Origin of the sequence: Bradyrhizobium sp. JR4.3 (assembly GCF_040547695.1) — a bacterium.
GTDB classification, from domain to species: Bacteria; Pseudomonadota; Alphaproteobacteria; order Rhizobiales; family Xanthobacteraceae; genus Bradyrhizobium; species Bradyrhizobium canariense.
On sequence record NZ_JBEPQF010000014.1, the window covers coordinates 1 to 207,970 of the forward strand.

The window sequence follows — 207,970 nt, forward strand, 5'->3', positions numbered from 1 at the left end:
ACCCCCAGGCCCCGCCCCGCCCCGCCCCCCCCCCCCCCCCCACCACCCCCCCCCCCCCCCCCCCCCCCCCCGCCCCCCGCGCCCCCCCCCCCCCCCCCCCCCCCCCCCCCCCCCCCCACGCCGGGGAGGCATCGAGCCGGCGGGCAATGACGGAGCGGGACGAAACAGCCGAGCTAAATCTTCAGCTCACTCCCCGTCACCCGGCGGTATGCTTCCAGATATCGCTTGCTGGTCGCGTCCACCACGCTTGCGGGCAAAGGCGGCGGCGGGGCGTCGCCATTCCAGCGGCCGGCGCGGCGTTCGACGTCGAGATAGTCGCGCAGCGGCTGCTTGTCGAAGCTCGCCTGCGGCTGGCCGGGCTTGTAGGCGTCGACGGCCCAGAATCGCGAGGAGTCCGGCGTCATGACTTCGTCGATCAGGATGATGCGGCCGTCCTTGTCGCGGCCGAATTCGAACTTGGTGTCGGCGATGATGATGCCCTGCTCGCGGGCGAGCTCCTCGCCGAGCGTGTAGATCGCGCGGGTCATGCTCTCGAGCGTGTAGGCCGTCTCGTCGCCGACGACCTCGCGCATCTTCGCGATGGTGATGTTCTCGTCATGGCCGGTCTCGGCCTTGGTCGCCGGGCTGAAGATCGAAGGCTCCAGCTTCTCGCTTTCGACAAGGCCTGCTTTCAGCTTCTCGCCGGCCAGCGTCCCGCTTGCTGCATATTCCTTCCAGGCCGAGCCCGAGAGATAACCGCGGATCACGCATTCGATCGGAAATACCGTAGTGCGGCGGCACAGCATGGCGCGGCCGAGAATTTCGGCGCGATGCGGCTTCAAGGCCGGCACGGCGGCGATGATCTCGTCGGTGTCGGCGCTGATCATGTGATGCGGCACCACGCCTTCGAGCTCGCCAAACCAGAAGGCACTGATTTGCGTCAGCACCGCGCCCTTCATCGGAATGGTCTCGCCCATCACGACGTCGAAGGCGCTGATGCGGTCGGTGGTGACGAGCAGCAGGCGGTCGTCGTCGACGGCGTAGATATCGCGCACCTTGCCGCGCCCGATCTTAGGCAGGGGCAGGTCGCTGGAGAGCATGGCGGTCATCGGCAGAACTTTCGGAGCAAGGCCTTGCGACAGGACATCCGGCCGCGCCTGATCGCGCGACCGGAAACCGGGATAGCCTATTCCGGCAGCGGAATGAACTCATGTTCCTGCGGAACCGCGGCGAAGCGGCCGGTTTTCCAGTCCTGCTTGGCCTGCTCGATCCGCTCCTTGCTGGAGGAGACGAAATTCCACCAGATGTGGCGCGGGCCCTCCAGGGCGTCGCCGCCCAGAAACATCATCCGCGTGGCCTTGAGCGCCCTCACCGTGATGCGGTCGCCCGGACGGAAGATTAGCAGTCGCGGCCCCTCATAGCGCTCGTTCGCGATCTCGACCTCGCCATCGACGACGTAGATGGCGCGCTCCTCGTGATCGGGATCGAGCGGCACGATCGCGCCCGCGACCGCCGTGACCTCGGTATAGAACCAGGGCGACACCATCGAAACAGGCGAGGTGACGCCGAAGGCCGAGCCCGCGATCACCTTCGCGGTGAAGTCGCGCTCGGAGACCATCGGCAGGTCACCCGCGCCGTAGTGCTGGAACGACGGTGCGATCTCTTCCGATCCGGCCGGCAGCGCGATCCAGCTTTGCAGGCCCAGCATCTTCTGCCCCGAGGCGCGCTGCACATCCGGCGTGCGCTCGGAATGCGCGATGCCGCGGCCGGCTGTCATCAAATTCATCGCGCCGGGCTGGATCTCCTGGATGTTGCCCTCGCTGTCGCGATGCATGATCGCGCCGTCGAACAGATAGGTGACGGTAGCAAGCCCGATATGCGGGTGCGGCCGTACGTCCATGCCCTTGCCGGAGACGAATTGCACCGGCCCGAAATGATCGAAGAAGATGAAGGGTCCGACCATCTGCCGCTTGCCGTGCGGCAGCGCGCGCCGCACCGCGAAGCCGTCGCCGAGATCGCGCGTGCGCGGCACGATGACGAGATCGAGCGCATCGCAGGACATGGGATCGCCGAGCACGGGATCGTTCGAGGGTTGCCAGCTCATGGTAGGGCTCCTTTTGGCTTTTTCGAGCTAAATCGTAGCAGGATTTCGTGCGGCCGTCGCGGCTAAGCCTGGGCCACACACTCCGCCGTCATCGCCCGCGAAAGCGGGCGATCCAGTACGCCGCGGCCTATCGGTTCGATCACTGCCGTCTCGGCGTACTGGATCATCCGGTCAAGCCGGACGATGACAGCTGTGGTGCGGATGGTGCTTGAAAACATACGCCTGACGAAGGATGTTTGGCTGATGTCAACCGCGACCCATCGCATCACCCGATGACCCTTGCCGCAACCGAGCTCGCCTTTCGCGCCGCCGCCGTGGCGCTGCTGCTGGTGCTGGCAGCGTCATTGCTCTCGGATTTCCGCAATGTGCTGGCAGCCCGGCTCGGTGCAGCCTTTGCGCTCGGCTCGGCCGCGCATGCTGTGAGCTATTCCGTCGGAACTTCATCGCTGGTCCCGGCATGGCATGCGCCGCTGATCGCGGTGTCGACCGGCAATATCGTGGTGTTCTGGCTGTTCACGCGCGCATTGTTCGACGATGAGTTTCGCCTGCGCCGGTGGCACGGATTGACCTGGGGGTTGGTGACAGCGTTCAGCTTCGTCAGTTGTCTCTGGATCGCACCCGGCGGACATGTCCGGTTCGTCGTCACCGCGGTGAACCTGATTGTGCTCGGCTTCATTGCGCTCGCGATCATGCAGACGATCGGCTCATGGTCGGCCGATCTGGTCGAGCGCCGCCGCCGTGTTCGCATCTTCATCGTCTGTGCTGCCGCGCTCTATGGCGGATTGAACGCGCTGCTCCAGATCCTCGTCGTCGGCAGCGACGTCGGCGATGTCGCCAACACCGTCAATACAGGCGTGCTCGCCAGCATCGTCGCGGCCATCGTCTATGCGATGATGCGGGTGGACGGCGCCGACCTGTTTCCAGCCGCCGCGGAGGCTGCGCCGGCGATCGCGGCGAGCCAGCCTGTGGGCGAGGACGCCGCCGCCGACCAAAAGCTGATCGACGCCCTGATGCGGCTGATGGCGCACGAGCGGATCTATCGCCAGGAGAACATCAGCATCGGCGTGCTCGCGGGCCGGCTGAAAATTCCCGAATACCGGCTCCGTCGGCTGATCAACCAGGGGCTCGGCTACCGAAATTTCAATGTGTTCCTGAACAACCACCGGATCGAGGAGGCCAAGGCCGCGCTGGCCGATCCCGCTCAGGCCGAGGTCCCCGTCATCACCATCGCGATGGACTCTGGCTTCCAGTCGCTCGGCCCTTTCAACCGCGCCTTCAAGGCCGTGACCGGCGTGACGCCGACGGAATACCGGCGGCTCAAGGTGAATGCTGTCTAGGCCTTAGTGCACTGAAATATCTAGAGTATCTCAGAATCGGCGAGCGTCTCGCGGTTTCCAGGTACGCCGTTTTCCAAATTCGGCGAGCGGGCATCGCGTGAATGCCGCTTCGTCTCCGGCACACGCCTCAAGCCGGAGCAAGCCCGTGACCCGCCGCAAGATTGTCCTTCTCACCGCCACCATCGTCTTTGCCGGCCTCGCGCTCGGGGCGGTTCGCGCCCACGACGTGCCCAAGGTCGCCACCGGCTTCATCGCCGACGTGCTCTGCGCGGAGACATTTGTCTCGGGCCTCGATATCAGGCGTAATTTGTCCGAGACCATTGACGCGATGCCGGGCGCCGGTCTGCTCACCTGGGCAATGGACTATCAGGTCGATCGCGCGCGCAAGGACGTTACGGTGACGCTGTTCGGCATTGGCCGCAGCCATGCCGTGTATCGCGAGGGCCTCGGCTGCACGCTCGAGCACGGTGCGGAGATTGCCGACGTCCGGCTGCCGCCTGATGACAGGCAGCCGGCGTTGTTGCCCGAGATCGCCGGCCCCGCAATCGTGTCGCCGCAAAGCCCGGAGCTGTCAGCCGCGCTCGATCGCGCCTTCGCTGAGCCGACATCGCCGCCATTCCGCCGCACCCGCGCAATCGTCGTCATGAAATCGGGTCGCGTCATCGCCGAGCGCTATGCGGACGGCATCGGACCGGAGACGCCGCTGCTCGGCTTCTCCATGACCAAGTCCGTGATCTCGGCTCTCACCGGGATTCTCGTGCGCCAGGGCAGACTGAAGCTGGACGGGCCCGCACCGGTCGCCGCCTGGACAAATCCGGACGATCCGCGTCACGCCATCACCCCCGATCAATTGCTGCGCCACACCGCGGGCCTGGCGCTCGGCAGCTCGCTGCAGGCCTCGCTCGGCTCGGCGTTCGAGCCGGTCAATCGCATGAAATTCGTGGAGGCCGACATGGCCGCCTATGCCGCGAGCATGCCGCTTGCGACCGCGCCGGGCACCGTGTGGAATTATCACGATGGCAACACCATCATGCTCGCGCATCTGATCCGCAAGGCCGCCGGCGGCAATTCCGAAGGAGCGCTTGCCTTCGCGCACCGCGAATTGTTCGTGCCGCTCGGCATGCGCCACGTCACGCTCCAGCTCGACGGCGCCGGCACGATCAAGGGGTCGAGCGAGATGCTCGCATCCGCGCGCGACTGGGCGCGGTTCGGCCAGCTCTATCTCAACGACGGCGTCGCCGGCGGCAAGCGCATCCTGCCCGAGGGCTGGGTGAATTATTCGGTGTCGGCGACGCCCAATGCCTGGGTCGGTATCGGCGCCGGCTTCTGGACCAACCAGGGCGACAGCTTTGGCGCGACCTTGCGCGTCGAGCACGGCTGGCCGCGTGATGCCTTCTTCGCCAAGGGCACGATCGGGCAGTACACGATCATGATTCCCTCGGAACGTCTGGTGATCGTGCGGCTCGGCCGTTCGCCAAACTGGCCGCCGGAAGCGGACGGTGTGTTTGATCTGGTGCGCGACGTGGTTAAGGCAGCGCGCGACAAAGGGAAGGTGGCGGGGGCGAACTGAGGTGCTCTCTTCCCTTCTCCCCTTGCGGGAGAAGGTGGCGCGAAGCGCCGGATGAGGGGTATGCTTCTGCGAATGCAATTGTGAGAGGTGTGCTCGCGGAGAGAACCCCTCACCCGTCTCGCCGCTATGCGGCGAGCCACCCTCTCCCGCAAGGGGCGAGGGTGCACCGCTCGTGTAGCGCAATTCTACTAGCGCCCCAGCTCCGTCGCCCTCGCCACGCGATCGAACCGCTCCAGCGTCATGATCGCGTCCGCGAATTTCTCCGCGCGCGCGTTCAGCACCGGGCGGGCCAGCGTCAAAAACTTCTGCTGCATCGCCCGCGCATCGGGGAAGGAGGTCGGCTCTCCCGAGGGATCGGCATAGAGCCGCTCGTGCACGCCGTCGTCCGTCGTGATACTCACGCGCGCGCCAAAGGGGTGAGTGCGGCCGACTTCGAGACGATCGTCCTGTACCACGTCGAACTTGTCGGCGAGCGCGTCGATGGCTGCGTCCCCAAGGCGGGTGTAGTCGTCCCAGCCAAATGACCCCTGATCGAGCGCGAGCGCGCCGGTGAAGAACATCGAGAACTGGCCGCCGACGATCGAGGTCGGGTGCCGCTTGGTCGCGGCGTCGCCGGTGAGCGTGATGCCGTTGCGATGCAGGCCGATCTCCACCCGCTTGACCTGATCGGGTGTCAGATTGTGCTCGCGCCGCATCGCGATCAGCGCGTCGATCGCGGCGTGGGTATAGCGGCAGCTCGGATACGGTTTGACGCCGATCTTCATGGTCTCGTAGGTCTTGCCGAGCTCGGCGACCGCCTTGTCGGGATGCGCATCGTCGGTGTAGCCGGCGAGCAGGCCATGCTTGCCCTCGACGGATTCCGTCGCGCCGACGAAATCGTTGCGCGCCAGCGTCGCGGCGATCACGCCATTCATCGCGGCGGCGCCGACCTGGTAGCGTTTGTTCCAGGCGCCATTGACCAGGAATTGCAGCGAGCCCGCGGCTTGGCTGCCGGCGACTCCGAAGGCGGCGATGAGCTGTTGCTCGGAGAGGCCGAACAGTTTGCCGGCGGCCGCGGCTGCGCCATAGGTGCCGGCGGTGGCGGTCGGATGGAAGCCGCGGGCATAATGCGAGGTCGGGTCGAGCGCGTTGCCGAGCCGGCAGCAGACCTCATAGCCCGCCACGATCGCGGTCAGCACGTCGCGGCCCGACGCGCCGACCATCTCGCCGACGGCGAAGGCGGCCGGAACCACCGGCGCGCTCGGATGCAGCGAGGAATCCGCATGCGTGTCGTCGAAGTCGAGCGAATGGCCGAGGGCGCCGTTGAGCAGCGCCGCGACCGCCGGCGTCCAGGTCTTGGTGTCGCCGAACACGGTGGATTCGCCCTTGGTATCGAGCGCAAGCGCCTCCAGCATCTTCAGGATCGAGGGGGTGGATTCCGCTTCGCTGCGGGCCCGGATGGCGCTGCCGAGGAAGTCCAGCGTCAGGACTTTTGTCCGATCCAGCACTTCCGCCGGAATATCCTGGAATTTCAGGTTGGCGACATAGGCGGCGAGCGTTGCGGTTTCGTGAGCCATCGTGTTTCCTCGTTTTGGCGCGCAAGTTAGGCGGGCTGATTTGGCCTTTCAAGCGGCCTCGGGGCCGCGGGCATCAGCTATGCTTTTGGCTGGCTTACGAGGGTTGGACGGGGATACGCGACCATGGCATTCGCAGGAGAGCTGTTCGACCGGGTCTGGTCGCGAAAGACCCAATTGGGGCTGGCGGTCCGGGTCACGGTGGCGGCCACCGGCGCCTACGCGCTCGCCACCGCGCTGCATCTGTTGTTGCCGCTCTGGGCCGTCCTCACCTCCATCATCGTGACCCAGATGAGCGTCGGGCGCTCGCTGAAGGCGACACGCGACTACATGCTCGGCACCATCGGTGGCGCGATCTATGGCGGCGCCATCGCGATCCTGATCCCCTATTCCGGTGAACTGGGGCTGCTGGGTCTGCTGGTGCTGGCCGTGGCGCCGCTTGCCTTTGTCGCATCAATCTATCCGAATCTGAGCTCTGCAACGGTGACGGCCGTGATCGTGCTCGTGCTTCCGTCGATGCATCATGCCGATCCCATGGCCTCTGCGATTGATCGCGTCAGCGAGGTCGCGGTCGGCGCGGTGACGGGGCTGCTCGTCTCCTTCCTGGTGCTGCCCTCGCGCGCGGTGCGGCAAATCCGCGCCAGCGCGGCAAAACTGCTCGAATTGATCGCGGAGGCCTTCACCGAATTGCTCGCGGGCCTGACGCGCGGCCGCGACAATGACGCGCTGCATCGGATTCAGGACGGTATCGGCACCGCAATGGTGGGCATGAATACCATTGGCGCCGAAGCCGAGCGCGAGCGCTCGGCGCGATTGTCGAGCGGGCCGGACACCGGCCCGTTGTTGCGCACGATCTTGCGGCTGCGCCATGACGTTGTGATGATCGGCCGCTCGACCGTGGTGCCGTTGCCGGCCGAGGTGCAGACACGGCTTGCCGCGCCGCTGACGGAAGTCTCGACCGTGATCGCGCGCTTCCTGCGTTCGGCGGCCGCAGCCTTGCGCGAAGGCGCCGGCGCGCCGCCGATCCACCCCGTGCATGTCGCGCTTCAGCACTATGCCGAGGCAGTCGCCGCCGTGCGTCAGGATGGCCTGATCCGCGGCCAGCCTAGCGACACCGCGGAGCGCTTCTTCGCGCTCGGCTTTTCGCTGGAGCAGATGCACCAGAATCTCTGCGATCTCGATCGCGTCGTCGGCGAATGGTCGGAGGCCGCGACCGACAAGCCCGCGCGCGTGGCGGAGTGAGCTAGCGCTGCGTCAGGCCCTTGTCCTGCATGCGCCAGACCAGCAAATCGATGCGGTCCTGGCCGAAGAACGGCTCGTTCTCGAACACGAAGGTCGGCACGCCCCAATGGCCGGAGGCGGCGTGGTCCTTCTCGTTCTCCGTGATCACCTGCTCGTAGCGATCCGGGTCGGCGGTGATCGCGGCATCCATCGCGGCGAGATCGAAGCCGGCCTTGTCGGCGGCGCGCGCAAGATGATCGCCTTCGTTCCAGCCCGCCACCGAGCCGTCCCACAGCACGCGGGCGATCGCGTCGGTGAATGCGAGCGAGCGTCCCTCGAGCTGCGCCATGGCACCAAGCCGGGTCAGGCGGTGGATGTAGGGTTGCTCGGCCGCGACGTCGAATGTTGTCTTGTCCTGGACGATCGGATCCGGCCTCGGAAAGCGGAACGGAATGCCCTCGTGCTGCGCCACGCGCGTGCTGTCGAGCACCACATAGCGAATGAAGTTCGGGCTGGCCTTCTTGAAAAACCCGGGCACTCGGACTGCGAGCGGATAGACCGGCCGCAAATTCACCGCCAGATCGTAGTCTTCGACGAGCTTCAGCGTCTTGGGCAGCGCCAGATAGCTGAACGGGCTGCGAAAGGAGTAGAAGAGGTCGACGGAGAGCGTCACCGGGCCGGCTCCGCAATCCGCCCCATCATGCTGCGGGCCACAAGCTTGTGGAAGGGCGTGATGAGCGCGAGGTAGGCGCGGCCCAGCCGATTGTTGGTCCGCACCAGCGTGGTCAAGGTGACGTGGCGCGGCACCGCTTCGCCGGCCACATCGACCACGATGCGGAAGTCGAGATGATAATCATTGAACCCGGCGACCAGCTGCTCCGGCGTTTCGCTCAGCACCGGAAACAAGCCGATCAAACCGCCCGGCGCTGGCGTGCCCTCGCCCGATGTCTTCAATCCAAAGGGCGTCACCAGAATGTTGCGCAGGCGTGTCAGTGCACCGATCCAGCGCGGTCCCTGCAACACCATCCTGGTGCAGGCCTCGCGGGCATTCACCGGTGCTGTGCCGATCTCTACGCGAAAGGCGTCGATGAACTGCGCACCGGCCAGCAGCGTGCCGGCGTCAACATCGGGGGTAACTTCGCGGACAGTCCCGTTCATCCCGCCAGTCTGCGCGTCAGCATCCGGAAGCGCAAGATCAGAAGTCCGGCATAGACGAACGATCCGATCGACAGTCCGATCCAGACACCGACCGCGCCGAGATCGGCGTGAAAGGCAAGCCACCAGGCGATGGGAAAGCCCACGCACCAATAGCCGATCGCGGCGAATACCAACGTCATCCTAGTGTCATTGATGCCGCGCAGCGCGCCGCCCATGATGGTCTGGATGGCATCGGCAATGAAGAAGGTCGCGCCGACCAGCAGCAGCGTTGCGGTCAGTTCGACGCTCGCCATGTTCGTCTCGCCGCTGCCGAAGAACAGCTGTCCGAGCTGATAACGGCCGAAGATGATCGCAACGGTCAGCGCCGAGACGAACGCGATCCCGATCACGGCGGCGACGAGACCTGCGCGCTTCACTGCGGCCGGGTCGCCGCGGCCGAAGGCGTGGCCGACCCGCACGGTGGCCGCCATGCCGATGCCGAGTGGGACCATGAACAGCACGGCGGTGACCTGGAGCGCGATCTGATGCGCCGCGAGCGCAGTGATCGAGATCAACCCCATCAGCAGCGCCGCCGAAGAGAACAGGCCATATTCCAGCAGCAGCGAGAACGAGATCGGGGCGCCGATCGCGATGAGTTTGCGCATCAGGGGCCAGTCGATTCGCCAGAGATGGGCAAGCGGACGATAGTCCGCGAACGGCTTGCGCAGCCCCGCAATGGCGAGCGTGGCGACGAACGTGCCGAGATTGACGATGGTGGTCGCAAGCCCCGCGCCGAACAGGCCGAGCTCCGGCAGGCCGAACAGGCCGTGGATCAGGGCGTAGACCAATGCGGCATTGACGGGGATCGCCGCGAGCGTGATCCACAGCGGGGCCTGCGGCCGGTTCACCGCGCTCATCATGCTGCGCAGCGCGATGAAGCCGAGCGCCGGCGCGATGCCCCAGGCGAGGCCATTCAGATAACGCTGGGCGAGCGCGGCCGAGTGCGGCGCCTGACCGAGTGCGACCAGGATGTGCTCGCCATAGAGCGGCGAGGCCATCATCGGCAGCGAGATCAGCCACGCGACCCACAAGCCGACGCGCAAGGAGCGGCGGATGCGCCTGACATCGCCGGCGCCAAAGGCCTGCGCGACCAGCGGCGACACCGCCGCCATCAATCCGAGCCCGAAGGTGAAGCTGACGAAATAGACCGTATGCGCCAGCGCTGCTGCTGCGACCGCGCTCTCGCCGAGCCGCCCGATCAGCGCGAGATCGGTCGTGATCATCGCGATCTGCCCGAGCTGCGTCAGCATCATCGGTACGGCCAGCCGCAGCGTCTCGACGAATTCGTCGGCGAGAGGATTTGGCGGCACGCCGGCTTGCGGCTGCGAACGAGGCTGGATGGTGTCGAGCATGGCCGGGTCAATAGCACAGCCGGGCGACGAAAACATGGCCTCGCGCGTGTCCCGGACGCGCTGCAGCGCGAAGCGATGCTGCGCAGAGCCGGGACCCAGAAAATCGCGAGCGCAGTTCTCAGCCGCATGGGCCCCGGCTCAGCAGCGCATCACTGGCGTGCTGCGCTGCGTGCGGGGCACGAGACCATTCTTCGATCTCGAGCCGGAAAGCGCCTCACCCCTTCCGCTCGGGCACGCGCCTGATCTTCGCGCCGAGCGCATTCAGCCGTTCGTCGATGCGCTCGTAGCCGCGCTCGATCTGGTCGGCGTTGTTGATGGTCGAGGTGCCCTCGGCACAGACGGCCGCGAGCAGCATGGCCATGCCGGCGCGAATGTCGGGTGAGGTCATCGTCGCGCCGTGCAGCCGGCTTGGACCGGCAATGATGGCGCGATGCGGATCGCACAGCACGATGCGCGCGCCCATCGCGATCAGCTTGTCGACGAAGAACATCCGCGATTCGAACATCTTCTCGAACATCAGGATCACGCCCTCGCATTGCGTGGCGGTGACGATCGCGATCGACATCAGATCGGCGGGGAAGGCCGGCCAGGGCTGGTCCTCCAGCTTCGGCACGTGGCCGCCAAAATCGTCCTGGATCTTCAGCGTTTGGTTCGAGGGCACGATGAGATCGTCGCCCTCGATGCGGCAGACGATGCCGAGCCGCTCGAATCCCATGCGGATCGAGCGCAGGTGCTCGACGCCCGCGCGCACGATGCGAAGCGGCGAACGCGTCACGGCTGCGAGCCCGATCAGCGAGCCGACCTCGATATGGTCGGGCTGGATCCGGTAGGTCGCGCCGCCCAGCGTCGCCGGACCGTGCACAATCATGGTGTTGGTGCCGATGCCCTCGATCTCAGCGCCGAGCGCAACGAGGAAGTTGGCGAGGTCCTGCACATGCGGCTCGGACGCGGCGTTGCGCAAATAGGTGGTGCCTTCGGCGGCGACGGCTGCGACCAGCGCGTTCTCGGTCGCGGTCACGCTGGGCTCGTCCAGGAACACGTCGGCGCCGGTCAGCTTCGAAGCGCGGAATTCGAGCCGGTCGGTCGCGGTGACCTTGGCTCCCAATTGCTCGAGCGCGAGCACATGCGTGTCGAGCCTTCGGCGGCCGATGACGTCGCCGCCGGGCGGCGGCAGCATCACTTCGCCGCAGCGGGCGAGCAGGGGGCCCGCGAGCAGGATCGAGGCACGGATGCGGACGCACAAGTCCGGATCGAGATCGGCGGAGCGGATGCTCTTGGCATGGATATGAAGCGTATTGCGGGCGGTCCATTCCGCGGCAGCGCCGACCGAGCGGATCAGTTCGACCAGCGTCTCGGTGTCACGGATCCGCGGCACGTTTTCCAGCGTCACCGGATGCTCGGTGAGCAGGGCTGCCGCGATGATCGGCAGCGCGGAATTCTTGTTGCCGGACGGCTCGATCGAGCCCGAGAGCCGGTGACCGCCCTCGACAATGTACTGGATGGGCGCCACGGGGTCTCTCGCTGTCTTGTTTGGGTGGGGCGGCTAGTTTGGAGGCGGAAACTACCGAGAATTGAGCGCGGGAGCAATTCTGCACTTGTCGCGGCTCGATCTCGCTTCGCAGCCCCGACACAGGTGCGCTCCCTCTCCCGCTTGCGGGGGAGGGCTGGGGAGGGGGTGCTTCCGCGATGGGATGGTCGAAGTTTACGGAGCATATCCCGGCGAGGAGAAAGTCCCCACCCGGCGCTTCGCGCCGACCTCCCCCGCAAGCGGGAGAGGTTGCAGCGAGCGCTTGGCCAGCAGTTCGAAATCCAAAAGCCGGCGGCCTCAGATATCGATCGTCGCGCTCAGCGAATGTTCCTGGATGAAGTCGCGGCGCGGCTCGACCACGTCGCCCATCAGCTTGGTGAAGATGTCGTCGGCCTCGTCGACCTCCTTGACCTTCACCTGGAGCAGTGATCGCGCATTGACGTCCAGCGTCGTCTGCCAGAGCTGCTCCGGATTCATCTCGCCCAGCCCTTTGTAACGCTGCAGCGAGACGCCCTTGCGGCCGGCGTCGGTGACCGCTTCGAACAGATCGACCGGGCCGTAGACCATGTGCTCGGCGTCCTTGCGCCGCAGCTTGCCGGGGCGGGCATAAACGTCCTGGAGCTTGAGCGTATACTCGTCGAGCTTGCGGGCTTCGACCGAGCCCAGGAACGCGTCGTCGATGAGGGCGACGTCCTTGACGCCGCGCACCGTGCGCTCGAACTGGAAGCCATGGCCTTCCAAATATTGACCGATCCAGCCGCGCTCGACCTCGTCGGCGAGCGTGTCGAGGCGGGCGGCGATGTATTGCGCGGCCGCGGCGGCTTTCTCCGGATCGCCGTAGATCGCCTTGTTGAGCACGCCGGTGATGGCGGCCTGCTCGATCACCTTGCGATTGTAGCGGGTGTGCAGGCTGCGCAGAACGCCGCGGACGGCGCGGGCGTCGTCGACCAAAGAGCGCAGGTCGCGGCCGGTACGATCGCCGCCAGTGCCGGGAATATAGACGCAATCGTCCAGCCCGGTATCGATCAGATAGTCTTCCAGCGCCCGCTCGTCCTTCAAATATTGCTCGGACTTGCCGCGGTTGACCTTATAGAGCGGCGGCTGGGCAATGTAGAGATAGCCGCCGTCGATGATCTCGCGCATCTGACGGTAGAAGAAAGTGAGCAGCAGCGTGCGGATGTGGGCGCCGTCGACGTCGGCGTCCGTCATCACGATGATCTTGTGATAGCGCAGCTTCTCGATCGAGAATTCGTCGCTGATGCCGGTGCCGAGCGCGGTGATCAGCGTGCCGATCTGCTCGCTGTGCAGCATTTTGTCGGGACGCACGCGTTCGACATTGAGGATCTTGCCGCGCAGCGGCAGCACGGCCTGGAATTCGCGGTTGCGGCCCTGCTTGGCGCTGCCGCCTGCCGAGTCACCCTCGACGATGAAGAGCTCGGATTTCGCCGGGTCCTTCTCCTGGCAGTCGGCGAGCTTGCCGGGCAGCGAAGAGACCGACAGCGGGCTCTTGCGCGTCAGCTCGCGCGCTTTTCGCGCGGCTTCGCGGGCGGCCGCCGCCTGGATCACCTTGCCGACGATCATCTTGGCTTCGGAGGGGTGCTCCTCGAACCAGGCCTGCAGCGCCTCGTTGAGCACGTTCTCGACCACGGGACGCACTTCCGAGGACACCAGCTTGTCCTTGGTCTGCGACGAAAACTTTGGATCCGGCACCTTCACCGACAACACGGCGGTGAGGCCTTCGCGGCAATCGTCGCCGGTCAGCGCGATCTTTTCCTTTTTCGCATTGGCCTCGGCATAGCCGTTGACCTGGCGCGTCAGCGCGCCGCGGAAACCGGCGAGATGGGTGCCGCCGTCGCGCTGCGGGATGTTGTTGGTGAAGCACAGCACGTTCTCGTGGTAGCTGTCGTTCCACCACAACGCGGCCTCGACGCCGATGCCGTTGGCTTCCGCGCGCACCATGATCGGCGCCGGCACGATCGCCTTCTTGTTGCGGTCGAGATATTTGACGAATTCCTCGACGCCGCCGGAATAGTGCATCTCCTCGCGTTTCTCGACGGCGTGACGCATGTCGGAGAGGGCGATGTTGACGCCCGAATTGAGGAAGGCGAGCTCGCGCAGCCGGTGCTCCAGCGTGGCGAAATCATACTCGATGTTCTTGAAGGTCTCTGTCGAGGCCTGGAACGTCACCTCGGTGCCGCGCCTGCCGGGCGCATCGCCGACCACCTTGAGCGGCGCGACCGCATCGCCATGGGCGAATTCGATGTAGTGTTCCTTGTTGTCGCGCCAGATGCGCAAGCCGAGCTTGCTCGACAGCGCGTTGACGACGGAGACGCCGACGCCGTGCAGGCCGCCGGAAACCTTGTAGGAATTCTGGTCGAACTTACCGCCGGCATGAAGCTGGGTCATGATGACCTCGGCTGCCGAGATGCCTTCGCCCTTGTGGATGTCGACGGGAATTCCGCGGCCGTCGTCGCGCACGGTGACGGAATTGTCGGCGTTGAGGATCACGTCCACGCGCGTGGCGTGGCCCGCGAGCGCCTCGTCGATCGCGTTGTCGACGACCTCGTAGACCATGTGATGCAGGCCCGAGCCGTCATCGGTGTCGCCGATATACATGCCCGGGCGCTTGCGGACGGCGTCGAGACCCTTGAGCACGCGGATCGATTCCGCCCCGTAATCGCCCGGATTTGAGGGTTCGTTTTCGGCAGGCGTCTGCCGAGCAGGTTCTGTCATGAGAGGCCTTCGAGATGTCGCCCGAATCAGCGGCGCAAAAGGCGCTGATATGCAGGCTATTTGTGCCACGAAAGACGGATTGCGCCTAGCGCAAAGTATCTCCCGGCAAGTCTTTGATTAGATGGAATTTTTTGGCCGATTTTCAAGGCCTTCGAAGGCCGATTCGGCGGGTTGGAAAAAGCGCGATTCGAGAGGCCGTTTCGGGCGCTGGAAGGCGTGGATTTCGCGGGGACGAAGGGTGTTCCGAGGCGCCTGGAACGCCCCGGAATGGCTTTGCAGCTCAATACATCTGAAGCGGCAGCACGTCTCCGTTTGGCCCCACCAGGAGGCCCCAGGCATCGCCGGCGGCCACGGTGAGGGTTTCGGTGCGGGCAGGGCGCCCCGGCAGACGCAGCGCGTACTGGTACTTGCCGGGCGGCAGATCGAGCATCGGGCCTTTCGGCGACTGCGGACCGCCCGCGCCGGCCGCGATCTTCACGGTTTGATTGTTGATCGTCAGCGATGCTTCCTTCGGCCCCATATTGCCGAGCATCAGCCTGGCCTGTCCCGCCTTCGGCATGATGTCGGCCTTGGCCGCGGCCTGCGGATTCCGCTGCACCAGACTGACCGTCGTCTCGTCCTTGGCGCGGCCGAGCTTCAGCACGGCCGGTCCCTCCGGCGAGGTGAACGCGAGCTCCGCCCGCTCGGCCGTTACGATTGCGCCGTCGGCCTTCTCCTGCCAGCCGCGGTTGGTCAGCTCCGTGCGATAGAAGGCGAGGACCTCGCCAAGCTCGGCGGGGATGCTGGCTTCGAGCTCGGTCCGGAACGACTGGTCACTGCCGGGGAATTTCGTGGAGCTGATGCCGGTCGAGCTGTGCTGTGTCGGCACCGGCAGGGCCGAATCGGGATCGGGCGTGAGCGGCTCCTTCGATTTGGTCTGGACCACCTTGGCTTGCCTCGATTTGGCCTCGACGGGCTTCGCCGCGGCGATAACAAGACCGGAGCCGTTGGCGCTGACGTTCACCTTCGGTCCCATCTGCATCACGGTCATCGAGATCGACTTGCCGCTCCTGGAGAATTCCATCATTGCCATGTTGGGCTGGTTGATGACGGAGGGCTGCTCCTTCCAGCCCGCCGGCTTGAGCGATGCGCGATAGAACGCCGTGAGCGCCTTCACGCTCGAGGACGAGGAGAATTCGAGCCTGCCCTCGCCGCCTTCGAAGTTCACGCCTTCGGCGTTTTCAGGCAGCGGCACCGGCGTCTTGCTGTCGGCGAGCGCATTCAGCGGCGCGTCCGACAATGCGGCCGCCTGCACCTTGCGTCTTGCTTCGTCGGCGGTGATGAGCTGCTTGGCCGCACCTAACGCATCCCCAAGGAACTTGTCGTCGGCCTCTTTCTTCGCCTTGGCGCGGGCGGCAAGCGCGGAGTCCTTCACCTGCGCCGTCAGGCTGACCATGGTGAAATCGTATTTGCGGCCAAGCCGCAGCACGCCGGTTTCCTCCGCGGAAGAGATCTTGATCGCGACCTCGTCGCCGGGCGCGAGCGGTGCGCTGCCGTCCTCATGCCAGCCGCGCGCGGCGAGCTCGCGGTGATAGAAGGCGAGTACCGCGGGCAGCTCGGCCATCGCGGCGGCCGACATTTCGCGCTTGTTGTCGCTCGCGCTGCCGAGGCCCATGGCCGTCTTGGTCGGGCTCGGCCGCGGCAGGCCGGCCAGATCGCTATCGGCTTTGAGCTCGCCGGGCAGCGCGAAGGGCGCGACCCGGATATCGACATGGGTGCGGCCATCGTCGCGGCGCGTCAGCGTCAGCATCACGGGCTTCTGCTGATAGAAGCCGGTCTCCTTGCTATCGGCATGTGCGTAGAACGCGCGCAGCCCATTGGGAGCGGTTTCATCCAGGCTGGTCGTCCAGCGCGCAGCGCTTTCCGGCGTGAGCTTCTGCCAGCCGATCGCAGCCATCTGGCTCGCATAGAAACCCGACGTTGCATCGAGCGCCGTCGGCGCGATGCAGCCGAGATAGGGCCGCGTCCCGTCAAACACGATGTCGCTTGCGCCTTCCGGAAACGGCACGTTCCCGTAGATCCGGTCGGTTGTGTAGTACACCACGGACTGGTCGGGCCGGCCGGGGGCCTGCGTGAAATGAACGGAAAGGCCGTGTCGCCCCTTCCTGAACTTCAGCAGGCTGCTTTTCTCCTCGAGTGGCATCACATAAGCGACCCAGCCGTTGTCGCTCAGGAGCTTTTGGACCGCGGGCAGTGTCACGGCCTGCCGCGTCGGTACGCGATATTCGACGCTATAGGGGTCGGGGCGCGAGATGTCTTCCACCGCACCTTCGAGCTGGGGCAGCGCGTGGACGTCGACGATTCCCTCGTCGGCGCCGGCCGCGATCGAGCAGCTCGCCATCAGGAAGAGACCGCATGCAAGCAGCCGCCATCGTGCCGGGACTTGCATCCCGCGCGGGATCATCGCCATCGTTACGTCTCCAGGATGCCGCGCGGCGCTTGGGCGCGCGCGATTGCAACGGCTGCAACACCGTCGGCGGGGCCTCAGACCAGAAGTCGCGGCAGGAACCGGGCAGGTTCAAAGCTCCCGGTCTAGTCAATACAGTTGGAGTGGCGACCATGCCTCGCCGTCGCGCCCGACGGTGAGCTCCCAGGCGTCGCCGGCCGCGACGGTGAGGATGTTGCTGTGGGCCGGACGGCCGGGGACGTTCAGTTCGTAGGAATATTTGCCGGGCGCCAGATCCAGCGATACGGCGTTAGCGCCGGCGGCGCGCTTGATGGTCTGCGCGTCGATCCCGAGCACGGCTTCCGTCTCGCCGATGTTGCTGAACACCAGCTTCGCCTGGCCCGGTTCGGGCATGACGTTCACCCGGATTGCTGTATCCGAGTTCTTCTGCACGAGATGGACGGAGGTGTTGCCGTCCTTGCGGCCGAGCTCCAGCATGGCCGGTCCGAGCGGAGAGACGAACGCGAGCTGGACGTGATCGGCGGAGACGACGGCGCCATCGTGCTGCTCCTGCCAGCCGAGCTTTCCGAGCTCCCTGCGGTAGAAAGCGAGGACGTCGCCGAGTTCGGCGGGCACGGTGGCTTCGAGCTTGACGCGAAGCGGCGCGTCGACGCCCCGCATCAGGGTGGTGTGGATACCTCTAAAGCTGTAGCGGGTCGGTGCGGGCAGCCTGGCATCGGGATCCGGCGCGAGATCGGCCGAAAACAGCGGCTGCGGCATCCAGGCGCCGGCGCTTGCCGCCAGCATGCACGTCGCGAGCAAGACGAGGCCGCACGCAAACGCCCGCCATCGTGCCGAAGCTTGCGCCCCGGACCTTGCCGTCCGCATTTCACTCTCCAGGGTATCGCGCGTCCAGGGTCTCGCGCGTGATGTCATTGCGCGATTGCAACCGGCTGCGTCACCGTCGGCGCCGCCTCCGGCAACTAGTCGCGGCGGAAATGGGGCTGGTTCAACGGCGGCGACTACCGCCGGGCCGATACCTGTCCGCTTTCGACGTCAAAGATCTCGCCCCCGGCGCCGATCTCGGCGAAGGCAGCGGGATCTGCGCCGGTCAGCCACACCTGCGCGCCGAGCTTGCGCAGCTCGTCGAACAGCGCCGCGCGCCTGCTCGGATCGAGATGCGCGACGACCTCGTCGAGCAGCAGCAGCGGCACGATGCCGGTCATCTCGGCGACCAGGCTCGCATGCGCCAGCACCAGCCCGATCAGCAACGCCTTCTGCTCGCCGGTCGAGGCATCGCGCGCCGGCATGCTTTTCGGCGCGTAGATCACCTGCAGATCGGTGAGATGCGGACCATCCGTGGTGCGGCCGGCGATGGCGTCACGCGGACGGTTGTCGCGCAGGATCTGGCGGTAGCGGTCCTCGACCGACGTCGCGGTCTCCGTCAGCAGCGCGTTCTCCATCCAGCCGTCGAGCGCGATCTGTGCCGAGGGGAAGGCGGAGGCCTGCGCGCGTGCATTCAACATGCCGGTCAGCCGCGCCGCGGTCTGGCCGCGGGTTGCGGCGACGGCGACCGCAAGCTCCGCGGTCTCGCGTTCGATCGCGTCACACCAATGGTCGTCGTAATTGCGCGTCTCGAGCAGGCGGTTGCGCGAGCGCAGGGAGCGTTCGAGCGCGGAGATGCGGCTGGAATGGTCGCTGTCGATGGCAAGCACCAGGCGGTCGAAGAAGCGCCGCCGCTCGGACGCCGCGCCCATGAACAGCCCGTCCATCGCCGGCGTCAGCCACACCATGCGGATGTGGTCGCCGAACGACGCCGCCGAATTGACCGGTTCGCGGTCGATGCGGCAGCGCCGGCTGACCGGGCTATCTGCGCGCGGCGGATCGATGCCGGTGCCGAGCGTGGCAAGGCCCAGCGCGCCCTCGACCTGTGCCGACACCGCCCAGGAGCCGTCGCCCTGGTTGTCGGCGACGTCGTCCAGCGTCGCGCGCCGCAGGCCGCGTCCCGGCGACAGGAACGAGATCGCCTCGATGCAATTGGTCTTGCCTGCTCCGTTCGGCCCGACCAGCGCCACCATGTCAGCCTTAGCCTCGAGCCCCGCCGCCCGGTAATTACGAAAATGCGTCAGCGTCAGGCGATGAATGCGGGAGGGGGTCATTGTCTTTGTCGTTGCCGGGCATCCACGTTTGGGTCCTCCAAAGACGTGGATGGCCGGGACAAGCCCGGCCATGACGGATGTAGTCGATGCGAAGGGGCGCCGGTAGCCCTCACACCCGCATCGGCATCAGCACGTAGAGCGCGCTCTTGTCGTCGCGGTCTTGCACCAGGGTCGGCGAGCCCGGGTCGGCGAGCCGGAGGGTTGCGACGTCGCCTTCGATCTGGGCGGCGATGTCGAGCAGGTAGCGGGAGTTGAAGCCGATATCGAGGGCGTCGGAGGCGTATTCGACCTCGAGCTCTTCGGTCGCACTGCCGGAATCCGGATTGGTCACTGACAGCACCAGTTTGCCCGGCGACAGCGAGAGTTTCACGGCTCGCCCGCGCTCGCTGGAAATCGTCGAGACGCGGTCGACCGCGTTCTCGAAATCCTTCTTGTCGACGACGAGCTCCTTGTCGTTGCCCTGCGGGATGACGCGGCCGTAATCGGGGAAGGTGCCGTCGATCAGCTTCGAGGTCAGCACCACATTGCCGATGGTGAAGCGGATCTTGGCCTGCGACAGCTCGATCGTGACCTCGGCCTCGTTGTCCTCGATCAGGCGCTGCACCTCGCCGACGGTCTTGCGCGGCACGATCACGCCGGGCATGCCCTCGGCGCCTTTGGGCTGGACTAGGTCGAGCTGGGCGAGGCGATGGCCGTCGGTGGCGACGCCGCGCAGGGTGGCGGCTTTGGCGGAGCCCGCGGCATGCAGATAGATGCCGTTGAGATAGTAGCGGGTCTCCTCCGTGGAGATCGCGAACTGGGTGCGGTCGATCAGCCGCTTGACGTCCTTGGCGGCGAGGCTGAACGAATGCGACATGTCGCCGGCGGCGAGATCCGGAAAATCATTCTCCGGCAGGGTCTGCAGGGTGAAGCGGGAGCGGCCGGCGCGGATCGCCAGCACGGCGCGGTCGCCGTCGGCTTCGAGCACAATCTGCGAACCGTCCGGTAGCTTGCGCACGATGTCGTAGAACATGTGCGCCGGCACGGTGGTGGAGCCCGCGGTCGCGGTTTCCGCCGCGAGCGTTTCGGTGACCTCGAGGTCGAGGTCGGTCGCCTTCAGCGACAATTTCGCGTTCTCGGCCCTAACAAGCACGTTGCCGAGGATCGGAATCGTGTTGCGGCGCTCGACCACGCGGTGGACGTGGCCCAGCGACTTCAGGAGTTGCGCGCGTTCGACCGTAACCTTCATTGCACTACTCGCCCGATCCCCAAGGAAACACAAATCTGGAAAAGCCGGGCGGCGGGACGCGCGCCACGGCACCGAAGACCCCGGAAAGCCGGATCATCCAGCCGATATGACCAAAGCCGTCAGGGTCGCGCAAGGTGGCGCGTAAAGTCATCCGTTTCAAGGGATTGCGCGATGGTTCCCCACGATTTACCCGCAAAGACGGGGCCCGCCGCCCAGGCAGAGGAAGGCCGCCGCCCAGGCAGGGCCGGGGCGGCGGGAAGGAAGGAGAAGGCCTAGGCGTTTATTCCTGAAGCTGGCGCTTGAGCGATTCGACCTCGTCCGACAGCGCCGTGTCCTTGGAAACCAGGGCCTCGATTTTGCGCACCGCGTGCAGCACCGTGGTGTGGTCGCGCCCGCCGAAGCGGCGGCCGATTTCCGGCAGCGATCGCAGGGTCAGCGTCTTGGCGAGATACATCGCCACCTGGCGCGGACGAACCACGTTGGCGGTCCGGCGCGAGGACAAGAGGTCGGAGCGGCTGACATTATACTGCCGTGCCACCACGCGCTGGATGTCCTCGATCTTGATCCGCTTCGGCTCCTGCGGCCGGATCAGGTCGCGCACCTCGTGCTCCGCCATCTCCAGCGTCACCGGCCGGTTGTTGAGCTTCGAGTGTGCGAGCAGGCGGTTGATCGCGCCTTCGAGATCCCGGCCGTTATGGGTGATGGCGCGGGCCAGATAGGTCAGCACCTCCTCCGGCACCTCGAAGGTCGCATGATGGGCGCGGGCGGCGGCGACGCGCGACTTGAGAATACCATGCCGCAGCTCCTCGCCGAGCGAGGCCATCTCGACCACGAGGCCGCCGGCCAGCCGCGAGCGCACGCGGTCATCCAAGCTTTCGAGATCGGACGGCGGACGGTCGGCCGCGATCACGACCTGACGGCCGGCATCGATCAACGCATTCAGCGTGTGACAGAACTCGGCCTGGGTCGACTTGCCCTGCAGGAACTGGAGATCGTCGATCACGAGCACGTCGATGCCGCGCAACGCTTCCTTGAAGGCGAGCGCCGTCTGCGTCTTCAGCGCGGCGACGAAGCCGTACATGAATTTCTCTGCAGTGAGATAAAGCACTTTGCGCTCGTTGCCGGAATTGCCGGCCCAGGTCACCGCCTGCAAGAGATGCGTCTTGCCGAGGCCGACGCCCGCATGAATGTAGAGCGGATTGAACATGACGGGATCGCCGCGACGACCCTCGGCAACCTGACGCGCCGCCGCATGCGCCAGCGTGTTGGAGCGGCCGACGACGAAGCTTGCGAAGGTCAGGCGCGGATCGAGCGGCGAGCCGCCGAGCGCATCATGATTGGCGGAGACCGGCGCGGTGGCGGTCGAGCGCAGCTCCGGCGCAGGCGAGCGGCGCGTTTCGACCGGTGCGGGCGCTTCCTTCTGCTGCATCACGGGGCGCACGGCCGTGCGAACGGTGAGATCGATGCGATGCACTTCGGGCATCTCGGCCTGCCAGCACGACAGCACGCGCTCGGCATAATGGGCCTGGATCCAGCTCTTCAGGAAGCGGGTCGGCACCGACAGACGCACGCTCTCGTCCTGGACGCCTTCCAGATCCATGCGCGCAAACCAGCTCGTATAGACGTCCTCGCCAACGTTCGAGCGCAACCGACTCTTCACGCGTGACCAGCGATCCTGTTCCGGGGTTGTCATCATTTGAGAACTTTTCTTGAGAGATAAGGTTGCGTGGTGAGCGCCATGCAGAGTTCCTGCCAGGGATACCTGCCGGGATATTTGCAATGGCGGGACCTCAAGCGATTTCACCTGCAGGCATGGCTCGACCGTTCGGCGGAAACGCCGCGTCCGATCAGCAATGTCTAGAGATGGAGGGGTCGCGAGGTCAGCGCGTACTCGGCGCTCCGTGACACGCGGGAGGCTTGGTGTCCGACGAATCTAAAACGGCATCGCTGGAAGTCGAAATGCTGGAAGTCGAAATGTGTTTCAATACCGCGTTGAGTTCGTAAGACATGATACCTCCCCATCCTGCCGTGATTGCTCGCGACAAGGTCCTGCGTGTCCAAACGACACCCGCGTCTTCATCGGATGCCCGCCCGTGTACTCGTCGTCCGCTCGGCCTCGCCATCATGCCTGTCGGGGCAGCTTTCAAGATGTCTCTTAAGCGCGAGAGAAAGATCCCGCTTGGAGACATTCAGACAAAGAGCTACCGTTCCCACATTGCTGTGGGTTTTGATCCGACAATCGCTTGTTGAAGCGCCGCCTACGTGCACATCGCCGCCGATTTGCACGCTCGCCCCGTTTCCGATACCGCGCTGGTCTCAAGATCGTGGGCGCCGCTGACGCCTTAAGGAATACACTATGCGGAAAGACTCGCAACGGAATTGATTCAGACTTGAGGCATCAAAAATCTTGATCTGCGTTAACGCCACGCGGACTTGTGCACAGGCTTCAGAGCAAGTTTTTGGATTCGTGCACAGAATCGAAGATGCCGCGTTTGATGTGACAATTCTCCGTCACCGCCAAAAATTTTTTACAAAAGCGTCACGCGCGCGACGCGCGGGCGAGTTTTCCAAATGCTTGGCGTCACTATGCCGATAAGTTGTTAGCGAGACATCGTTTTTTGAGTCTCGTTTCACAGGGTAACTCCATTGCGTCTCGCGATCCGGGGAAACTACGGTGTGCAGAACTCGCAGGCGCGCGAATTCAACTTGTGCCCACCTCGCAAGGACTTTTTGCACCGCGGTGGAAGTTTCCGCTGTTGCAAAACCATTCGCAGGTAAAACTACGGGCGCATCATGGTGCAAACGTCGCAATCCTCCGATCGAAGGTCGCTCGCAGCGTGACTACTTGCGTGAATATGACAGGCAACAAAAAAGCCCGGCGCGATGCCGGGCTGTTTGACGTGTGCGATGTGCGGCCGGATCGTCCGATCGAACGACGCGATCGGACGGCGTGCCAGAACGCTCGCGAGCTTACTTGGCGAGCTTGGCGATCTGCGCGGTGAGCCGCGAGACTTTGCGGCTGGCATTGTTCTTATGAATGATGTTTCGCTGCGCGGCGCGCATCAAGGCGGGCTCGGCATTCGCCAGCGCCGTCACGGCAGCGGCGCGGTCGCCGGTCTTGATTGCTTCTTCGACGTTACGCACGGCACCGCGCATCTGGGTGCGGCGCGACTTGTTGACGGCGGTGCGGCGGGCGATCTTGCGCGTCGCTTTCTTGGCGGAAGTGGTATTGGCCATGGTCTCAATGTCCTTTGCGGGTACCGGTCGCGTCTTGGTCGGGTAGCGCCGGCTTGCTTGACCGCGTAATCGACGCTCGGAATTAGGGTGTTCGGTTGCTAGGCTGTTCCCGGAACGTGAGCGACAGCCTTGCGGGCCGTCTCTGAGGCCCAGGGAGCCTCTCAGCCCAAGGAGCCTGCATCTGCTCAAAGAACAGCGGCGGCAGGATTGCGCCCGCCGCCAGTTGGCGCCCTTATAGAGAGGGTCTTTGGCACCGTCAACGCTTTCCCGGGCTGGACAAGCAGCCCCTTGAGGCAGGGATGAGTGCCGTAACGCCCTGAAGAGGTTGAATTTCTGCCGTCTCCCTTGTATTGGCTGGCGGCGTTCCGAGGGTCGTCCGATCGGACGACTATATAGGGTGAGGCATGATCCGCGGCTTTTTCCGACTGATTGGGCTGTTGCTGCTCGCCGGCGGGTTCATCTTCATGGTCTACGACGGCGCCCGCTGGGTGGCCGACCAGACCCTGCGGTTCACCCGCTTCGGCCAGTTCTGGAACGACATCAATCAGGCCAGCCAGACGGCATTCCGGACCTGGGTCGAGGCCAAGGCGCCCTGGCTCTGGACCTCGGTGATCCGGCTGGTGCTGGATCAGCCGGTTTTCGCCGTCCTCGGCATTCTCGGCATTCTCCTGATGATCCTGTTCCGCCCGCGTAAGCCGTTGATCGGCTATTCCCGGGATTGAGCTTTCAATTCCCGGGATTGAGCTTTCAATTCGCGCGACTGAAGCGGCCGCGCGCGGCGTAACAGGGCTGCCCCTTTGCGCGTAAAGACCTATATTCCCACCTGATCGCGAGCACGTCGCCTGAGCGCTTGGTTCATCGCCTTGGCTCAATAGCTTGTCCTCGGCGACGGACAGCTCGTTCCCGGAGATCCGTCCATGCTGTTCATGCGCAAGACCACCGCATTGCCGAGCGCCAATGAAGCGCTGCCGGGCCGTGCGCAAGCAATTCCGACCGCGACCACCCATTTCGTCAACGGCACGAAGTTGCAGCCGCCTTATCCCGCCGGCCTCGAGCAGGCGGTGTTCGGGCTCGGCTGCTTCTGGGGCGCCGAGCGCAAGTTCTGGGAGCTTGGCGACGGCGTTTACACCACCGCCGTCGGCTATGCCGGCGGCCACACGCCGAACCCGACCTATGAAGAGACCTGCTCGGGCCGCACCGGTCACACCGAAGTGGTGCTGGTCGTGTTCGATCCGACCAAGGTGTCCTACGAGAAGCTGTTGAAGACGTTCTGGGAGAGCCACAACCCGACGCAGGGCATGCGTCAGGGCAACGACGTCGGCACGCAGTACCGAAGCGCGATCTACACCTATTCAGACGCGCAGAAAAAAGCGGCCGATCAATCGAAGGCGCTCTATCAGAAAGCGCTTGCTGCAAAAGGTCTCGGCACCATCACCACCGAGATCGCACCCGCCGGCCAATTCTACTTTGCCGAGGACTATCATCAGCAATATCTGGCCAAGAATCCCGCCGGCTATTGCGGCCTTGGCGGCACCGGCGTGTCCTGCCCGATCGGCGTCGGTGTGAGCGCGTAAGCTAACGACCAAGGTGGTGCACCTCTCCCGCTTGCGAGAGAGGTCGGCGCATAGCGCCGGGTGAGGGTTCTATCCTCTGGGGGACTGTCCCTGCGCGGAGACACCCTCTCCCCAACCCTCTCCCGCAAGCGGGAGAGGGAGCGCACCTTGCCCCTTTGCTCACGCTGTTGTGGCGCCGCCCGCCCCCTCAACGCTTTATTAACCATAACCGGTGCATCACTGGATCTGTCTCGTTTCGAGGGATAAGTCCGGTGCCGGTTGCACGCGCGTTTCGATGGTCGATCTTGGCAGCGTCCCTGGCAGCGTCCGCCGCGCTTAGCCTTGGCGGCTGCATGCAGACCGCCGGCCCCGTCGCGGTGATGCAGCCGCGCGCCGATCTCGACTCCATGGCCTATGGCCAGCCCTATTACGCGCCTCAGCCGGTCGTCGTCGGCGACGGTGGCGGCGCCATCGGGGCGTTGCGCAATTCCTTTGCCTCTTCGCCCGCGCCCATGCCGGTCGGTTATGCCGCGCCGATGGCGGCGCCGGTCCGCTACGATTCCTCCTACCATCTCGACGCCGGCGACAGGCTGCGCGTCGTGGTCTACGGCCAGGAAGGTCTCACCAACAGCTACGCGATCGACGCCGGCGGTTCCATCACGATGCCGCTGATCGGCGGCGTGCCGGCACGCGGCCGCACGCCGGCGGGTCTGGCCGGCGAGATCGCCGCACGGCTGCGCAACGGCTACATCCGCGAGCCCTCGGTCGCCGTCGAGATCGAGGCCTATCGCCCGTTCTTCATTCTCGGCGAAGTCTCCGCGCCCGGCCAGTATCCGTACGTGCCGAACATGACGGTCGAAAGCGCCGTGGCAATCGCGGGCGGCTTCTCGCCACGCGCCAAGCGCGATGTGGTCACCGTCACGCATACCGAAGCCGGCGGCGCCATGCGCGCCGTGGTGCCGCTCGGCACCCCCTTGAGCCCCGGCGACACCGTGTTCGTCGGCGAGCGCTGGTTCTAGAGCGTTTTCGAGCGAAGTGGATACCGGTTCGCGTGAAGAAAACGCGTCAAAAAAGAATCTAGAGCCTCGGTTCTGATGCAATCAGAACCGAAGCTCTAGCTCACCTTCTGAAATCCAGCCGCCCGTTCGGAAAACATCCGTCGATGCGCGCGGCATCGACCACGCGCCCGATCCATGGCCGCGTGATCGCGGGATTGGTTAGGTTGATGTATTTCCCGACCAGGCGCGCGCCCTCGCGCGCAGCATCGATCAGCCCGTGCCGTCGGCCGTGATCCCAATCGAAGCGCAGATAGATGCGTCCGCCTGCGACCCGCACCTCCGCGCGCCCGTCTTTCCACGTCTCCGGCGTATCGCCGGCGATGGTCGGATCGGCGCCGCCATTCCAGCGGCTGGCCCACGGGCCTTCCAGAGGATCGGACGGCGCCTGAATGTCTGCCCAATGCGCCGCGTTGACGTCGGCCGCATCGCCCGAAAGTAAGGCGGTTGCGGCATAGTCCATGACCTCGCGATCGTCAGGACCGGGAACGTCCATGGTGCCGAACGGATTGCGGATGACGATGTTCGTATTGGCCTGCTGCATCACGATCTCCCGGCGTGAGTTGGCTTGATCAGCCAGCTCTATCGCCGCCCGGCAGGATGCAGCCACCCGATTCCTGCTCTCCGCCCTCGTCATTCCGGAGCGCGAGCCCGGAATGACGGTGGAGAGATCAGCCGCGCTATCGCAAATGCTTCGCGAAAAATTCCATGCTGCGCGGCCAGGCGATGTCGGCGCTGGCCTTGTCGTAGCTCGCCCGCTCGTCGCAATGGAAGCCGTGCTGCGCGCCCGGATAGACGAAGATTTCCACGTCCGGCCGCTTCGTCTTGATGGTCTCGACGTCGGTCAGGGGAATGCCGGCATCCTTTTCGCCAAAATGCAGCTGTGTCGGAACTTTTGGTGTTTCGTCTGCAAAGCGCACGACGGCGCCGCCGTAATAGCCGATCGCGGCCTTCAGGCCCGACAGCCGCGTCGCCGCGACGAAGGCGACGCTGCCGCCCAGGCAAAAGCCGATGATGCCGACCGGGCCGACGCTCTTCACCGCATCGATCGCGGCTTGCGTGTCGCGCAGCATCGCGTCCCAGTCGGGATTGGCGACGAATTTGCGCGCTTCGGCAATCTCGTCAGGCGTGTAGCCCGACTGGAAGCCCGGCGAGGTCCGGTCGAAGATCGACGGCGCGATCGCGACATAGCCTTCCCCGGCGAGGCGATCGCAGACCGAGCGGATGTGATGATTGACCCCGAAAATCTCCTGGATCACCACCACCGCGCCCTTCGGGGGGCCTGCGGGATCAGCGCGATAGGCGCCGAGCTGGAAATGATCGGAGGCGGTCAGTCTGATGTCTTGTCCCACGCGGGTTGTCCTTCTTGTTATTACGAACTCTAATCTCACCCCTCATCCTGAGGAGCGCGCCCTTCGCGCGCGTCTCGAAGGATAGAGGCCGAGATGCAGCAGCGGGGGCCTGCATGGTTCGAGACGGCGCTTCGCGCCTCCTCACCATGAGGATCACTCCCACATCCAGTTCTCGCCGTAATCCTCCTTCCATCCCGCCAGCCGGCCATGACGGAACTGCAGGAACAGGCGGTGACGGTTGGAGATCAGTCCGCTGCCGCCGATGTTGCGAAGCGCGAGATAGATCTCGTTGCCGGGGCGTCCGCGCACATATTGCAGAGGCTGGCCGAGGGCGCGCGCGGTTTGCCCTGCATCCATGCCGAAGGCGAGCGGCGTGTTGTTCGACAACGTCGCGACGAAGGGCAGGCGGGGCGGTGTCCCGCCGAATTGCTCGGCCTGCGCGGATACCGACAGCAACACCGCGCCCGCAGCCAATATCGCTCGCTTCATTGCCTGTGTTCCCGTCCGATCGACCTATTCCGGCAAGTTCTTCAGGAAAGGCAGCACCGCGTCAACAAAAGCCTGTGGCTGGTCGATGTTGACGGCGTGTCCGGCGGCGGGGATCACGACCTTTTGTGCGCCGGGAATTTTCGCGGCCATGTAGTCCGACGCGGCGAGGAACGGTGTGTCGTCGGCGCCGACCACGATCAGGCTGGGCACCTTGATCTCCGGCAGCAGCTCGATCACCTTCGCATCGCGCTGGGTCAGCATGCCGCGTGCGGCGAGCGCCAATCCCCTGGCATTGCGATGGCTCGCGGTGGCGCGCTCGCGCGTTGCGGCCTTCAGCACGTCGAGCCCTTCGCGATCGAGCTTGTCGGCGGTGGCGAGCGCACGCGCGTTCCAGGCCTCGCGTGCGTCGTCCTTCTTGAAGCCCGGTCCGGTGTCGATGATCAGCAGCGCGCGGACGCGCTTCGGATGCGCGCGAACAAAGGCGAGCGACATGTAGCCGCCGAGCGAGAGCCCGCCGATGATGGCGCGCTCAGTGCCGACCGCATCGAGGATCGCGGCGATGTCGCCGACCGTGAGCGCTTCGCTGTAGGCGTTGGGATCGTCGGGATAATCGGACTGGCCGTGACCGCGCATGTCCCACAAGATCAGCTTGTGATCCCTGGCAAGCGCCTCGACCTGCCCATGCCACATCGCCGAGGTCGATGAGTAACCGTGAGTCAGCAGCAGCGGCGGGCCTTCGCCATGGATCTCGTAATAGATTCCGACGCCGTCTCGATCGATCCTCGGCATTGTTTCCACCCTTTTTGTTTTCTTATTCTCTCTCACGACGCCGAAGCCGTGAAGGGCGTGATGAAGACGTAAGGCTAGCGTGCTGAACAAGATGATCCGCCGGAGGTCAACCTCCGGCGGATTAGTTTGCATTTTCAGGCGGCCATGACGGAGAAATTCCCCTTTGTCATCAATGCCCCGCCTACTGTGCATGGGGTTGTTTTCGCCCTTTTTGCGCCATTCCTGCCATGGAACCCGAGGTCCCTAAAATTGTCCCCAATTCCGGAAGGCTCCATTGAGCACGCCTCTTAAGGGCCGGAGAACCTGATCCGGCTTAGGCTTTCGCCCGAAACACGCCCGTGCTCTTGGGGAAGCCATGAACGCCTCAGCCAAACCCGCCGCCAAACGCCGGCTCCTGCTCGCCTCCGACCGGAGCGACGAGAGCAGCGAACTCGCCAGCATCCTCAAGGCCGTCGGCGACGTTGCGACAGTGACGACGCAGGAACTCCCCGAGCAGCCCTCGCGCGATCTCTCCGGCCTCGTGGTCGACATCAATCTGCGCTCGCCCGAGAGCGTGCAACGGGTGCGCAACAAGCTGCGAGGCGATGCCTATCGTTCGATGCCTCGTCTGTTCGTGCTTGCGGACGCTCTGCATCACGGCACCATGCAGGCCTGGGCGCTGGGCGCCACCGACACCATCTCGCGGCCGCTTCAGCCCGAGGACATCCTGCAGCGCATCCGCGCAGCCTTCCCCGACACCGCCGTCTATGACGCGACCGATCGCGGCAAGACGCTCAACCGCGGCGTCGAGGCTGCGCATGCGGTGCTGAAGAAGATGTTCGAGAAGCTGCCGCTCGGCGTGCCTCTCACCTTCGACGACGTCATCGCCGCCGAGAGCAAGATCCTGAAGGCGATCAAGCACTCCTCGCTGCGCGAGTGGCTCACCACGGTGGGCTGCCACCATGTCGGCAGCTATCGGCACTGCCTGTTCGTGACCGGATTTGCGGTCTCCTTTGCCCAGCATCTCGGCATGCGCGAGGACGACCAGCGCCGGCTGACTCGTGCCGCGCTGCTGCACGACGTCGGCAAGGCCTTCGTTCCCTCCGCGCTGCTCGACAAGCCCGGCAAGCTCACCGACGAGGAGATGGCCGAAGTCCGCCAGCATCCGCGCCGCGGCTATGACGCGCTCGCAGCTCAAGGCGGCTTCCCGCCGGAGATGCTGGACGTTGTGCTGCATCACCACGAATTCCTCGACGGCTCCGGCTATCCCAACAATCTCTCGTCGAACCAGATCAGCGATATCGTGCGGGTCACGACCATCGTCGACATCTACGCGGCACTCGTGGAGAAGCGCGCCTATCGCATGCCCTTCACCCACTCGCGCGCGTTCACGATGATGGAAGGCATGAGCGGCAAGCTGGACCAGCAGCTATTGCAGGCGTTCCGCCCGGTGGCGCTGGGGTCGTTCTGAGCTCCCGTGTCGTAGCCGTAGGGTGGGTTAGCGTAGCGTAACCCACCATGCTTCCACATTTGCCGGACGAAGCTGGTGGGTTACGCCTTCGGCTAACCCACCCTACTTTACGCCTCACCCCACCATCTTCCTCAGCTCCGCCTTCGCCACCTTCTCCAGCGTCGAGCGCGGCATGTCGTCGACAAAGCGGATCTCGCGCGGCACCTTGAAATCGGCGAGGCTCTTGCGGCAGGCAGCCATCACGTTGTCATGCAGATCGGGCCGCGCAGCGGTGACGCCGCCCTGCGGGATGATGAAGACGACCGGCACCTCGTCCAGCATCGGATGCGTCTTCGCCACCACGGCGGCCTCGCGCACGCCGGGGACCATTGCGATCACCTGCTCGATCTCGGACGCCGCGACGTTCTCGCCGCCGACCTTGAGCATGTCCTTGCTGCGATCCCCGAAGCGAATATAGCCGTTCTCCAGCCGCACCACGCGATCACCGGTGAGGAAGAAGCCGTGCTCGTCAAAGCTCTCGCGCGTCGCCTTCTCGTTGTGCAGATATTCGGCGAACAACGACAGGCCGATAATGCCCTTGATCGAGAGGTTGCCGGTGTCGCCGACCTCGGTCGCCCGTCCGTCATCGTCGGTGATGCGGATCTGGTATTCGCTCGCGGCGCGGCCGATCGACATCGGGATGTTGGGCTGGTCGATCTCGCCGACGATGCCGTGGGTGATGGTCTCTGTCATGCCCCACCAGCCGATGATCTTGACGCCGAAGGCGGCGAAGGCCGGCGGTTCGTTGATCGCGGTGCCCCACAGACGGAATTTGTGATCGGGCGGGACCTCCTGCTCGAGCAGTGCCTTCATGCAGAACGGGATCGTCGAGGTCCAGGTCGACCCGTGCTCGCGCGCGGCGCGCCAGAACCGGCTGGCGGAAAAGCGCGGCTGGATCACGCAGGTGGCACCGACCCATAGCGTCGCCAGCATCGAATAGGCCAGCGCGTTGGTGTGGAACAGCGGCAGATAGGCCTGATGCACGTCGCTTGCGTGCAGGTCCTCGTGCGCGGCGTTGATCTTGGCGCCCCACAGTGCGTTGGCGTGGGTCCACAGCACCGCCTTGGGGCGCGATGTCGTGCCCGAGGTGTATTGCACGCTGCACGGCGCGAGCGGATCGGTCGCACGCCTGGGACGGTCGGCGCTGTCGGCGAACAGCGATTCGAAACTATCGCCGCGCGAGCTCGCTTGCGCGGGCGCCGCGCCCGCATCGTGCGAGGTCACCGCTATCCAGCGGATGTTGCGGCAGTTCTGCGCGACGATCTCGGCATAGGCCGGCTGCGTGATCGCGGCGACTGCGCCGCAATGATCGGCAAAATAGTCGAGCTCGGCCGGCGCCGAGCGCGTGTTGGTGGTCACCGCGATGGCGCCGAGTTCGACACAGGCGAACCAGGCCAGCAGCGCCTCCATGCAATTGTCGAGGTGAATGAGCACATACTCGCCCGGCTTGACGCCGCGCTTCGCCAGTCCCGCCGCGAGCGCGCCGACCCGCTCGTGAAACTCGCCATAGCTCCAGCGCCGCGCGGGCGCGTCGAACGGCGCCCAGATCAGGAACGGATGCGAGTTGCGCACTTCGGCCCGCATCTTCAGCAGCCAGGGCACGTCGAGCCCGTCGAATGGGCCGACGATTCCGGCGGCGGCTTGCGAATTCGGCATATGTCCTCCCGTGCAGCCTGCATCTTGCTCGCGGCTGCGTTTTGATGATTGCGTCTTCCTGCTCTTTCGGCCGTCTTGCGAGCGTAGCGAAGCAATCCAGAATCCCTCCCCGGAGAGAGTCTGGATTGCTTCGTCGCAAGGGCTCCTTGCAATGACGGTGCGTGGGGCAGGCGGCTTGGCCTTACCGGCCGCCGTCCTCGTATGACGAAATTTCGATCAGGCTGCCATCCGGAACCCTGCAATAGACCGAGCGCAGCGTGCCGCGGGCGCCCTGCTTGAGAACCGGGCCTTGTTCGATCGCGACGCCATGTGCCTTCAAATGCGTCACCACCTCGTCGGGGCTTGCTGAGGTGAGGAAGCACAGATCCTCGCTGCCGGCGGTCTGGTGGTCCGCGGTGAACCACACCACCTTGTCGGCATCGCGCGGCCGGACGTTGATCTTCTGGTTACCGAATTGAAGAGAAGTCCGCGGCGCTTTGCCGCCGCCGGGGTCGAACACCTTGACTTCCATGCCGAGAATCTTGCCGTACCACTCGGCGGTCACTGCGACGTCCGCGACATTGATCACGAGATGATCGAGGGCTTCGACCTTGATCGCCATGCCTTATCCTTTCGTCGTGATGCGCCCCGTGCACTTTCCGCCTGCGGCAAGCTTTGTTACAACCGCGCCGACGCCATTTTCAAGCTATCTGGCTTCAAGAACAACACGTTGGGAGAACCCTTGAAATGATCACTCGCCGTACCGCGCTGAGCCTGCTCGCCGCCAGTCCGCTTGCAGCCAGCCCGCTGTCGAAGGCCCTTGCCGCCGATTACCCGACCCACCCGGTGAAATGGGTGGTCGGCTATCCGCCGGGCGGGGCCACCGACATCCTGGCGCGGCTGATCGGTCAGCGGCTGTCGGAGAAGTTCGGCCAGCAATTCGTGATCGAGAACAAGCCGGGTGCCGGCAACAATATCGCGACCGAATCGGTCGTCAACGCCGAGCCCGACGGCTACACGTTGCAACTGGTCAATCCGGCCAATTACATCAACGCCTCGCTCTACACCAACCTGAAGTTCAACTTCGTGCGCGACATCGCGCCGGTCGCCTCGTTCCAGCGCGTGCCGAACGTGATGACCGTCAACAAGGACGTGCCGGCCAAGACCGTCGCCGAGTTCATCGACTACGTGAAGGCCAATCCCGGCAAGGTCAACATGGCCTCCTCGGGCAACGGCACCTCGGTGCATCTGTCCGGCGAGATGTTCATGGCGCTGACGGGCTGCAAGATGCAGCACGTGCCCTATCGCGGCGCCGCGCCCGCGATCACCGACATGCTCGGCGGCCAGGTGCAGGTGATCTTCGACAACATGCCCTCGATCATCCAGCACATCCGGTCCGGCTCGCTCCGTGCCATCGGCGTCACCACGGCGGAGCGCTCGCCGCAGCTGCCCGACGTGCCGGCGATCGGCGAGACCGTGAAGGATTACGAGGCGAGCGCGCTGTTCGGCATGGGGGCACCGAAGAACACGCCCAAGGAGATCGTTGCCAAGCTCAACAGCGAGATCAACACGCTGATAAAGGAGCCGGATATGGCCAAACGCCTGGTCGAGCTCGGCGGCGAGCCGCGGGCACAGACGCCCGAGGCGTTCGGCGAGGAGATCAAGGCCGAGACCGAGAAATGGAAGAAGGTCGTCGAGTTCGCCGGCCTGAAGGTCGAGTAGCGATCTTGTGATGTCCGTGATTGGAGCCCTGCCCGTTCGGCAGGGCTTTTTTCTTGCGTATCAAGGTTTCTTGCGTGTCAGCGCCAGTCGATCTGGAATAAAACGGCGTGGCGAAACCTGATGTTATATGGCGCGTATCTCGCGCTATGAGGAGAGGAGTTGGGATCATGCGCAAGACGCAATTGGCACTGCTGGGCCTCGGCGCGACACTCCTTGCCGGCTTCTCCGCCGTCACGCCGGCAGCGGCGCACGACTATCCCTGGTGTGCCCAGGGCGGCGGGTACGAGTATCCCGGCGATTGCACCTACAGCACCTATGGACAATGTCAGGCCAGTGTGTCGGGCCGGCTCATGGCCTGCGGGCCCAACCCGCTCGTCGCCTACGGTCAATCGTCCCTGCCGCAACCGCGGCAGTCGCGGCGCACGCGGCCCGTGGCGCCGTATTAAGGAACTCTCGGTTTGACTGGTAGCCCGGATCGCGTTCGCGCCATCCGCGGCCGCGCAGACGCCGCCTGCCTTGCCGCTACCGCTTCGCCTCAGCCTGCTCCGTGCCGTTGCACGAGATCAGCATCGTATACGGCCGCGCGTTGCCAGCGATGTCGGTGGTCTTGATCTCGCCCTTCGGCTCGGCAGTCTGGTAGGGCACCACGGAGTTGTCGAGGAAGTCGCGCAGCGCGCCGGTCTTGATCGCGAAGTTGATGTTCTCGGGGATGTTGCCGGTCGCAGCGGCGATGCGCAATGCGGGGATCTTTGCGGTAACCACGCCCACGATCTGCCCGGTGGTGTCGAACAGCGGGCCGCCGCTATTGCCGGGCTGCACCGGCGCGCTGATTTGCAGGAAACGCGAATCGTTGCGCAAGCCGCTGAGCGAGCTCACGATCCCGGTCGTCACGGTGAAGTCCGAGGTCAGCAATCCATGGAACGGAAAGCCGATCGCGACGACGGAATCGCCGGAGCGGATCGAGCGGTCGCGGATCCGGGCGAACTCCTTGAAAGTGGTCGTCGACGGCGCCTGCAGCAACGCGAGATCGTTGTTGGCGTCGCTCGACACCAGGCGCAAAACCATCCCGGCTTCGCCCGTGAGATTGCCTTTGATGTCGCCGACGCAGCCATTGATCACATGGTTATTGGTGACGACGTGTCCGCTGGCACTCACGACAAAGCCGGTGCCGCTCTTGGCTTTGGCGGACTTGCTGGCCGGCGGTGATGCTTGCTTGTCGGGCGCCTGCGGCTTTGCCGCGATCTTCGTAAAGTCTCCGGCCTTGTCCAGCCCGTCGGCTTTCACCTTGGTGACGCAATTGGCCAGTGCAGCAATCACGGGCCCGGCCGAGGTCAGGTCGAAATTCAGGACGGTGCGGCCGCTCGTCGCGACCATGAGGCTCGCCTTCTGAAACGTTCCTACCACGTTCGCAGGCATGACGGAGCTGAGCATGTTCGTCTGGTTGGCCGTGGCGAACAGTCTGGCCTGCTCCTGTCCGTCAAAGATGACGTCGATCGCGGTGTTCTCGCCCTTGGTGAAGCGGTAGCTGGGACTAGCAAAGCTCAATATCCACGAGCCCCCCGTATTCTGGCCGACCACGAGAATGACGCCGTTGGCATAAGGCGCCGTCGCGGCACAATGCGAGAAGGCTCCTGTTTCGTCATTGCTGAACGCGCCGCCGACCCAGTTGCCGATTTTGACGCTGCCGAACGGCCCGGCCGCATGCGCTGCGATGACGACGCTCAGCTGCAATAAAGACGCAACGATGAATGATTTAAGCCACATACTTTTCCCCCAGAACGCATTCGCGTGCATCTTATCTGTGGGAGGAGGTGTCGCGCAACCGACAGTTGTCTGGCGAGGGGCCAGTATTAAGAGACGACGTTCGGGCTTGCCTTTACTTTGCGATCCGATATACTTTGCGGTACAAAGCACCGGCATTGATAGTCTCGGCAAGTATGGGCGGTACGAGGTTTTGGCGTTGCCAATGCGCGATCTCGACAAGGCACTGGCCGACATTGTGGCGATCCGCAGCCAGATTGCGGCCGGCACGGCATTCCGCGGCTACGGCCCGGCGACGATGGCTGCGACCGGCGCGGTCGCGCTTCTCACCGCGATCCTGCAATTCTGGCTGCTCAGCGATCCCACCGGCGAGCCGCTCGGCTTCTTCTTCGGCTGGTTCATTGCCGCCGCACTCTCCGGCCTGATCATCGGCATCGAGATGCGCGCGCGTTCGCGCCGCCATCATTCGGGACTCGCCGATGCCATGATCCACCAGGCCGTCGAGCAGTTCCTGCCCGCAGGCGTTGCCGGTGTGCTGCTTGCGGTGGTGATGTGGAAGTTCGCGGGCGAAACGCTGTGGCTGCTGCCAGGCTTGTGGCAGATCCTGGTGTCGCTCGGCATTTTCGCCTCGGTCCGCTCGCTGCCGCGCACCGTGGCGCTCGCCGGCGCATGGTATTTCATGTCCGGTTTTGCGGTGGTGGTGCTCGCGAGCCAAACCCATACGCTGTCGCCATGGACCATGGGCCTGCCCTTCGTAATCGGGCAGTCGGTGATGGCGGGCATTCTGCATTTCGCATCCGGAGACCATGATGTCGAAGACTGATAGCGCACCCTTCTCGTATGAAGGACTGGACCGCGTGATCCACGAGAAGGCGAGGCTCGGACTTCTGACCTCGCTGATGGCGCATCCGAAGGGTCTGGCGTTCGCCGATCTCAAGCAGCTCTGCGGCCTCACCGACGGCAATCTCAGCCGACATCTCGCCGTGCTCCAGGAAGCCGGCCTCGTCGAGGTGACCAAGGGCTATGAGGGCAATCGCCCGCACACGACCTGCCGCCTGACCAAGGCCGGCCGCCGCCGCTTCCTCGACTATCTCGCCGTGCTCGAACGCCTGGTGCGCGACGCCGCCAAGGCTGCCGGCCGCGAAGCGGCACCGCTCGGCCGCCTCGGTATCGTCTCGACCTGATCCTCCCCCTTTTTTGACCGGAGACTTTGCAATGCAAAGTGACCTTGTGTTCCGCAACGAGAAGCTTCACGTCGGCATCATCATGGACGGCAACGGCAGATGGGCGACGCGGCGCGGCCTGTCGCGCCTGCGCGGCCATGAGGCCGGCGTCGAGACGATCCGCCGCATCGTCGAAGCCGCGCCCAAGCAGGGCATCGGCACGCTGACGCTCTACGCCTTCTCCACCGACAATTGGCGGAGGCCGAAGGCCGAGGTCGCCGCGCTGATGACGCTTCTGCGCTTCTATCTCGCCAACGAGGTGCAGAGCCTGGTCAAGAACGGCGTTCGCCTCACCGTGATCGGCCGTCGCGACCGCTTGCCCGACGGCATTGCCAATGCGATTTCGCGTGCGGAAGATGCCACCGCGCACGGAAGCTCGCTTCATTTGCGCATCGCCGTCGACTATTCCGCGCGCGATGCCATCCTCAACGCGGCGGCAAAGGCGGCGGCGCTGACGAGTCTCACCCGCGAGGCGTTTTCGCAGCTCGTCACCGGCGAGGCGGGTTTGCGCGACGTCGACCTCATCATCCGCACCTCGGGTGAGAAACGGCTGTCGGACTTCCTGCTCTGGGAAGGTGCCTATGCCGAGCTGCACTTCACCGAGCGGATGTGGCCCGAATTCGACGCGGGCGATCTCGCCGCGGCCCTGGCCTCCTTCCACGGCCGCGAGCGTCGCTTCGGCGGCCTGCAGGCGATCGTGCCGGAGGAGGTGCCTTCACTCTCTCGCGTGTGACGCTCGGCACCGAGGAACGAACTGTTCGTTTTCGGCCGCAAGATTGGCAGCAATGTCCAAGCGGTCAGCGCGTGGTCTCGGCTAGGTGTGCATTCGATGCAACCTGCCGAGAGCCTCGCGCATGTTACGCTTATTGCTGGATGCCATTGTCGAGTCCGCCGAAGCGAACGCCACGGTCCGTATCAGGCCGGCCAGCGCGTTCGATGTCGAGGGCCTCTCGATCTATTTCACGAGCCTCTCCACGACATCGCGCAACAAGCGCTTCATGGGCGCGCGCGCGGACTTTGCAATGGTCGCGGCCGAATGCGTCGCCAGGATTAGCCATCCCGGTCATTTCACCCTGCTCGCCGAGATCAGGCAGGAAGGGCAAGGCACGATCATCGGCGAAACCAGATACGCCTACGATGTGGCTGCACGGCATGGTGATTTCGCCATCTCCGTTGCCGATGTCTTTCAGCGCAAGGGCGTCGGCCTCCGCATGATGACAGCCATGGAGAGGCACGCGAGCGATCTCGGTCACGAGATGATTGCGGCCGAGACCGCGCGTGTGAACGCGGAGATGCGCGGCCTTGCGACGAAGGCAGGGTTCGAGGACACTGGTCTCGGAGACTGGCAGTCGGTCCATCTCGCGAAGCGTCTGTCGCGGGTGCGGGGCTTGCCACAAATTTGAGCAAGCGCACGACGCCGATCGTGCCCTAGTATCTCCCTGCGAGGGGAGCTTTGGTCGGATGCGCGCAGTTCTGGATTATTGCACCGGTGGGACGGAGCGGCAGGTTGCAGCCGGCACGCTTATCGTCGCCGAAGGCGGCACCACCGGTCATCTCTATGTGCTGATGCAGGGCAAGCTCGAAGTGCTCAAGGGCGAGATGGTGGTCGCCACGGTGGCCGAGCCCGGCGCGGTGCTGGGCGAAATGTCGGTGCTGCTGGGGCAGCCGCACACTGCGACCGTACGGGCCTGCTCCGACTCCGTCGTCTACGAATTCGAGGATGCCGCCTCGTTCCTCAAGCAGGAGGCGGGCGTGGCGCTTCTGATCGCCAAGATGCTGGCGCAGCGGCTCAATGTCGCCAACACCTATCTCGCCGATCTCAAGCAGCAATATGCCGGCCATGGCACCCATCTGGCCATGGTCGGCGAGGTGCTCCAGAGCATGATCAACCTGCCACCGCTCGAGGTCTCGCCAGGCTCGGATCGGCAATCCGATCCAAGAATGTGAGCCAGTCGGGCGGCGCCTCGATCGGAGCGGCGGGCCGCTTTAGCGGCGCGCCAAGATCGATCCATTGCGCCTCGCCGGCCGCAAGCCAGAACGCCCTGTCCGCATCGAGGTCCAGCACGATATACGTTGGCGGTCGGCCCGGCTGCAGGCCCGCGTTGAACACCCAGGTCTGGCCGAGCCGGTCGAACCACGAACCATCGGTAATGAACGGCGATTGATGCACATGCCCCGAGATCACCATCGAGGGCTGATACTGCATGATCCATTGCACCAGCTCGACGTCGCCGAAGAAGCGTTTGCCGCCCCAGCTCGTCGGTGAATCCGCCGGCGGCGCATGATGGATCCAGATCCAGCGCCGTGGCCGGCCGGCCGCGGCCGCGCCGAGCTGCGCGACGAGGCGTTGCTTGACTAGAGGCCCATCCCACCATGGGCACACCGTGAACAGCGTGTCGCCGACGGTGAGGCCGCCGCCGTCGCAGGCAATGCCCAACTCGCGCACCTCCGAGATCCAGCGCGAGATCTTTTCGCCTTCCGCATTGCGCTCGTCGAGATCGTGATTGCCGGAGCAGAGGATCACGCGGGTCTTCGCTGCGAGCAGCGCGAGGTACTTCTTCACCACCACGATCTGCGCGCGAAAATCCACCATCGAGCCGATGTCGAGCGCATCGCCGGCGAAGATCACGAGGTCGAATTGCGGAGCGGCGCTGACGAGCCAGTCGAGCTGAGGCAGCGAATAGTGCAGGTCGGCCACGACCAGACAGCGCATTGGAAATCCAGGGGTGAGACGTCGAAAATGCTCGGGATTGCAAAATATCTGAACGCAAGAAGCAGACCAGCCGCATCTCTCGCCAATTCAATGCGAGCAGTATGCTGCGGCGCATCCGCGGGTGCAAGCATCGAAGCGTCGCCGGACTGGACCGGATCATCGAATTCTGATGTCGTGGCGCATCCTCAACGGCTCGTGTCCCCAACAGCTCGTCTCCCCAAAGCTCGTCTCCCCATGACCTCCTTCAAGACCATTCGTGCCCGCGCCGAAAAACGCAAGGGCGGGCTCAAGGCGCTGGAAAAGCTGATGCCCGAAAAGCCCGACCTGAAGGGCCTCGCCAAACGCGGCGACGACCGCATACTCGCAGAGATGACGAAGCGTGTGTTTTGCGCGGGCTTTGCCTGGAGCGTGATCGAGACGAAATGGGACGGGTTTGAAGACGCCTTCCTGCGCTTCCAGCCGGCCAAGCTCACCTTCCAGCCGGAGGATTATTGGGAGGGCCTGCTGCGCGACGTGCGCATCGTGCGCAACGGTGCCAAGATCATGTCGGTGCGCGACAACGCAGCCTTCGTCCAGGAGATCGCAAGGGAGCACGGCAGCTTCGGCAGGTTTCTGGCGAAGTGGCCGCCATCCGACCAGATCGGCCTGCTCGATCTCCTGAGCAAGCGCGGCAGCCGGTTGGGTGGCAATACCGGCCAGATGCTGCTGCGGTTCGTCGGCTGGGACGGCTTTGTGACGTCCAGGGACGTCGTGGCCTGCCTGCGCGATGCCGGTCTCGACATCGCCGAAGAGGTCAAGTCGAAAGGCGATCTGGCAAAAGTGCAGGCGCAGTTCAATGCCTGGGCCGAGGAGACCGGGCTCCCCTACACATATCTGTCACGCATCTGCGCGCTGTCCGTCGGCGAGAACAGAAGCGAGTAGCGAATTCGGCTCTTGGAATTTGGCTCTTGGATTCGGCTCTGGGGATGCCGAATCATGTGCGTCCTGTGGCGATCTCGTGCCGCAAGCGCGGCAGGGCGCAACCCGTGATCACGAAATGCATTTTTCGGGAACATTTGTGCGGAGCACCTGTTCGGGAGATAGGCCAGGCGAACATCGGCGCAGGGAACGCCCGGTCTGGCTCAGCTCAATGAAACCGACGTGACAGAAACGGAGCAGCTCATGAAGCTCACATCCGAACAGGTGAAGCAGACCGTCAACCAGCTCGGCGCTCAGGTGCTGCCCGACGAGCATCCCGCCATGCCGCAGCTCAACAGCATGTTCGGCGAACACACTTTCTTCGTCGATGAGACAGGGCTGAAGGTCGTCGAGCCCACGGCGCCCCCCGGCACCGAGCGCCAGAGCGGCGAAGTCGTCAGCCTCGCCGATTGGGGCGATTCCGAGCTGACACGCCTGATGGCGCACGAGCCCGAGCCGACCGGCGTGATCGTCGTGTTCGAGCACGTGAGGCATTGATCGGGCCCAGGGGATCGACCTTCGGTGGCGAGTCTGAAAACCCGCCACCGTAGATTCGCGTGGCGAGCGCGCTCTACGTGGCTGTCTGCGTCCGCGGAAAGCCCGTCAGTTTGGTTCAGATGCCGAGAGTCAGTTGCGGCGGCTCCGCATCGTTCCCGGCCTGGAGGGAAGACAGCGAGACTCCTAGGAGCCTGACGCTCTTCGGCAGCGGCATCTCGCCTTCGAGCAGACCGCAAGCCAGCCGCTCAAGATCGTCCCGGCCTGCAACCGGCGAAAGAGCGGACCTGCTGCGCGTGATGATCTCGAAATCGGCAAACTTGATCTTCAAGGTGACGGTGCGGCCGCGGCTGCCCGTCGCCTCGCAATGGCGCCACACCTTGTCGACGAGCGGCTTGAGCTCGGCGACCAGCGTGTCGAATTCGGTGAGATCGCTTGAGAACGTGGTCTCCGCGCCGATGGACTTGCGGACCCGGTTGGCCCGGACCGGCCGTTCGTCGACACCGCGCGAGATCCAGTAGTAATAGGCGCCCGACTTGCCGAAATTCGCATTCATGAACTCCAGCGTCTGACGACGAATATCGAGACCGGTGAACATGCCGAGCGCGTTCATCTTCGCGCCCGTGGCCGGGCCTATCCCATGGAATTTGCCGACGGGCAGCGTCTCGACGAAGGCGGGTCCCATCTCCGGTGAGATCACGAACTGACCGTTGGGCTTGCGATGATCGGAGGCGAGCTTGGCCAGGAACTTGTTGTAGGAGATGCCGGCCGACGCGTTGAGACCCGTCTCGGCCTTGATCCTCTCGCGGATCTTGAGTGCAATGTCGCGTGCCAGCGGAATGCCTTGCAGGTTTTCGGTCACGTCGAGATAGGCCTCGTCGAGCGACAACGGCTCGATGATCGGAGTATGCTCCGCGAAGATGTCGCGGATCTGCCTGGAGATCGCCTTGTAGACCTCGAAGCGCGGCTTGACGAAGATCAGATCGGGACATTGTCGCTTCGCCGTCACGGACGGCATGGCGGAGCGAACGCCGAACTCGCGGGCCTCATAGCTGGCGGCGGCGACGACGCCACGTTCCGCGGAGCCTCCGACCGCGACCGGCTTTCCGCGCAGCTCCGGATGATCGCGTTGTTCCACGGACGCGTAGAAGGCATCCATGTCGATATGGATGATCTTGCGGATGGGCGAGGCCTCGCCGGCCACCGTGTCGGATTCGCTCATGGCAAGATGATACAATTGAGCGGCGCGAAGCGCGAGGTGATGTGTGATTCACCGAGCAATCTCAGGCTTGTGAGTAGCAAGCATGGGCATGCGATCTAATATGGGGTCGCGGAGGACAGCCCATGCAATACAGCTCCGAACTCATTCGAACGATGCGTCAGGCGCTGGAGGCCGTGATGGCCAGCGTGCCGCCCGATCAGTCGGTGTTCGGCCTGAAGGCGGCCGTCGCCGAATGCATCCTGAAGGCCGCTGCACACGGTCAGACGTCGTACGACGGACTGGTCACGTCAGCTTCCGACCAGGTCCAGGCGATCATCTCGATGCTGAATTGAGCGTGGGCTTGCGCTGAGCAGGCGATGATTCCGGCTTGCATTGGAAGAGACTGGCGCACCCGACACGATTCGAACGTGTGACCTTTGCCTTCGGAGGGCAACGCTCTATCCAGCTGAGCTACGGGTGCAACGAGGGTTCATTTAGCCGATTGGCGAGGGGCGGGCAACCGCTTCCGCCGTCTCCTGCCAGGCTGATTTGGGCTAGGCTGTTTTACGGCCCACGCGACCAGGAACCGGCACGCCGTCCCGCCCGAGCTTGGCGAACTCGGCGAGCAGCCGTTCGGAGCTCATGACGCGGTTGCGGCCGAGCCGTTTGGCGGCATAGAGCGCCTCGTCGGCCGCGGCCAGCAGGCGGTCGGGGCTGCCGTCGGTTTCGTCCGGAATGTGGCTGGCGACGCCGACACTCAGGGTGACGTGGTCGCCGGCCCCGATGGCGCCATGGGTGACCCGCAAGGCCATCACGGCGCAGCGGATCTCGTCGGCGACGACGCACGCGGCATCGCAATCCATGTCCGGCAGGATCAACGCGAATTCCTCGCCGCCATAGCGGCTGGCGAGATCGAGCGGGCGCACGGCATGCCGGCTGACGACGGACGCGACCGCGCGCAGGCACTCGTCGCCGCTCTGGTGGCCGTGGCGATCGTTGAACAGCTTGAAATGATCGACATCGACGAACAGCAGCGCCACCGGCTTCTGCGTCCGCTGGGCGCGGGCCTATTCTCTCATCAGCATCTGGTCGAACGCGCGGCGGTTCGACAGGCCGGTCAGCCCGTCCTTGCTGGCAAGCTCCTTCAGGGCCATCTCGGCGCGCTTCTGGTCGGTAAGGTCGCGCAAAGTCTCCACCACCGCGATCAGGTGGCCGGCCTCGTCGTGGATGGGGCCGGCGTCGATCGCGAGATAGAGCTGGCTGCCGAGCTTCGGCATCACGCACCAGTTCTCGGCGCTGAAGCCGAGCCCGTTATGGCCGCGCGCGGCATATTCCGAATAGAACTCCGGCAGCTGCTCCGGGCGGTCGAGCGCGACGAGGTCGGCAAGGCAAGGGCGCCTGGTCTCGTAGAAGGCCTGCCAGTGCCTATTGGTGCCGATCACCTCGGAGGCGGCGACGCCGGTCAGCCGCTCGCAGGCTCTGTTCCAGATCACGACGCGGCGTTTCGGGTCGACCACGAACGTCGGCACCACCAGATGCTGCATCAGCCGCACGGCATAGGAATCTGCAACGTCGACCGTCTTGGCTGACGTTTTCCCCGGCTTCGCCATGTCAGGCCACCGCCGCCACCGGCAAGGCATGGTTTGGGCCGAACAGCTTTCGCACTTCGCTGGCCGGCTTCGGTCTGCTGAAGAGATAACCCTGCATCTCCGTGCAGCCGAGCGCACGCAGCATCTCGCGCTGCGCCTCGGTCTCGACGCCCTCTGCGACCGTGGTCATGTTGCTGGCGGCGGCGATGTTCACCACCGCCTGCACGATCACGGGCGCGCCGCTCGTCTCGGCGATATCAGCGACGAAGCAGCGGTCGATCTTGATCTTGTCGAAAGGGAAGCGCTTGAGATAGCTGAGCGAGGAGTAGCCGGTGCCGAAATCGTCGAGCGCGATGCGCACGCCGATGGCGCGGAGCTGGTGCAGGATCGAGAGCGCCGCCTCGTCGTCGCGGATCAGCACGGCCTCGGTGATCTCTAGCTCGAGCCGGCACGGGGCAAGTCCGGAATCGGCGAGGGCGCCGGCGATCCGCAGTGCCAGCGTCTCGCATTTGAGCTGTACCGGCGAGACGTTGACCGCGACACGCACATGCGCCGGCCAGGTCGCGGCCTCGTTGCAGGCCATGCGCAACACCCAGTCGCCGAGCTCGTTGATCAGGCCGGTGTCCTCGGCAATCGGGATGAACTCCGCCGGCGACACCATGCCGCGCTGGGGATGCCGCCAGCGCAGCAGCGCCTCGCACCCCGAGACCTCGTTGGTGCGCAGGTCGACCAGCGGCTGATAGTGGATCTCGAAACCGCCGTTCACCAGGGCTTGGCGCAGATCCTGCTCCAGGCTCAGGCGCGCCTTGGCGCTCGCATCCATTTCCGGCTCGAAGAAACGGTGAGTGCGGCGTCCTTCGGCCTTGGCGCCGTACATCGCGAGATCAGCATTCTTGATGAGCTGGTCGAGATCGGTGCCGTCCTGCGGCGCCATCGCGATGCCAATGCTGGCGTCGGTGGAGAGCTGATGGCCGAAGCAATGATAGGGCCGGCGGATCGCCTCGAAGATCCGCGTCACGAATGACACCACGTCGGCGGATGATTTGATCCCGGTCTGGATCACCGCGAATTCGTCGCCGCCGAGCCGCGCGATCAGGTCGCCCGGTCCGAGGCAGCTGCGGATGCGGGCCGCGATTCCCTTCAACAGCTCGTCGCCGACGTGATGACCGAGCGAATCGTTGATGCCCTTGAACTCGTCGACGTCGATATAGAGCAGCGCAAACTGGCTGCCGCCGCCGACCTTCTCCAGTTCGCGCTCGATCTGCTCGCGGAACAGCGCCCGGTTGGGCAGGTCGGTCAGCGCATCGTAATGCGCCATATGCGCGATCTTCTCGTCGGCGCGCCGCCGTTCGGTGACATCTTCGACGACGTTGATGAGGTAACGCGGCTCGCCGGATTCGTCGCGGATTCCGATCCGGGTCGAGGTGATGTAGCGCATCCCCTTGGCCTGGCTCTGCCAGGCATGCTCGTCCTTGAATAATCTCTCGCCCGACTTCAGCGCCTTGCTGTCATCGTCGGTGACTACTCGGGCGGAGGCATCCGGGTATATGTCGAAGGGAGTCTTGCCAACGATGTTTTCACTCGATTGGCCGAATTGCTCTTCGGCGGTCCGGTTGACCAGCAGATATTGCCGCGTTTGAGCATCCTTCACGGTGATCTGCGACGGGATGTGGTCGATGATCTCGCGCAGGAACATGTAGTTGCGGTCGCGTTCCTGCTCCAGCTTGCGCCGCTCGGTGATGTCTTCGATCGTGGCCACCCATCCGCCCTGCGCGAGCGGAGTGTTGATGACCTGGAAAGCTCGGCCACTCGGCAAGTGATGGCTTCTCGTGGAGACCGTGCCCTCCGCGACGATCCTCATGACGTCGGCGCAAAATGCCTCGACATCGCCTTCGAACGCGCCGCGCTCCTTGCGGTGATACATCGCCTCGCGGATGTGACAGCCGGGCTTGATGACATCGTGAGAGAGGCCGAACATGTCGGCGTAGCGGCGGTTGCAGGTGACGATGTATCCGGCGGCATCGTACAGGATCAACCCTTGCGACATGTTGTTCAAGGCGGTGTCGAGCCGCCCGCGCTCCGCTTCCAGCCGTTGCTGCGCCTCACGGTTCTGCCGGTTGATCTGGCGAACGATCAGGAACAGGATCAGCGCAATCACGGTGGCCGAAAGCGCAGCGGTGGTGACCATGAAACCGGTCTGCTGCCGCCAGTCGGCCAGCGCGGCTCTCGTGGTGTTGGTCGCGACGATGACCAGCGGGAAGTGCGACAGCGAGGCCCCGGAGCCGAGGCGCTCGTCGCCGTCGATCGGGCCCCTGACGCGCAGGGTGTGCCGGCCACCTTCGGCCAGCATCTTGCGCATCAGCGGTGCGTCCTTGAAGTCCCTGCCGATCAGCTCTTCGACATGCGGGTAACGCGACAGCATCTTGCCATTGCGGTCGAACAGCGAGATCGCCGTGCCCTCCGCAAGCGCAACGGACGCGAAATAGTTCTGGTAGCTGTCCGGATCGATCCGGCGGACCATCGTGCCGAAGAAGCTGCCGTCCGCGCCGCTCAGCCGACGCGCGACAATCGTGGTCCATTTTCCGATGATGAAGCTGCGGACCGACTCCAGCGCCACCGGTTCGGCCATCGGATTCGATTTGAAGGTCTGAAAATAGGCGCGCGAGGAGATGTTGATCTTGGGGAGCGGCTGGGGCCGCGACCAGTTGATCAGTTCGCCGTCGGCATCGTAGATCGCGATGTCGCCGAGGTAAGACACCGGGCCGATCTTGCTCCGCAGCATCTGGTTCGTCGCGGGTCCGGACATGCGCTCGCGGAACATCGCGGCCGAACTGATCTCCGGCAGATTCATCTGCCCGATCACATCGGCGGCGACGATGTCGGAATCTTCAAATTGCTGATCGAAGTGCCGCGCGATCAGCTGCACCGTATTTTCCAGCTCGCGCTCGCGGTTGGTCAGGGTACGTTCGCGAAATTCGCCGACGGCCATGGCGGTCACCGCGAAGATCCCCGCGACCAGCAACACGCCGCACAGGGTGAGCCACAGCACCGGTCCGCGCCGAATGGCTGCCTCCCAGCCGTGCTTCGCGGCTAGGAACATTCCGGCTGCAATTCCTGCAAAGACCTGGCGCATTCCCCCTCCCTGGAGGGACAGGAATACAGCACACAAATGGCGTAAAGCTTAGGAAAGCCAGTTACCTGAGCGTTAATCTCGTTGCGTGATCGCAGTCGTGTCCAGCGAGCCGCCGCGCTGCATCATGAATCGCGCGTTAATGCGAGCTGCCCGCGCTCTTGTCGCTGCCAAGATTACGCAGCCGCCCGACCACGCCCGTCGGAAAGAAGTAGACGCTGGCGATGAAGAGCAGCCCGAGCCACAGCAGCCATCGGTCGGGATGCAACAGTCCGGGCAGCAGCGGCAGGCCGGCTTCCGACGCCGCCTTGGAGGCGACGCCCATCAGCGACTGCAGATAGTTCTGGGCGAGGATGAAGATGGTGGCGCCGATGATCGCGCCGTAGATCGTGCCCATGCCGCCGATCACGACCATCAGCAGGATGTCCAGCATGATCGAGAAGCTGAGCGAGGTATCGGGACCGGCATAGCGCAGCCACAGTGCATTGAGAATGCCGGCGCCGGCGGCGACCAGTGCGGCGATGCAGTTGGCGTAGCTCAGGTGGAAGACGGTGCGGAAGCCGAGCGCCTCGGCGCGGAAGCGATTTTCGCGGATCGCCTGCAGCACGCGCCCGAACGGCGAGTTCACCACCCGCAGCAAAGCGAGGATCATCAGGGCCGAGACGGCGAACACCAGATAGTAGGTCAGGATGCGGCCGTTGACCTCAAACCCCAGCACGTTCTTGGAGATCAGCACCGTGCCGGGCCTGAGCAGCTCGGGCAGCTGAAAGCTGCGTCCGTCCTCGCCGCCGGTCAGCCAGGACAGCTGCGAGGCCAGCACCTGGAAGGCGGATGCGACCGCGAGCGTGATCATGGCAAAGAAGATCGCAGCCACCCGCAGCGAGAACAGCCCGATCGCAAGCGCAAGCAGCGCGGCAAGCGGCAGGCCGACCGCGATGCCGGTTGCAACCGCACCCCAATTCGGGCCCATCCCGTACAGCGCGATCGCGATCGCGTAGCTGCCGATCCCGTAGAACATGGTGTGTGCGAACGACACCGAGCCGGTATAGCCGAGCAGCAGATCGTAGGAGGCGACCAGTGCGGCGAAGACGCAGATCTTGGCCGCGACGTTCAGCGCCTTCGCCCCGGGAAACAGGAACGGCGTCGCCAGCAGCGCCAGGATGATGAGGACGAGAACGAGCGTGAGCACGCGGCTGCGCGGCGGATCGCCTGACAGGATCATCATCGGCTGGTCACCGCATAGAGGCCACGCGGCCGCCACATCAGAATGGCGACCATCAGCAGGATGTTGGAGACGAGGGCGAGCTTCGGCACCAGGAAGCCGCCGTAATTGGCAATCATCGCCACCAGGATCGCGCCGATGAAGCAGCCGCCGATCGAGCCGAGGCCGCCGATGATGACGACGATGAAGATCAAGACGGTGAGGTCGTCGCTCATGGAGGCGTGGACCTGCTCGCGATACAGCGCCCACATCACGCCGCCGAGGCCCGCCAGCGCCGATCCCGTCATGAACACGCCGAGAAACAGACGGCGAATGCGATAGCCGAGCGCCTCGACCATCTCGCGGTTCTCGACGCCGGCGCGGATCAGAAGCCCGAGCTTGGTTCGGTTGAGCACGAGCTGAATCGCGATGAAGACGGCAAGGCCGATCAGCGTCGCCAGCACGCGGTATTTCGCGATCGCGACGTCGCCGAGGATGAAGGAGCCGCGCAGCGACGTCGGCAGCGGCGTCGGGATGATCTGCGGCCCCCACACCGCATAGAGCGTCTGCTCGGCGACGATCAGGCCGCCCGTCGTCATCAGGATCTGCTTCAGATGCTGGCCGTAGACGGGCAGGATCAGCACCCGCTCGACGATCAGGCCGAGCGCGCCGGACACCGCCATCGACAGCAATGCCGCCGGCGCCAGCACCGCGAGGTTCATCCACAGCGAATCCGCCTGGAGTGAGGCCGCGAACGGCGCCAGCACCAGGGTCGCGACATAGGCCCCGACCGCGATGAAGGCGCCATGGCCGAAATTGAGCACGTCCATCAGGCCGAACACGAGCGTGAGTCCGGAGGCCATGATGAAGATCATCATGCCCATCGCGAGGCTCGCGGCCGTCAGCGTCAGCCAGGTGCTGGGCGAGCCGATCAGCGGAATCATCACCAGGGCGACCGCGATCGGCAGCAGGATCGGCGCGATGTCGCGCTTGGGCTTCGGCAGCGGATCGGTTGCGGCGAGCTCGGTCATTGATGCGTCTCCAGGCTCAGGCCGAGCAGTCGCTCCTGCAGCGGCACGTCGGCCGCCAAGGCCGCCATCTCGCCGCGATGGACGATGGTGCCGTTGTCCATCACCAGCACGTCGTCGCCGAGCTCGCGGGCCGCAAAGAAATTCTGCTCGACCATCAGGATGGTAGCGCCCTTGCGCTTGATCTCCTTCAGACACTCGATCAGCGCCATCACGATCGCGGGCGCCAGCCCCTTGGTCGGCTCGTCGATCAGCAGGAGCTTGCGCGGTTCGATGATGGCGCGGGCAATCGACAACATCTGCTTCTGTCCGCCCGAGAGACTTCCCGCGCGCGACAGCCAGAACCGGCGCAGCGCGGGGAAGAAGCCGAAGATCCAGTCGAGCTGGGTGTCGTCGAGCGGCCCGTCGCGCGCCGCCAGCACCAGATTTTCCTTCACCGTGAGATCCGAAAACACCGCCATGCTCTCCGGCACGTAGCCGACGCCGAGCCGCGCGATGTCGGGCGTCGCGCGGCTCTCGATGCGCTCGCCGGCGAGTCTGATCTCGCCGGAGGAGGCCTGCCAGAGGCCCATGATGGTGCGCAACGTCGTGGTCTTGCCGGCGCCGTTGCGGCCGAGCAGCATCGTTGTCTGCCCCTGCGCGACAGCGAGATCGATGCCCTGGAGGATGTGATAGCGGCCGATATGAGTGTGCACACCGGAGAGCCTCAACAGATCGGTCATGCTGCGCTCCCTCCAACTTTATTGGGCGCGACGCCGAGATAGGCTTCCTGCACGATCGGTGATGCGATCACCTCGGCCGGAGGGCCGTCCGCAACAAGCTGCCCGTTATGCAGCACGATGATGCGGTCGGCGAGCGATCGCACCACGTCCATCTTGTGCTCGACGAGGAGGATGATCCTGCTCTTGTCCTGCTTGAGCTGCGCGATCAGGTTCAGCACGACCGGCACCTCGTCGATGCTCATGCCTGCGGTCGGCTCGTCGAACATGAACACCTTTGGTTCGAGCGCCATCATCAGCGCGACCTCGAGCTTGCGTTGGTCGCCATGCGACAGTGCGGTGGCGGCGACGCCGCGGCGGCCGCCGAGCGCGACCTGATCCAGGATCGTATCGGCGCGCGCAATCAGATCACGGCGGACCATCCAGGGCCGCAGCATGTCGTAGTGAGTGCCGTCAGCGGCCTGCACGGCGAGGCGGACGTTTTCCTCCACCGATAGATTCGGAAAGAGGTTTGTGAGCTGGAAGGCGCGCCCCAGGCCCGCGCGCGTCCGCATCGGCGCGGAATGCTGGGTGATGTCGGTGCCGTCGAACAGAATGCTGCCGCTCGATGCGCGGAGCTGGCCAGAGATCAGGTTGAAATAAGTGGTCTTGCCGGCGCCGTTCGGGCCGACGATGGCGGTGAGCTCGCCCGGCCGGAAGCTGCAGGTGACGTTGTTGACCGCGACATGGCCGCCGAAACGGATGGTGAGGTCGCGGGTTTCGAGGGAGAGCGTCATCGAAACTTTCGATCAGGTTTGGTTGGAAGTGTATCCGCGATCACGCTGCGCCCCCTCCCTCGCTTGCGGGGGAGGGCTGGGGAGAGGGTGCCTCCTCAGTCGAGAACCCCCAAGAGGACAGCGCCCTCTCCCGGCCTCCCCCGCAAGCGGGGGAGGTGAAGGAAGAAAGATCAGCGCTTGTTCTTGATCGGAACGTCCATGTCCTCGATCTTCAGCTCGCGCACCGGCTCGAGCACGGCCCAGGCGACATTCGGATCGACCCTGACCTTGAAGTGATACATGCTCTGGAGCGCCTGATGGTCTTCCTTGCGGAACATCATCTTGCCCTTCGGCGTGTCGAACTCCAGGCCTTCCATGGCCGTGATCAGCTTCTCGGTGTCGGTCGACTTCGCCTTGGTGACGGCGGCCACGACAGACATCGCGGCGGCGAAACCGCCCGCGGTGAAGAAGTCCGGCGGCGCGTTGAAGCGCTTCTGGTGTTCGGCGACCAGCCAGTCGTTCACCGGGTTCTTCGGGATCGAATAGAAGTAATAGGTGGCACCTTCCATGCCGGGCAGACCCTTATAGGCGGCGAGCGCCGGCAGGATGTTGCCGCCGGTGGACAGCTCGATGCCGTAGCGCTTCGGATCCATGTCCTGGAGTTTCGCCAGCGGATTGCCGGCGCCGGCCCAGATCACCCAGATCACCTTGCGGCCCGGCTTGTCCTTCAGCGCGTCGAACAGGCGCTGGCCGACCGCGGTGAAGTCGGTGGTCGAGGTCGGGGCATATTCTTCGGCGGCGAGCGTCGCGCCGGTCTTGCCGAGCGCCTCCTTGAAGGCGGCGACGCCGTCGCGGCCGAAGGCGTAGTCCTGCGCCAGCGTTGCGACGGTGACGCCCTGCTTGCCGATCGCGACCGCGTTCGAGATCGCGTCTTGCGACGAGTTGCGCGCCGTGCGGAAGATGTAGCGATTCCACTTCTCGCCGGTAATCTGATCCGCGACCGCGGGCTCCACGATCAGGATCTTCTTGTTCTCCTCGGCGACCGGCAGGATCGCGAGTGCCGCGGCCGACGAGGTCGTGCCGATCGCGATGTCGGCCTTGTCGTCCTGATAGGCTTCCGCGAGCGCGGCCTTGGAGAGATCGGGCTTGCCCTGGTCGTCCTTGGTGATGATGACGATCTTGCGCCCGTCGAGCGTCATGGTGCCCTTGGTGGCGTATTCAAAACCCATCTGCAGGCCGGTCTCGGTCTGCTTGGCATAGGCTTCGAGCGGGCCGGTCTTGCCATAGATCAGCGCGACCTTGAGATCGTCGGCCTGTGCGGAGGTGCCCGCGGCGAGGGCGAGGATGGTGGTTGCCATGACGAGTGATCGACGCACGGTGGTCCCTCCTGATGAAATGCTTTGGTCATAGCGATTTGCACAACCGTGCGGACATTGCAATTCCACCTTCCGGCGGACCACGCGACGGGCATGTGTGACATTGTCCCGGCCCGGCCGCGCCGGATCGCTTCCGCCGAGGAAATCGGCAGATGCAATTGTTGACCTCACCCCCGGAACGGGCTGCTCAGGCTTTGCAAAGTAACCAAAGGCGCGGGGTTACCGCCGGTATCCGTTCGCCCGGGAATAGCCCTGCCGGTTCTGTTGCGTCGAGCGGTTTGTGACACTGGCGCGTGCTTCGCTGGAGATCGGCGTTGCGAGCTTCAGCTCCTCCAGGAAGATCGGCCGGGAGAAATAATAGCCCTGCGCGTAGCGGATCTTGGTCGCAGCCTGCAGGTAGGCGAGCTCCTCGTAGGATTCGATGCCTTCGGCGATCACGGTCATGCCGAGCGCTTCGCTCAGGGATTCGATCGCGCGCAGGATTCCCTGGTTGCGTGGGCGCTTATGGATATCGGTAATGAAGGAGCGGTCGATCTTGATCTCGTCCGCGGTGATGTCGGCCAGCGCCGACAGTGAGGAATAGCCGGTGCCGAAATCGTCGATCGAGATGGCGACGCCGAGCTTGCGGAACATCGGCAGGATCTCGGCCTGGAAATGATTCTTGGCGACGAAGGCGTCTTCCGTAACCTCGATCATGAAGCGCTGCGGAAAGCTGGTGTCGTCGAGCGCCTGGGCAAAGCTGCGCATGAATTCGGGGTTGCCGGCCTGCTTGGCCGCGACGTTGATGCTGATGGTCGCTTCCGCACCGAACGTCTCGTTGATCAGGTCGATCGACTTGACGATCTCGGCGAGCACGAGATGGGTCAGCTCGTCGATCAGCCCGAGTTCGGTGGCAAGATTGATGAACGAGCCCGGCGCCTGGATCACGCCCTCGTCGTCGCGCAGCCGAACCAGGGCCTCGATGCCCTTCACCTCCTGCGTGCGGATGTCGACCTTGGACTGGAAGGCGCAGCAGAAGCGCTTCTCCAGGATGGCCTGCCGCAGCGACTGCTCGATCTTCATCCGCGCCAGGGCCTCGCGCTCCATGCTGGAGTCGAAGAAGGCCGCCGATCCCTTGCCGTCGTTCTTGATGCGGTACATCGCGATGTCGGCGTTCTGGCGCAGTGTCTCGAAGCTGCTTCCGTGATCGGGGTAGAGGCTGATGCCGACCGAGGTTGAGGCGAACACTTCCGAATTGTCGATGAAGAACGGCGCGGTCAGCCGCTCCAGCGTCGACTGCATGAATTCGGCGACTTCCTCCTGGTTCTGGATCGGCGACAGCAGCAGCAGGAATTCGTCGCCGGAGATGCGCGACAGCATGTCCGAATCGCGCAGGCCGCGTCCAAGCCGCTTCGACAGCTCGACCAGCAGGGCATCGCCCACCGTGTGACCGTAATAGTCGTTGATGTGCTTGAAATTGTCGACGTCGAGAAAGGCGAGCGCAAAGCGCTCGCCGGCGCGACCCTGCGCGAGCAGGCTGGTGGCGCGATGTTCGATCACCCGCCGCGAGGGCAGGCCGGTCAGCTCGTCGAAATAGGCCGAGCGGAACAGCTGGTCCTCGAAATTCTTCTGGTCGGTGATGTCGGAGGAGGCCGAGATCAGCAGCTCACGTCCGTCAAGGCGGATCGGACGATGGGTGGTCAGCAGCACCTGGCGTGCGGCTCCGTCGTGGAGCGCTTCCTCGGCGACCACCGCCTGACCGGAGCTCAGGGCCTGCCGGCAGGCTTCGAGGCGCGACGCGAGATCGCGCGAGGGGCGGCTGCCGTCCATGCCGAGCTGGGCGGCCGCGACATCGTTGACCAGGAGAAGTTCGCCTTGCGCGTCCTGCACGGTCAGGCCGGCAGGCAGCATTCTAACGATTTCCTTGAGGAATCCGAGTTCGGCTTCGCTCGCGCCGGAATATTTGTTGTCGTTCATAGAAGTCATGAATCTTGTTGTTTCAGCGCGCCTTTGCAATGGGCGCGATCTTGCGCGGTTCCCTCTTAAGTTTGGTTAAGGGGCCCGGAGAATTACGGTGGTGTTTTGCGGCGATGCGACGCGCGCAGCCCATCGTCATTAACAGGGCGTCAACGCGTCCGGCGAAAAGTCGAACGACGCGCGCGAGCGGCTTTGGTTTGCGCCGTGTCTAACCGTCCTTGGGAATACGGCATTGCATGGTGCAATGAAGTCCGGTCCTGAGATAGGAGACCTCCGTCTTGCCGTCGAAGGCCGACAGCGCCGACTTCAACAGCTTGGTGCCGAAACCCGGCTCGGAGATCATGTCGACACTCGGGCCCTCGGTTTCATCCCAGGTCACGGTCAGACGGTCGTCGCTGACGGTCCATGACACCTGCAACAATCCGCGCGGCGCGGAGAACGCGCCATATTTGCCTGCGTTGGTGGCGAGCTCGTGAAACATCAGGGACAGCGTGACCGCAAGCTTCGGCGGCAGGAACAGCCGGTCGCCGTTGAGCGTGAAGCGGACATGGCCGTAAGGGCCGAGCTCGGAGATCAGCAGGTCGCGGATGTCGCAGCCGGCCTTGTCGATCCGCGAAATCAAATCGTCGGTCGCTGCAAGCGACCGCAGCCGCGGATCGATCCGGGCCCAGATTTGCGGCTGATCGTGCAGCACCTGATGCAGCACGGCATGCACTGTCGACAGCTTGTTCTTCAGCCGGTGCTGGAGTTCGTCGACCAGCAGCTTGCGGTAGTCTTCTTCCTCGATCAGGCGCCTGGAAATCCGGCGCTGCTCGACGAGTAGCGAGCGATAGTGCTCGACGCCCCAGATGGTGAGCGCGCAGACCGCCCAATAGAGTGCCAGCAGGGCGAATCGCGCGTTATCGGCAAGCGCATCGCCGAAGTTCACGACGACGCCGAGCACACCGCCGACCAGCGCCGTGATGATGCCGATGCGGAAGCCGCCGAACGCGGCCGCAAAGAACACGGCCGGGAAATACGGCGTGAAATAGACGTCGGGCCGCACATGGGCGAGAGCCCAGCGCGCCAGCGTCGCAACCAGCAGGCAGGCGACCGCAAACGCAAGGCTGAGGCCGAGCGATGGCGGTGCCACGCCCTGCCAGCCCTTGCGGAATTCGTCGATCAGCTTCGCCATGCGCAGTCCGGTCGCGATATGCGTTCGACAATCGAGCGGTCGCCAGGAATGTTACGCATGTCGCCGGCCCCAAGCAAAGCTTGCCTTGTCGGAAGCCGGCAGGAATAGTGCCTGCTGCGGCGCCGACCGTCGCGGCGCCGTCGTCGATCGGTGTCCGCCATTTGGCGTCAAGGGGTTCGAAAACAGGGACATTCCATGGGCAGGCTGGATGGCAAGGTCGCGGTGATCACGGGCGCGACGAGCGGGATCGGGTTGCGGACTGCAGAAGTCTTCGTTGCCGAAGGTGCCAAAATTGTGATCGCGGGGCGGCGTGTACCGGAAGGCGAGGCGCTGGCGAAGCAGCTCGGGTCGAATTGCGTCTTCCGCCAGACGGATGTGACGGCGGAAGCGCAGATGCAGGCGTTGATCGCGCTCGCGATCGAAAAATTCGGCCGCATCGACTGCCTGTTCAACAATGCCGGCGGCCCGGCGCAGACTGGCGGCATCGAAGGCCTCGAGGTCGAGCGCTTCGATGCGGCGATGGCGACCCTGCTGCGCAGCGTCATGCTCGGCATGAAACACGCCGCACCCCACATGAAGAAGCAGGGATTTGGCAGCATCATCAACAATGGCAGCATCGCCGGCCGTCTCGCCGGCTTCTCGTCCTCGATGGTCTATGGTGCGGCCAAGGCGGCGGTGATCCATCTCACCAAATGCGTGGCGATGGAGCTCGGCGAATCCAATGTCCGCGTCAACTCGATCTCGCCCGGCGCCATCGCGACCGGCATTTTCGGCAAGGCGCTCGGGCTTTCGACCGATGCGGCGGAGAAGACGCCGGCGGTGATGCGCGAGATCTACAAGACCGCGCAGCCAATCCCGCGCGCCGGGCTTCCCGATGACATCGCCCATGCAGCGGTGTTCCTGGCCAGCGACGAATCCAGCTTCATCAACGGCCATGACCTCGTCATCGACGGCGCGATGACCGGCGGCCGCAACTGGAGCCAGCAGCAGCAGGGCTACGTGGCCCTGCGCAAGGCGTTCGATCAGGGGGCCGGATAGTTTCGTCATTGCGAGGAGCGAAGCGACGAAGCAATCCAGGCTGCTTCCGCGGACGCAGTCTGGATTGCTTCGCTTCGCTCGCAATGACGACTGCAATGCTCACACCGCCTTCACCCGCACCCGCAATCCGTCGCGCGGCTTCGGGATCGGCCACATCTGCCAGTCCGGCTTGTAGCCGGGCTCCAGCGATACCTCGATGTTCTGCAAGAAGTGCCGCGCGAAGCATTTGGCCTGCATGTAGGCGAAGTGCAGGCCGAGGCACATATGCGCGCCGCCGCCGAACGGCACCCAGGCGAAGCGGTGGCGGTTGCGCTGGGCCTCCTCGGTGAAACGCAGCGGATCGAAGCGGTCCGGCTCCGGCCAGATGTCCTTCATGTGGTGCGTGTAGAGCGGATTGACGCCGATTGCGGTGCCGGCGGGAATCGAAAAACCCTTGAACGTGAAATCGCGCATGGCGCGGCGCGGCATCGAGGGCACCGGCGGCTTGATCCGCAGCGCTTCCTTGAACGCCATCTCTGACAGCGGCATCTTTTCGAGATCGTCGAAACTGCTCGGCGCGTCAGGGGCGAGCCCCAGTGCCATGACTTCCGCGCGAAGCTTGTCCTGCCAGCCGGGATTTGCCGCGAGCTCGCCGATGAACGACGTCAGCGACGAGGTCAGCGTGTCGTGCGCCGCCATCATCAGAAAGCTCATGTGGTCGATGATGTCCTGTTCCGAGAGCAGGGCGCCGTCCTCGTGGGTTGCGCGGCAGAGCTGCGAGAACAGGTCATCGCCGCCGTGATTGCCGCGTCGCAGCGGAATCTGCTCGCGGAAATAAGCGACGATGCGCTTGCGCCCCCTGACGCCGGCCGCCATCTGCGTGCCGGGCAGCGGTCGGCGGATCGGGGCGACGGCCGCGGCGACCATATCGACGAAGGCGCGGTTGATCTCGTCGACCTCCGGCCCGATATCGGCGCCGAGAAAGGATGCGGCGGCGAGATCGAGCGTGAGCTGCTTCATCGCCGGATAAAGCTGCATCTCGCCGGGTTTCGCCTTCCACTGCGTGACGCGGGCGGCGATGCCGCGGTCGAGATCGCTCAGATACGACTTCATCGGGCCGGACTTGAACGCGACCGACAGCGCCTTCCGATGCAGCCGGTGCTCCTCGAAATCCAGCAGCATCAATCCGCGCGGGAACAACAGGCCGAGCACCTTGTTCCAGCCATGGGTCGAGGAGAACAGCTTTTGCTGGTCGAACAGCACGAGCTCGTTGGCCTCGGGGCCGAGCAGCACGACATTGGTCTCGCCGAAGAAATGCGTGCGATAGACCAGGCCGTATTTGGCGCCGTTCGCCTCGATGTGCCCCTTGGGGTCGGCGAGGACCTGAAAGGTCTTGCCGATGATCGGCCAGCCTTCGTCGCCGGGGATATGTGTCAGCTCGTTGCGCCTGGGCGGAGTGAAGCCGAGCGCAGGGGCGGCCACATTCTGCATCGACATGACGATTGCTCCGGTTGGCTGGACCCAACATAACACAATCCGGGTCCGCTGATGCGCCGGTGCTTCGCTGCGGCCATCCTTCGAGACGCCCGCCTTTGGCGGGCCCTCAGGATGAGGACAGAGTGTGCGGCAGCAGTTTCAACGGACTCCGGTGCCGCTTAGCCTCATCCTGAGGAGACCGCGGAGCGGTCGTCTCGAAGGACGAGGCGTTCGCCGAGGCCCGGGCGGACCCTGAACCTATCGTTTCACCGCTTCTTTCTGCAAATCCGGCGCGTTGACGGCCGGAATTGCAACGCGGCCCGCGCCGGTCACCTTCAAAGCCTCGGCGGCCTTCTCGTTTTCCATGATCTTGGCCATCACGGCCTGGCCCGCACGCTCGAAGATCGCGCGGTTCTCGATCACGAATTTTTGCGACTTGCGCAAGCCGTCGATGTAGCCGTTGATCTCGGGCACGACATAGCGCGCGACAAGGTCCCAGCTCCGACGCGTGTTCTCCGGGTTAGCCCAGTCGTGCACGAAGCCGATGACGGCGCCGACGCCGCCGGAGACCTGCATCACGTTCTTGATCATCTTGACGAGATCGTCGGGCGTGCCGATGACGGAGGCCGCGCCATCGACGAACGCGGTCTTGTCCACGGCCTCGTCGGGTGAGGCGAACGCCGTCAGACCCGGCCGCTGCAGCGTGCCGACATTATATTCGTTGTGCCAGCGCATCAGCCCGGCGCCGGCCTCGCGACGCGCCTGCTCGCGGGTCTCGGCGATGTGCCAGGTCAGCAGCACGCGCCAGTTCGCGCGATCGACTTTGGTGCCGTGCTTTTTCGCCGCGTCCTCGGCGAATTGCCATTGCTGCTGCAGCGACATCAGCCCCTGCGTCGTCATCGAACCCAGCGAGATGATGCCGATGCCATATTTGCCGGCGAGCGTCATGCCGGAGGGCGAGATCTGCGAGGCCACCACAAACGGCATCTCTTCCTGCAGCGGCAGGAGCTGCAGCGCGGCGTCGTTCATGGTGAACCAGTCGCTCTTCGCCGTGACGCGCTCGCCATTGAAGAGGCGGCGGATCACGCCGATCGCCTCGTCCTGGCGGTCGCGCTGCGTCATCGGATCGATGCCGAGCGTATGCGCATCGGAGGCGAGCGCGCCGGGACCGGAGCCGAAGATGGCGCGGCCGCCGGTCATGTGGTCGAGCTGCACCATGCGCTGCGCGACGTTGTAGGGATGGTGATAGGGCAGCGACACCACGCCGGTGCCGAGCTTGATCCGCTTAGTGCGCTCGCCGGCCGCAGCCAGGAACATCTCCGGCGAGGCGATCATTTCCCAGCCGGAGGAATGATGCTCGCCGCACCAGAACTCGTCATAGCCGAGTGCATCGAGCTGCTCGACCAGATCGAGATCGCGCCGGAACTGGAGCATCGGATGCTCCCCGATCGGATGATGCGGGGCAAGGAAGGCTCCGAACTTCAGGCGCGCCATGGCGTTCTCTCCAGCTTACATTTTTTGTTTGTTTGTGGCGCGAAGCTACGTGCTGGAGGCAGCGAACGCAATCGCGCGATGTCCCGCACGGCGGAATGCAGCCATGCATGTGTCGTCTCCCTCTCGCGGGCACGCGGAGAGAGGCGGAGCGCGCGAGGATCCTACCTTCGAGGTAATCGCGGCGCCGCATTGGGCCTGCGATGATCGGCGAGGACATCCGAAGGGTCGCGCGCCGATGCACCAAACCGTCACAAAGCAGGTCGATACGTCCCGTCGCTGGTGGGTGCTGGCGATCGTCGTGGCCGCCCAGTTCATGTTCGGCGTCGATGCCTTCGTGGTCAACGTCGCCATTCCGACCATCGCGGTCGAGTTGAAGGCGTCGCCGGCGCAGATCGAATCCGTCATCGCGATCTACCTGATCGCCTATGCCACGCTGGTCGTCACCGGCGGCCGGCTTGGCGACATTCACGGCACCAGGAACGTGTTCCTGGCTGGCCTGCTCGGCTTCACCCTGACGTCGCTGTGGTGCGGACTAGCGCGATCCGGTGCGGAGTTGATCGTGGCGCGGTTGACGCAGGGTGCCTCCGCCGCGCTGATGGTGCCGCAGGTGCTGGCGACGCTGCATCTCCTGTTCACCGACGAACAGCGCAACCGCGCCTTCGCCATCTACGGCATCGTGCTGGGGCTCGCGGGTGCCGCGGGCTTTCTGCTCGGCGGTCTCCTGGTCACGATTGATCTCGCCGGCACCGGCTGGCGCTCGGTGTTCTTCGTCAATGTGCCGTGCGGTCTCGTCATCGCGGTGGCGGCTTGGCGCATCATGCCCTCAGTGCCGCACCGCGCCGGCACGCGGCTGGATATCACGGGCAGCATCGTCCTGTTTGCCGGATTGCTGTGCATGATCGGTCCGCTGCTGCTCGGTCACGATGTCGGCTGGGCACCGTGGTTGTGGCTGGTGATGGCGATCGGCGCCGTGATCCTCCTGGCGTTCCCGAAACTGGAGCATGCGGTGGCACGCGCCGGCGGCATGCCGCTGATTGATCTCTCCCTGCTGGCGGACGCCGCTTTCCTGCGCGGTCTCGGCGCCGCGTTCTTTTTCTTCTTCGCCAATCTCTCGTTCTATCTGGTCATGACGCTGTTCATGCAGCGAGGGCTGAAAATCCCGCCGCTCGCGGCCGGCATGGCCTTCATTCCGCTCGCGCTCGCTTTCGTCGTGGCCTCGCGCCATAGCGGCGCACGGGCGCGCCATCGCGGCACCAGGGTCTTGATCGAAGGTTGCGCGCTTCAGATCGCGGGCCTCGCGGCGCTTGCGCTGGTCGCGTTCTCTGTCGATGCGCCGTCCGCGCTCTTGCTCGCGCTCACCATGATCGTGTTCGGCTACGGTCAGGGGCTGGTGATGGCGCCGCTCTCCGGCGCGGTGCTCTCGACGGTGAAGCCTGTGGCCGCAGGTTCTGCCTCCGGCATTTACGGCACCACGGCGCAGATCGGAAATGCGGCCGGAGTGGCCGCAATCGGCGCCGTGTTCTTCGCCGTCGAAGCCGTGCAATCAGCGCGCGCAGGATTTCTCGTCTCGCTCGCGCTGTTTGTGACATTAATCATGATCTGCGCCGCATTCCTGGCGTGGATGCGCCGTGCATCTGCACGAAGTTGAGGCATTGCGGTTAATACGTGCGGATTTCTGCAGGTTTTCCTGCGATTTACTCGTCATTGACAGCACACGGTCTTTTTATTTTGCGCTGCAGCAACTATTTGGTTTGGGTGGACGTTGGGACGTCGCCTGCCAGGAGCTGCCGTGTCGTTAACCAGAAATGTCGACCTCTTGAGACGTCTGCCAAAGCTGGACGGATTGCGCTTCGCCGACTTTGGCCGGAGCGCCGATGCCTCCAGTCCGTTGCAAGAGGTTACGGGCTTCGGTGACAATCCCGGCAATCTGCGCCTGTTCGCGTTCGTGCCGCCGCAACTGCAAAAGCCGCGCGCGCTCGTCGTCGTGCTGCACGGCTGCGGCCAGACCGCAGCAAGCTACGACCTCGGTGCCGGATGGTCGACGCTCGCCGAGCACTACGGCTTCGCGCTGTTGATGCCCGAGCAGCAGCGCGTCAACAACAGCAACACCTGCTTCAACTGGTTCAATCCGGAAGACACGGCACGGGACAGCGGCGAGGCGTGCTCGATTCGCGAGATGATCGCGCACATGATCGAAACGCATCGCGTCGATCCCAAGCGCATCTTCATCACGGGCCTGTCGGCCGGCGGCGGCATGACATCGGTGATGCTCGCGACCTACCCTGAAGTCTTCGCGGCCGGGGCGGTCATCGCGGGACTTCCCTACGGCATTGCGACGAATCTGCGCGAGGCGCTCGACGGCATGTTTCATTCCCCGGAGCGGCCGGCGCGCGAACTTGGCGATCTGGTGCGGCGGGCCTCGAATCATCGCGGGCCCTGGCCCAGGATCTCGGTGTGGCACGGCAGCGCCGATCGCACCGTCAATCCCGGCAATGCCAACGAGATCGTCAAGCAATGGCTCGACCTGCACGATTTGCCTGACGCGCCGATGGCAGAAACCAACATCGACGGCTATCCGCGCCAGGCCTGGTGGAACAAGGACGGCGAGACCCTCGTCGAATCCTACGCCATCACCGACATGGCCCACGGCACGCCGCTCGGCCTTGCCGACAACGACCAGCGCTATGGCGTGGAAGGCGCGTTCCTGATCGAGGCCGGCATCTCCTCGTCCTATCACATCGCCAAATTCTTCGGCCTCACCGGCTGGATTCCCGACGCGGCGAAGAAGGCCGAACCAAAGCCGACGCCGGCCCGCTCGCCCGCGCCGCATCTGGCACGGTCGATCCGCGCCGCGGTCGCCGAAGAGACGGCCGAGCCGAAGCGCGAGGAGGCCCGCGGCTTCGATCTCGGCCAGATCATCACGCGCGCGCTCACGGCCGCGGGATTGATGAAGTAACTCAGGCCGTCGCGCCGATAAGGCAAGAGTTTTGTGCCCGTCGTCGCTGCGATCCGCGAATGGGGCGACCGCAACCTGAACCAGCCCGCGGCGTTCGCAGACGCCGCGGAATAGAGCATGATCCGGAAAAGTGTGAAGCGGTTTCCGAACAGATCATGCTCAAACAAAAGCTACATCTCGCCGGTGATGAACGGATTGGTCATCCGCTCCTGGCCGATGCTCGAGCCGGCGCCGTGGCCGCAGATGAAGCCGACATCGTCGCCAAGCGGCAGCAGCTTGGTCTTGATCGAGTCGATCAGGGTCGCGTGACTGCCGCCGGGCAGATCGGTGCGACCGACCGAGCCCGCGAACAGGACGTCGCCGACATGGGCGAAGCGCAGATCCTTGTTGAAGAACACCACGCTGCCGGGCGAGTGGCCGGGGCAATGATAGATCTCGAACTGGAGATCGCCGATCGCCACGCTGTCGCCTTCGTCGAGCCAGCGGTCCGGCTCGAAATTGCGCACCCCGGTCATGCCGAAGCGCGCGCCGCTCTCGACCACGTTGTCGAGCAGGAATTTGTCCGCGACATGCGGGCCCTCGATCGGCACCTTCAGCGAGTCGCGGAGATCGGCCGCGCCGCCGACATGGTCGATATGGCCGTGAGTCAGCCAGATCTTCTCCACGGTGACGCCGGTCTGTTTGATGGCGTCGAGGATCTTCGGCACGTCGCCGCCGGGATCGATCACCACGGCCTTCTTGGAAGGCTCGTCCCAGATGATGGTGCAATTCTGCTCGAACAGCGTCACGGGGACGATGATCGCGCCCGCTTTCGCGCCTGCCTCGGCTTGTGTCTCGTTTTGCTCGGTCATGGTGTCACAATGCCGATTTTTGCCATGCCGCCAAGCAAAAGATTTGTCCCCGGGGCACGGGAACAGCCGCGGACATCGTCACACGGCGGTCTCAATTCGCCTGCTGTTTTGAACCGGGGCGCTCCTTCCGCGTTCTCCCGCGCGAGAAGCAGTTTTTGGATGGATTTCCCGCATGACTCAGGGCGGCAGCAATTGGTGGCGCGACGGCATCTTCTATCAGGTCTACCCGCGCTCCTTTCAGGATTCAAACAGTGACGGTGTCGGCGATCTCGCCGGCATTTTGCAGCGGCTGCCCTATGTGAAATCGCTCGGCGTCGACGCGATCTGGCTGTCGCCGATCTTCCCCTCGCCAATGGCCGATTTCGGCTACGACATCTCCGACTACACCGGCATCGAGCCGCTGTTCGGCACGATGGCGGATTTCGATGCGCTTCTCGCCGCCGCGCACGGCAATGGCCTCAAGCTGATCCTCGACCTCGTGCCGAACCACACCTCGGACCAGCATCCCTGGTTCGTCGAGAGCCGCTCCTCGCGCGACAATCCCAAACGCGACTGGTACATCTGGCGCGACCCGGGCGAGGGTGGCGGCGTGCCGAACAATTGGCTGTCCGAGTTCGGCGGCAGCGCGTGGCAGTTCGACGAGACCACCGGTCAATACTACTATCACGCCTTCCTCGCTCAACAGCCGGATCTCAACTGGCGCAATCCCGATGTCCGCGCGGCGATCTATGACGTGATGCGGTTCTGGCTGGAGAAGGGCGTCGACGGCTTTCGTGTCGACGTGATCTGGCATCTGATCAAGGACGCCGAGTTCCGCGACAACCCGCCCAATCCGCATTATGTCGAGAGCCGGCCGCCGAACGAAAAGATCCTGACGCAATATTCCACCGACCAGCCGGAGGTGCACGACGTCATCGCCGAGATGCGCCGCGTCACGGATGCTTATGATGCCCGCGTCCTGATCGGCGAGATCTATCTGCCGCTGCATCGCCTCATGGCCTATTACGGCAACGATCTCACCGGCGCGCAGATGCCGTTCAATTTCGCGCTGCTCTCGACCTTCTGGAGCGCGCGCTCGATCGAGAAAATCGTCGAGGACTACGAGAAGGCGCTGCCGAAGGGCGCCTGGCCGAATTGGGTGCTCGGCAACCACGATCGCCCACGCGTCGCAAGCCGCGTCGGGCCGGAGCAGGCCCGCATCGCCGCCATGCTGCTGCTGACGCTGCGCGGCACGCCGACGCTGTATTACGGCGACGAGATCGGCATGCATCAGCTCGCGATCGCGCCCGAGGACGTGCGCGACCCCTTCGAGAAGAACGTGCCCGGCATCGGTGTCGGCCGCGACGGCTGCCGCACGCCGATGCAGTGGGATTCCTCCAATTTCGCCGGTTTCTCGGACGTCAGGCCATGGCTGCCGCTGCCGGAGGATCACATTCGCAACAATGTCGTCGATCTCGAGGCCGATTCGCGCTCGATCCTGACGCTCTACAGGCGCCTGATCGCGTTGCGGAAGGGGTGTCCGCCGCTGGTCGCAGGCGACTATCATCCGGTCTCGGCACAAGGCGATCTCCTGGTCTATCGCCGCGAGGCCGAGGGCAGGGCGGTGATCGTGGTGCTCAATCTCGGCCCCGAGCCGATCGCGGTCACCACCAGCGCGATCAAGTTCGGCAGCGAGATTCTGCTGTCGACATTCCTGGATCGCGAGGGGGAGCGGATCGAAGGCGTGCTGGATTTGCGCGGCAATGAGGGGGTAATCATCACGCCACCATCTTAGCCGTCGTCCTGGACAAGCGAAGCGCAGATCCAGGACCCATTACCCCAGGGAGTAGTTTGGCGAAGATCGTGGTTATCACTTCGTACGACAATCACCTATTGGGGTAATGGGTCCTGGCTTTCGCCGGGACGACAACGGAGTGTGTGGTCGCACCTCCTATCCCGGATGCTTGTTACGCCGCAACGTCTTGTCGATATCACTGCGCTTCAGCAAATAATCCAATCCGCCGACGCGGTACCAGCGATAGCCGTAGGGCTCCAGCACGACGCGATGCTGGCCGCGCTTGTCGGCGTGGCTGTGGTCTTCCGCGAGCAGATTGATCAGGTGCGCGCCGGCCTGGCCCGGCAGCCCCACCGAGAACGCAGTCTCGCGCGGCTTCTCGTCGAGATTGTGCACGAACAGCACGGAATTGTTGCGCCAGTCGTAACGCATGATGAACACGGCGGGATCGCGCGTCGCGATGATCGAAAAATCGCCCCAGCCGATCTCCGGCACCTCCTTGCGCATGCGGACGATGCGCTCGGTCCAGTTCAGCATCGAGTTGGGATCGCGCCGCTGCTTGGCGACGTTGACGTGCGGATAGCCGTACGGTCCCTCGTCGATGACGGGCAAGGCCGGCTTGTCGCTGGTGGTGAAGCCGCCATGCGGCTCGGTCGACCATTGCATCGGCGTGCGCGCGCAATTGCGTTCCGGCAGCGACAGATCATCGCCCATCGCGATCTCGTCGCCATAGCGGATCACCGGCGTCCCCGGCAGCGTGCACATCAAGCTGTAGGCGAGCTCGAGCCGCCTGCGGTCGCCACCCAGCATCGGAGCCAGGCGACGGCGAATGCCGCGGTCGTAGAGCTGCATGTCCTTGTCGGGACCGAAGCTTTTGAACACGGTGTCGCGCTGCGCCGGGGTCAATCGCCCGAGATCGAGCTCGTCATGATTGCGCAGGAACAGGCCCCATTGCGCCGAGGCGGGCCGCGGCTTGGTCGCCTTCAGCGCTTTCCCCAGCGGGCGGGAATCGGACGAGGCCAGCGCATAGAACAGATGCTGGTTGACCTGGAAATTGAACATCATATGCATGCGGTCGGCATCGCGGCCGAAATATTCCATGTCCGTCTTTGGCAGCACGTTGGCCTCGGCGAGGATGATGGCATCGCCCTGCCGCCATTGCAGGAATTCACGAAACGTCCGCAGCATGTCGTACTGCTCGGCCGGCTTCTTCACCTTTCCGCCTTTGGTCGCGATGACGAAGGGCACGGCATCCATGCGAAAACCCGAGACCCCGAGCTGGATCCAGAAGCCCATGATCTTCAAGATCTCGGTCTGCACACGCGGGTTCGAGGTGTTGAGATCGGGCTGGAAATCGTAGAAGCGGTGGAAGTACCAGGCGCCGGCTTCCTTGTCGCGCGTCCAGGTCGATTTCTGAACGCCGGGAAACACCATGCCCTGATTGGCGTTGGCCGGCTTCTTGTCGGACCAGACATACCAGTCGCGGTAGGGCGAATTCCTGTCGCTCCGCGCCGCCTTGAACCAGGGATGCTGGTCCGAGGTGTGGTTGACCACGAGATCGATGATGACGCGAATGCCGCGCTGCTTGCAGCCATGGGTGAACTCGACGAAATCGCCGAGCGTGCCGTAGCGGGCATCGACACTGTAGTAGTCGGCGACATCGTAGCCATCGTCGCGGCCGGGCGAGGTCTGGAACGGCATCAGCCAGATCGTGGTGATGCCGAGGCCGTGCAGATAATCGAGCCGGCGCAACAGGCCCTTGAAGTCGCCGATGCCATCGCCGTTGGCGTCCATATAGGTGCCGACGGACAGGCAATAGATGATAGCGTTCTTGTACCAGAGATCGTCGATCATGCGCGCGCAGCCTCGGTGGTTCCGCCGAGGTGCGGCGGCTGCGTGATAAGTGCGTAGGGAAGGGGAGGTTCCGCGCCACTGTCGTCCTGGACAAGCGAAGCGCAGATCCAGGACCCATTGCCACAGGCCAAAATTTGACGAGGACTGGTGGTTATTAGCTCGTGCACCAACGAACTCTTGGGGTAATGGGTCCTGGCTTTCGCCAGGACGACGACGGAGGAATCGGTTATCCTCTCCCCATGGACAATCCCGCCCGCATTGCCCTCGTGCCACCACCCGACCGCCGTCAATCCGAGACGGCGCTGGCGATCGCGCGCGGCACGGCGCGGTTGCTGCGCTCGCTCGGCTTCACCTGCATCAGCGAATTGCCGCTGCCCTCGGGGCGGCGCGCCGATCTCGTCGCGTTGAATGAGCGCGGTGAGATCTGGATCGTCGAGGTCAAATCGTCGGTGGAGGATTTGCGCGCCGATCAGAAATGGCACGAATACCGGGCGCATTGCGACCGGCTGTTCTTCGCCTTCACGCAGGACCTGCCTTGCGAGATCTTTCCGCAAGACACCGGCCTGATCATCGCGGATGCCTATGGTGCGCACCTGCAGTGCGAGGCGCCCGAGCACAAGCTCGCCGCGGCCACGCGCAAGCAGATGACGGTGCGATTTGGCATGGCTGCGGCGTTGCGGATCAACCGGCTGGTCGATCCGCAGGGGCATGCGGAGTTTTGGGAGTAGCGGCGCCGCGCGCGGGATGTCGTAGGGTGGGCAAAGCGTAGCGTGCCCACCATCCAGGTCAAAGATTGAAGCAGGCACGGTGGGCACGGCGCTTTGCGCCTTTGCCCACCCTACGACACCGTTATCGCGGCGCGCGCTTCGCCAGAATTCGCTGCAACGTGCGCCGGTGCATGTTGAGCCTGCGTGCCGTCTCGGAGACGTTGCGGTTGCACATCTCGTAGATGCGTTGGATGTGTTCCCAGCGCACGCGGTCGGCCGACATCGGGTTCGCCGGCAATTCGGACTTGTCCGAGCCGGTCGACAGCAGCGCCGCGACGACGTCGTCGGCGTCCGCGGGCTTCGAGAGATAATCGACCGCGCCCATCTTCACCGCGGTGACGGCGGTGGCGATGTTGCCATAGCCGGTCAGCACGATTGCGCGGGCGTCGGGGCGCTTCTTCTTCAGCGCCGAGACCACGTCGAGACCGTTGCCGTCACCGAGCCGGAGATCGACCACGGCAAATGCCGGCGCGGCCTTGCCGATCTGCGCCAGACCGTCCGAGACGGTGTCGCATGACGTCACCGCAAAACCGCGCGTTTCCATGGCGCGCGACAGCCGCTCCAGGAACGGCTTGTCGTCCTCCACGATCAGAAGCGAGCGGTCGGTCTGTTCGTTCAGTTCGGCGATGGCGTTCAAGGTGTCGTCCTCTCTCCAGCGCGTCTACATATGGCGGCGCAATCGGGCGGTGCCAAGGGCGCCAATAGTCGATCGACCCCGTCGTGCGACGCAAGGTCGCGGCCTATCCTATTGTTTCTTCGAAGGTCTCGATAGCCTCAAAACGCTCTCTCGGCCACGTGATCTGGACCACTGCGCCGTGGTCGGGAAAGGTCCGGTTGGTAAACGAGACCTTGGCGCCGGTGCGCTCCAGCAAGGTGCGCGCGATGAACACGCCGAGCCCGAGGCCGCCGCCTTCGTCCTGGTTGCGCCGCCGCGACAAATAGGGCTCGCCGATCCGGTTCAGGATGTCAGGCGGAATGCCGGGACCGTCATCGGAGATCACGAGCTCGATCGTGTCCTTGTTCCACCACGCATTTACTTCAACAGTGGTGCGGGCAAAATCGACCGCGTTCTCGACGATGTTGCCGACGCCGTAGAGGATCGCCGGATTGCGCGAGCCGACCGGCTCGGCCACGATGGCGACGGCGATGCGCACCTTGATATCGACGCCGAAATCGCGGTGCGGCGCCACCACCTCTTCGATCAGCTCCGACAGTTTCATGCGGTCGAACGGCGCGCCGGTGGAGGAGAGCTGGGTGATCTTGCTCAATATGTCGCGGCAACGCTGCGTCTGCTCGCGCAGGGTCTTCAGGTCGGCGGCAAAGTTCGGTTCCTTCACCGTCTTCTCGAGCTCGCGCGAGATCAGGAAGATCGTCGCGAGCGGCGTGCCGAGCTCGTGCGCCGCGGCCGCCGCCAGGCCGTCGAGCTGGGTCAGATGCTGCTCGCGCGTCAGCACCAGCTCGGTCGCGGCCAGCGCGTCGGCGAGCTTGCGCGCCTCCTCGGTTACCTGGAACGAGTAGAGGCTGGTGACGCCGATCGCGAGCGCGATCGAGAGCCAGACGCCGACGAGATAGATCGGCGGCAGCACCAGCGGATCGTCGGAATCCCAGGGCAGCGGCAGATGGAAGAAGAACAGGATCGAGGCGCAGGCGACAGCCAGCACGCCAAGGCCGAAGGTGAAGCGGGCCGGCAGCGCGGTCGCCGAGATCAGCACGGGCGCGAGGAACAGGAACGAGAACGGGTTCTGGAGTCCGCCGGTGAAGAACAGGAGACCCGCCAGCTCCACGATGTTGAGCGCGAGCAGTCCGGCCGCCTGCATCGGCTCCAGCCGCTGCAGCGGATTGGACACGGTCTGGAGCGCCAGATTGAGCGCCGCCGACAGAGCGATGATGCTGACGCAGGGAACGATCTCGACATTGAATTCCAGCCCCTGCGCCACGATGAAGATCGCGGCGAGCTGGCCCAGCACCGCGAGCCAGCGCAGCCGCAGGATCGTATCCAGGCGGATATGCCGCTGCGCGGGGCGAAAGTCGGAAGCGGCAAGTTCGGTCATTTCGGCCAAGGGGGCGGTGCCTTCTCGATCACAAGCGCGCGGCTCACGGAACCACCGGATTACAAGCCTTGCGCTCTCTGCTGCAATAGCAGAAGAACGCCCAGCATGACCGAGAATGACCAGGGTTCAAGCTGGCCGACTGTCGCGGATCGCAGCCTCTCCGCGGCCATCGCGGTCGATCACCTCGTCAAGGTCTACAAGCAGACCCGCGCCGTCGACGACATCTCCTTTTCGCTTCCGCGCGGCAGCATCACCGGGCTGCTGGGCGGCAACGGCGCCGGCAAGACCACGACCATCGCGACGATCATGGGCCTCGTGCTGCCGACCTCCGGCCGCGTGCAGGTGCTCGGGCATCGAATGCCGGAGGACAGCGCCTCCGTGCTGGGGCGGATGAATTTCGAGAGCCCCTATGTCGACATGCCCATGCGGCTCACGGTGCGTCAGAATCTCACCGTGTTCGGCAAGCTCTATGCCGTGAAGAACCTCTCCGACCGCATCGCTGAGCTGGCCTGCGACCTCGATCTCACCGAGTTCATCGACCGCGCCAACGGCAAGCTCTCCGCAGGACAAAAGACGCGCGTTGCGCTTGCCAAGGCGCTGATCAACCAGCCCGAGCTTCTGTTGCTGGACGAACCGACCGCCTCGCTCGATCCCGACACCGCCGACTGGGTCCGGGGTCATCTGGAGCGTTATCGCAAGGCGAACAACGCCACCATCCTGCTGGCCTCGCACAACATGCTCGAAGTCGAGCGGCTCTGCGACCGCGTCATCATCATGAAGCGCGGCCGTATCGAGGACGACGATACGCCCGAAGCCATCATGGCGCGCTACAACCGCACCACGCTGGAAGAGGTGTTTCTGGACGTCGCGCGCGGAAGGGTGAACGGCGCACAGGAGGCGGCGCGATGAGAAGGCCGTATGTTGCGAACGTAGCCCGGGTGAGCGAAGCGATACCCGGGAACGCCGCCAGCCAGGTCCCGGATGTCGCTTCGCTCATCCGGGCTACGGGAGTGCGCGATGAGTGAGGCCTCCCTCCACCGCGGCATCTCCCTCCATCGCATCGGCGCGATGATCCTGCGCTATTGGTACCTCCTGCTGTCGTCCTGGCCGCGGCTGCTCGAGCTGCTCTACTGGCCGGCGCTGCAGGTCATCACCTGGGGCTTTCTTCAGCTTTATATCGCGCAGAATGCAAACTTCTTCGCACGTGCCGGCGGCACCCTGATCGGCGCCGTCATCCTCTGGGACATCCTGTTTCGCGGGCAGCTCGGCTTTTCGATCTCGTTTCTGGAAGAGATGTGGGCGCGCAACCTCGGCAATCTCATGATGAGCCCGTTGAAGCCGATCGAATTTCTGCTGTCGCTGATGATCATGAGCCTGATCAGGCTCGCGATCGGCGTCATCCCGATGACGCTGCTTGCGCTGTTCCTGTTTCACTTCAACGTTTATGCGCTCGGTGTGCCGCTGATCGCGTTCTTCTGCAACCTGATCTTCACGAGCTGGTCGGTCGGCATCTTCGTCTCCGGCCTGGTGCTGCGAAACGGCCTCGGGGCCGAGAGCATCGTCTGGACCTTGATGTTCGGAATCATGCCGCTCGCCTGCGTCTACTATCCCGTCAGCGTGCTGCCGGTCTGGCTGCAATATGCTGCCTGGACGCTGCCGCCGACCTACGTATTCGAAGGGATGCGCGCGCTGCTGATCGAAAACACCTTCAGGACCGATCTGATGCTGAGCGCGTTGGCCATCAACGCGGTGCTGTTGATTGCATCTTTTGGAGCATTCCTTGCCCTTTTGCGCAGCGCCCGGATGCAGGGCTCGCTGCTGTCAGGCGGCGAATAACGTAACTTTCTCGTGGATTCAGCCCGGTTTGGGCGACTGGGCCACGTAAATGTACGGAACCATGCATTGACGCAATATTACGCATTCGGCAGTATGCTGCGATGCGAAGAGGAATATAGCGATGCCGATTGGCGAGTTTGGCGGCGCGCCGCCCCTGGTGGCCGAAGGCAGTCCGGTCCTGACGACGCCGATGTACTGGATGTACGAGATGGGGCAAGCCTCTCTCAATCCGGCGCGTGCGATCACGGACGCGACCAAGCTGCTATTTCAGAATCCCCTCAATCCATGGGCACGCACCGAGGTCGGCAAGTCGGTTGCCGCGGCCTGCGAATTGTTCGAACGCACCACGCGCCGTTACGGCAAGCCGGAATGGGGCCTCAACGACACCGAGGTCAACGGCATCCGCGTTCCCGTCGAGGTCCGCTCGGTCTGGGAAAAGCCGTTCTGCCGCCTGCTCTACTTCGATCGCAAGTTCACCCGTCCGCTGCGCAGCCCGCAGCCGCGCGTGCTGATCGTAGCGCCGATGTCCGGCCATTACGCGACGCTGCTCCGCGGTACGGTCGAGGCTTTCCTGCCGGGGCATGAGGTCTACATCACCGATTGGGCCGATGCCCGAATGGTGCCGCTCAGCGACGGCCGTTTCGATCTCGACGACTACATCGACTACGTCATCGAGATGCTGCATGTCCTCGGCGGCAACACGCATGTGCTGGCGGTGTGCCAGCCCTCGGTTCCCGTCGTCGCTGCTGTTTCGATCATGGAAGCGCTGCGTGATCCCTTCGTGCCGACCTCGATGACGCTGATGGGCGGCCCGATCGACACCCGTCGCAATCCGACCGCGGTGAACAACCTCGCCCAGGAGCGCGGCATCGACTGGTTCCGCAACCACGTCATCACCAAGGTGCCGTTCCCGCATCCGGGCATGATGCGCGACGTCTATCCGGGCTTCTTGCAGCTCAACGGCTTCATCAGCATGAATCTCGACCGGCATATGGATGCCCACAAGCAGCTGTTCGCCAATCTGGTGAAGGGCGACGGCGACCTCGTCGACAAGCATCGCGACTTCTACGACGAATATCTCGCGGTGATGGATCTCTCCGCCGAGTATTACCTGCAGACCGTCGACACCGTGTTCGTGAAGCATTCGCTGCCGAAGGGCGAGATGACCCATCGTGGAACACGCGTCGATCCCTCCAAGGTCACGCGCGTCGCGTTGATGACGGTCGAAGGCGAGAACGACGACATCTCCGGCATCGGTCAGACCGAAGCAACGCACACGTTGTGCAGCTCGATTCCCGATCATCGCCGCGTTCATTACGTTCAGAAGGGCGTCGGACATTACGGCGTGTTCAACGGCTCGCGTTTCAAATCGGAAATCGTGCCGCGCATCCATGACTTCATGGTCTCGGCGGCGAATCCGAGCTCATTGCAGGCTCTCGCGGCCGAATAATCGCGCATTTCGGCTTTCCCGCTGAAAATCGACGCCCTGTCGGAGGCTCCGACAGGGGCGAGTTCCCGCCAGATTCGCGGTATTTAGGTAGCTTTGTAGGAGTGAGTCCAACCTCATCCCTTGGGGGTGCCGCATGCACCTGGCGGGGGCGAAAAAAGCCGGTTCCAACCCCAGTCTGTAGGGTCTCCCGGACGCCAGACCCCTGTATATTGGGCAAATGATTTGTTTTTGCGCCGAGCGCTTTCCTTGGCGGCGGTTATGGCAGAATCCGGGCGCTCTCCTGCCCCCCGGACTGACAGACATGGCCACTCGCGCACTCCTCTATCGGCGGCCCCACGAGCCGAAGACCCTCCTGATCACCCATGGATCGCAATATTTTGCGATTCGACTGCGCCGGCATCGCCGCGCGCGCCGTTACACGCTCAGAATTCATCCGAGTGATCGCGAAGCCATCCTCACCATGCCGCCGCGCGGCACGCTCGCCGAAGCAAAAGACTTCGCGCAGCGCCACGGTGCATGGATCGCGGCACGTCTCGGCCGTTTGCCGAAGGCCGCACCGTTCCAGCCTGGCACAGTCATACCGCTTCGCGGCGTTTCTCATCGCATCGTTCATCGCGCCGGCACGCGCGGTACGGTGTGGACGGAAGTGCGCGATAGCGGTGAACGCATTCTCTGCGTCGCCGGCGGCGTCGAGCATGCGGATCGTCGCGTCAGCGACTTCCTCAAGCGCGAGGCTCGCCGCGACCTTCAGCGTGCCGCGGAAGCCTATGCGGGCGAGCTCGGCGTCAAGGTCAAGCGGCTCTCGATCCGCGATCAATCGAGCCGCTGGGGCTCCTGCACCTCGGCCGGCTCGCTGTCGTTCTCCTGGCGCCTGATCCTCGCGCCGCCTTACGTGCTCGACTATCTCGCCGCGCACGAGGTCGCCCATCTCGTCGAGATGAACCACTCGGCGCGATTCTGGCGCGTCTGCGGCAGGGTCTGCCCGTCGATGGAGCGCGCCAAGAAGTGGCTCGACACGTACGGCAACGATTTGCACCGGTACGGGGTCGAGGATTAGAGCTCGCGCTGCCAACCCCATCCGATGCTGTCATCGCCCGCCTTGTGCGCACTTGCGCACTGGAGCGGGCGATCCAGTATTCCAGAGACAGTTGCTATTGAATCGAGAAGCCGCGGCGTACTGGATTCCCCGCCTCCGCGGGGAATGACAGCGGCGCGCGCGATTCAAGCGTCTGTGCTGCCCGCGCAAGCCGTTGATTTCGTTATCCTCGGCTACTGTGCATGGGATTGTTTTCGCAGTTTTCGTTTTGAGGTCACCCGGACCTCAAGCAGAACCTAGCGATTTCCGCCGAACAGCCGGTCCATCAGCCAGCCATCGAGTCCTGCGGCTGCTTCCGGTCGCGCATTGGCGCGCGTGGGGGGCGGGCGATAGCCGCCGTTGCTGGCGGGTGCCGGTGCGGGCGCTGCCGCTGTTGGCGGCGACACCTGCGACGTCGCCTGCGCCAGGTTCGACAGGCCCCAGCCACCTGGAGAGCTCGGCAAGGCTGCCACCGGCACGCCCTCGTGCGCCGTCTTCATGAAGCGCGACCAGACTTCGACCGGCAAGCCGCCGCCGGTCGCCTTCTTGGTCGGCGAGTTGTCGTCATTGCCGAGCCACACGCCGGTGACGAGGTTGGCGGTGTAGCCGATGAACCAGGCGTCGCGGTAGTCCTGGCTGGTGCCGGTCTTGCCGGCCGCCGGCCAGCCCGGGATCTCCGCCTTCTTGGCCGTGCCGCTGATCAGCGTTTCCCGCATCATCGCGTTCATCATGCCGACATAGCGCGGATCGACCACTTGGTTGTGCTCGTCCGCCTGGCGCATGTAGAGCAGCTTGCCACTGAGCGTCCTGATCCGCGTGACGACATGCGGCGTCGCCGCGAAGCCGCCATTGGCGAAGGGTGCATAGGCGCCGACCAGCTCGACCATCGAGACTTCGGAGGTGCCGAGCGCGATCGAGGCGTTGGGCTCGAGTTTCGACGAGATGCCGAGCCGGTGCGCGGTGCGCACTACGTTCTTCGGACCGACCTCGAGGCCGAGGCGGATGGCGACCGTGTTGAGCGACATCGCGAGCGCCTGGGTCAGCGTCACCGCGCCGAAATATTCGTGGGTGTAGTTCTCAGGCTTCCAGCCCTTGACCTCGATCGGCGCGTCCTGGCGGAGCGTGTCGGGCGTCAGCCCCTGCTCGAGCGCGGTCAGGTACACGAATGGCTTGAACGAGGAGCCCGGCTGGCGCCTGGCGGTGACCGCGCGGTTGTACTGGCTCTCGGAATAATTCCGGCCGCCGACCATGGCGCGCACCGCGCCGTCAGGCGTCATCGCCACCAGCGCGCCCTGGCTGACATTGAATTTCACGCTTTTGGCTGCCAGCTCGTCGATGATGGCGGCTTCCGCCACGCTCTGGAGCTTCGGATCGATCGTGGTCTCGACCTTGATGCTCTCGTCGATCTGACCGACCAGATCGTCCAACACCTCGCCGATCCAGTCGGCGACGTAATTGACCGTGCCGGCGCCGACCGGCTTCACATTGTAGGAGGGTTGGCCGATCGAGGCCTGCGCCTGCGCTTCGGTGATGAATTTGGCATCGGCCATCGCTGTGAGCACGATATTCGCGCGCGCTTCTGCGCCCTCGGGGTTGCGGTTCGGCGCGAGCCGCGAAGGCGATTTGACGAGGCCGGCCAGCATCGCGGCTTCTGCGACGGTGACGTTCTTGGCCGACTTGCCGAAATAGCGCTGCGCGGCGGCCTCGACCCCATAGGCGCCCGAGCCGAAATAGACGCGGTTGAGATAGAGCTCCAAGATCTCGTTCTTGGAATGCTTGCGCTCCAGCCAGATCGCGAGCTCCGCTTCCTGCAGCTTGCGCGCCATGGTGCGCTCCTGGGTCAGGAACAGGTTTTTCGCCAATTGCTGCGTCAGCGTCGAGCCACCCTGCGACACGCCGCGATGGAGCACGTTGGTGACGAGCGCGCGCAGGATGCCGACGGGGTCGATGCCGAAATGCGAATAGAAGCGACGATCCTCGATGGCGATGAACGCCTTGGGCAGATATTGCGGCAGATCCTTCAGCGAGACGTTGGCGCCGGCCATCTCGCCGCGCTGCGCCAGCATGCTGCCGTCGATGCCGACGATCTGGATCGTCGGCGGCCGCTTGGGGATCTCCAGCGACTGGATCGGCGGCAAATGAGCGCCGACATAGATCACGACGCCGATCACGGCGATCGCGCCCCACAGGCCCAGCACCGCGCCCCAATAGACGAGGCGACCGAGACCGGCGCCAATGCGCGACTTGGATCGCCGCTTGGCACCGCCGCGGCCGGCCGGCGCCTTCCGCTCGCGCGGCGGCTCGTCGCCGGCATCCTCGCTCTTGCGTTTGGCGGATGATTTCGTTGATTTCTTCGGCTTGTCATCGCCGCCAGGAATGCGGTCGGCCGCGGTCAAGCGCAGATCGGCGAGTGCCGCAGGCAAGCCGAACAATGGCTCCTTCCGCCCACCCTTTTTCTTTCCCAACCCCATACGCAAAACGCCCGGTCAGCCCGCCCCGCCGCACGCTAGCGGTCGCTGTTTAAGGCCCGGTTACCCAGAGCTTAACGCGCGATTAGGAGGTGCGGCATTCGATGGCCGCAGTTCCGCTGGGTGGGCGGCAGAGCTAGGATCGCCGGCATAAAACAACAGGGAACTCAGATGGGCCACATCGATCCGACCAAGGAGATTTTCGCGCAGTTCCGGGGCAACGATCGCCCCGGTCCGATCCACATGCTCAACCTGGTGCGCTTGCGCAAGGAGGCGGCCTATCCGGACGGCCGCAAGACGAGCGGTGCGGAAGCCTATGCGGCCTATGGCCGCGAGAGCGGCCCGGTGTTCAAACGCCTCGGCGGCCGCATCGTCTGGCAGGGCAAATTCGAGCTGATGCTGATCGGCCCCGAGACCGAGCGCTGGGACCATTGCTTCATCGCCGAATACCCAAGCGTCGCCGCCTTCGTCGAGATGATCCGCGACCCCGTCTATCGCGAAGCGGTGAAGCACCGGCAGGCCGCGGTGGAGGACTCACGGCTCATTCGGCACGCGGTGCTGCCGGTGGGGAAGAACTTTGGCGAGGTGCCGACCTGAGTGGCGTAGGCGGACTCCCGCCTCAACGTGATGGCCGGGCTGGGCCCGGCCATCACGCCTTTCCTGCTCGCTCCTAACCCGCCGGACTCGCATCCTCAATGATCGGGCCGAACAGCTCCCAACGTTCGCCGTTGAACTTCATCATCTGAAGCTGCTTGTTGACGCGGTAGTCGGTCGGTGAGGTATTGGCCTTGATGCCGGGCAGCGCGGTGTCGCTGGTCACGTCCTTCAGCGAGGCGGCCTGCTTCATGACGTTCTCGCGCGTCAGGTCGTCGCCGCACTGCTTCAGCACATGGACCAGCAGCTGCGCCGTGCTGTAGCCGTAGGTGTTGAAGTTCGAGTCCTTGTCGCCATCCGGATAATACTTGGCCATGAAGTCGAAATACCTCTTAAGGCCGGCATCGTCCTTCCAGGTCGGATCGAGTGGTTCCTTGCCGTAATTGACGCTGATCAGGCCCTTGGCGGCGTCGAGGCCGGCCGGCTTCAGCACCGCGCCGACCGAGGTGGCGTTGATGTCAACGATCTGCACCGGATGCCAGCCCATCTCGGCGATCTTCTTGATCGCCTGCGCCGCCTGCTTCGGCGTGGTGGCGCTGAAGAACAGATCGGCGCCGGCGTCCTTGATCTTGAGGATCTGCGAATCGACAGTCGGATCGGAGACTTCGTAGGAAGCTTCAGTCACGATCATCTTGGCAGCTTTGTCGCCGAGACCGGCCTTGATGCCGTTCAGATAGTCCTTGCCGAGGTCGTCGTTCTGATAGAGCACGCCGATCTTGGCGTTCGGATGCTCCTTCAGGATGTACTGTCCGTAGATGCGGCCTTCGACGAAGTAGTTGGGGTTGAAGCCCATCGTCCACGGAAAGTTCTTCGGATCCGTGAACCTCGAGGCTCCGGTCGCCGCGAACAGTTGCGGCACCTTCTTCGAGTTGAGATATTTCTGCACGGCTGCGTTCACCGGCGTGCCGATGATCTGGAAGGTCAGCAGGACCTCGTCGCTCTCGACCAGCTTGCGAATCTGCTCCACGGCCTTCGGCGGCGAGTAGGCGTCGTCATACTGGATCAGATTGATCTTGCGGCCGTTGACGCCGCCCTGGTCGTTGATCATCTTGAAATAGGCGGCTTGGGTCTTGCCGATCGACGAATAGGCCGACGCCGGTCCAGAAAACGGCATCGTCTGGCCGACCTTGATCTCGGTATCGCTGGCACCCGGATCATATTTCTTCTGGGCATTGGCCGCCGGCATCGACAGCGCCAGGGTCAGCGCCGTTGCAGTGGCCAGATGCAGAATTCCATTCCTCATTCGCATTTCCTCATTGTTTATTGCCGGTGATCAATCGGGTGCGCTCATGCGCACCTGATGTCACCGCTGAGGGCGAGTGTGGATGAGGCGTTGTTGCAACGCAAGTTGGGCGTGCACCCGCAGTTCGTAGGGTGGGTTAGCCTTGCGGCTGCGCAAAGCGCAGTCCGCTGGGCGTAACCCACCACTTCTGTTTCCGCGGAAATCAAAAAGGTCGGTTACGCTGCGCTAACCCACCCTACCCAGTAACTAACCCGCTGGACCCGCATCCTCCATGATCGGGCCGAACAGCTCCCAGCGTTCGCCGTTGAACTTCATCATCTGCATCTGCTTGTTGACGCGGTAGTCGTTCGGCCCGGTGTTGATCTTGATGCCGGGCAGCGCGAAGCTCGGGGTGAAGTCCTTGATGTTGGCGACCTGCTTCATCACGTTCTCACGTGACAGGTCGTCGCCGCACTGTTTCAGCACTTGCGTCAGCAATTCGGCGACGGAATAAGCATAGGTGTTGACGGTATTGAGCTTGTCGCCTTCGGGGAAATACTTGTCCATGAAGGCGAAGAAGGCTTTCACGCCCGGATCGTCCTTCCACTGGGGATCGCCGGGCTCCTTGCCGTATTGGGTCGAGATGATGCCCTTGGAGATATCGAGGCCGGCCGGCTTCAGCGTCGCCGAGATCGGGCTCGCATTGATGTCGAGAATGTGCACCGGCGTCCAGCCGAGCTCGGCGACTTTCTTGATCGCCTGCGCCGCGAACTTGGGTGTCGAGGCATCATAGAAAAGATCGGCGCCCAACGACTTCAGCTTGACCACCTGCGAGTCCACCGTCGGATCGGTGACTTCGTAGGAGACTTCGCCGACGATCATGCCGGCGGCCTTGTCACCGAGACCGCTCTTGAGGCCGGCGAGATAGTCGCGGCCCATATCGTCGTTCTGGTAGAGCACGCCGATCTTGGCGTTCGGATGCTCCTTGAGGATGTACTTGGCGTAGATGCGTCCCTCGGACACGTAGTTGGGATTATAGGCGATGGTCCAGGGATAGTTCTGCGGATCGTTGAAGCGCGCGGCGCCGGTCGAGGCCAGCAGCTGCGGGATCTTCTTGCCGTTGAGATATTTTTGCACGGCGGCGTTCGCGGCGGTGCCGATGATCTGGAAGGTGAACAGCACCTCGTCGCCTTCGACGAGCTTGCGCACCTGCTCGACCGTCTTCGGCGGCGAATAGGCATCGTCATACTGGATCAGATTGATCTTGCGGCCGTTGATGCCGCCCTGATCGTTGATCATCTTGAAGTAGGCGGCCTGGGTCTTGCCGATATTGGCGTAGACGGAATAGGGCCCGGAGAACGGCACGGTCTGGCCGATCTTGATCTCGGTGTCGCTCGCGCCGGTGTCGTATTTCTTCTGGGCGAGAGCTTGGTTGGCGGAGAACGCGAAGGCGAGCGCCGCCGTGGCAGTGATGAAGGCTCTGCGATTGCTCATGTGGGGTTGTTCCTCCTGACGGAATTTCCGACCGACGGTCTTGTCCCGTTGATTGCCAACGGTCGCCATCGCTGTCGCAGATTGTGGAGGAACGGCAGGCGACGCGCAAGGATCGCGGCGCCGCGCTATGGCGTCTCAGGTCAGGAACAAGACTGACAGTGCGAGCGCCGCCGGCAGCGCCTGCACCATCAGGATGCGCGTGCTAACGGTCGCTGCGCCATAAGCGCCGGCCACGATCACGCAAAGCAGGAAAAACGCCTTGATCTGGAACGCGAAGGCCGGATTGCCGTGCACCAGCCCCCATACCAGGCCTGCGGCCAGAAAGCCGTTATAGAGCCCCTGGTTGGCGGCTAGCACCTTTGTGATTGCTGCCTTCTCCGGCGTGTTGCGGAAGACCTTCAAGCCCTGCGGCTTGTCCCAGAGAAACATCTCCAGGATCAGGAAGTAAGCGTGCAGTGCGGCGACCAGCGCCACCAAAATATTCGCGATCCAGATCAAGTTGAGCTCCCCCAGCGTCAGCTTTCGGGTGGACGTTAGCACGGTGGGCGTGGCAAGTGCGATGGCGTGTTTCGATGCCATGGTGCTGCAATGCCCGCGCGACCGACCAACCCACCTGTAACCTTCGGCCTCGATTGGCTGGCGACGCCGATCGGGATTGCGCTGCTGGTCACCGACGCCGCGGGCGCCTTGCGCGCGCTCGACTGGGAGGATTACGAGCACCGCATGCGCGAGCTCTTGCGCCTGCATTACGGTGTGGTGGATCTGAGTGACCAACCCGCGCCCGCGGCCATGCGGACCGCGCTGTCGGGCTATTTCGACGGCGACCTCGGCCAGCTCTCAGGCATCGCCTGGCGCATCGCCGGCACGCCGTTCCAGCAGAAGGTCTGGAATGCGTTGACGCAAATCCCTGCCGGCACCACGATGAGTTACAGCGCGCTCGCTGCCAGGATCGACATGCCCAAAGCCATTCGCGCCGTCGGCCATGCCAACGGCTCCAACCCGATCAGCGTGGTGCTGCCGTGCCACCGCCTGATCGGCGCCGATGGTTCTCTGGTGAAGTATGGCGGCGGCATCGAGCGCAAGCGCTGGCTGCTGCGGCATGAAGGCGTGGCGGTTTAGATAGCCGCCTGTCGTCATTCCGGGGCGCGTAGCGCGAACCCGGAATCCATTTCTCCGCGTCACCAGTGGCACGATGGATTCCGGGTTCGCCGCTGCGCGACGCCCCGGAACGACGCGAGGAGAGAGGTGCGCAGCCGCCCTCACGCCGCCGGCTGAACCTGCTTGTCGCCGGCCATCACGTGGGTCAGCGCGCTCTTGATCGCGGCCTGGCGTGTCGGTGCGCTGATCTGTGCGCCCAGGAGGTCGGTGACGTAGAACACGTCGCGGGCGCGCTCGCCGAAGGTCGCGACATGGGCCGAGGCGATGTTGAGGTTGAGCTTCGAGATCGCGGTGGTCAGCTCGTAGAGCAGGCCGGGCCGGTCCAGGCCGGACATTTCGATCACTGTGTAGCGGTCGGACCATTGGTTGTTGATGGTCACTTCCGGCTCGATCACGAACGGCCGCGCCTTGCCGCGCACGGTGCGCCGCGCCACCACCTCGGGCAGACGCAGCTTGCCTTCCAGAACGTCCTCGATCATCTCGCCGATGCGCGTGGCGCGCCGTCCCTCGTCCTCGTCACGGTCGTATTCCCTGGAGATCGAGATGGTGTCGAGCGCGCGACCGTCGGTCGTGGTGTAGATCTGGGCATCGACGATGTTGGCGCCGGCCGAGGCACAGGCGCCCGCGATGATCGACAGCAGCCAGGGATGGTCGGCGGCGAAGATGGTCAGCTCGGTGACGCCACGCACCTCGTCGAAGCCGACATTGATCGCAAGCTTGTGGCCGGCCTGCTCGCTGGCACGGACGAAGCGCGCATGGCGGATCTTGCGCGGCAGCTCGACCTTGAGCCAATAGGCCGGATAGTGCCGGCCGATATAGGCGTCGAGCTCTTCCGCCGGCCATTCCGCGAAGGCGTTACGGAATTCGGCGTATGCGGCCGTGAGGCGCTTGCCGCGGTCAACCTCCGAGAAGCCGCCCGTCAGCACCGGTTCGGTCTCGTAGTACAGCGAGCGCAAGAGCTGCGCCTTCCAGCCGTTCCACACGCCTGGGCCGACGCCGCGGATGTCCGCGGTGGTCAGGATCGTCAAGAGTTTCATCTGCTCGACCGACTGCACCACCGCGGCGAAATTCTCGATCGTCTTGCGGTCGGAGAGATCGCGCGACTGTGCGACCGTGGACATCGTCAGATGCTCCTCGATCAGCCAGGCCACGAGCTCGGTGTCGGCCGGACTGAAGCCGAGCCGCGGGCAGAGCCGTCGCGCCACCTTGGCGCCGGCGATCGAGTGATCTTCGGGCCGGCCCTTGGCGACGTCGTGCAGCAGCGTCGCAATGTAGATCACGGAGCGATGCTCTGGCCGGATCTTGCGCATCAGGTCGCTCGCCACCGCGAATTCCTCGATGCCGCCGCGTTCGATGTCCTGAAGGAAGCCGACGCAGCGGATCAAATGCTCGTCGACGGTGTAGTGATGATACATGTTGAACTGCATCATCGAGACGATCTTGCCAAAGGCGCGGATGAAATGGCCGAGCACGCCGGTCTCGTTCATCCGCCGCAGCACGATCTCCGCGTTGTCGGACGTCAGGATCTCCATGAACAGCCGGTTGGCCTCGGGATTCTCGCGCATCTGCGCGTTGATCAGGCCGAGCGAGCGCGTCACGTCACGCATCGCGTCCGGATGGAAAGCGAGATTGTTCTTCTGCGCCAGGCGGAAGATGCGGATCAAATTGACCGGATCGTGCTTGAACACGTCGGGCGCCGCGACGTTGATGCGGTTGTTGTCGACGATGAAATCGTCGCTGTCGGGCACCCGCCGCTTCGCCGCGGTGGGGCGCAGCCGCGCCATCATCCGGCTCAGCACCGGCGCGGGCTTGGCCTGCTGGTCCTCGAGCTTGGCGCAGAGGATGGCAGTGAGGTTGCCGACTTCCTTGGCGACCAGGAAGTAGTGCTTCATGAAGCGCTCGACGTCCTGCATGCCGGGATGCGAGGTGTAGCCGAGCCGGACCGCGATCTCGCGCTGAAGGTCGAAGGAGAGGCGCTCTTCGGCGCGGCCGGAGTAAAAGTGAAGATTGCAGCGTACCGACCAGAGGAAGTCGGCGCAGCGGCGGAAGGTGCGGTATTCCTGCGCGTCGAACACGCCGCGGTCGACCAGCTCGTCGGTGTCGCTCACGCGGTAGACGTATTTTGCGATCCAGAACAGCGTGTGCAGGTCGCGGAGCGCACCCTTGCCGTCCTTGACGTTGGGTTCGACCAGATAACGCGATTGGCCGCCGCGGCGATGCCGCTCCTCACGCTCGGCGAGTTTCGCGGTGACGAACTCCGACGCAGTGCCTTGCACGACCTCCTTGTCGAAGCGGGCGACCAGCTCGTCATAGAGCGGCCGGTCGCCGGTAAGGAAGCGCGTCTCCAGGATCGCGGTGCGGATGGTCATGTCGCCGCGCGCCTGCCGGATCGACTCGTCGACCGAGCGGGTGGCGTGACCGACCTTCAGCCCCATGTCCCAAAGACAATAGAGGATGGCCTCGGCGACCTGCTCGCCCCAGGCGGTCTGCTTGTAGGGCAGGATGAAGAGCAGATCGATGTCGGACTCGGGAGCCATCAGGCCGCGGCCGTAGCCGCCGGTTGCCACCACCGCCATGCGCTCGGCACCGCTCGGGATCGGCGAGCGGTAGAGATGGCGCGTTGCCGCCGAATACAGGATGCGGATGATCTCGTCCTGCACGTGGCACAGCCGCTCGGCGCAGCGCCGGCCGTGACGGTCCTTCAGCAGGATCGTCTGTGCCGCGGCGCGCGACGCAATCAGCTCGGCCTTGAGCAGTTGCGCCATGGCCGTGCGGAATGCGTCCTCGCGTCCCTGGTGCTTCTCGGCAAGCGCATCGACCGCGGCGGTGATCCGCGCGGTGTCGAAGCGATCGTCCACCTCGGCCTTGTGCTCAGTCGCGACGCTGTCCATGTCTCACCGGATATAAGAGGCGGCAGGCGCTGTCACCCGCCATTCTCTCGCAATAGTCGTTCCATGCTGGAAACGTGCGGCTTTGGGCAAAGCTGTTCTCAGCCGGCGCGCTTTCGAGAGGCGGATTTTCTCGTTGACCTCTAGATATAACTCATTGAAAAACAATGAAGTTTTGAGGAGGCCGGGCATGACTAAAGTTACACGACGCGTACTTTTGGCGGGAGCGGTCGCTCTTGCCGTGTCCCCCGCGGCGCGAGCGGCGGATCCACTCAAGGAAATCCGTATCGACTGGGCGACCTATAATCCGGTGTCGATGGTCCTGAAGCAGAAGGGGCTCCTGGAAAAGGAGTTCGCCAAGGACGGCATCACCGTCACCTGGGTGCAGTCGGCCGGCTCCAACAAGGCGCTCGAATTCCTCAATGCGGGCTCGATCGATTTCGGCTCGACCGCGGGCTCGGCGGCGCTGGTCGCACGTATCAACGGCAACCCGATCAAGTCGATCTACGTCTATTCGCGTCCCGAATGGACGGCGTTGGTGACATCAAAGGATTCCAAGATCGCCGATGTGGCCGGCCTCAAGGGCAAGCGCGTCGCGGTGACGCGCGGCACCGATCCGCATATTTTCCTGGTGCGCGCGCTGCTTGGCGCAGGTCTCACCGAAAAGGACATCACGCCGGTGCTGCTCCAGCACGCCGACGGCAAGACCGCGCTGATCCGCGGCGACGTCGATGCGTGGGCCGGGCTGGATCCGATGATGGCGCAGGCCGAGGTCGAGGATGGCGCGAAACTGTTCTACCGCAAGGCCGAGGCCAACACTTGGGGCATCCTCAATGTGCGCGAGCAGTTTTTGAAGGACTATCCGGACGCCGCCCGCCGCGTGCTCGCCGTTTACGAAGAGGCGCGCAAATATTCGCTGGCGAATTACGACGAGCTCAAGAAGACCTTCATCGCCGTGACCAAACTGCCGGAGCCTGTCGTCGACAAGCAGCTCAAGGAGCGCACCGAGCTCACTCACAGCCGCATCGGCGCGCCTCAGCGTGAATCGATCCTCGCCGCTGGCCTCGCACTGCAACAGGCCGGCGTCGTCGACGCCAAGGTCGATGTGAAGGCGACGCTGGATGCGTTGATCGACGACCAGGTGCCGTTGCCAACGAATTGAGGGGGCTCTTTCCCTCTCCCCTTGTGGGGGAGGGTGCCTCGCGAAGCGAGGCGGGTGAGGGGTTCTTTCCTCACGATCAGTATTGCGAGCCGAGAGAACCCCTCATCCGGCGCTTCGCGCCACCTTCTCCCGCAAGGGGAGAAGGGAAAAGCAGCGGAGGGCATGGCAAGAGTAGTGTTGCAATCTCGCACAAGACGCGTTTCCTACCGGCCATGATCTCCGACGCGCGAGTCCTGCAACAGACTACGGAACCGGCCGAAAGCGCCGCTGCGCCTTCGTGGTTGTCGCGTTATGGGCGTCCATTGCTGGGTGTGTTGTTGCCGCTTACCCTCGCGCTCGGTTGGGAGTTCCTGGTCTGGCGCGGCTGGTCCAACGGCCGGCTGGTGCCGCCGCCCTCGCGCGTGTTCGCCACCATCGTTGATCTTGCCCGCTCCGGTGAGTTGGTCCGTCACATCGCCGCGACACTGTGGCGCGTCGGTCTCGGCTTTGCGTTCGGCGTGGTCGCGGGCACCTTCCTCGGCGCCATATCCGGCTATTGGTCGCTGGCGCGGAGGCTGCTCGATCCGACCGTGCAGGCGCTGCGCGCAATTCCATCGCTGGCCTGGGTGCCGCTGTTCATCCTCTGGCTCGGCATCTTCGAGACCTCCAAGATTGCGCTGATCGCGGTCGGCGTGTTCTTCCCTGTGTATCTCGGCGTGATGGGCGCGATCCTCATGGTCGATCGCAAGATCGTCGAGGTCGGTCGCACCTTCCGTCTCTCCGGACCTGCCATGATCCGCCGTATCCTGCTGCCTGCGGTGCTGCCGGCCTATGTCGTGTCCTTGCGCGTCGGTCTTGGTCTGGGCTGGATGTTCGTGGTGGCGGCCGAGCTGATCGGCGCGTCCGAAGGGCTCGGCTATCTCCTGCTCGACGGCCAGCAGCTCGGCAAGCCCGCGCAGATCCTCGCCGCCATCGTGATCTTCGCGATCCTCGGCAAGCTCACGGATTGGTTGATCGAGATCGCGGCTGCGCCCTTCCTGCGCTGGCAGGACGCCTTCGGGCGTACGACGGGAGCATAAGGCGATGCTGGCGCTCGACCGGGTCAGCAAGACCTATCCCAACGGCGTGCAGGCGCTGGCGCGTTTTTCCGCCGAGATCAGGCAAGGCGAGATCGTCGCCATCATTGGCGGCTCGGGCTGCGGCAAGTCCACGCTGCTGCGCGCCATTGCGGGCCTCGACCGCGCAAGCTCGGGCACGGTGACGCTGGACAACGAGGCGATCGCCGCGCCGCATGCCAAGATCGGCATCATCTTCCAGGAGCCGCGGCTGCTGCCCTGGCTCAGCGTCGCCGACAATATCGGCTTTGGTCTTGCCGATGAGCCTGCGACCGAGCGGCGCGAGAAGGTGGCGCGTGCGCTCGATCGCGTCGGGCTCGCCGAGAAGGCGCAGGCCTGGCCGCGCGAGCTCTCGGGCGGGCAGGCACAGCGCGTCGCGATCGCCCGCGCCCTGGTGCCGCAGCCCGAGGTGCTCTTGCTCGACGAGCCGTTCTCGGCGCTCGATGCCTTCACCCGCAGGGACCTCCAGGATCATCTGCTCGATCTCTGGGCCGACACGCGGCCGACGCTCATCCTCGTCACGCATGACGTCGACGAGGCCGTGGTGCTGGCCGACCGCGTGCTGGTGATGCGGCCGCGGCCGGGCCGGCTGTTCGACCAGATCGAGATCAATCTCGGCCGGCCACGCGACCGCAGTGCGCCGCTGTTCGAGAATTTCAAGCGAAGTGTGCTGACGTCACTCGACCGCTCGCTCGACCGCAACGTGCCCGACCGTGACGCAACCCAGGGTCCCGGTCAGGCCATGTGGTGGTGACAATTTCTCTCTGAGCCGGTACATCGCAAGCCGGTACTTCGTAGAGACGATTTTTCCGGGAGAGAACAATATGGACGCCGCAGAACTGCGCCAGATGCAGGCCCCGATCAAGGAGCGCTACAAGACCGATCCCAAGACCGCGATGATCACGCTGAAGGCCAAGGGCTCGACCGACAGCGAAGGCATCGCCTGCAAGGTCGAGACCGGCCGCGCCATCGCAATGGCCGGCCTGCATCCCGCAACCGGCGGCTCCGGCCTCGAGCTCTGCTCCGGCGACATGCTGCTCGAGGCGCTGGTCGCCTGCGCCGGCGTCACGCTGAAATCGGTCGCGACCGCGATCGAGGTGCCCTTGAAGACCGGCAACGTCTACGCTGAGGGCGATCTCGATTTCCGCGGCACGCTCGGCGTCGACAAGGAGACCCCGGTCGGCTTCGCCGAGATCCGTCTGCGCTTCGAGGTCGACACTGATGCGCCGCAAGACAAGCTCGACCTGCTGCTCAAGCTGACCGAACGCTATTGCGTGGTCTATCAGACCATCAAGAACGGCCCGAAGGTTTCGGTCTCGATGCAGCGGATGTAGCGAGCGAAGGCCGCTCGCCCCACAATTAGTGTCGTCTCGGCGAAGCCCGGGACGACAAAGAAAAAAATGTCCCCCGAGCTCCACTTCATCCTAATCCTCGTTCTGCGCATGATGGTCGCGGCGGCGTTCGTCGTGACGGCGTCGATCATCACCGAGCGCTCAGGGCCGGTGATCGGAGCGCTGGTCGCGACCTTGCCGGTCTCGGCCGGACCATCCTACGTCTTCCTCGCGCTCGACCACGATGCCGCCTTCATCGCGCAGGGCGCACTGTCGAGCTTGCCGGTCAATGCAGCGACGATCTTCATGTGCGTTACCTATGTGGTGCTGGCACAGCGGCGCAGCCTTCTGGTGAGTTGCGGAAGCGCGGTCGCAGTCTGGATCGTGTTCGCATCGATCATCAAGCAGTTCGACTGGTCGCTCACCGCCGGGCTCGCCGCCAATCTGATCGCGTTCGGCATCTGCATTCCGCTGCTCGCGGGCTATCGCCACGCGAAGATGCCGCTGGTGACGCGGCGCTGGTATGACGTGCCGATGCGGGCTGCGCTGGTCGCGACCCTGGTCGCGATCGTCGTCTCGACCTCGGGCTGGGTCGGTCCCCGGATCAGCGGCATCATCGCGCTGTACCCGGTGGTGTTCTCCAGCATCATGGTGATCCTGCATCCCCGCATCGGCGGCCCTCCGACTGCTGCCGTGCTCGCCAACTCCGCCTGGGGCCTGCTCGGATTCGGCATGGCGATCGCCACAATGCACGTGGCGGTGGAATGGTTCGGTTCGGCCATCGGTCTTGGGCTTGCACTCGCCACATGCATCGTTTGGAACCTTACGCTATGGGGGATCGGGCGCAGTACGTTGCACAAGGCGCGGCAAGCACCGTGACACTACGGACATGCGGCACGGCGTCGCCGGATTCTTCCGTAGCAAACTCGCCATGACCGATCACGAGACGCTTTCCTTCAAACCCCTGAAGGACCAAGGCCATTTCAATTCAGCGCGGACCGAGCAGCGTGTAAGGCGTGCCGTCGTACAGCTTTAGGCTGCTTTGTCGGCCATCGCCTTTCCCAGAATTCGTTAGCACTTTATTCGAGTCTTATAGGTATTCAATCATCTTGCGTACCCGCCTCGGTCTTCGCAACGCGAGTTTACCGGCGGAATTTTCGATTGGAATTCGGTGCGTGTGCCGCGCCGTCACGTCCCCTGATCCCGTCACGCAATTTCATGATTTTGGAGATTCACTGATGTTTGGTCGCAAGTCCCGCAACGACGCGGACGCTCAGCTCGCAGCCATCGGGCGCTCGCAGGCCATGATCGAGTTTGCCATGGACGGCACGATCCTTCACGCCAACGAAAATTTCTTGAATGCCCTCGGCTATTCCCTCGACGAAATCAAGGGGAAGAAGCACGCCATGTTCATGCCGGCCGATCAGCGCGATAGCGCCGAGTACAAGGCGTTCTGGGCCGCATTGAACCGCGGCGAGTATCAGGCAAGCGAGTTCAAGCGGATCGCGAAGGGCGGCCGTGAGATCTGGATCGAAGCATCCTACAATCCGGTGCTCGACGGCGACGGCAAGACGGTGATGGTCGCCAAGATTGCGACCGAAATCACCGAGAAGAAGATCCGGAGCATGACGGACGCTTCGAAGATCGCTGCTGTGGGCCGCGCCCAGGCCGTGATCGAGTTCAAGCTCGACGGCACCATCGTCACCGCGAACGAGAATTTCTGCAAGGCGCTCGGCTATTCGCTTGCCGAGATCCAGGGCAAGCATCACAGCCTGTTCGTGACCCAGGCCGAGCGCGACGGCGCGGCCTATCGCGAGTTCTGGGCCAAGCTAAACCGCGGCGAATACCAGGCTGGCGAGTTCAAGCGCATCGGCAAGGGCGGCCGCGAGGTTTGGATTCTAGCCTCCTACAATCCGCTACTCGATGAGAACGGCAAGCCCTTCGGCGTCGCCAAGTTCGCGACCGACGTCACGGCGGAGAAGCTGAAGACCGCCGATCTCGCCGGTCAGATCGCGGCGATCGAAAAGGCGCAGGCGGTGATCGAGTTCAACATGGACGGCACGATCATCACCGCGAACGCCAACTTCCTCGGCGCGCTCGGCTATTCGCTGGCGGAGATCAAGGGCAAGCACCACAGCATGTTCGTCGAGCCGTCGGAGCGCGATGGCAATGGCTATCGCGAGTTCTGGGCCGCGCTCAACCGCGGTCAGTACCAGGCGGCCGAATACAAGCGCATCGGCAAGGGCGGCAAGGAGGTCTACATCCAGGCCTCCTACAACCCGATCATGGATCTCAACGGCAACCCGTTCAAGGTCGTGAAATATGCGACCGACGTCACGAAACAGGTGCTGGTCCGCATGGGCAACGAGCGCGTCCGCGGCATGATGGAATCGGTCGCCGCGGGTTCGGAGGAACTGAACGCCTCAGTGCGGGAGATTTCCGAGGCCATGACCAAATCGCGCGAGACCGCGATGAGCGCGGTGGAGCAGGTCGCTTCCGCTGATGCCCAGGCCCAGCGCCTCACTGAAGCGGCGCTGGCGATGAGCGGGATCGTCGAGCTCATCAACAACATCACCGGGCAGATCAATCTCCTTGCACTTAACGCCACCATCGAATCCGCCCGCGCCGGCGAAGCCGGTCGGGGCTTTGCAGTGGTGGCCTCGGAGGTCAAGAGCCTCGCTAACCAAGCCAAGCAGGCCACTGACAAGATCGGCGCTGAGATCGGTAGCCTCAACGGTATCTCCGGAGACGTCGTCACCGCCCTGGCTTCGATCAAGACGGCTATCAGCAACGTCAGCGAATATGTGACGTCGACGGCCGCGGCAATCGAAGAGCAGAGCACCGTGACCAACGAGATGTCGACCAGCATGCAGCGCGCCGCAGCGGAAGCAGCGGCGATTTCGGCGAGGGCATAGCCAGCGCTCGGAACGGGGGTGGGTTAGCGGAGCGTTTAGTTTCTGCGGTGACGGAAGTGGTGGGTTACGCCTTCGGCTAACCCACCCCACGGCACCTCATGCCTTCGGCAGCTTGGCCTTCAAAGCATACAGCGCGTCCAGTGCTTCGCGCGGCGACATCTCGTCCGGATGCAGCGCCTTCACCGCGTCCATCAGCAGTTCGGCTTCGCTCGGCGGGGCGGCTTCTGCGGCGGCGCGCGAGGGCACCGCGAACAGCGGCAGATCGTCGGCCAGCGCGCGCGCCGTCTGACCGCGGTCCTGGGCTTCCAGCTTCGCCAGCACCGATTTCGCGCGCGTGATCACGGCCGGTGGCAGGCCAGCGAGCTTGGCGACCTGAATGCCGTAAGAGCGATCGGCCGAACCCGGCAACACCTCGTGCAGGAACACGACGTTGCCCTGCCATTCCTTCACCCGCACGGTCGCGTTGAACATCCGCGGCAGTTTTGCGGAGAGCGCGGTCAGTTCGTGATAATGCGTCGCGAACAGCGTGCGGCAACGATTGCTCTCGTGCAGATGCTCGATCGCGGCCCAGGCGATCGAGAGGCCGTCGAAGGTCGCAGTGCCGCGGCCGATTTCATCGAGGATCACGAGCGCGCGCTCGCCGGCCTGGTTCAGGATCGCGGCGGTCTCGACCATCTCGACCATGAAGGTGGAACGGCCGCGGGCGAGATCGTCGGCGGCGCCGACACGTGAGAACAGGCGGTCGATGATGCCGATCCGCGCGCGTGTCGCCGGCACGAAGCTGCCGATCTGGGCGAGCAACGCAATCAGCGCGTTCTGGCGCAGGAAGGTCGATTTACCGGCCATGTTCGGACCGGTCAGCAACCAGAGCTGGCCGGACTTTTGCGCAGGGCCCGGCGAGAGATCGCAGGCATTGGCGATGAACGGCTCGCCATTGCGCTTCAAGGCCTGCTCGACCACCGGATGGCGACCCGCCTCGATGGCAAAGCCGAGAGACGCGTCCACCTCGGGCCGCACATAGTTCTCGTCGATCGCCAGCTTGGCCAGCGACGTCGCGACGTCGAGCAGCGCAAAGGCGTGAGCGGCGGCGCGCAGCTCCTCGCTGATTGCCAGAGCCTTGGCGCAGAGCCGCTCGAAAATTTCGAGCTCGAGTCCGAGTGCGCGGTCGCCGGCATTGGCGATCTTGGCTTCGATCTCTCCCAGTTCCGAGGTGGTAAAGCGGACCTGGCCGGCCAGCGTCTGGCGGTGGATGAAGGTTGCGTTCAGCGGCGCCGACATCAGTTTGTCGCCGTGCTGCGCGGTGACCTCGACGAAATAGCCGAGCACGTTGTTGTGCCGGATTTTGAGACCCTTCACACCCGTGTTGTCGGCGTAGCGCGCCTGCATCGAGGCCACCACCAGGCGTGAGGCGTCGCGGAGGTTTCGCGTTTCGTCCAGCGCGGGCTCATAGCCTTGGCGAACGAACCCGCCGTCGCGCTTGATCAGCGGCAGTTGATCGTCGAGCGCCCTGGCGAATTCCGCCGCGAGCTCGCGCGATGGCCTTTGCAGCGCCGCCATCACCACGGCGATCTCCTGCGGCGGCTGGTCGAGTTCGTCAAGCCGCGTCAGCACCTGGTCGGCGGCGATGATGCCGTCGCGCAGGCCGGCGAGGTCGCGCGGCCCGCCGCGGCCGACGGATATACGGGCCAGCGCTCGCGACATGTCGGGGGCGCCGCGCAGGATGCTGCGAATGTCCTCGCGCGCGGCCGAGTCAGCAACGAAGCTGCCGACGGCATCGAGCCGCCGCGCAATCGCCGCCGCATCGGTCAGCGGCGCGGCAAGCCGCTGCGCCAGCAGGCGCGAGCCGGCCGAGGTCACCGTGCAGTCGATCGCATCGAGCAGCGAGCCGCGGCGTTCTCCGGCCAAGGTCCGCGTCAGTTCGAGATTGGCACGGGTGGCGGGATCGATCGCCATGGTTGCGCCCGAGGCTTCGCGCGCGGGCGGCGACAGCGGCGGATGTTTGCCGACCTGGGTGCGGTCGACATAGGTGACGGCGGCGGCGGCGGCAGTGGCTTCCAGCCGCGTCAGCTGGGACAGTCCGTCCATGGTCGCGACGGCAAAATAGTCGCATAGCCGCTTCTCGGCGGTGGCGCCGTCGAAGACGTCGCGGGTCAGCGGCGTCACCGCCGGCAGCTCGCGCAGAGTCTGTCCAAGCTCGCTGTCGTTATAGAGCGCGTCGGTGACGATCACCTCGTTCGGATTGATGCGCGCCAGAGTGGCGGCGAGTTCGCCGCCCGAACATTCCGTCACCGTGAATTCGGCGGTCGAGATGTCGATCCAGGCGAGGCCAAAGCGGTCACCGCCCGCCGATGAGCGCGCGCGCGCGAGCGCCAGCAGGTAATTGTTGGCGCGCGCGTCGAGCAGCGTGTCCTCGGTCAGCGTGCCCGGCGTGACCAGGCGCACCACGCCGCGGCGCACGACACTCTTGTTGCCGCGCGCCTTGGCGGCGGCGGGATCCTCGGTCTGCTCGCACACCGCGACCCGGTGCCCGGCGACGATCAGCCGGTGCAGATAATCCTCGGAGCGCTCGACCGGCACGCCGCACATCGGGATATCGGCGCCTTGATGCTTGCCACGCTTGGTCAGGACGATGCCGAGTGTCCTGGAGGCGATCTCTGCGTCCTCGAAGAACAGCTCGTAAAAGTCGCCCATCCGGTAGAACAGCAAGAGGCCCTGATGCGCCGCCTTGATTTCAAGGTACTGTTCCATCATCGGCGTGACGCGCGCGGCGGCTTCCGCCTGCGGCGCGGGCGTATCTTCGGGGGGCGGTACAGGGATCGGCTGTTGCATTGTCATGAGAGCGTTTTCAAGTGAAGTGGGCACCGGTTCGCGTGAAGAAAACGCGTCAGAACAAGAGTCTTGGAGTGCGGTATTGACCGCGCTCCAAGCGGCGCAACCTACAAAATTTCGCCCCGCGCTCCTATCGCTTTGGCCGGGAAGGGGAGGTTTTCCACGTTGTCCGCACCGCGGCATGCGCAACTCGCGTGCGCACCCCCAGGAACACGCGCGTATCGGTCAATTGACCTCCCGCGGGCACCCTCCTAAAACTCCGCCGACATTGAAGAATTTAGGCCGGATCGCGGCATTCAGGGAGAACAACGATGCGTGACGTCTTTATCTGCGATGCCGTGCGGACCCCGATCGGCCGTTTTGGCGGCTCGCTCGCCAAGGTGCGTGCCGACGACCTTGCGGCGGCCCCGATCAAGGCTCTGATGGCCAAGCACCCCAATCTCGATTGGGCACAGGTTGACGAGGTCTTCTTCGGCTGTGCCAACCAGGCCGGCGAGGACAACCGCAACGTTGCACGCATGGCGCTCCTGCTTGCGGGCCTGCCGGATTCGGTTCCAGGCCAGACCCTGAACCGGCTCTGTGCCTCCGGTCTCGATGCGGTCGGTGCCGCCGGCCGCGCCATCCGCTCCGGCGAGATCGAGCTTGCGATTGCCGGCGGCGTCGAATCCATGACGCGCGCGCCCTTCGTGATGGGCAAGGCGCAGGAAGCGTTCTCGCGCTCGGCTGAGATCTTCGACACCACGATCGGCTGGCGCTTCATCAATCCGCTGCTGAAGGCGCAGTATGGCGTCGACGCGATGCCCGAGACCGGCGAGAACGTCGCCGAGGAATTCCAGGTCTCGCGCGCCGATCAGGACGCCTTCGCGATCCGCTCGCAGCAGCGCGCGGGCGCCGCGATTGCGGCCGGCTATTTCGCCGAGGAGATCATCCCGATCACCATTCCCGGCGGCAAGGCCGGCCCTGTTACAGTCGACAAGGACGAGCATCCGCGTCCCGAGACCACGCTCGAAGCCCTGACCAAGCTCAGGCCAATCGTGCGCAATCCCGGCACGGTGACCGCCGGCAACGCCTCCGGCGTCAATGACGGCGCCGCCGCGATGATCCTGGCGTCCGAGGCTGCCGTGAAGAAGCACGGCCTGACACCCCGCGCGCGCATCCTCGGCCTCGCCTCGGCCGGCGTGCCGCCGCGCATCATGGGCATCGGCCCGGTGCCGGCCACCCGCAAGCTGATGGAGCGTCTCGGCAAGAAGATCAGCGATTTCGACCTGATCGAGCTCAACGAAGCCTTCGCCTCGCAGGGTATCGCCTGCATGCGCCAGCTCGGCGTTGCCGACGATGCCGATTTCGTCAATCCGCATGGCGGCGCGATCGCACTCGGTCATCCCCTCGGCATGAGCGGCGCGCGCCTCGCGCTCACCGCCGTACACGGCATGGAGAAGCGCGGCGGCAAGCTGGCGCTCGCCACCATGTGCGTCGGCGTCGGCCAGGGCGTGGCTGTCGCGATCGAGAAGCTGAATTGACGAGACGCGCAGCGTGCCGTCATCCCGGGGCGGGGCATTTGCACCGAACCCGGGATCTCGAGATTCCGGGTTCAGCCCTCGGGCTGCCCCGGAACGACAGGGAGAAAACCGTGCCATGATCATCGCGAGCGAGCAGGACGTCACGGCCGCGGCATTGGCGGTGATGGAGCGGACGTCAGATCCGCGGCTGCGCCAGATCATGGTCTCTCTGGTCAAGCACCTGCATGCCTTCGTCCGCGACGTTCGCCTGACGGAGAAAGAGTTTCGCGACGCCACGGCTGTCATCGCCGAGCTCGGCAAGCTCTCGACCGACACGCATAACGAGGTCGTGCTGATGGCAGGCTCGCTCGGCGTCTCGCCGCTGGTGTGCCTGCTGAACAACGGCGACCAGGGCAACACGGAAACCGACCAGTCGCTGCTCGGACCGTTCTGGCGATTGAACTCGCCGCGGGTGGAAAATGGGGGATCGATCGTCCGCTCCGAGACGCCGGGCGCGCCGCTGTTCGTCAACGGCCGCGTCGTGGACAAGGACGGCCGTCCCGTCGCCGGCGCCGAGGTCGATGTCTGGCACGCATCGCCCGTGGGTCTCTATGAAAACCAGGACCCCGAGCAGGCCGACATGAACCTGCGCGGCAAGTTTACGACCGACCACGACGGAGCCTTCTCTTTCCGCTCCGTGATGATGGTCGGCTATCCCATTCCGACCGACGGCGTGGTCGGCCGCCTTCTGGAGGCGCAAGGCCGGCATCCCTATCGTCCCGCGCACCTGCATGCGTTGATCTTCAAGCCCGGATTCAAGGTGCTGATCTCGCAGGTCTACGACCCCGCCGATCCGCATATCGACAGCGACGTGCAGTTCGGCGTGACCAAGGCGCTGATCGGCAAGTTCCTGCGCCATGACACGCCACATCCGAGCGAGCGCGACGTCGCGACGCCGTGGTATTCGCTCGACCATGTCTACCGGCTCGAAGCCGGCGAGGCCGTCCTGCCGCGTCCGCCGATCAAATAGGGCTCAAAGCCGCTTCCCCCAATTAGTTATATCCTATAATGATTGGCGGAAGCGTTGACCGGTCGGAAAAAGGCCGGGGAGGAGTTCGCCAATGACATTGATCTATCCCGTCGACAGCAACACGGCGCATCCGCTGCCGCTGTCGCCCGAGTACAAGAGCTCGATCAAGCGCGCGCCGAACAAGCCCTTGATCCCGATGCGCCATACGCTGTCGGAGCTGACCGGCCCGGTCTACGGCCATGAGACCGTGCGCGAGGGCGACAGCGACCTCACCACCCAACACACCGGCGAGCCGCTCGGCGAACGCATCATCGTGCACGGCCATGTGCGCGACGAGGACGGCCGGGGCGTGCCGAACTCGCTGGTCGAGATCTGGCAGGCCAATTCCTGCGGCCGTTACGTTCACGTCCGCGACCAGCATCCGGCGCCGCTCGATCCGAACTTTACGGGCGCGGGCCGCACTGTCAGCGATGCTGCGGGCTATTACCGCTTCGTCACCATCAAGCCCGGCGCCTATCCGTGGGGCAACCATCATAACGCCTGGCGTCCCGCCCACATCCATCTCTCGGTGTTCGGCCATTCCTTTGTCACGCGCCTCGTGACGCAGATGTACTTCCCGGCCGATCCGCTATTCCCGTTCGATCCGATCTTCAATTCGGTGCCGGACGAAAAGGCGCGGGCGCGGATGGTGTCATCGTTCGATCTCGAGAACACCCAGCCCGAATGGGCGCTGTGCTACCGCTTTGATGTCGTGCTGCGCGGCAAGAACGCCACCCCTATGGAGAACCATTAAGTGCAGGACAATGGGATCACGCCGTCGCAGACCGTCGGCCCGTTCTTCAAATACGGCCTGACGCCGACCGGCGAGTACGCCTGGAATGACGCGTTTACCAACTCGACGCTAACGCCCGACGTCACCGGCGAGCGTGTCCGCATCGAGGGCCGCGTGTTCGACGGCGATGGCGTCGCCGTGCCCGATGCCATGCTGGAGATCTGGCAGGCCGATGCGCAGGGGCGCTTCGCCGATCCGCAGGACAAACGCGCGCTGCCGAATGCGAGCTTCCGTGGCTTTGCCCGCTGCGGCACCGACAAGGACGGCAATTATTCCTTTGAAACCATCAAGCCGGGCGCGGTGCCCGATCCCGACGGCAAGCCGCAGGCACCGCATATCCTGCTTGCGGTGTTCGGCCGCGGCATGCTGCGGCATCTCTATACCCGCATCTATTTCAGCGACGAGGCCGGCAATGCCGCCGATCCCGTGCTGGCGGTGGTGCCGGCCGACCGCCGCGCCACGCTGACGGCCGTGCGCGAGGCCGGCAAGCCGGTGTACCGTCTCGACCTGCGGCTCCAGGGCGACAACGAAACGGTGTTTTTCGACGTGTGACCCCAGCGTCGTCCCGGTCAGGCGGAGCGCCGATCCGGGACGACAGCGGAGGACGGGCCTGATTTCGCTGCCCGAAACCGTTCACCTGACGCCGTTTCCCGTATTTTTTCGGAGCTCGCGCGATGCAATTTCTGCGCGAAGCAATCCCGTGTTTACCGTAATCCTCTAGGGTCCGTGGGATTCGGCGCGGCCCCATTGGATTATTCCATGAAAATTCGCCTTTCGCTTTCTTCCGCAATCATTGCTTTCGGCGTCGTTCTGGCGATCGGTTTCACCGCCGTGGTCTCCACCAGCCTTTACGCCTTGAAAGAGCTAAAGGTCGGCGGTCCGCTCTATTCCGACATCAAGCTGGGCAATGACCTCATCGCCGACATTCTGCCGCCGCCGGAATATGTGATCGAGGCCTATCTCGAGGCCACGCTCGCCATGCGCGAGCCCGACCAGCTCGCGGCCCATGGCGAACGCCTGGTCCAGCTCCGCAAGGACTACGACGAGCGCAAGGCATTCTGGGTCACCTCCAGCCTCTCGGCCGACCTGAAGACGGCCCTGGTGTCGAAATCCGACGCCGAGGTGCAGAAGTTCTGGAAGCTGTTGTCCGACCAGCTCCTCCCCGCCCTCAAGTCCAAGGACACGGCCGGCTCCGAGCGCGCCTACGCGCAGCTCAAGGTGCCTACACCGCGCACCGCGCCGTCATCGACAGCATCGTCGAGAGCGCCAACAAGCAGAATGCCGACATGGAGAAGCTGGCCGCGGACCGCGACAGCTCCATGCTTTATATCCTCCTCGGCGTCTCCGCCGCCGTCCTCGCCTTCATTGCGGTGGGCCTGCTCGGCGTCGCCCTCGGCGTGGTGCGCCCGATCGTGCGCATGACCAGCGCGATGCAAAAGCTCGCGACCGGCGATCTCGCCGCTGACATTCCTTTCGCGCACCGGCAGGACGAGGTCGGCTCGATGGCGGGCGCGCTCCTGGTGTTCAAGCAGTCCGCGGTCGAGAATTCCCGCCTGCGCGAGGAGCAGTTGCAGAAGGAGCATGAGGCGGCGCTCGCCAAGCGCGGGGCCCTGCACCAGATGGCCGAAACCGTCGAGCGCGAGACCGGCCGCTCGGTCGACACCGCGAGCGCGGCGACGCAAGGCGTGGAGCGTGCCGCCTCCAGTCTGTCCGAGATCGCAAGGTCGCTCTCGACGCAGTCGCAGGCGGTCGCAGCCGCCTCGACCCAGGCCCTCGGCAGCTCGCAGACCGTCTCGGCCGCAGCTGAAGAACTCAGTGCTTCGATCCGCGAGATCGCAACACAGGTCGCGCGGACCAGCACGGTGACAAAATCGGCGGTCGCCGGTCGGGAACAGGCGCGCTCGACCATCCAGACGCTGGCCGGATCGGTGAAGAAGATCGCCGAGGTCTCCGACCTCATCGGCGGCATCGCCGGCCAGACCAATCTGCTGGCACTCAACGCCACGATCGAGGCGGCGCGCGCCGGCGAGGCCGGCCGTGGCTTCGCGGTGGTCGCCGCCGAAGTGAAATCCCTCTCCGACCAGACCGCCAAATCCACCGAAGAGATCGCGCGGCTGATTGCCGAGATCCAGGCCTCGACCCAGGCTGCGGTCAACGCCGTCGAAACCATGGGAGGCCACATCGTCGAGATCGACGGCGTCGCCACCTCGGTTGCCGCCGCGATGGAAGAGCAGGACGCGGCGACGCGAGAGATCACGCGGTCGATCTCCGAATCGGCTTCCGCGGCCAAGGAGGTCTCGGCCAAGATCGGTGATGTCAGCCGCGACGCCGCCTCCGTGAACGAGCGCGCCGCGGAGGTCAGGCAGGCGATCGCCGGCATGGCGGCCAATCTCGAACAGCTCCGGTCGGTTGTCGTCAGGACCGTGCGCGACTCGACCGCTGCGGCTTGAGCCGGGCGCGACGTCGTTCGCTGGCGCCTGCGGCCGTGATCGTGCAGTATGACGCGGGACAGGGGCATCGTGGTTATGACAACTCCACAATTGCCGGCGGTCGTTGAGCCCGCCCAACTGACAGCTGCGCTGCGCAGGAGTGGCGTACTGGACGCTGGCGCAGTGCGCGAAGTGAAGGTGCTGCATCAGTACCCGGCGATGGTGTCGCAGGTCATCCGCCTTGGGCTGCGCTATGTCGGGGAATCCGCCGGGGCACCGCACTCCGTCATTCTCAAGATGCCGCATCCGACCTACGCCAAGGCGTTGGCCAATTCCGGTCGGCAGGAAGTGGCTTTCTACACTCATCTTGCGCCGAATATGCCGTCGCAGGTCGTGCCGCGCTGCTACGATGGCCATTTCGACGAGGAGAGCCAGGACTGGCATCTGCTACTCGAGGATCTCACCGACAGCCATGAGATCGCGGCGGCTTGGCCGCTGCCGCCTTCGCGCGATCGGGCAACGGCGATTGTCACCGCACTCGCGCGCTGGCACGCTACGTGGTGGGATCATGCCAGCCTTGGTGAGGCTGTCGGCTCCTGGTCAAGCGTCGACGAAAGCGTGAGGCAGATGGAGACCTTCGCCGGCCATTACGACCGCTTCGCCGATCTGCTCGGCGACCGCCTCGGCGAAGAGCGCCGCATCCTCTACCGGCGCTTCATCGACCAGTCGAGCCACTTGCTCCAGCGCTACCATTCGCACCGCAACGTGACCGTCGTCCACGGTGACGCGCATTGCTGGAATTTCCTGGTGCCGCGCGCCGGCGTCGCCGATAGTGTACGCATTTTTGATTTCGACCGGTGGCGCATCGGCGTGCCTACGAGCGATCTCGCCTACATGATGGCGACCCAATGGTATCCGGAACGCCGGCAGGCACTCGAACGGGCGCTGCTCAACCGCTACTATGAGACGCTGATCGCGTACGGTTTGGCCGGCTACACACGCGGCGCGCTGGACCAAGACTATCGCTGGTCGGTGCTCTGGCACATCACGAAGCCGGTTTGGCAATGGAGCGTCAACACCCCGGAGGTCGTCTGGTGGAATAATCTGGAGCGGGTGATGATGGCGGTCGAGGATTTGGGTTGCGAGGAATTGTTGTAACTGCTCACGCGATAAACCGGTGTCATCCTGGCGAAAGCCAGGACCCATTACCCCAGGGAAAGGTTGTGGCGCGAGGCTGGTAACCACGACTTACCACCAAACTCCTCCCTGGGGTAATGGGTCCTGGATCTGCGCTGCGCTTGTCCAGGACGACGGCGGAAGTTGTGACCCACGTTACTCCATCACCGCGTGTTCCGGCCCGGCCGCCTGCTTGCGCAGGGTAGCCTTGGTCGAGCCGATCAGCAGGGCGAGCGGAATGGTGCAGAGGATGAAGAACATCACCAGCTGGTAGTCGTGCGCGAAGGCGATGATCTGGGCCTGCACGCTGACCATGCGATCGGCCATGGCGCGGCCGGCGTCGGTTGAGAGATTGATCATGCCGCTGACGCTGGGCATCTGGAGCGCGTGGTTGAATGGATTGATATGCTCGGACAGGATCGCGTAGGTCCGCCGCGTGCCCTGCGTCAGCTGGGCGATGACGACGGAAATGCCCACCGAGCTCGCGACGTTGCGCATCAGGGTCAGCATCGCGGTGCCGTCGGTGCGTAGCTCATTCGACAAGGTCAGGAACGCCACCGTCGATAACGGCACGAAGACAAGGCCGAAGCCGAAGCCCTGGATGACGCTGACGGTCACGATCTCCGGCACCTGGGTCAAATCGGTCCAGCCGGTCATCTGGAACAGCGAGCCGGCGGTCAGCGTCAGGCCCGTGATGATCAGCGTACGGGCCTCGACATAACGCATCATGCGGCCGACCAGCATCATGGCGAAGAAGGTGCCGAAGCCGCGGCTCGCCAGCAGCAGGCCCGCGGTGATGATGGGATAGCCGATCACGTTCTGCATATAGGGCGAGGCCAGCGCCATGGTCGAGAACAGCACGAGCCCCATCACGACCATGAACATGCAGCCGGTGACGAAGTTGCGATCCCTGAAGAGCGCGAAGCGGATGAACGGCGTCGAGGTCGTGAAGGAGTGTGCGATGAAGAAGTAGAAGGCGACGGCCGAGACGATGAACTCCGCAAGGATCTCACCCGATTCGAGCCAGCCCAATTGCTCGCCGCGGTCGAGCGCGAGCTGAAGCGAGCCGATCGCGACCGCCAGCGCCGCGAAGCCGAACCAGTCGAACTTGAGGCTGAGATCCTTCCGGGTCTCGTCCATGAAGATGATCAACCCGATCACGGTGATGGCGCCGAACGGCAGATTGACGAAGAACACCCAATGCCAGGAATAAGTTTCGGTCAGCCAGGCGCCGAGCGATGGGCCCATGATCGGCCCCATCATCACGCCCATGCCCCAGATCGACATCGCCTTGGCGCGTTCCTGGAGCGTGTAATAGTCGAGCATCACCGATTGCGACAACGGCACCAGGGCCGCGCCGAAAACGCCCTGCAGCAGGCGGAACAGCACCATCTGGTTGATGTCCTGCGCAAGCCCGCACAGCACCGATGCCATGGTGAAGCCGGCCGAGCAGATGATGAAGATGCGCTTGCGGCCGAAGCGGTTGGCGATCCAGCCCACCGGTGCCGTCATGATCGCGGCGGCGACGATGTAGGAGGTCAGCACCCAGTTGATCTGGTCCTGCGAGGCCGACAGCGTGCCTTGCATGTAGGGCAGGGCGACGTTGGCGATGGTAGTGTCCAGCGCCTGCATGATGGTTGCCGTCATGGCGCAGATCGTCACCATGTTCCGGCGCAGGCCGGGAACCATCAAATGGGCATTGGGGCCGGACATCGGATCAGTCCCTGTCTCAGTCTTTGTCCGAATCTTTGTCTTGGCTCGCGGTCGCCGACAGGCCGAGCAGGCTGGCGAGCGAGCGCCGGTGGCCGGTGTCGATGGTGGCGTAGACGCTCATGCCGGCTTTCAGCTTGCGCACGGATTTGTCGGTCTCGTCGAAATAGATGCGGATCGGCACCCGCTGCACCACCTTGACGAAATTGCCGCTGGCGTTCTGCGGCGGCAGGATCGCGAATTGCGCGCCGGTGCCGGGCGAGAGCGAGCCGATCTTGCCCTTGAAGATATGGTTCGGAAACGCGTCGACCTCGAGCGTGACCGGCTGTCCTTCGGTGACGTAGGTGAGGTCGCTCTCCTTCGGATTGGCGTCGACCCAGGGATGGGCGACGTCGATGATGGAGAACACCGGCGTGCCGGCGGCGACGTAGCGGCCGAGCTGGATCTGCTCGACCTGTGTTGCCACGCCATCCATCGGCGCGCGCAGCACGGTGTGGTCGAGGTTGCGCTGGGCCTCGTCCAGCTTGGCTTTTGCCTGCGCGTAGGCGGGGAATTGCTCCAGCGGCAACTCGGGATTGCCGAGCAATTGCGTCCTGGCATTGGAGAGTTGCTGCTTGATATATTGCGCCTGCGCGCCGGCGGTCACCAGTGCATTCGACGCGTTGTCGAGATCCAGCTGCGAGCCGTAATTGTTCTTCACCAGCGATTGCTTGCGCTCGACGTCACGCTGCTTCAGGTCCATGCCCTGCTGGGCGAGATTGAGCATGTCGCCGTAGATCTTGATGTTGGCAACGAGGTTGTCATAGGTGATGCGGGCTTGGGCGAGTTGCGCCTTGGCTTCTTCCAGCGCGTGACGGAACGGAGCGGGGTCGATCTCGAACAGCTCGTCGCCGTGCTTGACGATCTGGCCTTCCTTGACGACGACCTTCTGGATTTTGCCGGAGATATCGGGCGTCACCAGCACCTTTTGCGCGCCGACATAGGCATCGTCGGTGCCGACATAACGGCCGCCATTGAGATAGAAGGTGAAGCCGGCAACCGCGACGACGACCGGCAGCACGACCAGAAGCAGCACGCGGCGATAGCGGCGCAGGCCCGCCACCAGGCGGCGGCGCGGATTGGTGCCGGCTTTCTTGGTGGGCTTGCCGCCGTCGATTTTCTGCTCGGGCTGAAACTTGAGAACCTGATCAGCCATAGCGCTGCTCCTTAAGCGCTTGTTCCGCTCCGCTGGTCTGGATCGCGGACCGCACGTTTTCCTTGATTGTTTCGAGTTGGGTGAGGAGGCGATGGGCGTCCGCCGGCGTGATGCCGTCGAGCGCGTTGGCCGTGAGCTCGGACTTCAGCTCGCTCATCCGCCCGAGCAACTGCCGCCCGGCCTTCTTCAGGTACAGCCGCTTGACGCGGCGATCCGAAGGATCGTTCCGTCGCTCGATCCAGTCGCTGCCACAGAGCTTGTCGATCAGGCGCGTCAGCGTGATCGGCTGCACCTCGAGAAGCTCGGCGAGTTCCGACTGCTTCATGCCTTCGCTGCGCTCGACCTTGGCGAGCACCGCCCATTGCGCGCGGGTGATGCCGAAGCGCGAGGCTTCCTTGTCGGCATAAACCCGGAGCAGGCGATAGACCTCGGCGAGTGTAAACAGGAAATTCTGGTCCACGGGCCCTGGGCTCATGAGCTTGGTCTCCAATAAGCTTGGAATATAATAAGCAAGCTTATGATTATTTCATGGCGGGTTTGCGGGACACTGTCCCGCAGGGCGAGCATGGCTGATGGCCGCATCGCCGGTCCTGCTTTGGGTTCCCCTTTCGAAATGCTAGAACGCCGGTCGCATGACCCTCGCAAAGCCGGCATTTCCCGCGCCTGACCACGATCACGGCCGCTGCACCGCGGATGCGCTGGCGCATGCCGAGGCCGTTTGCGGAGAGCGCGCGCAGAAATTCACGCCGATACGCCGCCATGTGCTGGGGGCGCTGCTCTCGAGCCACCGGCCACTCGGCGCCTATGAGGTGATCGACGAGCTGGCGAAATCGATGCCGCGGCCGGCGCCGATCACGGTCTATCGTGCTCTCGATTTCCTGATGGCCAACGGGCTCGTGCACCGCATCGAAAGTCGCAACGCCTATCTCGCCTGCGCCGCTCACGACCACGACGCGACCTCGGCGGTGACGTTCCTGATCTGCGAGCGCTGTGGCCTGGTCGGTGAGATTCCGTCGGCTTCCTTCGCCAGGGACCTCAACGCCGCCGCGCGCAGCTCAGGCTTCGCTCCCAAATTGTCCGTGGTGGAAATCACGGGCGTCTGTGCGCATTGTCAGAAAGCTGCTTAGAGCAACAACGGCGCAAAGCCGGTTTTTCAGGAAGAAATGTCCTCACCTCAAGCCATACCGTCCGCCGGTCGTCCCCTCAGTGCCGGCGCCATCGCCCTGATGCTCATGCTGTGCCTGACCTGGGGATTCAACCAGATCGCGGTGAAACTGGTGCTGCCGGACATCCCGCCGATGCTTCAAGCCACGTTCCGTTCGATGGGCGCGCTGCCGGTGCTGTTCATCATCGGCAGCTTGCGCGGCGTTAAATTCTTCGAACGCGACGGCACCTGGAAGCCCGGCGTGATCGCGGGACTGATGTTCGGCATCGAGTTCGTGCTGATCTTCCAGGGCCTGCGCTTCACACCGGCATCGCGGGCAGTCGTGTTCCTCTACACCGCGCCGTTCTTCGTCGCGCTCGGCTCCTACCAGGTGCTCGGCGAGCGACTTGGCGGCACGCAATGGCTGGGGCTCGCCATCAGCTTTGCCGGCGTCGCACTCGCGATCGGCGTGCCGCAGCCCAATGTCGATTCGCATGTTCTGCTCGGCGACCTCATGATCGTCGGCGGCGCCGCTCTGTGGGCGGCGACCACGCTGGTCGCCAAGGGCACCCGGCTGCGGTTCGCTGCGCCCGAGAAGGCGCTGGGCTACCAGGTCGCGACCTCCATCCCGATCCTGGGGCTGGCCGCCTGGCTGTTTGGGGAGACCATTCCCCACACCCCGTCGCCGCTGTCACTGGGCTTGATGGCTTTCCAGGCGATCTGGGTGGTGGGAACCACGTTCACGCTTTGGTTCGCGCTGGTGAAGACCTATTCGGCCAGCAAATTGTCGGCTTTTACCTTCATCACCCCTTTGTTTGGCGTGGTGGGTAGCTATTTCATCATGCACGACACGCTGAACCTGACATTCGGGGCTGCCGCGGTCCTTGTCATTGCTGGGCTTTTTCTGGTTAACCGTCCCAGTCAATCCGCTGCGGCGCCGCGCGATGCATTGCTGAACGTCACCAAAACCTGATATTTGGACGCCATGAACAAGCTCGAAAACACCATCGATTCCGACGTTGCGGGCCCTGCGCCCCGGCACAAGACCACCCAGGTCAAGGTCGGCGACGTCGCCGTCGGCGGCGGCGCGCCGATCGTCGTGCAGTCGATGACCAACACCGACACCGCCGATATCGGCGGCACCATTGCCCAGGTCGCAGCGCTCGCCCGCGCCGGCTCCGAAATGGTCCGCATCACCGTGGACCGTGAGGAGGCGGCCGCCGCCGTTCCGCACATCCGCGACGGCCTGCTCAAGCGCGGCATCACCACGCCGCTGATCGGCGACTTCCACTATATCGGCCACAAGCTGCTCGCGGCCTATCCGGCCTGCGCCGAGGCGCTCGCCAAATATCGCATCAATCCCGGCAATGTCGGCTTCAAGGACAAGCGCGACACCCAGTTCGCCGACATCATCGAGATCGCCAACAAGAACAACAAGCCGGTACGCATCGGCGCCAATTGGGGATCGCTCGACCAGGAGCTGCTGACCAAGCTGATGGATGAGAACGCCGCGTCCGCCGATCCGCGCGACGTGCGCGCAGTGACGCGCGAGGCCATGGTGCAATCCGCGCTGCTCTCGGCCGCGCGCGCCGAAGAGCTCGGTATGCCGAAGGATCGCATCATCCTCTCGGCCAAAGTCTCGGCCGTGCAGGATCTGATCGCGGTCTACCAGGATCTCGCCAGCCGTTCCGACTACGCAATCCATCTCGGCCTGACCGAGGCCGGCATGGGCACCAAGGGCATCGTGGCGTCCTCGGCGGCGCTCGGCATCCTGTTGCAGCAGGGCATCGGCGATACCATCCGCATCTCGCTGACGCCTGAGCCCGGCGGCGACCGCACCCGCGAGGTGCAGGTCGGTCAGGAGCTCTTGCAGACCATGGGCTTCCGCACCTTCGTGCCGCTGGTTGCGGCATGCCCCGGCTGCGGTCGCACGACTTCGACCACGTTCCAGGAACTGGCCAGCTCGATCCAGGGTTTCATCCGCGACGAGATGCCGACCTGGAAGACGAAATATCCCGGCGTGGAAGAGCTCAACGTCGCGGTGATGGGCTGCATCGTCAACGGTCCCGGCGAATCCAAGCACGCCAATATCGGCATCTCGCTGCCGGGCACGGGCGAGGCGCCGGCTGCCCCGGTGTTCGTCGACGGCAAGAAATTCCGCACCCTGCGCGGCCCGACCATCTCCGCCGACTTCAAGGCCCTCGTGATCGACTACATCGAGCAACGCTACGGCCAGGGCGCCAAGGTGCCGGTGACCGCGGCGGAGTAGTCTTACTCCGCTTTTGCGGCGTGTAGCCCCGATGGAGCGCCGCGAATCCGGGTTCTCGCAAGCTGACGAACTCAACCCGGATTGCGCTTCGCTCCATCCGGGCTACGATGTCCCCAATCAAGAGCGATCGGGAGACACGCCATGAGCTCACTCGCCGGCAAGCAGGGTCCGCGCTATCGCCACGCGACGGACGACGGCGCGCCTTACGAGACCATCGCGGTCGAAAAGCTGACCCCGATCATCGGCGCGGAAATCTCCGGCGTCGACATCGGCAAGCTCGTTTCCGACGATGCGCGCTCCTACCGGCAGATGGACGAGGTCCACCGCGCGCTTGCCGAAAACCTCGTCATCTTCTTCCGCGACCAGGCCATCACGCCACAACAGCACCTCGCCTTCGGTCGCAAGTTCGGCGAGCTGCATTTCCATCCTGCTGCGCCGCATGAGGATGAAGACCCCGCGCTGATGAAGATCTATGCGGATGCGAATTCGCCGCGCGCCAACGGCGAGGGCTGGCATTCCGACGTGTCCTGTGATCTCGAGCCGCCGATGGGCTCGATCCTCTACATCAAGCAGTGCCCGCCGCGCGGCGGTGACACGCTGTTCGCCAACATGTACGCAGCCTACGAGGCGCTGTCGGATCGCATGAAGGCCTATCTCGACGGGCTGACCGCGCTGCATGACGGCGAGCCGATCTATCGCGGGCTCTACGCCAATTACGGCGTCGCCGACCGCGCGTCCTATCCGAGTGCCGAGCATCCCGTGGTGCGCACGCATCCCGTCACCGGCAAGAAGGCGCTTTACGTCAACCGCGGCTTCACCCGCCACATCAACGGAATCCCGCGCGACGAGAGCGATGCGATGCTTGCCTATCTCTACCAGCACGCCGAGAACCCGCTGTTCCAGTGCCGCTTCCGCTGGACCCAGAATGCCATCGCCTTCTGGGACAACCGCTGCACCCAGCACCGTGCGATGTGGGACTACTGGCCGCATACGCGCTCAGGCACACGGGTGACGGTGAAGGGGGAGCGGCCGGTTTAACCCGCCTGCGCACCGCTTCCGCGTTGACGTCTTCCCGCGTCCGCGCCAATCTTGCCGAAAACAAAGACCGTCGGGAGGATTTTCCATGCTCCGCGCCGAGGACAACAAATTCCTGACCGAGTCGGGCCCGGGAACGGGCATGGGCGAATTGTTGCGCCGGTTCTGGATTCCCGTGCTTCTGTCCGAAGAACTTCCCGAACTGGACGGCGAGCCGAAGAAGATCATCGTTCTCGGCGAGGAGCTGCTCGCCTTCCGCGATACGCGCGGCGTTGTCGGATTAATCGATCAGTACTGCCCGCATCGCGGCGCCAATCTCTGGCTCGGGCGCAACGAGGAATGCGGCATCCGCTGCGTCTATCACGGCTGGAAGTTCGACACCGACGGGAGGTGCGTCGACATGCCGACCTCCTATCCCGATCTCAACGCCAAGGATCTCATCCGCATCAAATCCTATCCGGCGCGCGAATGGGGCGAGATGATCTGGGCCTATATGGGTCCCGCGGATGCGATGCCCGAGCTGCCCGATCTCGAAATGGCGCTGCTGCCGGCCTCGCACCGCTACGTCAGCAAGAAATGGCAGGACTGCAACTGGGTGCAGGCGCTGGAAGGCTCGATCGACACCGCACATTTCACCTTCGCCCATCTCTCCTTCGACAAGGAGGAGAACGAGATTCTGGATATCAAGAAGCATTTCGTGAATCCGATCGCGCGGATGTCGAGCGATCACATGCGCTGGATCGCGGAGGACCCGCGCCCTGTGATCAAGATCGCCCCGCACGCGGCGGGCCTCACCATCGCCGGCGGGCGGCTCACCGGCGGCGACAATATTTACTGGCGCATCGCGCAGTTCCTGATGCCGTTCCACGCCTATGCCCCGAGCGCGATGCCCGGCGAGAACATCTTTGGCCAGACCTTCGTGCCCGTTACCGACACCAATTGTTGGATCTACACCTATGCCTGGAATCCGGAGCGGCCGCTGACGCAAGCCGAGCGTGACGCCTTTGACCGCGGCAACGGCGTGATCGCGGAGGTCGGCGACGATTACGTGCCGCTGCGCCACAAGGGCAACGACTATCTGATCGACCGCAAGCTGCAGAAGACCAGGAGCTACACCGGCATCAAGGGCGTCTCCGAACAGGACGCGGCCGTACAGGATAGCCAGGGCCCGATCGCCGACCGCACCCGCGAGCATCTCGGTCCGACCGATCTCGGTATCATGCATTTCCGGAAAGTCGTGATGGAACTGGCGCGAGCGCTTCAGCAGGGCGAGCCGCCGCCGCAGGCCGCGCATCAGGATCGCTACGCCGTGCGCTCGGGCGCCTGCGTCACCAGCAAGACCAAGGACCTTTCCGCGGTGATGCTGGAGCGTTTCGGTGACGTCACAGGCTTCGTCGGCCGGCCGCGAACAGCAGCAGCGGAGTAGCGCTTGGGGCAGTCGCGCATCCTTGCAGGTCTCGTCTCGACGCTCGTCGCGTCGATCTTGCTATGGTCGCTGGCGCCTGCAGACACCGGTCATGCTGCTCTCGCGCGGAAAATCGCGAAACCCAAGCCGCAGCACGCGCCGGTCAAATGTGAGATGTCGAAATTCCGGATCGTCGTGGATGTCGGGCACACCCCGGACTCCTACGGCGCGTTGAGCGCACGCAACGACACGGAGTTCGGCTTCAACTTCCGGCTTGCGAGCCTGATCACGGCGAAGCTCAAGGCCGAAGGCTTTGCCGCGACCCGGCTGCTCGTCACGGACGGCAAGGCCCGGCCGAGCCTGCTCAAACGCGTCAGCACTGCGAATGGCGCCCGGGCCGATCTCTTCCTGTCGATCCATCACGATTCGGTGCCGGACAAGCTGATCGAGACCTGGGAGTTCGACGGCGCGAACAGCTATTTCAGCGACCGTTTTTCGGGCCACTCTCTGTTCGTGTCGGAGCGGAATCCGCACTTCGTCGCCAGCCTGATGCTGGCCCGGATGATTGGCCAGCAGCTGAAGGAGCAGGACCTGCACTATGCCAGCCAATACACGCTGCCGGTGATGGGCCGCTACCGGCGCCAATTGCTCGACAAGGATGTCGGCGTCTACCGCTATGACGGGCTCGTCGTGCTCTCGCAAACCCGTAGCGCCGCAGTGCTGCTCGAAGCGGGCTCCATCATCAACCGCGACGAGGAAATGGCGATGAACTCGCCGGAGCGTCAGGAGATCATTGCGGGCGCCGTGGCGGTGGCGATGAGGGAATTTTGCGAGAGGCGGTAGTTTGCACCGCCAGCAATGACGGGAATCTACAGCGGCCCTCCCCGGTACTCCCGGTTTGCCAAACTCGCCTCCTCCAGGTCCAGATCCCGCTCGATCCTCCGGCGCGTCTCGTCGGTGATCTGGCCGTCGCGCAGCAGATCATGGATGAATTTGCGCTCGGCGGCGATCAGGTCGCGGGTCAGCGCGGTACCTGCGGCGGAGACGTCGTGGTGGGTGGGATCGAGCGAATCGGGCAGCTGGTTGACCCGGATCTCGTGGCGGGCGCGCAGGAGCCGCATCACCTCGTCCGACACGTCCTTCTCCTCGGTCAGCGCGTCGAGCGACTTCAGGGCGGCATCGAGGGCTTGGCGCCGTGCCGCGATCTCGGACTCGTGCTCGGCGGAATGTTCGCTGCGACCAGCGTCCGCGACACCGAGCCAGCGCACCACCGGGGGCAGCGTGAGGCCGACGCCGATTAGCGTGATGAAGATGACACCGAAGGCAACGAACAGGATCAGGTCGCGAAACGGAAAGGCCTCGCCGCCCGGCAGCGTGAACGGCAGCGCCAGTGCCGCCGCCAGCGACACCGCGCCGCGCACGCCGGTGAACGCCAGCACGAACGGCCATTGCCACGGTGGTGACGGATCGCGCGCACGCAGCGACTTGCTGAGCATGCGTGGCAGATAGGTCGCGGGATAAAGCCAGGCGAAGCGCGCGATCACGACGACCGCCAGCACCACGGCGGTCGCGATCATGATGTCGTCGAGCGGGAACGCCTTCGACTTCTCGTAGAGCGCGCGCATCTGGAACCCCGTGAGCAGGAACAGCAAGCCCTCGATCAGATAGATCACGAGGTCCCAGAAGAAGATTCCCTGCAGGCGCGTCGATGCCGAGATCAGCAGCGGGCCGTTCCAGCTCACATAGAGGCCACAGGCAACGGTGGCGATCACGCCGGAGCCTCCGAGATGTTCGGGCAGCCAGTAGGACACGTAGGGCGTGATCAGCGACAGCGTCAGCTCGACCTGCGGATCCCCCGACCATTTGCGGAAACGCAGGGAGAGCCAGCCGACACCAATGCCGAAGGCGATCTCCCCGGCGACGATGAGCAGGAACTCGCCGCCTGCCAGAGGCAGCGAGAAATGCCCGACCATGATTGCGGCGAGCGCGAACCGATAGAGGATCAGCGCGGTGGCGTCATTCGCGAGCCCTTCGCCTTCGAGGATGACCGTGAGCCTGCGCGGCAGATGCAACCGGCGCGCGATCGCGAGCGGCGCCACCACGTCGGGCGGCGCGACGATGGCGCCGAGCAGGAAGCCGATCGTCCAGGGCAGGCCGATCAAATAGTGGGTGGCGGTTGCGACCAGTGCTGTGGTGAAGATCACCGCGCCGACCGCGAGCATCACAATGGGGCGAAGATTCTTTTTGAACTCGCGCCAGCTCATCGCGACGCTCGCCGAGTAGATCAGCGGCGGCAGCACCATCAGCAGCACCAGTTCCGGCGGCAGTTCGACCGGTGGCATGCCCGGCACGAAGGCGAGGCCGACGCCGGAGAGCATCAGCAGAATGGCAGGCGCGATGTTGAAGCGGCGGGCGACAAGCGCGGTGCCCGCCAGCACGGCGAGCAGGATGAGAAAGGTCTGAAATTTCGCTTCCATGATGATCTGTCTTCACCCGGAAGCGGTCGCAACGTCAATGCGTGCGGCTTACGCCAGCCGCTCGGCCACGATGTGCCCGATGCGAGCGAACACGGCTTCGATCTGTGCCGCGCTCGGCGTGCCGCCCTGGGTATAGGCCGCGATCAGGATCGGGGCATCGGGTTTCGTATCGGGCTTGGGCCAGGCCACCGCGATATCGCCGGAGGCGTCCTTGCCGTTGTTGCCTGTCTTGTCGCCGATCTTCCAGCTTGCGGGGAGCCCGCCACGCAGCCGGTTCGCGCCGGTCTTGCAACCCACCAGCCAGTCCGTGAGCTGCGCACGCGAGGTCGCCGACAGCGCCTCGCCCGTCACAAGCCGGCGCAGATTGCCTGCCATCGCCGCCGGCGTCGTGGTGTCGCGGGGATCGCCGGGCGGTGAGCGGTTGAGCTCGGGCTCGTTGTGGTCGAGCCGTGAGGTGGTGTCGCCGAGCGACCGCCAGAACGCGGTGAGTGCGGCGGGACCGCCGATCCGCGCCAGCAGCAAATTGGCGCAGGTGTTGTCGCTGAGCTCGACGATCGCCTTGCACATCTCGGTGACCGACATTGCGCCGGCGGCAATGTTTTGCTTGGCGACCGGTGCGTACTCCAGCAGGTCGGCCTTGCCGTACGGGATCATGGCCGCGAGCTGCTCCTCGCCGCGATCGACCCGCGCCAGGACGCAAGCCGCGAGCGAAGCCTTGAATGTCGAGCACATGACGAACCGTTCGTCGGCGCGCCATGCGAGCTTCGCGCCGGTCGCGAGGTTCTCGGCATAGACCCCGATCCGGCCGCCGCTCTCGCGCTCATAGGCTTCGAGTTCAGGTAGCGCGTCCGCGGCGAGAGCGGGAGAGGCGGCAATCCAGCACAGCGAGGCAAGCAGCGAACGGCGGTCGAGAAGCATGGGGAACCTTTTGAGCGAGGCGGGCGGGATGGAGATGCGGCATGCACTCCATCCGCATCGTCATTGCGAGCGCAGCGAAGCAATCCAGTCTGCCTCCGCGGAAAGACTCTGGATTGCTTCGCTGCGCTCGCAACGACGGAGGATGTGGGACGAGTGCGCCCGATTTCGGGCAGCGGAAGATTAGGCCCCCCTCACTCCCGCAGATCATACCGATAAGACTTCGATACGATCTGCCAGCCGTCGGCGAGCTTCATCGCCACCAGATAGTCCGTGAAAAAACGCGGCGGCAGTTGGCATCGGACCTTGATGAAGGCGGTCTTGTCGTCGGAACGGTCGATCGTGACGATGAAATCCTCGCGCGGCTTGCCTTCGGCCTTGCCGGAGGGACGCTTGCGCACGCGGTCGAGCCAGTCCGGCACGGTCAGCACCTGCAGCTCACCCTTCTCGACCCAGCGCAAATCGGCGGAGGGATGGAAGATGGCGCCGAGCTTTTCGGCATCGCCCTCATAAAGTCCGTCGAAATAGGATTGCACGACGGCTTCGACACTCGAACGGTTCTGGCTCATGGGTCATCCCTTTGAATGATGGCTCGGGGCGAACTTAGTCGTACACGTCAAAATGCGCTATGGGAGTGCGTACCATTTGCGCGAGGACACTGTGATGACCGGATCAGAGAATTCGAACGCTCGTATCCTGGTCGGTGAATGCTATTGCCGCGCCGTGCGCTACGAGGTGGCGGACGCGTTCTCTTATGCGATGAACTGCCACTGCTCGGATTGCCGCCGCACCACCGGCGCCGCCTTCAAGCCGTTCGCCGGTATCGAGCAGGGCAAGCTCCGCATCGTCAGCGGCGAGAACCAGCGCACCATCTACGGCGACGACACCACCCATGACGCCCACTGCGCCCGCTGCGGCTCGCTGCTTTATTCCCGGGTGCGCGAGGGAAAATGGGTCCATGTCGCCATGGGAACCCTGGTCGATACCCCCTCGATCCGACCGAGCGCCCACATTTTCGTGGGCTCGAAGGCGCCTTGGCACGAGATTACGGATAATCTGCCGCAATATCGGGGCCACGTGGGAGATGCCTGAGGGAACCTGCTGTGCACTCGTGTCTCGGCGAACCGCGGCCGGACTGGCGCGACAAACAAAAGGGGTCTTTCGGCCCGCCGCCGGCGCTACCTTCGTGACCTCCGTCACAAGCGTCCGCGACGGACCCTGCTAAAGCCGTCCCAAAGGGGCTCGAACGGCCCTGAACTCGGAAGTCGTGTCATGCGCAAATTGCTCAGACTTTGCCCCCTTCTCCTCGCCGTCGCGCTGCTATTCGGCACCGGGCCCGCTTTCGCCGGAAAGCGCGTCGCGCTGGTGATCGCCAACTCCGCCTACCAGCATGCACCGTCGCTAACGAACCCCGTCAATGACGGTTCGGTGATGGCCCGGACGCTGAAGGAGGCCGGGTTCGACATCGTCGATTCCCGGCACGACCTGACGGCTCTGGACACAAGGCGTGTGCTGCGCGAATTCGCCGACGCAACCCGCGATGCCGACATCGCCGTGGTCTACTATGCCGGTCACGGCATCGAGGTCGAAGGCTCGAATTATCTGATCCCTGTCGACGCCAAGCTGGAGCGTGACACCGACGTCTTCGACGAGGCGCTGTCCCTCGACCGCGTCCTGGTCGCGGTCGAACCGGCCAAGCAGCTTCGCCTGGTGATCCTGGACGCCTGCCGTGACAATCCGTTCGGCAAGACCATGAAGCGCACGGTGGCCTCGCGCGGCATCGGCCGCGGCCTCGCCCAGGTCGAGCCGACCAGCCCCAACACGCTGATTGCCTATTCGGCCAAAGCCGGCTTCACGGCGCAGGACGGCGACGGTGCCAACAGCCCCTTCACCGTGGCTCTGTCGAAGCATCTGACGACGCCCGGCCTCGACGTCCGCCGTGCCTTCGGCTTCGTGCGCGACGACGTGCTCAAGTCGACAGGTAACAAGCAGGAGCCGTTCGTCTATGGCTCGCTCGGCGGCGAGGACGTGCCGCTGGTGCCGGTCAAGGTGACGGCTGCGGCTCCCGCCGCGCCCGCGCCGAACCCGCAAGCCGACATCCGCCGCGATTACGAACTCGCGCTCCAGGTCGGCAACAGGCCGGCATGGGAGGCGTTCCTTGCCCAGCATTCCGACGGCTTCTATGCGAGCCTTGCCAAGCTTCAGCTCGAAAAAATCGGCGCCGAGCAGGCTCATGCGGCGGCCACCGAGAAGGCGAAGCAGGCCGAGGCCGAGCGCGATCGTCTTGCCGCACTTGGCGCGCAGAAGGATACGCAGGCCAAGGCAGTCGCCGATGCGAAGGCCGCCGAGCAGGTACAGCTTGCGGCGCAAAAGGCCAAGGAGCAGGCGCAGCAGCAGGCGGCCGCCGCCGAGCAGCAGCGCGTCAATCTCGCCGCCGCGGCGCCGAGTGCGGCGCCAGCCACCACGGCGAGCCCCACCGGCACAAACGTCGCGTCGCTGACGCCGCCCTCCGCGCCGGCCGATCTCAGCCGCTCGGTGCAGACCGAGCTCGGCCGGGTCGGTTGCTTCTCCGGCGCCGCCGACGGCAACTGGACGACGTCCGCGCAGCGCTCGTTGTCGCAGTTCAACCGTTATGCCGGCACCAAGCTCGACGTGAAGGTGGCGAGCACCGACGCGCTCGACACGCTCAAGTCGAAACAGTCGCGCGTCTGTCCGCTGGTTTGCGAGCACGGCTTCAAGGCCGACGGCGACAAGTGCACCAAGATCGTCTGCCGTGATGGCTATGCGCTCAACGACGACAACGAGTGCGAGAAGCAGCGTGCCGCCAAGCCTGCGACCGCCAAGCCTGCGACCGCAAAGCGTGACGATGGCGACGAGCGTCCCGCGCGGCAGCGTCGTCAAGCCGGCGGTGAGGCTGCCGGAGCGGCCGGCGGCTTTGGTGGCGCTGCGGGCATCGCTGCTGCCGCTGGCGCCAGCCGCCGCTCGAGCGGCGGACAGCTATTCTGCAATAGCGCCGGCTGCCGTCCGGTCAACCGCGGCTGCCATCTCGAATATCGCGGCGGCGGCGGCCCCGGCAACGATGCCAATGCCGAGGTGTGTAATTAACTCCCAATGTCGTCCTGGCGAAAGCCAGGACCCATTACCCCAGGGAGAAGTTGCGGCGCCGAGGAGCCAACCACCAGTCTTCGCAAAACCACGGCCGGTGGCAATGGGTCCTGGCTTTCGCCAGGACGACGACTACGTCGAGATCGCGCTCGCCGCGATGTTGACCGTCAGCGCCAGCAAGGCCGTATTGTAGATGAATGAGACGATGCCGTGCGCGGTCGCGGTGCGGCGGATGGTCTTGTCGGAGATGCCGACGTCGGAGACCTGCGCGGTCATGCCGATCACGAAAGAGAAATAGACGAAGTCCCAATAATCCGCGTGGTCTTCCTTGTCGCCGCTGGGAAACTGAAGGCCGCCCGGCGTGGCTTGCCGGTAATAATCATGCGCGTAATGCAGGGCGAAGATCGTGTGCACGGCGGCCCACGACAACACGATGGTGGTGATTGCGATGCTCAGCTCCAGGACGCCGCGATGCGGCGTTCCAAGCTCGGAGACGATCGCGGCGATGCTGGCGAAGGCGCCGATCGCCGTCACCAGCAGGATCACGAAGCGGCCATCGTCCTGCATCGCTGCGGCGCGGCGGATGTGCTGGTGGTCGTTGCATAGCATCATCGCGTAGACCAGCACCAGATAAACGGCGATCAACGCATCCCAGCCGAACAGAAGCCGCGTGACCAGCCGGTGCGAACCCGGGATGAGCAGGCAGACGAGAATACCAACAGCAAGCGACATGAACGTCCGCGGACGCGCATAAATCAGCCGCATCGGCCGCGACATCTTGCGAAAGCGGGCGAGGGCGGGGTCTTCCTTGCTGCCGCCCGCCATCGCGCTATCAGCTCTTCCGTTCGGCCACGAACCGCGCAGCCGCTTGCAGCACGGCGGCCCGTTCGCCGAAGATCGACACGGCGCTGTCGGCGCGCGCGAGCAGGTCGCGCACGCGCTGCTTGGCGCCTTCGATGCCGAGCTGGGTGACGAAGGTGGTCTTGCCGAGCGCTGCATCAGCGCCGGCAGGCTTGCCGAGCGCGGCGGCATCGCCTTCGACGTCGAGCAGGTCGTCGGCGATCTGGAAGGCTTCGCCGAGCGCGCGGCCGTAATCGTCGAGCGCCTGATATTCCTTTTGTGAGGCCTGGCCGAGGATCGCGCCGGCGATGCAGCCATAGCGCAGCAGCGCGCCGGTCTTCATCTGCTGAATGCGGGCGACGTCGATCGGCTCGTTGCCGCCAAAGCGGCCTTCGCCGGCGAGGTCGAGAATCTGGCCGCCGACCATGCCGCCGATGCCGGCGCAGCGCGCCAGTGCGCGGGTCAGCAGGAGCCGCACATTGGCGTCGCGATGAATCTCGTCGCGGGTGATGATGTCGAAGGCGAGCGTCAACAGGCCGTCGCCCGCGAGGATCGCGGTCGCGTCGTCGGTCTTCTTGTGCAGGGTCGGGCGGCCGCGGCGCAGGTCCGAATTGTCCATCGCCGGCAGATCGTCGTGGATCAGCGAATAGCAGTGGATGCATTCGAGCGCCGCACCGGCGAGCAGTGCGGCTTCGCGCGACACGCCGAACACGGCCGCGCTTTCGACCACCAGGAACGGCCGCAAGCGCTTGCCGCCATTGAGGCTCGAATAGCGCATTGCGTCCATCAGTCGCTTGGGACGGGCGATCTCATCGTGCAGAATGTCGTCCGACAGCAGGCGCCCGAGCAGGGCCTCGGTGTCATCAGCGGTCTTGTCCAGACGTTTGGCGAAATCGGACGGGGACGTGCCGGTCATCAAGAAGGGCTCCAGAACTAAAATTCGGCGGGACAATCCTTTATGCGCCCGCCTCAGTCAATCGTTTGGAAGGCCTAAAAAGTGCTGGAAAAGGCCCGAATTATCACAGACTTAATGCCGGGCCCGTGGCCGCGTTTCGTTCTGCGCCGGAAAGGTTGATTTGCGCGTCGTCAAAACCCTTCTCCTGGTGCTCGTGGTCGCGGCTCTCGCGCCCTATGTCATCGCGCCGTTCTACCGTGCCGGCCATCCCGTTTCGGCGCTGATGGTCTGGCGCTCGCTTCGGGGTGCGCCGATGCAGCGGGAATGGATCGATCTGGCGGCGATGTCGCCCTCGCTGCCACGCTCGGTGGTGGCAGCCGAGGACGCCCATTTCTGCAAGCATCACGGCATCGACTGGGGTGCGCTGCGTGAGGCGATCGACGATGCGAAGGAGGACGGCACCCCGTTCCGGGGCGCTTCCACCATCACCCAGCAGGTGGCGAAAAACTTGTTCCTCTGGCAGGGGCGGGACTTCGTCCGCAAGGCGCTGGAATTCCCGTTGGCGCTGTGGATCGATCTCGTCCTGCCGAAGGCACGGATCCTGGAAATTTACCTCAACATCGCCGAACTGGGACCACAGGGCCAGTTTGGGGCCGAGGCGGCCAGCGCCTATGCTTTCGGCAAGTCGGCGGCGAACCTCTCCCCCCGGGATGCGGCGCTTCTGGCCTCGATCCTGCCGAATCCGGTCAAACGCAGCGCCAGGACGCCGGGACCGGGTGTCCGGCGGCTGGCCGGGACCTATGTGGCGAGGGCGCAGGCCAGCTCGCTTTCGACCTGCTGGCGGGAGAATCGCTGATTTCGGGTCCTTTTCGGGCGCATTTTCCGGCCCCAGAGCCCTAGATTTAAGGCAGGCCTTCCTCTATAAGCCCGGCCTTGACCGGCATTCAGCTCGCCTCGGTTTGCGGGTGCTGAGCCGTCCCTCCGCGGACGATGCCCTGATGACACCAATCCCTAGAGGATACTGAAATGGCCGTTCCGAGAAGAAAAACCTCGCCGTCGCGCCGTGGCATGCGCCGCTCGGCTGACGCCATCAAGAAGCCGACCTATGTGGAAGACAAGGATTCCGGCGAGCTCCGTCGTCCGCACCATCTCGACCTCAAGACCGGCATGTACAAGGGCCGTCAGGTCCTGAAGAAGAAAGAGTCCTGAGTTCGGGACCTTATCTTTGGGCAGGACGATCGGGCCTGCCTGATTTCGGCCAACCCATGAGATATGACAGTGACGGCGGCGGAGCGAATGCTTCGCCGCCGCATTGTCCTGTCTGGATATCTTGATCGAGAAGGCATTTCGCCGATGGTCGGTTTCCCGCTGCTCCTGATCCCGCTCGCGGTCTACAACATCATCGCTTTCCTGATGCCGAGCGTGTCCTTTACGGACGTGCTGTTCAAGGTGCCGATGATCACGGGCGAGGCCTGGCCGGTCACGCTCGCCGACGTGATGCTCGCGCTAGGTGTCGTGCTGCTGCTGCTCGAAGTGGTCAAGGGCGCGCGGCCCGGTTCGAAATTCCTGATGGATCATTTGCTGTCACTGATCGTGTTCGGCGCGGCTGCGGCCGAATTCGTGATGTGGCCGAAATTCGGCAACTCCACCTATTTCCTTCTGGTGCTGCTCGCGATGGCCGATTTCCTCGGCGGCATCGCCCAGCGTACCCGTCGCCGCGTGGCTTATGTCGCCGAGACCGCACCAGCGCCGCGCAAGGCGAGGCGTCAGACTGAAGTGCCAGTCGATGACGCCGTGGTCGAGTCCAAGTTCGAGCCGGCCATTGCGCCGCCGGCATCCGCACCTTCCGCGCAGTCGGTCGCCGAATCCGTACTGATGGATCATCCTGCGCCGAAGCCGGTGCAGAGCCCGCCTTCGCCGGAAATCCCCTCGCCGCATTTGCAGCCGGGCAACGGCACCCAGCCGTCTCCCGACGCGCCGCGCTGATTCAAGCCACCTGCCGCGTGCGCGCGGTGACGCTCGGAAGCGGGCGCTTGCTGCCATAGGCGACCTGCGCATCCCCGGAAGACGCGCGGCGGAGCCGGCTCGCCTGGGGCAGGTGCTCGGCATTGGCGATGAGCTGGGTGACGAAGCTGGGATCGGGGCGCGGCAGCGGTGCCTTGTGGACCCACTGCAGAATCGGCATCAGCGGCACCAGAGCCGAGCCCGTGCTGTTGTCCGAGGCGTTCGATCGATCGGTACTCAACATCGCAATCACCGTTGACCCGGCGAAGATCGTCTCGTTTCGAGACGCTGGCGCCGGTGCGTGTCATGTACTCGCAAGGCCTATGCCGGGCGGGCCGGTTTGGTTCCTGCGCGTGAGGAAACGTGGTTTCCAAATTGTTTATCAACTTTGCCTAGGGTCAATGGCGAATCTGGCTTTATCCTGTGCCGACTCAGGACTCCCCGCTGTCCCGAAACGAGGCGATTTTGACCCCCGCATTGCCGCAAGCCTCCGACATCCTGGCCGCCCTCGGCCAGGCCGTGTTCGCCTGGGACATCGCTAGCGATGCCATCGTTTGGGGTGAGCAGGTCGGCGCCATCTTTCCTGGCATTCCCCCTGAACGGCTGGCCACCGGCGCCGAATTCGCCAGGCTGATCGAGCCCGCGCAATCGCTGCGGACCGCCGCGCTGGCGCAGACCTCGGCCGTGCACGGCGCCGACGGCACCCCCTACCGGATCGAGTACGGCGTGCGCATGAGCGCCGCCGATCCCGTGGTCTGGATCGAGGAGACCGGCCGCTGGTTCGCCGGCCCCGACGGCCGACCGGTGCGTGCGATCGGCTCCGTCCGCATCAACAATGAGCGCCATGCCCGCGACGAGGAACTGACGAAGCTGGCCCGGCTCGATCCGCTGACCGGCGAGCTCAATCGCTCGCATCTGATCGCCGCGCTGGCCGAGGCTATCGAGGAGACGACCCGTTTCCGCTCGACCGCGGCCTTCATGCTGGTCGGCATCGATCATCTCGCGCGTGTCAACGAGGCCTTCGGCTTCGACGTTGCCGACGCCGTGATCCTCGACGTCGCCACGCGCATTCGCGCGCGCTTGCGCGGTGGCGACGTGCTCGGCCGCTTCTCCGGCAACAAGTTCGGCCTGATCCTGAAGAACTGCACCGTTGACGACATGAACGTCGCCGCCGAGCGCTTCCTCGCCGGCATCCGCGACGAGGTGGTGCCGACCAAATCCGGGCCGGTGTCGGTCACCGCCTCGATCGGCGCGGTCAGCGTGCCGCGCTATGCCCGCAACACCGATGAAGCCGTCAATCGCGCCCACGAGACCCTGGACACCGCGAAACAACGCCGCGTCGGCTCGTTCGCAACCTGGCGCCCGGATGCCGCGCGCGACGCCCAGCGCCGCGTCAACATCCGCGTCACCGACGAGATCGTCACCGCGCTGAACGAGCGCCGTATCAAGCTCGCTTATGAGCCGGTGGTTGCCGCCCTCTCGCGCGAGTGCGCTTTTCACGAATGCCTGGTGCGGATGGACCAGGGCGACGGCCAGGTGCTGCTCGCGCCCGACATCGTGCCGGTCGCGGAACGGCTCGGCCTGATCCGCCTGGTCGATCACCGCGTGCTCGAGCTGGTGGTCGCCGAGCTCGCCGCCGCGCCCGACATCTGCCTCAGCCTCAACATCTCCCCGGACACCACCATGGACCCGGATTGGTGGGCCGGAATCGAATCGCTGATGCGCGCCCATCCCGGAGTCGCCGAGCGGCTGATCGTCGAGATCACCGAAACCGTCGCGATCCAGGACATTGACGACGTGCGCGGCTTCGTCACCCGGCTGAAGAATTTCGGCAGTCGCATCGCCATCGATGATTTCGGCGCCGGCTACACCTCGTTCCGCAATCTGCGCAAGCTCGGCGTCGACATCGTGAAGATCGACGGCGCGTTCGTGCAGAACATCACTCGCTCGGCCGACGACCGCGCCTTCGTGCAGACCCTGATCGACCTCGCCCGTCGCCTCGACATCAAGACGGTGGCCGAATGGGTGCAGGACGAAGAAGCTGCGAACATGCTGCGCGACTGGGGCTGCGACTACATCCAGGGCCGCCTGATCGGGCTCGCCTCAGCCGATCGCCCCTGGGGCGCGCCGCCGGACAGCGTGCTGCCCGCGGCAGGATAGGAGTCTGAGCCGGATCCCTACGCCACGCGCCGAACGGTGTTCAGGCGCTCGATGACTCGCACGACCTCCGCGGCCGGTGAGGGCTTGCCGAAATAATATCCCTGAACGGCGGTGCAGCCGCATTCGCGGACGAAGTCGAGTTGTTCAATCGTCTCGACACCCTCCGCCGTGGTCTCGACGTTGAGCACCGAGCCGAGGCTGGCGATGGTGCGGACGATCGCCATACTCTCAGGGCTTTCACTGAGCGTGCCGACGAAGGAGCGGTCGATCTTGATGCGATCGAACGGAAACTTGCGCAAATAGCTCAGCGAAGAATAGCCGATGCCGAAATCGTCCAGGCTGACGCGCACGCCCAACGCGCGCAGCTGGTGCAGGATCTCGATCGTCGCCTCGCTGTCGTCGAGCAGCGCCGTCTCGGTGACCTCGAGCTCGAGCCGATGCGGCGGCAGGCCGGCCTCCGCAAGCGCGCTCGTGACCATTGCCACCAGCCCGCGCGAGCGGAACTGAACCGGCGACAAATTCACAGCGACGGTGAGATCGGGCCAGGTCGCTGCGGTCGCGCAGGCCGTGCGCAGCACCCATTCGCCGATCGGAACGATCAGCCCGTTCTCTTCCGCGATCGGAATGAATTCGGCCGGCGAGACGACGCCGCGCGAAGGATGTTTCCAGCGCAGCAGCGCCTCGAAGCCGGTAAGTTCGGTGGTGTCGAGCCGCACCTGCGGCTGGAATGCGAGGTGGAATTCACGGGCCTCCAGCGCGCCGCGCAGATCGTGATCGAGCGCGTGCCGGCTGCGAGCCTCTTTCTCCATTTCGGGCTCGAACAGCTGATAGGCACCGCGCCCCTTGGCCTTGGCCTGGTACAGCGCGAGGTCGGCGCATTTCATCAGCTCGTCGGCGTCAAGCCCATGATCGGGCGCGATTGCGATGCCGACGGAGACGCCGACATGCATCGACTGGTGCTCCAGCGGCGGCGGGTGACCGATGATCTCCACCAGGCGGCGTGCGAGCCTTTCCGCCGATTGCGGCTGCGGTCCGCGCTGGAGAACCGCGAACTCGTCGCCACCGAGCCGCGCGACGGTGTCGTGCTCGCCGACATTCTCCTGCAGCTGCGCCGCGACCCACCGCAACAGCCGGTCGCCGGCCGCGTGGCCGAGGCGGTCGTTGACGGTCTTGAAATTGTCGAGGTCGAAGCACAGCACGGCCATCGCGCCGCCGGCGATCGCGACCTGGTTCAGCCCCTCGCCCATCTTCTCGCGGAACAGCGTGCGATTGGGCAGGTCGGTGAGCGAATCGTGCCGCGCCATGTGCGCCACGCGGGCCTGGGCCTTGTGGCGTTCGGTGACGTCCTCATAGGTGACGACCCAGCCGCCATGCTCCATTCGCTTGTGATTGAGCTTGATGATGCGGCCGTCGCCCAAATAGCGGTGCAGCGTGTGCTCGCCCTCGCGCAGCCTCTCGACATAGTCGGCATAGAGCCGCGCGGCGGTGGTCTTTGGATGGATGCCGAGCTCGCAGCTGTGCTCCATGATCTCGCGCATGGACACACCCGGCTTCACCAATTCGGGCGACAGTCCGTACATTTCGATGTAGCGCCGATTGCAGACAATGACGCGCAAGTTCGAATCGAGCATGCACAGGCCCTGGCTCATGTTGTTCAGGGCCGCGTCGAAGCGCCGATACTGCTCGCTCAGCTCTTCGACTGCGTGCTCGCGCTCGGTGATGTCCTCGTAGGTGGCCACAAAACCACCCTCGGCCAGGGCGCAATAGCGCACCGAGATCGTGGTGTCGTTCGACATCCGCCGGCGTATCGGCGAGGAGTTGCGGTCGGCGATCCTTGCGCTGGCGGCTTCCAGGAGTTGTTGCGGACTATAGTCGGAAGAGAACGCGCCGTTTGCCATCGAGCGTTCGATCAGTTCGCCGAGATGCGTGCCTGGCTTGGCTTCCTCCGGCGACAGCCGATAGATCTTCCGGTAGGTGGTGTTGCAGACGCGCAGGCGCATGTCGCTGTCGTAGAAGGCGAGCCCGTGCGCCATGTTCTCCAGCGCCGCATCGAGCATGAAGTTCTGCTGCCTCAGCATCTCCTCGTATTGCAGCCGCTCGGTGACGTCTTCGTGCACCGTCACCCAGCCGCCGTCGGGCAGAAAACGGGAAACCACCTGCACCATCCGTCCGTCATAGCGAATCACCAGCAGGGTTTTCGTCTTCCTGGTGCGCACGTCCTCCAGCCTGCTGTCCTGGAATTCATCGCCCGGCATGCCCGGCAGGTTGCCGCGCGACATCCAATGTTCGATGACCGTACAATGCGAGACGCCTGGCTTCACGATGTCCGGGTCGAGATTGTAGAGGTTCAGGAAGCGATCGTTGCGGACGACGACACGGCTGTCGGCGTCGTACATGATCAGCCCGTGCGACATGTTGGCGAGCGCGTGCTGGCTGCGCTCAGTCTGCACGCGCAGCTCCGCCTCGACCCGGGCGAGGCGGCTGACGTCGTCGCAGATCGTCATCCAGCCGCCGCCGGGAAACGGCTTCAGCTCGAGCGCCATGACGAGGCCGCTTGCAAGCGTCTGTTCAGTCCGGAACGGCTGGCCGGTTGCGATCCGCGCCATGCGCGCGGCATAAAGTGTGTCGACTTCCTCTGCGGGGATGTTGCCGAGGGCCACGCTGTGGGCGAGCACGTCGCGGTAGGTCGTGCCGACCCGCACGATGTCGGCCGACATGTTGAACAGCGCAAGGTAGCGCTGATTGACCAGCACGATCCGGTTGCCGGCATCGTAGACGCAGACGCCTTGCTCCATGTGGTCGAGCGCAAGCTGGCTCAGCCCGACCAGGGCCTTCGGGCCTTGCTCGCGGCGTGCATCAAGCTCGTTGTCGCGCATCGACGTCATGGGGCGGCGGGGTCTCGGCGGGCAATAGACCTAACGCAAGGTAATTCGGTCGCCGAGGCTAGCGAAGAGGCGGGAAAATTCCCTTAAGCGCCGTAGTTTACGGAGGGTGACCAGCATCGCAGTGATGCGTGCGAATGTGGAGGGGCGTGCAGGCACGCGTCGCGCCGGTCGACCTGCGCAATTGCGCGTTAGGCCCTAATGACATCGAATGTCTGGCCCAAACGGCGCCTACGGCCCGTACAGCACGAGTTCCGTATCCGTGAGGTCGGCGAGCTGCGGCCGGTGTGGGCCTTTGAAATATTTGCGGCCGCGACGCTCGGTATAGATGCCGACGAGGCCGGGAACCGGGCCGTTGGAATCGACGGCGACCGCGATCTTGCCGAGCCGCAGCAGCAGCCGGCCGATGCGGCCCGCGCATTCGGTGTATTCGGCCGCGTTGCGGCAGTAGATCAGCTTCATCGCGGGTGGCGCAATGATGCCACGGCGGATGCGCACCGGTTGCAGGATGAAGGGGAACGCTCCTTTCGGCGTGCGGCAGACGAGGCTGAGGCAATTGTAGCGCGCATGCCGCGTCAAGAGATCGGTCTCGGCATCGGAAAGCCCGTCGATCGTCTTGGCGTGCTGCGAGATGACCTCGATCTTGCTCCAGCGTGGGACGCGCGCCAGCGCAGGGACGGAAAAGAATATGCCGCGGCAATAGGCGCGAAAGCCCTGCGTCTCGATGATCGGCCAGGTCCAGGGCGCCGGGCTGATGTTGAGATAGGTGACGTCCTTGTGACGTTGCGCGATCTTGGTCAGGAGCGGGGCGTAATTGCGGTAGGCCGGGTCGACGTACCAGCTCGACAAATTGCACTGGATGGCGGTCTCGTCGCCGTCCCTTCGCGCCGTATAGATCAGCAACAGCACGCCGACCGGCGTACCATCATTGTCGAGCATGTAGCCGAAGCGCGGGTAGCCGTCCGGTACGGGTCGGAAGGCTTGCCGGCGCAGGCCCTGGATCCAGTAGCTGCGCGAGCGGCCGACGAAGCCGCGCGTCAGCAAGTCCGCGACCGCATCGACGTCGGCCTCGGTGATCTCGCGGCATCGGACCTTGGTATGGATCACGCTCGTCTTTCCCGTGGAAATGACCGGCCTCGTTCCGTTAGCGCCAGCCTTCGCCGTGGGCATCGGCCGCGATCTGCGGCTGCAGGCCCATCATCTCCCGCACCTTGGCGGGCCAGGCGGAAGGGTCGGTGCCGTGGGTGTGGAACATGGCGACAGCCAGGCGGTCCATGCCGAAGGCGACGCAGCCGGTGTGGGCCGGCTCGCCATGGGCGTCCTTGATGTCCCAGGTCGTGCCGAAATGCTCGCGGTGATAATTGAAGCTCATGCAGGCGGTCGGCTGCTCTTCCGAGCGCAGCGGGATCAGCAGTTCGAACTTGAGCTGCTGCTGCTTCTGGCTCACCGCCTTCATCTGACCGACGCGGCCGAAGAACGGATCGCTCGCGTAATCGACGCGGAAGGTGAGACCGAGATCGGTCGCAATCGCCTGCGCCCGCACCATCCAGCGCTCGCGGAAATCGGCGACGTCATCGGGGCTGCCGATGCAGACATATTCCCGCATCCGGAACGATTGCAGCCGGTCGAGATGTTTTGACGGTTCACGGCGGAAGCAGTCGGCGGCGACGTCGAAGCGCAGCCCACCCTTCGGCAACTGGCCGCGGCTCGCCGCGATCGGATAGACGGGATAGCAGGCCGCCGGCGACAGCACGAGGTCTGCCGGCGAGAGCGAGCTGGTCCAGTCGCCGCCGGCATCGAAGCGGCTGACCGCGGCGTTGATCTCGCGCTCGGTGCCGTGCAGGCCGCAGACGCAACCGAGCAGGTTCGGAAAGCTCTTGAGGTAGCCGGACTTCTCGAGCTGTGAACGGCTCATCACCGGCGGGAAGCGCATCACTTCGGTGCCCGCCTCGCGATGGCTCGTGATCAGTGCGGCGAGCTTTTCGACGATGCCCTCATAGAGCGCGGTGCGGGCATAGACGCCGTCCGAGCCCATCGGGTGGAACAGCTTCTCGGCGAGATGATCCAGCGGATCCGCGATTTGCGGGGCGGTCTCGGGTGAATTGGGGAGGACGGCAATGTTCATGGGTCGATATCCTGCTATCTCGAAATTATTCTTGTTGGTTTAGTCGTGAATGCACGTCAGTCGTGAAGGCTCAGTGGCACGCCGCTCATCAGGGTCGATGTCGCGGCATTGGCCAGAATGCGGTCGTTGTTGATCATGATCGGCGACGACAGCACGTCGCGCAGGTGGCGGCCCATGGTGAACTCACCGTCATTGCGGTAGCCGGAAAGGCCTGTGGTGCGCATCGCATGCATCACGGTCTCGACCGCGAGCTCCGAGGCCTGCACCTTCAGAAGCGTGATCGAAGACTGGAAGTCGAGCGAGCCGAGCGCGCGTTCGTCGTGCTCGGCGCGAGCAAAGGCGTCGATATTGGCTGATATCAGCGCCCGCAGCTTGGCCAGCGACATCTTGGCGGCGGTGAAATGCGCGGCTGCCGGGGGCATCTGTCCGCCCGAGGTGCGGGCCGCCTTGCGGACGAAGGCCTGCGCACGGGTAACGGCGGCTGCAGCGATACCAGCCCAGGCCGAGGACCAGCACAGATGTGCGAACGGCGTCATGGTCTGGGCGTGGATCTTGTCGTAGGATTCCGGGAAGACGCGGTCGGTCGGGCAGTCGACCTTCAGCTCGAAGCCGGTCGAGCAGGTGCCGCGCATGCCGAGCGTTTCCCAGCCCAGCGTCCGCTTCAGCGAATAATCGTCCCTGGCGAGCGCCAGCAGCACCTGGTCGGATGCAGAAGCGTCGGTGGCGCGGCGGGCGATGGTCACGAGGCCGTCGGCCTCGGCGCCGTAGGAGATCACGGTGGCGTCGCGCAGCAGCGAGACAGTGTCGCCGGCGACGTCGACGGCGGCGGCGCTAGCGCGGATGTTGCCGCCGTTCTGGCCTTCGGTGGTGGAGGAGGCGAGCAGCCACTGGTCGCGCGCGACCCGGCGCATCATGGTTTCCATCCAGGGAATGCCGTGACCGTGCCTGACGACGCAGGCGACCTTTGTCGTGTGCATCGCGTAGATCATCGCCGTGGAGGCGCAGGCGCGTCCGAGCGTGTAGCAGACGTCGGTGACGTCGTGGATCGAGGCACCGAAGCCGCCGAACTCGACCGGGATCATGACGCCGAGCAGCTTCTGCTCACGCGCAACCTCGAAAGCCTTGTGGGGGAAGCGGGCATCGCGATCGACCCCGTCTGCGTCGGCAGCCGCCACGGTGGCGGTCCGGGCGGCGCGCTCAATGAGGGAGGGACCCTGCTCGAGAAAGCTCGTCTGCGTCTCGTCGACAGTGAGGACTGCTTCACGCACGTTCATACTCGTCCGCCTCCGGTTTGCCGTTCAGGATCGCCGGCATCATTCGCGATGCCGCAAGCGATCCTCTGACCATCTTTGCTTATGAGATGAGGCTACGGATTTAATTCAAATTCGTCGATGAAATAGAGGGTAAACAAAGGCCAATTCCGAACGAACAGTTAAGTTCGGGTTGTTTGCATCGCCCGGATTTCCGCGGTCGCGTTAGGGATCTGTAAGAAGCCGGAATTCCAGACAATCTGAGTCATCGTTTACTAAGAAACGCGAAGTAATGGTGGCGTCCATTGCGGGATCGGCCCGCCGTGCCCATCGTAGCCGGCAACCGGTCCGACCTTTGTCGACAGATGGGAATTTACCGATGCAGGCTTTCGATACCGAATTGCGCAATCGCATCATCAAGCTGGTGAAGGGCATCCTCGCCCAGAACTCGCTCTCCGCTGAGGTCGCGCCGCAGGCCAAGCTCGTCGACGTCGGCCTGACCTCGATGGACATGGTCAATCTGATGCTCGGCGTCGAAGCCGAGTTCGACTTCACGATTCCCCAGGCCGAGATCACACCGGAGAACTTCCAGTCGGTCGAGACGCTGGAGCGCATGGTCGCGACCCAGCTGCAGTCGGCGGCCGCGGCATAATCAGGAGTGCTGGCGCGCATCCTCCTGACGGCACTTCCTGATCCCATCCCCCGTTCCAAAACCGATGTAAAACTGGCATAGCTTCCTCTCGGGATTGCGATGGCGCAAACGGGGTGGAGCAGGCATGGCGCAGGCGGTATTGGGCATCATCGGCGGCTCCGGCATCTACGATCTGCCGGGGCTGGAGGACGCTCGCGAAGAGGTGATCAGGAGCCCCTGGGGCGAGCCGTCGGCGCCCCTGCGGCGCGGCTCCATTGCCGGCCTGCCGATCGTGTTCCTGCCGCGCCACGACAAGGGCCACCGGCTGTCGCCCTCCGACATCAATTATCGCGCCAATATCGACATCCTCAAGCGCGCCGGCGTCACCGACCTGATCTCGCTGTCGGCCTGCGGCTCGTTCAGGGAGGAGCTGCCGCCGGGAACCTTCGTTCTCGTCGACCAGTTCGTCGATCGTACCCACAAGCGCGAGAGCTCGTTCTTCGGGAGGGGATGCGTCGCGCATGTGTCGATGGCGCACCCGGTCTCGCCGCGGCTGCGCATCCATCTTGCCACGGCGGCCGAAGCCGAGGGCATCGCGTTTGCGCGAGGCGGCACCTATTTCTGCATGGAGGGACCGCAATTCTCGACCTATGCGGAAAGCATGACCTACAAGACGCTGGGCTATTCCGTGATCGGCATGACCAACATGCCCGAGGCGAAACTCGCGCGTGAGGCCGAGCTTTGCTACGCCACCGTTGCGATGGTGACGGATTTCGATTGCTGGCATCCCGATCACGACGCCGTCACCGTGCAGGACATCATCCGCGTTCTGAGCTCGAACGCCGACAAGGCAAAAGCGCTGGTGGCGCGGCTGGCGAAAGACTTCCCGCGCGAGCATGAGCCGTGCCCGATCGGCTCGGACCGCGCGCTCGATACCGCGCTGATCACCGCGCCCGAGGCGCGCGATCCCGAGCTCTTGAAGAAGCTCGATGCGGTGGCCGGGCGCATCCTGCGGACGTGATACGAAAGGCAGAATGCCATGAAAGTCGACGGCAAGCATTTCCGCAGCATCTGGCGTGAGCGCGACGGCTGGTCGGTCGGCGCGATCGACCAGCGCCGGCTGCCGCATGAGTTCATCGTTGCGAAGCTGACCTCATGCGAGGACGCGGCCCTCGCCATCCGCGACATGCTGGTGCGCGGTGCGCCGCTGATCGGCGCGACCGCAGCTTACGGCGTGGCGCTCGCAATGCGCGAGGACGCTTCCGACGCCGGTCTGAAGCGCGCCTACGACACGCTGGTGGTGGCGCGGCCGACCGCGATCAATCTGAAATGGGCGCTGGACGAGATGCGCGCGAGCCTCGCGCCGATCGATCCGCTGGTGCGCGCCGAAGCTGCCTATGCGCGCGCCGACGAGATCGTCGAGCAGGACGTCGAGATCAACCGCGGCATCGCCGGCAATGGCCTGAAACTCATCGAGGCGATCGTCGCAAAAAAGAAGTCGGGCGAGACCGTCAATGTGCTGACCCATTGCAACGCCGGCTGGCTTGCGACCGTCGACTGGGGCACGGCGACGGCGCCGATCTATCTGGCGCATGAGCGCGGCATCAAGGTCCATGTCTGGGTCGACGAGACGCGTCCGCGCAACCAGGGCGCCTCGCTCACGGCCTGGGAGCTCGGCCATCACGGCGTGGCGCATACGGTGATTCCCGACAACACCGGCGGGCATCTGATGCAGCACGGCATGGTCGATCTCGCCATCGTCGGCACCGATCGCGTTGCCGCCAATGGCGACGTCTGCAACAAGATCGGCACATATTTGAAGGCGCTCGCCGCGCACGACAACAACGTGCCGTTCTATGTCGCGCTGCCGTCGCCGACGATCGACTTCGCCGTCGATGACGGCATCCGCGACATCCCGATCGAGCAGCGCAGCGGCACGGAAGTCACCGACATGACCGGCCGCACTGCGGACGGAAGACTTGAGACCGTGCGCATCGTGCCGGAGGGCTCGCCGGTCGCGAATTATGCCTTCGACGTCACCCCGGCGCGGCTCGTCACCGGCCTCATCACCGAGCGCGGCATGCTGAAAGCCGATCGCGCGTCACTTGCCGCGGCGTTTCCGGAGCGGATCGCCGCCGCGGCGGAGTAGCGTTCGTAGGGTGGGCAAAGGCGCATCGCGCCGTGCCCACCATATTCATTCCGGGCCGCGCGAGCTTTGGTGGGCACGCTTCGCTTTGCCCACCCTACGGTTCACCGCCTAGCTCAGCTTCAATCCCGTCGCGGCCTCGAGCTCAGCGATCGCCTGGGCTCCGCTGGTGACCTTGATCGTCGTCATGCCCATCTCGCGGGCCGGCTTCAGATTGACGCCGAGATCGTCGAGATAGACGCAATTCTTCGGATCAACCTTCAGCGTCTCGACCATCAGCTGATAAATGCGCGGGTCGGGTTTGCGCAGGCCGATCTTGGCGGACTCGATCACATGATCAAACAGCACCATCACCTCGGCGACATAGAGTGAGCGCCCGGTCATGCTGCCGATCGCATTGGCCGGCAGATTGTTGGTAATGCAGCCGGTCTTGAATTGCGCCTTGATGCGCTTCAGCGCTTCGACCATCTCGGGGCGCAGATCCCCCTGAAGCAGCGGGAGCACATCGCGGCCGCGCACCTCTGCGCCGAGCGCCAGCGATTCCGTCGCGAACAAATGATCGAACGTGTCGATGTCGACCTCGGCGCGCTCGAACTTGGCCCATGCATTTTCCAGATGATTGGCGGCGTTGGTGCGCCGGATGATGTCGATGGGCAGGCCACGCTCTGTCTCGAACCGCGTGAACGCCTCAAACGGCGAACTCGTCAGCACGCCGCCAAAATCAAAGATCACAGCCTCAATCGTCAAGATCCCGCCCTCGTCAATTCCTTTCCAAGAGCGCTAGCATGCGCTATCGGCAAGGGCCAGTCCGAAGCCATCCCACCGCCGTCAGCGATGCCGATACCAAAGCGTGTTCCCATGAAAAAGCTTGTAACCATCATCGCAACCGCGCGGCTGCTCGCCACGCCCGCTTATGCCATCGTTGGCGGCGGCACGCCGCAGGCCGATGGCGTCGCGCGCGCCGTCGTCACGATCGTCGGCTCGCGCGGTAATTTCTGTACCGGCACCCTGGTTGCGCCAAAGCTGGTGCTCACCGTTGCCCACTGCGTGCAGCCCGGCGCGGACTACAAGATCGTCGATCGCGGCACCGACGGGCAGCCGCAGCTGCTGAATGTCCGCACCGTCGCGATCCATCCGAATTTCAACATGCAGGCGATGCAAGCGCATCGCGCTACCGCCGACCTGGCGCTTCTGCAATTGGAAATTCCACTCAAGGGAAAATCGACGGTGCCGGTCGGTGCGCCGAATATTCCGATCCAGGTCGGCAGCCGCTTCGTCATCGCCGGTATTGGCGTCACCGTGCGTGGCGACGGCAAAAGTGGCGGCGCGACGCGTGTTGCCGGTCTCGTCGCGACGGGGCAGCCCGGCACGCTCCAGATCAGGCTGGTCGACCCCGTAACCAACGGTGTTCGCGACGGAATTGGCGCTTGCACCGGTGATTCCGGCGGTCCCGTGTTCGAGGACAAGCCGACCGGAGCCGTGCTCGTCGGCGTCATCAGTTGGTCCACGGGGCCGAACGGAGCCGCCGGCTGCGGCGGGCTGACCGGCGTCACGCCGCTCACGCTCTATCGCGACTGGATCTTGCAGACCGCGCGGAGCTGGGGTGCGGCGCTGTGATTTGACCGCGACCCGATCTATGTCATCTTGAAGCGGAAGCGCGATGGGCAACGTCCGTCGCGGAGGAAACGCGTCGCCCAATCAAGGGCGGCCACAAAAACAAGCAAGGCATAGAAGCAACAATGAATGTCGCTGTTCGCAGTCACGCCACGGCCAAACAGGTTTCTGAACATTTCGACGTGCTGATCGTCGGCGCCGGTATCTCGGGCATCGGCAGCGCCTATCACATGACCAAGCAGCTACCGGGTGCGAGCTTCGTCATCCTGGAAACGCAGGCGACGTTCGGCGGCACATGGACCACGCATCGCTATCCCGGAATTCGTTCGGACAGCGATCTCCACACCTTCGGGTATAGCTTCAAGCCCTGGGTCGGGCCGCCGATCGCGACCGCCGAGGAAATCCTCGCCTACATGAACGAGGTGATCGACGAAAACGATATCGCGCGGCATATCCGCTACAAGCACAAGATCAATTCGGCGAGCTGGTCGAGCGAGCAAAACCTCTGGACCATCGAGGCGATGACGACCGACACTGGCGAGCCGAAATCCTTCACGGCGAACTTCCTCTGGATGTGCCAAGGCTATTACCGCCATTCGGAAGGCTATACGCCGGAATGGAAGGGTACGGATCGCTTCAAGGGTCGCATCGTTCATCCGCAGACCTGGCCTGATGATATCGACCTCGCGAACAAGAAGGTCGTCGTGATCGGCTCCGGCGCGACGGCGGCAACCCTGGTGCCGAACATCGCCGACAAATGCGCGCATGTCACGATGCTGCAGCGTTCGCCGACCTATTTCCGTCTCGGCCGCAACGCCATCGAGATCGCGGAGGAGTTGCGCCGGCTGCAGGTCGACGAGGCCTGGATCCACGAGATCGTCCGCCGCAAGATCCTGTTCGAGCAGGACGCGTTCACCAAGCTTTGCTTGTCAAAACCCGAGCAGGTGAAGAAAGAGCTGATCGGCCAGATCAGCGCGGTGCTCGGTCCGGAGTACGATGTCGACACCCATTTCACACCGAGCTACCGGCCGTGGCGGCAGCGCATCGCTTTCGTGCCGGATGCCGACCTGTTCAAGGGCATCGCCAGCGGCAAGGCGTCCGTCGTCACCGACGAGATCGAATGTTTCGTCGAGAACGGCATCCAGCTCAAATCCGGCAAGCTGCTCGAGGCCGACGTCATCGTCACCGCAACCGGCTTCAATCTCGCGGCGCTCGGCGACATCGCCTTCGAGGTCGACGGCAAGCCGCTCGCCTTCGGCGACACCGTCACCTATCGCGGCATGATGTTCACGGGCGTGCCGAACATGGTCTGGGTGTTCGGCTATTTCCGCGCCAGCTGGACGCTCCGCGTCGACCTCGTCGCCGACTTCGTCTGCCGCCTGCTCGGCCACATGAAGGCGAAAGGCAAGAAGAAGGTCGAGGTCCAGTTGCGTGCCGAAGACCACAACATGCCGATCCTGCCCTGGATCGATCCGGAAAACTTCAACCCCGGCTACATGATGCGCAACATGGATCTGCTGCCCAAGCGCGGCGACAAACCGGAATGGCAGCACAGCCAGGATTACTGGACCGAAAAGGACGAGATCCCGAAGACGGATCTGGATGGCGGGGAGTTCGTGTATCGGTGAGCGCGGCAGGCGGCGCTACAAACCTCTCCGTCGTCCTGGCGAAAGCCAGGACCCATTACCCCAGGGAGAAGTTGTGGCGCGAGCTTGTCATCAAGAGTCTTCGCCAAACGACGTGCCGTGGTAATGGGTCCTGGATCGGTGCTCCGCTTCGCTGCGCTTGTTCAGGACGACGGCGTTGGGGGGTCAGGAATTCCTTCTTGTTGCATTCGTTGCAATCGCCGCAGCCGCAGTCCGGTTCTCGACCCCAAGCTTGGAGTAGATCTGCTCGAGATGCTTGTCGACCGTGCGCGGGCTCAAGCCCAAGATCTGCGCGATGTCGCGGTTGGTCTTGCCCTTGCTGAGCCAGGCCAGCACCTCGCCTTCGCGGGTGGTGAGGCCAAGCTCGCTGGTGAATTCGGGTGGCGGCGCGGTGCCGGACTCCCTGGACAGCCGAAGCAGAAACTCGTTCGGCGCGGTCTCGCCCATGTAGTACAGCCGGAGCTGAGGATTGTCGGGCAGGGAAGCCGCCTGAGATTTCGAGCTGCCCTTGCCCTTGGTCTGCTCCAGCCATTGCAGCAATGATACTGGCAGGACGAAGTCGTCGTCGGCCTGCGCGCCGTGGTGGTCGGCCAGCAGCTTCTGCGCCTGCGGGGTCGCCCACAACAATTTGCCCTGGCGGTTGACCGCGAACAGGAATCGGCCGGAGACGTCGAGCGCGGCGCGTGCACTTTGCGTCAGCCGCGCATTGCCGAGATGAACGCGGATGCGCGCCAGCATCTCCTCGATCACGATCGGCTTCGTCACGTAGTCGACGCCGCCGGCCTCCAGTCCGCGCACGATGTGCTCGGTCTCGGCGAGCCCCGTCATGAAGATCACCGGCACATTGGCAAGACCCGCATCCCGCTTGAGGCGGCGGCAGGTCTCGAACCCGTCCATGCCCGGCATCACCGCGTCGAGCAGCACGATGTCAGGCGTGATCTGGTCGACGATGCGCATCGCGGCCGCGCCGTCGAGCGCCACCATCACCGTCATTCCGGCGCTGTCGAGCGCGTCGGTGAGCAGCCGCAGCGTCTCCGGGGAGTCGTCGACAACGAGCGCGACATCGCGCTTTTTCGACTCAGTGCTCATACGCATGCAACGTCTTCAATGTGGCCATGTACTGGTCGAGATCGAAGCGGTCGATCAGCGACCGCATTTCCGCGACGAAATCGGCATGTTCAGGGTGCTCGCTGCCGATCTCGTCCAGCTTCAACTGGATAGCCTTGACGTAGCCGATCTGACCAAGCCCGATCAGCGCCTCGATGTGTTGGACAGGCGGCCGCGAGCCGCTTTCGGGCCGCCACAGCGGCACGGCGATCTCCTCCGAGCCGTATTGCCATTCGATCTTCAGAAGCTGGCGGATGCTTTCCAAAAGCCTGGGAATGTCGATCGGCTTCATCAGATAACCGTCGTGGAAAGGCTGTGCCAGCGGTGTGCCGTGGGCCTCGAGCGCGCTGGCCGACACCATCAGGATCCGCGCCTGATGGTGGCCGCTGGCGCGTAGCGTCTCCGCGACCGTCCAGCCATCCATGCCAGGCATGGAGATGTCGAGCAGGAACAGATCGGGCCGGCAGTGCTGGGCCAGTGCCAGGCAACCAGGTCCGTCGGGCGCGCTGAGCAGGATGAAGCCGAGTGGTGTCAACACCTCGCGCAGGAGGTCGCGATGCACGGGATCGTCGTCGGTAATGAGGATGGTCTTGCGCGTGCCGTGATAGCCGGAGATCGGGGCCTCCACCGGCGCAATGCGCTGCGGATTGGTGACTTCCGAGAGCAGCATCTTGACCTTGAACGTGCTGCCGCTGCCGACCGTGCTCAAGACCTTGATGTCGCCGCCCATGACGCCGGCGAGCAGCCGGCTGATGGTCAAGCCCAGTCCGGTGCCGGTCTGTGGCTGCGAGACACCGAGCGCGCCGCGCTCGAACGGTGCGAAGATGCGTTCGAGATCGTCGCCCTGGATGCCGGGGCCGGTGTCGATCACCTCGAACTCCGCGACCGGGCTGCGATAGTGCACCACGAACTGCACACTGCCGGTCTGGGTGAATTTGATCGCGTTGGACAGCAGATTGATCAGCACCTGGCGCAGCCGCTTTTCGTCGGCATAGACCACGACCGGTAAATGCGCCGGACGCCTGAACACGAAGTCGATGCTCTTGGCGGCGGCCTGAAGGCGGAACATGCCGACGAGCTGGTCGAGGAATTCGGTCAAGCGCACCTCGTCGCGCGACAGGTACAGCCGCCCCGCCTCGATCTTGGAGATGTCCAGAATGCCGTCGATCAGGCCGGAGAGGTGATCGGCGCTGCGGCGGACGACGCGGACCTGGTCGCGCGGCTTGGTGTTGAGCGTGGTGTCCTGCTCCAGGAGTTGGGCATAGCCGCTGATCGCATTCAGCGGCGAGCGCAGCTCGTGGCTCAGGCCCACCACGTAGCGGCTCTTGGCGAGGTTGGCGGATTCGGCGATTTCCTTGGCGCGCTGGAGCTCGGCATCGGTGCGCTTGTGCGCGTCGATCTCCTGGATCAGCAGCGTGGTCTGGCGCCGGGTCTCGGCCTCGGCCGCTCGTCGGCTCTGCTGCGCCAGCACGAACAGCCAGGCCACCACGCCGATGATGATGCTGAGCGAGAAGAACACCTTCCAGAGCACGTTGGAGACGAGCATGTTCTCGCCGGGCACGCTGACCGAGGTCTGGAGGTAGATCAGCCCCAGTACCAGCGCGACGAGGCCCGCGGAGACCACGAACACACCGATGTAATGGCCGAACTGCGAGTTGATCCGCTGATAGATCGGCTGCGGCAAGATCCTGGCGAGCGCGTCGGCGAACTGCACCTGCGCCCGCGCGTGCGGTTTGCACAAATCGTGGCAGCGCGCGTCGAGCGAGCAGCATAGCGAGCAGATCGGGCCGGCATAGGCAGGACAGGAGGTCATGTCCTCCGGCTCGAAATGGTGCTCGCAGATGCAGCACTGGATCGATTCGATGTTGGCCCAGCTCCTCTTTGGCTTGCGCGCGATGTAGTATTTGCCGTCGGTGAGCCAGGCGATGACGGGCGCGGTGACGAAGGCGACCGTCAGCGCGACGAAGGCCGCGAGCGCTTTCATGGTCGAGCCGAACAGGCCGTAGAATGCCGCGATCGAGACGATGGTCGCGATCGTCATCGCGCCGACGCCGACCGGGTTGATGTCGTAGAGATGGGCGCGCTTGAACTCCATCTGTGGCGGGCGCAGGCCGAGCGGCTTGTTGACTACGAGATCGGACACCAGCGCGCCGACCCAGGCGATCGCGACATTGGAGTAGAGCGCGAGCGTCTGCTCCAGCGCCTTGTAGACGCCGATCTCCATCAGCAGCAGCGCCACCATCACGTTGAACACCAGCCAGACGACCCGGCCGGGATGGCTATGCGTCAGACGCGAGAAGAAGTTCGACCAGGCGATCGAGCCTGCATAGGCGTTGGTGACGTTGATCTTGAGCTGCGACAGGATCACGAACGCCCCGGTGAGGGCCAGGGCCATGTCCGGCTGCGACAGCACGTAGCGAAACGCCTCGAGATACATGTGCGCCGGCTCGGCCGCCAACTCGCTGGAGAGACCGTGGCTCAGCGCGAAGAAGGCGAGAAATGAGCCCAGCAGCAGTTTCAGCGCGCCGAAGATGATCCAGCCGGGGCCCGCGATCAGCAGGGCGGCCCACCACGACGTTCGCGACGTGCGGCGGTCGCGCGGCAGGAACCTGAGGAAGTCGACCTGCTCGCCGATCTGGGCCACCAGCGAAAACACCACGGAGGATGCGACACCGAACAGCAGCAGATCGAAATGTCCGCTGGGGTCGCCGTGCTCGCCTGCGAATTTGCGCCACTCCGTGAACGAATAAGGATTGGCCCAGGCGATCGCCGCGAAGGGCAGGATGTGCAGGATGATCCAGATCGGTTGCGTCCAGAGCTGGAAGCGGCTGATCAGCGTGATGCCGTAGGTGACAAGCGGGATGATCGCGACCGCGCTGATGAGATAGCCGATCGGGCGCGGAATGCCGAAGCACATCTCGAGCGCCGTGGCCAGGATCACCGCTTCGATCGCGAAGAAGATGAAGGTGAAGGAGGCGTAGATGAGCGAGGTGACGGTCGAGCCGATATAACCAAAGCCGGCGCCGCGGGTGAGCAGGTCAATGTCGATGCCGCATTTGGCGGCATAATAGGCAATCGGAACGCCGCAGCAGAAGATGATGGCGGAGACGACGAGGATCGCGGCGGTGGCGTTGGTAACACCGTAGTTCAGGGTGATGGTGCCGCCGATCGCCTCCAGAGCGAGAAAGGAGATGGCGCCCAGTGCGGTGTTGGCGACGCGGGCGGCGGACCACCGGCGCGCGCTCTTGGCGGTGAAGCGCAGCGCGTAGTCTTCCAGCGTCTGGTTGGCGACCCATTGGTTGTACTGGCGCCTGACGCGATCTATCCGCTGCCGCCCTGCCACTTAACCCCCACTCCCGAACTCCCGCATCCCTCGCAAAACCTGTACCAAAATCCTACGTCGTCATTTTGCGGTGCAGTATACGCGATCTTGCGTATGCTTGCAGTGCACAAATTCGAGCCATCCTCACGGCACCAATCGCGTGTCCTCGAACAACAGTGGGGTGCTCATGTCAGACGAAGCGAACAAGGGCCTGTTATCGCCGCTCCGGCGCAAATTATTGATGGGAATGGCGGCCGTGCCGGCCATCACCATGCTACCGCGAGCATCTTTTGCGCAGGCCCCGGCGACCTCGGCGGTCAATACCACGGGTCTCGCGGTCACCGACACTGAGGTGACGGTCGGCATCCTGCATTCGGCGACCGGCACCATGGCGATCTCCGAGACCGGCTCGATCGAAGCCGAAAAGCTCGCCATCGAGCAGATCAATGCCATGGGCGGCGTGCTCGGGCGCAAGATCAAGTTCATCCAGGAAGACGGCGCCAGCGATTGGCCGACCTTTGCCGAGAAGGCCAAGAAATTGCTGGTCAACGACAAGGTCGCGGCGATCATGGGCTGCTGGACCTCGGCGTCCCGCAAGGCCGTGCTGCCGGTCATGGAGCAGTACAACGGCATGCTCTATTATCCGACCTTCTACGAAGGTCTCGAGCAGTCCAAGAACGTGATCTACACCGGCCAGGAAGCCACTCAGCAGATCCTCGCCGGCCTGAATTGGATCGCCAAGGAGAAGGGTGCGAAGTCGTTCTTCTTCATCGGCTCCGACTACATCTGGCCGCGCACCTCGAACAAGATCGCGCGCAAGCATGTCGAGAACGTGCTGAAGGGCAAGGTCGTCGGCGAAGAGTATTATCCGCTCGGCAATACCCAATTCAATTCGGTCATCAACAAGATCAAGCTGACCAAGCCCGACGTGATCTTCACCGACGTCGTCGGCGGTTCGAACGTTGCGTTCTACAAGCAGCTCAAGGCCGCAGGCATCGATCTCTCCAAGCAGGCGCTGCTGACGATCTCGGTGACGGAAGACGAGATCGACGGCATCGGCGGCGAGAACATCGCGGGCGCCTATGCCTGCATGAAGTACTTCCAGTCGCTCGACAATCCGAACAACAAGACCTTCGTGCCCGCGTTCAAGAAGATGTGGGGCGAGAAGACCGTGATCGGAGACGTCACCCAGGCTGCCTATCTCGGCCCGTGGCTGTGGAAGTTGACAGTGGAGAAGGCGGGCTCCTTCGACATCGACAAGATCGCGGCGGCGTCGCCAGGCATCGAGTTCAAGGGCGCTCCGGAAGGCTATGTGCGCATCCACGAAAATCATCACCTCTGGTCGAAGACCCGGGTGGGGCGCGCCAAGCTCGATGGCCAGTTCGAGCTGATCTACGAGACCGCCGATCTGGTCGAGCCGGATCCGTTCCCCAAGGGCTACCAGTAAGGCGAGAGCTACCAGTAACACACGGCGTTCGTCGCCGTTTCCCCTTCAGACAAAACCTCTCCCTGGCGTGGACCGCAAATCCACGCCCAAGACCCCCGCGTCGCGAACCTGCTCGCGACGCGGGACCCTTTCCCGACGGAGGACATCGATGTTCGGCGACTACTCGCTTGGTGACCTTGGCTCCATCTTCGTCATGCAGGGCTTTGCAGGACTGATCCTGTTCTCCGTCTACGTCCTGATGGCGCTCGGTCTTGCGATCATCTTCGGCCAGATGGGCGTCATCAACATGGCCCATGGCGAGTTCATGATCCTTGGGGCCTACGTCACCTGGATGACCTCGAGTTTCTTCCAATCCTATTTGCCGAGCCTGTTCAGCGGCTACTTCTTCCTCGCGATGATCCTGGCCTTTATCGCATCCGGTGCGTTGGGGATGCTGGTAGAATGGGTGCTGATACGGCATCTCTACAAGCGCCCGCTCGACACGCTGCTTGCGACCTGGGGCCTCAGCCTGATCCTGCAACAGGCCTATCGCTCCGTGTTCGGCGCGCGCGAGGTCGGCGTCGAGCTGCCGCAATGGATGCTTGGCTCGCTGCACGTGACCGACAGCATCGAAGTGCCGATCAACGGCGTCTTCGTGATGTGCCTCACTGTCCTGATCACCGTGGGCGTCGCCTACGTGATGTATAAATCGCGCTGGGGTCGGCAGGTGCGCGCCGTCGTGCAGAACCGCATCATGGCCGGTGCCGTCGGCATCAACACCGAAAAGGTGGATCGCTACACTTTCGGCCTCGGTTGCGGCATTGCCGGTGTCGCCGGGAGCGCCTTCACCATGATCGGCTCGACCGGGCCGACCTCCGGACAGCTTTACATCGTCGATACGTTCCTGGTGGTCGTGTTCGGCGGCGCGGCAAGCCTGCTCGGCACCATCGCATCGGCCTTCTCGATCTCGCAGACCCAATCCACCCTCGAGTTCTTCCTGTCGGGCTCGATGGCCAAGGTGCTGACGCTGCTTGCCGTTGTCGGAATCCTGATGCTGCGGCCGCAGGGTCTCTTCGCCCTCAAGGTCCGCAAATAACAAGAAGCAGGCAAGTCATGGTCATCAACTCACGCTTCTTCAATCGATCCGAGCTCATGGGCTTCCTCGTGCTGGCCGCTGTGCTGTTCGTGATCCTGCCGCTCTCGCTGGATGTGTTCCGTCTCAACCTTGTCGCGAAATATCTGACCTACGCCTTCGTCGCGCTCGGTCTGGTGCTGTGCTGGGGCTACGGCGGCATTCTCAGTCTGGGGCAGGGCGTGTTCTTCGGCCTCGGCGGCTATTGCATGGCGATGTTCCTCAAGCTGGAGGCCTCCAGCGTCGAGAATACCAAGATCCAGTCGACGCCAGGCATCCCGGACTTCATGGACTGGAATCAGATCACGTCGCTGCCACTGTTTTGGCAGCCGTTTCACAGTCTCGCCTTCACCATCCTCGCCATCATCCTGGTCCCCGGCATCTTCGCGCTGATCATCGGCACTGCGATGTTCAAGCGCCGCGTGGGCGGCACCTACTTTGCCATCATCACCCAGGCGGTGGCGGCCATCCTCACCATCCTGATCGTGGGCCAGCAGGGCTACACCGGTGGCATCAACGGCATGACCGACCTGCGTACCCTCAAGGGTTGGGACATCCGGCCCGACCACGCCAAGGTCATCCTGTACTTCGTCGAAGTGGTGCTGCTGTTCGCCTGCATCGGCATCGCGCAGTTCATCCGCCTGACCAAGCTCGGCCGCATCCTGGTGGCGATGCGCGAACAGGAGGACCGCGTCCGCTTCTCCGGCTACAGCGTCGCCAACTTCAAAATCTTTGCGTTCTGCATGGCCGCGGTCTTCGCCGCGATCGGCGGGGCCATGTTCGCGCTCAATGTCGGTTTCATGTCGCCGTCCTTTGTCGGCATCGTGCCGTCGATCGAGATGGTGATCTACACCGCGGTCGGCGGACGGATGTCGATCTTCGGCGCGATATGGGGGGCCATTCTGGTGAACTTCGCCAAGACCAGCCTGTCGGAGTCCTTCCCGCAACTCTGGCTGTTCGGTCTCGGCGCGCTGTTCATCGCCGTCGTGCTCGCTTTCCCGAACGGCCTGTCGGGGCTCTGGGCCGACTATGTGCAGCCGCGCATCGACCGCCTGTTCACCTCGCGCAAGAAGCCGGGCTGGAGCGACAATTCGGTTGCCGATGGCGCACCGGCAGAGTGAGGAGACCATCATGCTTGTTGGACATCAGCCGAAGGAATTCCTGCTCGCGGTCTCCGGACTGACCGTTTCCTTCGACGGCTTCAAGGCCGTCAACGATCTCTCGTTTTACGTCGAGGAGAACGAGATCCGCGTCATCATCGGCCCCAACGGGGCCGGCAAAACGACGGTGCTCGACCTGATCTGCGGCAAGACCAAAGCGACCGAAGGCTCGATCCAGTTTCGCGGCACCGAGCTGACCAAGCTCAAGGAGAACGAGATCGTCAAGGCCGGCGTCGGCCGCAAGTTCCAGACGCCGTCGGTGTTCGAAGACCTCACCGTGTTCGAGAATCTCGAGATTTCGTTTCCGCGCGGCCGCACCGTGTTCGGCTCGCTCACCTTCCAGCGCGACCAGCCGGTGAAGTCACGCGTCGCGGAGGTCGCCGAGATGATCTTCCTCAAGGACAAGCTCAACACCTATGCCTCTGAGCTCAGCCATGGCCAGAAGCAATGGCTCGAGATCGGCATGCTGCTGATCCAGGACCCGGACCTGCTGATGCTGGACGAACCCGTCGCCGGCATGAGCGTGTCCGAGCGCGCCAAGACCGCCGAGCTGCTCAACCGCATCATCAAGAACCGCTCGGTGCTGGTGATCGAGCACGACATGAAGTTCGTCGAGGACATCGCGCACAAGGTCACCGTGCTTCACCAGGGCCAGATCCTCTCGGAAGGGACCATGGATAAGGTGAAGAACGACCCCAAGGTCATTGAAGTCTATCTGGGGCACTGAGATATGACGAATTCGGGCCAGTCTGTTGCGGCAATGACAGTGCACCTCTCCCCCTGTGGAAGAGGTCGGATCGCGCAAGCGATCCGGGTGAGGGGTATCTCTCCGCAGCTCAAACTGCCTCTCGCCTTCGCGGACGCAGACCCCTCATCCGTCGCGGACTTCGCCCGCGCCACCTTCTCCCACAAGGGGAGAAGGGAGAAAGTTCACGGCAGAGCGGCCTCACCAGAATTCATGCTGATTTAGGGAGCGATCATGCTGGCAATTTCCGATCTTCACGTCGCCTATGGCCAGAGCGAGGTGCTGCACGGGCTCAACGTCAAGGTCGCGCCCAACGAGATCGTGGCGATCATGGGCCGCAACGGCATGGGCAAGACCACGCTCATGAAATCGCTGATGGGCATCCTGCCGGCGAAGAGCGGCTCGGTGACCATGGACGGCGCCGAGCTCGGTGCCTTGCCGAGCTACGCGCGCGTCGCCAAGGGCCTCGCCTATGTGCCGCAGGGCCGCATGATCTTCTCAACCATGACGGTGAAGGAGAACATCGAGACCGGTCTCGTGGTCTCCGGCGGAACCGAGGTGCCCGGCGACATCTACGAACTGTTCCCGGTGCTGCTCGAAATGAAGGACCGCCGTGGCGGCAATCTCTCCGGCGGCCAGCAGCAACAACTCGCGATCGCTCGCGCGCTGGCGACCAAGCCAAAAGTGCTGCTGCTGGACGAGCCGACCGAAGGCATCCAGCCGTCGATCATCAAGGAGATGGCGCGCACGCTCAAGCGCATCCGCAACGAGAAGGGGCTTTCGATCGTCGTGTCCGAGCAGGTCCTGAGCTTCGCGCTCGATATCGCCGACCGTGTGCTGGTGATCGAGAACGGCGAGATCGTCCGCGACGATCCGCGCGACGCCGTCGATGCCGCGCAGGTCTCGAAATATCTGTCCGTCTAACCAACCGTGTAAAAAGGGGAGCCTCTCGATGCCAGAGACACTGATCAAGGTCGATCTCACCAAGTCGGCCTATGAAAATGACATGGTGCATAACCGTTGGCACCCCGACATTCCGATCGTCGCCTGGGTCAATCCCGGCGACGACTTCATCATCGAGACTTATGACTGGACCGGCGGTTTCATCAAGAACAACGATTCCGCGGACGACGTCCGCGACATCGATCTGTCGATCGTGCACTTCCTCTCCGGCCCGATCGGCGTCAAGGGTGCCGAGCCCGGCGACCTCCTCGTCGTCGACCTGCTCGACGTCGGTCCGATGAAGGAGAGCATGTGGGGCTTCAACGGCTTCTTCTCCAAGCAGAACGGCGGCGGCTTCCTCACCGATCATTTCCCGCTGGCGCAGAAGTCGATCTGGGACATCAAGGGCCTCTACACCTCGTCGCGGCATATTCCGGGCGTCAACTTCGCCGGCCTGATCCATCCCGGCCTGATCGGCTGTCTGCCCGATCCGAAGATGCTGGACACCTGGAACAAGCGCGAGGCCGAGCTGATAGTGACCAATCCGACCCGTGTGCCCGGCCTTGCCAATCCACCGTTCGCGCCGACCGCTCATGGCGGCCGCGCCAAGGGCGAGGTCAAGGACAAGATCGGCGCGGAAGGCGCGCGCACCGTGCCGCCGCGCGAGCATGGCGGCAATTGCGACATCAAGGATCTCTCGCGCGGCTCGAAGATCTACTTCCCGGTCTATGTGCCCGGCGCCGGTCTCTCGATGGGCGATCTGCACTTCAGCCAGGGCGACGGCGAGATCACCTTCTGCGGCGCGATCGAGATGGCCGGCTGGCTGCATCTGAAGGTCGAGGTGATCAAGGACGGTATGGCGAAGTACGGCGTCAAGAATCCGATCTTCAAGCCGTCGCCGATCACACCGAACTACAAGGATTATCTGATCTTCGAAGGCATCTCGGTCGACGAGGCCGGCAAGCAGCACTATCTCGACGTCACCATCGCCTATCGCCAGGCCTGCCTGAATGCGATCGAGTACCTCAAGAAGTTCGGCTACTCCGGCGCCCAGGCCTATTCGATCCTTGGCACCGCACCGGTTCAGGGCCACATCTCTGGCGTGGTCGACGTGCCCAATGCCTGCGCCACATTATGGCTGCCGACGGAAATTTTCGACTTCGACGTGATGCCGTCCTCGGCGGGTCCGATCAAGCACATCAAGGGCGATATCCAGATGCCGATATCGCCGGACAAGTAATCCCTGCGCGACGGGATGCGGGACGGCGTAGCTGTCGCCCCGCATCCTTCGCCGGAACTCTCTCACAGACAACAGCGTAGGGATGATGCGATGCCGGTCTATGAATATCTCTGTGACGATTGCGGTCCGTTCAAGGATCTGCGCCCGATGTCTGAATGCGACGATCCGCAGGTCTGTCCGCAATGTGAAATCATGGCGCCGCGCGTCATTCTGACCGCCCCGAACTTCTTCTGCATGCCGTCGGAGACGCGCAAGGCTCACGCCGTCAATGAGCGCAGCACGCACGCGCCGCAGACGCTGGCGCAATACAAGGCCTCGCATGGCCCCGGCTGCGGCTGCTGCTCGACGGGAAGAAACTCCTCGGACATGAACTCATCGGACAAGAAAAAGCCGGCGCGGCTGGTGACCAAGACCAGGAGCGGCGCGAAGGGTTTCCCGACCGCGCGGCCCTGGATGATCAGTCACTGATTCATGCGGCAATCTCAAACAGAGTAGAGGAGCAATTCAAATGCTTCACGGTGACATCTCCAGCAGCAACGACACCGTCGGCGTCGCGGTGGTCAACTACAAGATGCCGCGCCTGCACACCAAGGCCGAGGTGCTCGACAACGCCCGCAAGATCGCCGACATGGTGGTGGGCATGAAGACCGGCCTTCCCGGCATGGACCTGGTGATTTTCCCGGAATACTCCACCCAGGGCATCATGTACGACTCCAAGGAGATGTATGAGACCGCTTGCGCGGTCCCCGGTGAAGAGACCGCGATTTTTGCGGAGGCTTGCCGCAAGGCCAAGGTCTGGGGCGTGTTCTCGCTCACGGGCGAACGCCACGAGGAGCATCCGAACAAGGCGCCCTACAACACCCTGATCCTGATGAACGACAAGGGCGAGATCGTGCAGAAGTACCGCAAGATCATGCCGTGGGTGCCAATCGAGGGCTGGTATCCCGGCAACTGCACCTATGTCTCCGACGGCCCGAAGGGGATGAAGGTCAGCCTGATCATCTGCGACGACGGCAACTTCCCGGAGATCTGGCGAGACTGCGCCATGAAGGGGGCCGAATTGATTGTACGCTGCCAGGGCTACATGTATCCGGCCAAGGAGCAGCAGATCCTGATTTCGAAGGCCATGGCGTGGGCCAACAACGTCTATGTCGCGGTCGCCAACGCCGCCGGCTTCGACGGGGTCTATTCCTACTTCGGTCACTCCGCGATCATCGGCTTCGACGGCCGCACCCTCGGCGAGTGCGGCGAGGAAGACTACGGCATTCAATATGCCCAGTTGTCGAAGCATCTGATCCGCGATGCGCGCCGCAACGGCCAATCGCAGAACCATCTCTACAAGCTCGTCCATCGCGGCTACACCGGCATGATCAATTCCGGCGAAAGCCCGCGCGGCGTAGCGGCCTGTCCCTATGATTTCTACAAGAACTGGATCGCGGATCCCGAAGGCACAAGGGACATGGTCGAAGCGATGACGCGCGCGACGCCCGGGACCGCCGAATGCCCGATCGACGGCATCCCGAATGAAGCGGGACCGAGCAACTACTGAGCCATGGCTGCATCAACCACACGGTCCTACGCCGACAAGGGCGGCGTCATGCACTCCGCGTGATGAGGGTCTACCGTTTCTGCTGCGCCGGCTTGCGTGGCGGTCGCGGAGCGGCGGCCGGCGTGGGTGTCCCGCTCATCTTGTTGGCGGCCTCGCTGACGTCGAGCAGCGATCGGCGGATGTCTTCGAGGAAGTTCGCCGATTTCTTTCTCATGGTGTCGGCGAGCTCGTGCAATCCCTGGATCTTTTCGAACAGCTCGTCGGCCTTGCCGTCGGCAAAGCCGGGCACTACGCCTTCGATCTTTGTGACCGCCTTGTCGAAGCCCGCGAAGGCGCTGTCGACCTTGGCCATGACGGAATCGATTTCGCCGCCCTTGCTCCTGAGATCGGCGGTGTAGTTCTCGAACGTGCGCAGGCCCTCCTTGATCGCCGGGGCGTTGCTGACGATCGTGCGGTCGACACTGTGCAGGGTGTCGACGATTGATTCGGCGTCGCTGAGATCGGCGGTCAGCACGGGGACGCCGTCCGAATCCAGCGGCACTGGCGGTGCGGAGGGCGCGCCGCCGATCAGCGAGACCGCGGCGACGCCGGTAAGACCGAGGAACTCGATGCCTGCGACGGTGTCCTTGCGGATCGGCGCGGAGTTGTCGAGCATCACCAGGGCCACGACCTTGCGCGGATTGTCCAGCTTGATCGACAGGATCTGGCCTGCGGGGACGCCGTCGAAATTGACCGGCCCGCCGCGGCGCAATCCGCTCGCCGAGCCGCCCTCGAACACGACGCGCAACGGGCTGCGGCTCTGGAGGGTGCGCCATTTCTGCACGCCGAGCACGCCGCCGAACGCCACGGCGATCACCGCCAGCGTCGCCGTTCCGATCACCAGATTGCTCGCGCGTGCCATGCGGGGTGATTTTACGGCCAAACGAGGGAAGTTGGAAGGAGCTGCAATGGTACGTAGGGCGGGTTAGCGAAGCGTAACCCGCCAACGCCTCGTGCGGCCTTGGACCGATTTGGCGGATTACGCTGCGCTAATCCGCCCTACGCGACATCAATGCCCGGCCGCGCCTTTTGCCGCAGCATTGTTCAGCACGATGAGGGCATCGACGGCGACGCCGGTCCTGGCATTGATCAGGAACGGATTGACGTCAATCGAGGCGATCCGGTCGCCGGCATCCGCGATTAGGTTGGAGAGGCCGACCAGGGCCTTCACCGCGGAGGCTTCGTGCAAGGCCGGCTTGCCGCGATAGCCGCGCATCTTGACGCCGGCCTTCGTGCGGCCGATCAGGAGCCGGGCCTCAGCCTCGTCCAGCGGCGCGCCGGCGAGCGCGACGTCCTTCATCAGCTCGATGTCGATGCCGCCGGTGCCGAACAGCACGACCGGGCCCATCTCGGCATCGAGGGAGGCGCCGACCACGAGTTCCAGATCGGCCTTGACCTGTTGCGCGATCAGGATGCCGGCGAGCTTCGGCTTGCCCTTCAGCCTGCTCACCCGCGCGGTGATGTCGGCGAACGCCTTCTTCACCTCGGCCGGGTTGTTGAGATTCAGCACCACGCCGCCGATGTCTGATTTGTGCAGGATCTCGGCGCTGACGACTTTGGCCACGACCGGGAAGCCGATCTGCTTGGCGATCTTCACGGCCTCGGCTGCCGTCTGTGCGATTGCCTCCTTCGAGATCGGGATGCCATAGGCCTTCAGCAGCTTCTTCGAGGCGACCTCGTCGAGCGCGGCGCCCGTTGCCGATTTCAGCGCCTTCTCAAGCATGGCACGCGCGGCAGGCTTCGAGCTCGAGACGATATCAGGCACTTCCTTGCGCAGCTTGGCGTAGTCGAGCAGCGACTTGATCGCAGTCACCGCGCGGTCCATGCCCTGCATGACCGCCAGATGCGGCAGCGACTTGCGCAAGGTCTTGGTGAACTCCGTGAAGCCGATCGACATCGCGCTGATATAGATCACCGGCTTTCCGGCCCGACTCGCCATCTCGTCGACGATGCGCAGATTGCGCTCGCGCAGCTCATGCGGGGCTTTCGGCAGCTCGGCATCGATGATGACGATGTCGATTTCGGGGTCGTCGATCATCAGCCCGATCGATTTCAGGTAGACGGAGGGATCGACCACCGCGGCGAAGCCAGCGTCGAGCGGGTTGCCGACGATCGAGCCCGGCCCGAGCATCTTTGCCAGCTCCGAGCGGACATGCGAGCTGAGTGGTGCAAAATTCAGGCCTTCTGCATCGAAGGCGTCGATCAGCATGCCGCGCTTGCCGCCGGATAGCGTCACTGCGGCGAGCCGGTCCCCCCTGGGCACAGCGGCATGGACGAAGCATTCGGCGGTCTCGATCAACTCGTCGAGCCCGCCGACCCTGATGACCCCTTCGCGCGTTGCAATGGCGTCGAATGTCTCGATCGAGCCCGCGAGCGCGCCGGTGTGTGCCATCGCCGCCGCGCGGCCACCCTCGGAGGCCCCGAGCTTGAGCGCGATCACCGGTTTGCTCGCGGCGCGCGCCGCCTTGCAGGCGTCCCGGAACGCCTTGGTGTTGCGCACGCCTTCGAGGTACACCACGATCACCTTGATGCTTGGATCCTCGGCGAAATAGCGCATCAAGTCCGGCGTCTCGAGCCCGGCCTCGTTGCCGGTCGTCACCATGTAGCCGACCCCGACACCGCGATCTTCCAAAGCCTGGCGGATCGCCATGACGATGGCGCCGGATTGCCCGGCAATCGCCACCGCGCCCTGTTCCATGGTGACGATACGGTCGTCGATATTGGTGAAGAGTTTTTCGCCCGCGCTCAAATTGCCGAGGCAGTTCGGGCCGGTGACCGCCAATCCCGTCTCGCGCACGGCCGCTTGCAGTTCGGCGGCGAGCTTCTGGCTTTCCTCATCCTGCAACTCGCTGAAGCCCGAAGTGACGATGGTGGCCGAGCGCGCGCCGGCCGCGGCGGCGTCGCGGATCACTTGCACGGCAAAGCGCGCCGGCACCAGCACCAGCACGTGGTCGGGTTTTTCCGGGAGGCTTGCAAAGTCCTTGTAGCAGGGGACACCCCAGATGGCGTCGCGTTTGGCATTGACCGGATAGAGCCCGCCCTCGTAGCCGTATTTGACCAAATTGTTCCAGATGCGCTCGGCGTAGTTGCCGGGCTTGTCGGTCGCGCCCACCAGCACGATGTTGCGCGGATGCAGCATGGCGTGGATGCCCTTGACGATGTCGCTGGCATCGGGCGCCGGAGACCATGGGCGCGACGAAGCTGAGGCGGCAGATACGCGAGCTTCCATGGTGTGACCTCACCTGTTGTTCTTGTTGGTGGTGCGTCACTCTGTTCTATGGCGAGTTCTTCGGACTGGCAACCACGTGGGCAGGTATGCCGTGCGGTGGAATGAGCGCGCGTCAAGCCCTGGTGATCGACATCTTCGGATCTCTGCTCGCGCCGTGGTTCAGTATCTCAGCATGCCGAGCTTGTAGGCGTAGTGATAGGCCAACTGCTTCGCCAGATAAGGAGCGATGGCGCGCCGGATCTGCATCTGTGTCGGTTCGAAGCCGAGATTGCGTCGCCGCAGGATGCCCATCTCCCTGACGCCGACCGCATAGGTGGATGCCGTCTTTTGTGCGTCATGGATTCGGAAGCAGGCGAGAAATCGCGGCAAGCGTGCGAATTTGAATCCTGCGGCTTGCGCTCGAAGGATGAAGTCCCAGTCCATCGCGTAGTGTAAACTCTCGTCGATCGGCCCGATCCTGTCCCACACGCGCTTGCGCCAGAACATCGTCTCTTGCGGAATGTAGTCGGCATATCGCAACGCCTTGCCGTCATGAGGCGGCAGCACGGCGCGGCCGACCTCGAGTCCCTCGCGATCGATGAAGACGCGATGGCCGTAGACGACGTCGACATGCGGATGTGCGATGAAGTAATTTGCGACATAGGCAAGCGTCCCGGGCAGCAGCATGTCGTCGCTGTTGAGATAGGCCATGATCTCGCTCTCGATGCCGGCGAAGCCGAGATTGATGGCGCTGGATTGCCCCTTGTCCGGCTCGCTCCTCCAGCGCAGGCTATCGCCGCGCCCCTTCAGGAGATCGAGCGTGCCGTCGATCGAGGCGCCGTCCTGCACGTGATAATACAGGTCCGGATAGTTCTGGCTGACGATGCTGTCGATCGTGGCGTCGAGATATTGCGCATGGTTGTAGCTCGGCGTGACCATCGCGATTCGGGGCGCGCCCGGATGGATCGCAGGTGCTGGCGGGAAAGCCGTCAGGTTGAGCAGACGCGGCGGATATTGCTCGAAGGTCCACATCGGCGGGCGGCGCCAGAGGCTCCGAAGCGAGGAGCGTCTTCGCCCGGCGGCAATAAGATCGTGGTTCCTCTCCACGAGCGCGACGCGGTTCTCGAGCTGTTCGAGACGCTGCCTGAACTCCTCATCCATCCCCGTTCTTCTCGCAAATTGCAGCGAAAATGCTCAATGGGCCATTCTGATAGGTCCCCCGTCGACGGCGCCGGTTCACGGGTTCCATCATGCGGGATTGTCCCTACAAGCCGGGCGGATTCAAGAGGGGGGTGCGGATCGATTGCGAACCGCTATTCATCGGTTCCGATCAGGGTGGCATGCAGGATGTAGCGCTCGGGGCCGGACACGACGGCGTCGAACGGCCAGCAGGTCGCGAGCACGAGTTCGGCAGCCCGTATCGCAGGATCGATGCCCGAGGCATCGAAGCGAACCACAGCGGAGGAATCCGCGCGAAAACGATAGTGCTTGCCATCACTGCGTGTGACATCGATCAGGTCACCAATGGCGACATTCCGCAGGAAGCGGAAATGAGTGTCGCGGTGCGCTGCATATACGGCGACACCCCGCTCGCCCGCGTCAGCCGTTTGGCGGATATGGCCGGGACCGAAGGCGAGCGCCTGGCCGCTCGCGCCTTCCAGCACGATCGCGCTGGCGCCGATCCGCCTCACCTCGATCCGCGCGACCGGCCATGTGTCGGCCCATGACCATGGCCTGACCACTTCGCCGGTCGCAACGCTCTTGTCGAACGCGCGCTCCAGCAGCACCTGCGCGAGCCACGCCTTCGCATGGATGTAGGCGCCGTCGCCGAACAGGATGATGCCGATTAGGGCGAGAGCCAGGGGAGAGATGAAGCGGGGCATTGTTTCCACACTCGTCATTGCGAGCGAAGCGAAGCAATCCAGAATCTTTTCGCGGAGGCAGCCTGGATTGCTTCGCTGCGCTCGCAATGACAACAAAAAGGCGCGCGCGGCCGTTGGTGTGGGACGGGCAGCCGCGCGCGCTAACAGAGGAGTTCGGGGAGCTCCTCTCTCAAGCGGCGTCAGTGAGCAAGGACTGACGCCGGTTGAACACGAACAGGATCATGGCGAGCAGGATCAGGATCACGCCTGCGGTCATCTTCAACTCGGCCGAGGTCGCGGTCTTGGGCAGGCGGATCGTATCGGTTGCCGCCGGCGTCGGCCGCCTCGTGGCCGACTGGCTGCGCGCATCGGCGTGACGCTCGCGGAGTTGCGCCGGGACCTGCTGGCGTTCGCCAAAGACCTTCGCGAAATCCCAGCCGGCCGGCAGGTTGATCGGCAATTCGCTGAGCTTGAGCGGCTCACCCTCGGGACGGCTCGGCGTCTTGTCGACCGCGACGAGGCTGGTGAGTCGGGTGACGATCTGATGGTCGAGCGCCAGTGCCAGGATCGCCTTGTCGGAATCTTCGGGCGTCATCTCGCGCAGGGTGCGCGCCACTTCGGCATCGGCGATCTTGCGCTTGGCCCAAAGCTTCGACAGGCCTCTGCCTTCGGCCGCATTTTGCAGCGGCAGCGTCACCGACCATGGGCGGTCCCCGACGCGCCCCTTGATCTCGACCGAGCCCGCGAGCGTGTCGAGCTTTGCCGCCAGCACCAGCGGCTCGTCGCGATAGAGGTCGGGAATGATCGCCGGTGTGACGTCGGCCTTGGCTTCGGAGAACTTTGCGCTCAGGCCGGTCACGGCCGGGTTCTCGAGCTTGGCAAACAGGCCGCGCATGCGCTCCTCGATCTGCTCGACCGAGCCGATATGGGTGAAGGCACCGCGGCCGAGCTCGGCGGCGCGCGTCATCAGATAGGTGTTGGGCGCCGACCCGATACCGACCATGAACACGCGCGAGCGGCCGCGCATCGCCGTGATCGTTTCGAACAATTGCTGCTCGTTGCCGATCGCACCATCTGTCAGGAATACGACCTGGCGAACCATGCCGGCGTCGCCGAGCTTGTCGGTCAGCGCGGCCCGCATCGCCGGCACCATCTCGGTGCCGCCACGCGCCTGCAGCGCGCTGACGAACGAGGTGGCTTCACCGACACGCTCGGCATCCGCCGCCACGGAGGCCGGAAACAGCACGTCCATGGTGTCGTCGAAACGGATGACATTGAAACGGTCGGTCGGCTGGAGACGGGAGAGCGCGTAGGTGAGGCTCGCCTTGGCCTGAACGATCGACGTGCCGCCCATCGAGCCGGAATTGTCGATCACGAATATCACCTCGCGCGGCCGTGGCTTCTGCGTCGCCTGCTCGGCGGCGGGCGGGGTGACGAAGGCGAGCAGATAATCGGTGTCGCCGACGCGCTCGCGGAATAAACCGACCGACGGCGCCTTCGCGGCGGCCGGCTTCCAGGTCAGTTCGAAATCGCGGTCGGAAGGCACGGCGCCGTCGGCAAGCGTGACGATTCGCGTCGTATTGTCCGGGCTCTCGACCTTGACGTTGTGGTGGGGGCTCGTGACCTCGCCGAGCGCAAACCCGGCGTTCAGGCGTATCGTGATGCTGGTCGGGTTGACCGGTGCATTCCTGGCGGGATCCAGCACGGGCGGCGAGATGCGGTCGCGGTCCGGCACCGGGTCCGAGTTCGTCGCGCCCCAGCCGGAGCCATCGTTGCGGAAATCGACACTCTGGACGATCGGTGCCGGATTGTAGCGCGGCCCGACCACCAGCGGCAGGCGCAGCGAATATTCGTTGCCGGATTGATGCACCGGTTCCTGATATTCGATCTGCACCAGCACGGTTTCTCCGGGACCGATATTGGCGACCGAGTTGGTGAAGATATTCGGCCGCTCCTGTTCGGTGAGCGCGGCCTTCTGGCCGGCCCGGCGCGCCTCTTCGTAGATCACGCGCGCCTGCTGCCGCTCCTTGATGTCGCCGACGATGACGCGATTGCCGACCACCATCTTCAGCGAATCGACGGCACCGCCGGCGGGGAGCGGATAGACATAGGTCGCCTCGGCCCAGTCCTTGGTCGGATTGCGGAAGATCTGGGTGACGCGGGCGCGCAATGTCGGGCCCGACACCGTGATGTCGACGTCGATGCCGAGGCGGATCGCTTCCGTGTAGGCGCCGTCCTCCTTGAGGAGGAGAGACCCGGATTTGGCGTCGCCAGGCTGGAGCAGGCTGGCCTGCTCCGTCGTCGCCGACCAGCCCGGCTCCAAGCTCACCAGCAGCGCCACGAAGGCGACCAGCATCACCGCGATGCCCTGCGCCAGAAGGAACAGTCCGACCACGATGAGTCTGCCCAGCCAAGGGTGTTCGTTGCTGTCCGTCGTGTCGTAGGTATCCATTTGGCCTGCTCCCGAGGATGTTTGCTGGCTCTGAGCATCGGCCGGGACGGCGCGGTTTCGCGAGCAGAATGATCGGCAATGTTCCGCCACGGCCGGCCCGGCCGGCCGCCTCCGAGATGGCCAAGTGCGGTTTTGTGCTGGTTTGTCCGCCCTGCTAGGATGCTGTCCTGGAGCAGGGCCACGATGCAGACGCAGGACAAATTCACCGACAAGCAGCTTTCGGACGAGCAGAGCCGCGAGATTGCGGAGACCATCCGTGAGGAGCTCGCCAGGCGCCGGATCTCCCGGCAGGCGCTGGCCGAGCAGGCCAAACTCAGCCTGTCGACTCTCGAGAAGGTGCTCGGCGGCCGACGGCCGTTCACGTTGGCGACCACGGTGCGGCTGGAGCAGGCGCTGGGTGTCTCGCTGCGCAGAAGCGCCGCCGCGGTGACGCCCCCGGCCGCAAACGATGTCGCGCCCGACAGCCTCGGCTCCTATGCCCATCGCGCGGTGACCTGGCTCGAGGACGTCTACGTCACGCTGCGACCGTCGTTCGGCGACAAGGACGCGATCTTCGCCTACCGCACCGAGATCGTCTGGGAGCCGAAGGTCTCCTCATTGGTGTTCCGCGAGGGGGAGCGGACCGATGCCGCCTATGAACACACCGGCGAGGTCGCCGTGCCGCATCAGTCCGGCTTCATCTATCTCGTCATCATCAAGCATGGCCAGCATCGCGTAATCACCGTGTCGCGGCCGACGGTCGCCGGCGAAATGTACGGGATCATCTCGACGCTCCGCGCCGGCCCCGGCTCGCAGCTGACGCCGATCGCAGCGCCGATCGCCTATGTGCCGCTCCGAAACTTCGCGAAGCCCTCGCTGGGTCGGGTCGCGCCCGGCGATGCCAACCATGAACTGTACCAAAAGCACCTGCGCCGAACGGTGGAAGAATCGTTCGCGCTGTTTCTGTCGGTATAGTCCGCAGGAAATTATCCGGAATGACGCGGCATGCGTCTATAAGGGGACATGCAGGACGCGCCCGCACTCGATGACGGCGAATCTCCGCTGTTCTCAATCATTATCCCGCTCGAATCTCACCGCGGGCAGTGGGAGATGTCCTGGCTCGGCTGGACGTCGCAGACTGCCGACAAATCGCTCTACGAGATCATTTTGGTCGTGCCACCGGATTTCACGGCACGCGAGCAGTTGAAGACGCTGGCCGGCAACAGGGCTCGACTCGAATTCACCGATTCCGAACACGACATCGGGCTCTGCGCATTTGGCGCGACGAAGGCGCGCGGCAGCTATCTGTTCTTCACGGAATCGCACTGCCGGCCCGAACCCGACGTGATCGAACTCTGCATTCGCGCGATCGATGCTCATCCCGACTGGGCCGGCTTTTCCTGCCGTTCGATCCCGATCTGCCATAACCGGTTATCCGTGGCAGAGGCCGCCATGTACAAGGCCGACATCGAGTTCGGTATGAAGCAGCATCCCTGGCGCAAGGTGCTGGATCAGTGTTTCGTGACGCGGCGAGACGTCTACTGGGAATGCGGCGGCCTGCGCGAAGAGCTCGGTCATTTCGCCGAATGGGTGCTTGCCGCCGCCTATCACGCGAGAGGCCATTCCATCGGCTATCTCGAGGAGGCGCGCTTCCATCACTACTATGTCGGCGAGATCGACGAGCTGAAGCAATTCACGCTCGACTTCGTGCAAGGCGAGATTCGCTATCTGAGCGAGGCCCGCAACGATCCCGGCAGCGAGCTGCTCGACGTTCCGGTCGAGTGGAGCTCGCGGAGTGAGGCCGGCACGTCGCTCGCCCGCAATGCACTGAACGCGCTCCTGCGCTACAGCCTCGCTGGCGGCGGCCGAGGACGGTCTGGCGAGAAATTGCTGGCGTTATGGCGTTGGGCCGTGCCGGCGCTGCTCGGCGATCTCGGCGCGCGCGCTTTCGCGCGGCTGGGGGCATGGCACGCGCGGGCCGTGCTGGTCGTTCTGACGGCCGCCGGATCGAGCGAGGCGATCGCGCGATGGATGCGGCGATACATCGCTGCGCTGATCCGGCATCAGAGACTCGATTGCATTCATCGTCTCGGGCGAGATGCGCGGTCTGTCGGCGGCTTTCTTGGTGGCCACGTTATCGCGCAGATCGGATTCCATGCCGAGGAGTTCTCCGCCGGTTACACTTTCCGCTGGAGCGAACCGGAGGCTGCCGTGCGCATCAAGGGGATGCCTGGCCGCACCATCCTTCGCGTTCGAAGCCCGGCGCTTCGCGCGCCGCTGGATACGATCGACACGCGATTCTATATCGACGGCACGCCCGTCGCTCCCGAGGCGGTCGCGACCGGTTATGACGGCTACACGCTGAGACTCGATCTGCCGCCGTCAGGCATCGCCACCCTCGCCTGGGCATGCCCTGTGTTCAGGGGCGTCGGCGATTCTCGTCGTCTCGGTCTGGCCGTCGCGGGCATCGACGTCGGCCACGACATAACCGAGGTCGAAAGCGCGGGACCCCCCGCGCTCGCCGAAGAGAATAGCGGCCCTTCATGAAAATTCGTTAAAATTCCCTGGGGTTTCTTCTGGGGTGGAGCAGGCACGTCACAAAAGAAAAGCGCCCGCGAGAGGAGCGCTTTGATCAGGCGTTGGCGGCTTTCTTATCGACTTCGGAAGTGACCGAGAATTCCTGGCGCAAGGTCGGCTTGTGGATCTTGCCGGTGGCGTTGCGGGGTAACGCATCGACGAAGTGGACCTGGCGCGGACATTTGAAGCGCGCGAGTTTCGCTGCGCAGTGTGCGAAGACATCGGCCTCGGTCAACCGCTGGCCGGGCTTGGCCGCAACGATAGCGAGGCCGACCTCGCCCCATTGCACATCGGGAATGCCGATCACGGCGGCTTCCGCGATGGCGTTGAGTTGGTGCAGGACGTTCTCCACTTCGGCCGGATAGACGTTCTCGCCCCCGGAGATGTACATGTCCTTCCAGCGGTCGACGATGTAGTAAAAGCCTTCCTCGTCGACGCGTGTCGCGTCTCCCGTGTGCAGCCAACCGTCGGTGAACGACGTTTTGTTCGCCTCCGGCCTGTTCCAGTAGCCGGGCGTGATGTTCGGTCCCTTGACCCAGAGTTCGCCGAGCTCGCCGACATCGGCGTCGCTGCCATCGGGCCGCACGATGCGCACTTCCGTGTGCAGCACCGGCTTGCCGGCGGAGCCGGCTTTCCGTGCCGCATCCTCGCGGTCGAGCACCAGCACCGCCGGCGAGGTCTCGGTCATGCCGTAGCCCTGCTGGAGCGCGACGCCGCGCGCCTCCCACACCTTGAGCAGCGGCACCGGCATCGGAGCGCCGCCGACACCGCCGACGATCAGCCTGCCGAGGTGGGTGGTTGCGAAGGCCGGATGCTGGGCCATGAATTGGTAGATCGCGGGCACGCCGAAGAACACGTTGATGCCCTGCGCGGGATCATTGATCAGGCCAAGCGCCGTGCCGGGATCGAAGGCGCGCATGATCATCACGGTGCCGCCCGCATGCAGCACCGGATTGGTGTAGCAATTCAGGCCGCCGGTGTGGAACAGCGGCAGCACGGTGAGCAGCACCGAGGACGGCCCGATGCAGGCGGGGCCGCCGAGATTGACGCAATTCCAGAAGGTCATGCCATGGGTGATGGTGGCGCCCTTGGGCTGACCCGTCGTGCCCGAGGTGTACATGATGGTCGAGACATCATCGAGGGTGACCTCCTCGATTTTCTCGAGTGGCTTTGCAGCGGCGATGCCGGCCTCATAAGTCCCGCCGGGGCCAAGGAGCAGGCTCGTCTCAATGCCGCAGAGCTTTGCCACGGCAAACGCCGTTTCGGCGAGATCGGTGTCGTGGATCATCACCTTCGGCGCGCAATCTGCGGTGATGAACTGGAGTTCGGGAACGGTGAGCCGGGTGTTCAGCGGCACGAAGATCGCACCTAATCGCCCGCAGGCGAATTGCACCTCCAGCGTATCGGTCGTGTTCAGCGCCAGCACCGCGACCCGCTCGCCGCGCGAGACTTTCAGCGTATGGCGCAGAAATGAAGCGAGACGAGAGATGCGCGCGTCGAGCTGCGCATAGCTGAAGCGGCGCTCGCTCGCGAGGTCGATCACCGCAATCTTGTTCGGCGTGCGGCGGCCATGGTGGGCGATCCAGTCGTAGTAACGAACGGCCAAGAATTCCTCCCTCGGCGGTTTGGTGCCGCCCGCGTCCCTATTGCCATGCACCATGCCCGGCATGGCCCTGGGGCCAGCCGGAGTTTGTGCACCACGCCTTTTTTTGATCCGGAGTTGGCGCGCGAGCGGTGAAAATCGTCTTGCGTTGAGTTGCTAGAGCGGGCGCTGCTCGGAAGCGGCCGCCGGCCAGCCACTCCGCGCAAGTGAGCCGCCAAGGTTCCGGCCATGGTGGACAAGCCGAATCCGCCAGCAAGGCGAGAGTGCGATGATGAGCCCGTTCTATACCGTCGAGCATGACGCCTTTCGCGAGGTGATGCGCCGCTTTGTCGACAAGGAGATTGCGCCCTTCGCCCACGAGTGGGACGAGGCCGGCGAATTCCCGCGCGCGCTCTATCGCAAGGCGGCCGAGATCGGGCTCTTGGGACTCGGTTTCCCCGAGGAATATGGCGGGATCGCCGCCGACCAGTTCATGAAGATCGTCGCCAACCAGGAGCTGGCGCGGGCTGGCGCCGGCGGCATCAGCGCCAGCTTGATGAGCCATACCATCGGTTCGCCGCCGGTCGCGCGGGCCGCGCGCCCCGAGGTCAAGGCGCGCGTGCTGCCTCAGGTGCTCGCGGGTGAGAAAATCTCAGCGCTCGCGATCACCGAGCCGGGCGGCGGCTCCGACGTCGCCGGGCTTCGGACTAAGGCGCGGCGCGACGGCGATCACTACGTCGTGAGCGGCGAGAAGACCTTCATCACCTCGGGTATGCGTGCCGACTATCTGACCGTTGCGGTGCGCACCGGCGGCGAGGGCGCCGGCGGCGTCAGCCTGCTCCTGATCGAGGGGGATACGCCCGGCCTGTCGCGGACAAAGCTGAAGAAGATGGGTTGGTGGGCCTCTGACACCGCGACGCTGCATTTCGACGAGTGCCGCGTACCGGCGGAAAACCTGATCGGCGAGGAAGGCCATGGCTTCAAGATCATCATGCGGAATTTCAACAGCGAGCGCATGGGCATGGCGGCGGGCTGCACCGCGTTCGCGCGCGTCTGCCTCGACGAGGCGATCGCCTACGCCAAGGAGCGCAAGACCTTTGGCAAGCCGCTCGCGCAGCACCAGGTGATCCGCCACAAGATCGTCGACATGGCGCAGAAGGTCGCCGCTTCGCAAGCGATGCTTGAGATGCTGGCCTGGCGGCTGGAGCAGGGCGACAGCCCGGTCGCCGAAATCTGCATGATGAAGAACCAGGCGACCCAGACCATGGCATTCTGCGCCTCGGAGGCCGTGCAGATTTTTGGCGGCGCAGGCTTCATGCGCGGCATCAAGGCGGAGCGCATCTATCGTGAGGTCAAGGTCAACGCGATCGGCGGCGGCACCGAAGAGATCATGAAGGATCTGGCGTCGCGGCAGATGGGGTTGTGAAGGACGCCGTCTTTCCGGGGCGGCGCGTAGCGTCGAACCCGGAATCCATCGAGCCGCAGATGTCGCAGAAGAATGGATTCCGGGTTCGCGCTTCGCGCGCCCCGGAATGACAAAGGGAGCGAAATGCTGTTCACCGCCGACCACGACGAGATCCGCCGTTCCTTGCAAAAATTCATCGCCAACGAGATCAATCCTCATGTCGATGAATGGGAAAAAGCCGACATCTTCCCGGCGCACGCGCTGTTCAGGGAGATGGGCAGCCTCGGCTTTCTCGGGCTGAACAAGCCGGTCGAATTCGGCGGCTCCGGCCTCGACTATTCCTATGCGCTGATGATGGCGGAAGAACTCGGCGCCATCAATTGCGGCGGCGTGCCGATGGCCATCGGAGTGCAGACCGACATGGCGACGCCGGCGCTGGCGCGGTTCGGCTCCGATGAAGTGCGGCGCGAGTTTCTCAGCCCCTCGATCTCAGGCGATTACGTCGCCTGTATCGGCGTCTCCGAGCCCGGCGCAGGCTCCGATGTCGCATCGATCAAGACCAATGCGCGCGGGGACGGCGACGATTATGTCATCGATGGCGGCAAGATGTGGATTACCAACGGCACCCAGGCCGACTGGATCTGCCTGCTCGCCAATACCGGCGACGGACCCGTTCACCGCAACAAGTCGCTGATCTGCGTGCCCATGAAGACCAAGGGCGTCACCGTCGCGCGCAAGCTCGACAAGTTGGGCATGCGCTCCTCCGACACTGCGCAGATCTTCTTCGACAACGTCCGCGTGCCCAAGCGCAACCGGATCGGCGAGGAGGGCAAGGGCTTTACCTACCAGATGATCCAATTCCAGGAGGAGCGGCTCTGGGGTGCGGCGGCCTGCCTGAAGGCGCACGAATACATCATCAACGAGACCATCGAATACACCCGCAATCGCAAGGCCTTCGGGAAGTCGATCCTCGACAACCAGGTGGTCCACTTCAAGCTCGCGGAGATGCAGACCGAGGTCGAGCTGCTGCGCGCGCTGATTTACCGTGCCGGCGAGGCGTTGGTGGCGGGCGAGGATGTCACGAAACTGGCGACCATGGCCAAGCTGAAGGCCGGCCGGCTCGGGCGCGAGCTCACCGACGCCTGCTTGCAATATTGGGGCGGAATGGGCTTTACCAACGAGACGCCGGTCAGTCGCGCCTATCGCGACAGTCGCCTGACATCGATTGGCGGTGGCGCCGACGAGGTCATGCTGATGGTCCTGTGCAAGATGATGGGCACGCTGCCCGGCAGCAAAGGAAGTTCCTGATGATCACGCTCTATCACTGCGACGCCGCGCGCTCGTTCCGTCCGCTCTGGATGCTGGAGGAGATGGGGCTTCCCTACGAGCTCAAGATGCTGCCATTCCCGCCGCGGGTCTTCGCGAAGGAATACCTCGCGCTCAATCCGCTGGGCACCATTCCCTTCATGGTCGACGGCGAGACCAAGATGACGGAATCGTCCGGCATCTGCCACTATCTCGGCATCAAGCATGGACCGACGCCACTGATGGTCGGACCCGAAGATCCCGCCTATGGCGCGTTCCTGAACTGGATGTATTTCAGCGACGCCACGTTAACCTTCCCGCAGACGCTGGTGCTCCGATACACCCAACTCGAGCCGGAAGAGCGGCGCAATCCGCAGGTCGCCGGCGACTATGCCAAATGGTTTCTCGGCCGCCTGCGCGCCGTCGAGGCAGCGACCGCGAAGGCTGAAACCTTGTGCGCCGGCCGCTTCACCGCCGCCGACATCGTGATCGGCTACGCGCTCCGCCTCGCCGATAATATCGGGCTTGCCAAGGATTTTGGACCAAATGTCGCGGCCTATTGGGCGCGCTTGCAGCAGCGCGATGGCTTCAAGCGCGCGGTTGCTGCGGAGCAACAAGCCGGCGTCGAGCAGAACGTGGCGCCGAGGGTCAGGGCTTAATTGTCGTCCTGGCGAAAGCCAGGACCCATTACCCCAAGGATTTGTTTGGCGACGACTCGCGGTTGTCGCCATGGCGCTGCAACTTCCCGCTGGGGTAATGGGTCCTGGATCGGCGCTCCGCTCCGCTGCGCTTGTCCAGGACGACGATGTTGGCACGAGTTCCGGGTCGTCCACCACGCTCCCGGACTGCCGCTGTTTTGCGCTTCATGATAGCGCTATCCCGCCGTGACAGCGCCCAGATTTCCGCTAAGGTGACCTCCGTCCGCAGCGGCCAAAGAGCCGCGCGAGGAGGATCCCAATGGAAGATACCGGTCGCGAATCCGACCATTTGATGCTGATCACGCCGGAGCGGGTGTTCTATGCCGGCCTGCTCGGCCGCCCCCGCAAGCGAACGCCCGGCTGCTGCCATGTCTATGTCGCGGTGAAGGGCAGTCTGCATCTGACAATCGACGATGCCCTCGCCACCGGCGAGCTGTTCGTCACCCTGCCGAACCAGCGGCATTCCATTGCCAGTGACTACCGCACCGCGATCAGCGTGACGCTGGAGCCGGAGAGCATGCCCGATGGCGTGATCGAGATCCTGGCCGAGCGGCTCACCGGACCCGACAGGGCCGTCTATGCCCGCAAGATTCTTGCCGCCTACACGCTGCTGCGCCAGCGTCGCTACGGCGACATCACCACCGCCGAATTCGACGAGATGTGTTTTGGCGAAGCGCTGCCGCGCCGCGTGCTCGATCCCCGTGTGACGCGCGCGGTCGCCCGGATCGGCCGCTTCACGGGTGAGCCCGTGACGGCGGACACATGTGCGGCGGACGCCGGACTTTCCGCTTCGCGTTTCCTGCATCTGTTCAAGGAAGAGACCGGCATCTCGTTCCGCTCCTTCCGCGCATGGAAGCGCGCGCGGCATCTGCTGCACTTCGCCAACCAGGACCTCAACCTCGCCCATCTCGCGCAGGACATCGGCTATCCCGACAGCACCCATTTCAGCCACTCGATCCGCCGCTTCTACGGCCTGAAGCCGCGCGCGATCTTCGTCGGCTCGCGGGATCTTGCGATTTATCGCAGCACCGAGACGGTGAGGCTGGCGGAGGCGAGTTGATCGCTTCGTAGGGTGGATTAGCCGAAGGCGTAATCCACCAATTCTGCCTCCGAGGAAGCTTAAGAGGTGGGTTACGCCTTCGGCTAACCCACCCTACGGCATCTCGTTTTCCAGCTTCTCCGCGCAAGAAGCCGCATGCCGCCCATCACATGATCGCAAACGTTGAACTATCAACGTGCGAGACATTCAAGGCATGAGCGACAAGGCTGTCATCACCTGCGCGCTGAACGGCGTGCTCACCGACCCGAAGCAGCACAACGTGCCTGTCACGCCCGAGCAGATGGCGCGCGAGGCCAAGGCTGCGTTCGATGCCGGCGCGTCCATCATGCACATCCATCTGCGCCAGCAGGCACCGGACAAGGGGCATCTGCCGTCCTGGGAGGTCAGCGTCAGCAAGGAGATCCAGCAGGCGATCCGCGAAGCCTGCCCCGGCGTGATCATCAACCACACCTCGGGCGTCTCCGGGCCGAACTACAGCGGTGCCCTGGATTGCATCCGCGAGACCAGGCCGGAGATCGCCGCCTGCAATGCCGGGTCGCTGAACTATCTGAGGGTGAAGGCCGACAACAGCTGGGCCTGGCCGCCGATGATGTTCGACAATGCGGTCGAGAAGGTGAAGGATTACCTCGACGTCATGAACGCGGTCGGCACCATCCCCGAATTCGAATGTTTTGACGTCGGTATCGTCCGCTGTGTCGGCATGTACCGCCAGGTCGGCATGTACAAGGGCCCGCTCGAATATAATTTCGTGATGGGCGTCGCCTCCGGCATGCCGTCGGATCCCGATCTGTTGCCGATCCTGATCAAGCTGAAGCGTCCCGAAGGGCATTTTCAGGTCACCGCGATCGGCCGCGAAGAGATCTGGCCGCTGCACCAGCGCTGCGCCGAACTCGGCGGTCATCTGCGCACCGGTCTCGAAGATGCCTTCTATCTCGCCGACGGCAAGAAGGTGACGTCGAACGGCCAGCTGATCGAAGCCATCGCCGCCTGCGCCCGCCGTGCGGGCCGCGAGATCGCGAGCCCGGCGGAAGCGCGGAAGATTTTTGGGACGAATAGGTAAATTATCGCCTCAACCGTCATTGTGAGCGAAGCGAAGCAATCCAGAATCTCTCCGTGGATGCAGTCTGGATTGCTTCGTCGCTTCGCTCCTCGCAATGACGAGCAGGATTGAGTTATGTCCATTCTCGAAAACACCATTTCCCCCGGCAGTGCCGCCTATCGCGCCAACCGCGACGGCATGCTCGGCCTGATCGACCGCATGCGCGCGCTGGAAGAGCGCACGCGTGCGGCGTCGGCCGCGGCGAAGGATCGCTTCCACAAGCGCGGCCAGCTGTTGCCGCGCGAGCGCGTCGCGCTGGTGCTCGATCCCGGCGCGCCCTTCATCGAGCTGTCCACGCTCGCCGGCTACATGTTCGACGTCTCAGATCCGGACAAAAGCGTGCCCGGCGGCGGCGTCATCGCCGGCATCGGCTTCGTCTCGGGCATCCGCTGCATGGTCAGCGCCAACGATTCCGGCATCGATGCCGGCGCGCTTCAACCTTACGGCCTGGACAAGACGCTGCGGGTGCAGGAGCTCGCGCTGGAGAACAAGCTGCCCTACGTCCAGCTGGTTGAGAGCGCAGGCGCCAATCTCCTGCGCTACCGCGTCGAAGACTTTGTCCGTGGCGGCAACATCTTTCGCAACCTCGCGCGGCTTTCGGCGGCCGGGCTGCCCGTCGTCACCGTGACGCATGGCTCTTCGACCGCCGGCGGCGCCTATCAGACCGGCCTGTCGGATTACATCGTCATGGTCCGTGGCCGCACCCGCGCCTTCCTCGCCGGGCCGCCGCTGCTAAAGGCCGCCACCGGCGAGATTGCGACCGAGGAGGAGCTTGGCGGCGCCGAGATGCACACGCAGGTTTCCGGTCTCGGCGATTATCTTGCCGAGGACGACCGCGACGCCCTGCGCATCGCGCGCGAGATCATGGCGGCGCTGGAATGGGAGCGGCCGGACAAGGGAGCCGCGCAATACAAGCCGCCGCGCTACGACCAGGACGAGCTGCTCGGCATCATGCCGATGGACCACAAGCGCTCCGTGGACATCAAGCAGGTCATCGCGCGCATCGTGGATGATTCCGACTTTACCGAGATGGCGCCGAACTACGGCCCGGCCACCGTCTGCGGTCATGCCCGCATCGAGGGCCAGGCCATCGGCATCATCACCAACAACGGCCCGCTCGATCCGGCGGGTGCCAACAAGGCGACGCATTTCATCCAGGCCTGCTGCCAGACCCGCACGCCATTGCTGTATCTGAACAACACCACCGGCTACATGGTCGGCAAATCCTACGAGGAAGCCGGCATGATCAAGCACGGCTCCAAGATGATCCAGGCGGTCACGTCGGCGACGGTGCCGCAGATCACGATCTATTGCGGCGCCTCGTTCGGTGCTGGCAACTACGGCATGTGCGGGCGCGGCTTCCATCCGCGCTTCTGCTTCTCCTGGCCCAACGCCAAGACCGCCGTGATGGGCGGTGAGCAGGCCGCCGAGACCATGGCGATCGTCACCGAAGCCGCCGCAGCCCGCCGCGGCAAGCCGGTCGAAAAAGAAAAGCTCGATGCGATGAAGGCGCAGATCATCGGCGTGTTCGACGGCCAGATGGACGTGTTCTCGACCAGCGCGCGCGTGCTCGACGACGGCGTGATCGATCCGCGCGACACCCGCGCGGTGCTGTCGGAAGTGCTCGCCATCTGCCGCGAGGGCGACGCGCGCACACCCCAACGCATGCAGTTTTCGGTGGCTCGCCCATGAGGAACGGTTCAACGCAGCACCGGCCGTTCTTCAAGGTCCTGATCGCCAATCGCGGCGAGATCGCGCTGCGGGTGATGCGCAGCGCGCGGCGGCTCGGCCTCGGCGTCGTCGCGGTCTATTCGGATGCGGATAGCAATGCGCTTCATGTGCAACAGGCCGATCAGGCCGTACGCATTGGCGAGCCGCTGCCGGCGCAGTCCTATCTCAACATTCCCGCGATCGTTGCGGCCGCAAAGGCCAGCGGCGCGGATGCCGTTCATCCCGGCTATGGCTTCCTCGCCGAGAACGAGGAGTTTGCGCAGGCCTGCAAGGATGCCGGGCTCGTCTTCATCGGCCCCTCGCCGCAGGCGATCGAGGCGATGGGTAACAAGGCCGGTGCCAAGGAGATCATGAAAAAGGCCGGCGTCCCCGTCGTGCCCGGCTATCAGGGTGCGGACCAGGGCGACGAGGTCATGCTCGCGGAAGCCAAAAAGATCGGCTTCCCCGTGATGATCAAGGCGGTTGCCGGCGGCGGTGGGCGCGGCATGCGGCTCGTCACCGACGCCGCCTCATTTCCCGATGCTCTGCGGAGCGCGCGGTCCGAAGCGAAGGCGGCGTTTGGCGATCCGACGGTGATCCTCGAACGCGCCATCCAGAATCCCCGTCACATCGAAATTCAGGTGTTCGGCGACAGCCATGGCAATGCCATCCATCTTGGCGAGCGCGACTGCTCGGTGCAGCGGCGGCACCAGAAGCTGATCGAGGAGGCACCGTCGCCCGCCGTGACGCCGGAACTGCGCGGAAAGATGGGCGAGGTCGCGGTCGCCGCGGTGAAGGCGCTGCGCTACGAGGGCGCCGGCACGCTGGAGTTTCTGCTCGACGCGAGCGGCGAATTCTACTTCATGGAAATGAACACACGCCTCCAGGTCGAGCATCCCGTGACCGAGGCGATCACCGGGCTCGATCTCGTCGAATTGCAGCTGCGCGTCGCGCGCGGCGAGCCATTGCCGGTGAAGCAGCAGGACATTCGCTTCACGGGCCACGCCATCGAGGTGCGGCTGTGCTCCGAGGATGCCGCGCAGGATTTCATGCCGCAGTCCGGGCGCATGGCGTGCTGGCAGGTGCCCGATGGCATCCGCGTCGAGCACGCGCTGCAATCGGGCTCCGAGATTCCGCCGTTCTACGATTCCATGATCGCGAAGGTGATCAGCCATGGCGCGACGCGCGAGGAGGCGAGGGGGCGGCTGATCGTCGGCCTGGAGCAACTGACCGGATTCGGTGTGACCACCAATCAGGCGTTCCTGATGGCATGCCTGCGTCATCCCGGCTTCGCCAAGGGCGAAGCGACAACGGCGTTCATTGGTGCGCATCGCGACGAGTTGCTGGCGCCGCGCGCGGACGCCGCATTCGATATGGCTTTGGCCGGGCTGTTGCTCTACGTCACGAACCCGCAGGCACCGTCGTGGCGCCGCGGACGGAGCATCACGGCAACGTTTCCGCTGCCGGCGAAAATCGAGATCGCAGGCCATGGGTATGAGCTCGAAGTCTGGCGCGAACGCGATGGCAGCTACATTGTTGGCAGCGACGGCCGGCAGGACAAGTTCGAGATCGACCAGCTCGATTTCGACGTGATCCGCTTCCGCCATGACGGCGTGACGGACAGGGCAAAATTCCTGCGCGATGGCGACCGGCTCCACCTCCAGCGCCGCGGCATCCCGCTCGCGGCGACCGATCTCACCCTCGCCGCGCCAAAGGCGGCCGCGAGCAACGGCGACGGCAAGGTCCGTGCCGCCATGAACGGCCGGGTCGTTGCCGTCCTGGTCAAGCCGGGCGACCGCGTCGCCGCCGGTCAGCCGGTGCTGACGCTGGAAGCCATGAAGATGGAGCACGTCCACAAGGCCGGCATCGATGGCGTCGTCGCCGCGATCGACGTCGCCGAAGGCGAGCAGGTCACGACGGGGAAGATTGTCGCCGAAATCGGGGCTGGGTAGAGCGGCAAATGTAGCTATCGTAGGGTGGGCAAAGGCGCGCAGCGCCGTGCCCACCATCGTGCGGCGATTGCGATTGAATGGTGGGCACGCTTCGCTTTGCCCACCCTACGGCATCGCATTTGATCGCCCCGTCCCCTCGTTGAGCAAGCACGCAACCCGGTGCCCGTCACCGGCATCCACCAACACCGGCCGCTCTATCCTGCATCGCTCCATCGCAAACCGGCAGCGGGTGTGAAACGCGCATCCCGGCGGCGGATTGACCGGGCTTGGCACGTCGCCGTCGACCTGCGGCACGAGCTTTTTGGCGAGCGGGTTGGCGACCGGCACCGAGGCGAGCAGGGCCTGCGTGTAGGGATGCCGCGGATTGCGGAACAGCTCGTCTTTGTCTGCAATCTCGACGATGCGACCGAGATACATCACGGCGACGCGGTGACTGATATGGGCGACCACCGCGAGATCATGGGCGATGAAGAGATAGGAGAAGCCGTGCTCGCGTTGCAGGTCGATCAGGAGGTTGATCACCTGCGCCTGGATCGAGACGTCGAGCGCGGAGACCGGCTCGTCGCAGACGATCAGGCGGGGCCCGAGCGCCAGCGCGCGGGCGATGCAGATGCGCTGGCGCTGGCCGCCGGAGAATTGGTGCGGAAAATTGCGCATCTGGTCGGGCCGCAAGCCGACCTGCTCGAACAGCTTTGCGGTACGCGCCTCCAGTGCCTTGCCGGTCGCAAGGCCATGCACAGCCAATGGCTCGCCGACGATGTCGCCTGCGGTCATGCGCGGGTTGAGCGAGGCGAACGGATCCTGGAATACGATCTGCATCGAACGGCGGTGCGGCCGCAGCGCGGACTTGGAGAGATGGGTGATGTCTTCGCCCTCGAGCCGGATCTGGCCTGAGGTCGGCTCCACTAGCCGCAGCACGCTGCGAGCCACCGTCGATTTGCCGCAGCCGGATTCGCCGACGAGGCCCAGCGTCTCGCCCACCCCAACCGAAAACGAGACGCCGTCGACCGCATACACCGTGCCGATTTGCCGACGCAACACGCCGGCGCGCACCGGATAGTGCTTCTTGAGATCGGTGACTTCGAGCAGCACCTCGGTCATGCCACCTCCGCAATCTCGGCCGCGCGCCAGCAGGCGGCGAGATGGCCGCCGCCCCAATCGATGAGCGGCGGATATTCGGCCTCGCAGCGCTTGATCGCGAGCTTGCAGCGCGGCGCGAAGGCGCAACCCTTTGGCAGCCGCACCAGCGACGGGACCGTGCCGGGAATTTCGTTCAGTCGCGCCGGCGCGACGACGCCCGGCGCCGGCACCGTCGGGATCGACGCCATCAATCCGCGCGTGTAGGGATGTTTCGGCGCGGCGAACAGTGCCTCGACGCTCGCTTCCTCGACCTTCCGTCCCGCATACATCACGATGACGCGCTGCGCGGTCTGCGCGACGACACCGAGATCATGGGTGATCAGCACGAGGCCGGTGCCGAGTTCTTTCTGAAGGTCCAGGATCAGCGCCAGGATCTGCGCCTGGATGGTGACGTCGAGTGCGGTCGTCGGCTCGTCCGCGATCAGCAGTGCCGGCCGGCAGGCCAGCGCCATCGCGATCATCGCGCGCTGGCGCATGCCGCCGGAGAGCTGGTGCGGATATTCGCGCGCGCGCCGCGCCGGCTCGGGGATCCGCACCAGGCGCAGCATCTCGACTGCGACATCCTGAGCCTCTCGCTTCGACATCTTCCGGTGCAGCCGCACGGCCTCGACGATCTGGTCGCCGATCCGCATCACCGGATTGAGCGAGGTCATCGGCTCCTGGAAGATCATGGAGATGCGGTTGCCCCTGACGGCGCGCATCTCTGCTTCGTCCAGCGTCAGAAGATCGGCGCCTTCGAGCGTGACGGAGCCGCCGACAATGCGGCCGGGCGGATCCGGCACCAGCCGCATCAGCGAAAGCGCAGTGACGCTCTTGCCGCAGCCGGATTCGCCGACGATCGCCAGCGTCTCGCCGCGCTTCACCGTGAAGGAAACATCGTCGACGGCCTGGAAGAGACCGGAGTTGGTGAAGAACACCGTCTTCAGGTTCTTCACCTCGAGCACGAGATCGGATTTATCAGCCATCAGCCGCGCTGCCGGGGATCGAGGATGTCGCGCAAGGCGTCGCCGAACAGATTGGCGCCGAACACCGCGAGGCTGATGGCGATGCCCGGGAAGATCACCAGCCAGGGCGCCGTGCGGACATATTCGGCGGCCGATTCAGAGAGCATGCGGCCCCACGACGGGTAAGGCTCGGGAATGCCGAGGCCGAGGAAAGAGAGCGAGGCTTCAGTGAGGATGGTCGAGCCGAGCTGGGCGGTCGCAAGCACGATCAGCGGCGCCAGCGTGTTCGGCAGCACGTGACGAAGCGCGATGCGTACCTCGCTCATGCCGATCGACTTGGCGGCCTCGATGAATGGCAGCTCGCGCAGCGCCAGCGTGTTGGCACGGATGACGCGCGAGACGGTCGGGATCAGCGGAATGGCGATCGCAATGATGACGTTCGGCAAGGACGGCCCAAGCGCTGCGGTCATGATCAGGGCGAGCACCAGAAGCGGCAGCGCCTGGAGAACGTCGGACACACGCTGGAATACGAGATCGACCCAGCCGGAGAGATAGCCGGAGGTGAGGCCCACGATCACGCCGATCGAGCCACCGAGCGCCGTCGAACCGATGCCGACCGCGAGCGAGATCCGCGCGCCATGAATGATGCGGCTGAAGACATCGCGGCCGAAGGAGTCCGTGCCCATCCAGTGGGTCAGGCTTGGACGCGCCAGTGCCCGGGCGGCGTCGATCGTCAGCGGATCGTAACGCGCGATGAAGTCGGCGAATATCGCGGTGAACACGAACAGGGTCATGATGACGAGCCCGGCTGCACCCAGCACATGCCGCTGCGCCAAAAACAGCACGCGGCGCCAGCCGACGGTCGCGTGCGCCCCGGCGCGCCTCAGTTCAACGTCATAGTCGATCGCAGCCAACAATCTCTCCTAATCCGTGTACCGGATACGCGGGTCGAACACGGCGTAGAGCATGTCGACGATGAAATTCGCGCTCACCACGACGATGGCAATCAGCATCACCAGGTTCTGCACGATCGGATAATCGCGCCAGCGAATCGCCTCGACCAGGAAGCGGGCGACGCCGGGGATGTTAAACACGGTCTCCGTCACGATAAGGCCACCGATCAGGAACGCTGCCTCGATGCCGATCACGGTGATGACGGGCAAAATCGCGTTCTTGAGCGCATGCTGATAGTTCACGGCGGCATCCGATGCGCCCTTGGCACGCGCGGTGCGGATATAGTCCTGCCGCAGCACCTCCAGCATCGAGGATCGCGTGATCCGCATGGTCAGTGCCGCGCTACGGAAGCCGACGGCGGCGGCGGGCACGGCATAGGTTGCGAAGGCTTCCAGCCATGTCGCCGGATTCGGGTTGAAGATCGGCATCTGGTTGAACATCGCCACCGAGGCGGTGAGGATGAGCAGGCCGAGCCAGAACGAAGGCAGCGACAATCCGCTCAGGCTCACCACACGCAACGCGTAATCGAGCCTCGTTCCCTGCTTCACCGCGCTGATCACGCCCAGGGGAATGCCGATCGATGCCGAGAACAACAGCGCCAGGCCGGCGAGCCGTGCGGTGATCGGGATGCGTGGCAGGATTTCCTGAAGCGCCGGCTTCTCCGAGACATAGGAGTAACCAAAGTCCCCGCGCAGAAAACCGCTGATCCAGTGCCAATATTGCACCACCAGTGGCTGGTCGATGCCGAGCTCTTTTTCCAGATTGGCCTTGTCGGCGGGATCGACATAGCCGGCCGCGGCAAACAGGATGTCGACGATATTCCCGGGAACGATACGCAGCAGGAAGAAGATGACGACCGAGATCCCGAACAGGGTCACGAGCATCAGAAACAGGCGCCGCACCAGATAGGCAAACATCCCGCGCCCTCCTGTCGAGCCGCTAGTCGTCAGTCTTGCGCGCTACTTGTCGAGCCAGACGTCCTCGTAGCGAAAGCCGTTATAGGAGCTGTTCGACATGATCGTCACGCCCTTGACATAAGGCTGCCAGCAGGTGCCGGCCCGCGCATGGAAGATGATCGGGCGGGCGACATCCTCCTGCAGCTTCTTGTCGATGTCCCAGACCAGTTGCTTGCGCTTGCCGACGTCGATCTCCTGCGATTGCAGGTCGAACAGCTTCTCGATCTCCTTGTTGCAATAATTGGTGTAGTTCCGCTCCGAGCCGCAGGAATAGTTTTCGTAGAAAGACTGGTCAGGATCGTCGACGGAATTGCCGGTCAAGTTGAGGCCGAGCATGTAATCCTTGCGTGCAACCTTCGGGAACCAGTTCGCGGTTTCCACGACGTCGAGCTCGCCGTCGATATAGATGCTCTTGAGCTGGTCGATCAGGATCACCGCGGGATCGCGATATTCCGCGAGATTGCGCGTCGAGACCTTCACCGCCATGTGCTTGTCGGGACCGTAGCCCGCCTTCTGCATCAGCTTCCTGGCCTCATCCCGGCTCGCATTCACGTTCGGGCCATAGCCTGGAATGGTCTCAAGCTTGTCCTTGGGCATGCCCCAGATGCCCTGCGGCGGCGGCAGCATAGTGCCACCGATATCGGCCTGGCCTTCGAACAGGATGTCGACGAAGGCCTTGCGGTCGAGCGCCATCGCCATGGCCCGGCGGATGTCGATGTTGTCGAACGGCGGGGACGCCGAATTGACGATGATGTTGGTCGAAACGTTGGTCGGCTCGACGACGCAGAGGGCGTTCGGCGCCTGCGACTTGATGTCCTTGAGGAGCGGGATCGTGATGTGCGTCGGGAAGGTCATGTCGAACTTGCCGGCGACGAAGGCGAGGATCGCGGTGGAGCGGTTCGTGATGATCGTGTACTCGATGCCGTCGAGATAGGGCAGGCCCTTCTTCCAATAGTCCGGGTTTCGCGTCAGCTTGATCGATTCATTGGCCTTGAACTCGACGAATCTGAACGGGCCGGTTCCGACCGGATGGGTGCGCATCTCCGCCGGCGAGACGTGACAGGGATAGATCGGCGTATAGCCGGATGCGAGCATCGCCAGCAGCGAAGGCTGCGGCCGCTTCAGATCGAAGGAGACCTCGAAATCACCGTTCGGCGTGACATCGTTAACCTCGCTGTACCAGGCTTTGCGCGGATTCTGCCGCAGCTTTTGTTGCGATTTGCCCATCAGGAGATCGAAGGTGCATTTGACGTCGGCCGACGTGAACGGCTTGCCGTCATGCCACTTGACGCCCTGGCGCAGTTTGAAGGTCAGCTTCTTGTTGTCGCCGCTCCAGGACCAGCTCTCGGCCAGCTCTGGCATCAGGGTATCAGGGCTGTTCTGCGCAATGTGCTGGTCGTAGATGACGAGATTGTTGAACACTCCCATGAAGGGCACGTTGATCGAATATGTCGCGCCCTCCAGGATGGACGCATTGGCCGGGCTGTCGCGGTGATACATCCGCAGGATCCCGCCCTGCTTTGGTTCGCCGGCCGATGCGATCGTCGAAAACGCCAGCAAAGACAGCGCCGCCGTCGCGGCGAGCGCCCGTACGCTCCGCATCCTCGTCCTCCCTGGACTTAGTCTTTTCGGCCTTTTGGCCTGTTTGTCAGGACGATAGCGACGCAGGCGCAGCGAGGCAACCGGCAACGAGGGAGGGCCTCTCGACAATTCGGATGACGGCGGGCCACAGGGGCGGTTCTCTCACAAATTGTGAGAAGTCCCTCCGGCGTCGTCCTGGCGAACGCCAGACCCATTACCACAGGGAGGTGTTTGGCGAAGATTGCTCGTTCGGTATTGCTACCACCTTCAATCGTGAGATCACGCGGTATGGGTCCTGGCGTTCGCCAGGACGACTGCGGCCCTCACACGATCCGCGACGCCTTGTTTCCCCAATACCGGTCCCTTAGCAGCCGCTTGTACAGTTTCCCCGTCGGAAGCCGCGGAAGCTCTTTCTCGAAATCCACCGAGCGCGGCACTTTCTGCCGCGACAACGATGCTCCGCAGAACGCGATCAGCTCCTCGGCGAGCGCCTCGCCCGGCACGACGCCGGGCATCGGCTGCACCACGGCCTTCACCTCTTCGCCGAGATCGGGATTGGGCACGCCGAACACCGCGGCATCGGCGACCTTCGGATGGGTGATCAGCAGATTTTCGCATTCCTGCGGATAGATGTTCACTCCGCCGGAGATGATCATGAAGGTCGCGCGGTCCGTTAAATAGAGGAACCGATCGCCGTCGACATAGCCGACGTCGCCGACCGTGCTCATGCTGCCGTCGGCCGAGCGCGCCTCCTTCGTCTTCTCCGGATCGCTGAAATATTCGAACGGCGTGGCCGTCTTGAACCAGACCTGGCCCGGCGTGCCGGTCGGGCACTCCCGCATGTTCTCGTCGAGAATATGGAGGTCGCCGAGCAGCACCTTGCCGACGGTGCCGCGATGGGCCAGCCATTCCGCGCTGTCGCAGGCGGTGAAGCCAAGGCCTTCGGTCGCACCGTAATATTCGTGGATGATCGGTCCCCACCATTTGATCATGTCGTCCTTCACCAGCGCCGGGCAGGGCGCGGCGGCATGGATCGCGATCTCGAGCGAGGAGAGGTCGTAGCGCGTGCGCACCTCCTCCGGCAGCTTCAGCATGCGCGAGAACATCGTCGGCACCAGCTGCGTGTGAGTGATACCCCATTGCTCGACGAGCTGGAGGTAACGCTCGGGATCGTAATTCTCCATGATGATCGCGGTGCCGCCCATCCGGATTGTCAGGTTGACCGCGGCCTGCGGCGCGGAGTGATAGAGCGGCGCCGGCGACAGATAGACCATGCCCTCGCGATAGTGCCAAAGCTTGGTCAGGAAATCGAACAGCGGCAGATTGTGCTTCGGTGGCTCCTCCGGCAGCGGCCGCAAAATGCCTTTCGGCCGTCCCGTTGTGCCCGATGAATAGAGCATCGCGGTACCCAGACATTCATCTGCAATCGGCGTCGTCGGCAGATCGGCCGTGACCTCGGCGAGGCCGACGATACGGTCACTCTCGCCGGGGCCGTCGGCGACGACGCAGAGCTTGATATCGGGGCAGGCCTTGATCGCCTCCCGCGCGATGTCGAGCTTCGCCATCGACGTGATCAGGATCTTCGACTGGCTGTTGACGAGGAGATAGGCGAGCTCGCCCGGCGTCAGGAAGGAGTTGATGCAGGTGTAGTACAGCCCGGAGCGCTCGCCGGCGCCGCAGGCTTCGAGATAGCGCGAATTGTTCTCCATGAAGATCGAGTAGTGGTCGAGCCGCTTCAAGCCGTGCCTGCGGAACAGATGCGCCAGACGATTGCTGCGCGCCTCCAACTCGCGATAGGTGACGGCCTCGCCGCTCGCCGCCATGATGAAGGCGGGCTGGAGCGGACGCAGGCGGGCATGCTGACCTGGATACATCGGTCCTCCGGCTTTAGATCATGCGGCAAGAAGCAGGATTTCGCGCACCTGCGCGGGACCGTCGATCTTGCGCGGGTTGCGCGGCACCCAGGGCGTGCGCATCGCCTGTTCGGCGATGGCGTCGAAATGCTCCGGCGTGACGCGTACATTGGCGAGGCTGCGCGGCATGCCGAGCGAGCGGATGAAGGCATCGAGCACGTCGGCCGCCTTGTGACCCGGAAAGCCCATTGCGGCCGCGACGATCATCTGGCGCTCGGCATTGTCGGGCGCATTCCAGCGCATCACGGCCGGCAGCATGATGCAGGAGGTGTAGCCATGCGGCACGTCGAAGGCCGCGCCCAGCACGTAGCCGATGCCGTGGCTTGCGCCCATCGGCACGCCGGCGGCGAGGGCGCCCATCGACAGCCAGGTGCCGATCTGCGCATCCATGCGCGCATCGAGGTCAGCAGGGTCAGCCTTCACCCGTGGCAGCGCGTCGGCGAGCATCGCGAGGCCCTTGACCGACTGCGCGTCGGCATAGGGATGCGTCTCCGGCGAGCAGATCGCCTCGACGCAATGATCGATGGCGCGGATGCCGGTCGAGAGGAACAGCCATTCCGGCGTGTGCACGGTGATGGCGGGGTCGAGAATGGTCGCGCGCGGCACCGTCAGCGGATGGCGCAGCATCTGCTTCACGTGCGTGCTGCGGTCGGTGACGCCAGCGATCGCGCTGAACTCGCCGCCGGCGATCGTGGTCGGCACGCTGATCTGGCGCACGACAGGCGCCGTCATTTCCGGCGCGACGCCCTTGTGCACGCGGATGCGCTCGATGCCGTCGACATCGTCGATGCCGTTGGCGAGGCAGAGCTGCACCGCCTTGGCGCCGTCGGTGATCGAGCCGCCGCCCACGGTGACGATCAGGTCGGCGCCGGCCTCGCGCGCCGCATTGGTGGCGGCGATCACCGCCTCCCGCGGGGTGTGCGCCGGCATGGCATCGAAGACGCCCGCGCAATTTGTGCCCAGGGCTTGTGTGATCTTCGCGATTTCGTCGGTCTGCCGGTTCAGCGTGCCCGACACCATCAGGAAGGCACGGCGCGTCCCCAGCCGGTCCATCTGGGCGACCACGGCCTCGGCCGCGGGGTGGCCGAACACGACTTCCTCGATCGCGCCGTAAACGACACGTCCCTGATGCACGTCTGTCCTCCCCGGACAATTCGTCTTGTTTTTGTGGGGGTAGTCTAACCGCGCTGGCGGCATTCGTCATGCGCGAAGACGCTGTCGCTCTCTCCTCCCCCTCTCCCGCTTGCGGGGGAGGGCTGGGGTGGGGGTGTCTCCGCGTCGGGATTGTCGAGAATTGCGGAGGATGTCCCTGCGTGGTGAGAGCCCTCACCCGCCGCGCGCGGGACGATGCTGCGCATCGCCCGGGGCGCGTCGGCCCCTCCCGCAAGCGGGAGAGGGGAGCAAGCCCGCGCTCCTCGTGAAATCCATATGCGATTGCCTTGCGGTTTACCGGGAGAGGCAAACAAGCCCTGTCAACCCGTCATCCGGCCAGGGCATTCCTCCGAGCATTGCCCGCGCTTTGGTCTTGAAGAGTTCATGATTGAAACCCATCTTGTGGCGCCCGCGGGTACAAGCGTACCCTGCTTTTTCCGCGGCTTTGATGCGAGGACCTGGGATGACTGGACCGGACGGAAGCGAGCAATTTGTCAAAACGCACGATTTCGTTTCGCCTCGGCCTTACGCCATCGTCGGCCTTCTCGCCGCGGCCTTTGCGCTCACCGGCTGCGGCCAGCCGGCCTCGCAAGCGAGTGCTCCCCCGCCAGCGCCGGTGACCGTCGCCCAGCCGGTCAAGCGCACCGTCACCGATTGGGACGAATTCACCGGCCGCTTCGAGGCGGTCGAGGAGGTGCAGGTCCGCCCGCGCGTCGGCGGCTTCGTCAACTCCGTCGAATTCCAGGACGGCGCCATCGTGCATCAGGGCGATCTGCTCTACGTCATCGACCCGCGTCCATTCGAGGCGGTGGCCGAGCAGGCAGACGGCCAGCTCTCCGATGCGCGCGCCAAGGTGGAGCTTGCCAAGCGCGAGCTCGACCGCGGCCTCAATTTGGTGCAGACCAGCGCGGTCTCCGAGCAGGCCGTCGACCAGCGACGCCAGGCCTTGCAGGCCGCGCACGCCGCGGAGACGCAGGCCGCAGGCGCGCTGAAGGCCGCGCGGCTCAACATCGAATTCACCCATGTGACCGCGCCGCTCACCGGCCGCGTCAGCCGCCATCTCGTCAGCCCCGGCAATCTGGTGCAAGGCAGCGATACCGGCTCCTCGACGCTGCTCACCTCGATCGTCGCGCTCGATCCGATCTACGTCTATTTCGACATGGATGAGGCAACCTTCATCAAATACAGCAAGCTGTGGTTCGAAGGTAAGCGCCCGAGCTCGCGCGACACGGCGAACCCGGTGCAGGTGACGCTGGCCGGCGAGAGCAAGCCGTCGCATGAGGGTACCATCAACTTCCTCGACAACCGCCTCGACGTCTCTACCGGCACGCTACGCAGCCGCGCCGTGGTCAAGAACACCGATCTTTCGATCCTGCCCGGTCAGTTCGGGCGCATCAGACTGATCGGCAGCGCGCCCTATGAGGCGCTGCTGATCCCCGACGTCGCGGTCGCAACCGACCAGTCCCGCAAGATCGTGTTCGTGGTCAAGCCGGACGACACCGTCGAGGCGCGTCCCGTGACGCTCGGGCCGCTCGACGAGGGCCTGCGCGTGATCCGCGAGGGATTGAAGGCGGACGACCGCGTCATCGTCAACGGCATCCAGCGCGCCCGCGTCGGTGCCAAGGTCGCTCCGCAGACGGCACCAGCGCCCGCCGGTGACAAATCATGAATCTTGGCCGTCTCTCCATCAACCAACCCATCCTGGCCATGGTGCTGTCGATCGTGCTGCTGATCGTCGGCGCGCTCGCCTACACCACGCTGCCGGTCTCCGAATATCCGCAAGTGGTGCCGCCGACCGTCGTGGTCACTACGCAATATCCCGGCGCCTCCGCGCAGACCGTGTCCGACACCGTTGCCGCTCCGATCGAGCAACAGATCAACGGCGTCGAGGACATGCTGTATCTCTACAGCCAGGCGACCTCGAACGGCCAGCTCACCATCACCGTCACTTTCAAGCTCGGCACCGACCTCGACAAGGCCCAGGTGCTGGTGCAGAACCGCGTCGCGATCGCGCAGCCGCAACTGCCGGACGAAGTGCAGCGCAACGGCGTCGTCACCCGCAAGAACTCGCCCGACATCCTGATGGTCGTGTTCATGCTGTCGCCCGACGACACGTTCGACCAGCTCTACATTTCCAACTATGCGCTGCTCCAGGTCCGCGACCAGCTGCTGCGGATCGACGGTGTCGGCGACATCCAGATTTTCGGCGCGCGCGATTATTCGATGCGGCTTTGGCTCGACCCTGACCGGATCGCCAATCTCGGCCTGACTTCGGCCGAAGTGCTCGCCGCGATCCGGGCGCAGAACGTGCAGATCGCGGGCGGCCAGATCGCCGAACCGCCGATCGCCGACCGCGCCTTCCAGCCGAACCTCACCTTCACAGGGCGTTTGAAAGACCAGAAGCAGTTCGAGGACATCCTGATCAAGGCCGGCTCCGACGGCCGCACGGTACGCCTGCGCGACGTCGCCCGTATCGAGCTCGGTGCTCTCGCGTACTCCACCAACAGCTTCCTGCTGCGCAAATCGGCGGTCGCGATGCTGGTGACGCAGCGGCCGGGATCGAATGCGCTCGCGACCGCGAAGAACATTTCGGACACGATGGCGAAGCTGAAGGAGACCTTCCCGAAAGGCCTCGACTTCAATATCGGCTACAACCCGACCGAGTTCATCGCGCAGTCCGTCCATGAGCTGATCAAGACCATCTACGAGGCCATGTTGCTCGTGGTCATCGTGGTTCTGGTGTTCCTGCAAGGATGGCGGCCCGCGATCATCCCGATCATCGCGATCCCGGTGTCGCTGGTCGGCACCTTCGCGGTGATGGCGGCGCTCGGCTTCTCCATCAACAATCTCACGCTGTTCGGTCTCGTTCTCGCCGTCGGTATCGTGGTCGACGACGCCATCGTGGTGGTCGAGAATGTGGAGCGGCATCTCGAGCACGGCATGAGCCGGCGCGACGCCGCGCTGAAGACCATGGAGGAGGTCGGCGGCGCATTGGTGTCGATCGCGCTGGTGCTCTGCGCGGTATTCGTCCCGACGGCGTTTCTGGGCGGAATTTCCGGTCAGTTCTTCCAGCAATTCGCCGTCACCATTGCGGTCGCAACCGCAATCTCCTGCTTCTGCTCATTGACGCTGTCGCCGGCGCTGGCCTCGCTTCTTCTCGTTCCGCACGAGGAGAAGCGGCCGCCAGCGCGCTGGAATCTTCTCGCACGCGGCTGGAACGCTTTCACGGGCGTGTTTAACCGCGTGTTCGACCGTCTCGCGCATGGCTACGCCGGCCTCGCCAATTTCGTGATCCGGCATTCGGCGGTGATGATCCTGATCTACGTCGTGCTGATCGGCAGCGCCGGCTGGCTGATCGGGACCACGTCGCAAGGCTTTATTCCGGCGCAGGACCGCGGCTACGTCATCATCTCCGTGCAATTGCCGGGCGCGGCCTCGCTGGCACGCACCACCGAGGTCGTGCGCGAGATCGAGCGGATCTCGCTGGATACACCGGGTATCATCCGCGTTGCCGCTTTCGCCGGCTTCTCCGGCGCGACGCGCACGCAGGCGGGCAATGCAGCGGCGCTGTTCCCTGTTTTCGACGAGCCCGAGGCGCGGATCAAGAAGGGGCTGACTGCGAACGCCATCACGGCCGAGCTGCGCAAACGGCTCGCTGCAATCCAGGGCGCGTTCATCATTGTCATTCCGCCGCCGGCCGTGCCCGGCATCGGCACCGGCGGCGGCTTCACCATCCGCATCCAGGACCGCCAGGGACGCGGGCCGGAGCTGCTCGCCGCGGCCACCGACGAGCTGGTCGCCGCGGCGCGCAAATCGCCGTCGCTGCTCGCTCCCACGGTGTTCTCGCCGTTCTCGGCCAACACGCCGCAGCTCTTCGTCGACATCGACCGCACCAAAGCGCAGAAGCTCGGCGTTCCCATCGCCAACATCAACGACACGATCCAGACCTATTTCGGATCGACCTATGTCAACGACTTCAACCTGTTCGGCCGCACCTACCACGTCACCGCACAGGCCGACTTCCCGTTCCGGAAAGAGCCGAGCGATCTTGCGCGGCTGCGGACGCGCAACGCCTCCGGGGACATGGTCATGCTCGGCAGCGTGGTCGACTTCAAGGATGTTTCCGGCCCTGACCGCGTCGCGCGCTACAATCTCTATGCAGCATCCGAGCTCCAGGGCGAGCCAGCCCCGGGTACCAGCTCGACCACTGCGCTCAACGCGATAAAGAAGCTCGCCGACGACACCTTGCCGAGCGGCTTTACCTTCGAATGGACCGATCTGTCCTATCAGCAGATCACCGGCGGCAATGCGGGACTGCTGGTGTTCCCGATCTGCGTGCTGTTCGTCTATCTCGTGCTCGCCGCGCAATATGGCAGCTGGACCTTGCCGTTCGCGGTGATCCTGATCGTGCCGATGTGCCTGCTGGCCGCCACCATCGGCGTGCGCATCATGGGGCAGGACGTCAACATCCTCACCCAGATCGGCTTTGTCGTGCTGGTGGGCTTGGCGGCGAAGAACGCGATCCTGATCGTGGAGTTCGCCCGCGACATCGAGAATGAAGGCAAGCCGCGGCTGGAGGCCGTGATCGACGCCTGCCGCCTGCGCTTGCGGCCGATCCTGATGACGTCCTTCGCTTTCATCCTCGGCGTGCTGCCGCTGGTGATCTCGTCCGGCTCGGGCTCGGAGATGCGGCAAGCCGTCGGCGTCGCCGTGTTCTTCGGCATGATCGGCGTCACCTTGTTCGGGCTGTTGTTCACGCCGATCTTCTACGTCGTGGTGCGGAACCTGGCCGAGGGGAAGAACGAGGGCAAGCCGAAGGCGCTGGCTTAATTCCTCTCCAATGTCGTCCTGGCGAAAGCCAGGACCCGTTACCCCAGGGAGTGGTTGCTGTGCGAGCTGCTTACTCCGAGACTTCGCCAAACTGCTCCCTGGGGTAATGGGTCCTGGATCAGCGCTCGCTCCGCTCGCTTGTCCAGGACGACGGCAATTCATCAAAAATGGCCGCGCCCATACTAACGGCCTAGACCGAAATGGATGGGCACCGCCGGGGTTCTTCACTAGTATCCGCGCGATTTCAAAACAGAAAACTGCTGGGAGCTAACACATGAAATCAGCCCTTTTGGCCGCTGTCGCAATTTCGGCTTTGCTGCTGGCCGCGCCGGCCTCCGCCCAAGGCGTCAAGATCGGCATCCTCAACGACCAGTCCGGCGTCTACGCCGATTACGGCGGCAAATGGTCGGTCGAAGCCGCCAGGATGGCGATCGAGGATTTCGGCGGCGAGGTGCTCGGCCAGAAGATCGAGCTCGTCACCGCCGACCATCAGAACAAGCCGGATCTCGCGACCTCGATCGCGCGGCGCTGGTACGACGTCGAGAACGTCGACATGATCACGGAGCTGACGACCTCATCGGTCGCGCTCGCGATCCACGAGCTCTCCAAGGAAAAGAAGAAGATCGACATCGTCGTCGGCGCTGCGACCTCGCGCCTCACCGGCGATGCCTGCCAGCCCTACGGTTTCCACTGGGCCTATGACACCCGCGCGCTCGGTGTCGGCACCGGCGGCTCGCTGACCAAGGCCGGCGGCGACACCTGGTTCTTCCTCACCGCGGACTACGCCTTCGGCTATGCGCTCGAGAAGGACACCAGCGAGATCGTCGCCGCCAATGGCGGCAAGGTGCTCGGTTCGGTGCGCGTGCCGCTCAACTCCTCGGACTTCTCCTCCTTCCTGCTCCAGGCGCAGAGCTCGAAGGCGAAGATCGTCGGCCTTGCCAATGCCGGCCTCGACACCACCAACTCGATCAAGCAGGCGTCCGAGTTCGGCATCGTCTCCGGTGGCCAGAAGCTCGCGGGCCTCTTGATGACGCTCGCCGAAGTGAACGGCCTCGGTTTGCAGGCCGCGCAAGGCCTGGTGCTGACCGAGGGCTATTACTGGGATATCAACGACCGTACCCGCCATCTCGGCGAACGCTTTCTCAAGCGCACCGGCCGGATGCCGAACATGATCCAGGCCGGCACCTATTCGGCGACGCTGAGCTATCTCAAGGCGGTCAAGGCCGCCGGCACCAAGGATCCGGATGCGGTCGCCAAGAAGCTGAAGGAACTGCCGGTTGACGACGACTTCGCGCAAGGCGGCAAGGTGCTCGAGAACGGCCGCATGGTCCACGACATGTATCTGTTCGAGGTCAAGAAGCCCTCCGAATCGAAGAAGCCCTGGGACTATTACAAGCAGCTCGCGGTCGTTCCCGGCGAGAAGGCGTTCTTCACTGCCAAGGAGAGCGGCTGTCCGCTGACGAAGTAGGATGACGGCGGCTTAAAAAGCGCGATGTCGTCCTGGCGAAAGCCAGGACCCATTACTCCTATAGCGACTTGTTGAAACAAGCTGTCGCCACCATCGTGCCCATAGCTGCGCCCTGTGGCTATGGGTCCTGGCCTTCGCCAGGACGACGGCGGGGCAAGTGGACGCATGTCGGCTACCTCACACCAGCCGCAGCACCGCCGCTCCCAGCGCCCCGGCCCACAGCGCAATGGCCGCGATGCCCTGAATAAAAAATCCCGGGCCGCGTTTTGCTGCGGCCTTCGAATAGCCGATGAAGTAGACGATGCGGCCGGCGATCCAGACCGCTCCGATCGCCGCTGCACCGGCATCATTGATGTAAATCGCGAACAGCCAGAGCGACGGCAGGAAGATCGGCATCCATTCCAGCGTGTTCATCTGGATCCGGAACGCGCGCTCGAAATCCGCATGGCCCGACATCGCCGGCGCCTTGACGCCGGTTTTGGTGCGCGAGCGCGACACGTTGATGGTGATGAAGAAGTAGAACAGGATCGTCAGCAGCGTGACGAGAGCAGTGAGGTGATACATGACGAATTCCTTGGAGGACGCTGCGCTTCAATACCCGGTCAGCTCGAGATAGCCAACGCCGTCATGCGTGCCGGTAAAGCTGATCGGCCCTTCCCAATAGGAAAAACCGGTCCCCATCCACGCCTTTGGATTGAGCGGCTTGCACTGGATCGAGAACGACCGCGAGGGGATCGCGATCTGCCACTCCACCGGCAGCTTGCGCCCGGCCACCTCAGCCGTCGCTTTCGGAATCATCCGGATATCGGCACCCACGATCATCTGCGTGTCGCCTGTGGCGCTGATCCAGTTGCCGAATGGATAGTCCATGCCGTCCTTCTGCCGCAGCCGGTATAGCATCAGCTTGTCGCCGGACGCGAGATGCAGCGACACCCAGTCCCAGCCGGTCTGGTCGGTGTCGAGCGGCTGGCTGCTCCATTCGCGGTCCATCCAGGCCTGGCCGGAAACATCGACCGGCCTATCATCGATGGTGAGCGTGCCGCGGGCGCGATAGAACGGCTGGCTGTAATAGTAGGAGGCCTGTCCGCGCTCCGACTTGCGGCTGTAGCCGCGATCGCCCTGCAGCACCACGGGACGATCGGCCTCGAGCGTCAGCGCGTAACTGAAGTCGGCGCCCGAGGCCTTCAGCGTCAGCGGCGCCAAAGCGCGATCTTCGGTGCGCTCGGATCCGTTCATCGCCCAATCGTCGATCCAGGCTGAGAACGGTTTCGCCGTGACGCCGGCCTGTCCCACGCCGCCGCGTGAAAACAGCTCGCTGAAGCGGTGGGTGTCGGCCCGCGTCACCGCCGCATGCGCCATCCACACCTGCTGGTTGGCCCAGCCCTCGCCCTGCGGTCCCGGCTGCGTCGCCTGGCGAAACAGCGTCCATTGCAGGCCGCAAGCCGCGCCGCTGGCATCGACGAGATTCGCCGTGACATACCACCACTCTATGCGAAACTCCGGATGCGGGCCGTGATCGGCGGGGAAGGAGAACGTCTTTCCCGGCTCGACCTTCGCAAAGCCGTCGGCGGTTTCACCGAGCCCGGCATAGCCCTGCGCGCCCGCACGGCGGGTCGCCACCAGCGCGGCGATGCCGCCGGCGAAGGTGCGTCGCGAGATGCTGTCAGCGCTCATTGGCAAACACCTTGACGAGGCTCGCCGGCTGCATCCGCGCCAGCCGTATCATCGGCAGCAGCGCGGCAAGCAACGAGGCGAACAGCGCGACCGCGACCAGCTCGACCAGTTGCAACGGAAACACATGGAAAGGCAGCCGCCAGCCGAACGCTTTTACGTTGACGATCGCGATCAGACACCACGCCACCAGCAGCCCGAGCGGCACGGCCAAGAGTGACGTGAACAGCGCAACCGACAGCGTCTTGGTCAGTTCGATCGCGGCGAGGCGCGGCCGCGTGATGCCGATCGCCCAGAGCGGCGCAAGCTGCGGCAGGCGCGAGTTCGCCAGCGTGAGAAGGCTGGTCAGAAGCGCGATTCCTGCGACGCCGAGCGTGAACGCGTTCAGCGCCGACGTCACCGCGAAGGTGCGGTTGAAAATGCGGATCGATTCCGCCTTCACCGTCGCCTGGTCGGCGACGCTGCGGTCGTCGAGCGCAAATTGCTTCTGCAGCGCCATGATCAAGCCGGGGATATTCTCCTTCGCGACAATCAGGCCGATGCGCGTCTGCGGCGTCTGCGGAAACTGCCGGATCAGCGCCGCGACATTCACCGCAAGCTGGCCCTTGGGGTTGCCGTAGTCGGCATAGATGCCGACGATGTCGAGCTGCCAGGTCCCGCCCGGCGCCGGGACGTCGATGACGTCGCCGACGCGGACGTTGAGTCGGCGGCTCAGCTGCTCGCTGATGAACGCGGCATTGCCGGGTATGAGTTGTGTCCAGGCACGGGGCGCGGCTTCGAGCAGCGGCCAGCGCTCGCGATAGAGTGCATGATCGGGCAGGCCGAGCAGTTCCACCGGCTGCCCCTGAACCTGCGCCTCGGCGCGTCCGCCCGACAGGATCGCCTGGACATCGCTGCGCTCCTTCAGCCAATTGCGGATCGCGACGCCTTTCGCATTGTCGGAGGCGCTGATGTAGACGTCGGCTGCGAGCCGCCCGTCGAGCCAGCCGACAAAAGTGCGGCTGAACGTTTCCACCATGGTGGATACCCCGACATTGACGGCGAGCGCGAGCAGCAGCGCCATCAGCGCCAGCGACAATCCCGAGAGCTGCTGCCGGCTGTCCGCCCAGAACCACAGCGCGAGCGGTTGTCGCGCGAAACGCTGCCCGGTCCGCAGGATGATGTCGAGAAAGGCCGGCAGGATCAACGCGGCGCCCAGCATCAGGGCTGCCAGCACGCCAAAGCCCGCGATCAGCGATTGTCCGTACTGGAGCAGCAACAGCGCGACCGCGAACACGGCGCAGGCAGCTCCGCTTTGCAGGATCAGCCAACGGCGCTGCCTCTGTTGCCAGGCGCGCGGCTGCGCGGTCGCCAGCACCGGCATCCTGACTGCCTTGATCAGGCTGGTCGCCGCGGCCACCAGCGCGCCGGCAATGCTGATGCCGATCCCGGCGAGCCACCATTCGGGTCGCAAGCTGAGCTGCCCCGGGATTTGCGCGCCATAGAGTCCGCGCAGGGACGCCGCGACGTCGGGCAAGAGCGCAGCCGCAATGAAATAGCCGCAGGCAAGCCCGATCAGGCCTGCGACCAGCGACAACGCCACGAGTTCGACCACCAGCACGGTGTTGACCAGTCGCGCCGAGGCACCGCAGGCCCGCAGCGTGCGCAGCATCGGCAGGCGCTGCTCGAAGGCGAGACCGACGGCAGAATTGACGATGAAAAGACCGACGAAGAACGACAGCAGGCCGAACGCAGTGAGATTGAGGTGAAAGCTGTCGGTGAGGCGCTCCAGCTCGGTCTCCGCATTGGACTCGACCCGCTGCAAGCGGTCGCCGACGACGCTCGCCAATGGCGCGGGCTTGCCCCTGGGCTTGCCGATCAGAAGTCGCGAGATCTGCTCCGGCTTGTTCAGCAGCCGCTGCGCCACGCCGATATCGACCACCAGCACGTCGGGCACAAGCTGCGGCAGCACGCGCAGCGGCGGCAGTTTTGCGCCGTTGCTGATCGCTGGTGCCGCGCCCTCCTGCTCCTGCAAATCGTTCAGCGTCTCCCCTGCCACCAGCGTCTGGCCCGGCGGTGCGATGAAGCTGCTCAGATCGGCGGCGCCGAGGCGCGGTGCATTGCCGACATCGACCGGCAGCGTGACGGGCTCGATGCCGAGCAGCCGGACCGAGCGCCCGTTGACCTGGACTCGTCCCTCCAGCATCGGCGAGACCGGCCAGCCGGCGCGGCGGAGCTTGACGAACAGCTCCTGCGGAAAAGTCGCGGCATCAGGCGCGACCAGCATCGGCGTGCGCGCGCCGCCGAAGGTTGCCGCGGCGCGGTCATAGGCGTTGCGGGCCTGCTGGTTGATCGCCTGCACGCCGCTCCACAGCGCGGTCGCCGCGATCAGCCCGATCAGGAGCGTCGCGAACTGCATCTTGTGGCGCCGCCAATGGCTGAGCAGCACGGCGAGGACCCAGAGCGCGCGCCTCATGCGATCCGCCCGGCATGCAGATTGACGTGGCGATCGAGTGCCGCGGCCAGATGCAGGCTGTGCGTCACCATCAGAAAGCCGCAGCCGGTGCGCGTGACGAGGTCGCGCGTCAGGGCCAGCACGTCCTCGGCGGTGGCCTCATCGAGATTGCCGGTCGGCTCGTCCGCCAGCAGCAACGACGGCTTTATCGCCAAGGCCCGGCCGATCGCGACCCGTTGCTGCTGGCCGCCTGATAATTGTTCTGGATAACGCTTGAGCAGGCCGCCAAGCCCGAGACGCTCGATCAGCTCCTTATACCAGGCTGCGTCGTACCGGCCGGCGATCCGCGCCTGAAACACCAGATTATCCCCGACCGACAGGCTCGGGATCAGATTGTACTGTTGAAACACCAGGCCGATCCGGTCGCGGCGCAGGCCCGCGCGTCCCGCATCGGACAATTTGGTGACCTCGGTGTCTTCCAGTTGGATCGTGCCGCTATCGGCGGCATCGAGCCCTGCGATCAGGTGCAGCAGCGTGCTCTTGCCGCTGCCGGATTCGCCGGTCAGTGCGACGCGTTCGCCGGCCTTGAGGTCGAGATCGACGCCGCGCAGGACATGGACCGGCTCACCGGCCGAAGAGAACGTCTTGGAGAGGTTTCGGATGCTCAGCACGATGAATGGCGCCGGACGGAATTAGCGGAATTGCTGCGTAGCACACTTGCTGCGGAAATGCCGGGTTGCGTTGCTATTGAAGCCGTTGTTAGCTCCTAAGAGGACTACATCAAAAAAGTGCCAAAAACGGACGACGGGGAGAATGATGAGCGCTCAGGGAACGCCCGAGGTGGCGGGCAAGACGACTGGAACGCCTAAGGGCGCCTGGACCGTTACATTTCTGCTGTTTCTTTTCATGCTGGTGAACTTCGCCGACAAGATCGTCGTCGGTCTCGCCGGCGTGCCGATCATGACTGAGCTGAAGCTCGAGCCCGAGCAGTTCGGTCTGCTCGGCTCGTCGTTCTTCTTCCTGTTCTCGATCTCTGCGATCGTGGTCGGCTTCATCGTCAACAAGGTGCCAACGCGCTGGGTGCTGCTCGCGCTCGCGGTGGTCTGGGCGCTCGCGCAGTTTCCGATGGTCGGCACCGTCTCCTTCACCACGCTCCTGATCTGCCGCATCGTGCTCGGCGCCGGCGAAGGCCCGGCCTTCTCGGTCGCTGCGCATGCGATCTACAAATGGTTTCCCGACGAGAAGCGGACGCTGCCGACCGCGATCCTGTCGCAGGGCTCGGCCTTCGGCGTCATCCTCGCTGTGCCGGCGCTGAACTGGATCATCGTCAATCATTCCTGGCACTATGCGTTCGGCGCGCTCGGCGTCGTCGGCCTGATCTGGGTTTGCGCCTGGCTCGCATTCGGCAAGGAAGGCCCGCTGGAGGACACACAGGCTCAGGCTGCGGCCGAGACGAAGATTCCCTACCTTCAGCTGCTCACCTCGCGCACCTTCCTCGGCTGCGTCGCGGCGACCTTCGGTGCTTACTGGGCGCTGTCGCTCGGGCTGACCTGGTTCACGCCGTTCATCATCAAGGGCCTCGGCTTCTCGCAGAGCCAGGCCGGCTGGATCTCGACCCTGCCCTGGGTGTTCGGCGCAACCATCGTGATCCTGACCGGCTGGATCTCGCAACTGATGATGGCCCGCGGCTCGACCACCCGCGTCGCACGCGGCGTGCTCGGCTCCGTGCCGCTGGTCATCGGTGGCCTGATCCTGGCCGCGATGCCGCATGTCCAGGGCGCGGGCTTTCAGCTCAGCTTGCTTGTGGTTGGAACGGGCTTGTGCGGAGCGATCTACGTGGTCTGCCCGCCGATGCTCGGCGAGTTCACGCCGACGTCGCAGCGCGGCGCGATCCTCGCGATCTACGGCGCGCTCTATACGCTCTCGGGCATCATCGCGCCCGCCGTGATGGGCACCGTGATCCAGCGCGCCGGCAGCATGCTCGACGGCTACATGACCGGCTTCACCATCAACGCCGCGATCATGGTCGGCTCCGGTACGCTCGGGCTGCTCCTGCTCTGGCCGAACACGGAAAAGGCCAGGCTGACCGGCACCGCCGCGCCGCAGGCCAGCGCGCTGAAGGGCGCGGTATCGCCGACGTAAGGGGCCACTTCAGTCAACCCAATCACAACGTCATCCCCGCCCCTGTGCGCAATTGCGCGCTAGGCCGGGGCGACAATTGAGCTTGTTGCTCAAGCAGCGATTGGCCGCTTCCGCTCCGTGAACGGCGACAGCACCACGGTCGCGACCATGAAGATCACGGACGCCCCGAACACCCAATGCGGCGCGCTCTGGTCCATGATCCAGCCGAACAGCAGCGGGCTGACGATGCCGCCCAGATTGAAGCCGGTGGAGACGATGCCGAAGGCACGCCCCGCAGCACCGGGAGGTGCTGCATTGCGCACCAGCATGTCGCGCGAGGGCGCGATCACGCCGGAGAGGAAACCCGCGGCCGCCATCGTGGCGGTCAGCGCCCAGCCCGGCAGCGTGACCAGCGCGATCAGCAGCACGATCGCCGCGTTCGCGGCAAAGCAGGCGGCGGCGACATAGCCGTGGCGCTCGGTGTGGTCGGCGAGAAAGCCGCCCGCGAGCACGCCGGCGGCGCTTGCACCGAGGAACGCGGTGAGCGCGACATTGGCCGCGGAATAGGTGACGCCATAGCCACTCATCAGCGCCACCACGCCGAAATTGTTGATGCCGGCGACCGACAGGCTGAGCAGCATGAACAGCGCCGTCAGCGTGATCAGCGCCGGCGTGATCACGGCTTGTTTTGGTGCGTTCTCGGTGCCCGGCTTCGTCTTGTACGCGCCGGCATCGGGAATGTTCATCGTCACCAGCAGCAGCGCGACCAGAACACCGATCGCGCCGGATGCGATCAGCGCGCCGGCACCGCCAGATACGGTGACCATCGCGGCGACGATCGCCGGCGCCACCGCGCCGCCGAAATAGCCGGCAAAGGTATGGATCGAGAAAGCGCGGCCCATCCGCGCTTCGTCCATGTGCTCGGCGAGGATGGCATAATCGGCGGGATGGTAGACGCTGTTGGCGAGCCCGAGCAGCACGGCGCAGGCGATCAGCGAGGCATAGCTGAGGTGCAGGCCGAGCAGGATCAGCGCGAGGCCGCCAAGCGTGAGGCCGCCCAGCAGGATCCTTCGCGCACCAAAATGGTCGACGAGATAGCCGGTCGGCGCCTGCGTCAGCCCCGACACCACGGCCGACACGGTCAGCGCGAAGCCGAGCTCGACATAGCCGACGCCGAGTTGATTCTTGAGGAAGGGAAACAGCATCGGCAGGACCAGCAGATGAAAATGGCTGACCCAATGCGCGATCGAGATTCCCGTCAGCGTGCGTAGCGCGCTGTCCGCCTTGCCTTGTTGCGGTGCGGCGAGAACGTCGACCATTGCAGTTCCGTTTCACGTCCTTTGGAGACGCGCAAACTATCGGGCAGAGCGGTTATTTGTCCATGAACGCAGGCGCATGGCAGGTAGTGTGGGGCAGGAGTTTCCCCGCCGTCGTCCTGGCGAAAGCCAGGACCCATTACCCATGAAACCTCCATGAAGCAGTTTAGCGAAAACTCGTGGTCCGGTACTGCGACCATCCACGATCGAGAGATCACGCGGTATGGGTCCTGGCTTTCGCCAGGACGACAGTTGAGAGCGAGGCAAGAGCCGAGCCCTCAAAACGGCTCGTCATCCGGCCCGTAGCGGTCTCGCTTTGGTGTCGCGATGTCGCCGTCTTCGTAATCATCGTCTTCGGTGTCGCGCGGAGGCGGAGGCTTCTTCGCCTTGTCTTTTGCTGGCGTGTCGTCCGCAATTTTGGGCGGCGCGCTCGGCTTGCCGATCTTGGCCATGGCTGGTCCCGGATGGTGATGCTGCGGCCGATCCTATCCGGAAGATATGTGCGGTTCCTGACTTATCTCAAGTCGTCAGTGCACCACCGGCCCGCCGGCCTTCTTCCAGGCGTCGATGCCGCCGGCGATGTGGGCGGTGTTGGTGAGCCCCGCCTCCTTGGCGGCGGCGACAGCCATCGCCGAGCGTTCGCCGAAGGCGCAGAAGAACACGATGCGGCGGCCGGTGGCGGCCGCGACCTCGCGCAGCATGCCGCCGGGCTTGAGGCTGTCTTCAACGGACGGATAGGGCGTATGCAGCGCGCCTTCGAGCATGCCGTGCTTCATCCGCTCATTGGTCTCGCGCAAATCGACCAGCAGGATATCGGGACGGCCGAGGCTGCGGATCGCCTCGACGGCACGGAGCGCGCGGCCCTCTTTCTCCAGCTCCTCCTGGTGCAGGCCGACATGCATGTTGGCGGGCACCGCGACGTCCATCATCTTCGGATTGGGCAGCTTCAGATTGGCCATCAGCTCGATGTAATCGTCGACCGAGCGCACCTGGAGCCGCGGATTGTAGCGTTTCTCCTCGCCGATGGTGGAGACGGTGTCGCCCTTGTAGTCATGCGCCGGAAACACCATGGTCTCGTCCGGAAGCTTCAGCAGCCGATTGAAAATAGACTCATACTGCGCGCGCGAAGAACCGTTCTGGAAATCGGTGCGGCCGGTGCCGCGGATCAGCAGCGTGTCGCCGGTGAAGACGCGGTCGCCCATCAAATAGGAATAGGAATCGTCGGTGTGGCCGGGCGTGTACATCACGTCGAGCGCCAGGCCCTCGATCGTCACCTTGTCGCCGTCGGCAACCCGCATCGCCACCACGTCGGCCTTGGTCTGGTCGCCCATCACCGTCATGCAATGGGTGCGGTCGCGCAGCTCGCCGAGGCCGGTGACGTGGTCGGCATGCAGATGGGTGTCCACCGCCTTGACCAGCTTGAGATCGAGCTCGCGCAGCAGCTGGCAGTAGCGGTCAACCTTCTCCAGCACGGGATCGAGGATCAGCGCCTCGCCGCCGGGGCGGCTCGCCAGGAGATAGCTGTAGGTACCCGAAACACTGTCGAAGAGCTGGCGGAAGATCATGGCAAGACCCGGCGTGAATTACCCGGAGATTCTACTACATTTCGGGCTCACAAGAGAAGCAATTCACTGTGTAAGCAAGAAAATTTGGAAGATTTTTATTCCTGTGACCGGCGAGTGGGCGTCACCTGGCCACCGCTGTCATTCCCCGCGAAGGCGGGGAATCCAGTACGCCGCGCCCTTTCCGTACCCCTCGCCGTCTCGGAGTACTGGATCGCCCGCCTCCGCGGGCGATGACACCGACTGTGCCGCGACGCTTTGCCCCGATAAAAGGCTCAGGGCCGCACCAATGTGTACCCGTTCTCGCTGAGAAACAGGATCTGGCCGACCCCGACCTGCACCGGCGTGGCGGCAGGGATGAACTCCGGCCGCTTGCCGGTCTCACGCTCGATCGTGTCGACGGTGTTGAGGCAGATGTCGAAGCGCACGCCTTGCGCGATCAGGCTCTCGACCTGCTTGCGGCGCTCGCTGCCTGACAACAGGAGATCGATGCCGGGACCGAACGCCACCACCTCGATTGCGACCTTGTCGGGGTCGTAGGCCTTCAGCAAATTGTTGGCGACGCTGAGCACCAGAGCTTGCTTCCTGACATCGCCATCAGAGAGCTGCAGCACGATCTTGTGCTCGGCGAACGGCTTGTCCTGGAGCGGCACCTGCTGCGCAAACGCTGGTGGCATCGCCGCCCAGGCGAACAGCGCCAGCAGTATCGCGGAAAAGGTTTGCGACCGCATCATCCCTGTCCTGCGATGCCCGGATTGCCGTCGACGCCTTTCAGCGTGACGCCGGAGCCGAGCCGCTCCTGAAACATCCGGCCTGAGCGCAGATATTTTGCCACCACATCCCACGCCGGCGTGCCTTGCTGGCCGTTGACCGAGGCCCAGCCCGCGACCTTGTAGCGGTGGCTGGCACTGAGCGCCTTGCCGCCATTGAGCTTCAGCTCCGAGATGCGGCCGCCGATCGCCGCCGTCGGCGTACAGGTGTAGCTGAGCCCGCCGGCGCGCACCATGTCGCCGCCCTGCTGGTAATAGGGATCGGTATTGAAGAGGTTGTCGCAGACGTCTTCCAGCACGTCCTTGATCTGGGCCCCGGTCATCTCCTGCACATAGGTCTCGGGATAGCTGATCGCGGTTTCCGCGAGCAAATCCTCCATCGTCAGCGCCTGGCCGGACAGCCCGGTGACGCCCCAGCGGAAGCCCGGCGACAGCGCGATCTCGGCGTTGAGCTCGGTGCGCAGCGCGCTGCAGATCAGCTCGTCGACAGGGCCGGCGAAATTGTCGCGGCGATACAGCAGGCGATCGGGCGTCGCGATCTTCTCCGACCAGTCGGTGACGAAGGGCGCCCGCAACCGGCCGATCAGTTCGGCCATTCCAGGATCGGGCTTCAACAGCTCGGAATAAACCGGCAGCAGATGATATTTGACGTCGCCGACCTTGCCTTTTTCGAGCGCGAGATCGAGCACGGCAAGAAATTTTCCGTTGGAGCCGGCATTGGTGACGAGCGTCGTGCCGCTGGCATTCTTCACGGCGATGGGCTGCGGGATCGCATCATGGGTGTGGCCGCCGAGGATGACGTCGATGCCGGTGACGCGGCTTGCAAGCTTGAGATCGACGTCCATGCCGTTGTGCGACAGCAGAATGACCGCATCGACCTTGTCGGTGCCGCGCAAGCCATCGACATGCTTCTGGAGTTCTTCCTCCCGGATGCCGAAGGTCCAGTCCGGCGTGAACCGTTTGGGATGCGCGATCGGCACATAAGGGAAGGCCTGGCCGACGATCGCGACGCGATGGCCGCCGAGTTCCTTGATCACGGAGGGCTTGAACACACGCCCCGTCGCCCTGTCGAAGGCGGGAGCGTCGTTGAATGCGGCTTCCTCCGTGAGAAAGACGTTCTGCGCCAGAAACTCGCCCTTGAAGCGCGCGAGATTGTCGCGCAGCGCCTGCTCGCCGTAGGTGAATTCCCAATGCCCGGTCATCGCCTCGATACCGAGCAGGTTTGCGGCCTCGACCATGTCGCGGCCCTGCATGATGTTGGCGAGTCCCGTGCCTTGCCAGAGATCGCCGCCATCAACGAGCATGGAGTGCTTTTCGCCGGCATCGCCGCGCAAGCGATCGATCAGCGTCTTCAGATGCGCGAAGCCGCCGAGCTTGCCGAAACGGCCTGCGGACTTCTCGAACTCGAAGCAGCTGAAGGCATAGGCGTCCGCGCTGTCGGGCCTGATGCCGAAACGGTCGAGGAAGGCGCGGCCGACCAGATGCGGCGGCCGTCCTGCCATCTCGCCGATCCCGATATTGACGCTGGGCTCGCGAAAATAGACCGGATTGAGTTGCGCATGCGTGTCGGTGAGGTGAAGGATACGCGCATTGCCGAACCGTTCGAGGTCGTAAATGCTCGCGGCCTCAGCACCGCGCGCAAGCCGTGGCAGGCTGAGCGATGCGGCAGCAAGGCCTGCATTCTTCAGGAAATCGCGGCGGCGGATCGCCATCCAGAAATTCTCCGCGCCCTCTCATGGTCGCAAGGCTGTTGCAGGAGCGAACAGTCTAGCGGATTTCCATCGCCTTCCAGGCTTCTTTTTCGGAAATCGCCTGGAAGATCGACGCTTTCGCCAGCGCCTCGGCCTCCCTGGCTGCGGCCACGGCGCGGTCGTAATCGCCGCCATCGGCCGCCTTCTTCGCGGCGGCCAGCGTCGAGACGGTCACGGTCCACTGGTTGCGCATGCCGGCGGCCTCCTTGGAGGAGGCCTCGGCGGCGGCATAGGCCGCCTTGTAATCCGCCTCGTTTGCCGCACGCGCCGCCGGCGCGAGGCTCAGAGCGAGCGGCAAGGCAAGCACCACGGCGAGAGCAAGCGACCGCTTCATGGCCGCGCTCCCGGTCCCGATATCGGCAGGCCGTTGGCGACGTAGGACAGGAAATATTCGACGTCGCGATATTCATCCGCCTGCGGCTCCAGCGGAACCGCGCGGGTCTGGCTGTTACAGGTGACGAAGCGGCGACTGGTCGTGCCCATGCCGCTCCATTCGGAGCGGTAGATCGGCATCGCGTTCAGAATGCCGAGCGCCGGCGCCAGGATCTCGGCGCGGATGCGCTCGCCCGGGCTCTGCACATGGCAGCTCGCGCAGGAGAAATTCAATTGGCCGCGGCGGGTGTAGAAATAGCGCTTGCCGTTCTCGAAGGCCGCGAGCGCGCGCGGATCGTCGGGGATCTTGATGTCCATCGGCTTGCCGCGCGAGGTGAAGGCCATGTAGGCGGTGAGCGAGGCCATCTCGTCCTTGACGTAGGAATAGGGCGCCTCGCCATTGGCCTCGCGGCAGCGGTTGAGCGCCAGCTCCAGCGTGACGACCTTGCCCTCCTTCTCGTCGAAATACGGATAGTTCTGGCGGATGCCGATGCCGCCGTTCGGGAAGCAGTCGGCATAGGTCTTGCCGTTCTTGAACGGGGTGGCGAACATCTCCTTGCCGGCGTCAAGCGCGAACTCGTAGGGCGGGAATTCCTCCTTCTCCTGCCACTGCCGCTTCATGTCCTCGTTCATGGAATAGGGACCGTTGACGAAGTCCTCGTGCTTCACGGTCGGGAATTTCTGGAAGAAGAAGTTCTGGAACGCCTTGGCATCGGCGACGGGATCGACCTTGTCGGCCGCCACCACGCGCGGAGAGGTGAGGGCCAGCGCGACGAGCGCGGCACTCAACGAACCAAGCAGGATGGAGGTGCGGGCCTTCATCACGAGATTTTCGCGGTGGTCGTGTCCGACGCACCCTTGTTATCCGTCCAGGAGACCTTGAGATCGTCGCCCTTCTTGGCCCCCTTGAAGCTGAACTTGACATAGGGGTCCTTCGAGATCGCGGTGCCCCAATCGGCAACGAAGACGTCCTTGCCGTTACATTCGAATTTCAGCTGCTGGATGTAATGCGCCGGGATCAGCTCGCCCTTGGCGTCCTTGACGAAGCCGGTATCCATGGGGTGCTGGATCAGCGCCTGCACCTCCGTGATGTCGCCGTTGGCGGTGGCGCGGACGCGAATGCTGGATGCCATCTCGATCTTCCTCGCTTAGCCGCCGCAGCCGCCGACGGTGACCTTGACCTCTTTGGTCGCGCTGTAGAGCTTGCCGTCGGCCTCCACGATCGCAACGACGTTGGTGGTCTTGGCCATCTTCAGCCGGTTGGCGACAGCAGGGATCGTGCCTTCGGGAATCCTGTAGGACGCGGCCAGCGCGCTGGGATTCTCGGCCACGAAGAACGAGATCGAGGTGACCTTGTCGAGCGTCGTCGCCACCGAGATCGGCACCACGCCGCCGTTCTCGGCGATCTCGGGGGCGTCCAGCTTGACCTTGTCGGACGGCTCGGCGGTTTTGCCGTACAGCGCCTTGATGGCGTCCGCCTCGCTCTTCTGCTTGAAGGCCTCTTCGGGATATTTGTCGTTGGCCGCGGCGCGCGCGGGCGCGGCGCCGAACGGCAGATTGCCGAGGCCGAGCAGCGCGACCGAGGCTGCGCCCTGAAGGATCAGGCGCCGCGTCGCGCTTGGGCCGGTGAGTGTGGTCATCTCGGGTCTCCCAACCAAATCTCGTGGCGTGCCTGAAGTCACAGGGTCTGCAGGAAATCAACGATCGCGCTGATCTCCTGTTCGGTCAAAATCCGGTTCCGGCCGAACGGCGGCATCATGGTCTGCGGATTGCGCTTGGTCTCGTCGAAGATGATCGCGACCAGCTCGTTGCGATCGGGGTACTTGGCCTTGAGGTCCTTCAGTTCCGGCCCGATCGTTCCCGGCAGGTCGCCACCCTTGATCACGTGGCAGGTCAGGCAATTGCCCTTGCCGCGGTCGAAAGCGAGTTTCTGGCCGTCGGCCACAGCGGACTGCGCCCACGCCGGGCTGGCGAGGCCGGCGGCAATGGCCAGCAAGATGAACGGAACGGGCGTCCGGGAAAAGGCGGTCACGGCGTTATTCCGAGGCGTTATATCGATGGTCTCGATCGCGAAATAGAAGCGTTTCCAAAGCACAAAGGGCACCGCCTGACAATCAAGACTATGCACGCGACAAAATGAAGTTAATATCTTCCCCATTGCAACTAATGAGATTATTTGTTCAGCCGATTTGGCCCGAGAGTTAAGGGCCGTGGCGCGGGCCGGCTGTTTCCCGAGCGTTTGGGCGCTCAACCTGTTTTCATTGCGTTCTCGTTTTTTCAAGGGGACCTCACTTGGCTGAATATGTCGTCGAATTCGGCAGGGATGGCGGTCGGGTCGAGTCGGATGGGCGGCTCGATGCACCGGCATTTCATCGCAATCACGAGCCGCTCTGGGCGGCACTGGAAAAGCATCTCGCCGGCTGCACCGGCAACGTGGTCGAGCTCGGCAGCGGAACCGGCCAGCACGTGGTCTACTTCGCCCGTCACACGCCCGGCCTGATCTGGTGGCCCAGCGATCTCAACCAGCGCCACCTCAAGAGCATCGAGGCCTGGCGCGTTCATTCAGGCCTGAAAAACATCCGCTCGCCGCTGCGGATCGATCTCACCGATCCCGACTGGTGCCCGGAGATGAAAAGCGGGCAGGCGCCGTCAAGTCTTGCCGCATTGTTCTGCGCCAATGTCATCCACATCGCGCCATGGAGCGTCGCCGAGGGCCTGTTCGCCGGCGCTGGCCGCTATTTGCGGGCCGACGGCAAGCTGTTCCTTTATGGCCCGTTCAAGCGCGGCGGCAAGCACATCGCGCTCAGCAACGCCGTGTTCGACACCTCCTTGCGTGAAGGCAATCCCGACTGGGGCGTGCGTGACATCGCCGATGTCGAGGCGCTCGCCCGCGGCGCAGGTCTTCGCCTTGTCGATACCATTGACATGCCAGCGAACAATCTCACGCTGGTGTTTTCGCGCTAAGCCCAGACGGCGCTGCGCTCCCTCCCCCCTTGTGGGGGAGGGCGGGGGAGAGGGGTAGCCCAGGAATCAGTCTATCCATCTGCGACCGAGCCGCGCCCGCAAATCGAGAGAGTCCCCGCGTAACCCCCTCTCCCTGCCCCTCCCCCACAAGGGGGGAGGGAATGAGAGAGCGGTGCACGCCTCACGTAGTGAAGCGATCACGCTTCTTCGTCCCGCCACCCGATCTTGTCCTTCAAGAACCGAAAGCCAATCACCTCGAACCCGGCGCGCTCCTTGTTGTCCTTGCCGTAGCCGTGGCCGCCCGCTTCAGGCTCGTAGAACCAGGCTTCATAGCCCATGGCCTGGAGCTTTGCCGCCATCTTGCGCGCATGCCCGGGATGGACACGGTCGTCGCGCCGCGTGGTGGCGATCAGGATCGGCGGATAGGGTTGGCCGGCCTTGACGTTGTGATAGGCGGAGTAGGTCTTGAGCCAGTCCCACTCCTCGGGCTTGTCGGGATCGCCATATTCCGCGATCCAGCTCGCGCCGGCGAGCAGCTTCGTGTAGCGGCGCATGTCGATCAGCGGGATGGTGCAGAACAGCGCGCCGAAACGTTCGGGGTATCGCACCAGCATGTTGGTGATGAGGATGCCGCCGTTCGATCCACCCTGCGCGGCAATGCGCTTTCCTTTGGTCACCCCGCGGCGGACGAGATCGGCGGCAACGGCGGCGAAATCATCGTGCGACAGCTTCTTGCCGGCGTATCGCCCCGCATCGTGCCAGCGCGTACCGAATTCGCCGCCGCCGCGCACATTCGCCTGCACCGTCGTGCCGCCGCGCTCCAGCCACAGCTTGCCGAGCGACGAATTGTAGTACGGCTTCACGGCGAGGCCGAAGCCGCCATAGGCGCTCATATAGACCGGTGCATCGCCGGTCTCGCCGCTGGGGCCGGTCTGCACATAGGGAATGCGCTCGCCGTCGATCGAGATCGCCTCGTGCTGGGTGACCACGAGGCCGTCGGCGTTGAATGTTTTCGGCGCCTGCTTCAGCACGATCGGGCTCGCGACGCCGCGCTCGATGAGCAGCAGCGACGGCGGCGTCAGCGGATCCTGCACATTGGCAAGCAGGTCGCCGTTGCTCTCGGAGGGATGGCGATCCAGCGGCCAGATGTCGACCACGCCGATCTGCGGCAGGCCGCCAAGTGATTCGCGGCTCCAGCTTGTGGCGGACGGCGTGCAGATCTCGAATTGCGGCTGGAGCTCGTCGAGGATCGACAGCACCAGCCTGCCCCCGGCCCAGAACAGGCCTTGCAGGGCACGGCGAGGTTCGGGCGCGAACAGCACCGCGAAATCGCGGCTGCCGGCGAGGAAGGCCGGGAGCGAGATGCCGAGCACGGTGTCGGCGGCATAGGTTCTGCCCTCGATCGACCAGGCCTCGCGCAGCTTCATCGCGAACCAGTCGCCGTGCGCCTGCAACCAGATGCCGGTCGGCAGATCGAGCTTCGTCGTCGTGCCGTCGGCGTCGCGCAGCCAGAGCGCATGATTGAAGAAGTCGATCTGGTCGACGATCCAGCTGCGCGGGGCCGCAGCGGTGTCGTCGACCATGCCGGAGATCGCCATATGATCGGCCGTGGTCTCGATGATCATTTGCGCCTGATCGACAGGCTGGCCGCGCCGCCACAGGCGAACCGTTCGCGAATATCCGGAAGCAGTCGCCATGCCTTCGCCATGGGCGCTCGACAGCAGCAGCGTGTCGGCATCGAGCCAATCGGCGCCGCCCTTGGCTTCCGGCAGCGCAAATCCGTCCGCCACGAAACTCTTGGTGCCGAGGTCGAATTCCCGCAAGGTGACGGCGTCGCTGCCGCCGCGCGACAGACTCAAAATGGCGCGCGCGCTTCCCGGCTGAGTGGTGATGCCGCTCAGCAGCCAGTCCTCGCCCTCGCGTGCCGCGAGCTGGTCGACGTCCAGCAGGATTTCCCACGCGGGATGCGATTTGCGAAACTCGGCGAGCGAAGTCTTCCGCCACAAGCCGCGCGGGTTGGTGGCGTCCTTCCAGAGATTGTGCAGTTCGTCGCCGCGCCGGCTGACATAGGGAATGTTGTCGGGACGATCGTAGATCGCCGCGAGCATGTCGCGGTCGCGCGCGAAGGCGGTCCCGCCGAACGCGTCGAGCGTCAGGCTGTTCTGCCGCGTGACGAAATCGAGCGCCTGCTTGCCTTCGATCTCCTCCAGCCAGAGCCAGGGATCGTCGTCGGGAGCGCTGAGCGTAGGTCTGTCGTCGACGGACATGAACGAAACTCCGAAAGGTCGCGGCGGATAGGATTTGATCGAGCGCAAGCCGTCAAGTGCGCGGCCCATTATCATCGGCCCGATTGCGTCAGAGGCATGGCCTGCGCCCGTTTGCGCCGGTTGCCCGCCCTCTCGCGTCCCGCCATAGTGGCGGGAATCAAGCGAGCCTTTGAAAGCCTTTGAAGCCCCTCGAAAGCCCGTTGGGGCGGAAATGCCGATGCTGGATGTGACTGCAGCCAATGAGATCGCCGCCGACGCCCGCGTGCGTGCCAATGTGGTGCGCCTTGCCGCCGCGCAGGCGCTGACCGGCGCCAACTCGGCGGTGATCTTCGCAACCGGCGCGATCGTCGGCGCGACGCTCGCGCCCGACGTCTCGTTCGCAACCGTGCCGATCTCGATGTATGTGCTCGGCCTCGCCGCCGGCACGCTGCCGACCGGCGCGATCTCGCGCCGCTTCGGCCGCCGCGTCGCTTTCATCGTCGGCACCGGTGTGGGCGCGCTGACCGGTCTGCTCGGCTGCTTCGCGATCCTGCACGCTTCGTTTCCGTTGTTCTGTCTGGCGACTTTTCTCGGCGGCCTCTACGGCGCGGTGGCGCAGTCCTACCGCTTCGCTGCCGCCGACGGCGCCAGCGCGGCGTACCGGCCCAAGGCGGTGTCCTGGGTGATGGCGGGCGGCGTGTTCGCCGGCGTGCTCGGTCCACAGCTCGTGCAATGGACCATGGATGTCTGGCAGCCTTATCTGTTCGCCTTCAGCTTCCTGGTCCAGGCGGCTGTCGCGCTGGTCGCGATGGGTATCGTCGCCGGGGTCGACATGCCGAAGCCGGCACCGGCCGATCTTCACGGCGGGCGGCCGCTGCTCGAGATCGTGACCCAGCCGCGCTTCATCGCGGCGGCGCTGTGCGGCGTCATCTCCTACCCCATGATGAATCTGGTGATGACCTCGGCGCCGCTCGCCATGAAGCTGTGCGGCTTGAGCGTCTCCGATTCCAATTTCGGCATTCAATGGCACATCGTCGCCATGTACGGGCCGAGCTTCTTCACGGGTGCGCTGATCGCCCGCTTCGGCGCGCGGAAGGTTGTTGCCGCCGGCCTGCTGCTGGAGGCCGGCGGGGCCAGCATCGGCCTGTCCGGCATCACCGCGATGCATTTCTGGGCCACGCTGATCGTGCTCGGAATCGGCTGGAATTTCTCCTTCATCGGCGCCTCCGCGCTGGTGCTGGAGACGCACCGGCCGCAGGAGCGCAACAAGGTGCAGGCCTTCAACGATTTCCTGGTGTTCGGCATGATGGCGATCGGCTCGTTCTCGTCCGGCCAATTGCTCGCCAGTTACGGCTGGTCCGCGGTGAACATGGTGGTGTTCCCGCCGGTGCTGCTTGGCCTCGCCGTGCTCTCGCTGGCGTCGTGGACCCGTCGCCGCAAAGCGCGGCTCGACGCGGCCATGGGCGAGTTCCCGGATGCGGTCTGATATGGCGGGAGGCTGTCAGCAGCGTTGATAGTTCGATCCAGATCGAAGTGATTTTTGGGGGCGAGTTGCTTAGATGCCGTCATGGCCGGGCTTGTCCCGGCCATCCACGTCTTGGGCGTTCGGATCGAAGAACGTGGATGCCCGGAACAAGTCCGGGCATGACGGAGTAAGCGGCATGCTCGACAACCCCCGACACGACGGATCCGTCGACGAATCCTCTCTCCGCTACGAAGGCTGGCGCATCGTTGCGGTCTGCTTCCTGCTCGCGACCTTCGGCTGGGGGCTCGGCTTCTACGGCCAGAGCGTCTATGTCGCCGAGCTCCAGCGCGCGCACGGCTGGTCGGCCTCGCTGATCTCCTCGGCCACGACGTTCTTCTATCTGTTCGGCGCGCTGCTCGTCGTCTTCGTCGGCGAGGCCGTCAACACATACGGCCCGCGCCTCGGCCTGATCGCGGGGACGCTGGCGATGTCCGCCGCGGCGGTCGCGATCGGCGCGGTGCGCGAGCCGTGGCAGCTTTATCTCGCGAACGCCGTGCTCGCCTTCGGCTGGGCCGGCACGAGTCTGGCCATGATCACCAACACGATCAGCCTGTGGTTCGACCACAAGCGCGGCATGGCCATCAGTCTCGCGCTCAATGGCGCAAGCTTCGGCGGCATTGTCGGTGTGCCGTTGCTGGTGACCCTGATCGGTCATGTCGGCTTCGCCAGCGCGATGTTTATCGTGGCCGGCGCCATGCTGGCGTTGCTCGTGCCGGTGATCCTGATTGTCGTCGGCCGCCCGCCCGATCTCCATGGCCGGCGCGCCGCGACGAAAACGAAGCCGCAATCGTCGGCGCAGATTCGCAGCCAGGCGTTGCGCGATGTCGGCTTCCTCACGGTGACAATTGCCTTTGCTTTGGTGCTGTTCGCGCAGGTCGGCTTCATCGTCCACCTGATCTCGTTCCTGGATCCCGTGATCGGGCGCGAGCGCGCGGCCGTCGCGGTTGCGGTGCTGACCGCGATGGCGGTGATCGGCCGGGTGCTGTTCTCGCTGGTGATTGACCGCCTCAACCAGCGGCTTGCCTCGGCGCTGTCGTTCCTGAGCCAGGCCGTGGCGCTGTGCGTCGTCATCAATTTGCACAATGATTACGTGCTGATCGTCGCCTGCGCATTGTTCGGCTTCTCGGTCGGCAATCTCATCACGCTGCCGTCGCTGATCGTGCAGCAGGAATTCGATTCCGCCGCGTTCGGCGTGCTGATCAGCCTCAACACCGCGATCAACCAGGTGACTTATGCATTCGGCCCCGGCGTGGTCGGTTTTCTGCGCGATTTCTCCGGTGGCTATGAGCTGCCGTTCTATCTGTGTATTGCGCTGGAGCTGGTAGCGGCGGCGCTGATCATGGTGCGGGGGAAGCCGCGAGCGACGACTGCGTAGAGGCGCGGCGTCGCTTCAACATCCTCCGTCATTGCGAGCGCAGCGAAGCAATCCAGACTGCTACTGCGGAAAGATTCTGGATTGCTTCGTCGCTTCGCTCCTCGCAATGACGAGGAGAGAGTTGAGTTTAAGCCTCGCGCTGCTTCAGCAGCCCGTCCACATCCAGCCGCTTCGTAAACATCGCGAGCTTGCCATCCGGCCCGAACGGCCATTGCTCCCGCGGCTTGTCCCAATACAGCTCCACGCCGTTCTGGTCCGGATCGCGCAAATACAGCGCTTCGGACACGCCATGGTCGCTCGCCCCGTCGAGCGCAATGCCGGCCGAGAGCACGCGGTGCAGCGCATCCGCCAGCGCGGGCCGTGTCGGATAGAGGATCGCGGTGTGATAGAGCCCGGTCGTGCCTGGCGGTGGCGGCGAGCCGCCCTTGCTCTCCCAGGTGTTGAGCCCGATGTGGTGGTGATAGCCGCCGGCCGAGATGAAGGCCGCGCCCGAGCCCATGCGCTGCATCAGTTCGAAACCGAGCACGCCGCAATAGAAGCCGAGCGCGCGATCGAGATCGGCGACTTTGAGATGGACGTGGCCGATCCTGGTGCCGGCGGCGACGGCTTGGTTCTGCGACATGCGGCTGCTCCGTTGATGGACTCCACATAAGCCCGGGCTCGGAACAGTGCTACTGACCTATCCCGAAACCCAGCGTTTCCGGATAGGCAACTTACGACAGCTCCCGCGCCTCGCCCTCCGGCAGCTCGAACTCGAACGTGTTCAGCGTCATCGACACCAGCGTGTAATAGCCGCAGAGACCAATCACCTCGACCACGCCGCGCTCGCCGAGCAGCTTTACCGCCTCATCATAGAGACCCTTCTCGACGCCATGGCCCTCATGCAGCGACTTCGCGACGTCGTAGATCATCTTGCCCTTGGGATCGTCGAAGACAGGCGTGCGGCGGTCGCGGATCGCGTCGATGATGTCAGGGTTCATGCCGCCGGCAAGCGCCAGGCGCTTGTGCGCGTACCATTCGTAATGCGCGGTCCAGTGCCGCGCCGTCACCAGGATCGCGATCTCCGAAAGTTTTGCGGGGAATATCGTGTCGTAGCGCAGGACCTCGCCGAGCCGCGTGGCATGACGGGCCATGTCGGGACTGTTCAGCCACGCCATCATCGGTGCCGGCGGCTTGCCGCGCTTGCCGGCAATCGACTCGTCATAGGTCTGCCGCTGGCTCTCGTTCATTTCGCCACGCGAAAGAAGCTTCAGGCGCATTGTTGTTTCCTCTTTGTTTTCAAGCTCGCCGTGGCCGCGACTATAGCGGATGCGTGACACGGAAGTGGTTGAATTCCGCGGGAGCTTGGCCCAGAGTCGTGCCCAACAAGCCGATTTTGAATGATGGAAACGACCCATGACTGACTCCAGGGCCAGCGAGACTGAGACCGCCGATCTCGAAACATTCCGCAGCGAAACGCGTGCCTGGCTCGAAGCCAATTGCCCGCCGGAGATGCGCAAGCCCGCAACGTCCGACGCCGACGTGTTCTGGGGCGGACGTAACGCAAAATTCTCGTCCGAGCCGCAGCGCATCTGGTTCGAGCGCATGCGCGACAAGGGCTGGACCGTACCCGATTGGCCGAAGGAGTACGGCGGCGGTGGCCTGAGCGCCGCCGAGCACAAGGTGCTGCGTGCGGAGATGGGACGAATCGGAGCGCGCCCGCCGCTGTCGAGTTTTGGCATCTGGATGCTCGGGCCGGCGCTGCTGAAATACGGCAACGACGCGCAGAAGAAAGAGCACCTGCCGAAAATCGCAGCGGGCCTGATCCGCTGGTGCCAGGGCTATTCCGAGCCGAACGCCGGCTCCGATCTTGCGTCGCTGCAGACCCGCGCCGAGAGCGACGGCGACGATTTCGTGATCACTGGGTCGAAGATCTGGACGTCCTATGCCAATTACGCCGACTGGATCTTCTGCCTCGTCCGCACCGATCCCGCCGCGAAGAAGCATGACGGCATCAGCTTCATCCTGTTCGACATGGCCTCGAAGGGCGTCTCGACCAAGCCGATCCTGCTGATCTCCGGCTACTCGCCGTTCTGCGAGACGTTCTTCGACAATGTCCGCGTGCCGAAATCGCATGTGGTCGGCACCGTCAATCGCGGCTGGGACGTCGCGAAATATCTGCTCCAGCATGAGCGCGCGATGATATCAGGCATGGGCGAGCGCGGCGTCGGCCGTCCGCTAGGCCAGATCGCGGCCGATTCCGTCGGCACCGATGCGCTGGGACGGCTCGACGATTCCATGCTGCGCGGCCGGATCGCCAGCTTCGACGTCGATGAAGCCGCCCTTGCAGCCTGCGCCGAACGCGCGGTCGATCTCGCCAAGGCGGGTCAGGCGCATCCGGCGTTCTCGTCGGCAATGAAATATTACGGCACCGAGCTCAACAAGCGCCGTTACGAGATCCTGATGTCGGCCGGCGGTGTCGATGCGCTGGAATGGGAGAGCGAGCGCTCCAGGCAAGGCGCCCGTCCGCGCGCCTGGCTGCGCACCAAGGCCAACTCAATCGAGGGCGGCACGACCGAGGTCATGCTCGGCATCGTCGCCAAGCGCATCCTCGATCTGCCGGGGGCGTGAGGCTCTCAGTCATTCCGGGGCGCGCGTAGCGCGAGCCCGGAATCCATTTCACCGCGTATATACCGCCTGATGGATTCCGGGCCTGGCCCTTCGGGCCATCCCGGAATGACCAAGACAAAATAGATTTCAAATCGGAACACGCACATGGCCCTCGTCCTCACCGAAGAACAATCGATGCTCCGCGACAGCGCGCGCGGGCTGATCAGCGACAAGGCGCCGGTGTCGCATCTGCGGCATCTGCGCGATAGCAAAGACCCCATCGGCTTCTCCAAGGAGTTTTGGCATTCCTTCGCCGAGATGGGCTTTGCCGGCTTGCTGGTGCCGGAAGAGTTCGGCGGCAGCGGCCTTGGCTATGTCGAGGCCGGCGTGGTGATGGAGGAGATCGGCCGCACGCTGATGCCGTCGCCCTTCCTCGCCACCAGCGTGGTCGCGGCCTCGGCGCTGAACCGTGGTGGCAATGCCGCGCAGAAGTCGGAGTATCTGCCGAAGATTTCCAACGGCTCCCTGCTCGCGACGCTCGCGATCGACGAGGGCGCAAAACATCGCCCGCTTCAGACCAATCTCCAGGCCGTGCGCGCCGGCAACGGTTTCAGGCTCTCCGGCGCCAAGGCGCTCGTCGTCGACGGTCACGTTGCCGACCTTCTCATTGTCGCGGCACGCACCGCCGGCTCGGCCGGCGAACGCGAGGGGCTGACGCTGTTCCTGGTCAACCCGAAGGCCAAGGGCGTTGCGATCGAGCGCACCATCATGGTCGACGCGCACAATGCGGCGCGGATCGAGCTTGCCAATGTCGAGGTCGATGCCGACAGCGTGCTCGGCGAAGTCGACCAGGGTGGCGGGCTGCTCGACGGCGTGCTCGATATCGGGCGCGGCGCGGTGGCCTCCGAAATGGTGGGCTTGAGCGAAGAAGTGTTCAACCGCACCGTCGAGTACCTCAAGAGCCGCAAGCAGTTCGGCAAGTTGATCGGCGAATTCCAGGCGCTGCAGCACCGCGCCGCCGAACTCTATGTCGACATCGAGATCACCCGCGCCGCCGTGATGAAGGCGCTGCAAGCGCTCGATACGGACGTCGCCAAGGCGGCGTCAAGCGTCGCAGTGGCAAAAGCCCGCGCCGGCACCACCGCCACGCGCGCGGTGCAGGAGGGCGTGCAGATGCATGGCGGCATGGGCATGACCGACCAGTTCGACATCGGCTTCTTCATGAAGCGCGCGCGCGTGTGCGAGGAATTGTTCGGCGACGCCAATTACCACACCGAGCAGCTGGCGAGGGCGCGGGGGTATTGAGGCGAGACGGGTGTGAGGTCCAGGGCGTCGCCTCACAGGCGGTGTCGTCGCCCGGCTTGACCGGGCGACCCAGTACGCCGCGGCTTCTCGATTGATCGCAACCGTCTCTGGAATACTGGATCGCCCGGTCAAGCCGGGCGATGACAGTTGAGAGAGTGGAAAGCGCCTGCCCCAAGCTCGTCATTGCGAGGAGCACTTGCGACGAAGCAATCCAGACTGTCACCGCGGAGGGATTCTGGATTGCTTCGCTTCGCTCGCAATGACGGCGGATAGAGCTCCCTACCGCACCGGCGGCGCGTACTGCACGCCGCCTGCATTCCACAGCTGGTTCATGCCGCGCGGGATCTTCAACTTCGACTTCTCGCCGATGTTGCGCTCGTACATCTCGCCATAATTGCCGACGTGGCGGATGATGCGGACCACCCAATCCTTGGTGAGGCCGAGCTGCTCGCCGTAATTGCCCTCGGTGCCGACCAGTCGCATCACTTCCGGCTTCTTCGACTTCAGGGCTTCGTCGATGTTCTCCGAGGAGACGCCGAGCTCCTCGGCGTTGATCATCGCGTAGAGCGTCCACTTCACGATCATCATCCAGTCGTCGTCGCGCTGGCGCACGACGGGCGCGAGCGGCTCCTTGGAGATCATGTCCGGCAGGATCATGCTGTCGCCGGGCTTCGACAGGTTGATCCGCAGCGCGTAGAGCTGGGAGACGTCGGCGGAGAGCGTGTCGCATTTGCCGGTGTCGTAGGCTTTCACGACGTCGTCCAGCTTGTCGAACTTCACCTCTTCATACTGCATGTTGTTGGCACGGAAGTAATCGGCGACGTTGAGCGCCGTGGTGGTCCCGGTCTGGACGCAGACCTTGCTGCCGGTCAGGTCCAGCGCGGTTTCCTTGTTGCGCGCGCGCGGCAGCATGAAGCCTGCGCCGTCGTAATAGGCGACCGCGGGGAAATAGAGATCGTAGTCGAGCTCGCGCGCCATGCTCCAAGTCGAGTTGCGCGAGAGGATGTCCACTTTCCGGCTCTGCAATTCCTTGAAGCGCTCGCTGGCATCGAGCGCGACGAACTTCGCCTTGCTCGGGTCGTTGAAGATCGCGGAGGCCACCGCGCGGCAGAAATCGACGTCGAAGCCGGTCCAGTTGCCCTTGTCGTCAGGGATCGAGAAGCCCGGCAGGCCCTTGTTGACGCCGCACAGCACCTCGCCACGGCGGACGGTGCGCTTCAGCGTGCGGGTGTCGTAAAACTCGTAGATCACCGCGAGGACGCCGACCAGCACGGCAACCGCGAGCCCGATCAGCAGGCCGCCACGAAAAGTGCGCATCATGTTGCTCTCTCGAAATAATCGGGAAAAGGAATATTCGCTAAGGCGAGGAGATCAGATCAGAGCTCGGGCTTCTGCCGAATGACGACCTTGGTGCCGACCGGGACGCGATCGTAGAGATCGGCGACGTCGCGGTTGACGAGCCGGAAGCAGCCGGAGGAGACCTTGGTGCCGATCGTGTCGGGACGGTTGGTGCCGTGGATGCGGTAGACCGTGGTGCCCAGATACATGGCGCGGGCGCCGAGCGGATTACCGGGGCCGCCGGCCATGAAGCGCGGCAGATAAGGCTGGCGCTGGATCATCTCCGGCGGCGGCGTCCAGTCCGGCCACTCCTTCTTGTTGGTGATGTTCACCAGACCCTGCCACTGAAAACCATCGCGGCCGACGCCAATGCCGTAGCGGATCGCGCGACCGCCGGGCTGCACCAGATAGAGATGCCGTTCGGCGGTCGAGATGATGAGGGTGCCCGGCGCTTCGGTGGTGCGGAAGTAGACGACCTGCTTCTGCCATTCCGGATCGAGCTCATAGGCATCGTCGGCGACCAGGCCCGGCTCGTCGCCGCGGTCGGGCTGCTGGGCGTAGGCATGGGGCGCGGACAGGATCAGGCCGATCGCAGCCACAAACATCCCGGTCAGGCGACGAAAATCCGTCATTTCAAGCTCTCCCCCACTGCCACAGCAAATATCGTTCGGAACCATCTGAACCCAGCGGCAGCTTCATGGCAAGTTGATGGCGCGCCCGGCTGGCATGTCACGAGAATGCTTTGGTTTTTTGACGGACCGCGCGCAATGCCACAAACAGGGGATGGCGCGAAAAGCAGTGAGCCGGACACGATGTGCTCCCTCTCCCGCTTGCGAGGGCTTTGCTTAATTGGCCGAGCGGGAGTGAGGCTCGATATGGGGTATTTTTTTGTGCGGCCTCGGATGGCGCGCGAACGCAGACGGTCTT

Annotated in this window: 173 protein-coding genes, 1 tRNA gene and 2 pseudogenes; 83 read left to right on the forward strand and 93 right to left on the reverse strand. The window is 64.3% G+C overall.

The genetic code is table 11. The features are described 5' to 3' along the window. Positions 1–173: 173 nt before the first annotated feature. Both ABIB91_RS21965 and ABIB91_RS21970 read right to left on the reverse strand, forming a co-directional pair. Positions 174–1,088, reverse strand: a complete 915-nt coding sequence (locus ABIB91_RS21965; RefSeq protein ID WP_007598297.1) for a phosphoribosylaminoimidazolesuccinocarboxamide synthase — start codon at positions 1,086–1,088, stop codon at positions 174–176. Between the two features lie 77 nt (positions 1,089–1,165). Then, on the reverse strand, positions 1,166–2,083 hold the full coding sequence (locus ABIB91_RS21970) for a pirin family protein (protein ID WP_007598296.1): 918 nt from the start codon (positions 2,081–2,083) through the stop codon (positions 1,166–1,168). 272 nt (positions 2,084–2,355) lie between these two features. Here ABIB91_RS21970 and ABIB91_RS21975 point away from each other — a divergent pair, with 272 nt between their 5' ends. Both ABIB91_RS21975 and ABIB91_RS21980 read left to right on the forward strand, forming a co-directional pair. Continuing rightward, entirely contained in the window at positions 2,356–3,420 is a 1,065-nt protein-coding gene (locus ABIB91_RS21975) for a helix-turn-helix domain-containing protein (protein WP_354165919.1), read from the forward strand. 145 nt (positions 3,421–3,565) lie between these two features. Beyond that, the gene (locus tag ABIB91_RS21980) at positions 3,566–4,990 is read left to right on the forward strand and encodes a serine hydrolase domain-containing protein (RefSeq protein WP_354165926.1); all 1,425 of its coding nucleotides are present in this window, start codon (positions 3,566–3,568) and stop codon (positions 4,988–4,990) included. Positions 4,991–5,178: 188 nt separating this feature from the next. Here the strand turns inward: ABIB91_RS21980 and ABIB91_RS21985 are convergent, their stop codons facing one another. Then, positions 5,179–6,546, reverse strand: a complete 1,368-nt coding sequence (locus tag ABIB91_RS21985; protein WP_354165932.1) for an MmgE/PrpD family protein — start codon at positions 6,544–6,546, stop codon at positions 5,179–5,181. 123 nt (positions 6,547–6,669) lie between these two features. Here ABIB91_RS21985 and ABIB91_RS21990 point away from each other — a divergent pair, with 123 nt between their 5' ends. Further along, positions 6,670–7,785 carry an FUSC family protein gene (locus ABIB91_RS21990; RefSeq protein WP_007598281.1) on the forward strand — a complete coding sequence of 372 codons (1,116 nt, stop codon included), beginning with the start codon at positions 6,670–6,672 and terminating at the stop codon, positions 7,783–7,785. Position 7,786: 1 nt separating this feature from the next. On the opposite strand, the gene ABIB91_RS21995 is transcribed toward ABIB91_RS21990, so the two are convergent. The 11 genes from ABIB91_RS21995 to rpsT all read right to left on the reverse strand — a co-directional run bounded on the left by ABIB91_RS21995 (position 7,787) and on the right by rpsT (position 23,623). After that, on the reverse strand, positions 7,787–8,437 hold the full coding sequence (locus tag ABIB91_RS21995; protein ID WP_354165943.1) for a 2-hydroxychromene-2-carboxylate isomerase: 651 nt from the start codon (positions 8,435–8,437) through the stop codon (positions 7,787–7,789). Next, positions 8,434–8,922 (reverse strand): DUF2867 domain-containing protein, encoded by a 489-nt coding sequence (locus ABIB91_RS22000; RefSeq protein WP_219678929.1) that lies wholly within the window; start codon positions 8,920–8,922, stop codon positions 8,434–8,436. Before ABIB91_RS22000 ends, ABIB91_RS21995 begins: the two co-directional genes overlap by 4 nt. Then, positions 8,919–10,313, reverse strand: coding sequence for an MATE family efflux transporter (locus ABIB91_RS22005; protein WP_354165956.1), 1,395 nt, complete (start codon positions 10,311–10,313; stop codon positions 8,919–8,921). Before ABIB91_RS22005 ends, ABIB91_RS22000 begins: the two co-directional genes overlap by 4 nt. A 214-nt stretch (positions 10,314–10,527) precedes the next feature. Further along, positions 10,528–11,823: a UDP-N-acetylglucosamine 1-carboxyvinyltransferase gene (gene murA / locus ABIB91_RS22010; RefSeq protein ID WP_354165963.1), complete on the reverse strand. Its 1,296-nt coding sequence runs from the start codon at positions 11,821–11,823 to the stop codon at positions 10,528–10,530. A 315-nt stretch (positions 11,824–12,138) separates the two neighbouring features. Next, complete coding sequence (gyrB, locus tag ABIB91_RS22015) at positions 12,139–14,574, reverse strand: DNA topoisomerase (ATP-hydrolyzing) subunit B (protein ID WP_354165970.1); 2,436 nt, start codon at positions 14,572–14,574, stop codon at positions 12,139–12,141. A 280-nt stretch (positions 14,575–14,854) separates the two neighbouring features. After that, positions 14,855–17,023, reverse strand: a complete 2,169-nt coding sequence (locus tag ABIB91_RS22020; protein ID WP_354165979.1) for a hypothetical protein — start codon at positions 17,021–17,023, stop codon at positions 14,855–14,857. Positions 17,024–17,149: 126 nt separating this feature from the next. Further along, positions 17,150–17,887 carry a hypothetical protein gene (locus tag ABIB91_RS22025; RefSeq protein WP_354165986.1) on the reverse strand — a complete coding sequence of 246 codons (738 nt, stop codon included), beginning with the start codon at positions 17,885–17,887 and terminating at the stop codon, positions 17,150–17,152. 134 nt (positions 17,888–18,021) lie between these two features. Beyond that, a complete protein-coding gene (recF, locus tag ABIB91_RS22030) occupies positions 18,022–19,158 on the reverse strand; it encodes a DNA replication/repair protein RecF (RefSeq protein WP_354165993.1) in 1,137 nt (378 codons plus the stop codon). Between the two features lie 109 nt (positions 19,159–19,267). Then, a complete protein-coding gene (gene dnaN / locus ABIB91_RS22035) occupies positions 19,268–20,386 on the reverse strand; it encodes a DNA polymerase III subunit beta (RefSeq protein WP_007598262.1) in 1,119 nt (372 codons plus the stop codon). A 280-nt stretch (positions 20,387–20,666) separates the two neighbouring features. Then, positions 20,667–22,079: a chromosomal replication initiator protein DnaA gene (gene dnaA, locus ABIB91_RS22040; protein ID WP_035995355.1), complete on the reverse strand. Its 1,413-nt coding sequence runs from the start codon at positions 22,077–22,079 to the stop codon at positions 20,667–20,669. Positions 22,080–23,356: 1,277 nt separating this feature from the next. Continuing rightward, positions 23,357–23,623, reverse strand: coding sequence for a 30S ribosomal protein S20 (gene rpsT / locus ABIB91_RS22045; protein ID WP_007598259.1), 267 nt, complete (start codon positions 23,621–23,623; stop codon positions 23,357–23,359). Between the two features lie 404 nt (positions 23,624–24,027). On the opposite strand from rpsT, the gene ABIB91_RS22050 reads away from it, so the two are divergent. From ABIB91_RS22050 to ABIB91_RS22060, 3 genes are all read left to right on the forward strand, one after another. Next, a complete protein-coding gene (locus ABIB91_RS22050; protein WP_007616084.1) occupies positions 24,028–24,345 on the forward strand; it encodes a hypothetical protein in 318 nt (105 codons plus the stop codon). A 195-nt stretch (positions 24,346–24,540) separates the two neighbouring features. After that, on the forward strand, positions 24,541–25,197 hold the full coding sequence (gene msrA, locus ABIB91_RS22055) for a peptide-methionine (S)-S-oxide reductase MsrA (protein ID WP_007598255.1): 657 nt from the start codon (positions 24,541–24,543) through the stop codon (positions 25,195–25,197). 251 nt (positions 25,198–25,448) lie between these two features. Further along, a complete protein-coding gene (locus ABIB91_RS22060; RefSeq protein WP_219679892.1) occupies positions 25,449–26,195 on the forward strand; it encodes a polysaccharide biosynthesis/export family protein in 747 nt (248 codons plus the stop codon). 100 nt (positions 26,196–26,295) lie between these two features. Here the strand turns inward: ABIB91_RS22060 and ABIB91_RS22065 are convergent, their stop codons facing one another. From ABIB91_RS22065 to ABIB91_RS22080, 4 genes are all read right to left on the reverse strand, one after another. Further along, a complete protein-coding gene (locus ABIB91_RS22065) occupies positions 26,296–26,775 on the reverse strand; it encodes a hypothetical protein (protein WP_007598251.1) in 480 nt (159 codons plus the stop codon). Between the two features lie 136 nt (positions 26,776–26,911). After that, complete coding sequence (locus tag ABIB91_RS22070) at positions 26,912–27,583, reverse strand: dienelactone hydrolase family protein (RefSeq protein WP_354166028.1); 672 nt, start codon at positions 27,581–27,583, stop codon at positions 26,912–26,914. Positions 27,584–27,736: 153 nt separating this feature from the next. Then, positions 27,737–28,072 carry a hypothetical protein gene (locus tag ABIB91_RS22075; RefSeq protein ID WP_354166035.1) on the reverse strand — a complete coding sequence of 112 codons (336 nt, stop codon included), beginning with the start codon at positions 28,070–28,072 and terminating at the stop codon, positions 27,737–27,739. A gap of 24 nt (positions 28,073–28,096) precedes the next feature. Further along, positions 28,097–28,861, reverse strand: a complete 765-nt coding sequence (locus ABIB91_RS22080) for an alpha/beta fold hydrolase (protein WP_354166040.1) — start codon at positions 28,859–28,861, stop codon at positions 28,097–28,099. A gap of 355 nt (positions 28,862–29,216) precedes the next feature. On the opposite strand from ABIB91_RS22080, the gene ABIB91_RS22085 reads away from it, so the two are divergent. Next, positions 29,217–30,311 (forward strand): HD-GYP domain-containing protein, encoded by a 1,095-nt coding sequence (locus tag ABIB91_RS22085; protein ID WP_007598238.1) that lies wholly within the window; start codon positions 29,217–29,219, stop codon positions 30,309–30,311. Positions 30,312–30,425: 114 nt separating this feature from the next. Here ABIB91_RS22085 and ABIB91_RS22090 read toward each other — a convergent pair whose 3' ends face one another. After that, on the reverse strand, positions 30,426–32,006 hold the full coding sequence (locus tag ABIB91_RS22090; protein ID WP_354166052.1) for an AMP-binding protein: 1,581 nt from the start codon (positions 32,004–32,006) through the stop codon (positions 30,426–30,428). Between the two features lie 181 nt (positions 32,007–32,187). Next, positions 32,188–32,607, reverse strand: coding sequence for a VOC family protein (locus ABIB91_RS22095; protein ID WP_354166061.1), 420 nt, complete (start codon positions 32,605–32,607; stop codon positions 32,188–32,190). Positions 32,608–32,732: 125 nt separating this feature from the next. Here ABIB91_RS22095 and ABIB91_RS22100 point away from each other — a divergent pair, with 125 nt between their 5' ends. Next, positions 32,733–33,707, forward strand: coding sequence for a Bug family tripartite tricarboxylate transporter substrate binding protein (locus ABIB91_RS22100; RefSeq protein ID WP_354166068.1), 975 nt, complete (start codon positions 32,733–32,735; stop codon positions 33,705–33,707). Positions 33,708–33,874: 167 nt separating this feature from the next. Further along, positions 33,875–34,153 (forward strand): DUF3551 domain-containing protein, encoded by a 279-nt coding sequence (locus ABIB91_RS22105; RefSeq protein WP_007598233.1) that lies wholly within the window; start codon positions 33,875–33,877, stop codon positions 34,151–34,153. A gap of 76 nt (positions 34,154–34,229) precedes the next feature. Here ABIB91_RS22105 and ABIB91_RS22110 read toward each other — a convergent pair whose 3' ends face one another. Continuing rightward, positions 34,230–35,471, reverse strand: a complete 1,242-nt coding sequence (locus ABIB91_RS22110; protein ID WP_354166079.1) for a S1C family serine protease — start codon at positions 35,469–35,471, stop codon at positions 34,230–34,232. Between the two features lie 202 nt (positions 35,472–35,673). Here ABIB91_RS22110 and ABIB91_RS22115 point away from each other — a divergent pair, with 202 nt between their 5' ends. The 5 genes from ABIB91_RS22115 (at position 35,674) to ABIB91_RS22135 (ending at position 38,638) form a co-directional block, all read left to right on the forward strand. Then, positions 35,674–36,291: a hypothetical protein gene (locus tag ABIB91_RS22115; protein ID WP_354166086.1), complete on the forward strand. Its 618-nt coding sequence runs from the start codon at positions 35,674–35,676 to the stop codon at positions 36,289–36,291. Beyond that, on the forward strand, positions 36,278–36,652 hold the full coding sequence (locus ABIB91_RS22120; RefSeq protein ID WP_007598229.1) for a winged helix-turn-helix domain-containing protein: 375 nt from the start codon (positions 36,278–36,280) through the stop codon (positions 36,650–36,652). The genes ABIB91_RS22115 and ABIB91_RS22120 overlap by 14 nt, the downstream gene beginning before the upstream one ends. A gap of 31 nt (positions 36,653–36,683) precedes the next feature. Further along, complete coding sequence (locus ABIB91_RS22125; protein WP_354166097.1) at positions 36,684–37,424, forward strand: di-trans,poly-cis-decaprenylcistransferase; 741 nt, start codon at positions 36,684–36,686, stop codon at positions 37,422–37,424. Positions 37,425–37,545: 121 nt separating this feature from the next. Beyond that, positions 37,546–38,094 (forward strand): GNAT family N-acetyltransferase, encoded by a 549-nt coding sequence (locus ABIB91_RS22130; RefSeq protein WP_354166105.1) that lies wholly within the window; start codon positions 37,546–37,548, stop codon positions 38,092–38,094. A 58-nt stretch (positions 38,095–38,152) separates the two neighbouring features. Continuing rightward, entirely contained in the window at positions 38,153–38,638 is a 486-nt protein-coding gene (locus ABIB91_RS22135) for a Crp/Fnr family transcriptional regulator (protein ID WP_007598226.1), read from the forward strand. Here ABIB91_RS22135 and ABIB91_RS22140 read toward each other — a convergent pair. Beyond that, positions 38,577–39,404, reverse strand: a complete 828-nt coding sequence (locus tag ABIB91_RS22140) for a metallophosphoesterase family protein (RefSeq protein ID WP_354166118.1) — start codon at positions 39,402–39,404, stop codon at positions 38,577–38,579. The genes ABIB91_RS22135 and ABIB91_RS22140 overlap by 62 nt on opposite strands. 234 nt (positions 39,405–39,638) lie before the next feature. Here ABIB91_RS22140 and ABIB91_RS22145 point away from each other — a divergent pair, with 234 nt between their 5' ends. Continuing rightward, positions 39,639–40,325 carry a DNA-3-methyladenine glycosylase I gene (locus tag ABIB91_RS22145; RefSeq protein WP_354166127.1) on the forward strand — a complete coding sequence of 229 codons (687 nt, stop codon included), beginning with the start codon at positions 39,639–39,641 and terminating at the stop codon, positions 40,323–40,325. Between the two features lie 240 nt (positions 40,326–40,565). Next, entirely contained in the window at positions 40,566–40,859 is a 294-nt protein-coding gene (locus ABIB91_RS22150) for a hypothetical protein (protein ID WP_007598221.1), read from the forward strand. Positions 40,860–40,974: 115 nt separating this feature from the next. Here the strand turns inward: ABIB91_RS22150 and dinB are convergent, their stop codons facing one another. After that, positions 40,975–42,078, reverse strand: coding sequence for a DNA polymerase IV (dinB, locus tag ABIB91_RS22155; protein WP_354166156.1), 1,104 nt, complete (start codon positions 42,076–42,078; stop codon positions 40,975–40,977). A gap of 122 nt (positions 42,079–42,200) precedes the next feature. Here dinB and ABIB91_RS22160 point away from each other — a divergent pair, with 122 nt between their 5' ends. Further along, positions 42,201–42,410 (forward strand): hypothetical protein, encoded by a 210-nt coding sequence (locus tag ABIB91_RS22160; RefSeq protein ID WP_007598219.1) that lies wholly within the window; start codon positions 42,201–42,203, stop codon positions 42,408–42,410. Between the two features lie 51 nt (positions 42,411–42,461). Here the strand turns inward: ABIB91_RS22160 and ABIB91_RS22165 are convergent. The 10 genes and pseudogenes from ABIB91_RS22165 to ABIB91_RS22210 form a co-directional block, all read right to left on the reverse strand. After that, positions 42,462–42,538, reverse strand: a tRNA-Arg gene (locus tag ABIB91_RS22165). Positions 42,539–42,611: 73 nt separating this feature from the next. After that, a pseudogene (locus tag ABIB91_RS22170) lies at positions 42,612–43,667 on the reverse strand (sensor domain-containing diguanylate cyclase). A gap of 1 nt (position 43,668) precedes the next feature. Further along, the gene (locus ABIB91_RS22175; protein ID WP_354166170.1) at positions 43,669–46,779 is read right to left on the reverse strand and encodes a bifunctional diguanylate cyclase/phosphodiesterase; all 3,111 of its coding nucleotides are present in this window, start codon (positions 46,777–46,779) and stop codon (positions 43,669–43,671) included. A 136-nt stretch (positions 46,780–46,915) separates the two neighbouring features. Next, positions 46,916–48,001 carry a branched-chain amino acid ABC transporter permease gene (locus ABIB91_RS22180; protein ID WP_354166178.1) on the reverse strand — a complete coding sequence of 362 codons (1,086 nt, stop codon included), beginning with the start codon at positions 47,999–48,001 and terminating at the stop codon, positions 46,916–46,918. After that, positions 47,998–49,008: a branched-chain amino acid ABC transporter permease gene (locus ABIB91_RS22185; protein ID WP_007598211.1), complete on the reverse strand. Its 1,011-nt coding sequence runs from the start codon at positions 49,006–49,008 to the stop codon at positions 47,998–48,000. The genes ABIB91_RS22180 and ABIB91_RS22185 overlap by 4 nt, the downstream gene beginning before the upstream one ends. Further along, on the reverse strand, positions 49,005–49,727 hold the full coding sequence (locus tag ABIB91_RS22190) for an ABC transporter ATP-binding protein (protein ID WP_354166191.1): 723 nt from the start codon (positions 49,725–49,727) through the stop codon (positions 49,005–49,007). Before ABIB91_RS22190 ends, ABIB91_RS22185 begins: the two co-directional genes overlap by 4 nt. After that, positions 49,724–50,500, reverse strand: a complete 777-nt coding sequence (locus ABIB91_RS22195) for an ABC transporter ATP-binding protein (protein WP_007598207.1) — start codon at positions 50,498–50,500, stop codon at positions 49,724–49,726. Before ABIB91_RS22195 ends, ABIB91_RS22190 begins: the two co-directional genes overlap by 4 nt. Before the next feature lie 170 nt (positions 50,501–50,670). After that, positions 50,671–51,837 carry a substrate-binding domain-containing protein gene (locus ABIB91_RS22200; RefSeq protein ID WP_246648586.1) on the reverse strand — a complete coding sequence of 389 codons (1,167 nt, stop codon included), beginning with the start codon at positions 51,835–51,837 and terminating at the stop codon, positions 50,671–50,673. A gap of 237 nt (positions 51,838–52,074) precedes the next feature. Next, positions 52,075–53,811 carry a putative bifunctional diguanylate cyclase/phosphodiesterase gene (locus ABIB91_RS22205; RefSeq protein ID WP_354166209.1) on the reverse strand — a complete coding sequence of 579 codons (1,737 nt, stop codon included), beginning with the start codon at positions 53,809–53,811 and terminating at the stop codon, positions 52,075–52,077. 208 nt (positions 53,812–54,019) lie between these two features. After that, positions 54,020–54,985: a sensor histidine kinase gene (locus ABIB91_RS22210; protein WP_354166216.1), complete on the reverse strand. Its 966-nt coding sequence runs from the start codon at positions 54,983–54,985 to the stop codon at positions 54,020–54,022. Positions 54,986–55,180: 195 nt separating this feature from the next. Here ABIB91_RS22210 and ABIB91_RS22215 point away from each other — a divergent pair, with 195 nt between their 5' ends. Further along, positions 55,181–56,023 (forward strand): SDR family NAD(P)-dependent oxidoreductase, encoded by an 843-nt coding sequence (locus tag ABIB91_RS22215; RefSeq protein ID WP_354166223.1) that lies wholly within the window; start codon positions 55,181–55,183, stop codon positions 56,021–56,023. A 99-nt stretch (positions 56,024–56,122) separates the two neighbouring features. Here ABIB91_RS22215 and ABIB91_RS22220 read toward each other — a convergent pair whose 3' ends face one another. Further along, positions 56,123–57,499, reverse strand: coding sequence for a cytochrome P450 (locus ABIB91_RS22220; protein WP_354166246.1), 1,377 nt, complete (start codon positions 57,497–57,499; stop codon positions 56,123–56,125). Positions 57,500–57,736: 237 nt separating this feature from the next. Then, on the reverse strand, positions 57,737–58,972 hold the full coding sequence (locus ABIB91_RS22225) for an LLM class flavin-dependent oxidoreductase (RefSeq protein ID WP_354166253.1): 1,236 nt from the start codon (positions 58,970–58,972) through the stop codon (positions 57,737–57,739). Between the two features lie 235 nt (positions 58,973–59,207). Between ABIB91_RS22225 and ABIB91_RS22230 the strand changes: the two genes are divergently transcribed. After that, positions 59,208–60,620, forward strand: a complete 1,413-nt coding sequence (locus tag ABIB91_RS22230) for an MFS transporter (protein ID WP_354166278.1) — start codon at positions 59,208–59,210, stop codon at positions 60,618–60,620. Between the two features lie 141 nt (positions 60,621–60,761). After that, a complete protein-coding gene (locus ABIB91_RS22235) occupies positions 60,762–61,928 on the forward strand; it encodes an extracellular catalytic domain type 1 short-chain-length polyhydroxyalkanoate depolymerase (RefSeq protein ID WP_354166284.1) in 1,167 nt (388 codons plus the stop codon). 170 nt (positions 61,929–62,098) lie between these two features. Here the strand turns inward: ABIB91_RS22235 and ABIB91_RS22240 are convergent, their stop codons facing one another. After that, positions 62,099–62,779 (reverse strand): MBL fold metallo-hydrolase, encoded by a 681-nt coding sequence (locus ABIB91_RS22240; RefSeq protein ID WP_354166290.1) that lies wholly within the window; start codon positions 62,777–62,779, stop codon positions 62,099–62,101. A 172-nt stretch (positions 62,780–62,951) separates the two neighbouring features. Between ABIB91_RS22240 and ABIB91_RS22245 the strand changes: the two genes are divergently transcribed. Further along, positions 62,952–64,553: an alpha-amylase family glycosyl hydrolase gene (locus tag ABIB91_RS22245; RefSeq protein WP_354166297.1), complete on the forward strand. Its 1,602-nt coding sequence runs from the start codon at positions 62,952–62,954 to the stop codon at positions 64,551–64,553. Between the two features lie 156 nt (positions 64,554–64,709). Here ABIB91_RS22245 and ABIB91_RS22250 read toward each other — a convergent pair whose 3' ends face one another. After that, on the reverse strand, positions 64,710–66,407 hold the full coding sequence (locus tag ABIB91_RS22250; RefSeq protein WP_354166305.1) for an alpha-amylase family protein: 1,698 nt from the start codon (positions 66,405–66,407) through the stop codon (positions 64,710–64,712). 239 nt (positions 66,408–66,646) lie between these two features. Here ABIB91_RS22250 and ABIB91_RS22255 point away from each other — a divergent pair, with 239 nt between their 5' ends. Continuing rightward, positions 66,647–67,135, forward strand: a complete 489-nt coding sequence (locus ABIB91_RS22255; RefSeq protein WP_354166313.1) for an MmcB family DNA repair protein — start codon at positions 66,647–66,649, stop codon at positions 67,133–67,135. A 121-nt stretch (positions 67,136–67,256) separates the two neighbouring features. Here the strand turns inward: ABIB91_RS22255 and ABIB91_RS22260 are convergent, their stop codons facing one another. Together ABIB91_RS22260 and ABIB91_RS22265 are read right to left on the reverse strand one after the other, a co-directional pair. Next, positions 67,257–67,811: an ActR/PrrA/RegA family redox response regulator transcription factor gene (locus ABIB91_RS22260; RefSeq protein WP_007598178.1), complete on the reverse strand. Its 555-nt coding sequence runs from the start codon at positions 67,809–67,811 to the stop codon at positions 67,257–67,259. A gap of 103 nt (positions 67,812–67,914) precedes the next feature. Further along, positions 67,915–69,225 (reverse strand): ActS/PrrB/RegB family redox-sensitive histidine kinase, encoded by a 1,311-nt coding sequence (locus ABIB91_RS22265; RefSeq protein ID WP_007598177.1) that lies wholly within the window; start codon positions 69,223–69,225, stop codon positions 67,915–67,917. Between the two features lie 105 nt (positions 69,226–69,330). Between ABIB91_RS22265 and ABIB91_RS22270 the strand changes: the two genes are divergently transcribed. The 4 genes from ABIB91_RS22270 (at position 69,331) to ABIB91_RS22285 (ending at position 73,568) form a co-directional block, all read left to right on the forward strand. Continuing rightward, positions 69,331–70,134: an ABC transporter ATP-binding protein gene (locus ABIB91_RS22270; protein ID WP_007598176.1), complete on the forward strand. Its 804-nt coding sequence runs from the start codon at positions 69,331–69,333 to the stop codon at positions 70,132–70,134. A gap of 108 nt (positions 70,135–70,242) precedes the next feature. Beyond that, positions 70,243–71,061 carry an ABC transporter permease gene (locus tag ABIB91_RS22275; RefSeq protein WP_354166330.1) on the forward strand — a complete coding sequence of 273 codons (819 nt, stop codon included), beginning with the start codon at positions 70,243–70,245 and terminating at the stop codon, positions 71,059–71,061. A gap of 121 nt (positions 71,062–71,182) precedes the next feature. After that, positions 71,183–72,511: a polyhydroxyalkanoate depolymerase gene (locus ABIB91_RS22280; protein WP_007598173.1), complete on the forward strand. Its 1,329-nt coding sequence runs from the start codon at positions 71,183–71,185 to the stop codon at positions 72,509–72,511. Positions 72,512–72,728: 217 nt separating this feature from the next. Continuing rightward, the gene (locus ABIB91_RS22285) at positions 72,729–73,568 is read left to right on the forward strand and encodes a M48 family metallopeptidase (protein ID WP_354166341.1); all 840 of its coding nucleotides are present in this window, start codon (positions 72,729–72,731) and stop codon (positions 73,566–73,568) included. A 275-nt stretch (positions 73,569–73,843) separates the two neighbouring features. Here the strand turns inward: ABIB91_RS22285 and ABIB91_RS22290 are convergent, their stop codons facing one another. Further along, on the reverse strand, positions 73,844–76,057 hold the full coding sequence (locus ABIB91_RS22290) for a transglycosylase domain-containing protein (protein WP_354166349.1): 2,214 nt from the start codon (positions 76,055–76,057) through the stop codon (positions 73,844–73,846). A gap of 168 nt (positions 76,058–76,225) precedes the next feature. Here ABIB91_RS22290 and ABIB91_RS22295 point away from each other — a divergent pair, with 168 nt between their 5' ends. Next, a complete protein-coding gene (locus tag ABIB91_RS22295) occupies positions 76,226–76,651 on the forward strand; it encodes a DUF1330 domain-containing protein (protein WP_354166357.1) in 426 nt (141 codons plus the stop codon). Positions 76,652–76,724: 73 nt separating this feature from the next. On the opposite strand, the gene ABIB91_RS22300 is transcribed toward ABIB91_RS22295, so the two are convergent. The 3 genes from ABIB91_RS22300 to ABIB91_RS22310 form a co-directional block, all read right to left on the reverse strand. Beyond that, the gene (locus tag ABIB91_RS22300) at positions 76,725–77,951 is read right to left on the reverse strand and encodes an ABC transporter substrate-binding protein (RefSeq protein WP_007598165.1); all 1,227 of its coding nucleotides are present in this window, start codon (positions 77,949–77,951) and stop codon (positions 76,725–76,727) included. A gap of 246 nt (positions 77,952–78,197) precedes the next feature. Continuing rightward, positions 78,198–79,424: an ABC transporter substrate-binding protein gene (locus tag ABIB91_RS22305; RefSeq protein WP_007598163.1), complete on the reverse strand. Its 1,227-nt coding sequence runs from the start codon at positions 79,422–79,424 to the stop codon at positions 78,198–78,200. A gap of 135 nt (positions 79,425–79,559) precedes the next feature. Beyond that, on the reverse strand, positions 79,560–80,003 hold the full coding sequence (locus tag ABIB91_RS22310) for a DUF1304 domain-containing protein (protein ID WP_007598162.1): 444 nt from the start codon (positions 80,001–80,003) through the stop codon (positions 79,560–79,562). Between the two features lie 9 nt (positions 80,004–80,012). On the opposite strand from ABIB91_RS22310, the gene ABIB91_RS22315 reads away from it, so the two are divergent. Next, positions 80,013–80,543 (forward strand): methylated-DNA--[protein]-cysteine S-methyltransferase, encoded by a 531-nt coding sequence (locus tag ABIB91_RS22315; RefSeq protein WP_354166379.1) that lies wholly within the window; start codon positions 80,013–80,015, stop codon positions 80,541–80,543. Positions 80,544–80,683: 140 nt separating this feature from the next. Here the strand turns inward: ABIB91_RS22315 and ABIB91_RS22320 are convergent, their stop codons facing one another. Beyond that, the gene (locus ABIB91_RS22320) at positions 80,684–83,473 is read right to left on the reverse strand and encodes a [protein-PII] uridylyltransferase (protein ID WP_219679794.1); all 2,790 of its coding nucleotides are present in this window, start codon (positions 83,471–83,473) and stop codon (positions 80,684–80,686) included. 187 nt (positions 83,474–83,660) lie between these two features. Here ABIB91_RS22320 and ABIB91_RS22325 point away from each other — a divergent pair, with 187 nt between their 5' ends. The 6 genes from ABIB91_RS22325 (at position 83,661) to ABIB91_RS22350 (ending at position 89,972) form a co-directional block, all read left to right on the forward strand. After that, complete coding sequence (locus tag ABIB91_RS22325) at positions 83,661–84,632, forward strand: aliphatic sulfonate ABC transporter substrate-binding protein (protein WP_354166391.1); 972 nt, start codon at positions 83,661–83,663, stop codon at positions 84,630–84,632. A gap of 212 nt (positions 84,633–84,844) precedes the next feature. Next, positions 84,845–85,690, forward strand: a complete 846-nt coding sequence (locus tag ABIB91_RS22330) for an ABC transporter permease (protein ID WP_354166398.1) — start codon at positions 84,845–84,847, stop codon at positions 85,688–85,690. Between the two features lie 4 nt (positions 85,691–85,694). Beyond that, the gene (locus ABIB91_RS22335; protein WP_354166405.1) at positions 85,695–86,480 is read left to right on the forward strand and encodes an ABC transporter ATP-binding protein; all 786 of its coding nucleotides are present in this window, start codon (positions 85,695–85,697) and stop codon (positions 86,478–86,480) included. A gap of 70 nt (positions 86,481–86,550) precedes the next feature. Then, complete coding sequence (locus ABIB91_RS22340) at positions 86,551–87,060, forward strand: OsmC family protein (RefSeq protein ID WP_212303282.1); 510 nt, start codon at positions 86,551–86,553, stop codon at positions 87,058–87,060. Positions 87,061–87,126: 66 nt separating this feature from the next. Next, entirely contained in the window at positions 87,127–87,936 is an 810-nt protein-coding gene (locus ABIB91_RS22345) for a hypothetical protein (protein WP_219679785.1), read from the forward strand. A 359-nt stretch (positions 87,937–88,295) separates the two neighbouring features. After that, positions 88,296–89,972 (forward strand): methyl-accepting chemotaxis protein, encoded by a 1,677-nt coding sequence (locus ABIB91_RS22350; RefSeq protein ID WP_354166420.1) that lies wholly within the window; start codon positions 88,296–88,298, stop codon positions 89,970–89,972. 96 nt (positions 89,973–90,068) lie between these two features. Here the strand turns inward: ABIB91_RS22350 and mutS are convergent, their stop codons facing one another. After that, complete coding sequence (gene mutS, locus ABIB91_RS22355; RefSeq protein WP_354166427.1) at positions 90,069–92,807, reverse strand: DNA mismatch repair protein MutS; 2,739 nt, start codon at positions 92,805–92,807, stop codon at positions 90,069–90,071. Positions 92,808–93,112: 305 nt separating this feature from the next. On the opposite strand from mutS, the gene pcaF reads away from it, so the two are divergent. The 6 genes and pseudogenes from pcaF to ABIB91_RS22385 all read left to right on the forward strand — a co-directional run bounded on the left by pcaF (position 93,113) and on the right by ABIB91_RS22385 (position 99,749). Next, positions 93,113–94,321: a 3-oxoadipyl-CoA thiolase gene (gene pcaF / locus ABIB91_RS22360; protein ID WP_007598148.1), complete on the forward strand. Its 1,209-nt coding sequence runs from the start codon at positions 93,113–93,115 to the stop codon at positions 94,319–94,321. A gap of 115 nt (positions 94,322–94,436) precedes the next feature. Then, complete coding sequence (locus tag ABIB91_RS22365) at positions 94,437–95,330, forward strand: dioxygenase family protein (RefSeq protein ID WP_007598146.1); 894 nt, start codon at positions 94,437–94,439, stop codon at positions 95,328–95,330. 91 nt (positions 95,331–95,421) lie between these two features. Then, positions 95,422–96,123 carry a protocatechuate 3,4-dioxygenase subunit beta gene (pcaH, locus tag ABIB91_RS22370; RefSeq protein WP_007598144.1) on the forward strand — a complete coding sequence of 234 codons (702 nt, stop codon included), beginning with the start codon at positions 95,422–95,424 and terminating at the stop codon, positions 96,121–96,123. Next, the gene (gene pcaG / locus ABIB91_RS22375; RefSeq protein ID WP_007598143.1) at positions 96,124–96,714 is read left to right on the forward strand and encodes a protocatechuate 3,4-dioxygenase subunit alpha; all 591 of its coding nucleotides are present in this window, start codon (positions 96,124–96,126) and stop codon (positions 96,712–96,714) included. Positions 96,715–96,921: 207 nt separating this feature from the next. Next, positions 96,922–98,612 (forward strand): annotated as a pseudogene (locus ABIB91_RS22380) (methyl-accepting chemotaxis protein). A gap of 48 nt (positions 98,613–98,660) precedes the next feature. Beyond that, positions 98,661–99,749 (forward strand): phosphotransferase, encoded by a 1,089-nt coding sequence (locus ABIB91_RS22385; protein ID WP_354166452.1) that lies wholly within the window; start codon positions 98,661–98,663, stop codon positions 99,747–99,749. A 174-nt stretch (positions 99,750–99,923) separates the two neighbouring features. On the opposite strand, the gene ABIB91_RS22390 is transcribed toward ABIB91_RS22385, so the two are convergent. Genes ABIB91_RS22390 through ABIB91_RS22400 form a run of 3 tightly spaced genes read right to left on the reverse strand, consistent with a single transcriptional unit; the run spans position 99,924 to position 103,147 of the window. Then, positions 99,924–101,480, reverse strand: a complete 1,557-nt coding sequence (locus tag ABIB91_RS22390; RefSeq protein ID WP_007598138.1) for an MDR family MFS transporter — start codon at positions 101,478–101,480, stop codon at positions 99,924–99,926. 16 nt (positions 101,481–101,496) lie between these two features. Next, on the reverse strand, positions 101,497–102,672 hold the full coding sequence (locus ABIB91_RS22395) for an HlyD family secretion protein (protein WP_354166463.1): 1,176 nt from the start codon (positions 102,670–102,672) through the stop codon (positions 101,497–101,499). Then, positions 102,665–103,147 carry a MarR family winged helix-turn-helix transcriptional regulator gene (locus ABIB91_RS22400; RefSeq protein ID WP_354166472.1) on the reverse strand — a complete coding sequence of 161 codons (483 nt, stop codon included), beginning with the start codon at positions 103,145–103,147 and terminating at the stop codon, positions 102,665–102,667. Before ABIB91_RS22400 ends, ABIB91_RS22395 begins: the two co-directional genes overlap by 8 nt. 157 nt (positions 103,148–103,304) lie before the next feature. Between ABIB91_RS22400 and ABIB91_RS22405 the strand changes: the two genes are divergently transcribed. From ABIB91_RS22405 to ABIB91_RS22430, 6 genes are all read left to right on the forward strand, one after another. After that, positions 103,305–103,799 carry a Fur family transcriptional regulator gene (locus ABIB91_RS22405; protein ID WP_007615963.1) on the forward strand — a complete coding sequence of 165 codons (495 nt, stop codon included), beginning with the start codon at positions 103,305–103,307 and terminating at the stop codon, positions 103,797–103,799. 36 nt (positions 103,800–103,835) lie between these two features. Further along, positions 103,836–104,789 (forward strand): DMT family transporter, encoded by a 954-nt coding sequence (locus tag ABIB91_RS22410; RefSeq protein WP_007615962.1) that lies wholly within the window; start codon positions 103,836–103,838, stop codon positions 104,787–104,789. Between the two features lie 12 nt (positions 104,790–104,801). Beyond that, positions 104,802–106,085, forward strand: coding sequence for a flavodoxin-dependent (E)-4-hydroxy-3-methylbut-2-enyl-diphosphate synthase (gene ispG, locus ABIB91_RS22415; RefSeq protein ID WP_354166488.1), 1,284 nt, complete (start codon positions 104,802–104,804; stop codon positions 106,083–106,085). A 141-nt stretch (positions 106,086–106,226) separates the two neighbouring features. Next, the gene (locus tag ABIB91_RS22420; RefSeq protein ID WP_354166495.1) at positions 106,227–107,123 is read left to right on the forward strand and encodes a TauD/TfdA dioxygenase family protein; all 897 of its coding nucleotides are present in this window, start codon (positions 106,227–106,229) and stop codon (positions 107,121–107,123) included. An 85-nt stretch (positions 107,124–107,208) separates the two neighbouring features. Beyond that, positions 107,209–108,546, forward strand: coding sequence for a Rieske 2Fe-2S domain-containing protein (locus ABIB91_RS22425; protein ID WP_354166502.1), 1,338 nt, complete (start codon positions 107,209–107,211; stop codon positions 108,544–108,546). A gap of 3 nt (positions 108,547–108,549) precedes the next feature. Further along, positions 108,550–109,368 carry an N-acetylmuramoyl-L-alanine amidase gene (locus tag ABIB91_RS22430; RefSeq protein WP_354166510.1) on the forward strand — a complete coding sequence of 273 codons (819 nt, stop codon included), beginning with the start codon at positions 108,550–108,552 and terminating at the stop codon, positions 109,366–109,368. 26 nt (positions 109,369–109,394) lie between these two features. Here the strand turns inward: ABIB91_RS22430 and ABIB91_RS22435 are convergent, their stop codons facing one another. The 3 genes from ABIB91_RS22435 to ABIB91_RS22445 all read right to left on the reverse strand — a co-directional run bounded on the left by ABIB91_RS22435 (position 109,395) and on the right by ABIB91_RS22445 (position 112,486). Next, positions 109,395–111,002: a Na+/H+ antiporter gene (locus tag ABIB91_RS22435; protein ID WP_354166517.1), complete on the reverse strand. Its 1,608-nt coding sequence runs from the start codon at positions 111,000–111,002 to the stop codon at positions 109,395–109,397. A gap of 48 nt (positions 111,003–111,050) precedes the next feature. Continuing rightward, positions 111,051–111,920, reverse strand: a complete 870-nt coding sequence (bla, locus tag ABIB91_RS22440; protein ID WP_354166523.1) for a class A beta-lactamase — start codon at positions 111,918–111,920, stop codon at positions 111,051–111,053. Positions 111,921–112,111: 191 nt separating this feature from the next. Then, positions 112,112–112,486: a nuclear transport factor 2 family protein gene (locus ABIB91_RS22445; protein WP_007598116.1), complete on the reverse strand. Its 375-nt coding sequence runs from the start codon at positions 112,484–112,486 to the stop codon at positions 112,112–112,114. Positions 112,487–112,580: 94 nt separating this feature from the next. Here ABIB91_RS22445 and ABIB91_RS22450 point away from each other — a divergent pair, with 94 nt between their 5' ends. Together ABIB91_RS22450 and ABIB91_RS22455 are read left to right on the forward strand one after the other, a co-directional pair. Then, entirely contained in the window at positions 112,581–113,009 is a 429-nt protein-coding gene (locus tag ABIB91_RS22450; RefSeq protein ID WP_354166534.1) for a GFA family protein, read from the forward strand. Positions 113,010–113,189: 180 nt separating this feature from the next. Beyond that, entirely contained in the window at positions 113,190–115,022 is a 1,833-nt protein-coding gene (locus ABIB91_RS22455) for a caspase family protein (RefSeq protein ID WP_354166541.1), read from the forward strand. Between the two features lie 132 nt (positions 115,023–115,154). Here the strand turns inward: ABIB91_RS22455 and ABIB91_RS22460 are convergent, their stop codons facing one another. Both ABIB91_RS22460 and ABIB91_RS22465 read right to left on the reverse strand, forming a co-directional pair. After that, positions 115,155–115,847, reverse strand: a complete 693-nt coding sequence (locus ABIB91_RS22460; RefSeq protein WP_354166550.1) for a DUF1345 domain-containing protein — start codon at positions 115,845–115,847, stop codon at positions 115,155–115,157. Positions 115,848–115,854: 7 nt separating this feature from the next. Further along, positions 115,855–116,778, reverse strand: coding sequence for a polyprenyl synthetase family protein (locus tag ABIB91_RS22465; RefSeq protein ID WP_219679747.1), 924 nt, complete (start codon positions 116,776–116,778; stop codon positions 115,855–115,857). A gap of 160 nt (positions 116,779–116,938) precedes the next feature. Here ABIB91_RS22465 and mtgA point away from each other — a divergent pair, with 160 nt between their 5' ends. The 3 genes from mtgA (at position 116,939) to ABIB91_RS22480 (ending at position 118,743) form a co-directional block, all read left to right on the forward strand. Then, entirely contained in the window at positions 116,939–117,613 is a 675-nt protein-coding gene (gene mtgA, locus ABIB91_RS22470; RefSeq protein ID WP_354166565.1) for a monofunctional biosynthetic peptidoglycan transglycosylase, read from the forward strand. 170 nt (positions 117,614–117,783) lie between these two features. After that, positions 117,784–117,966, forward strand: a complete 183-nt coding sequence (gene rpmF / locus ABIB91_RS22475) for a 50S ribosomal protein L32 (protein ID WP_007598106.1) — start codon at positions 117,784–117,786, stop codon at positions 117,964–117,966. A 144-nt stretch (positions 117,967–118,110) separates the two neighbouring features. Beyond that, positions 118,111–118,743, forward strand: coding sequence for a hypothetical protein (locus ABIB91_RS22480; RefSeq protein ID WP_354166577.1), 633 nt, complete (start codon positions 118,111–118,113; stop codon positions 118,741–118,743). 1 nt (position 118,744) lies between these two features. Here ABIB91_RS22480 and ABIB91_RS22485 read toward each other — a convergent pair whose 3' ends face one another. Next, entirely contained in the window at positions 118,745–119,005 is a 261-nt protein-coding gene (locus ABIB91_RS22485) for a hypothetical protein (protein WP_354166584.1), read from the reverse strand. Positions 119,006–119,226: 221 nt separating this feature from the next. Between ABIB91_RS22485 and ABIB91_RS22490 the strand changes: the two genes are divergently transcribed. Then, positions 119,227–120,921 (forward strand): EAL domain-containing protein, encoded by a 1,695-nt coding sequence (locus ABIB91_RS22490; RefSeq protein WP_354166592.1) that lies wholly within the window; start codon positions 119,227–119,229, stop codon positions 120,919–120,921. Positions 120,922–120,938: 17 nt separating this feature from the next. Here ABIB91_RS22490 and ABIB91_RS22495 read toward each other — a convergent pair whose 3' ends face one another. The 4 genes from ABIB91_RS22495 to ABIB91_RS22510 all read right to left on the reverse strand — a co-directional run bounded on the left by ABIB91_RS22495 (position 120,939) and on the right by ABIB91_RS22510 (position 127,202). Then, positions 120,939–123,806, reverse strand: a complete 2,868-nt coding sequence (locus ABIB91_RS22495; protein WP_354166599.1) for a PAS-domain containing protein — start codon at positions 123,804–123,806, stop codon at positions 120,939–120,941. Between the two features lie 228 nt (positions 123,807–124,034). Next, positions 124,035–124,910: a GNAT family N-acetyltransferase gene (locus ABIB91_RS22500; RefSeq protein WP_088941075.1), complete on the reverse strand. Its 876-nt coding sequence runs from the start codon at positions 124,908–124,910 to the stop codon at positions 124,035–124,037. A 37-nt stretch (positions 124,911–124,947) separates the two neighbouring features. After that, positions 124,948–125,928: an amino acid--[acyl-carrier-protein] ligase gene (locus tag ABIB91_RS22505; protein WP_354166611.1), complete on the reverse strand. Its 981-nt coding sequence runs from the start codon at positions 125,926–125,928 to the stop codon at positions 124,948–124,950. A 56-nt stretch (positions 125,929–125,984) separates the two neighbouring features. Next, the gene (locus ABIB91_RS22510) at positions 125,985–127,202 is read right to left on the reverse strand and encodes an acyl-CoA dehydrogenase family protein (protein ID WP_354166619.1); all 1,218 of its coding nucleotides are present in this window, start codon (positions 127,200–127,202) and stop codon (positions 125,985–125,987) included. A gap of 355 nt (positions 127,203–127,557) precedes the next feature. On the opposite strand from ABIB91_RS22510, the gene ABIB91_RS22515 reads away from it, so the two are divergent. The 3 genes from ABIB91_RS22515 (at position 127,558) to mtnA (ending at position 129,958) form a co-directional block, all read left to right on the forward strand. Next, on the forward strand, positions 127,558–127,830 hold the full coding sequence (locus ABIB91_RS22515) for a phosphopantetheine-binding protein (protein WP_354166626.1): 273 nt from the start codon (positions 127,558–127,560) through the stop codon (positions 127,828–127,830). A gap of 124 nt (positions 127,831–127,954) precedes the next feature. Further along, positions 127,955–128,830, forward strand: coding sequence for an S-methyl-5'-thioadenosine phosphorylase (locus ABIB91_RS22520; RefSeq protein ID WP_354166633.1), 876 nt, complete (start codon positions 127,955–127,957; stop codon positions 128,828–128,830). Positions 128,831–128,848: 18 nt separating this feature from the next. Continuing rightward, positions 128,849–129,958, forward strand: a complete 1,110-nt coding sequence (gene mtnA, locus ABIB91_RS22525; protein ID WP_354166641.1) for an S-methyl-5-thioribose-1-phosphate isomerase — start codon at positions 128,849–128,851, stop codon at positions 129,956–129,958. Between the two features lie 108 nt (positions 129,959–130,066). Here the strand turns inward: mtnA and ABIB91_RS22530 are convergent, their stop codons facing one another. After that, positions 130,067–130,702 carry an HAD-IA family hydrolase gene (locus ABIB91_RS22530; RefSeq protein ID WP_354063766.1) on the reverse strand — a complete coding sequence of 212 codons (636 nt, stop codon included), beginning with the start codon at positions 130,700–130,702 and terminating at the stop codon, positions 130,067–130,069. Positions 130,703–130,813: 111 nt separating this feature from the next. On the opposite strand from ABIB91_RS22530, the gene ABIB91_RS22535 reads away from it, so the two are divergent. Both ABIB91_RS22535 and ABIB91_RS22540 read left to right on the forward strand, forming a co-directional pair. Then, entirely contained in the window at positions 130,814–131,572 is a 759-nt protein-coding gene (locus ABIB91_RS22535) for a S1 family peptidase (RefSeq protein WP_354166654.1), read from the forward strand. 122 nt (positions 131,573–131,694) lie between these two features. Beyond that, entirely contained in the window at positions 131,695–133,197 is a 1,503-nt protein-coding gene (locus ABIB91_RS22540) for a flavin-containing monooxygenase (protein WP_354166663.1), read from the forward strand. Positions 133,198–133,380: 183 nt separating this feature from the next. Here the strand turns inward: ABIB91_RS22540 and ABIB91_RS22545 are convergent, their stop codons facing one another. Beyond that, positions 133,381–134,310: a response regulator gene (locus ABIB91_RS22545; protein WP_354166670.1), complete on the reverse strand. Its 930-nt coding sequence runs from the start codon at positions 134,308–134,310 to the stop codon at positions 133,381–133,383. Further along, positions 134,294–137,665 carry a hybrid sensor histidine kinase/response regulator gene (locus tag ABIB91_RS22550; RefSeq protein WP_354166677.1) on the reverse strand — a complete coding sequence of 1,124 codons (3,372 nt, stop codon included), beginning with the start codon at positions 137,663–137,665 and terminating at the stop codon, positions 134,294–134,296. The genes ABIB91_RS22545 and ABIB91_RS22550 overlap by 17 nt, the downstream gene beginning before the upstream one ends. A gap of 166 nt (positions 137,666–137,831) precedes the next feature. Between ABIB91_RS22550 and urtA the strand changes: the two genes are divergently transcribed. The 8 genes from urtA to ABIB91_RS22590 all read left to right on the forward strand — a co-directional run bounded on the left by urtA (position 137,832) and on the right by ABIB91_RS22590 (position 145,838). Continuing rightward, positions 137,832–139,091, forward strand: coding sequence for an urea ABC transporter substrate-binding protein (gene urtA / locus ABIB91_RS22555; RefSeq protein ID WP_018455941.1), 1,260 nt, complete (start codon positions 137,832–137,834; stop codon positions 139,089–139,091). A 148-nt stretch (positions 139,092–139,239) separates the two neighbouring features. Then, positions 139,240–140,166 carry an urea ABC transporter permease subunit UrtB gene (gene urtB / locus ABIB91_RS22560; RefSeq protein WP_007598078.1) on the forward strand — a complete coding sequence of 309 codons (927 nt, stop codon included), beginning with the start codon at positions 139,240–139,242 and terminating at the stop codon, positions 140,164–140,166. 17 nt (positions 140,167–140,183) lie between these two features. Continuing rightward, positions 140,184–141,323 carry an urea ABC transporter permease subunit UrtC gene (gene urtC, locus ABIB91_RS22565; protein WP_354166697.1) on the forward strand — a complete coding sequence of 380 codons (1,140 nt, stop codon included), beginning with the start codon at positions 140,184–140,186 and terminating at the stop codon, positions 141,321–141,323. A gap of 10 nt (positions 141,324–141,333) precedes the next feature. After that, positions 141,334–142,089: an urea ABC transporter ATP-binding protein UrtD gene (gene urtD, locus ABIB91_RS22570; RefSeq protein WP_007598075.1), complete on the forward strand. Its 756-nt coding sequence runs from the start codon at positions 141,334–141,336 to the stop codon at positions 142,087–142,089. A 252-nt stretch (positions 142,090–142,341) separates the two neighbouring features. Next, positions 142,342–143,031, forward strand: a complete 690-nt coding sequence (gene urtE / locus ABIB91_RS22575; RefSeq protein WP_354166709.1) for an urea ABC transporter ATP-binding subunit UrtE — start codon at positions 142,342–142,344, stop codon at positions 143,029–143,031. 28 nt (positions 143,032–143,059) lie between these two features. Continuing rightward, the gene (fmdA, locus tag ABIB91_RS22580; RefSeq protein WP_354166717.1) at positions 143,060–144,289 is read left to right on the forward strand and encodes a formamidase; all 1,230 of its coding nucleotides are present in this window, start codon (positions 143,060–143,062) and stop codon (positions 144,287–144,289) included. Positions 144,290–144,379: 90 nt separating this feature from the next. Next, on the forward strand, positions 144,380–144,757 hold the full coding sequence (locus tag ABIB91_RS22585) for an FmdB family zinc ribbon protein (protein ID WP_354166725.1): 378 nt from the start codon (positions 144,380–144,382) through the stop codon (positions 144,755–144,757). A 40-nt stretch (positions 144,758–144,797) separates the two neighbouring features. Next, positions 144,798–145,838: an aliphatic amidase gene (locus ABIB91_RS22590; protein ID WP_354166733.1), complete on the forward strand. Its 1,041-nt coding sequence runs from the start codon at positions 144,798–144,800 to the stop codon at positions 145,836–145,838. 70 nt (positions 145,839–145,908) lie between these two features. On the opposite strand, the gene ABIB91_RS22595 is transcribed toward ABIB91_RS22590, so the two are convergent. From ABIB91_RS22595 to ABIB91_RS22615, 5 genes are all read right to left on the reverse strand, one after another. Further along, positions 145,909–146,739, reverse strand: coding sequence for an MlaD family protein (locus ABIB91_RS22595; protein ID WP_007598064.1), 831 nt, complete (start codon positions 146,737–146,739; stop codon positions 145,909–145,911). Positions 146,740–146,886: 147 nt separating this feature from the next. Further along, complete coding sequence (locus ABIB91_RS22600) at positions 146,887–149,106, reverse strand: acetate--CoA ligase family protein (protein WP_354166747.1); 2,220 nt, start codon at positions 149,104–149,106, stop codon at positions 146,887–146,889. 159 nt (positions 149,107–149,265) lie between these two features. Beyond that, positions 149,266–150,246 (reverse strand): glycosyltransferase family 2 protein, encoded by a 981-nt coding sequence (locus ABIB91_RS22605; RefSeq protein ID WP_354166755.1) that lies wholly within the window; start codon positions 150,244–150,246, stop codon positions 149,266–149,268. A gap of 152 nt (positions 150,247–150,398) precedes the next feature. Then, positions 150,399–150,968: a class GN sortase gene (locus tag ABIB91_RS22610; RefSeq protein WP_354166763.1), complete on the reverse strand. Its 570-nt coding sequence runs from the start codon at positions 150,966–150,968 to the stop codon at positions 150,399–150,401. 169 nt (positions 150,969–151,137) lie between these two features. Continuing rightward, a complete protein-coding gene (locus ABIB91_RS22615) occupies positions 151,138–153,399 on the reverse strand; it encodes a marine proteobacterial sortase target protein (RefSeq protein ID WP_354166772.1) in 2,262 nt (753 codons plus the stop codon). A 183-nt stretch (positions 153,400–153,582) separates the two neighbouring features. Here ABIB91_RS22615 and ABIB91_RS22620 point away from each other — a divergent pair, with 183 nt between their 5' ends. Together ABIB91_RS22620 and ABIB91_RS22625 are read left to right on the forward strand one after the other, a co-directional pair. Next, positions 153,583–154,353, forward strand: a complete 771-nt coding sequence (locus ABIB91_RS22620; protein WP_354166780.1) for a helix-turn-helix transcriptional regulator — start codon at positions 153,583–153,585, stop codon at positions 154,351–154,353. Between the two features lie 48 nt (positions 154,354–154,401). Continuing rightward, positions 154,402–155,925, forward strand: a complete 1,524-nt coding sequence (locus ABIB91_RS22625; protein ID WP_354166788.1) for a glycosyltransferase family 2 protein — start codon at positions 154,402–154,404, stop codon at positions 155,923–155,925. Between the two features lie 85 nt (positions 155,926–156,010). Here ABIB91_RS22625 and ABIB91_RS22630 read toward each other — a convergent pair whose 3' ends face one another. Next, positions 156,011–157,561, reverse strand: a complete 1,551-nt coding sequence (locus tag ABIB91_RS22630; RefSeq protein WP_354166797.1) for an acyl-CoA synthetase — start codon at positions 157,559–157,561, stop codon at positions 156,011–156,013. Between the two features lie 265 nt (positions 157,562–157,826). Here ABIB91_RS22630 and ABIB91_RS22635 point away from each other — a divergent pair, with 265 nt between their 5' ends. From ABIB91_RS22635 to ABIB91_RS22665, 7 genes are all read left to right on the forward strand, one after another. Further along, a complete protein-coding gene (locus tag ABIB91_RS22635) occupies positions 157,827–158,963 on the forward strand; it encodes an acyl-CoA dehydrogenase family protein (protein ID WP_354166804.1) in 1,137 nt (378 codons plus the stop codon). Positions 158,964–159,086: 123 nt separating this feature from the next. Further along, positions 159,087–160,250: an acyl-CoA dehydrogenase family protein gene (locus tag ABIB91_RS22640; RefSeq protein WP_354166813.1), complete on the forward strand. Its 1,164-nt coding sequence runs from the start codon at positions 159,087–159,089 to the stop codon at positions 160,248–160,250. Beyond that, positions 160,250–160,906 carry a glutathione S-transferase family protein gene (locus ABIB91_RS22645; RefSeq protein WP_354166820.1) on the forward strand — a complete coding sequence of 219 codons (657 nt, stop codon included), beginning with the start codon at positions 160,250–160,252 and terminating at the stop codon, positions 160,904–160,906. The genes ABIB91_RS22640 and ABIB91_RS22645 overlap by 1 nt, the downstream gene beginning before the upstream one ends. A gap of 298 nt (positions 160,907–161,204) precedes the next feature. After that, positions 161,205–162,005 (forward strand): helix-turn-helix domain-containing protein, encoded by an 801-nt coding sequence (locus ABIB91_RS22650; RefSeq protein ID WP_354166827.1) that lies wholly within the window; start codon positions 161,205–161,207, stop codon positions 162,003–162,005. Between the two features lie 193 nt (positions 162,006–162,198). Beyond that, on the forward strand, positions 162,199–163,065 hold the full coding sequence (locus tag ABIB91_RS22655; RefSeq protein ID WP_354166834.1) for a beta-keto acid cleavage family enzyme: 867 nt from the start codon (positions 162,199–162,201) through the stop codon (positions 163,063–163,065). 114 nt (positions 163,066–163,179) lie between these two features. Next, a complete protein-coding gene (locus ABIB91_RS22660; RefSeq protein ID WP_354166840.1) occupies positions 163,180–164,796 on the forward strand; it encodes an acyl-CoA carboxylase subunit beta in 1,617 nt (538 codons plus the stop codon). Further along, positions 164,793–166,766, forward strand: a complete 1,974-nt coding sequence (locus ABIB91_RS22665; RefSeq protein ID WP_354166847.1) for an acetyl-CoA carboxylase biotin carboxylase subunit — start codon at positions 164,793–164,795, stop codon at positions 166,764–166,766. Before ABIB91_RS22660 ends, ABIB91_RS22665 begins: the two co-directional genes overlap by 4 nt. 105 nt (positions 166,767–166,871) lie before the next feature. Here ABIB91_RS22665 and ABIB91_RS22670 read toward each other — a convergent pair whose 3' ends face one another. The 7 genes from ABIB91_RS22670 to ABIB91_RS22700 form a co-directional block, all read right to left on the reverse strand. Then, complete coding sequence (locus ABIB91_RS22670) at positions 166,872–167,867, reverse strand: ABC transporter ATP-binding protein (protein WP_354166854.1); 996 nt, start codon at positions 167,865–167,867, stop codon at positions 166,872–166,874. After that, entirely contained in the window at positions 167,864–168,871 is a 1,008-nt protein-coding gene (locus ABIB91_RS22675; RefSeq protein ID WP_354166860.1) for an ABC transporter ATP-binding protein, read from the reverse strand. Before ABIB91_RS22675 ends, ABIB91_RS22670 begins: the two co-directional genes overlap by 4 nt. Next, positions 168,871–169,764, reverse strand: a complete 894-nt coding sequence (locus ABIB91_RS22680) for an ABC transporter permease (protein ID WP_219679640.1) — start codon at positions 169,762–169,764, stop codon at positions 168,871–168,873. The genes ABIB91_RS22675 and ABIB91_RS22680 overlap by 1 nt, the downstream gene beginning before the upstream one ends. A 9-nt stretch (positions 169,765–169,773) precedes the next feature. Next, positions 169,774–170,721 carry an ABC transporter permease gene (locus ABIB91_RS22685; RefSeq protein ID WP_354127061.1) on the reverse strand — a complete coding sequence of 316 codons (948 nt, stop codon included), beginning with the start codon at positions 170,719–170,721 and terminating at the stop codon, positions 169,774–169,776. A gap of 42 nt (positions 170,722–170,763) precedes the next feature. Beyond that, positions 170,764–172,362, reverse strand: a complete 1,599-nt coding sequence (locus ABIB91_RS22690; RefSeq protein WP_354166875.1) for an ABC transporter substrate-binding protein — start codon at positions 172,360–172,362, stop codon at positions 170,764–170,766. A gap of 302 nt (positions 172,363–172,664) precedes the next feature. Beyond that, entirely contained in the window at positions 172,665–174,215 is a 1,551-nt protein-coding gene (locus ABIB91_RS22695; protein ID WP_354166881.1) for an AMP-binding protein, read from the reverse strand. Positions 174,216–174,233: 18 nt separating this feature from the next. Beyond that, on the reverse strand, positions 174,234–175,388 hold the full coding sequence (locus ABIB91_RS22700; RefSeq protein ID WP_354166886.1) for an iron-containing alcohol dehydrogenase: 1,155 nt from the start codon (positions 175,386–175,388) through the stop codon (positions 174,234–174,236). Positions 175,389–175,869: 481 nt separating this feature from the next. On the opposite strand from ABIB91_RS22700, the gene ABIB91_RS22705 reads away from it, so the two are divergent. The 3 genes from ABIB91_RS22705 to ABIB91_RS22715 all read left to right on the forward strand — a co-directional run bounded on the left by ABIB91_RS22705 (position 175,870) and on the right by ABIB91_RS22715 (position 181,704). Then, complete coding sequence (locus ABIB91_RS22705; protein ID WP_354166892.1) at positions 175,870–177,075, forward strand: efflux RND transporter periplasmic adaptor subunit; 1,206 nt, start codon at positions 175,870–175,872, stop codon at positions 177,073–177,075. Then, the gene (locus ABIB91_RS22710; protein ID WP_354166898.1) at positions 177,072–180,236 is read left to right on the forward strand and encodes an efflux RND transporter permease subunit; all 3,165 of its coding nucleotides are present in this window, start codon (positions 177,072–177,074) and stop codon (positions 180,234–180,236) included. The genes ABIB91_RS22705 and ABIB91_RS22710 overlap by 4 nt, the downstream gene beginning before the upstream one ends. Positions 180,237–180,510: 274 nt before the next feature. Beyond that, a complete protein-coding gene (locus ABIB91_RS22715) occupies positions 180,511–181,704 on the forward strand; it encodes an ABC transporter substrate-binding protein (protein ID WP_007598034.1) in 1,194 nt (397 codons plus the stop codon). A 177-nt stretch (positions 181,705–181,881) separates the two neighbouring features. Here the strand turns inward: ABIB91_RS22715 and ABIB91_RS22720 are convergent, their stop codons facing one another. Genes ABIB91_RS22720 through ABIB91_RS22735 form a run of 4 tightly spaced genes read right to left on the reverse strand, consistent with a single transcriptional unit; the run spans position 181,882 to position 186,480 of the window. After that, complete coding sequence (locus tag ABIB91_RS22720; protein ID WP_354166908.1) at positions 181,882–182,268, reverse strand: MAPEG family protein; 387 nt, start codon at positions 182,266–182,268, stop codon at positions 181,882–181,884. Positions 182,269–182,295: 27 nt separating this feature from the next. Beyond that, the gene (locus tag ABIB91_RS22725; protein ID WP_354166916.1) at positions 182,296–183,378 is read right to left on the reverse strand and encodes a lipocalin-like domain-containing protein; all 1,083 of its coding nucleotides are present in this window, start codon (positions 183,376–183,378) and stop codon (positions 182,296–182,298) included. Continuing rightward, a complete protein-coding gene (locus tag ABIB91_RS22730; RefSeq protein ID WP_354166922.1) occupies positions 183,368–185,830 on the reverse strand; it encodes an ABC transporter permease in 2,463 nt (820 codons plus the stop codon). Before ABIB91_RS22730 ends, ABIB91_RS22725 begins: the two co-directional genes overlap by 11 nt. Continuing rightward, complete coding sequence (locus ABIB91_RS22735) at positions 185,827–186,480, reverse strand: ABC transporter ATP-binding protein (protein ID WP_354166927.1); 654 nt, start codon at positions 186,478–186,480, stop codon at positions 185,827–185,829. The genes ABIB91_RS22730 and ABIB91_RS22735 overlap by 4 nt, the downstream gene beginning before the upstream one ends. A gap of 145 nt (positions 186,481–186,625) precedes the next feature. Here ABIB91_RS22735 and ABIB91_RS22740 point away from each other — a divergent pair, with 145 nt between their 5' ends. Further along, a complete protein-coding gene (locus tag ABIB91_RS22740) occupies positions 186,626–187,951 on the forward strand; it encodes an MFS transporter (protein ID WP_354166929.1) in 1,326 nt (441 codons plus the stop codon). A gap of 89 nt (positions 187,952–188,040) precedes the next feature. Here the strand turns inward: ABIB91_RS22740 and ABIB91_RS22745 are convergent, their stop codons facing one another. The 10 genes from ABIB91_RS22745 to soxX form a co-directional block, all read right to left on the reverse strand. Next, a complete protein-coding gene (locus tag ABIB91_RS22745) occupies positions 188,041–189,249 on the reverse strand; it encodes an MFS transporter (RefSeq protein WP_354166932.1) in 1,209 nt (402 codons plus the stop codon). 275 nt (positions 189,250–189,524) lie between these two features. Then, complete coding sequence (locus ABIB91_RS22750) at positions 189,525–189,698, reverse strand: hypothetical protein (protein WP_007598023.1); 174 nt, start codon at positions 189,696–189,698, stop codon at positions 189,525–189,527. Positions 189,699–189,773: 75 nt separating this feature from the next. Next, on the reverse strand, positions 189,774–190,811 hold the full coding sequence (locus ABIB91_RS22755; RefSeq protein ID WP_354166935.1) for an MBL fold metallo-hydrolase: 1,038 nt from the start codon (positions 190,809–190,811) through the stop codon (positions 189,774–189,776). Between the two features lie 272 nt (positions 190,812–191,083). Then, positions 191,084–191,542, reverse strand: a complete 459-nt coding sequence (locus tag ABIB91_RS22760; RefSeq protein ID WP_354166938.1) for a DsrE family protein — start codon at positions 191,540–191,542, stop codon at positions 191,084–191,086. Next, a complete protein-coding gene (gene soxB / locus ABIB91_RS22765) occupies positions 191,539–193,290 on the reverse strand; it encodes a thiosulfohydrolase SoxB (RefSeq protein WP_354166941.1) in 1,752 nt (583 codons plus the stop codon). The genes ABIB91_RS22760 and soxB overlap by 4 nt, the downstream gene beginning before the upstream one ends. Before the next feature lie 55 nt (positions 193,291–193,345). Next, complete coding sequence (locus ABIB91_RS22770; RefSeq protein WP_007598015.1) at positions 193,346–193,663, reverse strand: hypothetical protein; 318 nt, start codon at positions 193,661–193,663, stop codon at positions 193,346–193,348. Next, entirely contained in the window at positions 193,660–194,523 is an 864-nt protein-coding gene (soxA, locus tag ABIB91_RS22775) for a sulfur oxidation c-type cytochrome SoxA (protein WP_007598012.1), read from the reverse strand. Before soxA ends, ABIB91_RS22770 begins: the two co-directional genes overlap by 4 nt. Then, on the reverse strand, positions 194,523–194,834 hold the full coding sequence (gene soxZ, locus ABIB91_RS22780) for a thiosulfate oxidation carrier complex protein SoxZ (RefSeq protein WP_007598011.1): 312 nt from the start codon (positions 194,832–194,834) through the stop codon (positions 194,523–194,525). The genes soxA and soxZ overlap by 1 nt, the downstream gene beginning before the upstream one ends. Positions 194,835–194,849: 15 nt before the next feature. Beyond that, entirely contained in the window at positions 194,850–195,341 is a 492-nt protein-coding gene (gene soxY / locus ABIB91_RS22785; protein WP_007598010.1) for a thiosulfate oxidation carrier protein SoxY, read from the reverse strand. A gap of 38 nt (positions 195,342–195,379) precedes the next feature. Then, entirely contained in the window at positions 195,380–195,733 is a 354-nt protein-coding gene (gene soxX / locus ABIB91_RS22790) for a sulfur oxidation c-type cytochrome SoxX (protein ID WP_354166970.1), read from the reverse strand. A gap of 260 nt (positions 195,734–195,993) precedes the next feature. Here soxX and ABIB91_RS22795 point away from each other — a divergent pair, with 260 nt between their 5' ends. Further along, entirely contained in the window at positions 195,994–196,665 is a 672-nt protein-coding gene (locus ABIB91_RS22795; protein ID WP_007598007.1) for a DUF938 domain-containing protein, read from the forward strand. 197 nt (positions 196,666–196,862) lie between these two features. Here ABIB91_RS22795 and ABIB91_RS22800 read toward each other — a convergent pair whose 3' ends face one another. Beyond that, entirely contained in the window at positions 196,863–198,932 is a 2,070-nt protein-coding gene (locus tag ABIB91_RS22800; RefSeq protein WP_354166948.1) for a prolyl oligopeptidase family serine peptidase, read from the reverse strand. 217 nt (positions 198,933–199,149) lie between these two features. On the opposite strand from ABIB91_RS22800, the gene ABIB91_RS22805 reads away from it, so the two are divergent. Together ABIB91_RS22805 and ABIB91_RS22810 are read left to right on the forward strand one after the other, a co-directional pair. Beyond that, entirely contained in the window at positions 199,150–200,397 is a 1,248-nt protein-coding gene (locus ABIB91_RS22805; RefSeq protein WP_354166951.1) for an MFS transporter, read from the forward strand. A 175-nt stretch (positions 200,398–200,572) separates the two neighbouring features. Beyond that, positions 200,573–201,811 carry an MFS transporter gene (locus ABIB91_RS22810; RefSeq protein ID WP_354166954.1) on the forward strand — a complete coding sequence of 413 codons (1,239 nt, stop codon included), beginning with the start codon at positions 200,573–200,575 and terminating at the stop codon, positions 201,809–201,811. A gap of 127 nt (positions 201,812–201,938) precedes the next feature. Here ABIB91_RS22810 and ABIB91_RS22815 read toward each other — a convergent pair whose 3' ends face one another. Then, positions 201,939–202,433 carry a VOC family protein gene (locus tag ABIB91_RS22815; protein WP_219678950.1) on the reverse strand — a complete coding sequence of 165 codons (495 nt, stop codon included), beginning with the start codon at positions 202,431–202,433 and terminating at the stop codon, positions 201,939–201,941. Positions 202,434–202,524: 91 nt separating this feature from the next. Continuing rightward, positions 202,525–203,070, reverse strand: a complete 546-nt coding sequence (locus ABIB91_RS22820) for a carboxymuconolactone decarboxylase family protein (protein ID WP_354166958.1) — start codon at positions 203,068–203,070, stop codon at positions 202,525–202,527. 136 nt (positions 203,071–203,206) lie between these two features. On the opposite strand from ABIB91_RS22820, the gene ABIB91_RS22825 reads away from it, so the two are divergent. Both ABIB91_RS22825 and ABIB91_RS22830 read left to right on the forward strand, forming a co-directional pair. Next, complete coding sequence (locus tag ABIB91_RS22825; RefSeq protein ID WP_354166962.1) at positions 203,207–204,421, forward strand: acyl-CoA dehydrogenase family protein; 1,215 nt, start codon at positions 203,207–203,209, stop codon at positions 204,419–204,421. A gap of 144 nt (positions 204,422–204,565) precedes the next feature. Beyond that, positions 204,566–205,705 (forward strand): acyl-CoA dehydrogenase family protein, encoded by a 1,140-nt coding sequence (locus ABIB91_RS22830; RefSeq protein ID WP_354166965.1) that lies wholly within the window; start codon positions 204,566–204,568, stop codon positions 205,703–205,705. A gap of 279 nt (positions 205,706–205,984) precedes the next feature. On the opposite strand, the gene ABIB91_RS22835 is transcribed toward ABIB91_RS22830, so the two are convergent. Continuing rightward, positions 205,985–207,022, reverse strand: a complete 1,038-nt coding sequence (locus tag ABIB91_RS22835) for an amino acid ABC transporter substrate-binding protein (protein WP_354166973.1) — start codon at positions 207,020–207,022, stop codon at positions 205,985–205,987. Between the two features lie 59 nt (positions 207,023–207,081). Further along, positions 207,082–207,675, reverse strand: coding sequence for a L,D-transpeptidase (locus ABIB91_RS22840; protein WP_007597994.1), 594 nt, complete (start codon positions 207,673–207,675; stop codon positions 207,082–207,084). Positions 207,676–207,970: the final 295 nt, after the last annotated feature.

Bases quoted from the DNA above. Each gene is read 5' to 3' on its own strand.
- ABIB91_RS22665 (WP_354166847.1), top strand. From the start codon at position 164,793: ATGAGGAACGGTTCAACGCAGCACCGGCCGTTCTTCAAGGTCCTGATC.
- ABIB91_RS22225 (WP_354166253.1), bottom strand. From the start codon at position 58,972: ATGGCGCGCCTGAAGTTCGGAGCCTTCCTTGCCCCGCATCATCCGATC.
- ABIB91_RS22495 (WP_354166599.1), bottom strand. From the start codon at position 123,806: ATGACGTCGATGCGCGACAACGAGCTTGATGCACGCCGCGAGCAAGGC.
- ABIB91_RS22335 (WP_354166405.1), top strand. From the start codon at position 85,695: ATGCTGGCGCTCGACCGGGTCAGCAAGACCTATCCCAACGGCGTGCAG.
- ABIB91_RS22080 (WP_354166040.1), bottom strand. From the start codon at position 28,861: ATGCCGAGGATCGATCGAGACGGCGTCGGAATCTATTACGAGATCCAT.
- ABIB91_RS22315 (WP_354166379.1), top strand. From the start codon at position 80,013: ATGCCCGCGCGACCGACCAACCCACCTGTAACCTTCGGCCTCGATTGG.
- ABIB91_RS22185 (WP_007598211.1), bottom strand. From the start codon at position 49,008: ATGACCGAGCTCGCCGCAACCGATCCGCTGCCGAAGCCCAAGCGCGAC.
- ABIB91_RS22305 (WP_007598163.1), bottom strand. From the start codon at position 79,424: ATGAGCAATCGCAGAGCCTTCATCACTGCCACGGCGGCGCTCGCCTTC.
- ABIB91_RS22655 (WP_354166834.1), top strand. From the start codon at position 162,199: ATGAGCGACAAGGCTGTCATCACCTGCGCGCTGAACGGCGTGCTCACC.
- ABIB91_RS22120 (WP_007598229.1), top strand. From the start codon at position 36,278: ATGTCGAAGACTGATAGCGCACCCTTCTCGTATGAAGGACTGGACCGC.
- ABIB91_RS21975 (WP_354165919.1), top strand. From the start codon at position 2,356: ATGACCCTTGCCGCAACCGAGCTCGCCTTTCGCGCCGCCGCCGTGGCG.
- ABIB91_RS22605 (WP_354166755.1), bottom strand. From the start codon at position 150,246: ATGGATGAGGAGTTCAGGCAGCGTCTCGAACAGCTCGAGAACCGCGTC.
- ABIB91_RS22435 (WP_354166517.1), bottom strand. From the start codon at position 111,002: ATGGAAGCGAAATTTCAGACCTTTCTCATCCTGCTCGCCGTGCTGGCG.
- ABIB91_RS22715 (WP_007598034.1), top strand. From the start codon at position 180,511: ATGAAATCAGCCCTTTTGGCCGCTGTCGCAATTTCGGCTTTGCTGCTG.
- ABIB91_RS22385 (WP_354166452.1), top strand. From the start codon at position 98,661: ATGACGCGGGACAGGGGCATCGTGGTTATGACAACTCCACAATTGCCG.
- urtE (WP_354166709.1), top strand. From the start codon at position 142,342: ATGCTGGCAATTTCCGATCTTCACGTCGCCTATGGCCAGAGCGAGGTG.
- ABIB91_RS22740 (WP_354166929.1), top strand. From the start codon at position 186,626: ATGAGCGCTCAGGGAACGCCCGAGGTGGCGGGCAAGACGACTGGAACG.
- ABIB91_RS22830 (WP_354166965.1), top strand. From the start codon at position 204,566: ATGGCCCTCGTCCTCACCGAAGAACAATCGATGCTCCGCGACAGCGCG.
- ABIB91_RS22295 (WP_354166357.1), top strand. From the start codon at position 76,226: ATGGGCCACATCGATCCGACCAAGGAGATTTTCGCGCAGTTCCGGGGC.
- ABIB91_RS22635 (WP_354166804.1), top strand. From the start codon at position 157,827: ATGATGAGCCCGTTCTATACCGTCGAGCATGACGCCTTTCGCGAGGTG.
- soxZ (WP_007598011.1), bottom strand. From the start codon at position 194,834: ATGGCATCCAGCATTCGCGTCCGCGCCACCGCCAACGGCGACATCACG.
- ABIB91_RS22145 (WP_354166127.1), top strand. From the start codon at position 39,639: ATGACCTCCTTCAAGACCATTCGTGCCCGCGCCGAAAAACGCAAGGGC.
- ABIB91_RS22005 (WP_354165956.1), bottom strand. From the start codon at position 10,313: ATGCTCGACACCATCCAGCCTCGTTCGCAGCCGCAAGCCGGCGTGCCG.
- ABIB91_RS22340 (WP_212303282.1), top strand. From the start codon at position 86,551: ATGGACGCCGCAGAACTGCGCCAGATGCAGGCCCCGATCAAGGAGCGC.
- ABIB91_RS22755 (WP_354166935.1), bottom strand. From the start codon at position 190,811: ATGATCTTCCGCCAGCTCTTCGACAGTGTTTCGGGTACCTACAGCTAT.
- pcaF (WP_007598148.1), top strand. From the start codon at position 93,113: ATGCGTGACGTCTTTATCTGCGATGCCGTGCGGACCCCGATCGGCCGT.
- recF (WP_354165993.1), bottom strand. From the start codon at position 19,158: ATGACCCCCTCCCGCATTCATCGCCTGACGCTGACGCATTTTCGTAAT.
- ABIB91_RS22300 (WP_007598165.1), bottom strand. From the start codon at position 77,951: ATGAGGAATGGAATTCTGCATCTGGCCACTGCAACGGCGCTGACCCTG.
- ABIB91_RS22240 (WP_354166290.1), bottom strand. From the start codon at position 62,779: ATGACCGAGCAAAACGAGACACAAGCCGAGGCAGGCGCGAAAGCGGGC.
- gyrB (WP_354165970.1), bottom strand. From the start codon at position 14,574: ATGACAGAACCTGCTCGGCAGACGCCTGCCGAAAACGAACCCTCAAAT.
- ABIB91_RS22520 (WP_354166633.1), top strand. From the start codon at position 127,955: ATGGCGCAGGCGGTATTGGGCATCATCGGCGGCTCCGGCATCTACGAT.
- ABIB91_RS22160 (WP_007598219.1), top strand. From the start codon at position 42,201: ATGCAATACAGCTCCGAACTCATTCGAACGATGCGTCAGGCGCTGGAG.
- ABIB91_RS22150 (WP_007598221.1), top strand. From the start codon at position 40,566: ATGAAGCTCACATCCGAACAGGTGAAGCAGACCGTCAACCAGCTCGGC.
- ABIB91_RS22175 (WP_354166170.1), bottom strand. From the start codon at position 46,779: ATGCGCCAGGTCTTTGCAGGAATTGCAGCCGGAATGTTCCTAGCCGCG.
- bla (WP_354166523.1), bottom strand. From the start codon at position 111,920: ATGCTTCTCGACCGCCGTTCGCTGCTTGCCTCGCTGTGCTGGATTGCC.
- ABIB91_RS22310 (WP_007598162.1), bottom strand. From the start codon at position 80,003: ATGGCATCGAAACACGCCATCGCACTTGCCACGCCCACCGTGCTAACG.
- ABIB91_RS22125 (WP_354166097.1), top strand. From the start codon at position 36,684: ATGCAAAGTGACCTTGTGTTCCGCAACGAGAAGCTTCACGTCGGCATC.
- ABIB91_RS22460 (WP_354166550.1), bottom strand. From the start codon at position 115,847: ATGGCGGGCGGCAGCAAGGAAGACCCCGCCCTCGCCCGCTTTCGCAAG.
- ABIB91_RS22215 (WP_354166223.1), top strand. From the start codon at position 55,181: ATGGGCAGGCTGGATGGCAAGGTCGCGGTGATCACGGGCGCGACGAGC.
- ABIB91_RS22230 (WP_354166278.1), top strand. From the start codon at position 59,208: ATGCACCAAACCGTCACAAAGCAGGTCGATACGTCCCGTCGCTGGTGG.
- ABIB91_RS22000 (WP_219678929.1), bottom strand. From the start codon at position 8,922: ATGAACGGGACTGTCCGCGAAGTTACCCCCGATGTTGACGCCGGCACG.
- ABIB91_RS22695 (WP_354166881.1), bottom strand. From the start codon at position 174,215: ATGTATCCAGGTCAGCATGCCCGCCTGCGTCCGCTCCAGCCCGCCTTC.
- ABIB91_RS22535 (WP_354166654.1), top strand. From the start codon at position 130,814: ATGAAAAAGCTTGTAACCATCATCGCAACCGCGCGGCTGCTCGCCACG.
- ABIB91_RS22800 (WP_354166948.1), bottom strand. From the start codon at position 198,932: ATGTCCGTCGACGACAGACCTACGCTCAGCGCTCCCGACGACGATCCC.
- ABIB91_RS22825 (WP_354166962.1), top strand. From the start codon at position 203,207: ATGACTGACTCCAGGGCCAGCGAGACTGAGACCGCCGATCTCGAAACA.
- ABIB91_RS22690 (WP_354166875.1), bottom strand. From the start codon at position 172,362: ATGCGGAGCGTACGGGCGCTCGCCGCGACGGCGGCGCTGTCTTTGCTG.
- ABIB91_RS22720 (WP_354166908.1), bottom strand. From the start codon at position 182,268: ATGTATCACCTCACTGCTCTCGTCACGCTGCTGACGATCCTGTTCTAC.
- soxB (WP_354166941.1), bottom strand. From the start codon at position 193,290: ATGGCGATCCGCCGCCGCGATTTCCTGAAGAATGCAGGCCTTGCTGCC.
- ABIB91_RS22445 (WP_007598116.1), bottom strand. From the start codon at position 112,486: ATGAGCCAGAACCGTTCGAGTGTCGAAGCCGTCGTGCAATCCTATTTC.
- soxA (WP_007598012.1), bottom strand. From the start codon at position 194,523: ATGAAGGCCCGCACCTCCATCCTGCTTGGTTCGTTGAGTGCCGCGCTC.
- soxY (WP_007598010.1), bottom strand. From the start codon at position 195,341: ATGACCACACTCACCGGCCCAAGCGCGACGCGGCGCCTGATCCTTCAG.
- ABIB91_RS22280 (WP_007598173.1), top strand. From the start codon at position 71,183: ATGCCGATTGGCGAGTTTGGCGGCGCGCCGCCCCTGGTGGCCGAAGGC.
- rpsT (WP_007598259.1), bottom strand. From the start codon at position 23,623: ATGGCCAATACCACTTCCGCCAAGAAAGCGACGCGCAAGATCGCCCGC.
- urtC (WP_354166697.1), top strand. From the start codon at position 140,184: ATGGTCATCAACTCACGCTTCTTCAATCGATCCGAGCTCATGGGCTTC.
- ABIB91_RS22705 (WP_354166892.1), top strand. From the start codon at position 175,870: ATGACTGGACCGGACGGAAGCGAGCAATTTGTCAAAACGCACGATTTC.
- ABIB91_RS22395 (WP_354166463.1), bottom strand. From the start codon at position 102,672: ATGGCTGATCAGGTTCTCAAGTTTCAGCCCGAGCAGAAAATCGACGGC.
- ABIB91_RS22345 (WP_219679785.1), top strand. From the start codon at position 87,127: ATGTCCCCCGAGCTCCACTTCATCCTAATCCTCGTTCTGCGCATGATG.
- ABIB91_RS21985 (WP_354165932.1), bottom strand. From the start codon at position 6,546: ATGGCTCACGAAACCGCAACGCTCGCCGCCTATGTCGCCAACCTGAAA.
- ABIB91_RS22645 (WP_354166820.1), top strand. From the start codon at position 160,250: ATGATCACGCTCTATCACTGCGACGCCGCGCGCTCGTTCCGTCCGCTC.
- ABIB91_RS22400 (WP_354166472.1), bottom strand. From the start codon at position 103,147: ATGAGCCCAGGGCCCGTGGACCAGAATTTCCTGTTTACACTCGCCGAG.
- dinB (WP_354166156.1), bottom strand. From the start codon at position 42,078: ATGAGCGAATCCGACACGGTGGCCGGCGAGGCCTCGCCCATCCGCAAG.
- ABIB91_RS22110 (WP_354166079.1), bottom strand. From the start codon at position 35,471: ATGTGGCTTAAATCATTCATCGTTGCGTCTTTATTGCAGCTGAGCGTC.
- ABIB91_RS22410 (WP_007615962.1), top strand. From the start codon at position 103,836: ATGTCCTCACCTCAAGCCATACCGTCCGCCGGTCGTCCCCTCAGTGCC.
- ABIB91_RS22540 (WP_354166663.1), top strand. From the start codon at position 131,695: ATGAATGTCGCTGTTCGCAGTCACGCCACGGCCAAACAGGTTTCTGAA.
- ABIB91_RS22425 (WP_354166502.1), top strand. From the start codon at position 107,209: ATGCTCCGCGCCGAGGACAACAAATTCCTGACCGAGTCGGGCCCGGGA.
- ABIB91_RS21965 (WP_007598297.1), bottom strand. From the start codon at position 1,088: ATGACCGCCATGCTCTCCAGCGACCTGCCCCTGCCTAAGATCGGGCGC.
- ABIB91_RS22515 (WP_354166626.1), top strand. From the start codon at position 127,558: ATGCAGGCTTTCGATACCGAATTGCGCAATCGCATCATCAAGCTGGTG.
- ABIB91_RS22100 (WP_354166068.1), top strand. From the start codon at position 32,733: ATGATCACTCGCCGTACCGCGCTGAGCCTGCTCGCCGCCAGTCCGCTT.
- ABIB91_RS22405 (WP_007615963.1), top strand. From the start codon at position 103,305: ATGACCCTCGCAAAGCCGGCATTTCCCGCGCCTGACCACGATCACGGC.
- ABIB91_RS22480 (WP_354166577.1), top strand. From the start codon at position 118,111: ATGGTCGGTTTCCCGCTGCTCCTGATCCCGCTCGCGGTCTACAACATC.
- ABIB91_RS22670 (WP_354166854.1), bottom strand. From the start codon at position 167,867: ATGACCGAGGTGCTGCTCGAAGTCACCGATCTCAAGAAGCACTATCCG.
- ABIB91_RS22200 (WP_246648586.1), bottom strand. From the start codon at position 51,837: ATGGCAACCACCATCCTCGCCCTCGCCGCGGGCACCTCCGCACAGGCC.
- ABIB91_RS22660 (WP_354166840.1), top strand. From the start codon at position 163,180: ATGTCCATTCTCGAAAACACCATTTCCCCCGGCAGTGCCGCCTATCGC.
- ABIB91_RS22590 (WP_354166733.1), top strand. From the start codon at position 144,798: ATGCTTCACGGTGACATCTCCAGCAGCAACGACACCGTCGGCGTCGCG.
- ABIB91_RS22105 (WP_007598233.1), top strand. From the start codon at position 33,875: ATGCGCAAGACGCAATTGGCACTGCTGGGCCTCGGCGCGACACTCCTT.
- ABIB91_RS22135 (WP_007598226.1), top strand. From the start codon at position 38,153: ATGCGCGCAGTTCTGGATTATTGCACCGGTGGGACGGAGCGGCAGGTT.
- dnaA (WP_035995355.1), bottom strand. From the start codon at position 22,079: ATGACAACCCCGGAACAGGATCGCTGGTCACGCGTGAAGAGTCGGTTG.
- ABIB91_RS22285 (WP_354166341.1), top strand. From the start codon at position 72,729: ATGATTTGTTTTTGCGCCGAGCGCTTTCCTTGGCGGCGGTTATGGCAG.
- ABIB91_RS22455 (WP_354166541.1), top strand. From the start codon at position 113,190: ATGCGCAAATTGCTCAGACTTTGCCCCCTTCTCCTCGCCGTCGCGCTG.
- ABIB91_RS22725 (WP_354166916.1), bottom strand. From the start codon at position 183,378: ATGAGCGCTGACAGCATCTCGCGACGCACCTTCGCCGGCGGCATCGCC.
- ABIB91_RS22210 (WP_354166216.1), bottom strand. From the start codon at position 54,985: ATGGCGAAGCTGATCGACGAATTCCGCAAGGGCTGGCAGGGCGTGGCA.
- ABIB91_RS22255 (WP_354166313.1), top strand. From the start codon at position 66,647: ATGGACAATCCCGCCCGCATTGCCCTCGTGCCACCACCCGACCGCCGT.
- ABIB91_RS22750 (WP_007598023.1), bottom strand. From the start codon at position 189,698: ATGGCCAAGATCGGCAAGCCGAGCGCGCCGCCCAAAATTGCGGACGAC.
- pcaH (WP_007598144.1), top strand. From the start codon at position 95,422: ATGACATTGATCTATCCCGTCGACAGCAACACGGCGCATCCGCTGCCG.
- ABIB91_RS22325 (WP_354166391.1), top strand. From the start codon at position 83,661: ATGACTAAAGTTACACGACGCGTACTTTTGGCGGGAGCGGTCGCTCTT.
- ABIB91_RS22745 (WP_354166932.1), bottom strand. From the start codon at position 189,249: ATGGTCGACGTTCTCGCCGCACCGCAACAAGGCAAGGCGGACAGCGCG.
- ABIB91_RS22270 (WP_007598176.1), top strand. From the start codon at position 69,331: ATGACCGAGAATGACCAGGGTTCAAGCTGGCCGACTGTCGCGGATCGC.
- rpmF (WP_007598106.1), top strand. From the start codon at position 117,784: ATGGCCGTTCCGAGAAGAAAAACCTCGCCGTCGCGCCGTGGCATGCGC.
- dnaN (WP_007598262.1), bottom strand. From the start codon at position 20,386: ATGAAGGTTACGGTCGAACGCGCGCAACTCCTGAAGTCGCTGGGCCAC.
- ABIB91_RS22050 (WP_007616084.1), top strand. From the start codon at position 24,028: ATGATCCGCGGCTTTTTCCGACTGATTGGGCTGTTGCTGCTCGCCGGC.
- ABIB91_RS22390 (WP_007598138.1), bottom strand. From the start codon at position 101,480: ATGTCCGGCCCCAATGCCCATTTGATGGTTCCCGGCCTGCGCCGGAAC.
- ABIB91_RS22020 (WP_354165979.1), bottom strand. From the start codon at position 17,023: ATGGCGATGATCCCGCGCGGGATGCAAGTCCCGGCACGATGGCGGCTG.
- ABIB91_RS22350 (WP_354166420.1), top strand. From the start codon at position 88,296: ATGTTTGGTCGCAAGTCCCGCAACGACGCGGACGCTCAGCTCGCAGCC.
- fmdA (WP_354166717.1), top strand. From the start codon at position 143,060: ATGCCAGAGACACTGATCAAGGTCGATCTCACCAAGTCGGCCTATGAA.
- ABIB91_RS22675 (WP_354166860.1), bottom strand. From the start codon at position 168,871: ATGGCTGATAAATCCGATCTCGTGCTCGAGGTGAAGAACCTGAAGACG.
- urtD (WP_007598075.1), top strand. From the start codon at position 141,334: ATGCTTGTTGGACATCAGCCGAAGGAATTCCTGCTCGCGGTCTCCGGA.
- ABIB91_RS22810 (WP_354166954.1), top strand. From the start codon at position 200,573: ATGCTCGACAACCCCCGACACGACGGATCCGTCGACGAATCCTCTCTC.
- ABIB91_RS22140 (WP_354166118.1), bottom strand. From the start codon at position 39,404: ATGCGCTGTCTGGTCGTGGCCGACCTGCACTATTCGCTGCCTCAGCTC.
- ABIB91_RS22835 (WP_354166973.1), bottom strand. From the start codon at position 207,022: ATGCGCACTTTTCGTGGCGGCCTGCTGATCGGGCTCGCGGTTGCCGTG.
- ABIB91_RS22250 (WP_354166305.1), bottom strand. From the start codon at position 66,407: ATGATCGACGATCTCTGGTACAAGAACGCTATCATCTATTGCCTGTCC.
- mtnA (WP_354166641.1), top strand. From the start codon at position 128,849: ATGAAAGTCGACGGCAAGCATTTCCGCAGCATCTGGCGTGAGCGCGAC.
- ABIB91_RS22450 (WP_354166534.1), top strand. From the start codon at position 112,581: ATGACCGGATCAGAGAATTCGAACGCTCGTATCCTGGTCGGTGAATGC.
- ABIB91_RS22610 (WP_354166763.1), bottom strand. From the start codon at position 150,968: ATGCCCCGCTTCATCTCTCCCCTGGCTCTCGCCCTAATCGGCATCATC.
- ABIB91_RS22025 (WP_354165986.1), bottom strand. From the start codon at position 17,887: ATGCGGACGGCAAGGTCCGGGGCGCAAGCTTCGGCACGATGGCGGGCG.
- ABIB91_RS22220 (WP_354166246.1), bottom strand. From the start codon at position 57,499: ATGTCGATGCAGAATGTGGCCGCCCCTGCGCTCGGCTTCACTCCGCCC.
- ABIB91_RS22085 (WP_007598238.1), top strand. From the start codon at position 29,217: ATGAACGCCTCAGCCAAACCCGCCGCCAAACGCCGGCTCCTGCTCGCC.
- urtA (WP_018455941.1), top strand. From the start codon at position 137,832: ATGTCAGACGAAGCGAACAAGGGCCTGTTATCGCCGCTCCGGCGCAAA.
- ABIB91_RS22075 (WP_354166035.1), bottom strand. From the start codon at position 28,072: ATGAAGCGAGCGATATTGGCTGCGGGCGCGGTGTTGCTGTCGGTATCC.
- ABIB91_RS22090 (WP_354166052.1), bottom strand. From the start codon at position 32,006: ATGCCGAATTCGCAAGCCGCCGCCGGAATCGTCGGCCCATTCGACGGG.
- ABIB91_RS22195 (WP_007598207.1), bottom strand. From the start codon at position 50,500: ATGACGCTCTCCCTCGAAACCCGCGACCTCACCATCCGTTTCGGCGGC.
- urtB (WP_007598078.1), top strand. From the start codon at position 139,240: ATGTTCGGCGACTACTCGCTTGGTGACCTTGGCTCCATCTTCGTCATG.
- ABIB91_RS22805 (WP_354166951.1), top strand. From the start codon at position 199,150: ATGCTGGATGTGACTGCAGCCAATGAGATCGCCGCCGACGCCCGCGTG.
- ABIB91_RS22180 (WP_354166178.1), bottom strand. From the start codon at position 48,001: ATGATGATCCTGTCAGGCGATCCGCCGCGCAGCCGCGTGCTCACGCTC.
- ABIB91_RS22095 (WP_354166061.1), bottom strand. From the start codon at position 32,607: ATGGCGATCAAGGTCGAAGCCCTCGATCATCTCGTGATCAATGTCGCG.
- ABIB91_RS22205 (WP_354166209.1), bottom strand. From the start codon at position 53,811: ATGAACGACAACAAATATTCCGGCGCGAGCGAAGCCGAACTCGGATTC.
- ABIB91_RS22290 (WP_354166349.1), bottom strand. From the start codon at position 76,057: ATGGGGTTGGGAAAGAAAAAGGGTGGGCGGAAGGAGCCATTGTTCGGC.
- ABIB91_RS22820 (WP_354166958.1), bottom strand. From the start codon at position 203,070: ATGCGCCTGAAGCTTCTTTCGCGTGGCGAAATGAACGAGAGCCAGCGG.
- ABIB91_RS22420 (WP_354166495.1), top strand. From the start codon at position 106,227: ATGAGCTCACTCGCCGGCAAGCAGGGTCCGCGCTATCGCCACGCGACG.
- ABIB91_RS22115 (WP_354166086.1), top strand. From the start codon at position 35,674: ATGCGCGATCTCGACAAGGCACTGGCCGACATTGTGGCGATCCGCAGC.
- ABIB91_RS22505 (WP_354166611.1), bottom strand. From the start codon at position 125,928: ATGAACATTGCCGTCCTCCCCAATTCACCCGAGACCGCCCCGCAAATC.
- ABIB91_RS22275 (WP_354166330.1), top strand. From the start codon at position 70,243: ATGAGTGAGGCCTCCCTCCACCGCGGCATCTCCCTCCATCGCATCGGC.
- ispG (WP_354166488.1), top strand. From the start codon at position 104,802: ATGAACAAGCTCGAAAACACCATCGATTCCGACGTTGCGGGCCCTGCG.
- ABIB91_RS22465 (WP_219679747.1), bottom strand. From the start codon at position 116,778: ATGACCGGCACGTCCCCGTCCGATTTCGCCAAACGTCTGGACAAGACC.
- ABIB91_RS22625 (WP_354166788.1), top strand. From the start codon at position 154,402: ATGCAGGACGCGCCCGCACTCGATGACGGCGAATCTCCGCTGTTCTCA.
- ABIB91_RS22840 (WP_007597994.1), bottom strand. From the start codon at position 207,675: ATGACGGATTTTCGTCGCCTGACCGGGATGTTTGTGGCTGCGATCGGC.
- ABIB91_RS22620 (WP_354166780.1), top strand. From the start codon at position 153,583: ATGCAGACGCAGGACAAATTCACCGACAAGCAGCTTTCGGACGAGCAG.
- ABIB91_RS22615 (WP_354166772.1), bottom strand. From the start codon at position 153,399: ATGGATACCTACGACACGACGGACAGCAACGAACACCCTTGGCTGGGC.
- mutS (WP_354166427.1), bottom strand. From the start codon at position 92,807: ATGACAATGCAACAGCCGATCCCTGTACCGCCCCCCGAAGATACGCCC.
- ABIB91_RS22510 (WP_354166619.1), bottom strand. From the start codon at position 127,202: ATGAACGTGCGTGAAGCAGTCCTCACTGTCGACGAGACGCAGACGAGC.
- ABIB91_RS22770 (WP_007598015.1), bottom strand. From the start codon at position 193,663: ATGAAGCGGTCGCTTGCTCTCGCCGTGGTGCTTGCCTTGCCGCTCGCT.
- ABIB91_RS22640 (WP_354166813.1), top strand. From the start codon at position 159,087: ATGCTGTTCACCGCCGACCACGACGAGATCCGCCGTTCCTTGCAAAAA.
- ABIB91_RS21970 (WP_007598296.1), bottom strand. From the start codon at position 2,083: ATGAGCTGGCAACCCTCGAACGATCCCGTGCTCGGCGATCCCATGTCC.
- ABIB91_RS22130 (WP_354166105.1), top strand. From the start codon at position 37,546: ATGTTACGCTTATTGCTGGATGCCATTGTCGAGTCCGCCGAAGCGAAC.
- msrA (WP_007598255.1), top strand. From the start codon at position 24,541: ATGCTGTTCATGCGCAAGACCACCGCATTGCCGAGCGCCAATGAAGCG.
- ABIB91_RS22365 (WP_007598146.1), top strand. From the start codon at position 94,437: ATGATCATCGCGAGCGAGCAGGACGTCACGGCCGCGGCATTGGCGGTG.
- ABIB91_RS22190 (WP_354166191.1), bottom strand. From the start codon at position 49,727: ATGACCGATCTGTTGAGGCTCTCCGGTGTGCACACTCATATCGGCCGC.
- ABIB91_RS22595 (WP_007598064.1), bottom strand. From the start codon at position 146,739: ATGGCACGCGCGAGCAATCTGGTGATCGGAACGGCGACGCTGGCGGTG.
- ABIB91_RS22320 (WP_219679794.1), bottom strand. From the start codon at position 83,473: ATGGACAGCGTCGCGACTGAGCACAAGGCCGAGGTGGACGATCGCTTC.
- ABIB91_RS22265 (WP_007598177.1), bottom strand. From the start codon at position 69,225: ATGACCGAACTTGCCGCTTCCGACTTTCGCCCCGCGCAGCGGCATATC.
- ABIB91_RS22065 (WP_007598251.1), bottom strand. From the start codon at position 26,775: ATGCAGCAGGCCAATACGAACATCGTCATCCGCAATCCGTTCGGCACC.
- ABIB91_RS22760 (WP_354166938.1), bottom strand. From the start codon at position 191,542: ATGATGCGGTCGCAAACCTTTTCCGCGATACTGCTGGCGCTGTTCGCC.
- ABIB91_RS21990 (WP_007598281.1), top strand. From the start codon at position 6,670: ATGGCATTCGCAGGAGAGCTGTTCGACCGGGTCTGGTCGCGAAAGACC.
- ABIB91_RS22650 (WP_354166827.1), top strand. From the start codon at position 161,205: ATGGAAGATACCGGTCGCGAATCCGACCATTTGATGCTGATCACGCCG.
- ABIB91_RS22685 (WP_354127061.1), bottom strand. From the start codon at position 170,721: ATGTTTGCCTATCTGGTGCGGCGCCTGTTTCTGATGCTCGTGACCCTG.
- ABIB91_RS22710 (WP_354166898.1), top strand. From the start codon at position 177,072: ATGAATCTTGGCCGTCTCTCCATCAACCAACCCATCCTGGCCATGGTG.
- ABIB91_RS22585 (WP_354166725.1), top strand. From the start codon at position 144,380: ATGCCGGTCTATGAATATCTCTGTGACGATTGCGGTCCGTTCAAGGAT.
- ABIB91_RS22330 (WP_354166398.1), top strand. From the start codon at position 84,845: ATGATCTCCGACGCGCGAGTCCTGCAACAGACTACGGAACCGGCCGAA.
- ABIB91_RS22485 (WP_354166584.1), bottom strand. From the start codon at position 119,005: ATGTTGAGTACCGATCGATCGAACGCCTCGGACAACAGCACGGGCTCG.
- ABIB91_RS22730 (WP_354166922.1), bottom strand. From the start codon at position 185,830: ATGAGGCGCGCGCTCTGGGTCCTCGCCGTGCTGCTCAGCCATTGGCGG.
- ABIB91_RS22815 (WP_219678950.1), bottom strand. From the start codon at position 202,433: ATGTCGCAGAACCAAGCCGTCGCCGCCGGCACCAGGATCGGCCACGTC.
- ABIB91_RS22245 (WP_354166297.1), top strand. From the start codon at position 62,952: ATGACTCAGGGCGGCAGCAATTGGTGGCGCGACGGCATCTTCTATCAG.
- ABIB91_RS22600 (WP_354166747.1), bottom strand. From the start codon at position 149,106: ATGGAAGCTCGCGTATCTGCCGCCTCAGCTTCGTCGCGCCCATGGTCT.
- ABIB91_RS22545 (WP_354166670.1), bottom strand. From the start codon at position 134,310: ATGCGTATGAGCACTGAGTCGAAAAAGCGCGATGTCGCGCTCGTTGTC.